Raw genomic sequence first — 230,686 nt, forward strand, 5'->3', positions numbered from 1 at the left:
ATTCTATCAATGCTCAGATAATAAAAAGGCTCCCCGGTTAGTATCGGGAAGCCTGAATATTATGGTTGCGGCGGTTTCTGATCCTTATTTGGCTCAGGTCTTGGCGGGCGCTCCCTGTGCTGCTGTTGTTGAGGTGGCTGCTGCTGTTGTTGCTGTTGTTGTTGAGGTGGCTTTTGTTGCTGTTGCTGGCGCTGTTGTTCTTGTTGTTGGCGCTGTTGCTGAGCCTGCTGCTGCCTTTGCTGTTCGGCTTGTTGCTGCTGCTGGCGTTGCTGATCTGCCTGTTGCTGACGGGCTTGCTGCTGTCTTTGCTGTTCAGCTTGTTGCTGTTGTTGGCGTTGTTGGTCTGCCTGTTGCTGACGGGCTTGCTGCTGCCTTTGCTGTTCAGCTTGCTGCTGCTGCTGGCGTTGTTGCTCCATCTGTTGCTGACGTTGCTGTTGAGCAGCTTGTTGTTGTTGGCGTTGCTGATCAGCCTGCTGTTGACGGGCCTGCTGCTGTCTTTGCTGTTCAGCTTGTTGCTGTTGCTGACGTTGCTGCTCCACCTGTTGCTGACGTTGTTGATCTGCCTGTTGTTGACGGGCTTGCTGCTGCCTTTGCTGCTCAGCTTGTTGCTGTTGCTGCCTTTGCTGCTCCACCTGTTGCTGTTGTTGATCAGCTTGTTGCTGATGCGGCTGGCGTTGCGGCTCACGTTGTTGCCTTTGTTGCTCCTGTTGTTGCTGGCGCTGCTGATCGTTTTGCTGCTGCGCAGGTGGCATCACCGCAGGCCGGTTTTGTGGCTGTTGCTGATGTTGTTGGCGTTGCTGTTCACGCTGTTGTCTTTGTTGGTCATTTTGTTGTTGCGCAGGCGGAGTTACCACAGGTTGGTTTTGTGGTTGTTGTTGCGTAGGCGCATTAGCCGGGTTATTGTTATGGTTGCCGCGGTTAGGACGGTTTCCGTTTTGCTGATCAGGATTTACAGACGGTGCCTGTTTGTTTGGCGGTACGCCTACCGGACTTGGATTGGTAATAGTAGGCGCGGGCATATTGGGGCTACCGGTATTACCCTGGTTAGGTCTGTTCATCCGCGGGTTATCACGGTTAACCCTAACAATGTTGCTTTGCTGCTGTTGCGGCTCCGGGTTACGTGCCACTTGCGCCAGTTTTGCTGCATTATCACGGTTAACGGTAGCGCCAACATTTCTGTCGCGGTGCGCAATACCGGCGTTAGGGTTGGCATTTTTATAAGCCATGGCATTGACTACAGTAGCCGGGCGAGGCCTGTCGGCACCATTGTTTGCCGGGCGTATAACGGTCGGCCTGAAAATGTTTACAGTGTTATTTCTGATCACCGGTTTACGATCATTACTGTTGTTAATATTATACACCCGTACCGGTTCGTGCGAGTAACGGCGGATCTCATCGGGCCTCGGGCCGCTTACATACCTTACATTATTGTTAACGTAGGTATTATTGATGATGGTGGTTTGTTGTATCACGTTAACAATACGCGGGCGCGGCACGTAATAACGGGTAATGTACGGGCTGCAAATGTAGGCCTGTGGTGCGCAAACCCAGTAATCATCAGGCACATTATAGCCGCTGCCAAATGATATGCTGATACTGATACGTGGCCCCAGCGGTGCCCAGGCATAATAACCACCACCATGGCGCCAGTTAACCCATGCAGGTCCCCATTCGTAACCAGGTACCCATTCCCAGCCATAATAATCATCATAGCGCCAGCGGCCGTAGTGGAAGGTTGCCCATCCCCATGGATAATCGCTCACCCAGGTATTGCCATAAGGCGTTAAAACCCAGTGGCCGCTTGTGGCGTATGGCCTAAAGCCCTGGTCGGCATCAGGTACCCAAACATCGCCGTATTCAGGGTCTTCAACCCAGGTTCCGTAGGGTTGTAATTCATCATAAAATGTTTGGTATGATACACTATAGCCAGGCTGTGCCTGTGTTTGGGAGGGCCGTATTATCAGGAGGGCAAATACCAAACCCAATAGGGCGGGTATTTTATTTATAATCCGTTTCATAGTATTTTAGGGTTATCTCTTTGGTAGTTCGACTAAACAGAATGGGTAACGTTTATTGTAAAAAAATGTTTAGCATGAAAGTTACATTAAAACTATATTAATATTTTGTTTGCTAAATAATGTGTAAAACAAAATATGCGCCAAAATTTGTTGGTTACGTATAAAATTCCATAAATTGTACCTTTACATCTAAATTAAAGTTATGAGTACAGTAAACATTCCACGTCTTGACCTTAACGATTGGGTTAAAGGTTCGGCTGAGCAGCGTAAAAAATTCTCGGATGATCTGGGCAAAGCATTTAACGAAACAGGCTTTGTTACCATTACTAATCACGGTTTAAGCAAACAACAGATAGACGAATTGTATAAACAGGTAAAAGCAGTTTTTGCCCTGCCCGAAGAGGTTAAATTACGCTACGAGATACCCGAACTGGCAGGGCAGCGTGGTTATACCAGCAAAGGAAAAGAAACCGCGAAAGGTTTTAAGGTGCCCGATTTGAAAGAGTTTTGGCAAATAGGACAAACCGTCGCCGATGGCGACCCTGTTAAGGATGAATATCCCGAAAATGTACAGGTAAAAGAGCTGCCCGATTTTTATCCTATCACATCGGGTATTTACAAAAGTTTGGAAGCCTCAGGCGCGCAGATACTGAAAGCCATTGCGGTTTATTTGGGTTTACCCGAAAACTATTTCGACGCTAAGATCCATAACGGTAACTCTATTTTACGTGGATTACACTATTTCCCTATCCTTGATCCGGATGCCTTACCACCCGACGCGGTAAGAGCAGGCGCACATGAGGATATCAACCTGATCACGTTACTGATCGGCGCCAGCGCCGATGGCCTTGAAGTATTGACCCGTGATGGTTCATGGTATGCGGTTAAGGCCGAAGGCGAAGATATTGTGGTAAACGTAGGCGATATGCTGCAGCGTTTAACCAATGGTAAACTGAAATCGACCACACACCGTGTGGTGAACCCGCCGCGCGAACTGATGGGATTTTCACGTTATTCAGTTCCGTTCTTTTTGCACCCGCGTTCTGAAATGGATCTGACCAGCTTACCATCAACCATTGATGCCGAACACCCTAAAGCATACAGCGACATTACCGCAGGCGAATACCTGGATGAGCGCTTACGCGAAATAGGACTGAAAAAATAATGTGCATATCAGCAGAGGCTGATTTATTTTGAATGTGCAGATGTGTAAATACTGACGCTATCCAACAGGATAGCTAATTATTCATCTGCACATTTTCATATCTGCACATTTGTACATTGTTAAAACAAATGCAGGGCTTTTTTATTTATGTTATATCAACCCAAACATCATTGTTATGAATGCCGACCAATACAATTACGCAACCGTTACCCAGGCTTTAGCCGATCTGAAAGCACGCGGCTATGTAGATGAATTTGATTATAAGGACGATTACCTGATTTGCGATAGCAAAGGCGTGCAGTTTAACCCGCTCGAATTAAAAATTACCGAAGTGTACCGTTTTGAAGGTGCAAGCGATCCCGAAGATAGTTCGGTAGTATACGCCATCGAAAGTGCATCTGGATTAAAAGGGCTGATCATCGATGCTTATGGCATGTATGCCGATGAAAAGAAAAGCGCCTTTATCAATAGCCTTAAAATGTCCTGATTGATACCATGGGACTCGACATTCACCTCGCGACAGAAGCTCCCGAAGATATATTAAATAGCCCCGACTATTACGACCTGTATTTTCATAAACACTCGCTTAGCCGAACCTTTTGCTGGTTTATGAGCCGGCGAGATGTAATAGAAAGCGGTGAACCGGAACTGGACCAGATCGGAAAGTTAACTAAGGTTGATGTTTTGCCGTTGTACGATATGAACGACTATCCGGAGCCTGAGGGAATGGAATTTTTTTTGAGTGTAGCCCGCAACGACGATGAAAGAAAAGCTGTGTTAGATCGGGCTGAAGCCAATAGGGTAAAACTCGAAGGAAACATTGATAAAATAGACGTTTTGATCAATACATTTATAAATAGATTAGGCGGTATTAACGATCTTCCGCGGCAGCTTGCGGCCACAGAACATGATACACTAAATAATGAGGTGTATTTTTCGGATTTTACCGAAGATAAGGGCGATGGATTTATCGGTAACAATTTCGGTCAGGATCTCAGAAACTTCCGAAATTATTTAGAATACGCCAAAAGCAAAGGTAAGACTACGGTTTACTTCCGTTACGGTTGATCAAAACAGTTTCTCGATCAACTGATCTGCACTGATGCCCTCGGCCTCAGCCTGGTAGCTGCGCACAATACGGTGGCGCAATATGGCTTTGGCAACTGCCTGCACATCCTCAATATCAGGCGAGTACTTTCCGGAAATTACCGCATGGCATTTAGCGCCCAATACCAAAAACTGCGATGCCCTTGGCCCTGCGCCCCAGCTTAACAGGCGGTTTACATCGGCTGTAGCCGTTTCGGTATTCGGGCGGGTTTTGGCGGCAAGCTTAACTGCATATTCCAATACATGGTCGGTAATCGGGATATTGCGCACCAGTTGCTGAAAGTAAACGATCTGTTTGGCGTTCAATACCTTTTTTACATCGTTTACCGATGCACCGGTAGTGTTTTTAACCACCTGTATCTCTTCGGCCAGGGTTGGGTAATGTAAGGTTACATTAAACATAAACCTGTCGAGTTGTGCTTCGGGCAGGGGATAGGTACCTTCCTGTTCGATAGGATTTTGCGTGGCTAAAACAAAAAACGGTTGCTCAAGGTGATGAGTTACCCCTGCTGCCGTAACCGATTTTTCCTGCATGGCTTCCAGTAAAGCTGCCTGGGTTTTTGGCGGTGTACGGTTGATCTCATCCGCTAAGATGATATTGGCAAATACCGGGCCGCGGATAAATTTAAAATGCCTGTCTTCGCCCAATATTTCCGATCCGATAATGTCCGAAGGCATCAGGTCGGGTGTAAACTGGATGCGGTTAAAACTCAGGTCGAGCACCTTTGATACGGTTTGCACCAGTAAGGTTTTTGCCAAACCCGGCACACCAACCAACAGGCAATGCCCGTTGCTAAAAACAGATATCAACACCGATTTTACAACATCGTCCTGACCAATAATTACTTTGCCTATTTCGGCGCGTATTTCCTGGTAGGCTGCTTTTAGGGCATCGGCCGCTTCAACGTCGTTTTGGTATTGCATAGGTTTTACGGTTGTTTTACTTTGCAGCCGGGGCGCTTGCGGTTACTGTCCATGTTTTTAACTGCGGGCAGGTTTGAAACCCAGGGTCGATACGTACATAAGTATCTTTACGCCTTTTTTCAAACCATTCGCTCACTACGCGGTTCACTTTATCCTGGTAGGCCAGTTCTTTCAGTCGCGGAAAATCCTGAGCCAGATTAGCTTTATGCGCATCGGTTTTTGAGCGCAGGTATAATATTTTATAGTCTTTTTTACCATCCTGTGCGGTAAAGAAAGCCGGTTTTGATATTTCGCCAACTTTTAAAGTATCAACTATCAAAGCCACTTGCGGGTCAAGTTTATCAGTGGGGATCAGTGTCGAACGGCTTTGAACATTTTCGGCATTCAGCATCATACCGCCATTATACTTGGTGTCTTTGTCATCGCTGTAAAAGCCTGCCGCTGCCGAAAAGTCGATGTTTTTATTATGGATCATCAAATTGTAAATACTGTCGGCTTTTGTTTTCGCGCGGCTAATGCTTGTTTGGGTTAGCTCCGGGCGGATCAATATGTGGCGCACGTGCACCTGCTCGCCGCGGCGCTCAATTACCTGTAAAAAGTGAAAGCCAAAATCGGTTTCAAAAACCGGCGATATTTCGCCCGCTTTCAACTTAAATGCCATAGCGGCAAATTCTTTTACATAACCCGAACGATCCGCAAAACCCAGGTCACCACCATCAGGAGCCGAACCCGGATCCTGCGAGTATAAACGTGCAAGGTTACCAAAATCCTCACCTTTTCTAACACGGGCCAGTAACTCTTCGGCTTTGGTACGGTAAGCTTGCTTCTCTTCGCTGGTTAGTTTGGGTATAAAAGATATCTCGCCTACTTCAACCTCTTTATTGTACGATGGTAAGCTGTCTTTTGGGATAGAGTTGTAAAACTTTTTAACGTCGTAAGGGGTAACGTTAACCTTTTCGGTTATTTTCTGACGCATCTTTTCGGCTATCATCTGCTCCTTTTGCTCGGGGCGCATTTCATCTTTGTACTGGATGATGGAACGACCTAAAAATTGTTCCAGACGATCCTGCCCGCCGGCACGTTGTATCATGCTGCGCATACGGCGGTCAACCTCGTTATCAACATCATCATCCGTAACGGTAACACTATCAATAACAGCCTGTTGTGCCAGTAGTTTTTGAGTAAGCAATTGTTGTAAAACGTAGCATTTAATGCCCGGGTTTGGCGGGTTGCCCTGCGCAAGATAAGTAGCGTATTGGCTTTCAATGTCCGATTGTAAAATAATGCCGCTGCCAACAACTGCAGCAATTTTATCTAAGGTTTTATATTGAGCTTTAACAAACGTTAGTGTAGTAAATAAAATAAAAAGGGTTAACCCAAACTTTCTCATGTATCTCTTTGCTTATAAATTATATATCACCAGTTTAAAAACTAATGAGGCCCCGAATTTCGGAAAATAAATTGAGTTTGATTGTAAAATTATCTTCTCAATGTAAACCATTTAGCCTGGCACTGCGAATATGCTGATTAAGGTATGAACAATTTGCCTATTTTTGGTTAAAATTTGTTAAATGATCATCGAGAACCCGGCTGCACTGCAGTTTATTTTGACCGAACAGATCTACCTCAGCAAGAACGATATCGGTAACCTTGTCGTACCGTTGCCTGTTGTGGCTGTAGCGGATGAACCTGTAGTTGTTGATGCGCGGCCTGCTATCGAAGCATCCGAAATTAAAGTTGAGCCTGTTGCAGCCGAAGCACCTGTAGCACAGTCGACCGCACCAGCTAATGAAACAGCTGTAGTTTCAGAACCCGAACCTGCAACACAAACACCTGTTTCAGGCTTTAATTATTGGGGTAAAAACGGGAAAGCGTTTTTAATAGTTTGCCATTACCCGGGCCTGGAAGGCATGGACGAAAAGCACCTGGCTGCGCTAACCAATACCCTGCAGCGTAAAGAATTGAGTTTAGATGACGTGGCGATCATTAACCTGGCGCAACATAGTGGTGCAACGGCGAAGCAGATCCATGCTTTCTTTAAGCCTTCGCGCTTGCTGATCCTGGGCAGTGAGGGTATTTTACCGGGTTGGGACACTTTGGTATTTAACCAGTTGTTGGAAAAAAATGATTTCAAAGCATTGTACACCGACAGCTTTACCGATATGCTGGCGGACCGTGAAAAAGCTAAAGCCTTTTGGGAACAAATGAAACAACTGTAATATGCCGCAGCAATTAGTTTTTGCTACCAATAATGCCCATAAAATTGAGGAGGTTGCCGCCAAAATTGGCCATCAGTTTGATATACTGAGTTTGGACGCTATTGGCTTTACCGATGATATTGCCGAAACGGGCACAACGTTCCATGCCAACGCTTCCATCAAAAGCCAAACTATCTACAACAAATTTAAGCTCAATTGCTTTGGCGATGACAGCGGATTGGAAATAACCGCTTTGAACGGCGAACCCGGGGTATACTCCGCACGCTACGCCGGTGAGCATGGCAACCATGATGCGAATATTGATAAAGTGCTTGAAAACCTCAAAGACAAAACCGACCGCCGTGCAAGGTTCATCACCGTAATATCGTTAATACTAAACGGCGAAGAGCATTTTTTTGAAGGAACGGTTGAAGGCACCATCCGCCACGAACGCTCCGGAGCAAAAGGCTTTGGTTACGACCCTATCTTTCAACCCGATGGCTACAACATCACCTTTGCCGAAATGACGATGGATGAAAAGAATAACATTAGTCATCGTGCAAGGGCGCTGGAGAAAATGGTAGAATTTTTGAAGGAGCTGTAAAAAAGAAATCGTCTGCTTCGTTACTGGTCTACAGCAGAAGATTTCTCCCGCTGGTCGAAATGACAACGTTCTTAATATTTTCTTAATAACTCATCTCATCTAAACTCACCTTACCCTTAAAGGTAATAAACACAAAAGTGGTATAAGCCACAACCAGCGGTACACCGATAGCTGCCACAGTAAGCATAATCCCCAATGTTTTTTGGGATGAACAAGCATTGTAAACCGTTAAATTATAAGCCGGCGACCGCGTGGATACCAGCATATTGGGATAAAGCTCAATAGCAACCAATACCATCAGCAAACTAATGGTAACCGCCGACGAGATAAACGCGTACAGGTATTTACGTTTAGTGATCTGCCGGGTGATGTTAGCCACAGCCAAAACCATCATCACCGGGATAATGAATAATTCCGGAAAGCGGCGGATAACGATAGCCATATTAGGCAGGTACAACAAGGTATAAAATGAGGTGAGCAAAATCATCATTACAAAAAAGATAGTAGTGTTTTTTACAATAATGGTGAGCTTGGTGTACAGGCGGTTCTCGGTTTTCATTACCAGGTAAATGGCGCCGTGCATCATTAACAGCGCAATGGTAGTAACCCCGGTAAGCATCGCATATGGATTAAAAAAATCCAGAAAGCTGCCGCGGAAAACATGATCGGGTCCCATGTTAATGCCCTGGGTTACGTTACCTAAAATCACGCCCAGTAAAAAAGCGATCAACGTACTCGAAGCGCAATAGCTAAAATCCCACATGCGCCGCCACCATTGCATAGGTTCTTTACTCCTGAATTCGATAGAGATAGCCCTGAAAATGATCCCCATCAAAAACAACATGAACGGGATATAAAAGGCAGATAACAGCGAGGCATACACTTCGGGGAAACCGGCAAACAAAGCGCCGCCGCCAATCACTATCCAAACCTCATTGCCATCCCAAACCGGACCTATGGCGTTTAACGCGATACGGCGACTTTCCTCTTTATTTAAAAACAAGTGCACCATGCCTGCGCCCAGGTCAAAACCATCTAAAATAATATAGCCCGTAAATACGGCGCCTATCAGTAAAAACCACCAGGTGGGATAATCGATGCCAAAAAGTGTTGCCATAGTTATATTTTAACTTTAGCGATGGGTTTCGAACCCATCGCTAATTGTATGTTATACTAAAGAATCTGCCATTTCAATATGCCGCGGACTATGATCCAGGTTCTCCTCATCAAACGGCCCGTGTTTTATCTTTTTGTTCAACAGGTAAATAAACAAGGTGAACAGCACCAGGTATACCCAGGTAAACAAGATCAATGAAAATACAATATGCCCTGCCGTTACTGCCTGCGATAATGCGTTAGAAGTGCGCAGTAAACCATACACCACCCAGGGCTGCCGGCCAACTTCGGCACTGTACCAGCCAACCTGGTTAGCTATCTGCGGAAGTAATACCGAAAAAGAAAAGATGACCATCAACCAATGCTTGTTGAACAGCTTACCGCGCCACCATAAAAAGCAGGCGTACAGGGTAAGCACAATTAAAAACATACCGATGGCGATCATTAAATGATAGGTCTGGAAAACAAAGTTTACCGCTTTGGGCCTGTCTTCGGGTTTAAAGTTGTTAAGGCCTGTAACTGGTGCTTTAAAATCGCCATGGGTTACAAAACTTAAGCCGCCGGGAATATAAAAGCCATGCGTTTCATTTTTCTTTTGGTCAACATAACCAAACAGGTACAGATCGCCGGGTTTTGAGCCATCGTAATGGCCCTCTAAAGCAGCTAACTTAGCAGGCTGGTATTTGGCCACCACATCTGCCGATTTATGTCCAACCCACAATTGCGCTACTGCGGATAAGGTTGCAACCACCAAAGCAATTTTAAATGCCGATTGCGCAAACTCCACATAACGTTTACGGCGCAGGTAATACGCACTGATACTCAATACCAAAAACGCGCCCGACAAAAACGAACCCAGCCAAACGTGTGTTAAACGTTCTACCGATGAAGGATTGAACACCATAGCCCAAAAGTCGGTGATCTGCGCGCGGGCATGCATACCCGTGCCTACAATATGATAACCCGCAGGTGTTTGTTGCCACGAGTTGGCCACCACTATCCATACCGCCGAAAACATACTGCCCAGTGTAACCATTACCGTAGCAAAAAAGTGTACCGATGGACGAACCTTGTTCCAGCCAAACAACAGCACACCTAAAAAACCCGATTCTAATGCGAAAGCGAAGATTCCTTCGGCTGCTAAAGCGCTCCCAAAAACATCGCCCACATACCTGGAGTATACCGCCCAGTTGGTGCCAAACTCAAACTCCATTACAATGCCGGTAGCTACACCTATGCCAAATATCAGCGCGAAGATGCGAATGAAGAACCGTGTCATTTGTTCGTATAACTTTTTACCGGTTTTTAGGTAAAGACCCTCCATCACACACATCACCAGGCCAAGCCCGATGCTTAACGGCGGGTAGATGTAGTGGAACGCGATGGTAAAGGCAAACTGTATGCGGGCTAAAATTTCAACATCCATAAACAATTCATTTTGAGTGGGTACCCGGCAAATATCGGCAATACATTAGCCCATATAATGTTAGCACAACATTTATTTGCAATTTAGAAAAAATATGAATTGTAACTGGTATGTTACTATTAAAATAAAAATGAGTATAGGATTAAGTCAATAAAAGATACCTTAGGGATATGAACTGGGTTATCAGATACAGTGATAAAATAAAATTTCATACTCATTTGCATGAGGTACTTGCCCCCTTAAGGGAAGAGATCAAAGATTATAATTGGATAATTACCGATGTTGAGACAGGACCATATCCGGAAGGCTTTCTGATCAACAGGGAAGACGAATGCTTTATTCTATCGCCAGCGCAATTTGATCAAGTGCTTAATGCAGACGTTCAATTTTATTGGGGAATGATATTGGGTGTGCCTAAAGTATTTGATATTGTTGTCGACAATGCTAATCTGCCTTTTGTCGAAGGAAGGTTGATCTGGAAAAATGGTAATATCCAATATCCGGAAGCCGAATTGGAAATTGTTTGTTTCGATAGTAGTTACACGATTGTGAAATTCGCAAATGAAGAATTGTCAAAAAAATTCCACGACCACTTTCCTGAAGCCGTGGAATTAGAAAAATTCTCTGCTAAATTCACTAAATAAAATCCTCACGCATCGGTGCAAAGGCATCAACCAAAGTACCGGCTTCCAGGCAAACCACACCGTGTATTACATTGGGGGCAACGTAAAAGCCATCGCCGTCTTTTATAATACGTTTTTCATCGCCTATGGTGGCTTCAAAAGCGCCGCCCCTTACATAGGTTACCTGCGTATGCGGATGGCTGTGCAGCGTACCAATGGCACCTTTTTCAAATTTGGCCTTTACCAGCATGATCTGGTCGTTATAACCATATACCTGGCGTTGTATGCCATTCTTCTGATCTTCCCATTCAATTTCATTTTCAATTTGAAATACGTTGCTCGCTGGCTTGCTCATTGTTTTTTTAGTTTAGAAGTATCGGGTTTTGATGTATTGATCTTTAAAGCCGGTTTAAGTAAAACCTTTGGTAAAGTGTCGGTCTTTGTTTTTAGCGAATCGGTTTTAGGCCGGGTTACAGTTGGCGGTTGAGGTGTACCGGCGGATGGTTTAACCGCTGGTTTTTTCGTGGGGGCACCCTTTTTATCAGTCGGTTTTTTACTGTCCTCTTTAACTACCGGTGGCGGGTTGATCACCGATTCTTTTGATACCGGCCTGTCCTTAGGCTTCCATAAAAAGCCCTTCAATATCTTATCATCCTCTTTTAGCTTACTTAAGGGCGTATCTTTGTGCACTACATCGCTGTACCAGGTTACTACATCGCCTTTAGGGACAAAGTTTACTTTAATACGGCTGCTTACACTTTTGTGCACCTGGTTAATTTTTACGCTGTCGCGATCATAATAAAGTGTCTGTGCGTTGCCATCTACGTATACTACGTCGATCTTGTTATCTTTAAAAAAGCCACGCATCTTTCGCCCGGCAACCTGGTTAAAGTGGGTTGAATCCTTTTTGTCGACATTGACAATGAACGCCGAAGAGAACATTTCAATATTATCCACCTTTTTATTTTTCATCTGCAGATTGACCGTATCTCCCGACATTTGAGAACCATTGGACCAGATCATGGGGTTTACATACATCCGCGCTATCGAATCGGCATAGGTAAAGAATATCGAATCGGCCACAGCCTGCAGGTCAGATTTAAAGATCCGGGCATGATGCGCAGCCACCAGTATCCGTACCCGCGCGGTATCACTCAGGTTAACTTTACGTGTCATGTACACCGAATCGAGCCCGGGATTTTTTGGCGCAAGTTTTAACTTTGCGGCCTTTATGGCTTTCGCTTTTTGCGATGTATCAACCGCTGCCACCTTTTTTGGGAAGTAGTTAGGGTGCAGATAATCCTTGTTGTTAAAGTAATGCGGCTCATCCAGTGTTAAAACCTTTGGTTGTTTGGTATACACAACCGATACTGTTGCCTTAACGGTACTATCTTTTAACCCGGCAAGCCGGCGGCTTTCCTGCAGGTATCGTAACTGCTGGTAAGTAATGATCTGTGTTTCTATCGTATCACCCGATAAGTAAATAGAATCGCGCTTAACCTTTGACGAATCCTTTTTCAACAGCGCGGGCGACCGCAGGTCAAGCGGTTTAAGTTCGGTGTTAGCGGCTTTTGTAATCAGGCCTTTTTTGCCGTTTTTATTAGGTTTGGCTACCGGTGGTTTAGCCTTAACAAGGGCAACCGAATCGATTTTTACGGGTGGTTTGATCTTAACAATACCTGTATCCTGTTTTACAGGCATGGTATTTAATACGCCCTTACCGGTATTTGCAGTGAGTGCTTTATTTTTGATCGCCGATGTATCCTTTTTTACCGAATCTTCGGTAACCAACACAACATACGGGTGTACGGACATTACCATGCGTTCATCATCTTTGGTATAAACACCCAGGCCACCCTTAATGATCACCCTTTGCTCCTTATCGGTAAATACCACATGTTTTGATGCACGGCCATAACCCTTTAACCTGTCATAAAATAAGCTGTCGCCGGTTAGGGTTTTGGTGCCTTTTTTATAAAGGTTCTTCTTACCAAAAAAAGCCTGTTCGGTTTGGGTGTTATAAGTGCCGTTTTCGGTATACAGGGTGTCTTTATCCTTGCCGTAAATATTGGTGGGGCCATAAAAATAGGCAATGCGTGAGCCCGAGTTATACCGCAGCGTATCAGTTTTAATAATGGCGTCGGTTGTAGTTAAAACTACATCGTACCTAAAATAAGCATCGCGCGAGTTGGCAAAGTAATACCCGTTTTTACTGATCAGCGTATTGTCTTTATTCACCAGCTTGCCGCCGCCGGTATAGGTGCCGTAGCGCGTACCGGTGTTATAAGTAAAAAAGTTGGTGGTTAGCGTTGCATCCTTATCAACCATTTTTACGTGGTCGGTCAGTATGGCCTGTTTGGTGTTGCCGTTGTAATTTAACTTATCCGAAAATACATGCAAAGTGTCGCCCTGGGTAATAACAACATGGCCAAAGGCATCCAATGCATTGTCTTGCTGGTAAAGATACGCGCTATCCGAACGGAACGTAGAATTGTCTTGCTGAAATACGCCCTGGTAAACTTTGGTAATGGTTTTACCATCCAAGGTTATGGTATGGGTCGTCGTCGACTTGATGAGCTGAACGATGGTGGGCTTTCCGTTCGACCTGTTTTGAGCCACGGCCACACATCCCATCAGCAAAAGTAAAAGACTAAAAACGTATTTATTCACAGGTGCAAAATTAGTTTTTTGGTTGGGGTAATTAAATTAAATAATTTTACCAAATGTTGCCTGTACAGCGTTTGCAAAATTTTATTGATCAGCACCACCTTTTTACCCCAAAAAGCAGGTTGCTGGTAGCTGTAAGCGGTGGCCGCGATTCGGTTTTGCTTACCCATTTATTAAAACAGGCCGGTTTTGATTTTGGTGTTGCACATTGTAATTTTCAATTGCGGGGCAGCGAGTCAGTAGCCGAACAGGATTTTACTGCTGCATTGGCCAAAAAGCTCGATATACCATTTTACACCATCAATTTTGATACCGCAATTTATGCCGCAGAGCGCAACATCTCCATCCAGATGGCTGCCCGCGAGCTGCGTTATCAGTGGTTTGAAGAGATCCGTCACAGTTTTAATTACGATTACATTGCTGTAGCGCACCATCAAAACGATTCGGTTGAAACTATATTGCTCAATTTAACCCGGGGTACGGGTATTGCAGGTATGCACGGTATCTTACCAAAAAACGGCTTAATTGTAAGGCCCATGTTGTTTTTAAGCCGCGATGAAGTGGATGACATTGTAGCTAAAGAAAATCTGACTTATATAGAAGACAGCTCAAATGCATCGGTGAAATATGCCCGTAACAAGCTGCGCCACCAGGTAATACCGGTGCTTAAAGAATTAAACCCCAAACTGGAGCAAACTTTTGAACGTAATATGCAGCGCTTTCGCGAGATGGAGGAGCTGCTAAAACTGCAAACCCAAAAGCTGCGTGCCGAACTATTTGTTGAATACGCCGGTGACATCCAGATATCAATAGAAGCGGTAAAAAACCTGCATCCGCGGCGGTTGTTGTTATACGAACTGTTAAGCGGTTACAGCTTTGCCGAATCGGTGATCGATAATATCATTGCCTCGCTGGATAAACATTCGGGGCGCACGTTCGAGTCGTCGGGATATTTATTGGTGCTTGACAGGGATAAACTGATCCTCACTAAACATAAGGCCGCAAATGCCGAAATTGTATTGATAGCGCAAAATATCCACGAGATTAGGTATAATGAATATAAGCTGACCTTGTTGCACGATGATTCGCCGCTTATCATTCGCGATAACCCGATGGCAACTTCAATTGATGCTGATTTACTGGTTTACCCCTTAACGTTGCGCAACTGGGCCGAAGGCGATTATTTTTACCCGTTGGGGATGGCAGGGCGTAAAAAATTAAGCGATTTTTTTGTGAACGAAAAAGTACCGCTGCACGTAAAAGATACTATACCTGTATTAGTTAATGGCAACGGTGATATCATATGGATCGGCGGTTACCGTACCGACGACAGATATAAAGTAAGCGCAGACACCAAAAAAGTTACTATCTTCGAACTGTACAAGCTGAATTTATGAGCGATAAACCCACTTTTATGGAAAAGCAGTACCTGGGCCGCGAATGGATCCCCATTAGCATTCGCCTGGTGATGGCTATTTTTTGCTTTGTGATCTACTTTTTTACCGGCGAACGTGAAAGCAACAGCGACCTTTTACTGGTTGTTGGCTTCGCGATACTGATCATTTCGGCAATTATGGGTTTTTTGCTGCACTTCCGTACCCGGGTGCAAAATAAAAGTGTAATGCTTGATGGCTTATGGACAACCCGCCTGGTTAAAATTGATCTGAACAGTATTGTAAAAGTTGAAAAAGGAACTTATAGCCGTTATTTTTTTAACAATCCCGTTTATAATCTGCATAAAAGAGGCACCATCCGTTTTTTTACATCCGGTAATGATGCCATCCATTTAACCGACCGGGATGGGCTTGAATATATTATCGGTTCGCAACGTGCAAACGAACTGGAAAGGGCGATACTTGAAGAGCAAAAAAAGTAATATTTGTTACTTTTCTATTGCCGAGAACACCTCAAGCAAAATATTCCATTTGTCCTGGCTATATTCCCAAATACGTACGTAGTTGTAATCGGCGGTAACGGTCCCCTTTTTTATCTGGGCTTTACCATAGCTATATCCCAGGTCTTTACTATCGGCACGGCCCACGTTTGTGGTTTCGGCAATAATCGAAATAGCTTCGTTGCTTATAAACTTCAAAACCTTGTCGCGGCCAACCATTGGTTCAAAACCAGGAAAGTAAAAGCGCCCCTCCGGACTTAAAAACTCTTTATAAGTAGCTATCGTTGATATATTGAGCGATTGATTAACAACTTTATCGGTATACAATATCAATTTTTTGCCGGCAAATGGGTCGGTGCTTGGCGGCGAAACCTTGCTCAGGTCGGGTTCTTTAAAATCAACCAGTTCAGGTTGCTCAGGCTCGGGGTGTTGTATGCCTAAGTCTATTAGCAGTTTCAGTTTAGTATCTGTTGAGCTCTTGTGCCAAACCGATACGTAATGTCCGTATACTTTATCAGTATCGCTTGCGCCGTTTTGGTAAATATAGGGCCCTGCGCTAAAGGCCAGATCGCCATTGGCTGATATGCGGGCAAATTTTGGCTCCCAGCTTAAGTTGCCCGGCTGCTTATCAATATTGGTATAAAAATCTTTGGCGTTTACCGGCTTTGGCCTGAATACAATACCATCATCATCTAAAAATGCTAAAAAACCTTCTTTTATCCCTTTTTTGGCAACGGCTTTATTAAACGCCTGTTCGGCATCAACCACGTTTTTAACTTCGGTTTTTTGAGCGAAAACTGTTCCGCAAAACAGGGCGATCAGGGCAGTTGTGGCAATAATTTTTTTCATAGATAATAATGACCGGGTTTGAAGGTAGTATAACGTAATTAGGTTAAAGCTGTTTTAATTATGCGTATTATAACGTTGCGAATTTATTTTTATGATTTGTTTACCAACTCATATTTTGGTCCAGGTAGTTCCTTCTTTGCTGTCTTTAAGCTGAAAACCAATTTCCTGTAATCCTATCCTTATTTTATCAGATGTGGCATAGTCCTGGCTTTTTTTAGCTTCGCCGCGCAAATTAATAATAAAATCGAGCACTTTTGGTAATTCGTCATTATCCGCCGCCTCGCTTTTCAGGCCAAGCACATTTACCAAAAACGTATCCATCAGTGTTTTTAAGGCTTCCAGGTTGTGTTCATCGATCCTGGTTTTACCATCGTGCACCGAGTTAATGATCCTTGAACACTCAAACAGTTCGGCAATTAAAACCGGGCTGTTAAAATCATCATTCATGGCGGCGTAGCAGTTATTTGATATCGACTGGATATCCACCTCGCTTTGTGCGGATGCCTTTAATCCCGGTAACAGGTCAAATGCGTTCATTAAACGTTTAAAGCCTTTTTCTGATGCTTCCATAGCGTCGTTCGAAAAATCGAGCGTGCTGCGGTAATGTGTTTGCAGCATAAAGAAGCGCACCGTCATGGGGCTATAGGGCTTATTCAATATATCATTGTTACCACTAAATAACTCTTCGGGCAAAAAGCTGTTACCTAACGATTTTGACATTTTTGTGCCATTAACCGTAAGCATATTGGTATGTAGCCAATAAGTAGCCGGGTTTTTACCGCAGGCGGCAACATTTTGAGCTATCTCGTTAGTGTGGTGCGTAGGCACCAGGTCGATCCCGCCGCCATGAATATCAAAGTGCTGACCCAGGTATTTGTTGCTCATAGCCGAGCACTCCAGATGCCATCCGGGGAAACCTACACCCCAGGGTGACGGCCATTTCATCAGGTGTTCGGGTTTAGCCTTTATCCAGAGGGCAAAATCGAGCTTGCCGTGTTTTTCATCCTGGCCGCCAAGGCTGCGGGTATTGTTCAGCAGATCTTCGAGGTTACGGCCATTAAGGGTACCGTAATCCTGGGTTTTGTTATATTTTTCTACATCAAAATAAACCGATCCGTCAACCTCGTACGCATAACCCTGTTGCATAATTACTTTCACCAGCTCTATCTGCTCAATAATATGCCCCGTTGCCGATGGTTCGATACTTGGCGGCAGTGTATTGAGTATCCGCATCACATCATGAAAACCGACAGTGTATTTCTGTACAATTTCCATCGGCTCCACCTGGGCCAGTTTTGCTTTCTTCGATATTTTATCTTCACCCTCGTCGGCATCGCCTTCCAGGTGGCCGGCATCGGTAATATTACGCACATAGCGCACCTTGTACCCCAGCAGGGTAAGGTAACGGAATATCAGATCGAATGAGATATAAGTACGACAGTTGCCTAAGTGGGCATCACTATAAACAGTGGGCCCGCAAACATACATGCCCACATGCGGGGCATTAAGGGCTTTAAATTCTTCTTTCTTTCGGCTAAGGGTGTTGTAAACAAACAACTTTTGTTTCATGCGGCAAACTTACGGATTTTGTTATTGGTTACTAAGTTATTGGTTATTGGGTTATTGAGTTTTTACGGTATAGTTACTAAGTTATTGGGTTGTTGCGACTTGGTTATTAGGTTACTGAGTTATTAAGTTATTGCTTTTTTTTGATGGAATAACCTAATAACTCAATAACATACTAACATAATAACTTCATCGCAATACAAGATCACTCCGCACGGCATAATGATCGGATAGCTTTTTTTCTATGATCTTATAATTCACCACATCAAACTGCATACTGGGCATAATATAATCGATCTGAAAATTCGGGAAATCGCCGTTATAGGTTTTACCCAAGCCAAATCCTTTTTCGGTGAATGCATTCTTGATGCCTTTGGCCATTTGGTTAACAGCGAATGACGAGGGCGTATCGTTAAAATCACCGGCAATAATATAAGGGTACTGGCACTGGCTTGCATGCTGTTTTACCAAAAAAACCTGCTCGGCGCGTTTTATAAAAGCTAATTTAAGCTTACCGCCGATGCGTTTTGACGAGTGCAGATCGGTTTTGCCTTTTTCGGTAACGCTATCCAGGTATTTATAATCGGCTTTTTCAAGGCTGATGGATTGCAGATGGACACAATAAACCCTGAAGATCTTATTGTTGTTTTTAACATCGATAAATATGCATTGGTTATCGCTTTGATTTTGCGACAGGCGGATAAATCCATGATCGATTATGGGATATTTTGAAAAAATGGATAGCCCGAAAAGGCCGGTATTGCTACGGCTGAAGGCTAAAAAGAAAAACTGATCGGTGCCCAGCGTTTTGCAGATGGTATCCCTGATATGTGGTGTTTTAAAACGGTCGGTACGGTCATTGTAAAACTCTTCAAAGCACAAAATATCGGGTTGCTCGGTATCAACTATATTTAAAATATCGTTAAAGGTTGGCACACGCGGGCCGAAGGTGAAACTAACAAAATCGTGCACGTTGTAGGTCATTACCCGTATATGTTCTGCCGATTTTTTTTGCGCATCATCTGTAGGTTTGTGAAAGCCGATATTAGCACAAATGGCTTTATAGCCTATCCCGATAGCAATAATGGAAACCAGCATGTATATTTTGCCCCTGAAAAACCAGTAGACTATAAAAAACAGGCTGAACAGCAATAAAAACGGATACGCGAGGCCAAAAAAAGCTACCGGCCAAAATGTTTGCGGACTGACAAAAGGGGCGACGTAACTAACAAGCAGTGAAAAGGCGAAACCATAATTGGTAAATAAAACCAGTTTATCAAAAAAGGAAAGCTTGGGTTTAGCTTTTATCATCACTGCTGGCTCTGAATAAGGTTTCTTTTTCCTGTTTGTTCAGGCTTTCATAACCTGTTTGCGAAATTTTGTCTAATATACGATCTATTTCGTCCTGCCTTGGTTTGGGATTTGTAAATTTCCCCGAATTTTTAACCGCTACTTTAAGTTTTGGCCTGGGCTGAAACATTTTTTCGAACAGGCTGCTCCAATCGTTACCGCGTTGTAACTGCTTGATAAATATAAAACCTAAAAGCGCTGCACCAAGTTGGGCAAAACCACCGGCTGCATGCGGGCCCCTTAATGCTAAAATATCAAATGCTACATAAATTGTTGCCAGCCATTTTAACTTTAATTCGAAGAAAATAATGAATACGCCATAGTTGGGCAATAATGTGGCCGCTGCAACTATTACCGCTGCAACACATGCAGGCGCACCTGTTATATACGAATCGAATTGCGCATTTGCAAATGCGGGAATAAGGTTAAACGCGGCGATATAAAATACTGCGCCAACTAATCCGCCCATCAAATAAATAGCGGTAAGTTTTTTACCACCCAGGTAATCTTCGATGATCTGGCCCATCCAATACAGCCAAAGCATATTAAATATGGTATTCAACAAGCCATCGTGTAAAAACAGATAGGTAAAGGGTGTCCAAAAATGTTTTAACAATACCGGTAAGTTGCTTGGCAGCTCAAGATAGGTAAACACCGTTTGTTGGAGTACATGCTGGTCTGTGGCGATGCTTTCGATAGCATAGAAAATGCCTAATGCTAAAAAAACGGCAACATTTATTACGATCAGTAGGGTAAGCCTGCTTTTTGACCGCAAAACCTTGTACCGTATTTCTTCCCACATAGTGCTCATAAAATAGCAATTATTATTTTAAACTGCAATTGGCTAATAAAATTGTCGGGGGCTGCGCAATCCCCATATTTTGATCAGGATAAACCCGATGAGTGCACCGCCGATATGCGCAAAGTGCGCCACATTATCACCTCCGAATTGTTCGTATCCCAAAAAAAGCTCAATTACAATATAACCGGTAACCAGGTACTTGGCTTTAATGGGGAATGGGATGGGGATGATAAACATTTCGACATTGGGGAACAACATTCCGAAAGCCAGCAGCAAACCAAAAATTGCGCCCGACGCGCCCAAAACAGGACCATAGTAGATTTGCTGTATTTTATCCAGGCTGGCCTGATCGGTAAAATTATGATGTAAAGCTGTAAAGGTGCCGGTTATGTTATGAACCTCGAAAGCCTGTACTGCGGTTTGCATTAAAAATGCACCAATGCCGCAAATAAAATAGTAGTTAAAAAAACGTTTGGAGCCCATAGTGTATTCGAGCGTTGGGCCGAATATGAATAAGGCAAACATATTACCCAGCAAATGCCATGGGCCGTTGGGATCATGCAGGAACATGTACGTAATTACCTGCCATGGCCTGAAGAACGGCGAATCAAAATAAAACGCCGAAAATATCTTGACCATATCGAAGTGACTGCCCAATAACCATTCGGCCAAATAGCATATAATATTTATAATGAGCAGGTTTTTTACAACCGGCGGTATATTAGCAAAGGGCGATTGCCTGTATTGACTCATGATGATTGATATACGTAATTTTTACTTGTCAAATTTTTCTAAAAGCTCATTGAGCGTAAACGTAATAATTATGGGTTTGCCGCTTAACGAAACATTGGGCATTTTGCAGGCAAAGAGCTGATCGATCAGTAAGTTCATCTCTTCGAGCGATAGTTTAGTGCCCGTTTTAATGGCCGCGTTGCGCGCAAGCGAACGTGCTAAATTATCTCTTTTATCCAACTTTAAAATAGCCTGATTGTTTTTAAAGCCCTCTAATAAATGTTCGAGTAAAGCATGCTCGCTGGCATTGTTTAGCTCGGCGGGGACACCTTCGACCACTACGGTGTTTTTGCCAAACTCGCGTATGTCAAAACCAAGCGCCCGTACATCGGGTAAGAGCATTCTTAACAGTTCGTAATCGGCGGCGTTTAAGGTAACGCTTTGGGGGAACAGGCTTTGCTGGCTTACGCCCGAATGTGTTTCCAGCTGCTGTAAAAAACGCTCGTACAGCACACGCTCGTGCGCTGCTTGCTGGTTTACCATTAAAAATCCCGACTTGATCTGCGACAGAATAAACCGGTTGTGGATCTGGAACAACTGCCGCTCACTCGATTTGCTGATCTGCTGTTCTTCAACTTCTATTGCCTGGCTTTCAACCTCCATCCGTTGCTGTAGCGTTTCTTCGCGTTTGCTTATCTCGTACAAGGTATCCCAGTTTTGCGAGATAGGTGCTTTTTGATAATCGCCGCTGTAGCGTGGTGCGCTTTCGCGCGATGGTGCAGGCTGGCTGCTGAAAGGGTTAAAATCAGGGTTGAACTTAATGCTCGGCGCCACGATCTCGTCCATCGGCTTCGAAGTGATCAAATGCTCAATGCTGTTCTCCTGGTCAAAATCAATAGTGGGTGTAATATTATATTTTCCCAAAGAGCGTTTTACCGCCGAGCGGATAATGGCATAAATAGCCTTCTCGTCCTGGTATTTGATCTCGGTTTTAGTAGGATGTACGTTGATGTCGATCTTGGATGGGTCGATCTCGATAAACAAAACATACAGCGGGTAACTGTCATCAGGCAGCAGCTCTTCAAAAGCCGTCATCACCGCGTGGTTCAGGTAAGCATCTTTGATGAAACGGTTGTTCACAAAAAAGAACTGCTCGCCCCGCGTGCGGCGCGCAAACTCTGGTTTGCCAACAAAGCCACGTAATTTGATAATGCTTGTATCCTCCTCAACGGGTACGAGGCGCTGATTATATTGGTTGCCCAACAGGTGGATAATGCGTTGCTTAAAGCTGGCGGCAGGCAAATGGTAAACCTCCTGCCCATCGTGGTGCATGGTAAAAAATATATGCGGGTTGGCCAAAGCCACGCGCTGAAATTCGTCGATAATATGGCGCATCTCAACCGCGTTACCCTTTAAAAAGTTACGGCGTGCCGGGGTATTGTAAAACAGGTTTTTAACACAAATTGAAGTGCCCGCATTGCATTGGCAAGGCTCCTGTTTGATAATTTCGGAGCCCTCTATATCTATTTGTGTGCCCAGCTCATCTTCCATGCGGCGGGTTTTTAGCTCCACCTGCGCAATAGCTGCAATAGAGGCCATGGCTTCGCCGCGAAAGCCCATGGTACGAATGGCAAACAGGTCTTCGGCTTTGCGTATTTTGGATGTGGCATGCCGCTCAAAACACATGCGTGCATCGGTCATGCTCATGCCGCAGCCATTGTCAATTACCTGTATCAGCGCCTTGCCTGCATCTTTCAGTATCAGCTGTATCTTATCCGCGCCAGCGTCAATAGCATTTTCAACCAGCTCTTTTACTGCCGATGCCGGTCTTTGTACCACTTCGCCGGCGGCTATCTGGTTGGCAACCGCATCAGGTAAAAGCTGTATTATATCAAACATCTAAAATATTTCCCTTCAATTTCGATTTCGATGCTAAATTAGAAAAATGATGCCATAACTTTACACTCGTTATGTGGTTACCTTGTCAGGATTACAAAACCACCGGGTATTTTTTGTGTTAATAGCCTATGAAGAAACTGTTACCTGCTTTGCTGCTCCCCTTGTTATTGGCAGCTTGTAAGCAAAAAGAGTATAATGCCGATCTGTTAGTAAAAAATGCACAGGTATATACGGTTGATGACAAATTTAGTACAGCCACAGCCTTTGTGGTAAAAGGAGGTAAAATTTTAGCTGTCGGTGCAACCGTCGATCTGGAAAAACAATACAACGCCCGCGAGGTGGTTGATGCCGGTAACCACGCCGTTTACCCCGGCTTTATTGATGCTCACGCACACTTTCTGCAATATGGTATCAGTTTGCAGCATGTAGACCTGGTAGGCACCAAAAGCTGGGCTGAAATTATCGACACAGTGCTTGCCTTCTCCAAACTTAACGCCGAGGGCTGGCTGATAGGCCGGGGCTGGGATCAGAACAAATGGAAGGTAAAACAATTTCCAACCAAAGGCAAACTCGATTCGCTTTTCCCGGCCCGGCCGGTGATCCTGACCCGTATTGACGGTCATGCCGCTATTGCCAACCAGGCTGCTTTAAATATTGCCGCCATTAAACCCGGTCAAACCATAGCAGGCGGCGAAATTGAAACCGTTAACGGTAAATTAACAGGTATCCTGGTAGATAATGCAGTAGGTTTAGTGTCGCACCACATACCACCGCCAACAGAGCAAGAGGGAACTAACGCCGTAATGAGCGCGCAGGCCAACTGCTTTGCTGTAGGTTTAACCACTGTTGACGATTGCGGCGAAAATTATGATGTGATTAGTCCTTTAAGGCAATTACAAAACAAGGGCGCACTTAAAATGCGCATCTATTTAATGCTTTCGGATAAGCCGGATAATTATACCTATTTGTTTAAACATGGCATCATCAAAACTCCGCGTTTAAATGTGCGTGCGTTTAAGGTTTATGCCGATGGTGCGCTGGGATCGCGCGGGGCATGCCTTTTGCAGGATTACAGCGACCAGAAAAAATGGAAAGGATTTTTATTAAGCAGCCAGGCGCACTTTGCCGATGTTGCCCAAAAGATATATGAGCACGGTTTCCAGATGTGTACCCATGCCATTGGCGACTCGGCTAACCGGGTAATGCTTCATATTTATGCAGGTATGCTGAAAGGCAAGAACGACAGGCGCTGGCGCATTGAACATTCGCAGATCATAGCCCCCGGCGATTTTAAATTATTTGGCGAAAACAGCATCGTACCATCGGTGCAGCCAACACATGCCACATCGGATATGAACTGGGCCGTTAAACGTTTGGGTACCGCCAGGTTAAAAGGAGGTTATGCCTACAAGCAATTGCTGGACGAAAACGGATGGATCCCGCTGGGTACCGATTTCCCGGTTGAAAACATCAACCCGATGTATACCTTTTATGCTGCAGTTGAGCGTAAAGATCTGCAAGGCTTACCCGTTAAAGGTTTCCAGGTGGAAAACGCACTGAGCCGTAAAGAGGCCTTAATGGGGATGACCATTTGGGCGGCTAAGGCAAACTTTGAAGAAAAAGAAAAAGGCAGCATTGAAGTTGGCAAATTTGCTGATTTTGTGATACTGGATAAAGATATAATGACAATTAACGGTGCCCAACTGCCTAAAGTTAAGGTACTGAAAACCTATGTAAACGGAGAAAAGGTATATGAACAAAAATAAGATCGATGGCATTGTATGCCTGTTAATGCTGATGCTTTCGATGATGAATATGGCCTGTGCGCAAAACCCGCATATGATCAACATGGCTATTTTGAACGAGGAAAAACTGATCGAGAAGAACACGGTGCTGCTCAACAACCAGCAGCAACTGGTTCCGCTGCAGAACCTCGATCAGATACAGGTGGCCAGTATTCATTTCAGCTATCCCCAGGCCGCCGTTTTTGATAGTATTGCAAACAAGTATACCAGGGTACAATCGTTTAACGGAAACGAGTACGTGGGGGCCAAAAACCTCGACGACCTGTCTGAAGACCTCAAGCTTTACAATACCCTGATCGTTGAAGTTACCGATGCCGAGCTGGCGAACAAACAGATGGTGGATTTCATCAATAACAATAAAAACCTAAAAAACGTAATTGTTATCCTGTTTAGCAACGGGCAAAACTATAACGGTGCCGATGCTATTACCGCACCTATTATATACGCCATCAGGCAAACGCCTGTATCGGCGGCATATACCGCGCAGGTTGTGTTTGGGGGTATCGCGGTAACGCAAAAATTGAGCAAAAACCTGTCGCCAAAATACATAGCAGGTTCCGGCTTTTTAACGGTAAAAACACGCTTGCAATATACCGTGCCCGAGAGTGCCGGCATTAACGCGGGTAACCTGATGGCTATTGATGACATTGCCCGCGAAACCATTAGCCAGCATGCAGCGCCGGGCTGCGTGGTATTGGTAGCTAAGGATGGCAAGGTGATATTTAACAAAGCATATGGTTATCATACCTATGATAAAACCATGCCCGATAAGCTGACCGATATTTTCGACCTGGCTTCTATGACCAAGGTATCGGCGACCACCATGGAGGCTATGCGTTTAACGGGTTTAGGCAAACTTAACCTCGATTCAACACTGGGCTATTACATTGCCAAAGCCCGTAACACCAATAAAAGCGATATTAAAGTACGCGAATTGTTAACGCACCAGGCCGGTTTGATACCCGATATCGCTACTTATGGTAAAATAAAACCAGCTACTGATTACAGTGCCGATTCATCAGCCGCTTTCCCGACAAGGTTAACCGATAACCTTTTTTTACGGAAAGATTATTACAAAAATGTAATGATACCCGATATGATGAACTCGCCGCTCAGAACCCGGGGCAAATACGTGTACAGCGACCTGAGTATGATACTAACGGCCGAGATAGAAGAGAATATCACCTCGGTGCCGCTTAACGTGTATGTACAGCAACATTTTTATAACCCGCTGGGTATGCAAACCGCAGGCTTTTTACCATTGTACCGGTTTAAAAAGGAGCAGATCATCCCCACAGAGAACGACGAAGAATACCGCCATGCCCTACTGATCGGTTATGTGCATGATCCAACTTCGTCGTTAATGGGCGGTGTTGCCGGCCATGCAGGTTTATTTGCCAGCGCTAATGATGTGGCTATTTTATACCAGATGGTGCTTAACGGCGGTACTTACGGCGGGGTGCAATACCTCAAACCCGAAGTGGTTGCCGATTTTACCAAAAAACAAACAGATATCAGTCGCCGCGGTTTAGGTTTTGATATGTGGGACCCTAACGTATCGTTACATTACCCGTCCGAACTGGCATCGCCGCAAACCTACGGGCACACTGGTTATACGGGCACCTGTATCTGGGTCGACCCGAAGAGTAACCTGGTATACATCTTTTTATCAAACCGTGTAAACCCTAAAGTAAGCGATAAACTATCGCAGTTAAAAATTCGCGGACGCATACAAGATGCTGTTTATAAGGCCATTAATGCCGGTTTGTAAATAAGTAGTGACACGTGTTATTTTACATGCAGTTCACAATAATTGAAAATATTGGATTTAACTTGCGGCGTTTTTAATTAACACGTATCCAGATGAAGATCGGAATTGTTTGTTATCCAACTTTTGGCGGTAGCGGTGTGGTTGCCACCGAATTAGGCAAGGCTTTAGCCGATATTGGCCACCAGGTACATTTTGTAACCTATAACCAACCTGCCCGGCTCGATTTTTTCTCCGAAAACCTGTTCTATCACGAGGTATCGGTATCAAAATATCCGCTGTTTGATTACCCGCCTTATGAGCTTGCCCTGGCCAGTAAGCTTGTTGATGTGGTGCGGTTTGAAGCGCTCGACATTTTGCATGTGCATTACGCCATTCCGCATGCCTCGGCGGCTTTTATGGCCAAACAAATACTGGCTACTTATGGTATTCATATCCCCGTTGTAACCACCCTGCACGGCACCGACATTACTTTGGTGGGTAAAGACAGGACCTATAAACCGGTGGTGACTTTCTCTATCAATCAGTCGGACGGTGTTACCGCCGTTTCGCAAAACCTAAAGGATGATACGCTGCGGTTTTTTGAGATTGAGAACGAGATTCGCGTGATCCCGAACTTTATCGACTTGAAACGCTTTAGCATGAAAGCTAAAGATCACTTTAAAAAAGCGATAGCGCCTGCAGGCGAAAAGATACTGATCCACACCTCCAACTTCCGCAAGGTTAAACGTACTGACGATGTGATCAGAATATTTGCCATCGTCAATAAAGTCATCCCGTCAAAACTACTAATGGTAGGCGACGGCCCCGAGCGTTCGGAATGCGAGCAACTGTGCCGCGACCTGGGCGTATGCGATAACGTGCGCTTTTTGGGCAAGCAGGAAGCTATTGAAGAGATCCTTTCGGTATCCGATCTGTTTATGATGCCATCACAAACAGAAAGCTTTGGTTTGGCAGCTTTGGAAGCCATGGCCTGCCGCGTACCGGTTATCAGCTCGAACGCCGGTGGTTTACCCGAACTGAATGTAGAGGGTGTTACCGGCTTTTTATGCGAACCGGGTGATGTAGAAGGCATGGCCGAAAAATCGATCTACATTTTGCAGGATGATGTCCGTTTGCAGCAGTTTAAAGAAGCCGCCCTTTCGCGCGCCAAAGAGTTTGATCTGAGCCTGATATTGCCTGTTTACGAAGATTATTATCGGGAGGTGATAGAGCGGAATAAAGCGATAGCGTGATTTCGGATTTTCGATTTCGGATTTTCGATTTCGGATTTTTTTGGGTGTGCTTTCTTCGCGCGTCATTGCGAGGGACGAAGCACTCCCCGACTTACAGAGCCGCTATATAAGTTATCGGCTTCGCTCTAACACATGGGTATTCTTCGGTGTTTTTCACAAACTTTCTGGCTTTTTTCCTATTCCAGTACTGTAGGGGCGTTTTTTAGCTTTTTATACCCATCAAACACATGGGTATCTCATAGGTATCACATCGGTATACCCATGTTTGATGTCAAAGAACTTTCGTTAAATGCAGTTGCATTAACCAACTTGCAAAGATACCCATAGGTTAATTAACATCAGTCTCACAGTTTTAAGACCTGATTGTTTTATTGCATATTTGCTTTGGCAGTTTGCAAGTAATCATTATCCATTTCCGGCAATATTTAAACAGCATTAGGATGAAACGCGTTTTACTCATCATAGCAATTTTACTGTGGGGTTGTACCCATCGCAGTAATATTCCTGGTGGGCCTTCAAAGGACACTATATTGGCAATGGAAGCCAAAGCGCAACAACTGGATAACAGCGATACATTAGGAGTATTGATTAAAAAGATCAGTTTTAAAGTAAAAGCGGAGCCAGGAGATACCCTGTTTAAAAACGGCATTATGCCATGGATAGATATTGAAAATCCCGAAAAGGAAACACCCCGGCTGATTGACGCCGATGAAATCATCCTTAATTACAGTGAATGTTTTTTGATCATTGATTATCCTTTAAAAAAGCCAGCGAAGTTTACGGTTAAACCGGGCAAAAATGGCATGTCGCGAAAAGATTTTGTTTGGCTGGTGAATAAAAAATACCAGGAGATCTATGCCGAAGAAGAGCAAACATCGGCTGTTAAAACCATCCCGGTAAAAGAGCGAAAACAATTGTTAAACCGGAACGAAACCAACGGTAAGTATGGCATTTGGGGGCATGATATTGCAGATTTAGCGCTGAACACGTTGTATATTTATAAAAGGCCCGACGGGCAGATCTTTTTAACCCTCGACCTGGATTCGTAATCAACTTAACTAAATTATGCGTATCCACATTTTCGGTGCATCGGGCTCGGGAGTAACTACTTTAGGCCGGCACCTGTCGCAACAATTGCAATACCCGTATTTTGATAACGATGAGTTTTTCTGGGAAAAGAGCGACCCGCCGTTCACTATCAGGCGCGACCCGGAGTTAAGAAACCAGATGCTGCGCAACGGTATCGCCGGGCTGGATAATTACGTCGTCGGCGGCTCGATGGTAAGTTGGGGCGACGAATGGCTGAGCGCTTTTGACCTTGCCGTATTTTTACTTGTGCCGCCCAATATCCGGCTTGACCGACTTAAAAAACGCGAATACGAGCGTTATGGCGATGTGATCTATAATGATCCCGAAAGATATCAGCAGTACCTCGATTTTTTAAACTGGGCCGCAAGTTACGATGACCCGGAATCACAACGGCGTTCGATAGGTGTGCACAACCAATGGATGAAAGGGTTAACATGTAAAGTTATCCGCATTGAAGGTGATACCTCTGTTGATGAAAGGACAATGCTGATCTTAAAGGCTGTTGATAACTGCCAAAAGTAAAAAATTACCGGTTTTTGCTAACATTGCGTGCATAAATGTGTTATGGAGTATATAACCAAAGTTTATAATGAAGAAATTGATCCAATACACCATCATCGCCATTTTAACCGGCGCGTTTTTTAGTTCATGTTCCACCACGCAAAAAGCAGTATCGTACACAGCGGGCCCGGCACGCAGTAAATTTGTAGGTACCTGGGTGTGCAATACAGTAACTTACCAGGATGTGGTTGCCGGTACCATACAACGGATATTTGAACAGACATCGCCACAGGGTTTTGTAAACAGCACCTGGATACTTACCAACAGCGGTAACGGTCAGTACAGCCTGGTAAACGGGATGTCGCAAAGTATATTCTGGTCGTACTATGATCCGGGTAAGGGCGAGACTCCGGCTTTCCAATTTAAAAAAGTATACCAGGGCGATAAGGCCAAAAATATTGATTCAGGCTATCGTTTGGTTATCGCGAGTATTGATAACGGCACCATGGTTTTAAAGGTACCTGTTGATTGGGCCGGTAAAACCGGCTATGTTGTACTGTCGTTTACAAAGACGAAATAAACATAGAGCCTGTCAATCAAATTAAATTGTCATTTCGAACGATAGTGAAAGATCCTCTGCTATAGACAGGTATTGAGCAGAAGATTTTTTCGCTCACACAGTCAAGGCTCTATCCCGCTCAAGAGATAGTTCTCTCTCGTTCCTCGTTCGAAATGACAATTTTAATTGTTTGACTTCCGGATTTAGGTCTTACAATATCTTAAATCCTAAACTAAAGTGCCACAGGTTTTGGCGTTGCCCGTATTTTTCGTTGATCTGGGTGAGGCCGCCTTCGTAGCGCGTATCGAAAGAAATATTGCCCAGGTCAATACCCGCACCCGCCTGGTAACCTAAAGTGCTGTTATTGTAATTACCCAGATCCTTATAAGCATTACTCAAATTATCCGAAAAGCTTTGGTCGGTATTTAAAATGTACGAATAAATGGGCCCGGCCATAATGCGTAAATTAAAACTTTTGGCTCCAAATGATTTACCAAGCAATACAGGTACATCAAGCGAAGTAAACCTTACCTTGGCCGATCCGCCGGTATTTGTCCCTTCTGTATCGAAGTTGAATTGCCCGCCCTTGCTGCCTATGTACATTTCGGGCTGTAAATACCAGCTTGTGCCTATCCTTGCAAAAGCGCCGAACTGGTAACCAGTTACGGTCGATTCGGCCACGTTATCGGTATTGATCTTTGAAACATTTAGTCCGCCTTTTAGCCCCAACGTAAACTGGGCCCTGGCGCCGATACTTAACAGTAATATCGCCGCTATACTTAACACATACTTTTTCATGGTTTTTTTAGTTTTAGTTAGCATATATGATCCAACAAAAGTTGAACCAAAATTAATAAAACGACAATGCGTTGATTTTTATATTTTTGTTCAAAAATAAACAAGCAATGGCCGAAATAACGATCAACAACAACGAGTGGGAGCGGGTAAAAATTAAAGTGAAAAGAAAATATAATCATTTAACCGATGAGCAGCTGCAATATACTGCGGGACAGGAAGATGAGCTGATAAACCGCTTAATGGCCCTGTTAAACCGCGACCGTAAATATGTTGTTTTTACTTTACGTAAAGCGTTGGTAAATATTAATACCAATATATTGTAAAAAAAATTAACGCACGCTTAAACCTCACAGTGTTTTTTTATACATTTATACCTTTAATACCGATTTTAGAATGAAAGGGCGTGTTGTGTTGAATAAAACTTATAAAAAACTGGGTATAACAGCCGGGGTGTGTGCATTTGCGGTTGTTTTGTGGAGCTTTAATGATGATCTGTTCCAGATATCGAAAAACCTTGATGTTTTTGCATCGGTATACAAAGAGATCAATATCAATTATGTTGACGAAATAAACCCCTCGAAACTGGTTAAAACCGGTGTTGATGCCATGCTGGAGGGCCTTGACCCTTACACCGAATTTGTACCCGAATCGGAAATTGAAGATTACAAGCTTAAATACGTAAGCACTCAATACGGCGGCATTGGCGCAAGCATCTTTACCCGCAACAAAAAGGTATTTATATCCGATGTTGCCGAAGGTTTCCCTGCACAACGGGGCGACGTACACGCCGGCGATCAGCTGGTAAAAATTAACGATATTAACCTGGATGGCAAAACCAGCGACCAGGTTAGCGCTCTGCTTAAAGGCAGTAAAGGTGCGCCCATCAAACTAACCATTAAACGCGAAGGCGTTGCCGAGCCTATTGATAAAAACCTGGTTCGCGATGAGATCAAACAGCCGAACGTATCGTACTTTGGCATGGTTGAAGGCAACATGGGCTATATTAAGCTCGATAAGTTTTTAGAGAACAGCGGCGACGAAGTAACCAACGCCCTGGTTACCCTTAAAAAAAGCAATCCAAGCGGTATTATTCTCGATCTGCGCTCAAACGGCGGCGGTATTTTGCAGGAAGCTGTAAAAATAGTGAACCTGTTTGTAGCTAAAGATGTTGAGGTGGTATCGCAAAAAGGCAAGGTAAAGGATAAGAATTACACCTACCATACCTACAGTACCCCGGTTGAGCCTAATTTGCCTTTGGTTGTTTTGGTAAACAGCCGTTCGGCCTCGGCTTCCGAAATTGTTGCCGGCTCGCTGCAGGATCTTGATCGTGCCGTGATCATCGGCCAGCGCAGTTATGGCAAAGGTTTGGTACAGCAAACGTTCAACCTGCCGTATAACAGTTTGGTAAAGATCACCATTGCTAAATATTATACTCCATCGGGTCGTTGTATCCAGGCTTTGGATTATACCCACCGCAATGCCGATGGCAGCGTTGATAAGGTTGCCGATTCGCTGATGCACGAATACAAAACCAAGGATGGCCGTTCCGTTTATGATGGCAGCGGTATTTACCCCGATCTGTTTATCCCGCAGGAGCGTTTTGCCAATGTTACCCAGGTACTGGTAGGCAAGCTGCTGATATTTGATTACGCTACGCAATACCGCAATACACATGCTAAAATTGGCGACCCTAAAAACTTTTCGTTAAGCGATGCCGATTATGCCGACTTTATCAAATTCCTTTCAACAAAAGATTATAAGTACAGCAACCGCTCAGAAAAAGTATTGGCCGATCTGAAAACAGAAGCCGACAGGGATAAAGAGTTTGACGACATTAAAACCGAATTTGAATCGTTAAAGGCTAAACTGGCTATCGCAAAAGCTAACGATATGCAGCAGCACAAGTCCGAGATCAAACAGGTGCTTGAAAACGAAATAGCCGCGCGCTATTATTATGAAAAAGGCCGTTACGAATGCAACTTTAAGTACGATAAAGAATTGGCCCGCGCCGCTAAGCTAATGAACGATAAGAACGAAGTTGCCACCATCTTAAAAGGCGAAGGCGTTTATAAGATCATCGGTAAACCTAAAGTAACCATGGCAGCGGTTAAAGGTGATACTAAGAACGAGAATTAAGAGACTTTTCTTAACCATGTCATTGCGAGGAAGAGCGCGCTGAAAGCAGCGATGACGTGGACAACCGAGCGTTAGCGAGCTCATTCATACCTATGAAAAACAAACACAAATGAATAATCTCATGCTATACAGAGCCGCTTTGCAAGTTCTACACCTTTCTCCGTGCGATTGCCGCGCTATCGCTCGCAATGACATTTAGGTTCCTTACCCCAATATCTCCTTAATATCCTCAGCCGAAAGCGATTTGATGAAACTCTCCTCAGTAGTGATCAGCGCGCGCGACAGGCTTAGTTTCCGTTGTTGTAATGCCAGGATCTTTTCCTCAACCGTATCCTTGGTGATGAACTTGTAAATAAACACATTTTTGGTTTGCCCGATGCGGTGCGTACGGTCAATAGCCTGCTGCTCAACAGCCGGGTTCCACCACGGGTCGAGGATGAATACGTAATCGGCCTCGGTTAAATTCAGGCCCACACCACCGGCCTTGATCGAGATCAGGAATACCCGGGTAGTTTCATCTTCCTGGAACTTTTTAACGATCTCGCCACGGTTCTGCGTACTGCCATCCAGGTAAACATACGGTATACTTTCCTGCTCCAGATGCTGGCGGTAAATGGTGAGCTGCTTTACGAATTGCGAAAATATGAGCACCTTATGGCCACCATCCAATACATTAGTCAGTGTATGGGTCACGTTCTCAAACTTGCCCGAATCACCCTCATAATTCTCATCGATCATCGAAGGGTGATTGGCTATCTGCCGCAGCTTGATCAGCCCCTGCAACACCTGCATTTGCGATTTGGCAAACGTGCCGTCCTCCAAACTTTTCAGTAACTCGTTCCGGTATTCCGATTTTACTTTTTCGTAAACATTGGCCTGCTCCTCGCTCATCTGGCAATAAAAAAGGTTTTCGGTTTTTGGCGGCAACTCGGTTGCTACCTGCTCTTTGGTGCGGCGTAGTACAAACGGTTTGATAATAGCCTGCAGTTTGCGCGCCTTATCCTCATCTTTTTTCTTTTCTATCGGCGTTACAAACTCATTCTGAAAAAACTGCTGGCTACCCAGCAGGCCCGGGTTAATGAACGACATCTGCGTCCACAGGTCATTCACCGAGTTTTCAACCGGCGTACCGCTCAGTATCAGCTTGTATGCCGATTTAAGCTGTTTAACCGATTTATACGATTTTGACGATGGGTTTTTGATGTTCTGGCTTTCATCCAATATCACATAATCAAAAAAGAACTCCTTCAGCACATCAATATCTATCCGGGTAATGCCGTAGGTAGTGATCACCACATCATAATTGCCAAACACCTCCGGCGATTTATTCCTGAACGTGCCCGTATGCACCATCAGCTTAAGCTGCGGAGTAAACTTTTTAGCCTCGTTAAGCCAGTTATAGATCAACGATGTAGGCATAATAATGAGCGAGGTATTGCTTTTACCTGCCGCTTCGGCATGCTCCTTGTTCTTTTGTATCAGCGCCAGTGTTTGGATGGTTTTACCCAAACCCATATCATCGGCCAAACAACCACCAAAATGATAGTCCTTTAAAAAGTGGAACCAGTTATAACCCGCCTGCTGATAATGCCGCAAGGTGCCGGTAAAATTAACCGGCATGGCTATCTCTTCCATTTCTTCAAACTCAACTAACTTTTGCAGTTTGCGGTTAATGGATATACCCGCCATTTCACCATCGGTCAGGTCGTTTATCAGGCCAACGTGGTGCTTGCGCAGCTTCAGATCCTTATCGGTTTCGGCAAAGGCCAGCAGGTTACCGTATTGCGAAAACCATTTTTCGGGTATCACGGCTATCTCGCCCGAGGGTAGCAAAAACTCTTTTTTGCGGTTCAAAATATGGTTACGCAACTCCATAAACGGAATTTGGTACGGGCCAAAATGCACCACGGCATAGATATCAAACCAGTCGTTATTCTCTTTTACCTGCAGGTCTATTTTACTGCTGCCAAACAGGTAGCGTTTTTGCCCGTCGGGTTGCTCCAGTTCAAAGCCTTCGGTCAGCAGTTCATCATGGTGCTGGTTGAGCCATTCAAATACCGAGAACGATTGGTCGGCATCTTCCTCAGTAACTTTTACTTCCAGGTTTTGGAATAATGACGAAACTGTTTTCAGTCCCCGGTCTTCCAGTTCCTGCAATTTGCCTTTCTCCCAGGCAGTGGAGCGCTTAACGCGATGAAAGCTGTATTCGTCGCCATTTTTCTCTATCCGTACAGATACCAGCCTGCCATCCCCGTAAGGGAAAACATAATCGGCATAACGAAAGTAAAGCTGTAATTGCGAAATACCGTTCTCTACATAAATAGGTTTCAGTATCGGCGTAGCCTCATGCTTTTCGTTGATGATCTTGAAGCCTTCGGCATATACGTGATGCTTCTCAATGAGCGGCGCTACAAACCGTTCAAAATACGATTGCTCGGACGAGCGCGGAATAGCAATATATCGCTTGTTTAAAAACGGCACCAGTTTTTTACCTTCTATCTCCTTATCAAAATAATACAGGGTATCATCCAATAACATCCAGGCGGGCTGGTTACAAATAACCTCGGCATTTTTAAACATAAACTCAATGCGCATGCCCTGGTACTTAATGGTTGGAAAGTACCGTATCTCTTCCTCATTGCGACGGAAGTGGAACAGCACCGAAGCCGCCTCGGTAGCTATCTGCAGTTTTTTACCTGCCGGATAGCCTTCTTTACTCATCTGGTAAATGTGACGGTTATTTAAAAGCCCCAGCGCCTCAACCATGCGTTTTTCCAGCTTGGGCCTGATGGTATCGAAAAACTGGTCGTTAAATATCTTGGCAAAAAACTCTATCGGCCTGATCTGTTTTTTGTAATACTTGCGGATAATGGCCGCCTGCTCCAGGTCTTCCATTATCTTGATCAGCCTGATATCGGTTTCATCCAAAAAGGCAGCAAACTCTTTAGCTGTGTTCGAAAATAAACGCTGGTAGGTTAACGAAAATTCACCGTTGGGATTTAGCTGAACAATATGCGGCTCAATAACATAGCCCAGGTATTCATGCTTGCAGATAGCATAAACAATTTGGCAGGGCTTGGTACTGTCGACACGTAGCATAGGTTTCTACAAAAATTTATAGAAGCTACATCAACAAAAAATTCAAACGTAGTTATTAATTAGGTCAATCAAAAGTTTTTGATGTGAAAAAATTGTTAACACAAAGCAATGTTAATAACCAACAGGTAATGATTTTCTCCCCTTAAATAAATACTGTTTACCTGATTTTATGATTTTCGCAATAAAAACTCAAAAGCAGGGGCAAAACATAGGTATTTATCGGTATTTCATCCCGTAAAAGCGGGTGTTGGTTGCCATTTTTACATTTTTTATAGGCTGGGTAAAGGCCTCAAAATTTATTTTCAAATAACGCTTGACTCTAACCTTACGTCATACCATAGTTTTGTGATCAAACAATAAAACTATGGATACCAGCTACGCAGTTAAGCAGTTGGCCAAACTGACCGGTGTAAGTGTGCGCACACTGCACCTGTACGATAAAATAGGCTTACTTACCCCATCACGGCGCACACAGGCACGGTACCGTCGTTATGGCGAAGCCGAACTATTGCGCTTGCAGCAAGTACTGTTTTACCGCGAGCTCGATTTTGCGCTTAAAGACATACGCCGGATACTGGACGATCCCGATTTTGATCTCATTACTGCACTTGATGGCCATCGTGCGGCACTGATCAAAAAGAAAGAGCGCCTGGATACCTTGCTGGTTACCATTGAAAAAACAGTTAGTAATTTAAAAAACGAAACCATGAGAAATTACGAAGAACTTTACGAAGGCATGCCCAAAGAGCAGGCCACAGCCTGGCGAAACGATGCCATTGAAAAATGGGGCGAGCTTGCCGTTACCCGGTCCGAAGAAACCTTGCTGACCATGCCGGAAGACGACCTTAAAAAACTCAAAGCCGATCAAAAGGATATCAGGCAACAGCTTAGGTTCAGATTTTTGGCCGGAGATTATATTGAGAACGATACCGTGCAGCAACAAATAGCCCGGCACTATGCTAATATTTGTGGCTTCTGGGGGCTATCGCCTAACGAAGGTTTTAACACGGTACGGTACAAAGGTCTGGCCGAATTATATATGACCGATGAGCGATACATGGCCCAAAATGGCAAACCCGACCCTGAATTTGCTGCTTTTATGCGTAAGGCGATGATTTATTACGCCGATACTGCATTGAAATAGGGGGGTAATTGTCGGTATTTTACAATTATTATTTTGTCTCGATTCCTGATTCTTGCCTCTTAATTCTTTTTACGAAGCTTCGCGCTTTCTGTTAAATATACCAAATTATCAGTATTTTTGCAAATATGTAATAGGTTAATTTACTATTAATTTTTATACCAAAAGCTACCATACGGCGTTTTACAGGCACATAATTTTTAAATGCCAATTAAATTTACTATCATTGACCTGATACTGAGTTTTTTATGATAATGCATCGCCCCCCAATTAATTTACTGCCAGTGGTAGCAGCAATGCTCTGCTATATGCTTGCTTTTACCTCATGCAAAAAGGGCGATCCTACCATAGCAGACCCAAGCCTGACCACAGGAACCGCAAAGCCAATAACCATCATTAAATTAACCGGTACCGTTATGCCCGGCGGTAGTAAAAAACTCACCATCTCTGTTTCAAATATCGGCGGCTTAAGTGTCGCGAAAGACTGTACAGTATCTACCATCGCTTCTGGTTTGGATATGGATGCTTCCGGCATTCTCCCGGCCTCCATGATCGGCAGTTCGGGTTTTATATTTACAGGCGACTCGGTTGTGTACAACGGTATTACCATCACCAATAAAACAGGCATGGTTACCCATGGCGATTTGCTTAACGGTACCAGGTTGTATGGCAATTTAGCTTATGCCACCCTAACCTTTGGCGATGGCTTTAGCCCGCAGATCACCACAAAACGTATTCCTTTCTTTTTATATTACAAGGCGGTAGAGCCATCGGGCAATACGGTTGCCGCGCATAATGCCGACCTGTTTGGCATAGGCCATGGGTACAGTACCGGCAATAAGTTAATTGCCAGTCCGCTTGCTTATTTACCGGTTAGCGGCGGGCAGATAAGTGGTTTTAAACTCAGTATGGTAAACTTTAACGCCAATAGTACACAGGGGGCGTGTTTGTTAACCGTTGGCCTGATCCCTTCAGATCTTGAACCTGCCAATGGTTTCAACCTGCACCCGCTTAGCGCGCTTATAAGCGGCGGTTATGCCAATTATATTACCGGTACCATAGTATGCAATGGCGCAAGCATTATCGGGCCAATGGCTTTTAGTACAGCCTATCTGCAAAACTCCATTATTCAGGACCCTAAGGCCATCGGTCCGGGCTATAACGCTTTGGCATCAAACTCGTCTGTGCATATCGTAACCAATAATGGTTTTAATTACATATACACGGTAAGCAACACGACCAATATAACCGGGTTTGAGGCTCCAACCAACAGCGGCGAAAACCGGAGTATTTTTGGTATCGACTTTTTTACCCAGAACGAATTTTTGGTTGATTATACCAACCACCAGATCGGGTTGAAGAATAATTAATCAGAGGTATTCTTACCGACCCACTCTTCATAACTTATCACACCCAGATCAGCCCTGCCATCGCCTTCTAATATGGCAATAAATTCCAGGCAATGTCCATCGGGGTCGTCAAAGTAAATGGCAATAGCCGGCATCCAGGCAAAAACCATCGGCCGTTCCGTACCATCATTAAAAAAGTTATAAGGTTTTAGGCCCCGCTGTTTTAGCCAGGGTACCGCGTTGTTTAAAACATCATCCACAGTACTGGTGAATGCAAAGTGACGAATGTCTATTTGGTCCTTAGGTTTTTCCCAAAGCCCCAACATCGCTTCTTTAGTTTTGCCGATCCAGAAAAAAGCAATCTTGCGTTCCGGTTCAATATGGGCCAACTCTAAACCGAGCGTGTCCCGGTAAAACACTATCGAGCGCTGCAGGTCCTCAACAAACAAATGGGTTTCGTATAAGCCGCTGATCATAGGTAATACTTATAGTTTTCTTCACCATGTCATTGCGAGGAAGAGCGCGCTGAAAGCAGCGATGACGTGGACAACCGAGCGTTAGCGAGCTCATTCATACCTATGAAAAACAAACACAAATGAATAATCTCTTGCTATACAGAGCCGCTTTGCAGGGCGAATATTGCCTCCGTGCGATTGCCACGCTACCGCTCGCAATGACATGCTAAGAGACATTTTCCATCGTACCTCATCCATCTTCCATCAAATATCAATCTCTCCCTCAAACACCCTCTCCGCAGGCCCTTCTAATAAAATATTGCTAAAAGTTTGACCGTCGTAGTCAAAGCGAATGTTAAGGTTGCCACCCAGCGCTTTGATAGGTGTAGTGATATGCCCGGTTTGTTTATTATGTACGGCCATGGCTAAGGCAACGGCAGTAACACCGGTACCGCAGGCGTAGGTTTCGTCCTCAACACCACGCTCATAGGTACGTACAAAGTAACCCTCGCCCTGCGGCTCAACAAAATTTACGTTAATGCCTTTGGCTTTATAGGTATCGTTGTAACGGATGGCGCGGCCATCGGCAAATACGTTTTTATCAGCAAGGCCGGTAGTGAGCGCTACATAATGCGGCGAACCGGTATTCAATACATAATCGTCACCATCCCTTTTTATTTCGTCAGCGTTGATCACTTCCAGGCTTACCCAGTTGCCTTCGTCATTAATTTTAGCATAATGCGGTCCGTCAACAGCCAAAAAATTGGTTTCGTTTTCAATAACACCTAAAAACCGGGCAAAGGCTACCATACAGCGCCCGCCGTTGCCGCACATACTGCTTGGCTGCCCGTCGCTGTTGTAATAAACCATCTCAAAATCGTAGCCCTCCTTATTCTGGATAAACATCATACCATCGCCGCCCACACCAAAACGGCGGTCGCAAACTTTGGCAATTAATGCCGGATTATGATGATCTACAACGTTTTCACGGTTGTCAACCAAAACAAAATCGTTGCCTGCACCCTGGTATTTATAAAACTGTATATTCATTATCTTTATACTAAAATAGTACGGGTTTTATTCCGTTATTAAATCATATCAATATTAACGTATTAAACGTTAAAAGGTGTAATTGAATGGTCAAATATAGCTTTAACATTTTTTAACAAAAAATGATATAACATACTATTGTTCTTATCGTCTATATGGTATTAAATTTGAAATTGTAAAAACTAAAGGAGTAAAAGAATAATATGAAAAAGATTGGTTTAACAATACTAACCGCGTTCCTTGGCGGAGCCATGGCAATAGGTGGCTACAAGGTAATTGAAAGTAACAGGGAAAGCAATATGTCTTTCGAAGATCGTCAGAAAGTTTATTTTGCAAGCAACCCTATGCCTTCTACCGTATCATCAACCGGTAATGTTGATTTTACCGAAGCTGCAGCAGCCGTAACACCGGCCGTTGTATACATCCGTACCACCTATTCAGCTACATCAGGTGGTGGCGATGACCAGATGGAGCAAATGTTTGGGCAGATGTTCGGCCAGCGCCAACGGTCACAAGCACCGCAACGTGCCTCGGGCTCAGGTGTCATCATCTCAACCGATGGCTATATTGTAACCAATAACCACGTGGTAAGCAAAGCCGATAAAATTGAAGTAACCACTAATGATAAACGTACCTTCCAGGCTAAAGTAATAGGTACCGATCCTAATACCGATCTGGCTTTAATTAAAATAAGCGCCACTAACCTGCCAATCGTAAAATTGGGTAACTCTGATGATACCCGCGTTGGCGAATGGGTGTTGGCTGTAGGTAATCCGTTTAACTTAACATCAACCGTAACTGCAGGTATCATTAGCGCCAAAGGCCGCAACATAGGTATTATTGGCAGCGAAGATAATGACGAGCAGCAACAAATGAGCCCGTTTGGCGGCCGTATGCGTCAGCAACAGCAAGATCAGGCTCCGCGCTTAAATAAAGGCATCGAGTCGTTTATCCAAACCGATGCAGCTATTAATCCGGGCAACAGCGGCGGTGCATTGGTAAACACCAAAGGCGAGCTCATCGGTATCAATGCAGCTATTGCATCGCAAACCGGCAGCTACGAAGGTTATGGCTTTGCCATCCCGGTTAACCTGGCTAAAAAAGTATTAAACGATATTCAAAAATTTGGCGCGGTAAAACGCGGTTATGTAGGTGTAAGCTTCCAGGAGCTTAACCCCGATGCCGCCGAAGCCTTACATGTAAACAATACCGTTGGTTTATACGTGAGCGACCTGGTTGCAGGTGGCGGTGCCGAACTGGCCGGTTTACATAAAGGCGATATCATTACCAAAGTTAACGGCCGTACTGTTACCGAATCATCCGACTTACAGGAAACCGTTGGCCGTTTACAGCCGGGCGATAAAGTTAACCTTACCGTTGTTCGCGATGGTTCGGAAAAAAACTTTGCCGTAACCCTAAAAAGCGAGCCAGGCGCAACCAATAAAGTAGCCACAAACCGCTCGGCCGAAGAGCTGTACAACAAATTAGGTGCAAGCTTCCAGCCCTTAAGCGATGCTAAAAAGAGCGAGTTTCACGTTAATTCGGGCGTAGTAGTAACCCAGGTTCGTCCGGGTAAGATGTTCGATCAGTTAGGCATGGAGCCAGGCTCAGTAATCACCAGCATCAATAAAATGCCGATCAATAGCTCGGCTGATATCGACAAAGCAGTAACCAATATCAAAAACGGCTTTTTAACCATTACCGGTATCAACCCCGATGGCAGCTCGTTTACCAACAGGTTCCAGCTGCAATAATTGCCAATCCATAAAAATTAATAAATTGAAAGCCTTCCGGGATATCCCGGAAGGCTTTTTTACAATTGTGTCATTGCGAGGAAGAGCGCGTTGAAAACGGCGATGACGTGGCAATCGCATGCTATACAGAGAAACTATACAGGTCCGCTTGTCTCTTTGCTAAAATCAGCGTAATCATTAAATCAAAATAATCAACGGTCTTTCCGTATTTTTGCACCGATGAATTGTGCTGCCCTCGAATTTCTTTTTTTAAATCAAAACCTGCTGTTACTTTGCCAAAAAGCCATTTACTGGGAACAGCAAAAAGCATTGATCTGTGCCGATGTGCATTTAGGTAAAGGCGGGCATTTCCGTAAAGCGGGCATAGCTATCCCGCTTAATCTGGCACAAGACGACCTGGCCGTCCTGTCCGACCTGATCCGCGAATATAAACCCGAAAAACTGATCTTTTTAGGCGACTTGTTTCACAGCGATATGAATACCGATTGGGATTGGTTTGCGCTGTGGCGCGAACAGTTCCCTAAACTGGAAGTTATTTTAATACGCGGTAACCACGATGTGATCCACGATAAGCATTACCAAAAACTGAACATTAGTTTGCACGATGAGTTGCTGTTGGAGCCGTTCCTGATGTTGCACCACCCGCTTAACGCCATAAACCTTGCCGAAGCCGCAGGTTATGTACTTTGCGGGCATATCCATCCGGGTGTTACCCTTCACGGGAAGGGGAGGCAAAGCGTTACGTTACCTTGTTTCTTTTTCAGCGATAAGCAGGCCATTTTACCTTCTTTCGGTAAGTTTACCGGCCGCATGAGCATGCAGCATCAGCCAACCGATCAGTTGTTTGCCGTTCTTCCCGATAAGGTGATAGCAGTATAAAGGCTATTTATGTTTTTCGAGATACTCGGATACGCTGAGTTTAAGCTCAACCAAATTTACGTCCATAGCTATCAGCTTCCAGTCGCCGCTTACCAGGTCATAAGTAGGTACCTTGCTAATTCCCCAGTTCAAAGCATTAGGCGAATCATTGCCTTTCAGGTCGGCCATTTGAGGCCAGGGTAATTTATCATCTTTAACGGCGGTGGTCCACCAATCGGCCTTACTGTCTAACGATACACTGATCACCTCAAAGCCTTTACTCTTAAATTCATTGTAAATATCGGCAATATCGCTATGGTTGGTACGGCTAAAACTATTACCCGATCGCCAGAAATCTATCAAAAATAGTTTTTTACCCGCCGTGATCTGCGCAAAGGTTTTACCATCAAACGTTTTACCAGCAATTGCGGGTGCGGTTTGGCCCGGTGCCAGTTTTACCAGGTGGCTCAGGCTTTCGCCGATCATTTTTCCCTCGGCGCTGTTTTTGGCCTGGGTGCTCATTAGCTCGTACAAGGCATAATATTTTGCCGGGTCGCTGCGGTAGTTTTGCTGCTCCATAAACCGGGCGGCAAACTCACTGTTCGGGTTGGTTTTTATAAATTTCTCCAGTGCGTTAAAATCAGCGGCGCGTGCTTTATCCTGTGCATCGGCCATTTTTTTGTTTAATACATTAAACTGATCCCGGTTAAGGCGGTCGCCTTTTTCGCGTAACTCGGTCATTGCTTTATCTACATCATCCTGCATTGATTTGCTAAACCGCGTAACCAGGTTATGATAGATGCTGATCTCCTGCTGGCGTTTCGAGTCACTGGTAATAACCGGGTACTGGCTCAGCCTTTCTGCATCAACAGCAATGGCATACTTTCCGGGTTCCAAAAATATTTCAAATACCGGGTGCCGGCCTTTCGATCCGTTTTTAACCACGTCTATCGTATAAAAGCCCTCAGCTTCCAGCGAGCTTTTTACCGTGCACTTACCATTGATCACGTTAGCGCCAAAAACAGTCTTTCCGGCATCGTCCTTTACTACAAACGTGCCATCGGTTAAACCCGGGGCGCTTACATCAAATTCAATGATATTTGGATTGCCGCAGGCTGTTAACAAGGCTATTACAAATAAAAACAGGTATTTTTTCACAGTGATAAAAGTTATTGAATTTTAAATATATCAGTTATTTAATTGATGCTGATGTAATGATATAAAAATGTTTCCGTAAAGTGTAAAGCGGTGTAAATCTTTATTTCCGGCATTAATAAATCAACCAACGGTAAATCAATTAAACATAATATTAATAAAGTATAATATATTAATTTTCAGTTGTTTAATCATTATATTTAATTATTTTTGCTAACCATTTATCAATGGATCACCAATGCCTACTTCGAAAAACTTCAGTCTAAATACACTGATACAACGCGACGACAGCCGTTTTATAAGCAATATCATTGATGGCGAGATGATATTGATGAATATCAAAACCGGCGACTATGTTGCATTGAGAGAAGTTGCCTATGCCATATGGGATACCCTCATCAAGCCGATCACAGTAGGCGCACTGATTGCCCTGATGCTACAGGAATACGAGGTAAGCGAGGTGGAAGGTACAGCCGATATTTGCAACTTTTTAAAAGAACTGCTCTCGCAAGGCATGATCAAAATCATTACCAATTAACATCTCCACACCGTAATCAGGTTGTATTGAACAACTAACATTCAAACCTTACAACATTCCAACTTTTAATTTTGTTAAATTAGAATGTTTCTAAATAGAATAATCAGTCATAATTGAGTCATTTGATCTAAATCTTTTGCTATTTAATAAATACTTTTGGCAAAAAATAAATCTGATCTGTAATGAGCGACTTTAAACAAACCTTTAACTCTTCATTGGGCAAAAAGCTGATCATGGCTTTAACAGGGTTGTTTCTGTGCACCTTTATCATTGTGCATGTGGGCGGTAATCTTTTACTGTTTAACAACGATAACGGCTATAGCTTTAACGCTTACGCCAACTTCCTGACACACTTTCCGCCTATCGAGGTTATTGCTTACCTGTTGTATGCCTCTATCGTGGTGCATGCGCTGTATGCATTGATATTAACCGTGCAAAACCGCAAGGCACGCCCTATAGCTTATGCCGCGTCTAACAATTCGCCGGCATCGTGGTCGTCAAAAAACATGGGCCTGTTAGGGTCGATCCTGTTTTTATTTATCGTGATCCACATGGGCGATTTTTGGTATAAATACAAATTTACCGATCAGGTAAAATTTAAAGAATACCGTACCAACCTCATAACCGGCGAAACTACTTCGGCAGATTACACTCCCGAATACAAAGATTTTGAGCACTCCCTGTCTAACGAGGGTAATATGGAAGTGATGCGGGTTAAAAACATGTACGCCACCGTATCCGAAAGCTTTAGCCACCTATGGTATGTTGCGCTGTACGTAATTGCCATGGGCGCCTTATCGTTCCACCTGCTGCACGGCTTTCAAAGCGCGTTCCGCACCATGGGCTGGATACATCGTAAATACACGCCTGTGGTCGAGTTTATCGGCACCTGGTTCTTTGCGGTCATCATTCCGCTAAGCTTTGCGGCCATGCCGATCTTTTATTTTATCTATCACAACAGAACAGTATAAACTTTTTATAAAATGATCTTAGACGCTAAAATTCCAGCAGGCCCATTAGCCGAAAAATGGAGCAAGCACAAGTTTAACCTAAAGCTGGTTAACCCTGCAAACAAGCGTAAATATAATGTTATTGTAGTAGGCACCGGTTTAGCCGGCGCATCTGCTGCGGCATCATTGGCCGAGCTTGGCTACAACGTTAAAGCTTTCTGTTTCCAGGATAGCCCGCGCCGTGCACACTCCATTGCTGCACAGGGTGGTATTAACGCTGCTAAAAATTACCGTAACGATGGCGATAGCGTTTATCGTTTATTTTACGATACCATTAAAGGTGGTGATTACCGTGCCCGCGAAGGCAACGTTTACCGCCTGGCCGAAGTATCGGTAAACATCATCGACCAATGCGTTGCGCAGGGCGTACCCTTTGCCCGCGAATACGGCGGTTTGTTAGATAACCGTTCATTTGGTGGTGCACAGGTATCGCGTACGTTTTACGCACGGGGCCAAACCGGACAACAATTGCTTTTAGGTGCATACTCGGCCCTAAACCGCCAGATCCACGAAGGCAAGGTTAAAATGTACACCCGTACCGAAATGCTTGATGTGGTTACTGTTGATGGCAAGGCGCAAGGTATCATTACCCGTAACCTCACCACCGGCGAGATCGAAACACATAGCGGCCATGCCGTATTGTTATGCACAGGTGGTTACGGCAACGTATTCTACCTATCAACAAACGCAATGGGCTGTAACGTTACCGCTGCATGGCGCGCACACAAACGCGGCGCTTTCTTCGGTAACCCTTGCTATACCCAAATTCACCCAACCTGTATCCCGGTATCCGGCGATCACCAGTCTAAGTTAACGCTGATGTCCGAATCGCTGCGTAATGATGGCCGTGTTTGGGCACCTAAAACTCCCGAGATCGCTCAGCGTTTGCGCAAAGGCGAGATCAAGATAAACGATCTGAAAGAAGAAGACAGGGATTACTTCCTGGAACGTAAATATCCGTCATTTGGTAACCTGGTACCGCGCGACGTAGCATCGCGTAACGCTAAAGAAGCCGTTGACGAAGGTAAAGGTGTAGGCGCATCGGGCGTAGCCGTATTTTTGGATTTTGCTGAGTCGATCGCCCGCTTAGGCGAAGATGCGGTACGTGCCAAATACGGTAACCTTTTTGACATGTACCTGCAAATTACCGACGAAAACCCGTATAAAGTGCCAATGCGTATCTATCCTGCGGTGCACTATACCATGGGCGGCCTTTGGGTTGATTATAACCTGATGACCACCGTACCGGGCTTGTATGCCCTGGGCGAATGTAACTTTAGCGATCACGGTGCAAACCGCCTGGGTGCTTCGGCGCTGATGCAGGGTTTGGCTGATGGTTACTTTGTTATCCCTTACACCTTAGGCGATTACCTGGCTACTATCGGCCCGAAACCGATTGACGAAAGTCACCCGGCCTTTGCACAAACCAAAAAAGATGTTGAGGACCGTATCGCTAAATTATTAGCGTTAAAAGGCACCAAAACTGTCGACGAATATCACCGCGACCTTGGCCACATTATGTGGGAATACTGCGGTATGGCCCGTACCGAAGAAGGTTTGAAAAAAGCCAAAGGTATGATCCAGGCTTTAAAGGTCGATTTCTGGCAAAACGCTATCGTGATCGGTAAGAACGAAGAGTTCAACATGTCGCTTGAAAAAGCTGGCCGTGTTGCCGACTTTATCGAACTGGGCGAACTGATGGTTGATGACGCATTGATGCGTAAAGAATCATGCGGTGGTCACTTCAGGGTTGAATCGCAAACCGAAGAAGGTGAAGCTTTACGCGATGACGATAACTTTGCCTTTGCCGCAGCCTGGGAGTACAAAGGCGAAAACGTACCCGAAGTTCTGAACAAAGAAGAGCTGGTATTTGAAAATGTTAAGTTAACCCAGAGAAGCTACAAATAGAGAGATATGAGATTTTAGATATGAGATGTGAGACAAAAATCACGAAAATTAATCTCAAATCTAATATCTCACATCTAAAATGTAAAAAAATGCATAATTTAAAGGAACTGAAAATCTGGAATAAAGCGATCGATTTAGCTGTAAATGTTTACAAAGCTACTTCGACCTTTCCATCAGATGAGCGCTTCGGATTGACCAGCCAATCAAGAAGAGCAGCGGTTTCAATTCCTTCGAATATTGCAGAAGGGGCCGGAAGAAATTCGAACAAAGAGTTTAATAACTTTTTAGGAATAGCTAACGGATCATCTTACGAATTACAAACTCAACTGATTATATCTAATAGACTCGAATTATTAGATAGTAAAACCACAGATGAGCTTGTTGAACAAATTACTGAATTGCAGAAAATGAATTATGCATTTCAGCAAAAATTAAAAAGTACAGTTTGATTTGAAAAATGAAAACATTTAAAATGTCTCAAATCTCAAATCTCATATCTCAAATCTAATTAAGAATGAGCGGAAATATGAACCTGACGCTGAAAGTATGGCGTCAACCAAATGCGCAGACACCGGGTAAAATGGTTACCTACAAGGCCGAAAATATATCGCCTGATATGTCATTCCTGGAAATGCTGGATGTGGTGAACGAAAGCCTGACCCACAAAGGTGAAGATCCTATCCATTTTGACCACGATTGCCGCGAAGGTATTTGCGGTATGTGCTCGTTGTACATTAACGGACAGCCGCACGGCCCCAAACGCGCTATTACCACCTGCCAGTTGCACATGCGTAGCTTTCATGATGGGCAAACCATTACCATTGAGCCATGGCGCGCTGCAGCTTTCCCGGTGGTAAAAGATCTGGCTGTTGATCGTTCGGCGTTCGATCGTATCCAGCAGGCCGGTGGTTATATTTCGGTAAATACCGGCGGTGTACCCGATGCTAACGAGATCGCGATCTCAAAAGTGATTGCTGATGAAGCCTTTAACTCTGCCACCTGTATCGGTTGCGGTGCCTGCGTGGCAGCATGTAAAAATGCTTCGGCTATGTTGTTCGTATCGGCTAAGATATCTCAGTTCGCTTTATTACCGCAAGGTCAGCCTGAGCGTTATAACCGTGCCCAGGCTATGGTTGCGCAAATGGATGCCGAAGGTTTTGGTAACTGCACCAACACCGGTGCCTGCGAAGCCGAATGCCCTAAAGAGATATCACTCACCAACATTGGCCGCATGAACAATGATTACCTGAGCGCCAAATTGTTCCGCGAGCAGCACGTACACGAAAGTTAAATAATATAACTCGACAATATTAAAAGGCTTTCCGGTTTCCGGGGAGCCTTTTGTTTTTTTAAAGCAGCTACATTAATCGCGTAGGGTGTCATGGTGAGCCTGTCGAACCACGGTGCGGTTGGCCATCCTGTAGCCAGATCATCCCAAAAATCCTTCGCAAGATCAATTTTCCTTTTCCCCGTGGTCTGTGTCCTCACAGGCGCTACTCCCTTATCACGGCACTGGTAGAGGATGTTATTACCAGAATCAACGTAGCAAAGATGCGTGAGGGATAGTAGCGGATACCGGCCTCGTGGCTAATGCCTGTGCAGTATGAGCGAATAGCCCGACCCATAGGGGCACGCCCAACAAATAATGATGTCAATAACGTTCCCATCATATTTTTCTGAATAAACTAATTTCCTAAATATTATCCCTCCCAACTTCGACGTCTCCACCGGCGTTTCCCTCGCATAAAACTCATGTAACTAATCGCTTAAATATTATTTAAAAGATTTTTTGTAATAAACGTCAATATGCTTTATATGCTTTATTTTGTTAATGTATTGATTATCAATGAGTAATTAAATTATAAAAACCAATAACCATACAGGATAGTACAGGTTGCCGCAGTATATATATTAAAATAAGTTTACATATAAACCTATAGAGAAAGCCAAAGCTCTTAAACTGAGGCACTAACCAATTAGTCTATCTTCATGAAAAAATTTAACTCGTTGAGGAGCCTGCTCCTCAAAAACGTGGCTGTGGCTATGCTTTTTATTGCGGCCGGCTGTAGTAAAATGGAAACGGTAAGCACCGCACCCGCTGCTGCCGATGGATCAAAAATTGTAACGGGCAGCGGCCAGCTGGCTACCATGGCCACTCACACTTATTATGTAGCTACTACCGGCAGCGATAGCAACGCCGGTACCATGGCAGCGCCGTTCGCTACGGTGCAAAAAGCGCAAACCGCGGCCGTTGCCGGCGATCTGATCTATATCCGCGGTGGTACTTATAATGTGCCCAGCTCGCAAATGGCCTTTACCGATGGCCTGTACGATTGCGTATTCTATCTCAACAAAAGCGGTACAGCGGGTGCACCTATTACTTACCGCGCATACCCCGGCGAAGTACCTGTATTTAACTTTTCGGCTATCAAACCATCAGGATTAAGGGTTACCGCCTTTTTTGTTACCGGCTCATACATTTATATTAAGGGTATCGAGATCGTAGGTGTGCAGGTAACCATTACCACGCATACCCAAAGTGAGTGTTTCCGCAACGAAGGCAGCAACAACATTTACGAGGCCTGTAAAATGCACGATGGTATGGCCAACGGCTTTTACCTTACGCGCGGCGGCAATAACCTGGTGCTAAATTGCGATGCCTATAATAACTGGGATAACGTATCAGAGGATAAGTTAGGCGGTAACGTGGATGGTTTTGGCTGCCACCCGTACAAACAGGGCGTAGGTTATACCGGCAACGTATTCCGCGGTTGCCGTGCCTGGTTTAACAGCGACGATGGCTTTGATTGCATCAACGCCTTCGAGGCCATTACGTACGAAAACTGCTGGGCCTTTAATAACGGTTATTCCCAATCATTCCAAAGTTTAGGCAACGGCAATGGCTTTAAGATAGGCGGCTTTGGCACCAGCACAACGCCAAGCGTACCGGCTACCATCCCGAGCCACACCGTGCGTTTTTGTTTAGCGGTTGGCAATAAGGCCAATGGTTTTTATGCCAATCACCACCTAACAGGCAACACCTGGTATAACAATACTGCCTACAAAAATGCCGATAACTATAACATGCTTAACCGCAAAGCCGACTACACTGCCGATGTGCCGGGATATAATCACATCATGAAAAATAACTTAGGTTACAGTGCAAACTCGGCCGAGTTGGTGAACATTAACCAACCGCTTTGCACGCTAAGCAATAATTACTGGCAATTAAGCGTCTCTATATCCGATGCCGATTTTGTGAGCATTACGCAATCGTTGCTAACACAGGGCCGGCATTCCGACTTTACCCTGCCGACTAACGATTTTCTGCGTCTGGTATCGGGCAGCGACCTGATCGATAAGGGTGTTAACCTGGGCTTTACCTATACCGGCGCAAGTCCAGATCTGGGCTGCTTTGAGTTCGGTATCAACAAAAGCCCGATAGTATCGAACCCGGTTATACCGTAACCTATCCAACAAAAAGCTACGTTGATATAGGTTGCGGCGTAGCTTTTTATATTTTAAATAAGTGTTAAAAAGGCAAACTATTTTAAAGTTTTTAGTGTTACAATTTTTAATGGAGCCTAATGTATACTTGTTGGTAACCGATCCAAACAATGCTTGCCGCGATGTGATCCGCTCGCGCGATACCGCATTACGCATTAAGGTTTATTGTTTGGATAAGGAACCATTTACGCCAGACCTGGACGAAATTCAGCTTTATGGAGATTATGATGGCTCGCGCCTGGCTTTCGAAACCGACAATATAACCGCCGAAGACGCGGTTGATATGGCATCAGCCATCCATTGGTACGCGCAATACCTGGGCTACCCCGAAATGGAAATACTGACTGAGGAGCCTGATATAAAAATCAGAAGAGGATAGATCTACAAAAACTCCACTCTCACATCATCACTTGCCGGGTGGCCGGTACAGGTCAGTATCCAGCCATGTTTCAGGTCGGTGTCCGTCAGCACATCGTTTACCGCCATTTCTACTTTACCACTTTTACAAATTGCCGTACAACTCGAGCAGATCCCGGCTTTACAACTGTAAGGGAGGGCAATATTGTTTTGCAGTGCGGCCTGTAATATGGTTTGGTTTTCGCCAACAGCTAAATCATATTCGGTATGCTTAAATTTTAATTTGATTATCCTTGGCGCAAAGTTTTTAATGTCGGCAGGCACCGTTATGGTTTCTAAAACAAAGTTTTCCTTGCGGATCTGCTCAGCATCAAAACCCATATACATCAGCGTAAGCCGCACCATGCGCATGTAAACAAACGGCCCGCAAATAAAAAACATTGTCTTTTCTTTTATTGATCTTAGGTGCTCATTAACCAGGCTGATCACCAACTCGTTGTTAAGGCGTTTGCGATCCAGGCCTGCATCGCTAAAAAGATAAATAACGGTTAACCTTTCGGGATGAGCTGTCGCTATTTGGTTTAGTTCGTTGTAAAATAAAGTACTTTCGGCATTCCTGCTGCTATAGATCACCGTGATGTGATTGTTTCCTGCTGTAGATAAAAGGTATTTTAAATGCGCGTAAACCGGTGCGATACCGCTGCCGGCCGCAAAGTAAAAAATGTCTTTTTCGTCGATATCACCGGCAAGGGTAAACTTTCCGGCAGGGGGCAAGGCGTTCCATATATCGCCAACTTTGGTTTTGGTTAATAAAAAACGCGATATCTCACCGTTCTCAATGCGTTTAACGGTGATAGCTAATAGCGTTTCATCTGGCGATGAACTTAATGAGTAGGATCGCCGTATCTCATCCTGGTGATGCGCAAATATAAGCGTGATGAATTGCCCGGCCTGGTAATCGATCTTTTGGCCGGTGGCATTGCTTAAATAAAAGGTGGCCGTATCCGGTGTTTCCCATTTAATGGCTTCAACTTTTAGCTGCAGCATAGCGTTTAAGAAACTTTTAAAACGATCTTGCCAAACTGTGTTGATTTTTCCATCTTACCTATCGCCTCTTTAGCTTCGCTCAGTGTAAACACCTCATCAACTACAGGTACTATTTTGTGTCGATCCACCAGTTGCAGCATGGCTTCAAACTCTTCCACAGTTCCCATCATCGAGCCCGATAGCTGTAATTGCTTATAGAAAAACTTACGGGCATTAAATTCCGGGAAATTACCAGCAGTACCGCCAAAGGTTACAATATGAGCACCGGGTTTGCACAGATCGGGTATTTTGGCAAAGCCTTCGCCTAACGCACTATCAATAACTACATCAAAGCCCCCGGCTAATTGATGCAATTGCTTATCCCAATCGGCATCATGATAATTTGCACCGGCTATCGCGCCTAAGCTTTTAGCCTGTTCTATCTTTTCGGCTGTACCCGATGTTACATAAACTTCGGCACCTGCCGCAACAGCCCATTGTACGGCAAAGCTGCCCGTGCCGCTACCCGCGCCAACTATCAATACGTTATCACCGGCTTTTAATCGCCCTTTGGTAAACAAGGCGCGATAAGCTGTTAATCCGGCCAGGGGTATTGCCGAAGCCTGTTCCCAGGTTAAGTGCGCCGGTTTCGGATAAAGATATTCCACTTTTACCTTAACATATTCAGCAAAGGTGCCGTCATCGGGTAGGCCTAAAATCTTAAAGTCTTTACCCTGGAAATCATTACTCGCACCATAATCATGACTGGGGTTGATGATCACTTCCTTATTCAACCATTGTTTATCTGCAACATCGCCAACTTCGGCAACGATGCCTGCGCCATCCGATCCTAAAATAGTAGGGTATTTGAGCCCCGCATATTTGCCAACAGTTATCCAGTAGTCGCGGCGGTTTAGTGCGGCCGCTTTTACCTGCACCAGGACTTCGCCTGCCTGCAAGGTTGGTTTGGCTACTTCTTTATATACGATGGGATTTTCGGCGCTTTCGAGAACTATGGCTTTCATTTTGATTTCGGATTTCGGGTTTTCGATTTCGGATTTGAGCATGAAGCTTTCTTTTTTGCTTCTTGCTATAGGCTTCACGCTTCCGGGGTAATGCGTTAGGGGTAGTAGCGGATACCGGCCTGTGGCTAATGCCTGTGTAGTATGAGCGGATAGCCCGGGCCGCAGGCAACGCCCATATCTATACTCGCTATTTGATCTTTAGTGAGCTATGTATTAAGATCTTAAGTGGATTTTGGTCACCACGGCCTAATAAACATTATCCGAGTAGTCAAGTAAGCAAAAAGCGATCCCTGCATTGCCTGGACCGCTTTTGTTATGAATATCAAATTATCCTATTGCTTTTTTATACAACTCAGCAACGTGGTTCCAGTTGATCACGTTAAAGAAAGCCGCGATATAATCAGGGCGTTTGTTTTGATATTTTAAGTAGTAAGCATGTTCCCAAACGTCCAGGCCTAATATTGGCGTGCCTTTTACTTCGGCAATATCCATCAGGGTATTGTCCTGGTTAGGGGTTGACGTGATGGCCAGTTTTTTATCGGCACCAACAATTAACCATGCCCAGCCCGAACCAAAACGGGTTGCACCGGCCTGGCTGAATTTGGTTTTAAAATCAGCAAACGAACCGAATGCACTGTTGATAGCTGCAGCCAGTTCGCCGGTAGGTTCGCCACCGCCGTTAGGCGACAGGATGGTCCAGAAAAAAGTGTGATTGTAATGGCCGCCGCCATTGTTGCGTACCGGTGCCGGAAATTTAGAAATATTGTGAATAATATCTTCGATGCTGCTGTTAGCCTCCGGTTTACCTTCCAACGCTGCGTTAAGGTTGGTTACGTAAGCCTGGTGATGTTTGCCATGGTGAATTTCCATAGTCAGTTTATCAATGTGCGGTTCAAGTGCGTCGGTAGCGTATGGTAACGCTGGTAATTCAAAGGCCATAGTGATTATTTTTAAAGGTTAAATTATTTATTAAGAATAGTTACACCACAAATATAAAGGCAGATGCCGGATATTTGTTCACGTTAATGTTAACTTTTAAGTCTTTTATTTCTAAAAAACTCACGCACAAGCTCTCCGCACTCATTTTCCATAATACCACCGGTTATCTGTGTTTTAGGATGCGTTATTTTTTGATTAATGTGGCCAAAACCCAATTTGGTATCATAAGCACCAAAAACAATACGCCCCACCTGAAACCAGTAACTTGCCCCGGCACACATTACGCAAGGCTCTAAGGTAACGTACAACACACACTCGGGCAGGTACTTGCCGCCCATGTAGTTGGCTGCTGCGGTAAGGGCCTGCATCTCGGCATGTGCCGATACGTCGTTAAGGCGTTCCGTCAAATTATGCCCGCGGCCAATGATCTGCCCTTTGCAAACCACCACGGCGCCAATGGGTATCTCATCTTCGGCCAAAGCCAGCTGAGCCTCTTTAAAGGCCTCTTTCATAAAAAAGATATCGGGTACAATTTCGGGCTCATCGCCAAAGGTGATAAATCTCATTTATATCAGTTTTTGTCCGTTAGGCACAGGTTTATCAATAGCCGATAATACAATATCACCATTCTCATCCGCAAAACCGGTAACCAAAAACTCCGACATAAACGGCCCGATCTGCTTTTTAGGGAAGTTCACCACGCCGATGATCTGTTTACCCACCAATTCTTCCTTGGTATAATGTTTGGTGATCTGCGCGCTGCTCCATTTAATGCCCAGCGGCCCAAAATCAACCTTTATCTTATACGCAGGTTTCCGCGCTTCCGGGAAATCGGCTACAGCCAGGATAGTACCCACCCGCAGTTCTACTTTTTCAAAATCGTTCCAGGATATTGTTTCCATAGGGCAAATATAGAGTTCATAGTTCATAGTTGATGGTTCATGGCCAACGCTTTTTGGGGTTACTATGAACTATGATCCATGAACTATGAACCAAAAACTCGCCACAATAACTACCTTTGCACCCATCATGATCGACGTTATACTAAAAAAAGGCAAAGAGAAAGCGGTTTTACAAAAGCATCCCTGGGTGTTTTCGGGTGCTATCGATAGGGTTAAAGGCAAGCCCGCCAACGGCGAAATTGTGAAGCTGCTCGACGCCAAAGGCGCTTTTATGGCCTATGGTTTTTATAACGATCAATCGCGCGTGGCCCTGCGCCTGCTCGAGTGGGATGAAAATGTAACCATCGACGATGCCTGGTGGCGAAACCGGGTAGCAGTTGCAGTGGCAGCGCGCCAGGCTATTTTAGAAGATGGCGTTACCGATACCTGTCGTTTGATCTTCAGCGAATCAGATTATTTACCGGGATTGATCGTAGATAAATATGCCGATCACCTTTCGTTACAGATACTCACTTCGGGTATCGAAAATATCAAGCCCATCATCATCAACGAGCTGCAAAAACTGCTCAACCCCGCCAGTATATTCGACCGCAGCGATGCGTCCTCGCGTGAGCACGAAGGTATGGCGCCGTCATTCGGTATCCTGGCCGGCAGCCAGCCGCCCGAACTGGTTGAGGTGGTTGAGAACGGCCTGCGCTACGGCATCAATATCGCCGAAGGGCAAAAATCAGGCTTCTATTGCGATCAGCGCGATAACCGCCGGGTGCTGGCGCATTATGCTAACGCCAAAAACGTGCTCGATTGCTTTTGCTATACCGGCGGCTTTACCCTCAACTGTTTCCAGAACGAGGCGGCATCGGTAACCAGCGTAGATAGCTCTGCATTGGCTATCGAAACCCTGAAAAGCAACCTGGCGCTCAACGAATTTGAAGACCTGCAGCATCGCGCCATACAATCCGACGTGAACAAACAGCTCCGCAAATTTAAAGAAGATGGCGAAACCTTCGATGTGATCATTCTCGACCCACCTAAATACGCACCCTCACGCTCGGCTTTAGATCGCGCCGCCCGCGCCTATAAAGACCTGAACCGCCTGGCCATGCTGCTGCTTACCCCCGGCGGACTGTTGGCTACCTATTCCTGTTCAGGCGCTATGGATATGACCACCTTTAAACAAATATTGGCCTGGGCCGCTCTGGATGCCGGTAAGGAAGTGCAATTCATCCACCAATTCTGTCAGCCCGGCGATCATCCAGTAAGGGCATCTTTCCCGGAAGGAGAATATCTTAAAGGGTTGCTGTGCAGGGTGATCTGACGATGTGCAAATTGAGACATCGGCATTCTTCGGTGTTTTTACTTACGCTTAAAGAAGACACCCCTATAGTTACAAAGAATTGGTTGTAGGCGTAAGCAATGCTGAAGGATATGACTTGGTCGGAAACAAAGGCAACTTTGTTATCAATGTGCTTGGATACTTAACACGGAGTTTGGCAATGTACTCGTTTAACATATGTAACCTTTTTTTATCAACACTATTTATAAAGGCTAACCAACCCTTGACTTCGTTTAATAAAGCGAGATTTTTTTGCTCTTTATTTAAGGTCAAATGATGTATTTTTGCTCTGACTATCTTTAGCTTTTTCATGCCAATCCCATAGTTATCTTCCGAAATTATTAACCCTGTAACCTTTTTTGCTCTTGCTGCACCTGCGACATGAGTTTTGTTGTAATTAATGTTAAACTTTTCGTCTTTAATAATTGACTTTACCACTGGATAAATCTGCACTAACTTGTATGGATTAAAGCCTGAAAATGTTAAATCATCAGCATATCGTGTATACGTTACCCCACGCTTTCCAACATATCCTTGAATGCGTAAATCTAATTTCCAAAGAATTAGATTGGCAAGTTTAGGAGAGCATGGTCCTCCCTGAGGCAAAGTACCATTGAAAGTACATAAATTGGTCAAAATAGTTGAAATTGTACTGTTATAACCAATAGATTTAAATACACTATAGACCATATGCCATTTGACGGATGGAAAAAAGTCCAATAAATCAATTGACATTATTACATTTGAAAGCTTATGCGGTTCAGCATTGTCACTAATCGAAGTCCCCTTTTCGAAACCTTTACACGAGGATGAAACTTGCAATTTATTTAATATAAAAAACAAAATCCAAGATTGTAATCCTTTCAATTTTTTACTTGGTTGAGATATTACTCGTAGCTTCCCATTTTTTTTGGGGATCTCATATGTTTTATAATGATAAGCTGCGTTTATCGACAATTGATATATCGTATACTTTGATATGTGAGTGATTGCAGAAAAATCATCGATTTTTTGAATAATGGGAAGCCCAAAAAAACTTAACCTTATATTATCTGAATTACTCATAATTAAAAAAATATAGGAAAGCCACTTTTACCTCTTAAATTTTGAGTGAAGTTTTCGACAAGAACCTACCGGATTCTTGGTGAAAAATTTGCGATTATAACGCTTTGTTTTATACTCGGATGTCGGAACAACATCCACTCACCGAAGTGTCTAAAAGTTTAGCTTTACCTATATTCGAAGTTTTTTATTTCTTAATCTTAAATTCAATATTTCTAATCTTAAATTATCTAATGCTAATGTTTCATCTTGGATTTTTATTCTGCTGCTGATTTTTTTTAAATCGAAATAGTGGTTGGTTCCTAATCTTGTTAATTTATATCCGAACTGAGTAAGTTCCACAAATTTCTTTTTGGTCATTATGGTCAAAGCCGTTGTAGTTACTTGAAATGCACTCTTGGAATCATTTATAACACTTTCAACAAAACTGACTAAATTATCTTTGCCAATAGGCTCTAATAAATATATTGAAGGTAATAAAAAATGATCCAGCTGCAATAAATTTATTTTACTAGTGCTTTTGGTGCTTATTTTTTTAATTTTTCTTATAGAAGCCTGAATATCCTTAATATGTTTTGTTACATTATTCGGGTCGATAAAAATAATACCCTCTTTGTTTGCTTTTTTGACTAATTTTAAGGGGCCTTGATTAATAAAGCTTTTATCTTTTTTATACTGTTCATCCACAAGACAAATCATCTTGCTACGTAACTTTTCATCATTAGCAAATGCACCTAATTCAGCATATGAGCCAGGACTTTCTGGAATTAACAAAATAACATCAATACTTTCCGCGAGTAAGTTTTCTAGAGATAGCAAATCTTTTCCTTTAGAATTGTATAATATTTCATCGAATATATCCTCGGGAAATACTAGGTCGTATTGATAAGAGTTCCACCAATCGGTTAAAGCTTCCGATATCTTAAATCTAATTTTATCTTTTCTATTTATGTCGGCACCGCAAAGAAAAATAGAAGTTTTAAAAGTACTCACAGGTTTATAAAACTCGTTTTGAATCTTAGAAGCCAGTCTTTGATATTCTACACCTGAGATTGCATGTTCACTAATCACCGTTAATAGATATTTTTTTATATAAATATAAAAAAATAATCCATCACATTCTAATAGAAGATTATCGAAATAGTTACCTGCATTTTTTATGTAGGAGACAGATTGAAAGCTACAATGTTTAAAAGCTAAAGTTTTTTACTTTCTTACTTCCTGCGTCCAGAACAGGGGGATATTTGTCGGTGTTTTTCACTCATTTATTCTTATCTCCCCCTTCAGGGGGCTGAGGGCTTGGCCCATCATACTGGTAATGAAACCAATCAAACAAAGCTGTGCCCGAATCATTCAGCATATTATACGAAAACAAACCCGGCCGTACACCTTTCCAATAATTCTTCTTGGTTAGTACGCATACATCGCCCAACTGCTCAAAATCTTTACCGTTAAGGCTGTATTGTAAAATGGTATGGTTAGCGTTAAGGTCGGCAGCTATCCGTAAATAAACCACGCCCTGTTTAACGGGTATAGTGACGGATAGCTTTCCATTATTATTGGCAAACAATTGTAAAGTGTTATCGCTTCGGCTTACGCCGATCTCATGAATATTCTGCCCAAGCAAACACAAGCCGGCCTTTTGCCCGTTACCCATTTCAGCCAGGTCGAGCTTTACCGTAATGGTACCTGTTTTACCCATCAGTTTTTGGGTGATGGTATTTTTAGCATGTTTGTTATCTGCCGCCTGCATGGCCTGCAACGCCAGGTGTCCATTAGTCAAACTCCATTTGCCATCAACCGGGTTATGGTTCCATTGCCATTGTAAACCCAGTTTCGGGCTGTTAAACTCATCCGAAGTTTGCGGCGCCGTTATGCGGTATATTTTAGCCACATTAGGTTTCTGATAAACGCTTACCGGTTCGCCTATGCCGTTACCATCCAGGTCTACGCCCATCAGCGGCCAGCCGTCAACCCATTTAACAGGTTCTAAATGGCAAACGCGACCAATCTCCCCATCATCCTGAAAATGGATAAACCATGATTCGCCCGAATCCAGCTCTACCCAGCCGCCCTGGTGCGGGCCGTTTATTTTGGTGCTCCCTTGCTCTAAAACCACCTTGCGCTCATAGGGCCCGTAAATACTTTTCGATCGCAGCGCGGTTTCGTAACCCCGGCCTACGCCGCCCTCGGGAATAATGATGTAATACCAGCCATCACGCTTATAAATTTTTGTCCCTTCGGCTGTTGGCCCGCGGTAAACCGTTACGCCGGTATCCAGCAGGTGCTTGCCGTCGCTGCTCATTTTATGGATAATGATCGGGCCCGCGCCGGTACGACTGTGCCCCAGGTAAGCCTGCCCGTCATTGTCCCAAAACGGACAAGGGTCTTCCCATTTGGGTACGCGTTGCACTTCAGTTAAGGGCGACCATTTACCTGCCGGGTCGGTAGCCGTACTCATATACAAACCCTCTTCGGGGGTACAAAAATAAACGTAGTATAATCCATTATGATACCGCAGCGCAGGCGCCCAGCTGCCTTTGGCGTATTTGCTCATGTTGTTATACCCGCTGTCAATATCCAGCCGGTTGTATATCTGGCTAATGATCGTCCAGTTCACCAGGTCTTTAGATTTGAGCACCGGCATCCCCATATAATGAAAATCGGAGCAAACCATATAAAAAGTATCGCCTACGCGGATCACGTCCGGGTCCGAGTAATCGGCATTCAGTATCGGGTTTTTGTAGGTGCCATTACCCTGATCGCCCCATAGCCCGGTTTGTTTTTGAGCGAGGGTTGTGTTAAATGTCACAATCAACAGCAGCAGGAATAAATGTTTAAATAGATTGGTATTCATATTTATAAAGATAGCATTTACTTCAGATGTACGTTTGCCTGCGTTAGCGATAGAAGCGGATACCGGCCCTGCGACGGGCTCAGGGCAGGCCGCGGCTAAGGCCATGTGTAGTATGAGCGGATAGCGCGACCCTTGGGGAACGCCCAAAAAATAAGTAAAAACCCAAGAAACCCCCTATTTACCTTGCTCCAACCTTACATTTAAACAATAAAGATATTGTAAGAAAATTTCGACATGGTTATTCAATCCTTCAAAGCTCAACCATTAAAACAGAGGGAAATTGTAAGAGATTTTTTTGTCTTGTTTCCTGATTCTTGACTCTTGATTCTATTCTTCCGGTTGCTTTTCAGGTATCATTTCTTCCCGCAAAATTTTCGGCGGGCCGTAAATAGCTTCCAGCGCGTCATTCACTTTTTCGTACAAAAACTTGTACCCGGCAATCTGTATGCGCGCTGCCGATACCTTGGTGCTGCCCAATACCACAATGCTCATTTCGCCTAATAACAGTTTTAATACCCACTCCGGTACGTTTGGCATCCACAGCGATTTATGCAGCTGCTGGGCTATAGCCTGAGTTAGCTGTTTGTTAGTTACTGCGTTTGGTGCAACCATATTATAAACGCCTTGCAATTCAAGGTTCTCTATCCCCATCAGGTACATGCCTAAAACATCCTGCATGTGTATCCAGGGTATCCACTGCAGGCCATCGCCAATAGGCGAACCCAAACCGAGCTTAATGGGCGTAGCCATTTGAGGCAGGGCGCCGCCATCTAAAGTTAGAACTACCCCGGTACGAAATTTCAATACCCGCAACCCCAGTTCCGATCCTTCGTCAACGGCTTTTTCCCAAAGCATGCAACATTCGCCTAAAAAATCCTGCGAGGGTATATTATCCTCGTACATCAGCTCTTCGCCGCGGTTGCCATAATAACCAATTGCCGATGCCGAAATAATGCTTTTTACCTGGTGCTCCGGGTTTGCACGCAGTAAACTATAAATAAGTGCTATTGATTTGGTGCGACTTTCTATTAAAGTCTTTTTACGCTCATCCGTCCAGCGTTTATCAACAACGCCTTCACCGGCAAGGTGTATAATGGTATCAACCCCAATTATGCAATCAGGGTGAATAACCCCCTGCTCAACGTTCCATAAATAAGTTTTAACCTGTGGGTTTTTGCCGGGCTTGCGGCTCAGGTGACTAACCGTAAAACCCTTTTGCAGCAATACATCGGTTAAGCGCCGCCCAACCAGGCCGGTACCGCCGGTAATTAAAATATGTTTATTCATGGATGAATAGGTAAGAGGCGAAAGGTAAGATGGAAAACGTCATAAACCAAATACAGTTTATAAACACATCTTCCATTTTACATCATACATCTTCCATGTGTTTTAACTGGCAATATAACTTTCCAACTGCTGTATCGTCCGTTTCTGATCTTCAATAATAAACTTTACCACATCGCCTATAGATACCATGCCCGTTACCCGGTTGTTATCAATAACAGGCAGGTGGCGTATTTTATGATTGCTCATCATTTCCATACAATGATCGATAGAATCGTTAAGGGCAATGGTGAATAAATTAATGGTCATAATTTCGCCAATGGGAGTGTCTTTTGATGATTTACCCATCAGTACCAGTTTACGGGCATAATCGCGCTCGGTAAAAATACCTTTCAGTACTTCATTTTCCATAATCAGTAACGAACTGATATTCTTTTCCATCATCATGTGCAAAGCATCATAAACAGAAGTTTCGGGAGTAACCGAGTAAACCTGGTGTCCCTTGTTTTCAAGTATGTTCCTGATCTTTTTCATTGGACTAAAATTTAGTAAACAATTAACAAATCTGTACAATGCCCATACACGGGGATGCAGAGCGGCTATGGATAAAGTATAGGTTTATATTGGTGTTTTAAAGATAATAAATGTTTTTCAATAGCACTAAATATCAGGTGATTATTTTTTTAATTAATGTAATTGCTTTTTAATTGTATTAACTTTTGGGTTTAGTGCCGCTTCGTTATTGAGCCTTACCGTTATGGCCGTTTGTTCAGTATCACCAATGCTCAGTGCAAAAGCTTCGGCGCAGGTTAAACATTGGCGGGGCACTGCTTTATCAATACGGTGGTCATTCATAACGATGTCTTGTTTCAAGCTGTTTACCAGGCTTTGCGCCGAATGATACCCAATGGAGGTTAGCAAATGCAGCCAGTACGATGATAATTTTGACGATCGGAACGGCAATACAATGATCCGCCGGTTTAGCTTACGCCCTTTAGCGTAGATGAGCAGCAGATCCTTAAAACTCAATATATCCGGCCCGCCAATATCAAAGGTTTGGTTAAAAGCTTTTTCATTTAACAGTACACCGTCCAGGTAGCTTGTTACATCATTGAGGGCAATGGGCTGGCAACGGGTTTTTACCCAACCGGGTACGGTAATAACAGGGAGTTTTTCAACCAGGTCGCGGATAATGCCAAACCACAAACTACCCGGGCCAATGATAACAGAAGTGCGCAGCACCGTTACCGCGGCATTCGCTTCCTGTAAAATTTCTTCAGCAGGCTTAAGTGATGCCAGATGATCAGGTTGGCTACTAATTCCTCCAATATTGCTTAAAAAGATCACTTGTTTGCAGTTGGTGCGGTTAAGTGCCTGCGCAAAGTGATGGGCGGATAAGGCTTGCATTCGCCTAAATTCAGGCGTATCGGCTATGTTGTGTGCCAGGTAATAGGCGGCATCAATATCACCTGGAAAAGCATCGATCGAGGTTTCTTTCAGTAGATCGCCCGTAATGATCTGCACCCGGTCGGCATGGCTGTTTTGCATAAAACGCCGTTTGTCGCGCACCAGGCAAATTACCTCATGTCCCTTATCAAGCAGTACCGGCAATAAACTTGCGCCAATGTAGCCATTGGCCCCTGTGATCAGCACTTTCATTAATGAGCAACAGGGAAACCGTAAAGGTGTTTTGATTAGTTATAACTACCCCCTATGATTTTCATAAATTGAATGATCAGGTCAAAAAACGGTAACAATTTCATTGTAAAAACCTCATTTTATGTTGCTAAAATGTCAAACATTGCAAAATAGGATACGTAAAAAATAAAAAATTTGCATTTTTACACTTTCAAAACCCGCTTGGGTTAGTGGTGCAGTTTAAATATGAGCGATAAAACGATACTCGTCTGGTTCCGAAACGATCTGCGTATACACGACAATGAAATTTTATTGGAGGCTTGCCGTAAAGCCGATAAAGTTTTGCCGGTATATTGTTTCGACCCGTTTTATTTCAAAACCACCTCATTCGGTACACAAAAAACAGGTAATTTTCAGGCAAGGTTTTTAATCGAATCGGTAACCAACCTGCGCGAAACCTTACGTGCCGCCGGGGGCGACCTCATTGTTCGCTTTGGCGACCCCGCCGAAATAATACCCCAGCTGGCTCAGCAATACCAGGTATCCGAAGTTTACCATCACCGCGAAGTAGCTTTCGAAGAAACCAATATATCGGCCCGGGTTGAGGCCGCCTTGTGGAAGATCCGCTTAAACTTAAAGCACTTTATCGGGCACACCCTTTATCATAAAGAAGATCTGCCTTTTCCCATCAAGGATATCCCTGATGTGTTTACCGTTTTCCGGAAAAAGATAGAACGCGACAGCGATATCCGCCCATCGTTCGAAACACCGGAGCAGATCAACGTGCCGGTTATTGATAATGCCGGCGAAATACCCACATTGGTACAATTGGGCTTAACCGAACCCATTGACGATTCGCGTGCTGTAATGCGTTTTAAAGGCGGCGAAACCGAAGGGTTAAAGCACATGCACCAGTATTTTTGGGAGAGCGACTTGCTTAAAACCTATAAGGCTACCCGTAACGGTTTGCTTGGCGCAGATTATTCATCAAAATTTTCGCCGTGGCTGGCCATGGGCTGCCTTTCAACCCGCGAGATCTACTGGGAAGTAAAACGTTACGAACAACAGCGCGGCGCCAACGACTCTACCTATTGGCTTATTTTTGAATTGCTTTGGCGCGATTACTTCCGCTTTATGTTTAAAAAACATGGCAACCAGTTTTTTAAAGCAGGCGGTTTTAAAGGCCTGGCGCCCGAAGTATCGGCCAACCAAACACAGCTGTTTGAAAAATGGAAAGCCGGCCAAACCGGCATACCATTTATTGATGCCAACATGCGCGAGCTAAATGCCACGGGCTTTATGAGTAACCGCGGACGCCAAAATGTGGCCAGTTTTTTGGTAAAAGACCTGAAAGTGAACTGGACCTGGGGCGCCGCTTATTTTGAAGAAAAACTGATCGATTACTCGCCCGCCAGTAACTGGGGCAACTGGGCCTATACGGCCGGAGTAGGTAACGATCCCCGCGAAAACCGCCAGCTTGATGTTTTAAAACAAGCCCTGGAGTACGATCCAAAAGGCGAATATGTAAAAACATGGCTGCCTCAATTGGCGCTTATCCCCGGCAAACAGGTGCACACTCCGTATAATTTAAGCGCTGCCGAAAAAGCGCTGTATCACATCGATCCGGAAACGTACCCCGATCCGGTTACCGTGGCTCCCTCAAAAATAATTAATGAGAAAGACGTAACTTTGTCTCACTAACATCGTCTTACTATTATAAACCTCTTGTGTCGTGAACTCTTTCGAAGAATATACGCTCATCATCGGCCTTTTAGCTGTCGCTATTGAGGGTTTCGGCAAGTTGCTTAAACGCTTCCGCGAGATGCGTCATCATTAAATCGCCTGTTAAGGCGTCCACGCCTGAACATAACAAAATGTTAGCGTCCATGATAACTATGATGTTAACACACATTAAGCATTTCCAAATTTAATTACTTTTGTTTTGATGGGCAGGAAGGTTAACCTGAATGATGTAATCAAATGCTGCGAAATTCGTTTCGGTCGGGGAGAATCTGTCCGTTGGACACATAGCGACTTTGTAGACCTTAATCAGGATATTCTGCGTGACACCAAAATAAACATCAGCATCAATACCTTGAAACGCATCTTTGGTAAACTTGCTGTAGATGAAAACTATATCCCGCAGCAAGCCACTTTTGAGGCGCTGCAAAAGTATGGCGGATATGCTGACCCAGAAACCAGACCGAAAACGATAGAAGAGCAAGCGATAAAAACAAGCAATACACAACGTACGCAACGGAACATAATGCTGTATATCATAACCTCGGTAGCAGTTGTTATACTTGGGTCGATCACCTGGAGGATTTTTAATACTCCTGCTTTGCTTTCTGCACGCATCACATTAAAAAAAATAGAAGGGGTTTTACCGTCGACAGCTATTTTTGATCTTCAGGTACCAGACATTCATGATAGCATATTTGTAGATTTTGGTGACAAATCGCCATTGATTTATATCAAAGCAAGCCAAAAACAGATAGCACATCAATACTTATATTCGGGTGTGTTCAAAGTAAGTATACGCACACCAAGATCAGTTATCGCTGTAACGACGACGAGTATAAATTCTGACAAATGGATAGCGTTGAGCTACAATGATCAGCTGCGTAATCACTATTATGAGATCCCGGCTGTAAAAGCTTCTGCCGATAGTCTTTTTAATCTGACGAACAGTCAATTGCATCGAATGGGGTTAGATACTACCCAGCGTATTTTTACACGTTTATATAACTATACGCCGGTAAACTATTTTGCAGATGATTTTACTTTCGAAACAACCTTTAAAAACCCGCCCCGCAAAAACGCCATCTCTTGTAATAGTACGCAGTTTCAGATATCGGGCATCAATAGCATGATCCGGTTTAAGTTGTCGAGTCCGGGGTGTAGTGCCCGGGTTATCAATTTTTTAAGTGAGCAAAGGTTCGATGGCGATAAAAGCGATCTCTCGCAGTTTGTTCTCACTCAAGAAAATTGGAGTACGGTTAAAATAACTAACCGGAAGAGGCATGTCACCTTATTTGTCAATGGTAAACTACTTTTCACCGGGAGCTATCAAAAGTCATTAGGCGAACTTAAAGGATTGTTTATTGAATTTGAAGGAAATGGCTTTGTGAAAAATTGCGATCTCAAAGCTCCCGATAGCCGAATTCTCTATCACTTTTAGGCGCACCGTCTAATTTCAATGCATTGATTATCAAAAAAATACCTTATCCAAATTTTGGATGAGCTTTGGGTAAGCTAATTAACCATATAAAAACAATCATCTTCCTACTTTCGGTATATCATTCTCTGATGATGAATGATCCATTAACCAATTGTATGAAAAAATATATTCTATCAACCACTATCGCCCTCTGTTACATAACATTGCTTTTTGCTCAGAATCCTGATGAGCATGTTCGGATAAACCAGCTCTTTAATTTCGGCTGGAAGTTTAAAGCGGGCGAGGTCGCCGATGCTCAGGAACTGGCTTTTGATGATAGTGGTTGGCGCAAGTTAAATTTGCCGCACGATTTTCAGTTTGAACAACCCTGGGATAAAACAGCAAGTAAAAACCGGGGATTTAAAACGACGGGGATAGGCTGGTATCGCAAAAGCTTTAAGGCAGATCCAGACTGGAAAGGAAGAGAGGTGTTGCTTGATTTTGAAGGTATTATGCTGTCGGGCGAAGTATGGGTAAATGGGAAAAAGATTGGCGGAACGGATTATGGCTATCTTGGTTTTGAAGCCGATATCGCAGATATCATTAAATACGATTCGGATAATGTGGTTGCTGTCCGTGCTTCTACGGGCGACGCGGCTAACTCGCGTTGGTACACTGGCGGTGGCCTTTTTCGTGATGTGCATTTGGTTGTAAAAAACAAGATATCTATTGCGCGCCACGGTATTTTTATCACCACGTCAAATATTTCCGATCACAACGCCGAAGTAAAGGTACAAGTTGAAGTAGCCGGCATTAAAAATCAGAAACATGAATTGGAGATCAATACAAAAATATTTTCCCCGCAAGGGAATCAAGTAGCCGAAACTAAAACGCTGGCTCCGCAGAACTCACACCTTGCCACAGTAGAAGTCCTGTTGCCAATGGTTAATATAGCTGACCCACGGCTTTGGTCCTGTGAGACGCCAAACCTGTACACGGCACAAGTTACATTGGTATTAAACGGTAAAGTCATTGATAACCTCGCACAAAAGTTTGGTATTCGTACCATCGAATTCTCCAAAGACTTCGGGTTGAAATTAAATGGCAAAAAGGTATTTATTAAAGGTGCGGCCGATCATCACGACCTTGGTGCAGTAGGTGCTGCTGCTTATGAAACTTCGATCGCGCGAATGATGGACAAACTTAAAAGTTTTGGTTTTAATGCGATCCGTACTTCGCACAACCCATATTCAGAAGCTTTTTTGCGGCTCGCCGACGGAAAAGGTATTTTGATTGTAGATGAATTGTACGATAAGTGGGGCAGCACAGTGGCTTGGGCAGGTAACGCGCCATGGCAGGATCTATGGTTCAATAATTTAAAGGAATGGATAAAACGCGACCGGAACCATCCTGCTGTTATCATGTGGAGTTTTGGGAACGAATTACAGTTTCAGGAAGAACGGTGGGGTTTCCCAACAGGCGATTGGGGAGTAACCACTTATCGCATTTTAGATGTAGTGGCAAAGCGGTACGATCCTACCCGTAAAACAACAGTTGCGATGTATCCGGCCCGTGCGGGAGGCATTATTAAAGCAGACCCGGAGTTTAGGATTAAAGACAAGATAATTCCGGCTGAATTAGCAACAGTAACTGACATTGCCAGTTTCAACTATTGCTGGGATGATTATCAGGAATATTTGAAACATGCACCCAATATGATTATTTTTCAAAGTGAAGCTGCAACTTCGGAGTTGGCTGCTCCTTACTTTGGAATGGATAGAGACAAAATGGTTGGGCTGGCATACTGGGGGGCCATCGAATACTGGGGAGAATCAGACGCCTGGCCGAAGAAAGGGTGGAATTATTCATTTTTCAATCAGTCACTGGAACCCAATCCGCAAGCTTACTTAATTAAAAGTATTTTCAAAGACGAACCCTTGGTTCATATCGGCGTAGTGGATAATGAAGGCGAGTCGCAGGTCTGGAATGATGTGCTGGTGGGAAAAAAGAATATTTCGGCACATTGGAACAGGCAGGAAGGTAAAACGTATAATATTTATACTTACACAAATGCCGACGAAGTAGAATTACTGGTTAATAGTAAATCTATCGGCGTGCAGCAAAATACTTCAGAAGTAAAAAGGCGCAATGTCATCTATTGGAAAGACGTTCCGTTCAGTCCCGGTAAAATTACAGCCGTCGCCCGAAAGGCTGGCAAAGTTGTAGCGCAGGACGAACTGGAAACAACCGGCGAAGCAGTTGCCTTGAAATTGGAGGCTGAAAATGCTAATTGGAAAGCCGACGGTATGGATCTTCAATATATAAAGGTGTATGCTATTGATAGTAATGGACGCAAAGTAGTAACTACGCCCGGCGAGGTTACTTTTGAGGTGACCGGTGCGGCGCAGTTAATCGCCGTGGATAACGGCGACCATTCAAGCGACGACCTATTTACTGGGAATAAAAAGAAATTTCACAATGGGTTTGTAATGGCCATCTTACGCTCAGAACAAACAGCCGGAACTGTTAAAGTTAAAGTTTTAGCAACTGGATTAAAAGGAACCGAGAAAACCTTAATTGTAAATAGATAAGGTAAGTTATGCCTGCAATCGATGGGAGTGAAAAAGATTATAAAATAAAGCAATATATACCAACCGGTACAATAATTATACTTTACTTTATCACAGCAAATTAAAATCTGTTAATTTCAGCTGCCTAAAACCTAAAAACGGCTCTTTTTAAAAAGTTATTTGTTATTAATTAGGTTTTGTATGGCTTTAATGTTTTAATTTTGCATTGTTTTACTGATTTATTTCACATGGATCGTCTAAATTATGTTAACAGCGCCAACGCTGCCTATATTGATACCCTTTACCAAGCTTATCAACAAGACCCCGAATCGATCGAGTTCGGCTGGCAAAAATTCTTCGAAGGCTTTGATTTTGGCAGAGGCTCAGAATCAGCCGAAGTAGGTGGCGCCACCGCCGCTCCCGAAAGCAACGAGCACTTCTTAAAAGAGATCAACGTACTCAACATGATCAACGGGTTTCGCTCGCGCGGGCACCTGTTCACCAAAACAAACCCGGTGCGCGAGCCTCAAAAGTACTTCCCCGGTAAGGAGCTCGAAACTTTTGGCTTAAGCGATGCCGATCTGGACACCGTGTTTAATGCAGGTGTTGAAGTTGGCCTGGGCGCCGCTAAATTGCGCGACATACACGACCTTTTGGAACAAACCTATTGCCAGTCGATAGGTGCCGAATATAAATATATCCGCAACCCCATAAAAACCAAGTGGTTTGAGGATAGGATGGAAAAAGAACGCAACACGCCGAATTTTTCGATCGATGAGAAAAAGCGCATCCTCAATAAATTAAACGAAGCTGTATTGTTCGAAAACTTTTTGGGCACCAAATTTTTGGGTCAAAAACGTTTCTCGCTCGAAGGTGCCGAAGCTTTAATTCCGGCCTTAGATTCCGTTATCGAAAAAGGCGCCGATCTGGGCCTGGAAGAGTTTGTGATCGGTATGGCTCACCGCGGCCGCTTGAACGTGCTGGCCAATATCATGAAAAAAAGCTACAAAGAAATTTTTAGCGAGTTTCAGGGTAAAACTTACGAGGATGACTCTGCTTTTAGTGGCGACGTTAAATACCACCTGGGCTACTCAAACGATATCACCACCAATAACGGTAAAAAAATACACTTAAGTCTTTGCCCTAACCCGTCGCACCTCGAAGCTGTCGACCCGGTTGTTGAAGGTTTGACCCGTGCCAAGATCGACTTTAAATACGATCACGATTTTAGCAAGATAGCGCCGATATTGATTCATGGTGATGCATCTGTGGCTGGCCAGGGTATTGTTTACGAAGTTTTACAGATGATGAAACTGGATGGCTACCGCACCGGCGGCACCATTCACCTGGTGATCAATAACCAGATCGGTTTTACCACCAACTATAAAGATGCCCGTTCGAGCACTTATTGTACCGATATAGCTAAAACGGTGCTTTCGCCTGTTTTCCACGTAAATGGCGATGACGCCGAGGCTTTAGCTTACGTGATCAATATGGCGATGGAATACCGCCAAACCTTCCACGAGGATGTGTTTATTGATATCCTATGCTACCGTCGCTATGGGCACAACGAGTCGGACGAGCCAAAGTTCACCCAGCCATTACTGTACAAGGCGATCGAATCGCACCCTAACCCGCTGTACATCTACAATCAAAAATTGTTGAACGAAGGTGCTATAAGTGCTACCCTGGCAGCCGAGATGGAAAAAGCTTTCCGCGGCAAACTGCAGGTAATGCTCGACGAATCGAAAGCTGAAGAAAAATTTACGCAAAGCAAGCCAATGTTTGCCGGTGCCTGGAAAGGCCTGCATATTGCTGCCGAAAAAGAGATAACTGCTCAGCCTGATACTGCTATCACCGAAAAAGAATTTTTGGAAATAGGCAATAAGATAACCGAGTTGCCAAAGAATAAAGAGTTCTTTAAAAAGATCGAAAAGCTGTTTGAGGAGCGCCGCAAAATGGTAACCGAAACCCGCACTTTTGATTGGGCCATGGGCGAGCTGATCGCTTACGGTTCGTTATTACGCGAAGGTTCACGTGTACGCTTAAGCGGCGAGGACGTAAAACGCGGTACTTTCTCACACCGTCATGCAGTATTAACCCTTGCCGATAGCGAAGTAGAATACACCCCGTTAAACACTTTAGATAAAGCCGCTAAGTTCGATATCTACAATTCGCACTTATCCGAGTATGGTGTTTTAGGTTTTGAGTATGGTTATGCTTTAGCCGATCCATCAACCTTAACCATCTGGGAAGCGCAATTTGGCGACTTTTTTAACGGTGCACAGATCATCGTGGACCAGTACGTAGCCAGCGCCGAAACCAAGTGGCAGCGTGGTAACGGTTTGGTAATGTTGTTGCCACACGGTTACGAAGGCCAGGGCCCTGAACATTCATCGGCACGTATTGAGCGTTTTATGGAGCTTTGCGCCGATAACAACATCCAGGTAGCTAATTGTACTACCCCGGCAAACTTCTTCCACATCCTGCGCCGCCAGCTGCACCGCGAGTACCGCAAGCCCCTGGTGATATTTACACCCAAAAGCTTGCTGCGTAGCCCGGCCTGCGTATCAACTATTGATGAGTTTACCAAAGGCAGGTTCCGCGAGTTGATTGACGATACTTACGTTACCGAAAAGAGCGTAAAACGCGTACTGTTCTGCTCAGGTAAAATATATTACGATCTGTTAGAGAAACAACAGGCCGATAAATGCAAGGATGTGGCTATCGTTCGTGTTGAGCAATTGTATCCAACCCCAATGCAGCAAATGCTGAAGCTTCAGGCTAAATATGCCAACGCTACCGAGTTTATATGGGTGCAGGAAGAGCCTGAAAACATGGGGGCATGGCCGTACATGTTGCGTAAGTTCCGCAAAACCGATTTGGGGCTTGATGTTATTTCGCGCAAAGAAGCCAGCAGTACCGCTACCGGTTATGCTAAGCAACATACCTCGCAGCAGCTATATATTGTAGGCAAAGCTTTTGAAGCCCCGGTTGCCGAAGCTGCAAAAAAAGCAGTTAAAAAGACGGTCGAAAAAATGGCCGAAACAAACGCAGATTAATTTGTTATACCATATCATATTATGAGTTTAGAAATAAAAGTTCCGCCGGTGGGCGAATCAATTACAGAGGTAACCTTGTCACGCTGGATAAAAAAAGACGGCGACACTGTTGCGATGGACGAGGTTATTGCCGAATTAGAATCAGATAAAGCTACCTTTGAGCTTACTGCCGAGCAAGCCGGAACTTTAAGAACTATTGCCAAAGAAGGCGACACCATCCCGGTTGGCGCACCTGTTTGTACTATTGAAGATGGCGGTGCTGCTCCTGCAAAAGCCGAAGCGCCTGCTGCCGAGCCGGCTAAACCAGCTGCTGTTGCCGATAAAGCGCCTGCCGCTGCTCCGGTAGCTGCCCCTGCAGGTAAAACTATCGAGGTTAAAGTTCCACCGGTAGGCGAGTCGATCACCGAGGTAACTTTATCACGCTGGCTGAAAAAAGACGGTGACGCAGTTGCCATGGATGAAGCCATTGCCGAACTTGAATCGGACAAAGCTACTTTTGAGCTTACCGCCGAACAAGCCGGTACCTTAAAAACCATTGCAAAAGAAGGTGACGTATTAGCCATTGGTGCTGTTGTTTGCAGCATCAGTGCTGGTGCAAGCGCTCTGGCTGCTGCTCCTGTAGCACAACCTGTTGCTGCCGCTGCTACTGCAACTTCTGCACCTGCTCAAACAGCATCAAACTACGCATCGGGTACACCATCGCCTGCTGCAGGTAAAATATTAGCCGAAAAAGGTGTTGATCCTGCCTCGGTAAGTGGTAGTGGCGTAAACGGCCGCATCACTAAAGAAGATGCGCTGAACGCACAAAAGTCCGCTCCTGCTGTTCAACCGGCAAAACCTGCTGCACCGGCACCGGGAGTATCAGACGGAGGCGGCTCAGGTTCACCTCGTGGCGAAAAGCGCGAAAAAATGTCGCCATTGCGTAAAACAGTGGCCAAGCGTTTGGTAGCTGTTAAAAATGAAACCGCGATGTTAACCACCTTTAACGAGGTGGATATGTCGCCAATTATGGAGATCCGGAGCAAATACAAAGATAAATTTAAAGAAAAACATGGCGTTGGCTTAGGCTTTATGTCATTCTTTACCAAAGCGGTTTGCGAAGCCCTGAAAGATTGGCCTGCAGTAAACGCCCGTATTGAAGGTGAAGAGATCGTCTATAGCAATTTTGCTGATATCTCTATCGCTGTATCTGCTCCAAAAGGCCTGGTAGTTCCGGTTATCCGCAATGCTGAGTCAATGAGCCTTGCTGAAATTGAAAAAGAGGTTGTGGTTTTGGCAGGTAAGGCCCGCGAAAACAAACTAAGCCTTGCCGAAATGACCGGCGGTACATTTACCATTACCAATGGCGGTGTTTTTGGTTCGATGATGTCGACCCCGATCATCAACTCGCCGCAATCGGCTATTTTAGGTATGCACAACATTGTTGAGCGCCCGGTAGCTGTAAACGGACAGGTAGTTATCCGCCCGATGATGTACCTGGCCCTGTCGTACGATCACCGCATCATCGATGGCCGCGAATCGGTAAGTTTCCTGGTGCGTGTAAAACAATTACTGGAAGATCCTGCGAGGTTGTTATTAGGCGTGTAGTTCTAAACATATTAAAAAAGAAAACCCGGTTTATCCGGGTTTTCTTTTTTAATAGAGAATTGTCATTTCGAGCGAGCGCAGCGACGAGAAATCTTTACCATCAGGCAAATCCCCTACGCTCAATTCACCGGAGCCGCAGGCTTACTCAGCATATTAATAAATAATTTATAAGCCCCCGGTACCCCGGCAGGCAACTGCCTGAAAAACGATAACGACGTATAAATAAACCGGCCTTTACCAAAATCGGTAATGATCAGCGAGCCGCTGTTTGATGCTTCACCGGCATCGTTCATTTTTAATGGGGCCTGGTAGCGGCTATCGGCACCAGTAGTAAAGTATAGTCCTCGCTCCTGCACCCAGCCATCAAAATCCGATGGTACAATTTTATTCGGATAGTTCAGCACCGGGTTATTCGGGTCCGTAACGGTTACTTTGGCATTTTCATCGGTAACGCGCTGGTTAACTACTTTAAAAGGATAAGGTCCAATATCATTCACCACAATACCCTGGTTGTTGTTGTATTGTATCAGCAGGTTGCCGCCATTTTTTACGTATTCCATCAGCTTGGGCTGTTCAACAACCAAACGGCTGTTTACATTATAAGCGCGTACCCCGGTAACAATAGCATCGTATTGGCTTAGGTCGCCGTTCATAATTTCCTTTTCGTCCAGTTCGTGCACTTCGTAACCTGCCTGGCGCAAGGCATCAGGTACCAAATCGCCTGCGCCATTAATATAACCTATTTTTTTACCGGCTAATTTTAAGTTGAGATTGAGCAATTGTGCCTGCGCGGGCGGGAACAAAGTGATCACCGGCACATGCTCATAATTGATCACCTTGATGCCGTAGTTATAAACCGTCTTGTTCATTCCGGAGGTTACCTCGGCATCAACCGTTCCGTTCTCGGTTTGGTTGCCGGTAGGGGTAATGGTGAAATGTTCGATCCATTCTTCGCCTTTGTTTTTGTTTTTAAAGTCGATGTTTTCCGGTTCTGATTTCCAGCCTTTAGGCAATTTTAAATGGATGCTGCCGAAAGGTTCCTTGCGGAAACTCTTTAATCTTACTACCAGGCTTTGTGGCACGCCGGTGCTAAACACATACACCGGACTGGCAATATTTGCCGTTACCGGAGGCGTAATAGCCACAGGCTGGTAAACCTCGCCACGCACCGGGTCCACATATTTATATACCAGCCTGCGCTCAAAACGGATAGGTTTGCCTTCGATTATAAACTCAAAACCCACAGTCGGCAGATCAGGATTTTCGGGGTTGCCCACTAATTGCTGGTTGGGGATATTATAACTGCCGATGCTGTGCGGTGTTTCCAGCCAGTAGGGCTGGGTTAATTTATCTGCAAACACTTTGCTATTTACCGTTTGCAACTGGTTGTTCTGTATCGCCGAAGGCATTGCATGGCTAACACCATTGGTGGTAATGGCGGCCAGTTTCACTTTGTCATTATAACGGTCGATGATCTGTGCCCTTACCGGGATGCTGTCGCCAATGGCATAGGTAGGCTCGGCGGCATAAGCTTCGAACCACAAACCTGAACAGGCAGCTATCAGGTTTTTCAGTTCATTAGTTTTTTGATCTCGCCAGTAAGTATCAGGTACTTTTTCAACGCGACTAAACAATTGTACCAAAGCAGGTACCGAACCTGCCGGGTTATTTTCATCAAACGCCTTGCCAATGGTGGTTACCGTTTGCTCAATAGCTTCGCCATCTTTTATGCGTTTCCAGGTAGTGTTTACATCGTCAAACAGATCCATACGCGGCGCGGTACCCAGTATGGTTTTAAAGTATTCGTATGATTGCCCTCGTTGCTTAGCCGAACCGAAGCCCTGGCTCTTATGGTTCGAGCGGCTATCGGCAGCAATCTCACCATAACCTTTGCCTAATAAAGCATTGTAAACGCCTACATCTATCTTGAACTGGTTCTCGGCCGTGGTGTTGGCCCCGCCAAAATTAAAGGTGTTCCATAACAGGCGTTTGGCCTGCCATGGCTGTACATATTGTAATTGTTGCGGGAAGCGTTTCGGGTCGGCGGCAGCAGTAAAAGCCTCCTGCGCCAATATGGCCGACGACGTATGGTGCCCATGCCCGCCTTCGCCCGTGGTAGGGAAACGGCAGATGATCACATCGGGTTTAAACTTGCGGATGGTCCAAACCACATCGCTTAATACTTTTTCCCTGTCCCATATTTTCAATGTTTCATCCGGTCCTTTCGAAAAACCAAAGTCGTTAGCCCGGCTGAAAAACTGTTCGGCTCCGTCAACCCGGCGGGCAGCTAATAATTCTTGTGTGCGTACAAGTCCCAACAATTCACTTTGATCGTTGCCGATCAGATTCTGGCCGCCATCGCCCCGCGTTAAAGCCAGGTAACCCGTACGGTAATGCTTTTCCTGCGCCAGGTAAGCCAATAACCGGGTATTCTCATCATCCGGATGCGCGGCTACGTAAAGCACGCTTCCCAACACGTTTAATTTTTTCAGTGCTTGTTTAATATCTGTTAGCGATGCCGGTGGAGTGGTTTGAGCAAACGCGCATCGTACTAAAAGCAATAAGATAATGGCCAGGTTACGAAATTTCATAAGGATGGTTTAAAACTGAAAGATAGGAAAAGCTACGGTAAGGTTTATGAAGGCAATGTAATTTTAATAATCACGACCGTCTCCTTTTCTTTTTTCCCGCGCTATGATCTGGTTTTGTATGTCGGTTAAAACTTTGTCCAAACCATCAATAGTGTTATTAAATGTAAAAACGTAGATCTTGTCATGTACAACAAGTGCCAATGCATTTTCAACAGATGTAGCACTTTTATGAAAGTGTATCGCAATGAGATCGCCCTTATTGATATACCTTTCGAGCATTTCGGCATATTTGTTATTAAAGTTTCCCATTCCGTTAGCCAATTTCCAAACCTTGTTATTTAATTTGACGGTAAAACAGCCATGAAATTTATCTGATCTTAAAACACAGATGTCAATTTTCAACGTATCAAGATGTAATAAGTAAACAGGATCAGAACTACCGTTATATCTTTTTATTTCCGCACTATCCACATCGTACGTTAATAAAGGTTTAAATCGAAAAACGTTCGTGTCACGCTCCAGCAAACTGCGTCTGCTCGATGTATCGCTATAAACTTGCCATTTTGTAGACGTAAAAAGCTCTGTTTTTAATAATTTGATCTGGTCATTTATAGTGGTAGTGATACGATAGACCGTAAGAGTTGCTTGCATTGGGTTTTTTGCCGTATCAGCTTTGCCTTGTTTGGCGGCCGTGGTTTTTTGAGCAACAGAAACCATAGCAAACCCCAATGTGAAAACTATGGTGAGGAATAGTGTGGTTGATCTTATTTTTATGGTTCTTTTCATTTGTAATTTATTAAACGGCTTATTTTTTTAATGTCCAATACCTATCCCCGAAAGTCAAACTACTAAAATCAACAGTTAAATTTAACCATGAGTTGCCTACAACCTGATCAGGATCAAATACATCAAAGGTGACGGTTCCCGATGAGGTTCTTTCCACTCCTAAGATCAGGTAATCATGATCGGGGATATGGATCAATAACGACCTGCCATCATTGGGCGAAAAGTAATTAATTATATCACACAACGTAAGCGGTGTTGTTTTTTTTATCGCAGTAACATGATAATGTTGAAATAGGGCAGGGATATCATCAGGGTCTGTTCCAATATCCGGTACAGCCGTACAATTCGTTCCGTTCGTTGATCGGTAATAATACTTCGCAATATCACATGGATCTAAGCCAGTTATAACTGCCAGTTCAATTGGTATACACCAGCCCGCATGTTTACCAATGTTGGGGTCCCCCGGATAAGGAATTGAGCCCGTTGAAGGTACTGCTTTATCATAATTGAAGATGATAGAGCGACAAGCAGAACACTTATCTATTTTTATCCAGCCGGAACTGCTATAGTAAAACCAATCTGCACCATCAGTGCACCAATACTTGCCCTCAGTAGAGCAAGACATACCACCACAATCACAATTCACACCATCACTATGCCTGGAGTTATCGCTGGCGTAATAAGTGATGTTATGTGACGAAACCTTGGTATGATTGATTATCCAGGAATTAAATTCAGAACAGCCCGGGCATGTGGGTGACGGATCACCGTGCAGTGAGCCTTTTTGTATACAAGGCAGGAGATTCAAAAAAACGATCGATATCAATATGATGTTTTTCATCTTCTTATTGGCTAAATACGATCGCCGACCTTAATTGACCATATGCAATATACACATTTTATGATATCGCACAAGTGTATATTTCCGTCGTATTGGCCTGGACATGATGTTGGTGATAACGACACATTGTTTGGAGATTGAGCTTCCCCCTCAAGCAGGCAAAACCGCGTGCGGGATAGAAGCGGATACCGGCCAGGTTGATAAGGCCTGTGCAGGAGCGTATGAGCCCGACCGAGAGGCACGCACTTTTATAGGCCTGAGTTCTAAGTCTTCAGTCCAGGTTAAAAAAACTCAGAACTTCAGACTCCGGACTCAAGACTACATATTTCGACATATCCTATTGAACTTTAGCACAATTATTAAAAACATAACAAAGCAACCAAATGTTTAACAATCTGGTAACACCCTAATGCTATCTTTAAATATTCTCCACATGTGTTTACAGAAAGATGACACAGATATTTTAAATTAATCAATCGTTTGATTAATTTTGTACCCGAATTAGAAAAATGGAAAAAGAGAAGACAGATAAAAAGGATCATATCCTTGATGTGGCAGAAAGAATTTTTTCTGAATTAGGATATGATGGCGCCTCTACCCGGACGATTTCTGGCGAAGCAGGCGTAAACATGGCTATGCTTAACTACTACTTCGGTTCGAAAGAAGGTTTATACCTGGCAGTTTTTGAGCGTAAAATATCGGCATTCAGAACCTTGCTGCAAAACATCGGTAACGACGACAGCATCTCGGCCTGGAATAAAATGGAGCGCTGTATCGATAATTATGTCGACCGTATTGTTAACAACAGTTGCTTTCAAAAACTGATCAACAGAGAGTTGTTTAACAAGCGATCGGAAATAACCGATAAAATGACCAGCATACTAATGACCAATGTTTACGAGATCAAAAAGATACTCCAGGACGGCATAAACAGCGGGCAGTTTGATGGCGATATGGATCAGGACCTTGTTGTGCTCACCATCTTCGGCACCAAAAACTATGTGGTTAATTCGCCGCACATCGCATCGCGCGTATTGGATATCGACGTGATAGATGATACCTATCTGGATACTAATTTAAAACCCAGGATGAAGGTATACATGAAAAAGCTTTTAAAATCTTACTTAGTAAAACAACAATGACACCAAACAATCAAACTATTACATTTTTAAAAACAGTGACGCAAGCTGCACAAAGGTACAGCATTGCCTTGTTGCTTTTGTGTTTGTTCGGCATACAGGCACAAGCTCAGGAGCGCACCATTACCATTAACGAAGCGATAAAGTTAGGCCTTGATAACAGCAAAACACTTAAAATGTCGCAGGCTAAAATAGATCAGGCTGTATCAAAATACAACCAGGCTAAAGATAATGCGCTGCCAACAGCTTCGGCAAGCTTAGCTTATAACCATGCCGAAATACCTGCCAATACGCTCGATCTGGGTGGCACAGCACTACACCTGCCAAGCAGGGCCGATGCCTACATAGGCCTGGCTGGTATACAGGAAACCGTATTTGCTGGTTACCGTCTTAAATATGCGCAACTATCAACCGACCTGCTTACCCAGGTTGCCCGGTTAGATGCCGAAAAAGATAAGGACCAGATTGCCTTTGATGTGATAAACGCCTATTATAACTTATATAAAGTGCTGCAAAGCCAAAAAGTTGTGGTGCAAAATATCACGTCTATCGATCAGCAATTAAAACAGTCGCAACGCTTTTTTGAGCAAGGGCTGGTTACTAAAAATGATGTACTGCGTTTTCAATTACAAAAATCAAATATCGAATTGAACGGTATCGATCTGGAAAGCAACCGTAAGATCATCAATTATAATCTGGATATTTTATTGGGTTTACCCGAAACTACCGAACTGAAAATTGCAGAGATCGCCGATGTTAAGTATAACCTTGGTCCGCTATCAAGTTATATTGATACTGCGTTGGCCAGCCGCCAGGAAATAAAGCAGCTTGACCTGCAAAACAAGGTTGCCGAAACCAACATCAAGTCGGTATCATCGCTGGTATTGCCAAATTTGGCTGTGGGTGCAAATGCGTATTATATAGGTGTGTCGGCAAACCCGGTTCCGCAAAGCGGAAGCTACATCACACCACTAACACTTGGTGCAACCGTATCATGGAACTTTGGAAATCTGTGGACCAATAAAAACAAGGTTGCCGAAGCTAAAATACAACAGCAGGAAACAGTGATCAATAAGAGTATCACTGTTGATAACCTGAAAAACGAAGTAAACCGTAATTACCAGGCTTATTTAACTGCGCAGGATAGGATCACCCTCTTGCAAACTGCGATACAACAGGCAGGCGAGAACAACAAGATCCTGGAATCTAAATATCAAAGCAACATTGCATCGGCTATTGATAGGGTTGACGCGCAAACCTTATTGTACCAATCGCAGATCAGGCTCGAGCTGGCTAAAGCCGAAGCAGGCCTGGCTTATTATACTTTATTAAAATCAACCGGAAAACTGAACAAATAAAATCAAACAATAATACAATGGCAAAGACATCAGAACACGAAACAGCAACCAAAAAACCAAGCAAGGTAATGCCTATTATTTTAGGTTTATTACTTGTAGCGGGCATAGTTTTTGGCGTAAAGGAATACATATACTACAGCAAGCACGAGGATACCGATGATGCCCAGATAGATGGCAACATCAGCCCGGTTGTTGCCCGCGTTGGCGGATACGTTGACAGCCTTTTATTTGAAGATAATCAACATGTAACAGCAGGCCAGTTATTGGTTAAGCTTGACGACCGCGATTACAAAGTTAAACTGGAGCAGGCTTATGCTTCGCAAAAAGGCGCCAGTGCTAATGTGGGCGTATCCGAATCGCAAATATCATCAACAACAGCTAATGTGGCTACAGCTTCGGCAAACGTGGCTACAGTAGGCGCAAACGTTGAGACCGCCAGGGTTAAATTATTACAGGCCCAACGCGATTACGAACGTTATGCCAACCTGGTGAAAGACGGAAGCGTAACACAACAACAATTTGAACAGGCGCAAGTTACCCGCGATGCTGCCAAAGCAAGTTTACAAGCTACACAAGAGCAATACAAAGGAGCACAATTTCAGTTAAAAGCGGCGCAAGACCAGGTTAACGGTACCCGCAGCCAGTTAAACGTAGCCAATACCGGCGTTAGCCAAAAGCAAGCCGATATCGATTTCGCGAAACTGCAATTAGGTTATACCAACATTACTGCCCCTGCTACCGGTACGGTTTCGAAAAAGAACATACAAAAAGGTCAGCTGGTGCAAGCCGGTCAAACCCTGTTCTCGGTAGTTGAAGATGGCAGCTTGTTTATCACAGCTAACTTTAAAGAAACCCAGATGGGTAACTTACGTCCGGGCGAAAAAGTAGACGTTGAAATTGACGCTCTGCCTGATCAGAAGATAGAAGGTGAAGTTTATAATTTTTCGCCCGCTACAGGTGCAAAATTCTCGCTGTTACCTCCGGATAACGCTACCGGTAACTACGTAAAAGTAGTACAGCGTATCCCTGTAAAGATCAAGATCAAAGCATCGCCGGAAGTAATGAGCAAATTACGTCCCGGAATGAGCGTAAAAGTATCTGTAATTTATAAAGACTAATTAATAATGGCTGAAACAGGTTTTAAGAAATGGATCATCACCATTACAGTTATCATAGCTGCCTTACTGGAGCTTATTGATACTACGATAGTGAACGTATCCCTCCCTCAGATTCAAGGGAACCTGGGGGCCACGCTGGAGGATGTTGCCTGGGTTGTTACCGGGTATGCTGTGGCCAACGTAATTGTATTGCCAATGTCGGGCTGGCTTGGTAGTGTGTTTGGGCGTAAAAATTACTTTTTAACATCCATAATCATTTTCACTATAGTCTCCTTTTTATGCGGTAATGCAAGCAGTTTAAATGAACTGGTTATATTTCGCATCATCCAGGGTTTTGCCGGCGGTGGCTTAATATCAACCGGGCAGGCCATTTTGATCGAGACCTGGCCGCGCGAAGAAGTGGGTACGGCTACCGCGTTATTTGGTTTAGGTGCCGTATTTGGCCCTACAGTTGGGCCAACTATAGGCGGTTTTATAACCGATCATTTTGCATGGCCATGGATATTTTATGTAAACATCCCGGTAGGGGCGATAGCGGCTTTTTTAACCGTAACTTTTGTAAAAGAGACGCCCAAGGACGCGAAAGGTAAACCCGTGGACTGGTGGGGTATTTTACTGCTGGCCATTACAGTGGGCAGCTTGCAAACGATATTGGAAAAAGGAACGAGCGAAGACTGGTTTGCAAAAACCTATATACTGGTGCTCACTATAACGGCTATATTGGGCTTTGTGCTCTTTTTATGGCGCGAATCGACTTTCGAATTCCCGGTGGTGAACTTCAAGATCATGCGGCACCGAAGTTTTGCCGTGGGCATGTTCACCTCATTCGTATTGGGCTTCGGTTTGTATGGTTCGGTATTCGTGTTTCCTATATTTTGTCAAAACCTGCTTGGGTTTTCGGCACAGCAAACAGGCGTTATCCTCTTCCCCGGTGGTTTATGTACCATTATCATGATGCCGTTCATCGGTAAGATGTTAAAGGGGGGCGTACCGGCACAGTTTATGGCCACCGGCGGTATGATATTGTTCTTTGTGTTTACCACGATGCTGAGTAACTCAACACTGGCCTCGGGCACAGGCGACTTTTTCTGGCCGCTGGTAATACGCGGTGTGGGTATGGCTTTGTTATTTGTGCCGTTAACCACGCTGGCCATCCAGGATTTGAAGGGCCCGGAATTAGGGCAGGGTACTGGTTTGAATAATATGATGCGCCAGTTAGGCGGGTCGTTCGGTATCGCGGCTTTAACCACGCTGATCCATATCCGCCAGGGTTACCACCGTAGTATATTGATAGAAAATATCAATCCTTATAACAATGCCTTCATTCAGCAAAAAAATGGGCTTATAGCCAACTTTATGGCTAAAGGCAGCAGTTTGATAGACGCCACCACAATGGCCATGAAAGCTATGGAAGGTAAAGTGATCCGCCAAACGCTGTTATTGACCTATAATGATGCGTATTGGATAGCGGGTTTGATCATGCTGTTTAGCATACCACTTATCTATTTACAGCCGTTTAAAAAGTCCGTAGCCTTACCGGCAGACGCTCACTAAAAATAAAAGCCGCTCATTGGTTACGTGAGCGGCTTTCCCCAAAAAAATTAACAATTAAAATCCTATTAAATCTCGCCACACCGAGTCGTTTTTGACTTTTGTCGAAAACTATTTTTCTGTGTTTTAAGAGTTTAATCTTATTCTATAAAATTAGCGTTTATTGCTTTAAAATTCAAAATTTAATTTTGAAAATATTTATTGCTTAAAAGTCGCCTTTTGATAGTATTAAGCAATAAATTTTACTGACGCTCAGCCTTTTCGCCTTTCAATGTTATAAAGATGACTGCCTTTTTTAACTTATCGTTATTGGCCTGGTCTTTGGAGTTGCCTGTTATCCGTATGTTTTCTATCTTATCGGGTTTAATTGTCATGGCTTGTTCGGGCGTTAGCTCTTTACCATTTACATAAAAGGTAGCATCGTTAGCATCACTGGTACGCTTATATAAAAGAATCTTTGCTGCAGTTGGTTTAGGTTGGCCTATACCATCAGTATCCATCGTAATAGTACTACTGCTAATTCGGCCGCCACCACCCATGGCATGTCCCATATTAACCCTGGTCAGCATGGTTACCACGCGGCGTAAGGTATCGGTTTTAAAGGTCATGTTATTATCGTTACCCAGCGTAAAGTTAACAGGTATGGTATATTGTACCTTTGCCAGGTTACCGTTCTGAATGCCGGGTATCCATCGCGGCGACATGGCTAAAACACGTAAGGCTTCTTCACCCAGGCCTGCTCCCGGGTCACGCAGCACCTTCATGTCATCCAGGCTGCCATCTTTTTGTACCACAAACTGAACGTATACCTTGCCTTGTACATTACTCTCTCTGGCCAATTTTGGGTACCTTAGGTTTGCCTGCAAAAATTTACCGAAAGCAGTTTCGCCACCCGGAAACTCGGGTTGTACTTCAACTGCCGAAAAAACGATATTCTCGTTGTCCTGCTTATCCGTTTTATCCGCAACTGTTTGCTCTTGTGGTGCCGGTGCTTCATTAATATCTATAACCGGGTTATCTTCCTGTTGTACTATTTTCGGTGCCGGCTGGGTATCTTGATCAGTGATCAATACTTGTTTAATGGTTTGCTTATCGGGCATGGTGTTCATTAAAAACAGCTGCTCCGTTTTTTTATTGATCAGGCGTACCATGCGGCTGTTTTTTACCGTTGCCGATGACAGGATGAGCATAGCCGCAAAAAGCGGTGCCGATAAACCGTATTTTAATAATTTTCTGCGTTTCGACTTATCCTTATTCAGCATAATAATGCGGCGCTTAAGCAGGCTTTTATTAAAGAAATTATTAGTTAGCTGGTGCGGGTTTGCCCCGAAGGTTTGGCTTAGCAACAGGTATGCATATTCGGTTTTCGAGGTGCCACGCTCAATGGCCTTTTTATCGGCAATAAACTCGTGTACATGTTTAATGGTTTTGCGGTAAAAATAAACAATAGGGTTAAACCAGTTGATGATCATTACCGCCTCAATAAACAATACATCGGCCGAGTGCCACTGGCTAACGTGTACCTGCTCGTGCTCAATAATAGTTTGCTGGCCGGGCAGGGTAGCGTCAATCTTAACCTTATTGAAAAACGAAAAAGCTGCCGATGCTTCCAAATTAATGATCAGTTTTTTAACCGATAATAATTGCATGAAAAATCGTCCCAGCAAAAAAATGGCGCCGCCTATATAAATTACTGCCAATATCTGCCCTATGGTAAAAGTAAGGCCTTCGGCAGGCTTGGGCTGGTAAACAAATTCGGGGTGATAAATGGTGGAGTATATGGTTTGTTGTACGCGCTGTGTTATAAACAGTTGTTTTATCCATTCGGATTGTACTACCGGGATAACAAACGATAACAATGCCCCGGCAACCAGGTACGCCCGGTTTAGCTGGAAAAATGTTTCGTTACGCAGCAATACGATATAAAACCCGTAAAATAACAGCAGGTACAAATTTACCAGTAATAAATAATGCCACCACGTCATAGTAATTACTTACTTGTTTTCAATTTTTCAATTAATTTCATGATCTCATCGGCCTCTTTCAAATCAATTTTTTCCTTTTTCACAAAGTACGAAAACATGTGTTGTACCGAATTGTCAAAATAGCCATTCAGCAATTTTTCGGTAGCAAAGTTTTGGTATTGTTCTTTGCTGATGATAGGGTAGTACTCATGGCTTTTGCCATAAGCTTTATGGTCAATAAAACCTTTAGTCTCCAATATCCTGATGATAGTGGATACGGTATTGTAGGCTGGTTTGGGCTCGGGCAATTCATCAATCACATCCTTCACAAACCCTTTTTTTAATTGCCAAAGTACTTGCATCAGTTGCTCTTCGGCGCGGGTTAATTCTTTTATCTGCATCATAAATATAAAGCTACGAACTAATTAATTAGTTTGCGAAATTTTTTATTGAAAGTGACTGATTTTAACACTTTTTAACTAATAGCTCTCTTTTTTAAAAAAAAGACTTGCACAACCAAATGGTTGTATTTATATTGGCAACCATTTGGTTGTATTATGATAGAAAGAAGGGATGTTTTTCAGGCTATAGCCGACCCAACAAGAAGAATGATTATACAGAAGCTGTTGCGTGGGCCGCTAAACCTTGCCGGAATTATAGAGGATTTTGGTGTAAGCAGGCAGGCAATAGCCAAGCATATTAAAGTACTTAATGAATGTGGTGTCATTTCTGTAACGCAAAAAGGGCGCGAACAAATTTGCGAAGCCCGGCCAGCTCAGTTGGATGAGGTTAGTAAATGGGTGACCGAGTCATATAAGCTGTGGAACCAGCGTTTTGAAAAATTGGATAAGTTTCTTGAGGATACTTCGTCGGATTAACATTCAACCCCTTTAAAAACAAACAAATCAATATAAAAGAATAACAAAATGGAAAGACGTATCAATAACCAGGAAGTTTTCATCGAACAAACCTTTAATGCAAGTGTTGAAAGAGTTTTTAACGCCTGGGCAGACCCTGAAAAATTAATGAAATGGTTTGCACCTGATGGCTGTACCATCGTTTTCAAAAAAATTGAAATTGAAACAGGCGGGCAATTCCACTCGTGTATTTCTAATCCTCAATTTGGAGATTGCTGGTGTATTGGCGAATACAAGGAAATTATTCCTAACAAAAAGATTGTGTTTACCATGATCAACGCAGATGAGGATGGTAACCCGATAAACCCCGCAGATATTGGAATGGACCCTGACTGGCCGGGCAGCACCCTTGTTACCGTTACTTTTGCAGAAGATAACGGGAAAACCAAATTGCAGCTACGGCAAACAGTTTCGCAGGAACTGGCTCAAAAAACAGGTGCGTACCCAAGCTGGTTGCAAATGTTAAACAAAATGCAAGCGTTACTTAATTAAGATCAAATGAAAAAGATAGCAGTATATACTGTTTTAATGTTTCTGGCATTGTCATCATTTAAAAGTGATGAGCAGCAAATTAAAGCAGCCGTAAATGATGCCTTGATTCGTCAGAAAGGCTATTCAGAAGTCAACGGGATTAAAATGTATTATGAAATTTATGGACAGGGTAAACCGCTTGTTTTGATTCACGGTGGCGGCTCTACTATTCAAACAACATTTGGAAGGGTTATCCCGATGCTTGCCAAAAAATATAAGGTTATCGCTATGGATCTGCAGGCGCATGGGCGTACCGGTGACAGGGACGCCCCGGAATCGTTTGCGCAGGATGCGGATGACGTTGTTGCGCTTCTGAAAAATCTCCATATCCCTAAAGCAAACTTTTTTGGTTTTAGTAACGGTGGAACAACCACGATCCAGATCGCTGTTCACCATCCCGAAATGATTGATAAAATTATTTTAGGTTCGGCGCTTTGCAAGCGTAATGGCGTGCCTGCACAGTTTTGGGATTTTATGAAACAGGCACAGTTAGCCAATATGCCTAAAGAGTTAAAAGACGAATATTTAAAAGTTTCAGGCAATCCAAAAGGATTACAGATAATGCATGATAAGGATGCAGCACGAATGGTGAATTTTAAAGATATTCCTGATGAACAGATCAGATCCATCAAAGCATCAACTTTAATTATCATTGGCGATAAAGACGTCATCACACCAGAGCATGCGATTGAAATGCATCAACAGATCGCCGGCTCAGAACTGGCTATAATTCCAGGTGTACATGGCGAGTATATCGGAGAAATAACAACATTGAAATCCGGATCTAAACAGGCAGATTTTGTTATCCCGATGATTGAAGGCTTTCTTGATAAAGCAGAAATAAAGCGATAAGAGATGGTTTTTCAGGCATAAAAAAGGCACTAAGTTTTACTTAGTGCCTTTAACGTTTTATAGAATTCTATTTTAAAAACCTTGTGGTGCACCCGCCTTAGGCAATTCCTTGCGTGGTATCAGGTCAGTACGCTCGGATGTGTTGTAAACAAATGATGCAACAATGGTTGCGGCTTGTTTCAGGTCCTCTTCGCTTATCTTATCGTAAGTATCCTGGTTGCTGTGGTGCGTGCGCGAGTTGTAATCCATACCATCCTGTATAAACTGGAAACCCGGAATGCCCACGGCATCGAACGGAACATGGTCTGTACTACCAGTGTTGCGAATGGTTACCGTGCTTGCGCCCAGATCCTTAAACGGTTCCAGCCACGATTGGAATATCGGCCCGGCTGCTGCATTGCCCTGTAAGTACACACCACGTATTTTACCCGTACCGTTATCTAAATTATAATAGGCCGAAACCAGGGCATGCTCAGGTTTAAGCAGCATATCTTTAGGGTCGGCAAAGTGATTGATCACGTAATTGCGCGAGCCGTATTCACCCTGTTCTTCGCCGCTCCATAAGGCTATCCTGATGGTGCGTTTTGGTTTAACGCCAATGGTTTTCAATATGCGCATGGCTTCTATCATTACCGCCGCTCCGGCTGCGTTATCGGTACCGCCGGTAGCACCGTGCCACGAGTCGAGATGACCGCCCAGCATCACCAGTTGCGCTTTCAGTTTAGGATCGGTACCCGGTATTTCGCCAACAACATCGTAACCGTCTAAATCTTTGGTAAAAAATTCGGTTTGAATGTCGGCTTCCATACTTACTTTAATATCGGCTTTAACCAGCCGTAAAATACGCTGATAATCTTCGCTGCTGGTTTCCAGTTCTGGGCAAACAGCTTTAGCGGTATCGCGATATGATGCGCCGTTGGTAGTAAACACGGTCCCATCGGTGCCGCGGGCCTGGCTCAACACCAGGGCAACGCCTTCATCAACCTCAAATTTTGCCATGGCCGTGCGCAGCGCAAGCAAACTTGCAATATTTCGGCGCGGAAAACCACCCGGCCCACCACCACGGCGAGGCCGTGTTTCGCCCGGTTTGGCATTGGCCATTTCGGTTAAAGTACTATCGGCATAGCGCGATGCATCAGGACGGGTGAAGTTAATTTCGGCAGGCGGACGTGCATCAACAATAATGATCTTACCTTTTAGCTTGCCTTTATACTTTTCAAAATCGGCGGTGGTATCAATTTTAACCAGCATTACATCGCCTTTTAGTAAGCCGTTGGTACCGGGCGTCCATGCTTTGGGGATAGCGATTATGGCATGATAGTAAGGAACTGTTATAGCCGCGTAGTTTTTTTGAACTTCCCAGCCTTTGCCAAACTTACCCCAGTCCTCACGTTTGGCATTAACCATGCCCCAGCTTTTCAGTTTTTCAACCACCCAGTCCTGGGCGCGTTTTAATCCCGGCGAACCGGATAACCTTGGGCCCGTTACATCGGTAATATGGAAAGCGATATCCATTACCTGCGAATGGTTTAAACCTTCTTCGCGTATTTTTTTAACCATTGCCGGGTCGGGCGTATCCTGGGCAAATAACGAACCGGCAATGCCGGCACTTAACAAAAAGCTAAAAAGTAGTTTTTTCTTCATGATGAATTGATAAAGTCAGTTATAGCAAAGCTATCCAATTGCTCACTAAAAAAATAAAACCATAACTAACAAATTTGTTACAAATTAATATATTGGTAAACTTGAAATTAGGAAAATTAAATACGTTAACTGAACCATAGCAATACTCACCAAAATGAAAAGATATTTACCCATTGCCTTACTGTTTTGTTTACCCTGTTTTTATGCCCACGCACAAACTACCATTAAACAGGATGTGGCTATTAAACAAATGGTTGATGAAGTATCATCGCAAAATGTTGAAGCCATTGTGCGCAAACTGGTGAGTTTTAAAACCCGCAATACACTAAGCGACACCACCAGCAAAACCGAAGGTATAGGCGCTGCCCGTAATTGGATAAAAAGCGAGATGGAAAAATATGCCGCAGCAAGCGGCGGCCGTATGAAGGTTGAATTTGATGCCTTTACCCAACCTGCCGGCGGACGAATTGATAAACCAACCGTACTTAAAAATGTGTTGGCGATATTGAAAGGCACCGACCCCAGCGATACCCGCATTTATGTAGTATCCGGTCATTACGATTCGCGGGTAACCGATGTAATGAATGCCAACGCTGTTGAACCTGGCGCTGTTGATGATGCCTCGGGCACGGCGGTATCGATGGAAATATGCCGTGTAATGGCTAAACGGTCTTTCCCTGCTACGATTATTTTTATGGCCGTTCCCGGCGAAGAACAAGGCCTAAACGGATCGGCACATATAGCCAAACGCGCCAAAGACGAAAAGTGGAATGTTGATGCCATGCTGAATAATGATATTGTAGGCAATACGCACGGACAGGATAATGACCTGAAAGATAATATACACGTACGTGTATTTAGCGAAGGCATACCATCGATAGATGTAGCACCCCGTGGCGATACCATAGCTGCCAGGCGTGCCGCATTGGCCATTAATGGCTTGGTTAGTAATGGCGGCGAAAACGACAGCCCGTCGCGCGAGTTGGCCCGTTATATTAAGGAAACCGCCGAGCGCTATGTTGACCAGCTCGACGTAAAGCTGGTTTATCGCCGCGATCGTTTTTTACGTGGCGGCGATCAAACCTCGTTCCAACTGAATGGCTTTACCGCAGTACGCTTTACCGAAATGAATGAAGATTTTACCCACCAGCATCAGGATCTGCGCACCGAAAACGGTATAGTATATGGCGACTTGCCCGAGTTTGCCGACTATAACTACATCCAGAAAGTGGCGCGTATGAATCTTTCGGTACTGGCTAATTTGGCCAGCGCACCGGCGTCGCCGCAAAATGTGGTGGTAACCACTACCGAGTTGACTAACAATACTACACTAAAATGGGCAGCGCCTGCATCGGGTAAAAAACCGGCAGGTTACTACATCCTGATGCGCGAAACCATTAGCCCGTATTGGGAAAAGAAGTTTTTTGTGACAGGAACCGAAGCTACGCTCGATTACTCGAAGGATAATTACTTTTTCGCGGTACAATCTGTTGATGCCGATGGCCACGAGAGTTTACCGATATATCCAAAACCGGCGCGTGGTGGAAGGTAATGATGCAGCCTGAACTGATACCTCAGGCCATCTTTTTTTGCCTGCAGTTTTTTATCCCGTTGTTGTTTGTAGTGAGCATGCTTAGGGCCGAACTGCCTTATCTTAACCTTAAGGCTTTGGTTGTGGCTACTAATATCACCATTTTGATAGCCGGGTTATTAACCTTCCTTATTCCGGTTGTTGGATTGATCATTGCGTATATTTCGGGTGTTGAGTATGAGCAATACGGGTATATCAATCATTATATAGGCCCAATGGGTATGTTTGCCTGGCTGGGCCTGCTTACCCAGGTGATAATCCCGCAAATGATGTGGAACAAGGCGATCAGGCGTTCGATAGTGAGTGGCTGTATTTGGCTGGTAACGTACTGGATATTTAAACTGGCTAATACGTTATTGCTAAAATATATCGTCGGATCTTCGTGGGTTACGTTTACTCCGGATAAGCACCTGGTTGATTATGCCGGTGAGGCGCTCATTTTTTTAATGGTGATAGTGCCGGTCTATTTCCTTGCAGATATCAAATACAAACGCGCCCGTTATCCTAACCGATAATTATAGCAACTGGTTTATCTGCGCGTATTGTAAAAGCATAATGGTTTTGGCATCGCGTATCTCGTTGGTGCTCATCATTTGTAAGGCTTGTGCAAATGGTAGCTCCAACACCTCGATATGCTCCTGCTCTTCGGCTAAACCACCGCCCTCGCTTACCTGCATATCCTTGTCGTATTCGGCAATAAAAAAGTGCAGTATCTCGGTAACAGAACCGGGCGACATGTAAGCCTCGAATATCTTTTTTACTTCGGAGATCTTATAACCGGTCTCTTCCTGAGTTTCTTTGCGGATGCAGTCTTCGGCATTGTCCTTATCCAGCAAACCGGCGCAGCACTCAATTAAATAACCGTCGGCATTGCCGTTAATATAAGTCGGCATTCTGAACTGCCGGGTCAGTATTACCGTTTGCCGGGATTTGTTATACAACAGGATAACGGCGCCGTTACCACGATCATAAGCTTCGCGGCTTTGGGTCAGTACCGTGCCATCAGCCTGGGTACTTTGGTAGGTAACTTTTTTTAGCGTGTACCAGTTATCCGATAGGATAGCGGTATCCAGAATAGTGATCAAATTGTTCAAGATTTTAGGAGTTGATATTGGTTAGAATTGCAGATCAAACAGAAAGAAAAATGGGATCCATCTTCCATTTTACCTTTCACATCGTCCATCTTATTTAACGCTCTTTTTCTGTACAATAAAAAAGCCTAAAATAAATATCGCCGCAGCAACTATAAGGCTCACCCAAACCTCTTTGGTAAACATATCTACAGTTAATTGTGGTACGCCTTTGTTGTTACGGATAATACTGGTATTGCTGTTTAACCCCTTCATGGCTAAGGCGGGATGTGCATAGGGTACAAAATAAGCGTATTGCCAACCCACACCAACCGATATTAAACTGGCAATGGTGCATACAAAACCAATACCCATAGGCTTTAAAAAATCGCTCCACACCAAACTTAGTAAAAACTGGATTGACAGAATGCCCAATGATACCAGGAATAGTTTGCAATACACTTGCAGTAAATAACCCTCAATATGAAAATCGTAAAATTTAAGTTCGGGTTTCAATACACCTAACAGGTTGCCGCTGCCTAATAAAAGCAGGTAAAATAACAGCAGGCATAAAAACACCAAAAACATGGCATAAAAATATTTAGCTGCATAAACCGACCATTTTGAAATAGGTAATGAAAACAGCGTTTTCCAGGTATCGGCCTTGTGCTCCATGGCGTTTACCGAATACGAGGCGAAGATGATATACATAGGCAGCAGCAGGTTACCCATCACCATCGAGATTGGCGTTACGTAAAACATCCACAATGCCATACCCGGAAATTTAGACATACCACCCGGATGAGTTAAAAAGCCAATAAACATTAACCCTACAATTAACAAAGGCAATATTACTGCGCACCAAAAACCCATAGTTTTGCGGCTCTTATAAAACTCCGAGCGGAGTGATAATATAAATCCTTTCATGGGGTTAGGTGTTTTGGGTGATATCTAAAAATAAATTCTCGAGGTCTTTTTGCACTTTGCCGATGCTGTATACCATGTAATTGTTTTGGTTAAGCAATGCATTTAGTTTACCGGTATCCTCTTTACTGATATACGGTAAAAAGATGGTATTATCACGTACTTCGCCAACCGCATAACCGTTACGGGTTAACAGGTTGGCGGCATCAACACCGTTGTCCAGTTCAATTTGTACCAAAGGCTTGCTCAGGCCGCTCAGTTCTTCAATAGTGCCCTGAAAAACCAGGTCGCCGTGATTGATGATACCTACATGGGTGGCCATCCGCTCAATTTCGGCCAATAAATGGCTCGATACAAAAACGGTTTTACCCTGTTCTTTAACCAGGCGCATTAATAACTGGCGTATTTCAATAATGCCGTTTGGGTCGAGGCCGTTGGTAGGCTCGTCCAGTATGATCAGTTTGGGGTCAGATAATAAGGCTAAGGCTATGCCGAGGCGCTGTTTCATGCCTAACGAGTATTGCGATGCTTTTTTATTTGATGCGGCTTTTAAGCGTACCAATTCCAGCATTTCGTCAACCCTCTCGGTGGGTACCTGCAAAAGCAGGGCACGGTTACACAGGTTTTCTTTGCCGGTAAGGTGGCCGTAAATAGCCGGTTGCTCAATTAATGAGCCTATTTGCGATAGTATTTCGATCCGATTGGTTTGCAGATCTTTGTCGAAGATCTGTATGCTGCCATTATGGGCATGCAACAGATTGAGCAGTAGTTTAATGGTGGTGGTTTTGCCGGCGCCGTTTGGGCCTAAAAAACCATAAATGCTTCCCTGGGGAACTTCGAGCGAAACAGCTTTTACAACCTGTTGATCGCCGAAGTGAAAAGATAACCTATCCGTACGGATTACCATACTTTTTCTTTGCTAACGGAACATACCGCCTTAATCAAAGATACGCTTTTTATGAACAGCGAAGTGCTTTGTTTATACGATGAACCGTCGATAGCAGCAAAGTTGGTTTTAGCTTTAAATTGATAACTCACGCCCATGATCATAGCAAACAGTACCGGTATAACTAACAGTACAAATGGGTTTGAGTTGGTGATGAACTTTTTCATGGTTTGATTTGATTGTGATGTTTGATTTGATGATACAAATGAACTGCTAATAATCTGGCTGCTAAAAACATTTAGACCAACACACAGTAATTATAGACCAACAGGCTGCCGCGGCTGCTAATCGGTTGGTCGGGTTTAGCAAGGGGTTCATCGTTAAAAACAGGTGGTACATCTAAACACAAATGGTATTATTGTTAATTATATTATTTTAGATGCTGTAAAGCTATTGATAAACTTAACTTGTTGAATGATAGTATTGTTGAAATTGAACTGCAACTATTGAAATGAAAAAAGGCTGGCAAATATTTTGGCACACACTTTTCTGGACGTGCATGATCGCTTTTTTCATGTTCATTACCCACGGTAATACCAAAATACCTACCGAGGGCCTGTTGGTGATATTTGTGCTTTTCGGGCTCATCAATATCAGCCTGTTTTACCTCAACTACCTGGTACTTATTCCTAAGTATCTAAATCACAAAAAGTACCTCAGGTACAACCTGATGGTTTTGCTGGTGATCCTGGTTTTTGGTTTTGTTAAATACGGCTTTGCCCACGTGTTTCGGGGCTATGTTTTAGTACGTGAGAAAGAGACCATCGGCTTCTGGTCGTACTACCTAAGCTCGTTTTTTACCAGTTTGATCTTTGTGTTCTTAAGCACAGTGCTCAAATTTACTATGGACTGGTTTTTGAACGAACGTATCCAACGCGACCTTGAAAATCAGCGTTTAAGCGCCGAGCTGGCTTTCCTTAAATCGCAGATCAATCCGCACTTTTTGTTTAACTCGTTAAACAGTATTTACTCGCTGGCCTACCAAAAAAGCGAAACCACGCCCGAAGCTATTTTAAAGCTATCCGAAATTATGCGTTACATGCTTTACGAGTGTAACGATAACAAGGTTGACCTGGGTAAAGAGCTGCAGTACCTGCAAAACTATATCGACCTACAAAAAATACGTTTCGGCAGTAATGCCTTTGTCGATTTTGAAATAAGCGGCACTGTTGATCATCAGCAAATTGTTCCGCTGCTACTGATCTCATTTATTGAAAACGCTTTTAAACACGGCGTGGCTAATGATGCGGCCAAACCGATCAGCATCCAGATCTACGTACGCCCCGATTGGCTGGTGTTTAAAATTGAGAATAAAAAGCACCAGTTTAATAAAGACGCCGCAGGCGGCATAGGCCTCATTAATGTTAAACGCAGGCTCGATCTGCTTTATCCCGGCAAATACCAGTTGGACATAGTTGACGGGCCCGACAGCTATGTTTGCGAATTATCCTTAAATTTATAGCCATGATTAAGTGTTTGGTAGTTGACGATGAGCCACTGGCCCTGCATATACTGGAAGATTACATTAGCAAAATACCTTTTTTGGAGCTGGTTAAGGCTACCACCAATCCTATCGAGGCATTGCAGCTGGTGCAGGATGGCAGCGTTGACCTGGTATTTCTGGACGTGCAAATGCCCGAACTAACCGGTATACAATTTTTAAAAATAGCCAACGGCAAGGTAAAAGTGATACTTACTACCGCCTATTCGCAATACGCTTTGGAGGGTTACGAACTTGATGTGCTTGATTACCTGTTAAAGCCTATCGCTTTCGACAGGTTTTATAAGTCGGTACAAAAGGCGCAATTGATCATCCATCCATCGGCAGTACCGGCACCGGCTATTAAAGAGGAGACTGCACCACAGCAAGACCTGCTTACCGACTTCATCTTTGTAAAAACCGAGCATAAAATTCAAAAGGTGTATCTTAACGATATTCTTTTTATAGAAGGGTTAAAAGATTATATCTCCATATTTACCACCACCGAGCGGATCATCACCCTCCAGATCATGAAAAAAATGGAGGAGGCGCTGCCCGAAAAACACTTTATACGGGTGCATAAATCATATATCGTAGCGATCAATAAAATTGATAGTATTGAGCGCAGCCGCATCTGGATCAAAGACAAGATCATCCCTGTTGGCGATACCTACCGCGAAGAGTTTTTTAAGATCATCGACGCAAAGAATATTTGAGTTTTCCACATTTTTTTATCGCGGTTTAACGATGGGTCAAAGCTTAAAAGAATGATTATTGCTTTGTTTATCAGTCTTTTGCTATTTCGTTTAGGTAAATTATGACTTGTGTTTTTGCTATTGTTAACAAATAATTACAAAAAGCAGGTGTTTTTGTAACTCCGAATTAAAAACTTGCGTATAACCGGAAAAGTAATATTTGCCTAATCTTAATAGAACATTTATGCTGCACCAGGTTATTTACACAAGCTATTTAAAGAACAATTTTAACGAATGTGATTTTTTTAGTCAGCTGATGTTATCGCGACAAAGCAATACAGAGAATAACATTACAGGTATGTTGTTTTATGCCAGCGGTAAATATCTTCAATTGATAGAGGGCCCCAAAAACAGTGTCACCCAGCTGATGGGTAATATTCACCAGGATGAGCGTCATTACGATATCGAAATATTGACCGATACACCCATCAATTACCGAAACTTTGCCAATCGCCCTATGGAATACAGGCTGTTTGCTGATAACGAGCTGGAGCAAATGATAGGATTTGATGATATCAAACATAACACCCTGGCCGCACCACGCATTATTAAGATGCTTAAGTTATTTGGCAACGCAGCCCCGGGTACAACGGTTATTGCTATGGAGCAACAATCGGAGTTTAGGATAACAGCGTGATTTTTTAGATTTAAGTAGCAGTGGCAACATCAGTTGGTATGTTAAACCTTTCAAGCCAAGCAAATCTGCATTAGGGATTGAAGCGGATACCGGCCATGTGGCTAAAGCCTGCGCAGTATGAGCGTAAAGCCCGACCCGGAGGGGAATGCCCATATATCAATACAAATTCATAAATCCAACCTTCTAATAATTCAAAAGGTATAGAATGCGCATCCCACCTATGAGGAGGCGTTTGTTGAATATACATACCACAGAATGACCCCTTCCCGCCTCTTCACCACCATACGCACTCTGCCCCAAGGAAGGAGGTCTGGTTGAAGAAATCTTCCAAGCACCTATTTTGAATATCTTAACCATTTATTATACAAATACTTATAACTATAAACAAAATCTATAGCCCATCGATTATTAAAATTAAACCTATAGGCCCAATTAGCTATATTTGTATCAATAAAAAATTAAATCAATTACAAATATGTTAACCATAGGACAAAAATTCCCTTCGTTTAGTAAAACTGCTGTTGTAAGCATTGAAAAAGGTAAAGAGTTTGAAACTTTAACATCAGATTACCTGGTAAACGATGATAACGTATGGACCGTAATGTTTTGGTGGCCAAAGGATTTTACTTTTGTTTGCCCTACCGAAATTGCTGAGTTCAACAAAAGCTTTGGCGAGTTTCGCGACCGTGACGCCCGTTTGATCGGTGCATCAACCGACAGCGAATTTGTACATGCTGCATGGAGAAGAGATCACGCTGATCTGCGCGACCTGAAATTCCCGATGCTGGCCGATACTTCAAAATCATTAGCCGAAGACCTGGGTATTTTAGAACCTAACGAAAAGATTGCTTACCGCGCTACTTTTATTGTCGATCCTCAAGGTATCATCCGTTGGGTTAGCGTTAACGACCTGAGCGTTGGTCGTAACGTAAAAGAAGTTTTGCGCGTACTGGATGGCTTACAAACCGACGAACTTTGCCCTTGCAACTGGGAAAAAGGTCAGGAAACCCTTACTGTGTAATTAGTTATGGAGTTACCGGGTTATTAAGTTATTAGGTTAATGAGTTATTAAGAGCTTAAATAACTAATAATTTATAGCCACAATTAAGATATGGTTGATCGTGGATGTTATTACAACCGCGATCAACTTTTTATTTACAGGTAACTCAATAACCTAATAACAAATAACTCAATAACCAAACAATGAACGAATCAACAGAAATTATATCAGAGATATTGCAGGGCCTTGATATTGATACCGGTTATCGTACCGATAGCCTGGCTTTATTGGAAAAAGGCGAATCGCGCTACCTGCGCGATCTGAAGCTGAACTTTACCAGCACCTTAACATCCGAACATTTAAGCACCAAAGAGTGCGGTTTATTAGGCTTAACCACAGCCATCAATAACAATAACAAACCCTTAACCGAATACTTTACCAAATATGCTGCCGGGCAAGGCGCTACCGATGCCGATATTGCCGAGGCTGCTGCCTGCGCATCGTTACTGGCATCGAACAATGTATTTTACCGTTTCCGTCACTTTACACAGAAAGAAAAGTATACCCAGGTACCGGCACGCATCCGCATGCAGATCATGATGAAACCTGTTACCGGTAAAGAGTTTTTTGAACTGATGAGCCTGGCCGTATCGGCCGTTAACGGTTGCGAAATGTGCGTTAACGCGCACGAAAACTCGCTGATACAAATGGGCACGACCGAAGAACGCATTTTTGATGCGGTGCGTATCTCTTCGCTGGTAACTGCGATGGGCAAAGTTGTTTTTTAAATTAAGAAGTCCGAAAGACCGAAAAGACAGGAAGTCCGAAAGATCGTTTTGAAAAGGTTCTTTCTTCCGGACTTCGGACTTGCCGACTTTCGGACTTTACGCTACCTGGCTGATATACTTCACCAAACTCTTTTTAGCTACCGGCAATAAGGTTTGCTCAAGCGGAAAGGTAATATCGCTTTCCAGATGGTATACCGCCGGGTTGGGCAGGTGTTTGTAACGATAGATGAGATCACTTTTTACCCATTCGGGAGTGTTTACTAAATTACGCTCGTAAACATCAACAAAACGGGTATTGATGCCGCGGTATTTATCGTCTTTGCCTTCAAACAGTGTAATCTGGTATTCGTATACCCAATGGCCGTTTTGTTCGCCGTTGCGCAACGAAAAATAGCCGTGATAAGGTATCAGCGGCACAACGCCAACCGTTTCAATATTGAGGTGTTTTTCTACAAAATCATAAATTTCTTTACCGGTTTTGATGGCCGGGTCCATCTGGTTCATGGCGTAGGCAATGATCTGTTCTATTTCTTTAAGCGAGTTATCATCCTCTATTATCTTTTTGTAGGTGAGCTTAACCGCAGCAATTTCAATTTGGGTTAACCTTTGCGGGAAAGCTTGCTGCAGCGAAGTTTTGTTCTCTTTAAAGCTGAGCAGGTTATTGTAATGAAATATCAGGTCGGTTAAATTAGGGTACAACCTGCTTTTGTCAAAGTGGCGGTTTATCTCCTGCAGGTAATCGAGTAAAATGTATTTTTTGTGTTCAAAATCAATTGTGCCTTCAATAAACCAGTTGATACCTAATGATTTCATATATTGATTTCCTTTCGGGAGATTAAATTACAAAAAAAAAGATTGACTTTTGCAATATGCCTAAAGGGACGCTTTATTTGATACCTGTACCCCTTGCCGACAATGCCGCGGCAAAATCGTTCACCCCTTACCTTGCTGAAACGATAAACCACATTGGCGAGTATATTGTAGAGAACGAAAAAACTGCCCGCCGGTTTTTAAAGGAAGCCGGGCTGACCATCCCTCAAAATCAACTGATCATTCACGATTATGGCAAGCATTCACGCGAAAGCGGATTGGCCCAGTTTTTTACCGGTTTAGAAAGCGGCAAAGCTGTAGGTTTAATGAGCGAAGCCGGTTGCCCCGGCATAGCCGACCCAGGTGCCGATATTGTTGCCGAGGCGCACAAACGGGGTATCAAAGTTATCCCGCTGGTTGGGCCGAGCTCCATTTTGTTGGCGCTGATGGCCTCGGGTTTTAACGGGCAAAGCTTTACTTTTCACGGTTACTTGCCGATAGATAAGCAGCAACGTGCGAAACGGATAAAAGAGCTTGAAGGTTACGCCGAAAGGTTTAACCAAACACAGTTGTTTATTGAAACGCCGTTTCGCAACAACCAGATGCTCGAAGAAATACTACGAACAGGTAACGCCAAAACCCGGCTTTGTATAGCCTGTAATATTACCGGTGAGGACGAAATGATAAAAACCCAAAGCATTGCCGACTGGAAAAAGCAAATACCCGATCTGCATAAAAAGCCAACTATTTTCCTTTTATTCCATTCGTGATAAATGAAACCCACCGTACAACATACCGAAGTATTGATCATTGGCGCCGGCCCGTCGGGACTGATGATGGCAGCTCAGTTACTACGTAATGGCGTACAGGCGATCATTGTGGATAGTAAACAGGGCCCAACGCCTTATTCAAAAGCACTTGCGGTACAGGCCCGCTCGCTCGAAATATTCAGGCAATTGGGGTTGCTGGATAAAGTATTGCCCAATGGTAAGCAGGCACACGGGGTATGTCTTAATCAGGGTGGAAAAAGGGTAGCCGAGCTTTCGCTGGATGATATGGGCGAGCAGCAAACCATGTTCCCGTACCTGTTTATGTACGAGCAAAGCAAAACCGAGCGTGTGCTGCTTGATTACCTCACTCAAAACTGCTGCCCGGTATACTGGGAAACATCTTTAGAAACATTCGATCAGCAGGCCGATAATATCGGGGTGCTGTTAACCAACAATGGCGAACAAGTTAAACTAACTTGCGACTGGCTCATCGGTGCCGATGGCTCCCGAAGTGTTGTAAGAAAACAATTAAATATTCCATTCAACGGGGATACTTATCAGCAGCAATTTTACCTGGCCGATGCTGTGATCGATCAGGCTGTTGATAACAAGATCCATTTGTATTTGGCAAAGCATGGTTTTGCCGCCTTTTTTGTAATGCCCGAAGAAAGGCGTTACCGGATAGTGGGTGTTTTACCATCAGCACTGGCCGATAAGCAGGATTTAACGATAGACGATGTTAAGCCATATTTGAATAGTGTAACCAATGAAGAGATAAATATTAGTGAATGTTATTGGTTTACAACCTACAAACTGCACCACCGCATGGCCGAAAAGTTTAAGAGCGGACGGTGTTTTTTGATCGGTGATGCGGCGCACATTCATTCGCCGGTTGGCGGCCAGGGTATGAATACCGGTCTGCAGGATGCCTATAACCTAAGCTGGAAATTAGCGGCCGTAATCAATAAGCAAACAGGCAGTGGTATTTTGGATACTTATGCCGACGAGCGCATGCCTGTAGCAAAAGAACTGTTAAAAACTACCGACCGTGCATTTAAGTTTATTTTGTCGGATAGTTTTTGGATGACCCTGTTCAAAAAGTGGGTTTTACCACGCATACTAAAAAAGATATGGAGTAACGAAAAGTTGCGGCAACTGTTCTTTATCAGAGTATCGCAAACAGGTATCAGCTATCGCGAAAGCAAGCTCAACTTAAACCTGAGTCAGACCACAAAAATAAAGGCCGGCGACAGGCTGCCTTACCTGAAAGTGTTCGACGAAAAGAAACAGCAGGAAACAGACCTGCACGAATGGTGCACCAAACCTGGCTTTACACTGATTTCATTAGGTCATATTCCCGAAGCCGAACTGTTTGCACTTGCGCGATGGATAATGCAAAACTACGCCCAAACGCTCAACTTTTTTTACCTGCCGCCAAGCAATAAGAACAGGCACGTATTTGATGCTTTTGAGATAAAGGCCGATCAGCGTAAAACGCTTATTGTTCGCCCCGATATGCACATTGGGCTAATAAGTGATGTGGTTGATATGGCGACGATTGATAATTATATGCGGAGTGTGGTGGGCATGGCGAAATAGTCTTGAGTCCGGAGTTCAGAGTCAAATTACTCCAGACTTTTTCATCAGGTCAAGATAACTAAATAACCAATAACCCAATGACAACTACCCGTGTATCGTCTCACTTTTACCATAGTTCTTCACCACTTCGGCTTCATAAGCTAAAAAGTCTTTCCAGCGCGCGCCCACATCAATATCGCCGCCGTATTTTTTAGCCAGGCGTAAAAACATGGTATAATGCCCGGCTTCGCTTATCATCAGCTCGTGGTAGAAGGCAGCCAGTTCCTCGTCTTTTATATTTTCGGATAGCACCTTAAAGCGCTCGCAGCTGCGAGCTTCTATCATCGCCGAAAACAACAGGCGCTCTACCAGCTGCGTTTGGCGGCTGCCACCCTTGGTTAAAAATTTATAGAGTTCGCCAACATAGTCATCCTTGCGTTCTTTACCCAACTGGTAGCCGCGTTTGATGATGATATCGTGCACACGTTTAAAGTGGTCCATTTCTTCCTGTACCAGCATGGCCATCTCCTGCACAATTTCGGGGTAGTTTGGGTTTTGAATGATCAGGGTAATGGCATTGCTTGCAGCTTTTTGTTCGCAATAGGCATGGTCGGTCAGTATCTCCTCGATATTACTTTCTACCACGTTTTTTACCCAAAGCGGGTCGGTAGGTAATTGCAGTTTTAAAATGGTCTTTTCGCTCACGGGGCAAATTTAACGTTTTGTTGGTTGGTGTGCCAATATCCAGTCTTTAATGTCGTTGCCAGATTGCTCACCCATGATGATGAATTCGCGTTTTTTACCATTGCTGGTCATAACGTAAACTTTACCATCATGAGGGTATGCACCCATGCCCCATTTTTTCTTTTTATCATAAGTTGCCGCCTGAATATCAAGATAATCAATGCGGAAATTGTCTTTGTGATTTTTCGTGATATCTATACCGTTGATATCCTCATTTTGATATTGATCGAGGTATTTGTCTTTAACATACGAAAAAGGGTTTTTTAGGTCACCCCGAATAGCCATGCTTTTCGATATTTCCCGTGTAAGTAAATCGCGCCCACCTTCAACACTAACTGCTCCGTTACCTTTTAAGCCAACAAGGCCGGTATCCGTTAGCAGTACTAAAAACGTGCGGTTGAGTATCAACGCATAGTATTCCATAGCAACAAAATAGTTGCCTGGTTTTAGTTCAAAGTCTTTAAATTTCATTTATTCAGTATTAAATTAAGTTTCTCCTTCTCGCTTCCTCAAAAACCATTCGGCGCTAAGCAAGCCTAAAATCAACACAAACAACCACTTTTCGTCAATCAGGTCGCGGTAGGTTTTGTCGTCGTACACCAGCGTTTTGATGTTCTCATTTTTGCGGATCAGGTCAGCCAGTTTATCTATCTGGTCAGGCATTAGCATCGCCCCACCGGTTTGATGTGCCAGCGTGTAAAGCAGGTGATGATCGGCGGCGCTTTGGCGGGTTTCGGCGTTGAGGGGTTTGATGATGAATTGCCCGGTAGCAGTAAACGTTTTATCGCCCAGCTTAGCCTTCGCTGTATAGGTGTACTCGTCGGTAGGCAATGCACCTGCGTTTAGCTGGTAGCTCTGCCCGTTACGGGTAAAAACAAAGCTATAAGTTTTACCGGCTTTGCTTTTCAGGTCGATGTTCACATCGGGGGTATTCACCAGCTCCAAAGCCTCGTTATACAATTCGGCATTCAATAAAATATCCTCACCATCATCAAACACATTTTTAGCCGGGTAAACCCTGAAACGTGTTTTGTTGTTTTTAGCAGTAAGGTATTGTACCGATTGCGCCAGCAACTCGTCAAACGCATGGTAATTGTCCTGCGCCTCAAATTCGGCCAGGCGCCATTTCCATAAGCCTTCGCCGGTTAGCACAGCTTCGCGCCGGCCGTCTTCTTCGCCAAAAGCCAGTAACGGATAGGTTGTTTCGATGGTGCCTATTTTTTGTTTCAGCAAAACCGATTGTGCCGCGGCTGCGCTGTAAGTACCAAATGGTGCCGATAGCGGCGGCAGCGAAGCAAGCGAACGCCGTGTAGAATCCGATAACGTAAACAACGAAAAATCAGCGCCTACGGTAGCAAAAGCTTCCTGAACATCCTGTCGCCCTGCGTTGATACGTACAATCTTCTGCGCAGCGTTCAGCTGAAAAATATCCGACTGTGCACCCACCATATACCAAACCGGGATCTTTTGCTGCTTCAGCTTGCTCAGCAGGGTTGAGGGTAAAGCTGAAGTAGTGTTGGTTGGCAACTGGTACAAAATAGCAACACTATACGTGTTCAACGTGGCCTCGTCAAGCTTACTGAGCAAGGTGGTTTTTACTTCGTAGTTACGGTTGTTTTCCAGCGATTGCTTGATAGCCGTTACATCCGGGTGCGGGCCATTGTAAACCACCAGTATCTTTTGTTTGGCATCCAGCACCTCTACATAAATGGTTTCGGTGTTGTTGGCTGCCGATATTTCGTTAGTTGCAGGCTGTATACTAAAGGTAAATTGATGGATGCCCTTCTTATCCGCGTGAAGCTTAGCCGTTATGGTTTTTCTGAACGCATTTGCCGTTACCGGGATGCTCTGGCTAAATACCGGGCTGCCATCTTCGGCAATGTTCAGTTTCAGGTTCTCGCCTTTGCTTTGGTAGGCTTCAGCTAAAACCTCCACCTCAAAATCGTTACCTAAAAAAGCCGTTTTGTTATAGTTTACATTAGCGATCAGTAAATCGCGCTTGGGCACGGTATCGCCCAAAGCAACGGTATAAATACTGGCTTTTAAGTTGCCGGAGTTATATTGCGGACTGCTGCCCTTGTTATACAAACCATCGGTAGCCAAAACCAATGCGCCAATATTCTGGTTCAAAAAACGGTCAGATAAGTCGTTAAATACTACCGAAATATCCGTCTGTTTACCATCAAATCTGGTTGAAAGGCTATCCCTAACCTGGTCGGCAAAGTTAAACTCGCGCACATCATAACCGTCGCCCAAAGCCTTTTTCAAATTGCCAAGCCGGTTTACAAACTGTTCCGGCTCAAAACCCGCAGGTTTGAACAGTTTGATGGATGCCGAATTGTCCTGCGCAACCAATATCAAAGGTTTTTGCGGATGTGTAGTTACCGATTTGATGAGCGGCGATAGCAGCAGCAAGGCTATCAGGGTAACTACAACAACACGGAAAGCGCCAAGCAGGTAGCGCCATGTAGCCGCCAGGTTAGTTGGCTGCCGGTATAACATCCAGGCATAAAGCCCGCCTAAAGCCAGGCAAGCCAATACCCACCATCCGGAAAACGCACCCCATGTTATCGCAAACAAAAACAGCATATGTAAATCAAATATGCTGTTTTTAAAACCTATTACAAAGTGCCCGGTTTTTATGTTAAAGAAATTACAATAGTATAGAGCGGCAATCACTCAATAACCAGTAACTCAATAACTATACTTACAACATTCCCCCGTCAACCGGAATAACCTGCCCGGTAATGTAAGATGCCATATCCGATGCCAGGAAAACGCAGGCATTGGCCACATCTTCCGGACTGCCGCCCCGTTTTAACGGGATACCCGCTTCCCAGCCTTCTACAACCTTAGGGTCAAGTACGTCGGTCATTTCGGTTTTGATAAAGCCTGGTGCCACCACGTTGGTGCGGATATTACGCGAGCCTAACTCTTTAGCTATCGATTTGCTAAAACCGATGATGCCCGCTTTTGATGCCGCATAGTTGGCTTGCCCCGCATTACCCTGCACACCCACTACCGAACTCATGTTGATAAATACGCCCTGGCGGTTTTTTAGCATAATTTTCGATGCTACCTTAGTGGTATTGAAAATTGATTTCAGGTTTACCTCGATCACCTCGTCAAAGTCGGCCTCGGTCATGCGCAGCAATAAATTATCTTTGGTAATGCCCGCGTTGTTTACTACAATATGTAAAGTGCCAAAGTCGGCAACAATATCATTGATCAGTTTTTCGGCTTCGTCAAATTTAGAAGCATCGCTGCGGTAACCTTTTACTTTGGTGCCAAAGCTTTGCAGTTCCTGCTCCAATGCCAAACCCTTTTCAACCGATGATAAATAAGTAAATGCCACATTAGCGCCATGCTCCGCAAATTTTTCGGCAATTTTACGACCTATACCCTTTGATGCGCCGGTGATCAGCGCGGTTTTTCCTTCAAGTAGTTTCATGTTATTGGATAATACTGTTTTGAGGCAACGAAGTTAGCATATTTTTTTATTCGCTTCATAGGGGGCTTATACGGCCTAATACTTCTGCAATTGTCGATGTCCTCAGCGGCAATAACTGTTTTCGCAACGAAAAATCTGGAGACATCGGTATTCTTCGGTATTTTTAACGCTTTTTTAACTGTTGTTTTCCTAAAATAGCTTCTCCGCTTTATCAGGGCCATTTTCCTGATACCGTCCAGCTAAACAACACATAGGTACTCATCGGTATTACATAGGTACACCGATGTCTGTTACCCAGCTCTGGCTTCGGTCTGTAACTGTCGGAAAAGACATAGGTAAATATGGGTATTTTAAAAATGTTTTGTCTTTCTTCATGTCGCTTCACTACTGGCTCCGCTCCCATAAATATACAAAAATAGTAGCGTTTAAACAAGCGGTTTATTAAGATAGATCGGAGCAAATGTCACGATCCTGACATCGGACATTAAGTCAAAACTTTTTGTTAAGTGTCACAAAATCAAGTTATTTTTTCAACTAAAAAATCCATAAGGCGTCATTTTTTTATATTTATTTCAATAAAAGCATTAAAAAAATGTAAAATATTTGATACATTAATAATAAAACTCATGTTTTACAACTTTTATCTCATTATAAAATTATAATTAACTTAAAAAAATGATGTTTTTTTATTTTTTGTTAAAAAAATCACACAATAGTTGTTTTATTTTTAATGATTTTAATAAAAACATCAGAATTTTAACACGATTTTAATAAAATAACAAGTTTTAGATCATTTATTTCTAAATTGAGTCGATTTATTTATTAACTGACCTTAATTTATTAACGAATGAAAAAACTACTACTCACTAGTGTGGTGGTTTTGCTATTTCTGGCATCCCATGCCCAGGCGCAAAACCGAACAATTACCGGAACCGTTACCGGAAAAGATGACGGAACTCCAATACCCGGAGCAAGTGTGGTTGTCAAGGGCACCCATACCGGTACACAAACAAACAGCGCTGGCAAATTCAGTATCAGCGTCCCGGCGGGCGAACAGTCGCTGGTGGTTTCATTTATCGGCTATCTCACAAAAACTGTCCCGGTAACGGGCGGTGTTGTTAACGTTGGGCTGGAGGCCTCCTCAAAGTCGCTTACCGAGGTAGTGGTTGTAGGTTATGGTACACAACGCAAGCAGGACCTGGTTGGTAACATTGCATCAGTAAGTGGTAAAGACTTAGTTGAGCAACCTGTTCAAAGCTTCCAGCAGGCTTTGGCCGGCCGTGCGCCTGGCGCGCAGGTCACCATTCCAAATGGTGTATCAAACACTACCCCTGTTTTCCGTATACGCGGTACAAACTCCATCTCTCTAAGTTCGCAGCCATTATTTGTTATTGACGGGGTTACCGTATTGACCAACGACTTTGGTAACGAATCGGGCGGCAGTGCTTTATCTAATATCGACCCTAACGATATAGAAAGCATAGACATTGCCAAAGACGGCGCCGCAACTGCCATTTACGGTAGCCAGGGCGCTAACGGTGTAGTGTTTGTCACCACCAAAAAAGGGAAAAAAGGTACTGCATCAATTAATGTAAATGCTTATACCGGTATTAATAGTGTGAATCGCTTGCCAACCATGTTAAATGCCGCCCAATATATTGCACTTAAAAACGAAGCAATGGTAAATGCGGGTGTTTATAGCTCGGCAGCAGTGCCTGCAAATGGTTTTGGGCATGCTGGTTATACTTATGATGCTGCCGGTAACCCGGTTGATACGAAGTGGGCCGATCTGATCTACCATAAAGGTAAGATCTACAACATTAGCACCAGCATTAGCGGCGGTTCCGACAAAACTACCTATTACGCTTCGGCCAACTGGAGCAACCAGGAAGGTGCCATTGTGCGCGATGGGTACAAAAGCAAAGGCTTGAATTTTAACGTTGACCATAACGCGAATAAGTACATTACCCTGGGTATGAAAGTTTCATACGTTGATCAGTTAAGCCTTGCGGCCACTACATCAGGTTCACTTCCCACCGAGCAGTATGCTACCGCTGGTTTAGGCCGCGAGGCACTGCTGCTGCCACCGGATATTGCTCCATATAATGCTGATGGTACTTATAACACTACCGGCGCAGGTATGGGCATACAGGGCAACGCTGGCAGTGCCTATGGTACTATTGCTTATACCAACCCTGTATCGGCCTTGAACCTTGATCGCGCCAATGCCGAGATCAGTCATACATCCGGTAACATTTACTTACAGGTTAAACCATTGCCATGGATCACCGCGAAAACTTTATACGGCCTGGATATCGTTTTCAACACTGCCGATAGTTTCACTAACCCTATTACAAACTACACATCGCCAACTGCAAATACGGCTTCAGCGTCGGCTTTCGAAGGAACCAACAAAAGGTATGTTTGGGATAATACGCTCCAATTTGATCATACTTTCTTCGGGAAGCACAATTTTTCGTTATTATTAGGTAACGAACAGAGCGGTACAAGCGTCAACAGCTTCCAGTTGAACCGATCGGTGTTGAACGATCCGGCCTTTAACATCATTCAGGTAGGTTATTCAACCGTCACTTATGGTGGCGGTTCTAACACCCAAAACTATTTGGTTTCGTTCTTCGGACGTTTGAACTATAACTATGACGAAAAATACTTTTTAACGGCCACCCTGCGCCGCGATGGTTACTCGGCCTTTGGTGCCGATAGCAAGTATGGCTATTTCCCTGGCTTTGGTGCCAGCTGGGTTTTGGATAAAGAGAAGTTTTGGGATAGTATGCACTTCGATAAAATTTTTAGCAGCTTTAAATTAAGAGGTAGTTATGCAACCGTTGGTAACAAAGCCGGCATAGGTGATTTTGCATCGTACACATTGTATAGTGCCTCGGGTTTATATAACGGGGTTGGTACCGTATTGCCAAGTTCAAATGGTAACGATAAGCTGGCATGGGAAACCAGTAAGAAAACCGATATCGGTTTCACCCTTGGTTTATTTAAAGACAGGTTGACCTTAGAGGCAGCGGGCTACTATAACAACATCAATGGTTTGTTATATTTAGTTCCGGCCGCGCCATCAGCCGGTTTAGTAAGTACCTCGCTGATCAACATAGGTTCGATGTGGAACAAAGGTTTGGAATTTGACCTGAATGCCAATATTATGCAAACCCGAACATTCAAATGGACCGCAAATTTCAACATCAGCTTTAACCAAAATAAAGTTACCGGCCTGGCCACTGGTATTAACCAGTTCACCAGTGGTCCCAGCACAAGCGAGATCACCAACATCACCCAGGTGGGTTATCCGATCGGTAACTTGTGGATGATCAGATCCGCTGGTGTCGACCCGGCTAACGGCCGTCGTATATGGATAAATGGTAGGGGACAGCAGGTTGAGTACGCGCCTATCGGAACTACGGCGACCCCAACGCAAAAATGGTACAACATGGATGGTACTCCATACCTTAATGATGCAGGCCAGCCTAACACCATTAACCAGGCTGCCGATGCTGTTAACTACGCCAACACCGCACCAAAAGAGTATGGTGGTTTTAGCAATACATTTAACTACAAAGGGTTTGATCTGAATGTGTTATGTACTTATCAGTTAGGTTTTTATGTTTATTACGGCACCCAGGCAACATTAACCGATCAGCGTTTCTGGAATAACTCGACCATTATACTTGACCACTGGACCACACCCGGACAGGTTGCAAAATATCCGCAGATTTATTATGGTGATAACGTATCTAACGGTACCGGACTTCCATCTGACTTTAACGTATACAGAGGCGATTTCCTGAAAGTAAAAACAGTTAACCTGGGTTATACTATCCCAAAAAACATCACCAGTAAAGTAAATATTTCAAACCTGCGTTTGTTTGTATCGGCGCAAAACCTGTTTGTAATTACAAATTACCCGGGGCCCGACCCAGAGGTTAGTAATGGTGGTACTGGCACTGCAACCCAGGGTATAGATCGTAATACAGCGGCTAACTCAAGGCAGTTCACAGCTGGTATATCGGTTAAATTTTAATTATTAAAGAGATCAAAGATGAAAAAGAAAATTATATTATCGATGTGCGTGGGGTTGCTTACATGCTACTCGTGCCAAAAATCATTGTTAAGCCCCCCGCTTACTACCGCTATTTCTAATGTTGACTATCAGCAGATGAACACAGTGGCGCGTATACAGGCCGGCGTATTAGGTTTGTATGCAACTGTGCGTAGCGGGGCATCATTTGGTGGCCGCTATATTGAGGACGACGAAGCCAAAGGGGAGAACTGGATAAATGCAACATCAAACGGTATTACTGGTGCTAATACCTGGAAAGAAGCTAACACAAACGGCGACACCGAAGTGCTGGGCCTTTGGGCGCAGTGTTACCTTTCTATTAATGACTGTAACCTGTTTATTGATGGTATGGTTGCCTCAGGTAACGCTGTATTAGGTAATGCTACACTGTCTGCCAATTACATTGCCGAAGCACGCTTTCTGCGCGCAATAAATTACTTTGCGTTGTTAAACATGTACTGTCAGCCTTATGCGGTTAGTAACGGCGGAAGTGCTGGTTTGCCGCTGCGTTTAACAGGCAACTCAAAGGCAGGCGATTACAGCCTGGCCCCGGTTACAGTAGCAAAGGTTTACGACCAAATAATTGCCGATCTTACCTTTGCCGAAGCTAACCTGCCTATAGCGTATTATACTACCGGTACAACGCTCGATCCAACATCGAACACTACCCGTGCTTCGCGCAATTCGGCTATAGCGCTTTCAACACGTGTTTATTTAGCAAAGGGCGATTATGCCACCGTAATTACACAAGCTAATAAAATTGTAAGTGCCACAGCGCCATTTACCGCAGCAACCGGTGTGCCTTATGCGCTTCAACCCACTATTGCCAACGTTTTTAAAACGCCATACACCACTACCGAGTCAATATTCTCAGTGCCGTTCACCAGTGCCGAAACACCCGGTACACAAAATCAACTGGCTACGTACTTTGTGCTAACGACCGGCGAATTTTATATCAACCCAACCAGTCAGCTTTTTACCGATCCTAACTGGAAAACAACTGACGCCCGCAGGGGATTGACCAAAGTGAGTGGCACTAAAACGTATTCTAATAAATACCCTACCGGCTCGCCTTATACAGATTGGGCACCGGTTATGCGTTATTCAGAAGTGTTGCTTAACCTGGCCGAAGCACGTGCGAACATAAATGGTCCCACCGACCTTCAGGCTATAGCCTTGTTAAATGCAGTTAGGCAACGGTCCGACGCTACTACTACGTTCACTACAGCTACGATGTCCAATATTCTTGAAGAAAGGAACATAGAGTTTTTAGGCGAAGGCAAACGCTGGCTGGATCTGTGGCGCCTGCACCTCGAGATTCCTGCTAAAGGTGCAACTATACCAATTTTAGCTCCCACAGCGGGCGCGTATATTTGGCCAATGTCCGGAAACGAGCAGGTTTATAACAGCCTGATCGGCAGGTAAGTTTTTTAAGTTACACATACTACCTGTTTGTTTATATCAGTTTTAGTTAAGCCGTTCCAAATTACTTTGGAGCGGCTTTTTTTATTTGCTGATATTTCTCAAAACCCGCATTAGGGATAGAAGCGGATACCGGCCCTGTGGCTAATGCCTGTGCAGTATAAGCGTATAGCCCGGCCCGAGGGGAATGCCCCGAACAATAAGATTAAACAACATTTTTTCTATCTGCAAAATTATTCAAACTCCACCATCAACTCACCATCCATCTAACATCATTCCTCCCCCGATCCCCATCCTCGTAACCGCCTTATATCCATCCAAATCTTTTCCAATTTTAACACATATTTACTTTTATATCACCTGTAAAAATCACTACTTTTGCCGCACACTCAAATTTCCCGATGACCAATTCCGTTCAAATTAAAAATGCCCTCATTTCCGTTTATTACAAAGACAACCTCGAGCCTATAATTTTGCAGTTAAAGCGCCTGGGTGTAACCATCTATTCAACCGGTGGCACCGAAACCTTTATCCGCAATTTAGGTGTTGATGTAGTACCTGTTGAAGATCTGACCTCGTACCCATCCATCCTGGGTGGCCGCGTAAAAACCCTGCACCCTAAAGTTTTTGGCGGGATACTGGGTCGTCGCGGTTTAGCCAGCGACGAGCAACAGTTGCAGCAATATGAAATTCCGGAGATCGACCTGGTCATTGTTGATCTGTACCCGTTTGAAGAAACCGTAAAATCGGGCGCCGGCGATGAGGATGTGATCGAAAAGATCGATATCGGCGGCATCTCTCTAATCCGCGCCGCAGCTAAAAACCACAAGGATGTGGTGATCGTAGCTTCGAAAGAGGACTACACCGAACTCAATACTATTTTAGAAACACAAAACGGCGCAACCACTATCGATCAGCGCCGCAAATTTGCCAAACAGGCATTCAATATATCATCACATTACGATAGCGCCATCTTTAATTATTTTAACCAGGATGAACCTATCCCGGTATTTAAACAAAGCATACAGCGCAGCCAGGTTTTACGTTACGGCGAAAATCCGCACCAGCAAGGTGTGTTTTACGGTAACCTTGATGCCATGTTCACCAAGCTTAACGGTAAAGAACTATCGTACAATAACCTGGTGGATGTGGATGCCGCAGTATTATTGATCGACGAATTTACCGAACCAACCATAGCCATTTTAAAACATACCAATGCCTGTGGTATTGCATCGCGCTCGTTTATCAAAGAGGCCTGGCTGGATGCGCTGGCCTGCGATCCGGTATCGGCTTTTGGCGGTGTCATCATCGCTAACGACGAGATCAACGAAGAAACTGCCATCGAGATCAATAAACTGTTTTTTGAGGTGCTCATAGCTCCTGCTTATACCGATGAAGCTTTAACCCATCTGACAGCAAAAAAGAACCGCATTATATTAGTGCGTAACCCTGTTGAGCTGCCGGTTAAGCAATTTAAAACCCTGCTGAACGGTGTAATTGAGCAGGATAAGGACGCTGTGATAGAAGGACCGGAACAAATGAAGACAATTACCGTAAAAGCCCCAACAGAGCACGAACTTCGCGATCTGTACTTTGCCAATAAAGTTGTTAAACATACCAAATCAAATACCATCGTTTTCGCTAAGGATAATACCCTTATCGCAAGCGGTGTTGGGCAAACATCACGGGTTGATGCATTGCAGCAGGCAATTGTAAAGGCAAAACATTTTGGTTTTGACCTTAACGGCGCCGTAATGGCATCCGATGCATTTTTTCCGTTCCCGGATTGTGCCGAAATTGCTGCCGATGCCGGAATAAACGCTATATTGCAGCCGGGCGGTTCAATTAAGGATCAGGATTCGGTTGATATGTGTAACAAAAAAGGCATCGCCATGGTAATGACCGGGGTTCGACACTTTAAACATTAAGTTTTTTTAATAAAACTTAATGTTGAGCGATAAAAAATACTGTAAACGAGAATTTTTTTACAAACTTTGTAAATTATATATATTTATAGCCAATGGGTCTGTTTAATTTTTTTACGCAAGAAATTGCCATCGACTTAGGTACTGCAAATACCCTCATCATACATAACGACAAAGTTGTCGTAGACGAACCATCCATCGTAGCTTTCGACCGTACTACCAATAAGGTTATTGCCATTGGTAAGCAGGCCATGCAAATGGAAGGTAAAACACATGATAATATTCGCACGGTGCGCCCACTTAAAGACGGTGTAATTGCCGACTTTAACGCCGCCGAACACATGATACGCGGGATGATCAAAATGATCAATCCAGGTAAAGGCTGGTTCTTCCCTTCGTTGCGGATGGTGATCTGTATCCCATCGGGTATTACCGAGGTGGAGAAACGTGCCGTAAACGACTCGGCCGAGATCGCCGGAGCCAAAGAGGTTTACCTCATCCACGAACCTATGGCCGCTGCCGTAGGTATCGGTATTGATGTGGAAGAACCAATGGGCAACATGATCATCGATATCGGTGGTGGTACAACCGAAATTGCGGTTATTGCCTTGTCGGGAATTGTTTGCGACCAGTCGATCCGCGTAGCCGGTGATAATTTTGACAGTGATATCGTTCAGTACATCCGCCGCCAGCATAACATTATGATTGGCGACCGTACTGCTGAGAAAATAAAGATCGAAGTTGGTGCTGCATTGCCTGAGCTGGCCGATCCACCACCTGATTTTGCCGTGCAGGGCCGCGATTTGATGACCGGTGTGCCTAAACAGATCACCGTATCATACACCGAGATAGCACATTGCCTGGATAAATCCATCTCGAAAATTGAAGAAGCGATATTAAAGGCGCTGGAGATCACTCCGCCCGAGCTTTCGGCCGATATTTACCAAACCGGTATCTATTTAACCGGCGGCGGTGCGTTATTACGTGGATTGGATAAACGTGTGGCAGCCAAAACCAAACTGCCGGTGCACGTAGCCGAAGACCCGCTGCGCGCCGTAGTACGGGGTACAGGTATCGCGCTAAAAAATATTGGAAACTTTAAATTCCTAATGCAGTAATTTAGTAGTATTGCGTATAGCGATATGCGTATTGAGATATAAAGGCTCAATCCAGACAAGTGTCTCAATACGCAATACGCATATCTCAATACCAAAAACAAACCTAACAGGCATGCGTAACCTATTGATATTTATCAGCAAGTACAACGCGTTTTTCCTGTTTGTTATTTTTGAGGTTTCGTCGTTGCTGATTTTGATCAATTATAACTCTTTCCAAAAGGCAACTTACATCAGTTCATCTAACCAGATCACCGGGTTGGCTTATCAAAAGGTTGGCCAGGTAACCGATTATTTATCGCTGGCCACGGTTAACGATAGCCTTGCCCGCGAAAACGCCCGCCTGCACAGCCAGTTAAAATCGGCGTTTTATATCGATACCCTCACCAAAAAATCCATTACCGATAGCGTTTACAAGCAACAATACACTTACATTGTAGCTAAGGTGATCAATAACTCAGTTAACCAGCGTAACAATTACATCACCATTAACCGGGGCAGTAAAGATGGCATTACCAAAGATATGGGCGTCATCTGCGGCTCGGGTGTGGTAGGCTTTGTAGTTAACACAACCGAGCATTTAGCTAACATCCAGTCGGTATTGCACAAAAAAACCAAGGTGAGCGCCATGCTGGCCGATAACCGCGCCCTGGGCAGCTTTTTATGGGGCGATAACCTTGATCCACACCAGGGGCTGTTGGTCGACGTATCAAATAACGTTAAACCACATATAGGCGAGCCTGTGGTTACCTCAACCTTGTCGTCGTTATATCCGTCGGGTATCCCGATAGGAAAAATAAGCAACCTGCACGCTAAGGAAGGCGGACTGTTTTTAAATATGGAAGTTAGCCTGGCTGTTGATTACAGCAGGCTGGAATATGTTTACGTGGTAGTTAACCGTTTAGCTATCGAACAAAAGCAAGTGGAGGCCGCACGGGTAAAAGATGAGTAGAACCATATTGATCAACCTGGTGCGCTTTATAGTGCTTGTTTTTTTACAGGTGTTCCTGTTTAAAAACATCACACTGTACAATTTATCCATACCATACCCCTATATCCTGTTTATTTTACTGCTGCCGTTTGAAATACCTAACCTGGCTTTGTTCCCGCTGGCATTTCTTACCGGCCTCACTATTGATGCTTTTTATGATACTCCCGGCCTGCATGCCGCGGCCTGTACCTTACTGGCCTTTGTGCGCGTATCGTTTATCAACATTACGGTACAAAAGGATGGCTTTGACAACGAACCCGAACCAACGCTCAGTATTATGGGCTTCCGTTGGTTTTTTACCTATATCCTCGTATTAACCCTTATCCATCATTTCTTTTTATTCAACCTCGAAGTATTCCGAATATCCGAACTGCAATATACCTTTGTTCGTTTTCTGTTAAGTTCGTTATTTACCGTATTTTTAATGCTGTTATCCGGGTTGTTGTTTTATAGGAAGAAGGAACGTTAATGAATAGTTTTTTTGAGCGAAGGTACTTTATTCAAACTTTATTTATTGTAATGGCACTGGGCCTGTTAGGCCGGTTATACTACATGCAGATCATTGATCCGCAGTACACCTTATCGGCAAACAACAACGCCCGTCGTACCATCGTACTTTTCCCCGGCCGCGGACCGATACTTGATCGTAACCACAAACTGCTGGTAGGCAACGAGCCCGTTTATGATGTGATGGTTACCCCGCGCGAAGTTAAACCTTTTGATACTGTCGAATTTTGCAAATTGCTGGGCATTGATAGGGACGGATTTGATAAACGATGGAAAAAAGCCGTTACTTACTCCCGCAATTTAAGCTCAGCTTTCGAAAAACAATTACCTGTTCGTTTATATGCCGCATTCTCCGAACATTTAACCGAATTTCCCGGTTTCACCACCGTACAGCGCTCGGTGCGCACTTATCCCGATTCGGTTGCTGCGCAGTTTTTAGGGTATATCGATGAGGTTAACGATGTGGACATTCAAAACTCCCACGGGTATTATCACCGTGGCGATTATATTGGCCGTACCGGTGTGGAAAAATCGTACGAGCAAATACTGCGCGGGCAACGGGGCGTACAACATTCATACGTCGACTCCCGGGGCGTTGTAAAGGGCAGCTATCTTAACGGAGCGCTTGATACCCCCAAAGTAGCCGGCGAACGCCTGATCTCATCGCTCGATATCCGTATCCAGAAACTCGGCGAAAAGCTGATGCAAAATAAGGTAGGCAGTATTGTAGCCATAGAGCCGTCAACCGGCGAAATATTGTGCTTTGTAAGCAGTCCTGGTTACGACCCTAACCTGATGGTGGGCCGCGAACATGGTAACAACATTGCCGATCTGATCAAAAACCCCTATAAGCCATTTGTAGTAAGGCCCATACAGGCGCAATATCCACCGGGCTCATCGTTTAAGCCTTTATCGGCCTTAATTGCTTTGCAGGAAGGTATTATTACACCTCAAACCACTTATTTTTGCGCGGGCGGCTACCAGGCGGGTAATCACTGGGTGGGCTGTACGCACCACCACGGTGTTACCGATCTGAGCCTGGGCATCCAGGGCTCGTGTAACGTGTATTTTTGCAGTGTGTTTGATAAGCTAATGAATGAGAACGGGGCAGTAAACACCCGTAACAATTACATCGACTGGAAAACCAGGGTAAATAAATTTGGCTTCGGGGCAAGGCTCAATGTCGATCTGCCGCACGAGGCCAGGGGCTATATCCCCGATACTACCCGTTACGATAAAGTTTTTAAAAGCAAAAAATGGCGCTCAAGCACTTTTATATCCGATGCCATAGGCCAGGGCGAAATACTGGCCACGCCTTTGCAAATGGCCAATGTTGATTGTATCATCGCCAACCATGGCTATTATTACGAGCCGCACCTCATCAAAAAGATCGGCGATAAAGAGATCATCAAACCGCAGTTTACAGTAAAGCACGATGTTGGCATCAATCAGCAATATTTTGAACCGGTTATTAACGGTATGCAGGCCGTAGTTGAAGATGGAACCGGTGCAGGATCAAAAATACCAGGCATTATTATGTGTGGTAAAACGGGTACCGCGCAAAACCCTCATGGCAAAAACCACTCGGTGTTTGTTGCCTTCGCGCCACGGGTTAACCCTAAAATAGCCATCGCCGTAGTGGTCGAAAACTCGGGCCAGGGTGCCGATTGGGCCGCGCCTATTGCCAGCTTTATTGTAGAAAAATACCTGCGCGACAGCATCACCAGCAGGCCATCGGGCAAAACCCCCGAATGGATAATGGCGCAAAACCTGTTGCCCGAAATTAAAGGTAAGCCGCCCGTTAAAGCCGATACCACAAAACATAACAAAGCCGACAGTACAAAAAGAACTGCCCGCCTGAAAAAGGCTACAGATAAAAAGAAGGTAAAAAACCTGGGCGGACAAATATTAGCTATTCAAACCAATAAAGATGAGGACCAGTAACCAACGCAGCTTCTTTTTTAATGTGGATTGGATAACGGTATTCATTTACCTGGCGTTGTGTACCATTGGCTGGTTCAATATTCACTCTGCGGTTTACGATGAAAAGCATCCGGCCATCATTGGCATGTCTACCAATTATGGCAAACAGTTTATCTGGATCATTGCGGCTTTATCGCTGGCTACCATGATACTGTTGCTCGATAGTCGCTTTTTTAGTGCGCTGGCTCCGGTGTTTTATGGCGTTACGGTGTTTTTGCTCGTTTTGGTATTGGTAGTGGGGCGTAATGTTGGCGGTAACCAGGCCTGGATCTCCATAGGCAGTTTCCGGCTCCAGCCTTCCGAATTTGCCAAATATGCCACCTGTTTACTGCTCGCGCGATATTTAAGCGGGGTAAACATCCGCATAACCGACATTAAGTCATTCTTCATAGCTGCGGCTATCATATTTTTCCCGATGCTGCTTATTAAAATGCAGCCCGATGACGGTTCCACCCTGGTATTTTGCTCATTGATCTTTGTGCTTTACCGCGAAGGCTTGTCATCATACTTTTTAATAGTGGGCGCATTGTTTATAGGCATGTTTATTTTGTCGTTACTGTTTAAGCCGATCTTTGTTATTGCCGGCTTGCTTATTGTGGCAGGTGTTATTATTGCCATTGTACGCCGTAACCGTAAACGGGCGCTCATAACCCTTGCCGGACTCGCCCTATGTGTGGGCTTTGTTTTTGCGGTGCCGTTTGTATATGCGCACGTAATAAAGGAGCACCAGCGCGTACGTATCGACGAATGGCTGCAATTATCAACCGATCTAAAAAAAGCGGGCTATAACGTTCACCAAAGTAAAATAGCCATAGGTTCGGGTAAGTTATGGGGTAAAGGTTATTTTAAAGGTACACAAACACGTTTCTCGTTCGTGCCCGAGCAAAGCACCGATTTTATTTTTTGCACCATAGGCGAGGAATGGGGCTTTGCAGGCTCGGTAGTGGTTGTAGGGTTGTTTATGTTTCTCATCCTGCGCATCATCCTCATTGCCGAACGACAGCGATCCCCCTTTTCGCGCATATACGGCTATGGCGTAGCCTGTATCATCTTTTTTCACTTTTTCATCAATATCGGCTTAACTATTGGCGTTGTACCGGTAATAGGTATACCGCTGCCGTTTGTAAGCTACGGCGGTTCATCGTTATGGAGCTTTACCTTTTTGCTGTTTACCCTGCTTAAGCTCGATAGTAACCGCATGGGACTTGCGGGAGGATAAGTTTAAACATTGATCTGACCATGATGATTGAAGCACTAAAGTCCCTGTATACCCGTGATCTTACCCGGCTGGTTAACGAGATAGAGCAGTATCAAAATGAAGAAAGTATTTGGCGCACAGCACCCGGCATAGCAAATTCGGGCGGTAATTTATGTTTACACCTGATCGGTAACCTCAATACCTATATTGGTGGCGAATTAGGTAAAACCGGATATATCCGTAATCGTGACCTGGAGTTTTCGTCGAAAAATGTGCCAAAAGCCAACCTGGTCATTCAAATCAAACAAACCATGCAAATTGTTGATGCGGCTTTAGATCAGCTATCCGAAAATGATATGGATGCCATATACCCGCAAATAGTATTTGAAAAAGAGATGACCACAGGCTATTTCCTTATCCATCTCTCGTCACATTTAACCTATCACCTTGGGCAAATCAACTATCACCGCCGGTTACTGGATAAATAAACCAAAATGCCAGATTCTTTAACTAAACCTTCTTCTCAACAACGCATAAAACTTATCGGCTGTAGCCTGCTTTTCGTTCCAGCTGTTTTTGGTTACGTAATTGGTGCGTAAAAACCGGTCGGCCTCTTCAAAACCGTCCATACGGTTCAATATCTCAATGGCTTCGCTATAGCTTAGGCTATAACCGTTAAACAGGTCTTTAACGTAAAGCATCTTATCATTCAGGTTAATGGCCGGGCGCAGGTCCTTAATTGGCGGCAACTGGTCCGAAACACGATTTGTACTTGCTTTTTGTGCCGATAATATTTCGTTTAAGGTTAATGGTGGTTTGCTAAAATCTTCAACCTGGCGTGCGGGTACTTCCTGTTCTGGTTTTACATAAGCTGGTATGTCGGGTTCTGGTTGTTCATAGACCGGTATCTCAGGCTCTGGTGTTGTATCGGTGGGTATTTCCGGTTCGGGTTCTGCATAAGCTGGTACTTCCGGTTCCGGTGTATAAGCAGGCGCCTCGGGCTCTTCAAAACTGTCTGCAGGTTTTGTTTCGGCTGATGTAAAATCGCGTATGCCAAAACGTTCCGCAATCTCGCGTAAAGCAGCATCATGGTCTTTTACAGTGGTTTCGTCATCAGCAATACCCTGTTCATCGTCATCCAGGTAGTCTACATCATCCAGCATTAACTCGTGTTTTACAACCGGTTCTTCAGGCTCTTCAGCCGGTGCTTCCTGCGTAAGCGGAACAAGTTCTTCAACAATGGGCTGTGTAAGGGATGGATGCTCAAATTCAATTTCGTGCGTCGGCGCTATAGGTTCATCGGCAGGTTCAAATTCAGTGTATTCGGCAGTATTTTCTTTTTTATCGGGAGCTATGCGTACCGGTTGGATCACCGGTTCAAAAAACTTTTCGGTAATGGTTGATTTTTTTACCGTTTGCTTTACACTGCGGGCCTTGGCTTCCTGCTGGTTTATTTTTCTTAATATTTCAATATGGTCGGTTAAAAAATGACCGTTAGCAACAAACAGCTCCAGCTCCAGGTCGTTAACCGGATCCTGACTTTCCTCAATAAACTGGTATTGGTCCTGAAGTTCGTTTAATATTACCCCAATTTTTTTTACAATTTCTTGCTGCTTCATAAATCGTAGGCGGTATATAATGTTGGTAAAATATTGACTCAAAAATACCATTTAATTCTGATATTTGGTGCCAAATAAAGGGTAAGATGCTATTTAGCGAGGATGTTTTTAAAAGAAAAAGCGAATTTGGCGGCAGTATTGAGTTAATTTGTGGTTCCATGTTTTCGGGTAAAACCGAAGAGTTGATACGCCGCCTTCGCCGCGCGCAGATAGCACGATTAAATGTTGAGATATTTAAACCTAAAATTGATGTGCGTTATGATGAGACCGCAGTTGTTTCGCACGATCTAAATTCCATCCATTCAACTCCCGTCGAAAACGCTTCGTCCATCCTTCTGTTAGGCAGCAACACCCAGGTTGTTGGTATTGATGAGGCCCAGTTTTTTGATGATGAATTGCCCGAAGTTTGCAATAAACTGGCCAATAAAGGCATCCGTGTAATAGTAGCCGGTTTGGATATGGATTTTTCGGGCAGGCCTTTCGGGCCGATGCCTGCCATTATGGCCATTGCCGAATCGGTAACCAAAGTGCACGCTGTTTGCGTGGTATGCGGCAACCCTGCATTATACTCGTACCGCCTGGTAGCCAGCGAAGCCAAAGTACTGTTAGGTGAGAAGGAAAGCTACGAACCCCGTTGCCGGATATGCTATAATATGGACGGTGCGGTTAATCAGTAGCAGGTTTTAGTAGCAGTGGCACTTTTTTGCTAACTATATTTGTAACTGCTACTGCAACTGCCACTTCACCCTTCCTTCTCCTCCCGCTTAACCAGTAACACTTCATCGTTATCCAATAACAAATAGCCGTACTCATAACAAAAATTATAAGTGCTGCCTGTTTTGGTTTGGTATATGCTGGTGATGTAATCAAAATCAAAGCCCTTGCTCAGCATTTTTTTGCGTGTAGTTTTGGTTTTGCCCGATGGGTTGAGCTCTTCCATAATGCGGCGGTTACGTTTGAGCGTATTATTGATGTTGCGCACCAGGTTATAGCTATCGCTGTTAAGCTGATTGTTGTAGTTGTTACGGCATTGGTCGTCGCAAAACTTTTTATCCGACCGGCCGTGCAGCACGGTGCCGCAATCCAGGCAAAATCTTTCTTCGGGCATAATAGATTAGTTTACATAAAGTTATAGATTATTTATCCATTTGCAAACGCTTACAAACGAAAAGTAATATTTATAACCGCTTATTATCCGGCTAATTTTTGGTAGCTGCTGCAATTTTGTGCTGTTCAATTAATCAACAAAGTATCAATAAATTAAAAAACAGAGTCAATGAGCACATTAAAAAACAGCGTACGCCTGGTAGGTAACCTGGGTACCGATCCCGAAGTAAGAAACTTTGATAACAACCGCAAACTGGTGCGCCTGGCACTGGCCACTAACGAGAATTATAAAAACGATAAAGGTGAAAAGGTAACCGAAACCCAATGGCACAATATTGTGATATGGGGAGCGCAGGCCAAATTTGCCGAAGAGATGCTGAAAAAAGGCGACGAGGTAGCCATCGACGGCAAATTATCAAACAGGCATTATATAGATAAAGACGGCAATAAAAAATACGTAACCGAAATTGTAGCTAACGAGTTTTTAAAGATGAACGCGAAAAGGCAAAATTAATAAGTAGTCATTCTGAGCCTGTCGGTTTTTTATTTAAGCCGACGGGCTCCCCATGACATGGTATCTTAAATCTGCAACTAAAATTATTTATATTTGTTATGTACTTAGAAGCAAAAGAAACAGCCCGGTTATACAAATTACTGTCCGACCAGTTAGGCAGTGATACTACCGAGGCGATGTTTAAATATATCGATAACAAAACAGAACGATCTGTGGAAGCAACTATCAAAACATTAGCTACAAAAGATGACATTGCCAATGTCCGCAAAGAGATCGGCGAGGTTAAGGCTGATGCTATTAAGTGGATGTTTATCTTTTGGGTAGGACAAATTGGTGCTACTTTAGCTATTGTTCTGTTGTTTGTTAAAAAATAATCATCAGGATATTATAGCAGCGAATGGTTACATCTGCTATTCAGGTATTTGCACATCGATCAAGGTGTGCTCAAAGCCACTGGAATGATTTTGCCGTTAAAAAATTTATGTCCCGTTAAGGCGAAATCAGCAATATACTTACCCATTTCAAAAGCCATTACCGGCGATTCATAACCCGGGAAAGCTTTCTCCAGCATTTCGGTTTGTGCAGAGCCTAAGGCAAGGCAATTTACTTTAATTTGCTGTTCGGTCAATTCAGCAGCAAGACACTCGGTTAAGGTATGCAATGCCGCCTTACTGGCCGAGTATGCCGATAGTCCCGTAAATTTAGCACTGCCCTGGTAACCCCCCATACTGCCAATATTCAAAATATGCGAGTTAGCAGCCATCATCGGAAGCAATGCCTGGATAATGCGTACATGGCCCAAAAAGTTGCTTTGTATCATTTCCACAAAGTCGCCTTCCAGCAATTCTGTAAATGGTTTATTAACCAATACACCTGCATTATTGATCAGGATATCGATCCGTCCGTCAAAATTTGTATTAATAAATTGTATCAAACCCGGGTAGTCATCGTGTACAATATCAAACGCTATGGGATACAAGGTACAATCGGGGTTGAGGCCTAATGCTATTTCGTGCAGGCGGGCCAGTTTATCTTCCGACCGCGCTAAAGCAATTACCTTATGCTTGCCCGATAATATCAATTCTAAAACCGCCTCAAAACCCACGCCGCTGCTTGCGCCTGTTATTATAATGTTCATAAGCCCCCTAACCCCCTAAGGGGTGAATTTGTTTTATATAAGCGTCATTGCGAGGTGCGAAGCAATCTTTATATTATACAGAGCGGCTCTGCAAGTTGGAAATTGCTTTGTACCTCGTAATGACGTGTTTAATTTCTCGTGATTTCCTGATAGCGATGGGTTGCAAACCTATCGCTTCGCCGTCGTTACTAAAATAGCAATTCTTACCGAACTATCAATTTTTGCTCAACCGGGTGCTTGATCAGGTAAAACCCATCTGTGATAAGTTTTTTCAATTCGGGCTCGCCGATCATTTTGTTTTCCAGGAAAATATGGATCTGTTGCGCGATATCCGGCATGATCTCTTCATGATCCAAAACTTCCAGTATCTCTAACGCGCAAAGCCAATCGCCGGGATGATGCAGTTGCAACTGCCGCCAAACATGGGTCAAAATGTCGCGGTCTTCGTTGCTTGTCCTTACGTCACGAACCTGCTGATATAAATGATGCAAGGCTTGTGTTTTGGAATCATAAACCGGGTGGTGCGTATTGGTTTTGGCTTGATAAGCAATTGCTTCGAAAGCGTCCTTATCGGCAGCACCGCAAAACACCGAAGTGATGCTTTCACCTATGGCCATATCGTAAAGCCCCCATTCGGGCTGGAATTGGATACTTCCGTCCGCATCTTTTACCGTGCAATCTTCAAAAGTAATCAGTTGTATTTTGTTGTTGTTTGATAGTATGGTTTTTACTTTCCCGGTAACGCAAACGCCGCTTTCAAATTCCAACGTAGTAGTATTACCAATAACAATATTCATATTATTTAACTCGGCCTCGTTAAAATCTTCCAAAGCTTTGGCATAGCCGGCTAACCGGCCAACGGGCGAGCTAAAACCATCTTTGTGGTAATTTTTACCGTGACCGGCAAGCTGTTTGTTATTGTACGATAAGGCGGTCGGCCCGATGGTTTTAATAAAATACGGCGTAGTTTTTTTAACCTTTTTATCCGTAAATACACCGGTAACCTGCAGGCCCGAACTGTAAACCGCGGTACAGGTATTTTTACTTTCGATAGCTTTTTGCAAACCGTAATCGCCGCCAATGCGGAAAGCCATTTTATCGGCAAACTGCTCCAGTACATCTATCAGGTTTTGAAAGGTCGGTGTAACAAACAGCTGTGGCTGAGGCTTGGTAATATCATAAGTATAATTTACCGTTTCGGGCGTGTACCAAAGTTTGGGTACATCGGCGTTCATACAGGTTGAGCTTTCGCCGATGGACGATAATAAGCCTGCACCATAGATCTTTGGATTTTCCAAGGTACCTATCAAACCGTACTCCACCGTCCACCAGTGTAAGCGGCTCAGTAAAGCCATCTCCGATGGTTCGCCCATGTTTTCCTGGCAATAATCCACCTGTTTTTCGGCTGCTTCAATTTCTTTCAGATCGGCATCCGGCATTTCTTTTAGTATGGATAAGGCCCTGATGGCTTCGTACAGTTCAAAATCCTGCGCCGAAAACATCGCTTTGGCACCTATCGAGCCAAAATAGCTCAGGTATTCGTGGTAATCCTTATCGGCGATGATGGGCGCATGCCCTGCCGACTCGTGGATGATATCCGGCGCAGGCGTATATTCAATATGCTTAAGCTGGCGTATATCGGCAGCAATAACCAGCACCCGGTAAGCCTGGTATTCCATAAAGGCTGCCGGTGGTATAAAACCGTCAACAGTAACTGCGCCCCAGCCAATTTTGGCCAGTGCGTTATTCATTTCCTGCAGGTTGGGTATTTTTTCGATGGTTAGCCCGGCCCTTTCCAAACCGGGGATGTAGGGGTAGTAGGCAACGTCTTTTAAATAACTGTAATTTTGCCGCATTACGTATCGCCAAACGGCATGATCAACCGGGGTGTAATGCTCATAATGCTGATCTACAATAAATTGTTTAAGATGCGTAGGCAAAGCCGCAACCTGCGGGTTATTAAAATCATTAAAATCGGTCATGTTAGCTGTAGGTAATAACTAACACGAAATTAAGGAATATAATATTGCTATTAAATTATATGCTGATATTTAATTTGGCTTTTGTTTAAAATTTCAGTTTGGTGATTATGCGTTGCTATCGATAGGTTCTTCGCTTTTTGGTAGGCCTTCTTCTAAACGTTTTGGGCGGATAACGTAATAGATCCCCAAAAGGGCAACGATTAACGAGATGATATAAAATGTGCCCGGTAAAAATACCGCCAGCGATTTTTCCATCGGGAACCATTTGGTGAGATAGGTAAACACCGTTTCGCGGATACCGGCGCCGCCAACGCTGATGGGGATAATGGTAGCTAAAGCCGATATGAGGAAGGATAGCAGATACGGCGAAAACTTACCGGTAAAATCCTGGCCGATCAGTACAAACACAATAGCGATAACCTGGAAGCCTTGTACAAAAATAGCTTTTAGGTGAGCCTCGAAAAAGTAATGGGTATACTCGCGGAAAAACTTGTAGGCAACAAAATAGTAGATGGCCGAAGCAACTGCAAATATGCCCAGAGGTATGCCGATGTGGATATCGATCTGCGGGATCAGAAATATCAAGCCAACGGTGATGAGGCCGATTGCCCAAAGGCCGCTTAACCTGTCGAACATAATAGCCCAGAATACTTTTTTTGCAGGCAGTTTATAGTTTTTATGCAGCAGGTATATCTTGTAGCCGTCGCCGCCGATACCCCCCGGCAGGATAAAGTTGTAGAACAAACCCAGTAGATATAATCTGAAGTTGAATTTAGAGTTAAGCTTAAGTCCGATCGATTTAAAAAAGCTTAGCAAGCGCCATGACGAAACTACCATCGATGCAAAAAAACTGATCAAAGCGGCCAGCATCCACCAATAATTGGCATGCAGCAACCTGTATTTCACATCAGTAAAGGGTACTTTACGAAATACAAAGTACAGTAAAACTACGGTTACAGCTATCTTGAGGATGGTTTTCGTGGCCGTCCAGAGTTTATCCTTTAAGGTTTTTGGCTCGTGGTACTCTACAGTTTCTTCAATTTCTGTCATGCGCGGCAAAGATAATAAATTAGCAATTAGTTGATGGACGTTGGCACTTAGATGATTAAACTGTTACATAGTTTATTTGTTGCAGATGCAGAAATAATAATATGACGGGCTAATTAAAAATCAATTTGAGCAAAACATATTCAGGTAAAATCAAAAGCGTATTTTTGCGGCAAATATTAAAAGCGGTATGTCGAAAGTAAACGTTGCATTGGTGCAGATGACCTGCACCGCAAATAAAGCCGAAAATCTGGCCAAGGCCATTACCAGGGTTAAAGAGGCTGCAAAAAAGGGCGCACAGGTTGTATGCTTACAGGAGTTATTCACCTCGCTGTATTTTTGCGATGTTGAGGATCATGATAATTTCCAGTTAGCCGAAGCTATCCCCGGCCCGTCGACAGATGAACTGAGCAAAGTAGCCGGCGAATTGGGTGTGGTGATCATCGCGTCGCTTTTTGAAAAACGTGCGCAGGGTTTATACCACAACACCACCGCGGTTATTGATGCCGATGGCCAGTACTTAGGTAAGTACCGCAAAATGCACATACCAGATGATCCGGGTTTTTATGAGAAATTTTACTTTACCCCCGGCGACCTTGGCTATAAAGTTTTCAAAACCAAATTTGCCACCATCGGCGTATTGATCTGCTGGGATCAATGGTACCCCGAAGCAGCACGAATTACCGCATTAATGGGCGCCGAAATACTGTTTTATCCAACCGCCATCGGTTGGGCCACCACGCAGGATGAAGCCACTAACGTGGAACAATACAATGCATGGCAAACCATCCAACGCTCGCACGCGGTGGCCAACGGCGTACACGTAGTAAGCGTTAACCGTGTAGGCGAGGAAGCCGGCGTGAAATTTTGGGGCGGCTCGTTTGTTGCCAACCCTTTCGGTACGGTAATGGACCAGGCATCGCACAATGATGAGGAAGTAATTTTGCAGGAGATCGATTTGCAGAAGACCGATTACTATCGTACGCATTGGCCGTTTTTACGTGATCGTCGTATAGATTCATACCAACCCATTACTAAAAGGCTGATTGATGAAGACTAATTTTACCGACAGTCCGGTTACCGCCGGCTTCGCCTTTCCGGCTGAATGGGCAAATCACACAGCAACATGGTTAAGTTGGCCGCACAAAGATGAGTCGTGGCCGGGTAAAATAGAAACTGTTTACAAACCATACTGCGAGTTTATCAAAATACTGACAGAAGGTGAACTGGTACGTATCAACGTTAAAGATGCCAAAATGGAAGCCTTCGCGAAAAGCGAACTAACCAAAGTAGGTGCTGATTTAACCAAAGTTGAGTTTTTCCACTTTGCAACCAACGATGCCTGGTGCCGTGATCATGGTCCGGCGTTTTTGATCAATGCCGAAACCAAACAAAAAGCCATTGTTGACTGGGGATATAATGCCTGGGGCGACAAATATCCTCCGTATGATCTGGACGATGTGATCCCGACTAAAATTGGCGAATACTTTAATCTGCCGGTGTACCACCCCGGTATAGTGATGGAAGGCGGCTCGGTTGACTTTAACGGCGCGGGTACATTATTAACCAGCACTGCCTGTTTGCTTAATGAGAACCGCAATCCACATTTAAACCAACAGCAGATTGAGGAATACCTGAAGAACTATTATGGCGTACAGCAGATTTTATGGCTGGGCGATGGTATAGTGGGCGATGATACCGATGGCCATATTGACGATATTACCCGCTTTGTAAATGCCAATACTGTAGTTACCGTGGTTGAAGAGAATGAAGAAGATGAGAATTACCACATTTTACAGGAAAACCTCGAGTTGCTTAAAAGCTTTAAATTACTCAGCGGTGAGCAGTTAAACATCATTGAACTGCCAATGCCTTCGCCGGTGGAGTACGATGGACAACGATTACCCGCATCATATGCTAATTTTTATATTGGTAATGCCGCGGTTGTAGTACCCACCTATCGTGATAAAAATGATGAGAAAGCATTGGAGATTTTGCGTGCATGTTTCCCGGACAGGAAAGTTGTTGGCATTGATTCTACAGACATTATCTGGGGGTTGGGCAGCTTTCATTGCCTCAGTCAGCAGGAACCGGCGGTTTAATTAAACTTATTACTGGCGGTTTTGTTATAAACTCATAAATTCGGCAAACATTCATCAACTCAATATGGCTACTGCATTATATCCGTTAAAATTCAAATCAATTTTTAAAGACAAAATCTGGGGCGGCCAAAAGATCCGCACTTATCTTGGTAAAGATTTTGGCTCGCTGCCAAACTGCGGCGAAACCTGGGAAATTTCGGGCGTTAAAACGGATGTTTCGGTGGTTGATGGTGGTGCTTTGAATGGCGAGTCGCTGGCCGACCTGCTGGAACAATACCAGGCAGAATTAGTTGGTAAAAAGGTGTATGATCATTTCGGTAATATCTTTCCGCTACTGGTTAAGTTTATTGATGCTAACGACTGGCTGTCGGTACAGGTGCACCCTAACGACGAACTGGCCAAAAAGCGTCATAACTCATTCGGTAAAACCGAGATGTGGTATATTATCGAATCCGACCCGGGTTCAACCCTGATATCGGGTTTTAACCAGCAGATTGATGAAAAAACATACGTTGAAAAGCTGAACAGCGGCCACCTGATGGATATCCTGAATAAGGAAACCGCTAACGCTGATGATGTTTTCTTTTTACCGGCGGGCCGTGTGCATACCATCGGTAAAGGCTTGTTACTGGCCGAAATTCAGCAAACATCTGATATTACCTATCGCATTTACGATTTTGACCGTGTTGATGATAAAGGCAATAAACGCGAACTGCATACCCAGGAAGCTTTAGCCGCTTTAGATTATAAAGTGTATCCTGATTATAAAACTATATACACCCCGGCTAAGAACGAGGACGTGCATTTGGTAACCTGCCCGTACTTTACCACTAATGTAATGGATTTTACGCATGGCACTACTAAGGATTACTCAAACCTCGATTCGTTTGTGATACATGTGTGCGTGGCAGGTGCTTATACCCTTGTTTGTAACGGCGAAAGCTACGAAGTTAAAATGGGCGAGTGTATTTTGCTGCCTAAGGTTATCAACCAGGTTGAGTTAAAAACTACCGAAGGGTTTAAAATACTGGAAAGCTACATAGAGTAGTAAGTGGTGGGTTGTGAGCAGTTAGCGTAGGGTTTCCGCTCACAACTCACCAACAACCATTCGCCAAATCACGCAGCTAGGTTAAACAGTTCGATCAATTTGTTGGGGCTAACGGGTTTTACAACATAATCTGTAATATCAGAAATATTTTTGGCCCGGTTAATATCATCGTCGTTTATTGACGAGCTTACCATATAAACGGTGATTTTTTTCCCCAGGTGGGGTTTTATTTTCACGAAGTTATCCATAAAATCCCATCCATCCATTACGGGCATATTGATATCGAGAAAGATAATATCAGGCAAAGCGGCCTGGTTGCCAGGGTCGGCTAAAAAATCAATTGCCTCCTTACCGTTCGGAAATTCAATTAAATTGTGGCTTAGTTGCTTTATACTGATCAATTTTTTAATACCGTACACATATATCTTATCATCATCAATCACACAAACAGTCTTAATATTCTCTAATAAAGTCATACCGGCTAGTTAAGTTATACTAACTTAATTGTAAATTTTGTGCCAACATTTACAGTACTTTCTACGATGATAGTTCCGCCTAACGATTCTACCTGGTTGCGGGTAATAAAAAGGCCTATACCTTTGGCATTAATGTTTTGATGAAAGGTTTTATACATGCCAAAAACCTTATCGCCATGCTTATCCAGGTCAATGCCCGAGCCGTTATCTTCAAAAGTTATATACGGGTGCCCGTCTTCCATATAGCTGTTGCAAACAATTTGCGGTTTGCGGCCGGGCTGGCGGTATTTTAGCGAGTTGGTTAACAGGTTTAAAAATATACTTTCGAGGTAAGCAGGTACATAATTTACAACCGGGCACCTCGAAAAATCGCAGCAAATAATTGCCCGGGTATCGCTAATGTTGGTATCCAGGGCGTTTTGGGTGTTTTTAAAAACAAGGGCAAGGTCAACTGGTTTGAGGTCCTTGCTTATTTCGGTTTGTATTTTTACGATCTCGTTTAAATGATCGATAGTAGTTGCCAGGCTTTCGCTGATAGAGCGGATGTTGTTGAATATCTCAGTTCTGTCGGCAACAGAAATATCTTCATCAAAAATATTGACCATGAACTGCAGGTTGCCCGAATGCGAACGCAGGTTGTGCGATACGATATGGGCGAAATTTTGCAGGCGTTTGTTTTGATCACTTAATATATCGAGCGAAGTTTGCAGGTTGAGCTCTTTGGTTTTAATTTCGTTGATATCCTGAAAAATACCTCTTACAGCACTACACCGGCCTTCGTCATTAATAACGGGGATGCCTTTTACCCGTAGCCAGGTATATTCACCCCCGGCGGGGTGGAATTTTAGTTCCAAGTCAAATGGCTTGCAAAGCTCAATCGCATCGTTTACTGCGTTAATGATCGGCGTATATTGGTCGGCTTCAAAAAATTTAAGCGCTTTATCCATATGGATGGAAGAGGCCGAAGGAATATCATCCAGATCGGATATCTCCTGCGACCAGCTTACCTCTTTAGTATCGGTATTGAGTTCCCAGCCACCAATATTGGCTATTTTATTGGTTTCCGACAGGATGAACTGATTTCTTTTAAGCTCAAGCTCGTAGCGTTTTTTCTGATCGATGTCGGTAACTGCCCCTATCATTTTTGATAGTTTTCCGTTTTCATCCGGCCAGGCCTTGCCCGAGCTTTCAAACCAGCAGTATCCATTATGTTTGGTGAGTATCCTAAATTCTACCTTATATACCGATGCGTCGATCAGGTGATTTTTAAAGGCATCGTATACCAGTTCGCGTTCGTCGGGATGAACCAGATGGTTGATAAAGAAACTGTAGCTTAGTTCGAGCTCGCCATAGTCATAACCCAATAACTGGCAAAATTTAGGCGACCACCAGGCATCATTGGTGATGATATTGCGTTCCCACAAACCGGTGTTTGTGCTTTCCAAAAGATTAAGCAACTGCTCATTAGCTAAATAATGATCAGCGAATGAATCCTTGCCCGTGTTTTTGTCAGCTAAACTTGTATTTATCTTTTCCGGCATCCCCGTCGGTCGCTAATTGGTTTGTTTAAAATAAGTTTATATGTTATCCATTAAAATAAAGGTAAATTACCTTTGTTTCATATTAAGAACGTCGAAAATTATCGGCTAAACTTAATCGCAGGTATCCACACACAAATATTCGTCCCGGCTTTCTCACAGCCGGATAAAATCAAATCGGTATTTTTAGTTCATATTAGTTACACATACACGCATTGAGCTGCGCTTTTTATGTTTAGCCCAACTATTTATACAATTGGCGGATAAAAATATAAAAAAGTGACAATATATTATAGTATTTTGATGATTATCAATAGTTTATTTGAAAATCATTTTAGTAATCGATTACGCTATAATATCTATACAGTCGGAGATTAATACGTAGAATATCTGTTTTGGGTTATGTTTTTGCACAAAGCCGGGTTATGCCCGGCCTTGTAGTATGATCTATGTCGTATGTACATCACAGGTTGCCCCGCAAGTCCTGCTCGTGCTCAATGGCTTCAAACAACGCTTTAAAATTACCCGCGCCAAATGATTTTGCACCCTTGCGCTGTATGATCTCAAAAAACACCGTTGGGCGGTCTTCCACCGGTTTGGTAAATATTTGCAGCAAATACCCCTCATCGTCGCGGTCAACTAAAATGCCCAGCTGTTTAAGCGGTTCCAGGTCTTCGTCAATTTTACCTACACGGTCGGTCAGCTCATCATAATAGGTTGTAGGTACTGTTAAAAACTCAATACCCCGGCTTTGCAGGTCGGTTACTGTTTTTACAATATCGTGCGTGGCCAGTGCCAGGTGTTGCACACCTTCGCCTTCATAAAAGTCCAGGTATTCTTCAATCTGGCTTTTCTTTTTGCCTTCGGCCGGTTCGTTTATCGGGAACTTGACGTAACCATTACCATTGCTCATTACCTTACTCATCAGCGCCGAGTATTCGGTCGAGATCATTTTATCATCAAAGGTTAAGATGTTTTTAAAGCCCAGGGTCTCTTCATAAAAATTAACCCATTGGTTCATCTTGTGCCAGCCAACGTTGCCTACACAATGGTCAACATACAACAAGCCAGTTGTTTCGGGGTTATAGTTGGATTCCCAGGTTTTGTAGCCCGGTAAAAAAGGGCCGTTGTAGTTTTTACGCTCGATGAACAGATGAACTGTTTCGCCGTAAAGGCAAATGCCACTGGTGCGTACTTCGCCATGCTCGTCGGTTAAAGTTTGTGGTTGCTGATAAGGCACAGCGCCGCGGCTTACAGTTTGTTCAAAAGCGTCATAAGCGTCATCAACCCAAAGGGCAAGCACCTTTACACCATCACCATGCTTTTTGATGTGCTCGGCAATGGGATGATCAGAGTGCATGGGGGAAGTTAATACCAGCCGGATCTTACCTTGCTGTAGTACGTACGATGCACGGTCGCGCACGCCGGTTTCGGGGCCAGCATAGGCCAGGCTCTGGAAGCCGAAAGCTGTTTTATAAAAATGCGCCGCCTGCTTGGCGTTGCCTACATAAAACTCTACGTAATCGGTACCGTTAAGCGGTAAAAAATCGGCCGTAGCTTGTTTATTTTCTAAAATTTGTGGTTGCATGGTTTGTTGTTAGTTTTATTTTAACTATTCAATATCAGTCTCTGGTTTTGGTTGGCCGTGATCGGGCTGCCAGCTTTTATAATAACTTCCGTCTTCAATTTTTATCGCTTCTTCGGTTATCATTAGCGGGTGGAAGGGGTCGATCATCACGGCCAGTTCTTCGGTTTTTTCTTTGCCGATGGATTTTTCAACTGTGCCCGGGTGGGGCCCATGCGGTATGCCGCCGGGGTGCAAAGTGATTTGCCCCTTCACCACACTTTTGCGGCTCATAAAATCGCCATCCACATAGTACAATACCTCGTCGCTGTCCACATTGCTGTGATTGTATGGTGCGGGTATCGACTCAGGGTGATAATCATACTTACGCGGCACAAATGAACAGATCACGAAATTATTGCCCTCAAAAGTTTGATGCACCGGCGGCGGTTGATGCACCCGGCCGGTTATGGGTTCAAAATCGTGAATGCTGAAAGCCCAGGGGTAATGGAAGCCATCCCAGCCCACAAAATCAAAAGGGTGGGTGCCATAGATATATGGATAGATCAATCCCTGCTTTTTGATCAGTATCTTAAAGTCGCCTTTTTCGTCGTGCACCTGCAGGTTTTCGGGCTTGCGGATGTCGCGCTCGCAATAGGGTGAGTGTTCCATCAACTGCCCGTAACTGTTACGGTACCGCTTTGGCGGACGGATGGGGCTAAAGCTTTCTACAATGAACAATCGATTATCCTCGCCGTCAAATTCCAATTGGTAAATGGTTCCGCGCGGGATCACCAGGTAATCGCCATATGCAAACCTGATCTCGCCAAAGCCGGTTTTTAAAGTGCCTGTGCCTACGTGGATAAAGATCACCTCGTCGGCTTGTGCATTTTTAAAAAAGTAATCGGTCATTGATTTGCGTGGCGCCGCCAGCGAGATGTGCAGATCGTTGTTTACCAAAACAGCTTTGCGACTCTGCAGGTAATCGTCTTCGGGTTTAACATTAAAGCCGATGAGGCTGGTATGTTTAAGATGTTTGGCACGGGCTATTTTAGGTTCAACCGAATGAGGCTCGCCCAGCTCTTTTACCAAAGTTGGCGGGTAGCAATGGTACACCAGCGAGTACAGGCTCGAAAAGCCTTCGGTCGAAACCAGCTCTTCAGCATACAATTCCCCGTCGGGTTTTCGAAAAACCGTGTGCCGCTTATGCGGGATAGTGCCTAAAGTGTGGTATATGGGCATGGTACTTTTGTTTAAAAAGTTAAAAAGTTGTAAGATTTATAGGTTGGAATGTTTCTGTTATTGAAACAATAAGAAAGCGAAATGTTTGAATGCTGTATCGCTGAAAACATTTCAACCTTACAACAGTTCACATTAAAAACAGCCTAAACGGAATATTGGGCAAGTACGATCTTCGCCAGCATGGCATCGCGGAACGAAACGGCTACATTGTGCCATATTTCCTCGTGAAGGTATCGGTACTTATCTGGTTTCATTGCTAATTGGTATAACAAATTTAAACCTTATTAGTTTAGTATGCAAGCATAATTTTATAACGCATTTTGCTGTGATGCTAATATTTTATTTGTTTAGATTTGGATAACCTTTTAAACCAAAATAATAACCTTTATGAAATTAGTCTCTTATAAAACGGAAGAAGAGGAACACCTTGGTGTTTTTATAAACGGGCACATTTACAACCTGCACTCGTGCGATAAACTGATACCCGATAACATGCGCGATTTCCTTTTTGAGGGTGAAGAGCTGATGGAGCATGCCAAGCGCGTTCACCGCGATATCCGTTCGGGTAAGATGGTGGCCCGCCAGGAAGTTTTCTTTGAACTGATAGCTCCGGTACCACATCCTACCTCATGCCGCGATGGTTATGCCTTTAGGCAGCACGTTGCAGCCGCGCGCCGCAACCGTAAAGTGCCCATGATAGATGAATTTGACCAATACCCGGTTTTTTACTTTACCAACCATAACTCCATACAGGGCCCCGGCGATATCCGGTGCATGCCCGACCATTTCAATAAGCTCGATTTTGAACTCGAGGTGGCGGTAGTGCTCAACAAAAAAGGCCGCAACATTATGGCCGGCGAAGCTGATGAATACATTGCCGGTTTTATGGTGATGAACGATATGAGCGCACGTACTCTGCAAATGGAAGAAATGCTGCTCAACCTTGGCCCGGCAAAAGGCAAAGATTTTTCTACCGTGATTGGCCCCTGGCTGGTTACACCCGACGAGCTGACACAATACAAGGTTGAACCTAAAGACGGGCATATCGGCAACGCTTATAACCTCAAAATGAAATGCTGGGTTAACGGCCAGCAGGTATCGCAAGGCTCAATGGCCGATATGGACTGGACCTTTGCCGAGATCATTGAGCGTGCATCATACGGCTGCGATGTACTGCCCGGCGATGTCATCGGTTCGGGCACGGTGGGTACCGGATGCTTTTTGGAGCTCAACGGTACCGGTTTACTCAACGATCCAAACTATCAAGCCCAATGGCTGCAGCCCGGCGATATTGTGGAGATGGAAGTAACCGGCCTGGGCATGTTAAGTAATACCATTATCAAAGAACAAACGGACTGGTCGATATTGGAGCAGAAAAAGGTGGGGATACTCGAAAGTTAAATTATAAGGTTGTCATCCTGAGCTTGTCGAAGGGCGACAACCTTTTCACGGAAGCCCATCGCACCTTGGTTCGACTACTGAGCTTGACGAAGTATCACATGACGGCCCATCCACACACTAATAAAATATCCTTTTGAAAACTATTTTTACGTCTGAGCTTTCCCCCGCCGAAACACAAGCCTACCTTAACGCGGCTATTGCGCCGCGCCCGATATGTTTTGCCTCCACCGTCGATCAGGAAGGCAACGTAAACCTAAGCCCATTTAGCTACTTCAATATCTTTAGCGTTAACCCGCCAATGTGCATATTTTCGCCATCGCGGCGGGTTGTAAATAATACCACCAAACATTCGTTGCAAAATGTTGAAGAAGTACCCGAGGTGGTGATCAATATCGTCAATTACGATATGGTGCAGCAAACTTCACTGGCCAGTGTTGAATACCCCAAAGGTGTTTGCGAGTTTATCAAAGCAGGCTTTACCGAACTGCCATCGCAACTCATCCGCCCACCCCGCGTGGCCGAAGCGCCGGTTCAACTGGAATGCATTGTCAGGCAAATTATTCACTTAGGTGATCAGGGCGGCGCCGGTAACCTGGTTTTGTGCGAGGTGAAGCTCATCCATATCAATGATGATATTTTAGATGAGAGCGGCAAAATTGACCAGGAGAAAATAGACCACGTGGCACGCCTGGGCGGCGACTGGTATTGCCGCGTTACTGCCGATAACCTGTTCAGGGTAGAAAAACCGGTACGCACCATCGGTATCGGGGTCGATTCCCTGCCCGCTGCCGTTCGCAATTCAACTGTACTAACCGGTAACAACCTGGGCCAGTTAGGCAATGTAGAGGCCCTGCCATCCGACGAAGAAGTGGAAGCCTTTAGCCAGACCGATGAAATGAAAGAACTGCTCGACGCAACCATGGGCGACAGCCACACCCGCACTTTGCATCAGCATTTAAAAGCCAAACATTTGTTAGATGATGGCAAGGTTATGGAAGCATGGAAGGTGTTGCTGATGTAGTTTTAGATTTGACAACTTCTTTAAAAGTTGTCAAATCTCTCGCACTCGCTCGCGTCCCTCGATTGAGAAATACTCTGGTGGTATCCATACACACATACACACACTTTGCCAAATCCATAATCAAAATTTACAAAATATGGGTATTTGTCGGTGTTTTTTGATGGTTTTTCGGTGCTGCTCAATTATCGAATTTGCAATAAAATATCCTCCTTCATTGCGAGGTTGGGCCTGTGCCGAACTTGTTTTGGTAAAGCAATCTCTTGCTATATAGCCGCTTTATAAGTACGGCTATCATTTTAGAATTTTTCAGGCAGATAAGGCGTTGGGTCGTTTTTAAACCCTTTCCAATAAATCCACAATAACGTTAGATATACCAAATTGTCATCAAAGTAACAAGGCTAAATCACTGTAATTAATAAGGTCTTACCTTAACCACCTCTTTAAGACCAGATGGCGCAAACTTCAAACAGCTAGGGTTACCCACTTCCAGCTTTTCGCCGGTATAAGTTAATTTGCCGCTTTCTTTATCTATCCTGAAAACATAAACATCGTCGCTATTCTGATTCGCTACAAGCAAAAAATTACCGCTGGGGTCTAAAGTAAAATTACGTGGTGTTTTGCCCAGGCTTGATGTGTGCTGAACAAAAGTTAAAGCCCCGGTATTTTTATCAATGGCAAAAACCTCTATCTCGTTAGCGTCGCCGCGATTAGTACTGTATAAAAATTTGCCGTCTGCTGATATATGGATATCTGCAGCGCCAACAGCACCCTTAAAGCCATCGGGTACCAGGCTTGCCGAAGTAATTTCGGTGAGCTTGCCTTTGTGATAATTGTACCCTGTGATCTTTGCACCCATCTCCTGTATCATGTACAGGTATTTATCGTTGGGGTGAAAAACCAAATGTCGCGGACCAGCACCCGGCGTTGCCGATACAAATGCAGGGTCGGCCGGGGTTAAGGGCTTGGCAGCCGCCCGGTCATACTCGTAAATATTGAGCCTATCTGTCCCCAGGTCGGTATACATTAAAAATTTCTCATTAGGTGATAGGATAGCCGTGTGCACATGCGGCTCGTTTTGTCGGGCCTTGTCAACACTGTGGCCTTCATCTTGTATGGTTTGTGCAGGTGCCGCCAGCGATCCATCCTCATTTATGGGCAGTGCGGTTAAACTGCCGCCTGCGTAATTGGCCACAAAGGCATATTTGCGTTTTTTATCCAGTAAAATATAGCAGGGCCCTGCACCAATTGATGGTTGTTTGTTAATGAGCTTTAACGCGCCGCTTGCCGCAGCAAAACTAAACGCGCTTACACTGCCTTTACGGTCGGTGCCTACTTCGTTAACCGAATAAACAAATTTATTGTCTTTAGCTATCGCGATGTACGATGGATTATCGATCCCGGTAACTTTATTGAGGTAGGTGATCTTGCCGGTTCCGGTATCAAAATGGTAAACGTAAATACCCTCGCTTTTGCCGGTGGTGTAGGTGCCAATTAACAGGTTGTAAACCTTGCCGCTGGTTTGCGCGTGTAAAAAAGCAGGCAAAACAAGCAGGGCTATCAGGATAAATTTCTTCATGGGTTACAGATGGGTTATCTAATTGCGGCGCAAGTTAGTAAATCTGCAAGAAGAATAAAGTACTGAAAAATACCTGCGTTAGCGATTGCAGCGGATACCGGCCACGTGGCTAAGGCCTTGTGTAGTATGAGCGTAAAGCGCGGCCGTAGGCAACGCCCAAGTCATCAAGTTATAAAGCTTCGTGCCTTCGCGGGAACTAAAATGCATTAAACAAAACAGAGCCTTTAAAAATTAAAGGCTCTGTGTACTCGGTGGTTAAGATAACCAATATACTTTTCAAAATCTCAGCTCTCACATCTGATATCTCAAATCTTACTTATATCAAATGCTTCAGCTGGATAATTTCCTGTTCTTCTAAAAACCTCCAGCGGCCACGTGGTAAGTCTTTTTTGGTTAAACCGGCATAAACCGAACGGTCAAGTTTAACAACGTTATAGCCCAGGCTCTCAAATATACGGCGCACAATGCGGTTTTTGCCGCTGTGTATCTGTATACCGATCTCGCGTTTGCTGCCGCCCTGTACATAGCTGATGCTGTCGGGTTTTATCAAACCGTCTTCCAATTCCAAACCGTAAGCAATTTTATTCATATCGCCCTGGGTAAGGCTTTTATCCAACTCAACCTGGTAAAGTTTGGTAACGTTGCTGCGTGGGTGCGATAGCTTATCTGCAAGGTCGCCGTCGTTGGTCATTAATATTAAGCCCGTTGTGTTACGGTCAAGGCGGCCAACCGGGTAAATGCGCTCTTTGCTGGCTTTTTCAACCAGGTGCATTACAGTGCGGCGTTCCTGTGGGTCTTCGGTGGTGGTGATATAATCTTTTGGTTTATTTAATAACACATAAACCATTTTTTCGCGTTTCAGGGTTTGGCCGTTGTAGCGTACCTCGTCGCGCATCGGGTCAACCTTAAAGCCCAGTTCCGAGATCACTTCTCCGTTTACCGATACCACACCCGCAACAATTAGTTCATCGGCCTTGCGGCGAGAGCAGATGCCTGCGTTAGAGATATAACGGTTTAAACGTATCTTACCTTTGTCGGGGTCTTGTGTTGATGGTTTTTTACGGCCGCGGATGGTACGGTCGGTTTTTGGTTGTTCAGGGTCGAAATAGGTTTCTCTTACCGAACGTGGTTTATCGGTAGGGCGACCTTTAGAGGCATCGCCATCTTTACGTAAACGGAAAGGGCGATCATCGGTTGAAGCCGATTTGCCTTTGTATCCTGTACCTTCCTTTTTAAAGCCGCCTTCGCGCGGTGCTTTATCGCTAAAGTCTTTGGTGCCATAGGGTTTGCGTTTAAAATCGCCGCCCTCTTTTTTAAAGCCGCCTTCGCGTGGTGTATCGTTAAAATCTTTAGTGCCGTAAGGTTTACGTTTAAAGTCGCTTCCACCTTCTTTTTTAGAACGGCCTTCTCCGGCTACACCGCCATCACGTGTAACGCCGGTATAATCTTTGGTACCGTATGGTTTTTTGTAACCGCCTTCGCGGGATGCAGGTTTGTCGCTAAAATCTTTGCTGCCGTATGGCTTGCTTTTAAAATCGCCGGATGGTTTGCCTTTATAGCCTTCGCCGGGTTTTTTAAACGACTTCCTTTCGCCGGTCGATTCACCGTCAAATCTCTTTTTCGGGCGGTCGCCGTCCTGGTCTGATTTTTTAAAGCCTGTGCCTGGTGTTTTTGATCGCGAAGATGATGTTGATCTTCTTGTGCCTTCGCCTCCGGCTGACGGAGTTCTGCGGGATGAGTTGGCGGATCTGTCGTCGCGACTATTTCCTGATTTTTTGAATGCCATATTTGTCGGGTTAACGCTGTCTCAGCGGGGCTACAAAAGTACTACATTTTAACAATACCTGCAAGTCGTAATTGTTGATGTTTTTTAACCGAAAATTAAAAAAATTAACCCAAAAAAACCTGAAAATCGACCGCTTTTTTCGAAAAATAAGGTCAAAATGTGTTAAAATCACTCCTTAAAAAATCGCCGTTTAGGGTATCAAAAACGCTGTTTTTTGAGCTATAACAAAGGTTTTTAAAAATTGTTTTTTACATAAGTGTTTGATTGTGTGCCTTATATAGGTTATCTTTGCAGCGAATTTTTAACTAAATAGTTTGTAAATGATAGAAAAGAAAATGATTAAAAAACGCTTACTTACGTGCTCCGTAATATTGGTGTTAATGATCATCTTCCAGCTGTCTTTCGGCACTATACACCACCGTAAAAAGTCGCCAAATTATCAACGGAACTATAGCTTTATTTTATACAAAAGCATTGAGCCGGCTGGATACAATTTCGCCAATGAAGCCCTGCCTTTGGGCGATAAAAGAGTAAAGGGAAAAATGATTTACTCTCTAAAAAGGCACAGTTTTGCTAACGTTCAATCTGATCTGTTACACCGTAAGGCCGAAGTATGGTTCCCTATTATAGAGCCGATACTGAAAGCACACGGTATTCCCGACGATTTTAAGTATGTACCGCTGGTTGAGGCCGGTTTTGGCGAGGGTAAATCGTCAAGGGGCGCTTACGGCCCATGGCAGTTTATGGCCGGCACCGCACGCGATTATGGTTTAAAGGTTAACGGCAAACACGATGAGCGCCGCGACATCCGTAAATCAACCATTGCGGCCTGCAAGTATTTAAAAGAACTGCACGGCGAATTTAAAAGCTGGGCCATGGTGGCCGCAGCTTATAACACCGGTTCGCCCAACCTGGCGCACCTGGTTCGCGATCAAAAACAAAAAAACTACTTTAAGATCCGTATGAACCGCGAAACCGGCGCATACGTTTATAGCCTCATCGCTATGAAAGAGATCATTAATAACCCGGCGGCCTATGGTTATCGTTACCAGCGCCCGGTTTTGGCAATGCTGGCTCAGCGAGATACTGACAAGCCATCATTCGATTGATCAACATCAATTAAGGAGCACGTTACTGGCCCTGTTTTCGAAATGAAGGCAGGGCTTTTGTTTATCAAAATTTTACACAAAGGCACAAGACTGCTATGTTTTGATCGATTAACCCGGCACCATGCACATATTTGCCGGAAAATTATGAAAGTACGCTCGATAATTTAGCCGTGCCAATACCTTCAGAAATGCCGCTATGATAAAATTTGTATTTCCCGCCGCCTGTCGGTACTGTTTTAGAGTAATAAGCTTCGTTTGAGCCCTGGTTCTTAGCATGGATGTCATTACTGCTGATGAGGAAAATTTCCGGACTTAGCCAGCTTTTTTTGGTATCATCCTTCTCCATAATATTTTGGTTTGATAGGTAAGTGATAAAAATTTAAAGTTTACTCGGCTCGTTAAAAGAGGATTAATTATCAGCCTTTTACGTAACAATGTCCGGATAGGTTAGCTTCAGTATCGTAAATTTTTTATTTGAAGGTAAAATATTGATATTCAGACTATAAAGTTGCTTTATTGCACGAAAAGGTTGCGTTAGGGATTGAAACGGATACCGGCTTTGTGGCCAATGCCCGTGCAGTATGAGTGGAAAGCCCGGCCGCAGGCAACGCCCAAAAGAATAATGATTGAAGGATTGATCGATCTTTGATCTTCTTTCTAATCACATCCATGTACTTTACTAAACAATCAAATCCGTCCCTCTGTCATCCTAATATCCAATTCTTTACAATATTTTCATTTTACTAAATTCTGTAGTATTTCAGTCGTTTTTTCCGTATCTTCGCAGGCTTCAAAACGCGGCAAAATTGTAAAACTGTTTTTTGCTTTTGGGGTTATAAATACTTGTTTCTGCAAAATATGAGTGATAAAACTGTCGACCTTGGCGAGCAAAGTGAAGTTGAAGTGTTTGGTGCCCGGGTTCATAATTTAAAAAATATCGATGTTTCTTTTCCGCGCAACAAGCTGGTTGTTATTACCGGTTTAAGTGGCAGCGGTAAATCTTCGTTGGCTTTTGATACCATTTATGCCGAAGGCCAGCGCCGTTATATGGAAACATTTTCGGCTTACTCGCGCCAGTTTATGGGCGGTATGGAGCGGCCGGATGTAGATAAGGTATCGGGTCTTAGCCCCGTTATTGCCATTGAGCAAAAAACCACCAGTAAAAACCCTCGATCGACAGTAGGCACCATTACCGAGATATACGATTTTATGCGTTTGCTTTATGCCCGTGCGGGTGATGCATACTCGTATGTATCGGGCGAAAAAATGGAGCGCATGAGTGAAGAGCAGATACTGCGCACTATTTTAGAAAAGTTTGACGAACAGCCGGTAAACATTTTAGCGCCGGCAGTAAAAGGCCGTAAAGGGCATTATCGCGAGCTGTTTGAGCAGATCCGTAAACAAGGCTACGTTAAGGTTTGGGTTGATGGCGAGATGATGAACGTAGAACCTAAAATGCAGGTCGATCGTTACAAAATTCACGATATTGATATTGTTGTAGACAGGCTGGTTGTCCGCGAAAGCGATACCAAACGCCTGCAAACCTCTATACAAACCGCGGTAAAACTGGCCAAAGGCATTATCCGTATTGCCGATCAGGATGGCAAGCTGTACTATTTCAGTAAATATTTAATGGATCCCGTTTCCGGGATCTCGTACGATGAGCCACAGCCTAATACATTCTCGTTCAACTCGCCTTATGGCGCCTGCGAGCGTTGCGATGGCCTGGGTTATATTTTTGAGGTTGATGAAGCATCGGTGATACCTAATCCAAAGTTGAGCATCATGAACGGCGGTTTGGCGCCTTTGGGCGAATACCGTGAAACCTGGATATTCCAGGTGCTGAAGGCTTTGGGTAAAAAGTACGACTTCGCGTTAAGCACACCTATAGAAAAAATACCGCGCGAAACGCTGGAAATTATATTGAACGGTTCGCACGAACTGATCACTGTGCCGGTTGAATACAATAAATGGAACGTCACCAATTACCAGATCAGCTTTGACGGGATCATTAAGATGCTGGAAGAGCAGCAGGAAAAAAGGGGGGAGGATGCTTTAGGTGATATGGATGCGTTCCGTGTACTAAAAAATTGCCCCGTTTGCGATGGTGCCCGGTTAAAAAAAGAATCGCTGCACTTTAAGGTGGATGAGAAGAATATCTTTGAGCTGGCCTGTATGGATATTGTGAGCCTGAGTGCCTGGTTTGAAGGTTTGGAAGATCGTTTAAGCGACCGGCAGAATATAATAGCTAAAGAAATACTGAAAGAGATCCGTGCACGTATTGGCTTTTTGCTGGATGTGGGTTTGAGTTACCTCACGTTAGATCGTACCGCTAAAACCCTTTCGGGCGGCGAAGCGCAGCGCATCCGTTTGGCAACACAGATCGGCTCGCAACTGATGAACGTGATGTATATTCTGGATGAGCCAAGCATCGGCCTCCACCAGCGTGATAACGACCGCCTGATCAATGCCCTGAAAAATCTGCGCGACCTGGGCAACACCGTTTTGGTTGTTGAGCACGATAAGGATATGATACTGGAAGCTGACCACGTGATCGATATGGGCCCGGCAGCCGGTGTACATGGCGGCACCGTAGTTGCCCAGGGTACGCCCGCGCAGCTGATGAAAGAACATACCCTCACCACATCATATTTGAATGGCGAACGGGCCATTGCCGTGCCCGAAAAGCGCCGCGCAGGTAACGGTAAAGTATTAACACTTAAAAAAGCAACCGGGCATAACCTGAAAAAAGTAAGTGTTGATTTTCCGTTAGGGAAACTCATCGGTGTAACCGGGGTATCGGGCAGTGGTAAATCAAGTTTAATCACCGAAACGCTTTACCCTATACTAAACCATCACTTTTTCCGCGCTAAAAAACACCCGCTGCCTTTCGAAAAGATAGAGGGTCTGGAGCACATCGATAAAGTGATCGAGATAGATCAGACACCTATTGGCCGTACGCCGCGCTCAAACCCGGCTACGTATACCGGTGTGTTTTCGGATATCCGCAACCTGTATGTGGGCTTGCCCGAATCGAAGATCCGCGGCTATAAACCCGGCCGTTTCTCGTTCAACGTAAAAGGCGGCCGTTGCGAAACCTGCCAGGGCGCTGGCATGAAAGTGATCGAGATGAACTTTTTACCTGATGTACAGGTACCCTGCGAAGAGTGCAATGGCCGCCGCTACAACCGCGAAACGCTGGAAGTTCGTTATCGTGGCAAATCCATCAGCGATGTGCTGGATATGAGTATTGAGGATGCCTGCCCGTTTTTTGAGCATATTCCATCTATCTATCGTAAAATACAAACCCTGCAGGATGTAGGCTTAGGTTATATCACCCTGGGGCAATCGTCTACAACCTTGTCGGGAGGTGAAGCGCAGCGTGTTAAACTGGCTACCGAACTGTCTAAAAAAGATACCGGCAACACTTTTTATATTTTAGATGAACCGACTACCGGCCTGCATTTCGAAGATATCAATGTGCTTTTGGGGGTTATCCAACTCCTGGTTGATAAAGGCAACACGGTGCTGGTTATTGAGCATAACCTGGACGTGATCAAGGTTGTTGACCATGTGATAGACCTTGGCCCCGAAGGTGGCTCGGGCGGTGGTAAGATATTATTTGAAGGCACGCCCGAAGGTTTATGCAAAGTTAAAGACAGCTTCACCGGCAAGTTTTTGAAAAAGGAGATGGAGTTGACGGCGAAGTTGAAGTAAGCACAGAAATTTGTTTGATAGATAATAGTTTGCTAAATTTGGTATAATGGCGGTTAAGGAATCAATCAATAGTTCACTCAATGAACAACAGGTAATGATGTTACGGTTGTTGAAGAATCCTATGCCTGCAGACGACTTTGATCAAATGCGCCGTCTGGCCGTCAAACTATTATCTAAACAACTTGACGAAACAATTGAAGAGTGGGAAACCAAAAATGGAATCGACGAGGCAAGTTATGAGGTGATGAGTAAAAACCACTTTCGGACTTCGAAATAGGTTTAATGAAAGTTGTATTAGATTCAAACGTCTTACTTATCGCGCTTGGTAAAAAAAGCCGGTACCGGCCAATTTGGGATACATTTATTTCTGGCGGATTTCAATTAATTATTTCTGAAGACGTTGTTCACGAATATGAAGAAATACTACATCAGCGGTCGGCTATTGGAGTCGCAGAACTGATTATGGAAATTTTCATCGAGTCGCCAGATGTGATACATCAGAATATCTACTACCAATGGAATGCAATAACTAAAGATCCGGATGATAATAAATTCTTCGATATCGCTGTAGCTGGTAATGCAGATTATCTGGTTACTAATGACGTGCACTTTAATTTAGTAAAACAATTGCCTTTTCCCTCGATCACCATTATTTCAGCCGATGATTTTTTACAACTGTTGAATAACTCATGACCATCCTATTAGACATAGACGGCGTTATGGTTACAACGCCGGCATGGAAAAAGGCCGAATTGCTTGAAGATGGCTTTTTGAAGTTTAGTAACGCGGCAGTGCAAAACCTGATCAAAATAATTTCGTTAACAAATCCGCATATTGTTTTAACAACAACCCACCGCATCAGCTACACTATTGACGAATGGCATAAAATATTCCGTTTTCGTGGAATTGAAGTTAAGTCGATCACGAAAGTTAATAATGTAGACTCTGTTAGTGGGATGAGAGAACGGGCATATGAGATTGAAGAATGGATATTAAACAACCCCGATAGTAAAAACTACGTGATCGTTGATGATGATTCATCATTACATCGATTGGCGGCCGACATAAAAGCCAGGTGTATCATTACTAATTCATCGAGAGGATTAGATAAAGAGGCAATGACTTTAGTATTGAATGTTCTGAGTGGCAATTAAATTAAAACCAAAACTATATTTAACTTTATATAGTTATGCAACCACTCCTTACCTCCCAACAGATCAAACAAACCGATGCCTACGCGATCAAGCATGAGCCGATAGCCTCGATTGATTTGATGGAGCGCGCGGCTAAGGCCTTTGTTGAATGCTTTGTCCGTCATTATCCCGATAAGGAGAAACAAATTGCTGTTTACTGCGGTACAGGCAATAATGGCGGCGATGGTTTGGCGGTTGCCCGATTGCTGCACCAGGCGCATTATAAAAATCTTAACGTTAAAATAGCACGCTTTTCGGATAAGGCGACGGATGATTTTAATGCCAATTTGCAGCGGTTAAAAGCTGTTGAAGTAACGAAAATTAGTACTGATGACAAACTACCCGATGAAACTGCTGCAATCCTGATCGACGGATTGTTAGGTACCGGCTTAAATAAACCGCTTACCGGCGCTTATAAAAAACTGGTAAGTTATTTAAATGATTCGGATAGGGAAGTGGTGGCTATCGATATCCCGACAGGTTTTATTGGCGATGGCGAACTGCCTGAAAATGCCACCGTATTAAAAGCTAACCTGGTGATCACTTTTCAGCAGCCTAAGATCAACTTTTTACTGCCCGAATCGGCACCATATCTTGACGATTTCAAAGTGGTGGATATCGGGATAAAATCCGAATACATCGAAAGACAGAACAGTCCTTACCATTTACCCGGGCGTGCAGACATCAGCGCAAAGCTCAGGCCCCGTAAAAAATTTACGCATAAAGGTACTTACGGCCATGCGCTGATCATTGCCGGTCAGCCCGAAACCATGGGTGCTGCATTATTATGTTCATCGGCATGTGCACATACCGGGGCGGGGTTAACTACGGCCTGCATACCCGAGAGCGGATTGACCGCACTCAATGCATCACACCCCGAAGTAATGGCCATTGTACGCAAAGACCATCATTTGCCTAAAATAGATTGGGCCCAATTTAGCGCCATTGCTGTTGGCCCGGGCCTGGGGAAACATGCCGATGCCTTAACTTTAATGCAGGCCGCATTTACCGAATTTAATAAACCGATGGTTATTGATGCCGATGCGCTGAATTTAGTGGCTCAGAACTATTTATTCAAAAAAATACCGGCTAACAGCATATTAACGCCCCACATGAAAGAGTTTGACCGCCTGTTTGGCGAACATCGTAGTTGGTGGGCGCGTATTGAAACGCTTATTGCGAAAGCCCAGGAGTTTAAAATTTATATTGTGTTGAAGAACCAATTCACCATTACCGGTACGCCGGATGGGAAAGTTTATTTTAACCCGACAGGGAACCCGGCTATGGCAAGCGGCGGCATGGGCGATGTTTTAACGGGTGTGATCGTATCGTTACTGGCGCAAGGTTATTTGCCAGAAGATGCCTGTTTGATAGGGGCTTACATACACGGTATGGCTGGTGATGACCTGGCATTGCCGGATAAACTAACTACTGTACTGGCAGGTAGTTTAGCCACACACATCCCTGCAGTGCTTGCAAAACTTAAGGCATAAAAAAAACGGTTGAAGTATCAACAACCGTTTTTTTCTATTAACTGACCTTATAAAGAACGAAATACTCTAAATTGTAATCGGCAGCAAACTTAAGCCACCGGCTTTAAAAAGCTATTAACATATCATTAACTGATGATATTGCTTTTTAGTATAAGACGCAACAACCATACGGATAGTTACAGTTTTTGGAAGATTTTTTTATAAATTATTTCTATAGGATAAATAGAACTTAAACAGGGCGTTTTTCAGTATATCAAACGATGTTAAAAAGTTATGGACATTTTCAATTTTCGGCAATAAAGCCCATAAAAAAAGCCATCGAATGATGGCTTTAATATTTTAATCAATATCGTTGCATCGATCAGATAGAAGCCATCACCACCATTTCGCTCATGGTTGGGCTTGGCACCCCGCCGCGTTTTTCTAACGTTACCGCGAAGGCTGCCGCATTGGCTACCGGGTTCATTTCTACCATGCCGGTACTATCGGGTTTGGCATCAAAAACACCCAGATCTACAGGTTTGCCGTTAACAATGGCCCATAACTGGTATTGATGCGCATCGTCGTTAGTGGCAAGCTTCATGGCCTGCATATCAATCATTACTTTTTTCTGAGCCGGGTTCCAGGCAACTGTTAACTGCGATGCCGGAGCTTTTGGCGTGCCCTGTAACTTGATGAGCTTATAAGCCGGGTCGTGAAATATATTGATCTCGCCCTGCATAAGGTTAACCCTGTTCACAAAGTTTTGGTTGCGCGATTGCAGCGATGCTATTTGCCCGTACGAATCGTTTAAACGCTGGTTTAACGAATAAATAGCTGCAATGCTTGCAATAAGAGCTGCCAAACACGCTGCAAAAGCATATTTATAAAAACTATTGGCTTTGGCCGACGGTAAGGCGATCACTTTATCGCGTGATGGCTCTGCTTCATCAACTTCGTCATCAATATCATTTTCTAAAAACTCTCTCGTCGGAAATTTGCTGTCATCAGCAAAGGTAGTTACCAGGCTGTTTAAAATCCTGTTGCGTAATTGTGCCGATGGTTCAACCTCGTTTTCTAATGCATACGCCTCCAGGCCCCGTTCAATTGCAGCTATCTCAGCTTTGATCTCCGGATGTTTAGCGGCCATCTCCTCCACCTGTTTCCTTTCGTCCCGGCTTATATCGCCCAGAACGTAAAGCTCCAGTATCCCTGTCTCCATATATGCCTTTACGTCTTCCACTTTCAATTAAAATATTTCCTCAATTGCATTATTGCCATCCTTAAGCGCGTTTTTACGGTGCCTAGTGGAACATCCAACTCCTCGGCCACCTCCACATGGGTGTAGCCCTTAAAATAAACAAGGTCCAGGATGATCTTTTGCTCGGGTTTCAGTTTTTCTAATAAATCTTTAACTCCAAGCAGTTCAGGTTTATAAACCGTATTCCTTTGCTCGTCGATGAAAGTTACGTTATTTTCTAACTCGTGGTTTTTATTTTGATTCTTAAAGTCTTTTGAGCGCACCTTATCAATAGCTAGATTGCGCGCGATATTGACCATCCAGGTAAACAGCCGGCCTTTTTCGGCACTGTAGCCCGAAAACGAATTCCATATTTTGATAAAGGTTTCCTGCAATACGTCTTCGGCTACGGATGCATCGGTAATGATGCGGGATATCACGCCGAACAGCGACGATGAATACATATCATACAAAGCGTCGGCGGCAATTTTTTCGCGGCGACGCAATGCCAGCACCAATTCTTCTTCGGTCAGCGATATTTTTCTTTTCGGGCTCAATACCGTGAATGTAACAATGATTTATCAAAAATCAAATAAATGTTTTTCAGCGTGGTATGACGACCGAACCAACGGCCCGCTCTCCACATATCTGAAACCCATTTCTTCACCAATCTGCTTGTATTTAGCAAATTGATCGGGAGTTACCCAGTCAATTACCGGGTGATGAGCTTTGGTAGGTTGTAAATACTGACCTAAAGTAAGGATGTGTACACCAGCGGCAAGCAGATCTTCCATAGCCTGTATCACGTCTTCTTCGTTTTCGCCTAAACCCAGCATAATGCCCGATTTGGTGCGCAAGCCGCTGGCCGATATCCGGCTCAGGCATTCCAGGCTACGATCATACTTCGCCTGTATCCGCACTTCTTTGGTTAAACGGCGTACAGTTTCGAGGTTGTGCGATACTACTTCGGGGCGAACCGCGATAACACGGTCAAGATTATCCCATATCCCTCTGAAATCGGGCAGTAAGGTTTCTAAAGTTGTTTCGGGGCTTTCGCGGCGAATGGCGTTGATGGTTTCGGCCCAGATGATCGATCCGCCGTCTTTCAGGTCATCACGGTCAACCGAGGTAATTACGCAATGTTTAACCTGCATCAGCTTAACCGAGCTGGCAACGCGGTTAGGTTCGTCAAGGTCAACAGCCAGCGGGCGTCCCGTGGCAACGGCACAAAACGAGCACGAGCGGGTACAAATGTTACCTAATATCATAAAGGTAGCAGTACCGGCTCCCCAGCACTCGCCCATATTAGGGCAGTTACCGCTTTCGCAGATAGTGTGCAGCTTGTGGGTATCAACCAGGCTGCGTACATGGGCATACTCTTTACCTACAGGTAATTTAACCCGTAACCAATCGGGTTTGCGTTGTACCTGGTTCGCGCTAACTACCGGTAGTTCAATCATGCTACAAAAATAGATAATTATAGTTATTAAGTTAATAGGTTATTGAGTTATTGGTTGGGGAGTTGTTAAATTTGTGACGAATACTTAACAAAACAAATAGTCTGATAACTTAATAACCAACCATGGCAACTGTAGAAACAACATACGTAGGCGGCTTCCGTACCGAAAACATCCACGTACAAAGCGGCACTCAAATTTTAACCGATGCGCCAACTGATAACCAGGGCAAAGGCGAAGCTTTTTCGCCAACCGATTTGCTCGCAACATCTTTAGGTACCTGTATGTTAACTACTATGGCTATCCGCACGGCTAAAAACAATATTGATATGGATGGTGCAAAATGTGCCATCACCAAAATAATGGCTGCCAATCCGCGCCGCGTGGCAGAAATTGCAGTGAAATTTACTTTCCCGAAGGCTTATACCGACGAGCAAAAAGCGTTGCTGGAAGACGCGGCCCTAACCTGCCCGGTTTACTTTAGCCTGCATCCCGAACTCGTGAAAACTGTTGATTTTGGATGGTAGATATTAGTCCGCAAGTCCGATAAGTTGGTAAGTCCGTAAGAAATTAAAAGGTTAGAAAGTAATCTTTCGGACCTTCGATCTTGCCGACTTTCAGACTACAGTACTGTGAGCGCTTCCTCAACCGATATGCCGCTGTGCGACCGATCGAGGATGCATTCGCCGTCTTTAATTAGCAATAGTTGTGGTGATTCGTGGTGTACATGGAAATCCTGAGCTATCTGGTTGGATAGTTCGCGGTATTTAATGAGGTCTAAAAAGTACAATGAAATATCTTCGGGCAGATCGGTCCAGTCCAGCTCGAACTTTCTTTTAGCCATCATACTAATAGAACAGCGGGTGCTGTGTTTAAAAATTACGCTGTAACCCGGGTTTTGTTGTATGTTGTTTATTTGTTCAGCCGTTTCTAACGCTATCCACCTCATAAAAATATCCTGTTGTTAATATTACTGCAAAGAAAACAAAAACCGTGCAAGTTTAGTCGGTTGGGCTTAAAAATTGACAAATGGCTGTTTATCTGTGGTTTGATCCGTAGGCGGCGCACAATTTATCAGAGCAGGAAGACAAGCTGCCAACAGCGGCAAGGGCAGCAACTAAAACTAAAATGTAAACTAATTTTTTCATACTATCCAATCGTGCTTAATTCAATAACGGTATTAAACGTAATTAAGTATTTAAGGTTGCAGTTAAATGTGCCATTTTTATGGCGGTTATTGCTGCTTCATCGCCTTTGTTACCATGTTTGCCACCGGCACGGTCAATAGCCTGTTGCTGATTATCGGTGGTTAATACGCCAAATATAACAGGTTTTGAATATTTTATAGCCACATTGCTTACGCCATTAGCCACAGCATTGCAAATAAAATCAAAATGCCGGGTTTCGCCTTGTATTACGCAACCTAAGCAAATAACAGCATCTAATTTTAATTGTTTTAATAAAAGGTCGGCGCCCGATGTGAGCTCAAAGCTGCCGGGTACGGTATAGTTAAAAATGTTTTCGGGCAGGGCACCGTTGTTTACCAGGCTTTGGTAAGCACCATCATATAAAGCTTTGGTGATCTCGGCGTTCCATTCGGCTACCACAATACCAAACTTATAGGCTGCCGCGGATGGTATTTCGGTGTTCGAAAAATCGGAAAGGTTTTTAAGTTGGGTAGCCATTTTATAATGATTGATTTATTGAAGGATTGATTTATTGAACAGAAAGGCAAAACCAATCATTCAATAAATCAATCAATCAGTCATTGAAATTACTGACGTGCCTGATCCCTTGCGATATACTCGTCGATAGTTTGCGCTTCGGCACTTGTTGGGTAATCGGTTTTTATTTTTTGGAAAGTTTCTACTGCTGATTTGTAGTTCTTTTCGGCATCGTAAACCAAAGCTAATTTTTTAAGATACAACGGGCTTAAAAAGTTATTGCTGGCTTTGTCAACAGCTTTTTTGAAATAGGTTTCGGCTTTGTCGTAATCTTTCAGTTCAACATAAGCATCGGCAGTGCCGCCTAAAGCTTCGCTAGCCACTACGGCGTCGTCGCCCCTAAAGCTGGTCAGGTTATCAATTGCTTTATGAAAATCGCCTTTGTTTAAATAGGCAGTACCCAGGTAAAAATAAGCCAGGTTGGCGGCTTTGGTATTACTGTAATCGTTAATGATCTTTTCAAATCCCGGGTAACCGGCATCGCCCTTAATAGCTTTGTCCCAATCTTTTTTGGCCCAAAAATCCTGTGCTACGTGCATTTGCTCGGTAGCCTCCAGTTCGCGTGGAGCAAGGTAAAATTTTTGGTAGGCAAAATATAAAAGTACCAGGGCAACAATGGCTCCTGCTATAAAAATGAGGCTTTTTTGATTGTCTAAAACAAATTTACCTGTTGAGCCTGCTGGGTTTTCGGTTTTAATAATTGGCGTATTCGCTTGGGTATTTGACATTTCTGTTCTAAAATTAAGAGTGCAAAAATACGCTTTTTGACATTTTAAGCAATAGCTTTTTTTGTTTAAATAATTCGGCAACATTTAGCGGCTTAAAACAAGCTTAAATACTACCTTTGAAAATTAGCTCAGGCATGTATCTACAGCAACTTTCGTTACTTAATTTTAAAAATTATACCGAGGCCGAATTATTTTTTAAGCCGGGTGTAAATGCCTTTGCAGGTAACAACGGTGCAGGTAAAACCAACCTGCTGGATGCTATACATTACCTGGCGCTGTGCAAAAGTTATTTTAACCCGATAGACAGCCAGCAAATAAAACAGGGTGCCGATTTTTTTATGATCAACGGTACGTTTGAGAAGGATAGGCAGCGCGAAGTGGTGGCCTGCGGATTGAAGCGTAACCAAAAAAAACAGTTTAAACGGAATAAAAAAGAGTACCAGCGCCTGGCCGACCATATCGGGCTGTTTCCGCTGGTGATGATCTCGCCGTATGATATCAGTATTATTATTGAAGGGAGCGAGGAGCGGCGCAAGTTTATCGATAACGTGATATCGCAAACAGATAACCATTACCTGGACGAACTGATAGCTTACAACAAAACCATGATCAACCGCAACGCCTTGTTAAAGCTGATTGCCGATACCGGCCGCTACGATGCGCAGATGCTGGAGGTTTACGATGAACAGTTGGTGGCATCGGGTAACCGCATATTTGAAAAGCGTAAAGCGTTTATGGAGGCCTTTACCGATATTTTTAACCAGCATTACCGCTTTATAAGCGATGACGCCGAGCAGGTTGAACTGGTATACGAGTCGCAATTGCTGACGGATGACTATGCCGCGCTGCTTAAAAGATCAACCGAGCGCGACCGTGTTTTGGAACGCACCACCACGGGCATTCATAAAGACGATCTGCAGTTTACCATTCACGGTATGGCTATGAAAAAGTTTGGATCGCAGGGGCAACAAAAGTCGTTTTTGATAGCGCTTAAACTGGCGCAGTATACCTTTTTGTACAGGCAAAAGGGTTATAAGCCTTTGCTGCTGCTTGATGATATTTTTGATAAACTGGATGAGAGCCGAACGCATAAGCTGATGCAAATGGTATCCGACAATGATTTTGGACAGGTTTTTATTACCGATACCAGCGCCGAACGGATGCAGGGTATTTTTAGTAACCTGGCTATTGATATTAACCTGTTTAACGTAGAGAAAGGAACTGTAAATGCGTAAAGCCAACGATAAGCCGATTAAAGAAGCGATTGAGCAGATGCTGAATGTGTACAAGCTTAAACGCAAGTTTGAAGAAACATCAGTAGTGGCACACTGGGGCGACCTGATGGGGAAATCGGTAGCTAACCGTACCAAAGAGATCTATATTTACGAAAAGAAACTTTTTTTGAGGATAGAATCGTCGGTAGTGAAAAACGAGATCATGATCATGAAATCGCAGATCATCCAAAAAATAAACGAAAAGGCAGCAACTGTTTTGATCGAGGAAATTATTTTCCTCTAAGCATACGCGTTTTGCTTGGAAAATCGTTCAGGAAAGACGAAAACAGGATGATGAACAAACCCGGTAACAAAAAAGCGAACTGGATTTCGGAGTGAAAACGAAAAAGATAAACACAAAGCAGTAACAGCAACACGGTTGTAATAGCGTAAACAACTGCTTTTAATACTTTTTTCATCTTAACAGGGGCTAATCAATTTAAAACTTTCTCACTTACGCTCTTAACGTAAATTCAGTTTTTTGTACTGCAATTTTTATGCCTAAAAGGGTTTTTAATTAAAGTACATTCAAATTTAACATACTTTAATTAAAAACCAATAGTTTGAAGAGTTAATGCGGTTTAAAATTTCTCAAATGCCGAGAAAAAGAAGCTGCCTTCTATTTGGGCGTTCTCATCAGAGTCTGATCCGTGAACGGCGTTAGCGTCTATCGACTTTGCGAAAAGTGCACGGATGGTACCCGGCTCAGCCTTTGAAGGATCTGTTGCCCCGATCAGGGTACGAAAATCCGCAACAGCGTTATCTTTTTCTAAAATAGCAGCAACAATAGGGCCCGACGACATGAAAGCAACCAGATCGTTATAAAACGGACGACCTGCGTGTACAGCATAAAATTCGCCTGCTTTTTGAGCGCTTAAAGCAGTGTATTTAAGAGCAACTATTTTAAAGCCGCTTTTAGTGATCTTATCTAAAATAGCACCGATGTGGCCATTGGCAACAGCATCGGGTTTAATCATCGTGAATGTTTTGTTCGATTCCATAATCAATATTAAAATTGCCGCAAAAGTAAGCTTTTAATGCGGTATCATAAAGTGCTAATAATAAAATACATGGTTTTGTATTTGATTTATTTATTTAGCTTTGCAACTCTTTTTAAAATATGTTAGAAACAGCCTCGCTGAAAGAATTATTAGCCACACCTAAACAAATTGTCATTACCACCCATCACAAACCCGATGGCGATGCTATGGGCTCTTCGTTAGGTTTGTATAACTATTTGATACAAAAAGGCCATCACGCCAGGGTAATAACCCCGAGCGATTATCCGGAAATATTTAACTGGATGCCCGGCAACGGAGAGGTCATTGTATACCCGGAACAACCCGAGCTTTCGAACCAGTTAATTGCTGCTGCAGATATTATTTTTTGTACCGATTTTAACGCGCTTGGCCGTATTAACGAGATGGGCGACTTTGTAGGAAGATCGGCTGCTGTGAAGGTGATGATAGACCATCACCTGGAGCCGCAGGATTTTGACGATTACCGCGTATGGGATATTAACGCCTGCGCATCGGCACAGCTGGTATACAAGTTTATTGTTGATGAAATGCAGGAGCCGCAACTGATCAGTAAGGATGTGGCCACCTGTTTGTATACCGGTATCATGACGGACTCCGGTTCGTTCCGTTTTCCTACAACAACGGCTAATGTGCACCGTATTACGGCCAGCCTGATAGATGCCGGTGCCGAAAACTGGCGCATACACCAGTTGGTTTATGATAACTCATCCGAAAGCCGTTTGCGTTTTTTAGGTTATTGCCTAACCCATAAGCTGGAAACGTTGTATGAATATCATACCGCGCTCATTAGCGTTACGCATGACGAGCTTGAAAAATATAATATAGTAACCGGCGATACCGAGGGCATAGTTAATTTTGCGTTATCAATTACAGGCATTAAATTAGCGGCCTTTATAGTTGAACGCGCTGATAAAGTGAAACTTTCGTTACGTTCGCGGGGCGATTTTCCGGCAAACGAAGTATGTAAAAAATATTTTGAAGGCGGCGGGCACCGTAACGCGGCCGGCGGCAGTTCGACCGATAAATTAGAAGATGTAGTACAGAAATTTAAATCAATATTACCTGAATACAAAAAACTATTAATACAATAAAGAAAAAATGAAAAAACAGTTGATGATTTTAGCAGTAGCCGCAATAGGTTTGGCAGGCTGTAAAGGTGGGTTTAAGCAGGGCGATGGCGGCATGTTGTATAACATAGCCGATCATAAAAGCAGCGCCACCATTAAAGAAGGCGATTTTGTTTGCCTTAACGGTGTGATTAAAACTGAAGGCGACTCTGTTTTATCAAGCACTTACGAAAGCGGCCACCCGGCTTTTTTACTGGCAAAGAAACCCGACTTTAAAGGCGACCTGATATCAGCTTTATACCTGGTAGGTAGCGGCGATAGCATTGTGGTTAAAATTAATGCGGATACCGTTGCTAAAAGAACCGGTCAGCCTAAACCTCCGGGCTTTAAAGGCAAATATTTTATTTACAGCATCAGGATAGAGAAAGTAATTGCCAAAGAAAAAGGCATGGCCGACTCTACTTTCCAAAGAGTAGTAAGCACTTATATCAAATCAATAGGTGACGCTGCAAAAGCTGCTGAGCCAGGTAAGATCAAAAAATATATCGAAAGCAATAAATTAACAGCTACTACAACAGCTTCGGGTTTAAACTATGTAATTACCACTCCGGGCGATAACGTTAAACCTGCTGTAGGCGATACTGTAGTTGCAAACTATGTAGGTAAGTTTTTAAACGGAAAAGTATTTGATACCAGCCTGCAAGATGTAGCCAGCAAAAATAAAATGCCGCCAAGCCACCCATACCAGCCAATGCGTGTTGCTGTAGGTGCACATGCCATTATCCCTGGCCTTGATGAAGGTATGATGTTGTTAAGCAAAGGTGCAAAAGCAACTTTCGTTATCCCATCATCATTAGGTTATGGCGAGCAGGGTGGTGGCCCTATCCCTCCTTCGTCACCATTGGTGTTTGATATTGAGGTGATCAGCATCGTTCATGCAAATCCAAATGCGCCTAAACCTGCTGCACCAATGATGCCGGGTCAGCCGCAAGCTAAAAAATAAGATACCATTAAATATTGATATGCCTCCCCATACCGGGGAGGCATTTTATTTATTACAGAAATATGAATTTACGATTTGCCGTTTTGTTGCTGATGAGCGTCGCGTTTTTTAGCATGGCTAAGGCCCAAAACACACCCGATTTTAAAAAGAGTGATAAAGGGGTATTGTATAAGATCATTAAATCGGGCGATACCACTAAGATCAGGTTGACCGATGTGATCACCTTTAGTTTTACCCAAAAAACCGATAAGGATTCGGTTTTAACCAGCAGCTACGCCAATGGCGGGCCGATCAAGATCCAGATCCAGCCATCGCAAAACATTGGCGACCTGATGGATATTTTTCCGTTGTTTAACCAAAAAGACAGCGCAGTGGTAAAAGTACCTGCCGACTCGTTGTTTAAAGGTCGCGACGAAGGCCGCCCGCCGTTTTTGGGCAAAGGCAGCTACCTGGTGTTTAACATTAAAATTGAGCGTGTACAATCGCTTGCCGATGCCATTGCCGAGCGCAATGCCCAAATGCAGGCGTTAAAGGATGCCGAAGCAAGCGCGATAACCAAATATATTGCCGATCAAAAACTAAATGTAACTACAACCGCATCGGGTTTAAAATATGTGATAACTGCGCCATCAATAAAAGCCAAACCTGTTAACGGCGATACGGTATTTGTAAATTATATAGGGCACACTTTGCAGGGCAAGGTATTTGATACCAGCATTGAAACTGCTGCTAAAATGGCCGGTACTTATCAGCAAGGCCGCCCTTACGAACCCATAAAAGTTGTTTTAGGCGCGCAGCAGGTAATACCCGGCTGGGACGAAGGTTTGCTGTTACTTAACGAAGGCTCGAAAGCTACCTTTGTTATCCCGTCGTCGATAGGATATGGCGAACGCGGCTACCCAGGCAGCGACGATATTAAACCGTTTACACCATTAGTGTTTGAGTTGGAACTGGTTAAGGTAAAGCATCCGCACAAAGCGGTACCTGCTAAAAAACCGGTAAAGAAAACCGGTACTGCAGCCAAAAAAGCCCCGGCCAGGAAAAAATAAAGACATATAGATTAGAATAAAGGGATGCCTTCTGTACCAACAGGAGGCATTTTTTATTAATTTTGCCGCATGGTGCTTACCGACACGCATACCCATTTATATTACGAAGCTAATACTGATAAACGTGCTGCCTTAATGCAGCGCAGCTTTGATGCCGGCGTTAGCCGTTTGTTTTTACCTAATGTTGACCTGGCATCGGTAACTTCGGTATTTGAGTTGGTTAACGCCTATCCGCAAAATTGTTTTGCCATGCTTGGCCTGCACCCCTGCCATGTAAAGGCCGAATGGGAAACCGAGCTGGACCAGATATTGAATGCTAAAGTTGATTACCCTATTTATGCAATAGGCGAAATTGGTATCGACCTTTACTGGGATAAAACCACGCTCCCCGAACAGCAAAAAGCGTTTAAAAAGCAGATAGCGCATGCAAAAATGTTAGATCTGCCTATTGTTATCCATTGCCGTGATGCTTTTGACGAGGTTTATGCCATTTTGCAGGAAGAAAATGATGAAAAGCTGCGCGGTATCTTCCACTGTTTTACCGGAACGCTGGAACAGGCTCAAAAAGTAATTGAATTGGGATTTTATTTGGGTATTGGCGGCGTGGTAACGTATAAAAATTCGGGCTTAGATAAAATTATACAACAAATTGACCTTAAAAATATCGTTTTAGAAACAGATTCTCCTTATCTTACACCCGTTCCCTATCGCGGTAAACCTAACGAGAGCTCGTATCTGAGTTTTGTTGCTCAAAAAATTGCCGATCTTCATGAGGTTGATATGGAATATTTATCGGCTGTTACTACAGCTAACTCAAAACTGATATTTGGCGTTTAATAAGTATTTGATTAATAAACTAAGAATAAACATCCATGACTAAGATATTGATCATCTATACCGGCGGAACAATTGGTATGATGACTGATCCGAAAACAAAAACGCTCAGGCCCATCAATTTTGAGCAGATCATGGATAATGTGCCTGAACTGGAGCGGCTGAACTGCCAGATAGAAGTACGATCGTTTGATGAGATCATCGATTCATCGAACATGAACCCCGAAATATGGAGCCAGCTTGCGGGTATTATTGAGCAATACTATGATGATGTTGACGGGTTTGTGGTACTGCACGGCTCGGATACCATGTCGTTCACGGCATCGGCCATGAGTTTTATGCTCGAAAACCTGGCTAAGCCCGTTATATTTACCGGTTCGCAACTGCCGATCAGCGCTATCCGCACGGATGCGAAAGAAAACCTGATGACGGCCATCGAGATCACCTCGTCTATGAAAGAGGGGCGTGCGTTGGTGCCCGAAGTTGGTATTTACTTTGATTATAAGCTTTTTAGGGGCAACCGGTCGTTTAAATATAACTCGTCAAAATTCGAGGCATTCCGTTCGCCAAACTACCCGGTGTTGGTAGAGTCGGGCGTGCATTTGCGCTTTAGCGAAAACTACATTTTAAAACCAAACCCCGACGCGCCTTTTAAAGTGCATAAAAACCTGGTTAACGATATCGCGGTATTGAAACTTTACCCGGGCATTAGTCCGAAAGTGGTTGATGCCATACTCAATGCTGATGCACGGGGTATTGTTATGGAAACCTTTGGCGCGGGCAATACCACTACCGATGCCTGGTTTATTGACTGCCTCAAAAAGGCCATTGATAACGGTAAGGTTATTTTAGATATATCGCAATGTAAGGTAGGTACCGTTGAGCTTGGCCGCTACGAAACCAGTAAGCAGCTGAAAGATATGGGTATTGCCAATGGTTATGATATGACCTACGAAGCCGCCATTACCAAAATGATGTACGTGTTAGGACAGGAGCAGGACCCGCAAAAAATAGTCCGCCTGCTGGAAACCGACCTGCGCGGTGAGCTGACCTGGTATTAGATTAATTTCGGATTTTCGATTTCGGATTTTTTAGGATTGATTTTTGATTGTAAAATTCCCTTTTTTTTGTTATATTTAAGTCGATCCCCTTTACGGGATAGTTCTTTAAATACCTGCAAAAATTTCTTACAATATCCCCCCTGTGTTTACCTTGCACGTCATTGTAATGACGCGCGGATAGAAACGACGAAGCTGAAAATACCGACAAATACCCCCCTGCTTACGGTTCAATAGGTTGCGGTGCGCCGGGGTTATTGTCTTTCTCTTCGTCTTTTTTAAACTCAAGCTTGCCGAACCTATAGCTGAAGCTGATACCGAATGAGCGGTAAGGCACTCGCCGTAAACTATATTGGCTGTTACCGGGCTGCACCAGGGTTGACGATTGATTAATGTAATCGTTAAACGGTACATTGGTAGTAAAGCCTATGCTTGCCTTTTTGTTCATAAACTGTTTCCGGGCTGCAAAGCTGTACGATACAAACGATGAATTTTTGCCCTGCAGGCCCACGTTTGGCGAGTTGTAATTGGCAAAGGCTTCGGCGCTGAAATCGTTACTGAACTGGTAGGCCATGTTGAGATTTAAGCGATACTCGTAACCTGCCACAAAGCTTGGAGTATTGGGTAAATTATCCATAATGCGCCGGGTTGCGAACAGAAAATTGGGGCGGATGGTTAAATCCCTGGTAACAGGCAGCGATGCCGAAAAGTTAACACCCACCCGAACTTCCGAGCCTACATTGGCGCGGGTGGTTACATAAACGTTGTTGTAGGTGCTGTCGCCCTCGCGGTAAGTTTTGTAAGGTATAGTGTATTGTTTTACATCAAACCCGTTGTGGCGGTAAAACGTAGTGATGTTGATGTTGCCGCCCTGAGCAAACGACCGGTTATAGCCCAGTTCAAAGTTGTTGCCTATTTCGGGGTGCAGGTTGGGGTTGCCAAAGCTTACGTTGTAAGGGTCGGCGCTGTTTACAAAGGGGTTCATATCACCAAAATCGGGTCGCTCAATCCTTTTGCTATAGCCTATTTTAACGGTTTGGTTTTTGGTTATTTTGTGTGATAATATAATTGATGGTGATAGAAAATTATAATCGGGGATAACACCACCTTGGCCGCCTACCGTTGTGGTGGTATACTCATCGCGTAAGCCGGCCTTGATATCGAAAAAATTAAAAGCTTTGAACGATGTGGATACATAATACGAGTATACATTACGGCCATAAGTAAAGTGGTTTGACTGTAAGGCATCGTAAATAAAATCGTTTTTAGCGGCGTTGTAAGTGTTAACGTTTGATGTGCTATTGATATCCTCGAAATACAGTTTACCGCCGGTTTCAATGGTAAAATCATCGGTTACCGGGTGCGCATAGTCAATAGCTATTTCAGTTTCATGGTCCTTGCCGGGATTGTTACCCATCGATCCGGTTGATGGTATTGCAGAGTTAACATAATCGGACTTTTGGTAAAAATTACCGTTGTTTTTATTGAAGCTGCCGGTGTATTGAATGTCGAGTTCCTGGCCGTCTTTTGCGAAGGTCTTTTTGTAGCCGAAGTTCAGGTCGATGGCGTCTTCGCCAAACTGGCTGCTGGCATTCCGTACCGAATGTAAGTCGGCAAACGGACTAAAGCCTGTTTTAAAGCTTTGATCCTGCTGGTTAGTTGTGCCATCGGTACTGTTGCTAAAATGGTGATAATTTATACCGGCGGTTAGGTTATCATGTTTGCTCAGGTTCCAATCAATGCCCAGGCCCGAATGGAAACCGCCACGCTCAATATAGCCAACGGCGTCCTGTAATTGTCGGCGGATAGTATCGTTATAGGTGCTTATCCTGTCTTTAGTGCTAAAAGCCTGCGAGCGCAGGGTTTTGTTGCCGCTAAAATAGGCGTTAACGCCAAAGTTGGTTTTACGGGCATTAAGGTTGATGGTCGCATTTTGCAAACGGGTACCAATAGAGGCGTTAATGCTGCCATTATAGCCTTGTACCTTATTGTCCTTTAAAATAATGTTGATGATACCGCCGGTGCCGCTGGCATCATATTTAGCGCCGGGGCTGGTTACCACTTCAATGCTTTTGATCTGGCTGGCCGGGATAGATTGCAGGGCATCGGCCAGGCTTGCGCCGAATATGCTTGACGGCTTACCGTTTATGAGGAATTTGATGCTGGGGTTACCTAACAACTCTACGTTACCATCAATATCCACAGTAACCATAGGCACTTTTTTCAGGATATCGGTGGCAACACCACCTTGCGCTGTTAAGTCGTTACCCACGTTGTAAACCAGTTTATCTATCTTGTTTTCAACGGTACTGGCCTGTGCTGTAATGTTAACATCTTTTAAAAGCTTTTGCGATGAGGTAAGCGCAATGTTATTGAGCGCAAACGAAGGGTGTGCCGCGCTAATGATGATATGATCGGCTGTAAAGCGCTGATAGCCTAAAAAATCTACGGCGATATGGTATTCGCCAAAGGGCAGGCCATTAATGGTAAAGTTGCCTTTAGGATCGGTGGTAGTGCCGTTTACAGGCGAGGTACTGCCTTGTTTGTAAATGCCGATAGTGGCGTAGTCAACAGGCTGTTTGGTAACGGCATCGGTTACCTTGCCGGTGATCTTGCCCTTGCCCGTAGTATTTTGCGCGTTAACACGGATGGTAAAGGTGGTAAATATGATGAACAGCGTGATCAGGTATCTCATTTTAAAATAATGTTTGAGCCAAATTTCAGTAATGAATCTGGAGCAAAGTTGGAGTTAAACAAAAACGGCGGGCAGTATCAGTAGTTTTATTGCCGGTGCCTGTTAAAAAAAGTGAGTAAATATCTGTCAGCATGTTTTTAAAACGCATTTTTACTTTAAATTTTGCCGGTATAAAAGGATCCGGTCATTGTATTGTTCAATTTAAAATTCCAGCTTTACGGTATTATACAACAGCATGAAGAATTACATTATAGCAAACGAGTGGAGCATTATTGAGGAAGGTTTCGACCCGCATTTGAACAAGGTATCCGAAAGCATATTCAGCCTGGGTAACGGCCACATGGGGCAGCGCGCTAATTTTGAGGAAACCTATACCGGCGACAGTTTGCCCGGCAATTATGTGGCCGGGGTTTACTATCCGGATAAAACCCGTGTAGGCTGGTGGAAAAACGGTTACCCCGAGTACTTTGCCAAAGTGTTGAATGCGGCAAACTGGATCGGGATGGATGTGGTGATCGATGGTGAGCAGCTTGACCTGGCGAAATGCAAGGTTACAGATTTCCGCCGGGTACTCAACATGCGCGACGGTTACCTGGAACGCACCTTTACCGCTGAACTAAAAAGCGGCAAACAGGTTAGAATTGCGGCCAAACGTTTTTGCAGTATTGTTGACGAAGAAGCCGGAGCCATCAGTTACAGCATAACCCCGCTCAATTTTGATGGCGATATTACCGTTACCGCGTTTATTGATGGTGATGTAAGTAACCAGGATTCGAACTATGATGAGAAGTTTTGGGATGAGGTTGTTAAACAGGCAGATGGCAACGAAAGCTATTTAACACTCCGCACCAAAAAAACAGGTTTTGAAGTGTGTACAGGCAGTAAAGTTGATATTATTAGCGATGGGCTTGAAACCGGTAACTACAAAGTAAAACCGGTAGTAAAAGATAAATATGTTGGGTCGGTTTTTACCATCGGCGTAAAGCAAAACCAAACTACCACCATTTATAAATACGCTGCCAATGTATCCTCACAAAACTACAAGCCCGAAGAACTTTTAACCGCCTGCAAAACGGTGATCGACAAAGTGTCGGCCAAAGGTTTTGATACGATGCTGGCCGAGCAAGCCGCGGCCTGGCATGCCAAGTGGGAGCAGAGTGATATTGTGATAGAGGGGGACGTAAAGGCGCAGCAGGGTATCCGATTTAATATCTTCCAGCTTTCGCAGACCTATACCGGGAAGGATGCCCGCTTAAATATCGGCCCCAAAGGTTTTACCGGCGAAAAGTACGGAGGCTCAACTTATTGGGATACCGAAGCCTATTGCGTGCCATTTTATTTGGGCACGGCGGCACCCGAGGTTACCAAAAACCTGCTGATCTATCGCCATAAGCAATTAGGCAAAGCTATCGAAAATGCGGCTAAATTAGGCTTCAACAAAGGCGCGGCACTATACCCTATGGTGACCATGAATGGCGAAGAATGCCATAACGAGTGGGAGATCACTTTTGAAGAGATCCATCGTAACGGTGCCATTGCTTACGCGATATTTAATTACATCCGGTATACCGGCGATAAAAATTATCTGAACGAATACGGATTGGAGGTGCTGATAGGCATAGCCCGTTTTTGGAAACAGCGGGTTAACTGGAGTGCTCACAAAAAACAATATGTAATGCTGGGTGTAACCGGCCCTAACGAGTACGAAAACAACATCAACAACAACTGGTATACCAGCACCCTGGCTACCTGGTGTATGCAATACGCTATGGAGGCTATCGGCCACGTTAAGCAAACCGATAGCTCAAAATACGATGCAATTGCCCATCAGTTAAGTTTTGACGAAGCCGAAGAAACCAGGCAATGGCAGCACATTATTGCTAACATGTATTATGGCGAGGATAAAGAGCTGGGCATATTTTTGCAACAGGATGGATTTTTAGATAAAGAGATCATCCATGTAAAAGATCTGCCCGCTGTCGACCGTCCGTTGAACCAAAAATGGAGCTGGGACAGGATACTGCGCTCGTGCTTTATCAAGCAGGCCGATGTTTTGCAGGGCCTATATTTCTTTAGCGATAAGTATGATGAAGATACTCTGCGCCGCAATTATGATTTTTATGAACCGCTAACGGTGCATGAGAGTTCACTATCGCCATGTATACACGCCATATTAGCCTCAAGGCTGGGTTTGGAGCAAGATGCCTATAACTTTTACCTGCGCACCTCAAGGCTCGATCTGGACGATTATAATAACGATACTGAAGACGGCTGCCATATCACCTCAATGGCCGGTACCTGGATGAGCGTGGTTGAAGGTTTTGCCGGTATGTATGTGAAGGATGATACATTGAGTTTCAGCCCGTTCTTACCAACCCAATGGAAATCATACGCCTTTACTATTCGCTTCCGCGAAAGCGTTGTTAAAATTGTGGTAAGTGGCAACGGGGTGGTGTTCAGTAACCTTTCGGCAGCACCGGTTACCATCAGTGCGTTTGGGCAGGTTTATACCATTGCAGCATCGGGTAGTGAAACGGTAAATTATCCCGATAGTAAATAGCATCAAAAACAAAAGCCTCCCGGTATTTACCGGGAGGCTTTTGCTGACCAATATTATTTCGCTTACAAAAATTTGGCTTTAACATCCTTACCAAAACGGTAGCTTAAGGTAAGCTCTTGCGTGGTATTGTTAATGCCGCCTAATGCGTATTTACCTACACTAAACTGGTAGCTATAACCAAACATAATGTTGTTGCTAATATTTACCGAAACTATACCGGCCAATGCATCCTGGCTGTGATAGTTTACACCCAGGCCCAATACATTTTTGATATACAGGGTTGTTGATACATCCAGCATCACGGGTAAATTATTGCCGGCATAAGCTAATAAAACCGCAGGCTTAACTTTAAAATCTTCGTTTAAAGTTTGGATATAGGCACCTGTAAGGTAATAGGTGTTCATAACATAGTTGTTCTCCTGCGCGGTTTTACCAATGGTGCTCAAGGTTAAACGAGGTAACGAAACACCCACGTAATAGTTGCTGCCTGAAAGCATGGCGCTCAGGCCAACGTTGGTTTGGGTTTCGTCAATATCGCTGTTCATAAACCTTGGATCTGATGGATCTAAAGCCGAAGTATGCACGGTATGGGTACGAAAACCCGCGTTGATGCCGGCTGATAAAAAGCTGTTGCCAGATAGCTGGATCTTCTTGGCAAAAAAACCGTTGATCTCGGTCATGTTTTCGGCGCCGTATTTGTCATTCAAAACAAGCAAACCCGCGCTGCTGGCAATGCTTGATATAGGCACAGCACCGTTAAACAAAAAGGTGCTTGGAGCGCCATCAATACCAATAAACTGTTTGCGGCCAACTAAATTAAGGCTACCGGCATCATCAAGCGTTGAGTAAGCCGTATTAACCGGGGTCATATTATTCATGTACTGGGTAAAGGTAAACGGCTGCTGCGCGTATGCCTTGTTGTATAGGGTTTGTGCCAGTACAAGCAATATAGCTATGGATAGATATTTTTTCATGTTCGAGTTTTTTAGTGGTGATTATTAACCCATGTGGATGTGTGGTGTGATCCACATGGGTATCATTTTAGTTTCTATCAGGTTTCTTTAATTGATTAATATTTCAAAACAAAATAACCGGTTATATGATTTTGTTCACCACCTGCGTTCCAGTCGATGAGGTAGAAATAAGTACCTGCCGGAAGCTGATGTCCGCTGCTGTCCTTACCGGTAAATATTACATTTTTGTTATCGTATCCTGTAGCCGAGTAAACTTTACCGCCGTTACGGTCAATGATCTTAATATGGTTATCCGGATAGTTCTGTAATCCTTCAACGTATAAGAACTCGTTGATACCGTCACCATTTGGCGATACCGCCTGGTCAACTTTTACCACATTGCCCGATGGATCAACCACCTGTACATATTGGGTAACAGCTGGTGCAGCCGCATAATTAGCGTTACCTGGTTGCGTGAAGGTAATGGTAGCACTACCCACATGTAATGGCACCAGTGTTGTGCCAACCACTTTAACTATCGTCGGGTCAGACGAGGTCATGGTAACCGCCAGGCCTGATGATGCTGTTGCGTTTGGCGAGTAAGCGGCTGCGCCTTTAGTTTGGAAAGGAATGGTAGCTACTGTAATGGTTTGTGCGCCCGGTCCAACAGTAATTACCTTAGCTATGCTTGCCGAACCGGTATAGTTGCCTGATGTTGGCGATATACTTGCCGTGATAGTAGCTGTACCTATGCCAACGATATGTACTTTGCCGTTAACAATAGTGGCCACTGCAGGGTTACTGCTGGTATAAGTAACAGGATCGCCGGTGCTGCGTGCCAGCGGGTCAAAGTCGGCATCGCCAAAGTTCCTGGCGCCTGTAAAGTTATCCCATGTTAATGTTTGTACAGCCGGTACAATGGTTAAAGTACCCTTGCCGTAAGTAAACGTATACAAGGTTGATACAGCGCCGCTTGCAGTTAACTGGTAAGTGCCTACCGGGATGTTTCCAAAAAATCCGTTTGGCGAACGTCCGTTTATGCTCACAATTGGCTGACTGCTAAACTTGGTACTGTCATCTAACGGTACGTTGCCGCTTGCGCTCTTAAATCCATCGTAAATTAATGGGAACGATATGATCGGTGCGCCATAAGCATAAGTTACATTTTTAGGTGTAATTGACATTGGTGCCTGTACTACGGTTAATGTAAATGCGGCATTGGCTGCAGCTGCGTTGGTATTATCAGCCGGCGATGACGCTGTAATAGCGCTCGAGCCTGTACCCACAATGTGTATCAATTGGCCCGTACCAACTGTTACCCCGTTAGTTACCGCAGTAGCTACAGTTGTAGTTGCGCTGGCGTATAAAACAGGACTTGCTGCACCAAGTGATGATATAGCCGGGCTAAAATCAGCATCCCCATAGTATTTATTCAATGGTGTTTGGGCAATTACTATCGGTGTTACTGTTAAAGTTTGAGCTAATACCTGTGCAGGTACACCTCCGCTGCCAGCTTGTGTAGCTGTTATTATTGCCGTATTACCTAAAGATGCAGTAGGTGGGATATTAAAGTGTAGTTTGTTATTTACAATGCTTACCAGGCCCGGATTATTGCTTGTGTAAGTAATTGGTACGTTGGTAATGGTACTTGTAGCACCCGGATCAAGATCAGTTAAACTGAATGCCTGGGTGCGGGTTGCAGCAAAGGTAAGTGTTGCAGCAGGAGTAACTGTTAACACCTGTGTTGCGGCGGCTGGTATGGTAGAATTGCCTATTGCAGCCTGTGTTGCAGTGATGGTTGTTATACCTGCCGATACCAGGTGGATATTGCCATTAACAATAGTTGCCACTGCCGGGTTACTGCTGGTATAAGTAATTGGTACCGAACTAAGGGTACTGGTTGCTGCAGGAGCCACATCAATTGTGCTGTACGGTACGCTGCGTGTTGTTGCAAACGTAATTAGTGGCGCAATAACTTCTAAGTTTTGGCTTACATCGGCCACTACCACATTACCAAGCGAAGCGGTAATGGTAGTGATACCTAAACCAACAAAGTGAATATTGCCATTAACAATAGTTGCTACTGCCGGATTGCTGCTGGTATAGGTAATTGGTACGGCAGTATTATTTGCAGTTACCAGTTGGTAGTTGCTGGTTGCGGCAGGTGCCAGATCGTTAGTGTTAAACCTAACCTGTGATAGGTTAGCTATAACAGGCGTTGTTGGGAAAATTTGCTGACCCAACGGCGGGAAGGTAATTGTAGCCGGGGTTATGGTTAATACCTGCGACACATCCGCTGGCGATACCCCTGGTACACCGTTAGGGCCACCGCCTGCTGATGCAGTGATAACCGTAGTGTTAGGGCTTGCATAAGTAACCACACCGTTAACAATAACCGGTGGGGTTGGGTGTATTAAGCCGTTAACAATAGTGGCTACAGCGGGGTTGCTGCTGGTAAAAGTAAGCGTGGCACTATTACTTGCAGTAGCTGTAGGTGTATAATCGCCTGTGTTGCTAAATGGTTTACTACCCAGCGGCTGGAAAGTAATTGTTGGTGTTGATACGCCGACAATTGGTGGTACTAATACCAGTGCCGAAGTAACCGGCAGCGGTGCATAGTTAGCCGAAGTAGGCTGGCTTGCCGTTATAACACAAGAACCTGCGGCAACCAGGTGCAGCGTATTACCGCCAACTATACTGGCTACGGTTGGGTCGCTTGAAGTGTAAACAATACCAGGGCCGGTTAATGTACTTGTTGCACCCAGGGTAACATCGCCAGAGTTGGTGGCTTTAGTGCCCAGGGCAGCAAAGGTTATGGTTGCAGGTGTTACTGTTAAAACCTGGATAGAGCTTAGCGGAACGGGAGATCCCTGGTAAGATCCTTGTGATGCAGTAATATAGCAGGTACCGATACCGGTATAGTGCAGGAAGTTGCCGTTAACTATAGTTGCTACCGATGGGTCGCTTGTGGTATAGATTACCGGTGCAGCCGCATTCACCGATCCGGTTGTAGTTAAGGCCAGGTCGGTCGAAGTGAACGCTTTGGTGCCTAAGGCGCCAAGTACCAGGGTAGGTGCTGTTACAACAAATGGTTGTGTAACATCAGCCGGAGCAATATATCCCGCAGCAATGGCATCTGTATTTTGCGATGCGGTAATAGTTGTTGTACCCATGCCCACAATATGGATAGCATTGTTTACAATGGTTGCCACATTAGGGTCGCTGCTGGTGTAAGTGATAGGTACGGTTGTTAATGTACTTGTTGCCCCAAGGCCAATGTCATTGATCTGGTAAGGCTTGCTGGCCAATGCTCCAAAAGTAATAACCGGGTTTGTTACGGTAAGCGTTTGCGATACATCGGCAGGTAAAGTAGCTGTGCCTGTAGCGCCGCCGCCTTGTGAAGCCTTGATGGTAGTAGTACCCGGAGCTATAAAGTGAATGTTTCCGTTTACAATAGTTGCTACAGCGGTATTGCTGCTGGTATAGGTAATCGGAGTTGTAGAAATGGTGCTTGTTGCGCCAGGTGCCAGATCTATGTCAGTTAAAGCTTTGCTTCCTGGCGATGCAAAAGTAATTAACGGAGCAGTTACTGTTAAACTTGATGTGGCGTCAACAGGTAGCACACCATTGCTCACTGTTCCGCCACCTTGCGATGCTGTTATGGTAGCTGTACCTGTACCTACAAAGTGAATATTGCCATTAACAATAGTTGCAACGGCAGTATTACTGCTGGTATAAGTTATCGGTTTAAGGGTATAAGTACTTGTTGCACCCGGTGCCAGATCAGTACTGTTTAACGGTTTTGATCCTAATGCTGCAAAAGTAATTGCCGGTGTGCCGGTAATGGTTAAGGTTTGCTGCACATCGGCAGGTAAAAAACCCGTTGCGGGCGCCGGAGAGTTGCCTGCCGGTGTGTTTTGTTGCGTAGCTGTAATTTTAGCTGTACCCTGATTAATAATATGGATCTGACCATTAACAATGGTTGCTACGGCAGGATTGTCACTCGTATATGTAACAGGTATGCCTGTAACCGTGCTGGTAGCACCCGGGGTGATATCGTTGTTATTATAAGTTATTGTACCCAATGCCGGGAATGTAATAACCGGAGCAACTACAGTTAATAATTGCGAAGCCGGTGTTGCACCGCTTTGTGCCTGACCTGCTGTAATAGTTGTAGTGTTATTTGGCGCAGCAGGTACAGGGCTTGTTAAATGTATCATGCTTATGTTGCCGTTTACAACTGCATTAAAGCCCGATCCGCTGCCACCACCAATATTTGATGTAGCTACAGTAACAACAACACCAACTACAGGCAATGCGGTAAGCGAATTTGTTTTAAATGATACTACCGACCCGCCCGAAACTACTACCGTTGCCGTTACACCACTTGCTACTCCATTATATAATAATGGTACAGCGTTATAGGTGCCGTTAACATAGCCGCTGCCACCGGTAATTGGTGTGTTAAATGTTGGATAGTTAGCAATGGTAGCTACTGCCGGGTTACTGCTGGTATAGGTGAAAGGAATACCTGCAACCGGGCTGCTGGCACCCGGGCTAAAATCAACATCGGTATATTGTTTTGTACCATATACCGGTAAAGTAATAGCTGCCTGGGTTACGGTAAACGATTGAACCTGGTCGGCAGGTAATGTAGTGGTTGCAGGAGCTACTGTACCCGCTGCGCTGTTTTGCTGCGATGCTTTAATAGTTGCAGTACCCGGGCCAACAATATGGATATTGCCATTAACAATAGTTGCAACTGCAGTATTGCTGCTGGTATAAGTAATCGGTGCGTTTATCGTACTGGATGCTGCTGGTGTTACGTCACTTCCGTTTGTTAAAAATACACCGGTTAATGGTGGGAACGTAATTAACGGAGCTGTAATTGTTAAAGTTTGGGTAACGTCAGGAGGTAGGGTAGTAGTACCTGTAGCGCCACCACCTTGCGAAGCCTTGATAACTGTGGTGCCGGTAGCAACAAAATGTATAAATCCGTTAACAATAGTAGCTGCAGCGGTATTGCTGCTGGTATAAACAATAGGTGTTGTTGCAAGTGAACTTGTCGCACCGGGATTTAAGTCGGCTGCTGTTAAAGTTTGTGTTCCGAAAGGTGCCATCACTATCGCGTTTTGGCCAACGGTTAACACCTGCGAAGCATCAGGCGGAAGAGTAGCAGTGCCTGTAGCACCACCGCCTTGCGAAGCTGTAATGGTCGTAGTTCCTGTGCCTAACAAATTAATCACGCCGCCTGCACTCGTAACCGGTATGGTAAAGCCCGATCCTGTTCCGCCAATCAATGTTTTATCGCAGGTTAACTGATCATTGGGCTGGTAACCTGTACCACCTGATATGATAGTTACTCCGGTAACCGATCCGCCCACAACTAGGATCTGTGCGGTTGCACCGGTACCTGTTCCGCTGGCGCCGTTGGCATAAATTAAAGGTACCGGCGAGTAAGTACCAATAAGGTAACCGCTGCCTCCGGATGGGTTGCCAAGCGCTGTAATACTGTTGGTCAATATTTTGGCAACACTTGTATTGCTGCTGGTATAGGTTATTGGTTTGTTTGTAATAGTTGATATAGCTGCCGGATTGATATCACCAGAGCCATATAATACTTTTCCTAAAGCAGGCAAAGTCAGCGTTGGTGGTGTTACAGTTAAGCTTTGTGTAACATCTGCCGGAAGGCTGCTGGTACCTGTTGCGCCACCACCCTGGGTTGCGGTAATATTTACGGTACCTGAACCGGTAAAGTGTATAGCACTGCCAACGCTCGCAACAGTAAAGCTAAATGGTGTATTTGTTGAAGTACCGCCAAGGCTGGTTACCGGGCATGATAAAACGTCGCCCGCGGTATAGCCCGAACCTTGTGATGTGATTACAAGGCTGGTAACACCATTTGTTGTTGATACAACTACACCACCCACAACTATTTGCGATAGGGTTGATACTGTGAGAGTGGCAGTAGCACCGGTTCCTGATCCTCCGGTTAAGGCAACGTTAGGGTAAATACCGTTAACATAACCCGCTCCTCTTACAAAGTTACTTATTCCGTTGATCGAATTATTGATAATGGTAGCTACGGCAGGGTTACTGCTTACATACGTAATTGGTATGTTGGTAATAGTACTGGTTGCACCCGGGTTAACATCGGTGCTTGAAAAGGTCCGTGTTCCGCTAAGTGCGAAAGATATGGTTGGTGCAGTTACAATTAATTGTTGTGATACGCTTGGCGGTAAGCTGATGTTACCGGTAACCGCTCCGGCAGGGCCGTTTTGCGATGCGGTAATAGTTGTGGTGCCTGTACCTACAAAGTGGATATAATTGTTAACAATAGTGGCTACAGCCGGATTGCTGCTGGTATAAGTTATCGGGAAGCCGGTGCTTACCGCGCTAACCACAACCTGGAAACCACTGCCTGTACCACCTATGTTTGCTGCCGGGGTATTTAAAATGTCGCCAACTAAATAGTTAATACCTGTTGAAACCGGTATTACCGATGTAACTACACCGCCAATAACGGTGATGGTTGCAGTTGCACCCGTACCCGAGCCGCCGTTTAACGGAACCGCATAATAAACGCCGTTGGTATAACCCGAACCTGCTGACGGGTTATTGAACGTAGAGATGCTGCTAGTGGTAAAGTTTGAACCTGTTGCACCGGGATTAAGGTCGTTGCTGGTAAATTGCTTTGTACCTAACGCCGGGAAATTAATAGTTGGTTGTGTTACCGTTAGCGTTTGTGATGCATCCGGAGGTAATAAGGTTGTACCATTTGCACCGCCACCCTGGCTGGCAGTAATAACTGTGGTATTATTAGGCGCGGCAGGTACGGCATTATTGAAGTGTATATTGCTGGTATAACCGGTAATGGTATAGGTAAAGCCCGACCCAGCATTGCCTATTGACGACGAAGCGCAGGTTAAAACATCGCCTACAGCATAAACGGGTCCGTTGGCTGTTATAGTTACACCGGTTACCGCACCACTTGCTACAGTAATAGTAGCCGTTGCACCGCTGCCGCTACCGCCCAGCATAGGCACTTTGTAATAAGTACCGGCTACGTACGACGAACCACCGGTAGTGATGGTACCTGTAGCGATGTTATTAATGGTTGCAACCGCAGGGTTACTGCTGGTGTAAACAATAATTTTATTAGTTATACTGCTTATTGCGCCAACCGGTATATCCTGAGCCGAATAAGGCTTGGTGCCCAGGGTAGGGAAGCTCAAAGTAGGTTGAACAAGCACCAGGGTTTGGCTAACATCTGGTGGCAGCGTGGCATTACCTAAAACACCCCCACCCTGACTTGCCGTAATAACAGTAGTATTGTTTGGAGCCGGTAGTGCTGCTATATAACGCAAGTTATAGGTTAACGAAAGTACAGTAATGTTAAAACCCGAACCAGAGCCGCCGCCTATACTTGATGCCGCGCACGATAAAACATCGCCCACGTTATACCCCGAACCATTGGTTGTAGGTGTAACTGTAGTTACTATATTGTTAGCTACTACAATTGTAGCTAATTCGCCAGTACCGCTTCCGCCTGTTAAAGGCACATTAATGTAAGTGCCGTTAACATAACCGGTACCGCCCGTAGGGATACCAAAAGTTAAACCGTTAGTTATAATGGCTACTGCCGGGTTACTGCTCGTAAAACTTATTTGCGGCGCGTTAGTAGCCGTGCTTGATGCGGTAAGCGCAACATCGCCATTGGCGTAAACTTTGCTACCCAGTGCAGCAAATGTAATTGCCGGCGAGGTTGGACCTACCGGGGCAGTTACGGTTAATACCGAGGTTTGATCAAGCGGAACCGGGTATCCGGCTGCAGCCGCTGCTGTTGCCTGGGTTGCTGTAATGGTTGATGTGCCTATCCCTACAAAATGAATATTACCGTTTACTATAGTAGCAACCGCAGGGTTACTGCTGGTTAAGGTAATAGGTACATTAACTAACGTTGATGTTACCGTTGGGGTAAAATCGGCGGGAGTGAATGCTTTGGAGCCGACCGCTGTAAAACTAATTAATGGCGCTGTAACAGTTAAATTGTTAGCGGCGCCTACGTTTGGCGGCAGGTTAGGGTCTGTACCACCACCCTGTGAGGCTGTAATGGTTGAAGTACCCAGACCCACATAGTGGATATTGCCATTTACAATAGTGGCAACTGCCGGGCTTGAGCTTGTAAAAGTGATTGGGATATTAGCTATACTGTTGCTCGATGCTGTTAAAGGCAGATCGATATTGCTGAATGCTTTTGAACCCGGCGCTGTGAACGAAATTGCCGGAGTTGTGGTTGTAGTTGTAGCGGCTGTGATCACCAAAGTGGTATTCGTGCTTGTTACGGTGGCTGTGCCACCGGTACTTACCGGGTAAGTTATGGTAGCAGTTATTGAGTTGGTAGATGGAGAGGCATTGAGTAAGCGCACTTTGTTATTAACAATAGAAAATGCACTTGCACCTGTACTTGCAGCCGCACTGCTGTTGCTGTAAGTTATAGTAGCGTAGTAAGGGTTGGTACCCGATAAAGTAGCTCCCGGGTCAAAGTCAGCCGAGCCTACAGCTTTACTGCCAAGCGATGCTGAAAATGTAGGAGCCGGCGGAGCAGTGATAGTATATACTGCCGCTAATGGGGTAGCATCCGGAAAGTTACCGTTACCCGCCTGGCTTGCAGTAATGGTAGTAGTACCAGTAGCTACCAGGTGTATACGGTTATTAATAATGGTAGCAACAGCAGGGTTACTGCTGGTGTAAGTTATAGGATAATTTGGAAAGCTGGCCGCTGCATACGTACTTACTGCCGGCGGCGTAATATCTGCCGATTGCAACGCAACGCTTGCTGCCGGAAACGCGCTGATAACAGCTTTTGCGCCTGCATTAACTGTAAGCGTTTGGGTTTTAACCGGTGCTGCGCTGTAATTAACGCCATCGCCTGGTTGCGATGCCGTAATAACTGCAGTACCCACACCAACCAGGTGTATTTTATTGTTTACAATAGTAGCAACGCTGGTATTGCTGCTACTAAAACTAACAGCCAAACCCGATGATGCAGTTGCCGTTAATGTAATATCGGCAGCACCAAATGTTTGAGGAGTTGTAAAAGCTGTAAACGTAATAGTTTGAGCAGCCGGTGGCGCAAAAACTACCTTGTGGGGCGTTTTACTAATGTTAGCCTTTACCGATTGATTTTGCGATAAACCTATTACAATCAGGAAAATGAATAAGTAAATTTTTTTCATATGGGTTCATTTAGTTTTAATTGGCAATAAAGCGCTTGGTTGATGCTTTTTATAAAATTGTTATACAGTTAGTTTGCACGTTTAAAATACTCGCAGGTATCGGTAATAAATTCTTGTTGTGAAGAATAAATTAAGGTTACTCAATGCTGGTAATAGTAATGTATCTGTTGTTACAGAGGTTAATAATTGTAGGTACGAACGTAATGCATTATATTTAATATGCCATCCTGTAGTGTCATGCTTACAGTTAATTTTATAATGCGGGCAGCATGCATAAAAAGCACACTGATAGTGAGTTTTTTATCTATCACTTAATAATAATGGCAGGTTTTTGTAAATTTTAATATTTCAGCCTGTTAAAAATTGCTTTTCTGCTATTTTTTCCGTTTGGCTAAAAAATGTCTGTTTAACGCTTATCCACCATTAAAAATGGCTAGTTACTACCGGCTTTTGCCTTTTCAGTTTAATTATTAAACAACACCCAATAATTTTTAAGATGTTTACAAGCTTATGAGCGACGTTAAACAGGCATTGTATAACCTTTGTATGGCTTATGTTGATAACCGCATAGCCAACTCCATGCAGGCTATACAGTCGGCACAACAATCTGCCGGCGAAGACACCAAAAGCAGCGCGGGTGATAAATACGAAACCGGGCGCGAAATGATGCAGCAGGAAACCAATCGTAATATGGCCCAGTTAACCGAGTCTAATAAATTAAAAGTGGCGTTAACCCAGGTACCCGTCAACGTGCCCCCCGCCTCTGCCGTGCAAGTGGGTAGTTTGGTAATTACCGATAACGGTAAATTTTACATCGCGATAAGCGCAGGTGCATTAATATATAGTGGTGAAACCTACTTTGCTGTATCTATAGCATCGCCTATAGGTATGCAGCTTAAAGGAAAAAAGCCCGGCGAGCGCTTTTCTTTAAATAATAACACGTATGTTATCCAATCTGTGCTGTAAATTTCAAATTTTGCCCCAGTAAATTATACCGATTGGTTTATTTTTATTATAAACTCCGAAATTTAAATGGCTAAACATTTGGATATATTTAAGAAAATTTAATAAAAATGTTGTTTTGATAAAAATATACTAAAAATTAAAATTATTTGTTGATAGTATTGTAATTAAAGATACTGTGTGTACATTTGTAATGTAATTAATGCAAGGCGCTGACAGGCAGCAAATTTTAAAGGTTCGAGTCCTTCCTTCGCAGCTCTTCTCATAATTTAGGTTTATAATTGGTTAGTAAAAGCCTCCTGCCCATCAGGAGGCTTTACTGTTTTATAACATTTTTAAACCGTAAGTATATTTTCTTGATGTGATTTATATGGTATCGACTCGTGTTAAATTATTGTTAATTAAATATACCAATTGGTATTAAAGTAAAAAAAAGATTTTTGAGTAAAAACGGCCATATGATCGCTTTTACCTTGCCGGTTTTGATAAGATATACATCAAACCATGTTATTTTAAGAATGGTGTAGATATTGCGTGAATACGCAAGGTGTTTTTACGGTATTAAAATAAGGTGAATAAGCGTTTAAGCCAATGTGTTAATTTATTGAGTTTTGGGATTATGAATAAGTATTATTTGTATTTTTAGTTTACTTAACCCTTTAACCCCTTATTACAATGCACATCGGCGATAATGGTTCGGGCTTTAACACCGATGAGCAGTTTGCCAATGCCGGTATGGGGCTGCATAATATCCGCAAATGCGCCGAAATTGTAGGCGGCCGGCTAGCGATCGAATCAGCGCCAGGCGAAGGCACAGGTATCACCATTTTTATTCCTTACCCATGACAGAAACAGAACAGATCAAAATTGCCATAGTTGACGATCACGCCCTTTTTAGAAGCGGCGTTGCAGCTTTAATGGGCGAGTTTACCGAGCTGAAAATTGTATTTGAAGCATCCAACGGGCAGCAAATGCAACAACTATTGCCAAAAGCCGAACTGCCGCAGGTGATATTAATGGATATTAATATGCCTGTGATGGACGGCTACGAAACGACGATCTGGCTTAAAGAGCATTATCCTAAGATACTGGTGTTGGCGCTAAGCATGTATGAGGATGATAAGGCGGTTATTAAAATGATCAAAAGCGGTGCGAGCGGTTATGTGCTCAAACAATCAAAACCCCGCGAACTACTGGAAGCTATCCAGTCGATAGTGAAAAAAGGTGTTTTTATTAACGAAATTGTGTCGGGTAAACTCATCCGGTCTATGTCATCAAATATTGACGATCTGAAACTCACCACCCGTGAACTTGAGTTTTTAAAACTGTGCTGCTCTGAGATGAGTTATAAAGAGATTGCCGACCTAATGTTTGTAAGTCCGCGCACGGTTGATAATTACCGCGAGTCGCTTTTTCAAAAGCTCAATCTTAAAACACGATCAGGCCTGGTGCTTTACGCGATAAAGAACGAGATATTTAAGTTATGAACGATATCCGGTTCATGTTAATTTGATTTACTATCACGGCAATAGCCAATACTTTTATGCACACTAAAAACCCTTATTTAGTGTGTATAATTATGAAAAGAACAACCTATTTGCTGTTGACTTTGCTGTTGGCCGCGCAAACCCAAACCTTTGCTCAAACTGCCCAAACAGATACAGGTAAAACATTGCTCAAAAGCGAAAATTATATTTCGCGTTTTGGTGATCTGGCCAATACGCTTTACCGTATCAAAACAGAAAAAAGCGCTAATGTGGTTTTCTTTGGCGGATCAATAACTCATAATCCCGGCTGGCGCGATAAGGTGAGCCAATATCTCCAGCAAAGCTTTCCGGCTACCAAATTTAACTTTTTAAATGCAGGCATCCCGTCGCTGGGCAGTTTGCCGCACGCTTTCAGGATAACGCAGGATGTGCTGGCAAAAGGCCGCGTTGACCTGATGTTTTTGGAGACTGCAGTTAACGACCGCGGTAACGGCACTAACGAACAAACCCAGCGCCGGGCCTTGGAAGGCATCATCAGGCATGTGCTTAAAACCAACCCCGATGCCAATATCGTGATGATGGCTTTTGTTGATCCGGACAAGATAAAAGATTATAATTCGGGTAAGATACCGCCCGAAGTGCAGGTGCACCAGGATATGGCAAAAATGTACCATCTGCCCCTCATTAACCTGGCTAAAGAAGTTACCGACCGTATTAATGCCGGCGAATTTACCTGGGAGAAGGATTTTAAAAACCTGCACCCATCGCCGTTCGGGCAGGAAATTTATTTCCGTACCATGAAACAGTTGCTGTTGGTTGAGTTGACCAAACCCGCACCGGCAAAACTAACGCCATCATACCTACCCAAACAAGCTGATGCCTTTGCCTATACCAACGGCAATTACCTGCATGTTGACGCTGCTACTGCTTTAAAGGATTTTACGTTAAACCCAGCATGGAAGCCTGCCGATAGTGTACATACCCGGCCTGGCTTTGCTAATGTGCCCATGCTGGTTGGCGAAAAACCGGGAGCTTCGTTCCAGCTATCTTTTACCGGGCCGGTAATTGGTTTCGCTGTTGTGTCAGGCCCTGATGCAGGCATCGTAAGATACACTATTGATGGGAAAGCTTATCCGGAGCTCGATCTGTATACGCAGTGGAGCAAAAGTTTACACCTGCCCTGGTATTTGCTGTTGGGCGATGGTTTGGCGCCTGGTAAACACTTGCTTAAACTGGAAATAAGCGCCAATAAAAACGAAAGATCAAAAGGAACCGCTTGCCGGATTGTTTACTTCCTGACTAATTAATGATATGAAGCGTGTCCGCATTTTTGCTGCTGCCGCTGTGATGCTTTGCGCGATATCGGCGAAAGCCCAGACAGGCTATATACTGGATATGGTGCACAACAACCCGGGTGAGCCGCTAACCCAAACCGCTTATAACGATCCTGCTTTTTTAAAGCAACAAGGGTATAACGGGCAGGTTATCAATGATTTTACATTTGCCCACGCTGCCATTACATTTGATAGCCTTAACCCCGATATTTTCCCTAAAGGATCAAAAGAACGTGCCTGGGTAATGCAGGCTGCCGAAAAAGTAAGGGTCAATATTAAACGTGCGCATACCGCCGGCGAGAAGTGTTATTACTTTACCGATATTATTGTGCTGCCCAAGCGTTTGGTGGAGCTTTACCACGATGAAATATGCGATGAAAAAGGCAAGATATCTTTCGAAAGGCCAAAAACTATCGAGATACACCGCATCCTGTTTAACGAACTGTTTGATGCTTTTCCCGACCTGGATGGATTGATTATCCGCACAGGCGAGACTTACCTGAATAATGTACCGTACCATACCGGCAACAACCCAATAACCAATGGGGCCGAAAGTCACGTTAAGTTAATTAACCTGTTGCGCCAGGAAGTTTGTGTAAAGCGCAACAAAATGGTTTTTTATCGCACCTGGCTTTCTGCGGGTATGGATACCAAACCCGATGTCTACCTCTCGGTTACCGATCGTATCGAGCCGCACCCCAACCTGGTGTTTTCGGTTAAGCATACCAAGGGCGATTACCAGCGCACCATGGATTTTAACCCCACTTTAGGCATAGGCAAACACCTGCAAATTGTAGAAGTACAATGCCAGCGTGAGTACGAAGGTAAAGGAGCCTATCCTAACTATGTGATGAGTGGCGTGATCAATGGGTTTGAAGAGTTTAATACCAATACACCGCAAACTGGCCATAAAGGTTTAAAGGATATGGTGAATACGCCACAGTACAAGGGGATATGGTCGTGGTCGCGGGGTGGGGGCTGGGTAGGGCCATACATTAGCAACGAATTTTGGTGTAAGCTCAACGCCTTTGTCATCAGCCATTGGGCGGCAGATACCCGGCAAACCGAGGAACAGGTTTTTGATCGCTTTATGGATGAACAGGGCATTAAAGGCAAAAGCAGGGACGCTTTCCGCGAATTGTGTTTGCTATCGGCGAAAGCTGTGTTACGCGGACATGATTCGGCGATACTGCCATTTAAAAGCGGCTGGACATTTTGGATGCGGGACGAGTTTTTAAGCGGTACCGATGGCCGTTTGGCGGATGTTTTTAAAGCTTTTTACGATAACGGTACTTTACAGAAAGCTGTTGATGAAAAGTATGAAGCGGCCGCCATGTGGCAAAAAATTACCGACCTAAGCAAACAGATCAATTTATCCAACAAAGCCGACCAGGATTATATCCGGGTATCGGGTCAATATGGTTTATTACTGCACCAGATCATTGCTGAGGGGTGGGACATTATGGCTTTGGGATATGTGGGTGATCACACCGGCAAATACGACAAGGAAAGGATCGCGGCATCAATCAAAAAATATGATCAGTATTGGAATGCTTATCGCGACCTGAAAAAGAATAACCCGCAATGCGCTACGTTATATACGCCTTATCAATGGGCAAATAATCCTCCAACTTATCATAAAGAGCAAGGCATGGGTGCATCGGTGGATCAATATAGGAGGATAGCCGGGGAATAAAAAAGCCCGGCACTAATTTGTGCCGGGCTTGTAATGGTATAAGGTTTGGTTTGATTAAACAGTTCCGATATGCGCGGCAGCCGATTTATTTTTGCTTTGAAAGGCTACCAGCAAAAACAATAAGGTTACACCTACTACAAAATAACCATCCAGCACCAAGGCCGAGTTACGCATGGTATTGCTGCGGCTTTCTACATAGCCGAAAGTAAACAGGCCAACTACGATCGATAGCTTTTCGGTCACATCGTAAAAACTAAAGTATGATGCCGTATCGGGAATATTCTGCGGGATGAATTTTGAGTAAGTTGAACGCGATAACGACTGTACGCCACCCATTACCACACCTACAAATGCCGCGGCGATGTAAAACTCTACGGCGGTGGTAACAAAGTAAACCGAAGCGCAGATCAAACACCAAAAAAGTACAATGCCCGTAAGCGTTTTAACATTGCCGAATTTTTCGGAAAGTTTGGCTGTGAAGGCCGCGCCGATAATAGCAACCACCTGTATGGTCAGTATGACGGTGATCAGGTTATCTTCAGGTATCTTAAGCTCTTTTGCGCCAAAGTTGGCTGCCACCAGCATAATGGTTTGCACACCTACCGAATAGAAAAAGAAAGCGGGTAAAAAGCGCTTAAGCAAAGGCAGCTCTTTTACCTTTTTCCAAACCTTGGCCAGCTCTTTAAAGCCGCCGGTTAATACATTGTAATTGTGCGAACCTGCGTTAGGCGTGCCTTTAGGTAAGATATAGAATGCGATGAACGAAAAGCCTATCCACCAAACCCCTACGATCAGGAAAGAGATACGAGCCGCATAATCTTCAGTAATATGGAAGAAATCGTGGCCCATTACCGGGATCAAACAAAGCAATTGTACTACTATACTGCCTGCAAAGCCATAAATAAAGCCTTTGGCACTTACAGCGTCAACCTGGTCCTCTGTAGCTATTTGTGGCAGGTACGAATTGTAGAATACAAAGCCGCCGCAATAACCTACCGATGCCAGTCCGAAACAGATCATACCCCACTCAAAGTTGTACAGGTGAAAGGGTTGCTTATCTCCGTTTGCATAAAAGAAATATAATCCCGCACACGACAAACTACCGAGCCACGTAAACATTTGCAGGTATAGCTTTTTATGCCCCTTGTAGTCGGCTATCGAGGTTAATATCGGCAGTAATACTACAATTATCAGGTACGAAAGCCCTAAAACATAGGTTGATAGTACTGTGTTAACGTACTCATGTCCAAAAAACGTAACCTTATCTTTATTTGGATTGTTAGATGAAGTGATACCTACAAAATAGGCCGGAAAGATAGTCGAAGTGATCACCATGTTGTAGGCCTGGTTTGCCCAATCGAACATAGCCCAGGCCCAGATGGTTTTTTTGTCGTTTTTAACGGCTTCCATTATTTGATGCCGTAATGGTCGTTCATCAGTTTCACAAACAAGCCGCCCGGCAGTACCGATTTAAGCGTTACCGCGATAGTTTGGCCAATAGCACCTACCAGGTAATTATGTTTTGGGTTTGATGTATTGACAATTTTGCAGATCTGTGCGGCCAGTTTTGATGGATCGGCACCAATACTTTCGTCTTTTTCCATTGCAGCAACGGCAGCTTCAAATTCGCCTTTCAATTTGTCGTTCTTTAACGGGAAAGGTGCTTTCTCGCGGTTGCCGGTAAAGTCGGTTTTAAAATCGCCGGGGTTTACCACGGCAACCTTAACGCCGGTGTTTCGCAGCTCCATCCGCAAGCTTTCCGAATAACCTTCGATAGCGAATTTTGATGCTGAATATAACCCCTGGTAAGGTAAACCGAACAAACCGGCCAGCGAGCCGATATTGATCACCATTCCCGAGCCTTTTTCGATCATATGTGGCAGCACTGTGCTGCTAACGCGTACCACGCCAAAAAAGTTAACCTCGAATTGTTTTTTGGCCAGGTCGACAGGCATGGCATATAGCGGGCCGGTAATGCCATTGCCAGCATTATTGATCAGCACATCAATACGGCCTTCGGCAGTGATGATCTTGTTTACCGCGGCTTGTACCGATGCGTCGTCGGTAACATCGAGCTTAATGGTATGAAACGATGCATCTTTAACTTTATCGATACTGCGCGCCGCGCCGTAAACGCTGTGACCTTGTGCCGCCAGGGCAGTTGCAGTAGCTAAGCCTAAACCAGACGAAGCGCCTGTTACCAAAATAACTTTTTTCATATGTACTGTAGTGTATTGTGGGGTTTGATTATAGATAGAAGATTTAAAAACTCTGCAAGATAAACAAACCCACGAAAATACATCGGTACAACATAACAATAGCATGATTTTTACAGATAAGAGTAATTGCCAGTTGTGCGAAAGTGTTTTAGCTGGGGGGCATTGGCAATAATAGAAGGTTAAGCACTAAAGATCTGATACACAAAGCCGCTTGGTGTAAACTGAACAGCTGATCTGGAGTTAAGGGAAGTGGGATGGTGAAAGTTGTACCCGCGCGGGGTTTACTTTGTACACTACCTTTACTGCTAAGGTTTTCTACCTGCATTTTTACCATCAACCAGCCAATACTGCGCTCGTCCACCCGATCATTAATATGGCGGTACAGGTTAAGTATCACGCAACAGCATCAGAACCTATTGGGTATAGCTGCTGCCCGCTTTTCAATATCCCTTCCATACGGCTAACTAATTGCCCTGCACTGTTAACGTTATACTCCAGGTCACTTAGTTGTGCCTTCACCCTATCCTCGTTTTCATTAGTGAATGATTGGGTAAGCTTGCTCTCGTACTTTTCAATAAACGCAAGCGTATATTCTAAAAACAGTGCTTTACCGTCAACTGCATTGGTTTGTGCGCCGTTGGCTGCAGGTATGATCTTTTCGCGCGGCGGCATTACAATGTTAATAATGGACTGCGTCATTTTACTATAAGATACCACAATTTTGTAAAAAGTGCTGTTCATTTGGTTGTCTATCGCACCGATGCCAAAGCAGTTATGATATTTTTCGTATTGCTTAAACAATGAGCAAGCGGTGGTAATGCACGATTTGTACTTTGTGTAAACATTGTTGCTTTCCATAATAGTAAATGTATGTTTACCACCTATCAAAAGGGTTGCCAGTTTACTTAAAAGCAATTAATTAATTGAAAAATATTATTTTTTTTCTGTTATTTTAATATCAAAATACATTCTAATTAAAATATGCAACCTGAATATACCTTCGGACACAATTGTTTACAAGGGCAGGCAAAATTCACCAATGTCAATTATGCTTTTTTTTGACGAATAAATTATAAAATTTGCTACACTGCAAAAAGGAGTGTATGCCAACCAGTACAACCGTAAAATAATTTCAATTTTTATAAGTAACATTTACCCGTATTGTACCAATAAGACCAAAGTGTACTTGATACACCTAAAGGCTTATCAATCAACTAATTTCGTATTGCATTTATTGTGTTTAAAGCGTATTGTTTATTTGTGTAAGTGTCTAATATTCAATTTTTTGTGCGTAGCTGTGTTGCTATTTAACAATTAAATTTAATAGTTTTGAATTAAACCGGTTATCCCGAAACCTAATAACCGGTATCAACACACTTAAATATGTCTAAATTTTACCCTGGTGTTTTTACACTATTGTGCCTGGCGCTATTTGTACCTGTTGTAAAAGCGCAAAGTCCTGCATTTTCGGCCACTAACAAAACTATTAAGGTTTACACTACAGCCAAAGGAACCGATTATCGACTTTCGCAAACCGAAACCTTAAAATTCGCCGACAAGGCACAACCTTTGGAAACCGAGATCTGCGTGTTTGTGGATCCGGCCAAAACTTTTCAAACTATGCTGGGTATTGGCAGTGCGTTAACCGATGCCTCGGCCGAAACCTTTTACAAATTGCCTAAAGCTGCACAAAAGGAATTTTTAACCGCTTTTTACGATCAGGAAAAGGGGATAGGCTACAGCCTGGCGCGCACAAATATTCAAAGCTGCGATTTTTCGAGCGACTCGTATAGTTACATTGCCGATAAAGATGCTGCCCTGAAAACCTTTAACATTAGCCACGACCTGAAATACCGGGTGCCTTTTATCAAAGAGGCCATTGCTGCTGCCGGCGGTAAACTTACTTTATTTGCCTCGCCGTGGAGCCCGCCAGGCTGGATGAAGGATAATAACGATGTTTTGCATGGCGGTAAATTAAAGCCCGAATACATGCAAAGCTGGGCCAACTTTTTTGTGAAATTTATTAATGCCTACCAAAAGCAAGGTATCCCGGTTTGGGGCGTAACCGTGCAAAACGAACCAATGGCTAAGCAAAAATGGGAATCGTGCATATTTACTGCCGAAGAGGAGCGCGATTTTATTAAAAAATATTTAGGGCCAACATTAACCAAATCAAATGTGGCGGGCACAAAATTAATTGCCTGGGATCATAACCGCGACCTGGTTTACCAGCAGGCCAGCACTATGCTGGAAGATAAGGAAGCCGCCAAATACATTTGGGGTATTGGTTACCACTGGTACGAAACCTGGACAGGCAGCGCCATGCAGTTTGATAACGTTCGCCGCGTGGCGGATGCCTTCCCTGATAAGCATTTGCTGTTTACCGAAGGGTGTATCGAGAAGTTTGACATGGCGCGCGTTAACGATTGGGCCCTGGGCGAAAAGTACGGTCAGTCCATTATTCACGATTTTAACAATGGTACCGTTGGATGGACAGACTGGAATATTTTGCTTGATGAACAGGGCGGGCCAAACCACGTGGGTAACTATTGTTTTGCGCCGGTACATGCCGATACCCAAACCGGTAAACTGATCTATACCAATATCTACTATTACCTGGGGCAGTTTTCAAAATTTGTGCGCCCGGGCGATAAGCGGATAGTAACCTCATCCAATCGCGATAAGCTGTTAACTACCGCGTTTAAAAATGCCGCAGGTAAACTAACCGTAGTGGTAATGAATACCAGCGATGATAAACTAACCTATAACCTGATCATTAAAAATAAGGGCGCTGTGGTAAACAGCCTGCCGCATTCTATCAGTACTTTAATTATACAGTGATGTTTGGTATTAAAAGGATAGCTGATATGCAAAGGATACTTATTGTGGTGTTGATCTTCACCGGTTATTGCGGTTATGCTCAAAAAGTTGATGTATGGCTTAGCAATGCAGATCGTTCGGCGTTGTTTGCGCAGCAAAAGGATGGCCTGGTATTTAAAAAAGGCAAAAGCGACTTGTCAACCATCGCCATTAAAATGGATAGCACCTTTCAAACCATTGATGGGTTTGGCTTTGCATTAACAGGCGGCAGCGCCATGCATTTAATGCGCATGGATGCCGGAGCGAGATCGGCGCTGTTAAAGGAGTTGTTTAGTACTAAGGCAAACGGCATTGGTGTAAGTTATTTGCGGGTAAGCATCGGCGCGTCTGATCTGAACGATCATGTGTTTTCATACGATGACCTGCCTGCCGGAGAAACAGATCCGGAGATGAAGAAATTTGACCTTGGTCCGGATAAAAACGATGTGATACCGGTTTTGAAAGAAATACTGGATATTGATTCTAAGATCAAGATACTGGGGTCGCCATGGTCGGCGCCGGTGTGGATGAAAACCAATGGCGATACCCGGGGCGGCAGTTTAAAACCCGAGGCTTACAAAGCCTATGCCGATTACCTGGTAAAATACCTTAAAAGCATGAAGGCCAACGGTATCACTATTGATGCCATTACGGTGCAAAACGAACCTTTGCACCCGGGTAATAACCCCAGCATGGTGCTGCAGCCCGAAGAAGAGCTGGCCTTTGTAAAAAATAACCTGGGCCCGGCGTTTGAGGCGGCACGTATCAAAACCAAGATCATTATTTATGATCATAATGCCGACAGGCCCGATTATCCCATTACGATACTGAATGATCCCGGGGCCGCAAAATATATCGTTGGTTCGGCATTTCACCTGTACCGGGGCGAAATTGATGCGCTGACCAAAGTACACGATGCACATCCCGACAAGGGATTATATTTTACCGAGCAAATGGTGATAGATGGGCGCGATTCTTCGCGGTTAAAAGTGGCGTCGCCGGTTGAGCGTTTGTTTATTGGCGCTACCCGCAACTGGTGCAAAAACGTTTTGGAGTGGAATTTGGCTGCCGATCCGCAAAACCAGCCGCATACCGACCGGGGCGGCTGCCCCATGTGCCAGGGCGCGGTAACTATCGATAAAAATAAGGTGACCCGCAACGTGGCTTATTATGCCATGGCACATGCCTCAAAATTTGTAAGGCCGGGTTCGGTGCGTGTTGCATCTAACGTTTTAGTGGGCTTACCTAACGTGGCGTTTAAAACACCCGATGGCAAAAAGGTAATGATTGTAGCCAATACAGGTTCGGCAACACAAACTTTTAACATCGGCTACGGAGTACAACATGCTACCGCCACCCTGAATGCCGGGGCAGTAGGTACTTATATATGGCAGTAAAATAAAGACTAACAATGTCAGTAATAAAACTAAACCGGTTTAAAATAGTAATGGCAGCGGCGTTTTGCTGTGTGGCGATACAAGCTAACAGCCAGGGTTTTTTAAAGGCGCGCGGTAAATTGATCGTGGATGAACAGGGGCAAAAAGTTATCCTGCGAGGCATGGGCCTGGGCGGCTGGATGCTGCAGGAAGGCTATATGTTCAGGTTATCCAATGTGGGGCAGCAATATAAGATCAGGGCCGGTATCCAGAGTTTGATCGGCGCTGAGAAAACTGCACGGTTTTACGATAAATGGCTGGCTACCGAAACCCGTAAGGTTGATATTGATTCGATGGCTTCGTGGGGTTTTAACTCCATCCGTTTGCCGATGCATTTTGGACTTTACACTTTGCCTGTCGACCAGGAACCTGTCGCCGGGCAAAATACCTGGCTCGAAAAAGGTTTTGCACTAACGGATAGCCTGTTGAAATGGTGTGCCGCCAATAAAATGTATCTGATACTTGACTTGCATGCCTGTCCGGGTGGCGAAGGTAATGATCTGCCGATATCCGACCGTGATCCTTCAAAACCATCTTTATGGCAAAGCGAAGCCAATCAGCAAAAAATGATCGCCTTATGGCGAAAACTGGCCGAGCGTTACGCCAACCAGCCCTATATAGGTGGATACGATATCATCAACGAGCCTAACTGGGGCTTTGACGACCCGAAAGACATCAGGGGCACTGCCGAAAAAACCAATGCTCCGCTTAAAAAGTTAATGATGGATGTAACCAAAGCCATCCGCGAAGTGGATAAAAAACATATCATCATTATTGAGGGTAATGGCTTCGGTAACAACTATAACGGCCTTTTGCCACAGTGGGATAACAATATGGTGCTGAGCTTCCATAAATATGGCAATTTTAATACCGATGGTTCGATAAAGCACTTTCTTGATCTGAGTGATCAGTACAATATCCCGCTATGGATGGGCGAATCGGGCGAGAACTCCAACACCTGGTTTACCGAAGCTATCGGTTTGGTTGAAAGCCATAACATTGGCTGGAGCTGGTGGCAGTTGAAAAAGATGGGCATCAATAACCCGCTCGAGATCAAGCAACCGGCCAATTACCAGCAGTTTTTAGATTATATGGGGGGCAAAGGGCCAAAGCCAACCGAAGCAGAAGCTAATGTGATCTTAAACCAGTTGCTTGAGAATATTAAACTCGAAAACAATGTATACCACAAGGATGTAACGGATGCCATGTTCAGGCAGGTGCAATCGGCGAAAGCCAAACCATTTAAAGCTAATGTCATTACAGCCAATACAACGATCAATGCAATTGACTATGATTTAGGCAGGCAGCGCGTGGCTTATTATGATAAAGACACCAGCAGCTACCAGTATACACCGGGCGTAAAAACACAGGGCAACCGCGGGCACGCTTACCGTAACGATGGTGTTGATATTGAAAAGGATGCCGATGGTTACCACGTTTTCAATATTGAAGATGGTGAGTGGCTGCAATATACCGTGAATGTGAAAAAGAAGGGTACTTATACCCTGAAGTTCGCCATCGCATCAAACACAGCAAGCGGCTGGCTTTCGCTTTCGCGGGATGGTGTACGGTTTGGTGAAAGCATAAGTGTACCTAACTCCGGAAGCGAGCAAACCTGGCAGACCGTGGAATTAAAAGATGTAAGCCTGAATGCTGGTATAAACGTATTGAAATTAACTGCTGATACGGGAGGGTTTAACTTAAAAAGTATTCAATTTTTGCAGGGTAAATGAGAAAAACAGTACTATTTTTCACTTTACTGATTCTTTTTTGCGTAGCGGGCATGGCTGCACCTAAGTTTAAGGTGCTGGCCCTGTACGAAAACGGTGGGCATCACCTGGCCTATTCAAAAGTGGCTATGGTATGGTTAAACAAGCTGGCCGCCGATAATAATTTTATTATCGATTATACCACCAAAACCGACAGTATAGACGATGATTATCTTAGTAAATACCAATTAGTCATCCAGCTTGACTACGCGCCTTATGCCTGGAAAGAGAAAGCCGTTGCCGCTTTTCAAAAATACATAACCGAAGGCCGGGGCGGCTGGATAGGCTTTCACCACGCTACTTTGTTGGGTGAGTTCGATGGTTACCCGATGTGGCAATGGTTTTGGGGCTTTATGGGTGGTATCAGGTTTAAAAATTATATCCCCGGTTTTGCGGATGGTAAAGTGAATGTGGAAGATAAGCAACACCCTGTAATGAAAGGCGTGCCGGCATCATTCACCATCAAAAAAGAAGAATGGTATAGTTATGATAAAAGTCCGAGGCCCAATGTGCACGTGATAGCCAGCGTGGATGAGTCGACCTATGCACCAAACTCTGAGGTAAAGATGGGCGATCATCCGGTGATATGGAGCAACCCGCATTTTGCGGCCCGTAATGTGTACATTTTTATGGGGCATTCGCCCGATCTGTTTAACGATGAAGTTTATAAACTGATATTTAAGAACGCCATATTCTGGGCCGCATCAAAATGAAAGTAAGTAAAACCGGTTTGGCAGTTATGTTGGCAATACTCAGTTTGAGTTGCTTTGCCGAACCGGTTATTTATATTAACCAGGTTGGCTTTGATTCGCATAGCCCTAAAATAGCGGTTGTTAGTTTAGAGCCGGGTGAGCATGCCTCGCAATTCAATGTCGTCAACACCCAAACCAATAAAGTTGAGTTTACCGGTAAGCTTGGTGCAGCGCAAAAAATTGAGGAATGGGCACCGGGCAAGGTGTTTTACCGGGCTGATTTTTCATATTTCAGTTTAACTGGCCGATACAAATTACAAATAGAGATATCCGGTAAAAAGTATTTATCCGCCGAATTTAAAATAGACGATCAGGCTTTGGCTAAATTGACGATCCCGGCCATCCTGCATTATTACCGTAATCAGCGCGCAAATACCCCGGCAGAGTTAGCGGCTGACCGTAAGCTGCTGTTGTACGGCAGCGATAAAACCGTCGATCTGCATGGTGGGTGGTGCGATGCCTCGGGCGATGTAAGTAAATATTTTTCGCACCTGGCTTATGCCAATTACATGTCGCCACAGCAAACGCCACTGGTTACCTGGTCGCTCATCAACACCGCCGAAAAGCTGCCCAAACTGCTCAATAAGCTTGGCGTTATGGATTCGATACGCGAGGAAGCTTTTTGGGGAGCCGACTATATGATGCGCTGCCTGAGCCGAGACGATTATTTTTACATGATCGTGTTCAGCTATTTTAATAAAGATCCCAATGCCCGCCGCGTAGTGGGTTTACATGCCAACAGCGTAACTACTAACGAGTATCAATGCGCTTTTCGCGAGGGCGGGGGCATGGCAATTGCAGCACTGGCACGGATAAGCCAATGGAAAACACATGGCGAATACACCCAGGCGCAATACCTTGATGCTGCTAAAAGGGCATTTGCACATTTGCTCATCAACAATACCCGGTACGATGACGACGGTAGGGAAAACATCATTGATGATTACTGCGCCCTGATGGCCGCGGCCGAATTATGGGTAGTCACTAATGATCAGCAATATGCCACTGAAGCACGTAAACGCGCGAGAAAGCTTGAACAACGCATTACACCATCGGGATACTTTTTAGCGAACGACGGGGGCAGGCCGTACTGGCACGCCAGCGACGCCGGATTGCCGGTTATAGCGCTTGCAAGGTATGCTGAAACGGAAAACGATTCAACACAGCGACAAATGGCTTTAAACGTTATTAAACAGGCGCTGGATTATAACCTCACCATCACCAATAAGGTTGCCAACCCGTTTGGTTATGCCAGGCAAACGTTTAATTATAAGGGCCAGGTTAAGGATGGATTTTTTATCCCGCACGATAACGAAACCGGCTGGTGGTGGCAGGGCGAAGATGCCCGGCTGGGTTCGCTGGCAACGGCGGCTGTTATTGGCGGGCAGTTGGTATATGCAGATCATATTGAGCAAAGACAGCTGTCGGCATTTGCATCGCAGCAGTTATCGTGGATACTGGGCTGTAACCCCTATGATATGTGTTTGATGTATGGCTTTGGCCGCAACAATGTGCCGTATATGAGCTCCAGTTTTGGGCATGGCTCACAACGGGGCGGCATATCAAACGGTATTACAGGTAAGGATGGTAACGCTGACGGAAGCGGTATTGATTTTAAAACCAGTGCCGAGGGAAATGAGTGGCGCTGGACAGAGCAATGGATACCGCATGCGGCCTGGTTTTTACAGGCTGTTACAGCTTTGGCCGGAGAAGATTAGAACTGGTTGTGCCTCATTATCAGGTGGATTGATTATGAAAATTTGACTGAATGATTAGCAAAAATCACTTTAATTGTGTATATTTAGTACAATTGCAAGCTAAACGATAAACCATTGCAACCGGTTTGTACGATAGAACCAATAACTGACCAATTATAGCCCGCTGAAACCGGGCGTTTTTCTGAAAATGCATATGATGAATTTTTTAAACAGAAATCATGAAAAAGTAATGCTTGGTAAAAGCCTCTTTACATTGTTTTTGTTCATGATGTTCGCCAGCCAGTTGAAGGCTCAAAACGTAGTTAAGATTGACGATGCGGTGCCCCAGCACATCTTTTCGTATGGCGAGATCGAATACCTGGAAGACCCTGACCGGACATTGACCTTTAACGATATCCGTAAGCCGGAAATAAGCGCCCGGTTTCAAAAAAGCCAAACCTACACGCCTAAATATTATAACGACAGATCTGTTTACTGGTATAAGATCCGCATTAAGCAAAACCGCGAATCGCGTAAGCACTGGATACTTGAGTTTTTCGACCAGACCATTAACGATATCAACCTGTACGCCCCTTTGGGTAATAAACAATACCAGATCTATCAGTTTGGCAACAAGTACAACTTTGTAAAGAGGGAATACAGACATAAAAATTTCACGGTAGACCTGGTTAATAACTCCGACTCGGTGCAAACCTACTACGTCAAGCTATCATCAACCCAAGCTGCTAATGTGATCATTGTATTGCGCGATATCCATCGGTTTATTGAGTACGCACTTGATGAGTATCTCATTTTTGGTCTGTTTTATGGCATGGTTATCATTTTCAGCCTGTATAACCTGCTCATGTATTTTGCCATTCGCAAAAGCCAGTACCTGTATTACGTATTGTATAACCTGGGTGTAGGTTTTTACGAAATGTGCAGCGATGGTATCGCTTTTCAATACGTATGGCCCAACCAACCCAATTGGAACGAATATGCTGTAGGGGTATCGTTATTTTTAAGTACGGTTTTTGGGTTATTGTTTACCATTAACTTTTTGTACCTGCGTACCAAAGCACCAAACCTGTATAAAATTGTGATAGGGCTTATTATAGCCGGTTGCGGCTTTTTTGTAGTGTGCCTGTTTAACCGGCAACTGTTTAGCTATAAAATATTAGAAGCCGTACCACTGTTGTTTGCTTATTACTGCGGTTTTTATGTATTAAAGCGCGGCTTTGGCCCCGCCAGATTTTATGTTGTTGGCTATACCTTTTTACTGACAGGCTTTACCATTAAAATACTGTTATTTTTAAACGTACCCTGGCTGCCTTATGGGCCCGTTACCCACTACAGTTTAAGCTTTTGCTTTGTGATCGAGATGATACTGGTATCCTTTGCGATAGGTGATAGTATACGGCATTTGCGCAAAAAGAAGGATCATGTGCATAAGCGGATGATCAGGCAGTTGCAGATCAACGAAGAGCTGAAAGATACGCTGAATAAAGAATTAAGCTCGCTGGTAGCGCAACGTACCGAAGAACTGGTTGAAAAGGCCGGAGTGATAGAAAAACAAAACCAGGAACTCTCATCAATGAACCTGTTACTGAAAGAGCAGGCCGAAAATATATCGCGGATGAACGTTTTATTGGAGATGGATAACCAGGAACTCCATGTTAACATCGAAAAGGTGACCAGGGCGCGTGTGATGTCGCAAGATGTTGACTTTAGCGAGTTCAGCAAGATCTATCCCGATAGGGAAGCCTGTTTCAAGTTCCTGTCCGAATTAAAGTGGGAAAAAGGTTACGCCTGCAAAAAATGCGGTAATACCAATTACCTTGCGGGATTTTTACCTTATAGCCGCAGGTGCACCAAATGCCGGTATGATGAGTCGGTTATTGCCAATACGCTTTTCCAAAACTCTAAAATACCCATTAATAAAAGCTTTTATATGCTGTTCCTTATTTACTCATCAAAGGGGAACATATCATCGCATAAACTGTCGGAAATGCTGTCTATACGGCAAAGCACCTGCTGGTCGTACGGTGGTAAGATAAAAAAGGTGATGGAAGAGCGTAAAAGGGAACTTAAAAACGCCGGCGAACAAGGCTGGAGCAAACTGGTGCTGGAGCATCACGAAAAGCAGGATCAGTAAACGGATTACGGACTCTAAGTTTATTTATTAAGTAATAAACCTGAGACCGTACATTTCGGGAGGGCGTGTTACCGGATTTTGTATCGCCACCAAGTACCATACGGACCCATTAATTGTATGATGTACATTTTTATTTTTTGCCAATATTAATTGCTGCTCCGGGCGATATTTTATCCGGCAAACTCAGCGTTTAACCTTACAGCATTTCACAACAAACCTCAATAAACTACAGGTTAAAACAAGGCGCTGTTTAACCATCCGGAAATACGGGTTCGCACCACTACCGGCCCGTTATCATTTTCGCAATCAACTATCCTTTGCTGTCCTGATTTTTCAAAAAAAAATCAAAAAAGTTACAAAAAAATGCATTGTGTTTTTACCGTATCGTAATTTTTTTTGCGTGCCCGTACTTTGATACGTTTTATAGATTTTTTATGCAAATACGCTGTGTAAACGCAATAAATTTAAAGCGTATCAAAAAAAATGATACGTTTTAAAAATGCTCAAAACCCACGTTTTTTTACTTGCATTTGCCATAAAATGTACTTTACATTTACAAATCGGTTAACGCAAAACCGGGTAAAAATCCGGGTAATTGCGAAGCCGACTGCGCCAATTTGGCTATATAAACCAACTGTATTTTTAATATCCGAGTGTTCTTAACCAATTAACTAATTAACCATTTTTTAAACCAAATTTCATGAAAAAAAAGATTCCCCTGGCGCGCCTGCTGCGTCTGTATGCAGCGCCGTAACCAACAAACACTAATGGATATTATAATTATTGATAAATATTAACCAAATCATATTTATCAAATAACCAGTGTCCATTTAACCAGTTAAATACCTAACGTCCTAATTAAAATTTACTAATATGGAAAGAAATTGTACTCAAAATTCTACATCCGGCAAAACATCAATATCGGCAGCAATGCGGCTGCTATTGATGATCCCCGTTTTGCTGTTGATATTTTCGGCATCCGTGTATGCCCAGGGCTCCATTAAAGTTACCGGCACTATTACCGATGGTAAAAACGAAACTGTAATTGGTGCCACAGTTAAATTAAAAGGTACCGCGGTTGGTACCGTTACCGATGTTAACGGTAAGTATACCATCAGCGTGCCTAATGCGCAAGCGGTATTAGTGATCAGTTACATTGGCCTCCTGCCTAAAGAAGAAGTAGTTGGCAGCCGCACCGTGATCAATGTTAAACTGGAAGATAACTCTACCAACCTGAGCGAGGTTATTGTAACCGGTTATGGTCAAACCGTTACTAAAAGCGACCTGGCAGGTTCAATAGGAAGTGTAAGTGCCAAGCAGATACAAGAGCGCCAGCCGCTTAGCTTAGCCGACGCGCTGGAAGGCCAGATAGCCGGTGCGCAGGTAGTTACCGATGGCGGCGACCCGCTTTCGCAAGGTAGCGTACAGGTGCGCGGCGCTTCAACCTTAAGTGGTGGCAACGGTCCGCTGTATGTGATTGATGGTGTGCTGAATGATGATGCCAGCTTCCTCAACCCACAGGATATTCAAACTATCGAAGTTTTAAAAGATGCCGCATCAGCCGCGATCTATGGTGTACGGGGTGCAAATGGCGTTATTATTATCAGCACAAAAGCCGGTAAGGATGGTAAAGTAAAGGTAACTGCTAACTATTTCCATTTATTTGGCAAGCTGGCTCACAAATTGCAAACCACGTCGCCAAGGGATATTACCTACTACCGCCGTATTGAAGGTGGGGGTGCGGGCGCCGGTGCTGCGGTTAACCCCGATTCGGTATCAGTTTTTGACAACCAGGATAATGAGTACCAGGACCTGCTTTACCGTACAGGTAATAAGGATAATATCAACCTCACTGTTAGCGGTGGTTCAAAATCAGTATTGTATTACCTGGGCTTTAACTATTATAACGATCGTTCGATCATTATCAACAGTTATGCGCAAAACTTTACAACAATTTTTAATACCGATTTCCAGGCTTCGGATAAATTTAAGATCACCAATCACATCTCTCTCGGCTATGTTACCGGTAACAGGGTTGACGTTGGCAACACGGCCAGTACCGTATTTCAACGTAATCCGTGGGTGTCGTTATATCGACCGGATGGTTCAATGGCCGGTTATGTCGAATCAAAACGTAACCCGGTGGCCTTTGCGCTGTATGCAGAAAACAACCCAACCAATTACATCATCCAGGATAATATCACAGGCAGCTATCAGTTAACAAAGGATCTTAAATTCACCACATCATTTAACGCCCGTATGGATGTTAATGGTACCGAAACCTTCATCCCATTGTCTATAACTTCAGGAGCGTTAGGGCCAAATAGTGGTTCGAGCAGTACTGAGAACAAACTGGCTTATGAGATCCAGGCTTATTTAAACTACAACAAAAAGTTTGGTAAAGATCATAGCATCACCGCCGTATTGGGTTATAGCCGTGATCACCATAAGACTAACGGTTTTAACATAGGTTTGCAAAACTATCTGAGCGAAGACGTAAGGGTATCAACAGCTGCCGATCTTTTGGCAACCAGCAACAGCACCAACACCTATGTTTCATCACTTTACGCAACCGAATCTGTTTTTGCCCGTGCACAGTACAGCTATAAAGATAAATACATTGTAAACGGTACTTTCCGCCGCGACGGTTCTTCAAGGTTCGGTCCTGTTAACCAGTTTGGTAACTTTGGCGCAGCGGGCGCGGCATGGCGTTTTTCGGCCGAGCCTTTTATGGCCTGGTCAAAAAAATGGCTTGATGATGCCAAATTGCGTTACAGCATTGGTACACTGGGTAATGATAACCTGCGTAACGACTTTTTGTACCTGAGCTTATTAAACTTCGGTGCCGGTACAGTGCCTAACAACAGCGGTTCGTACTTTGGTAACAACGGTGCTTATGTAAGTGCCAGCCTTGGTAACCCAACCCTGCACTGGGAGCAAACAGAAACACAAAACTTTGGTCTGGATCTAACCATGTTTAACGGTAGGTTAACCGTTACGCCTGAGTATTACATCAAAAAAACAAATGGTTTGCTTTCGGCACAGATATTACCCGAAGAAACCGGCCTTAAATCAGGAGCGATCAATTTAGGAAATATTAAGAATCACGGTTTTGAGTTAACAGTAAGCGGTACCCCGTTAGCGAAAAAAGATTTTTCGTGGAACATCAATGGAAACATTACCTTCCAGGATGCTGCGGTAATTACCTCGCTTGCCTCAACAGCTACTGCCATCCAGGGATCATACCTGGTTACCCAGGGCGGCCATATCGGCGATTTTTACCTGCTTAAAAATTTGGGCGTTTATCGTTATGATGTATCAAACGCTTATGATGCAGCCGGTAACAGGTTAACCCCGGTTGGTGTTAATGCCACCGGTACCACTGCAACAGGTTACCTGGAGCCAGATGGTTCTTCGTACAGCGGCACTATCAGGCAAATGACACGTAATGGCAAAGTGCTTAACGGTGGCGCTACCATTTGGCAGGATACAAACAACGACGGTGTTATTGATGAAAACGACCGCCAGGTTTTGGGTAACGGTATACCCAAAGTATTTTGGGGTATCACCAACTTCTTTAGCTACAAAGGCTTTACATTGAACGTTACGTTCAACGCGTCTTTCGGTAACAAGATCTATAATTCTATCGCTAATGGTTTGAACCTTGAGTCGTCAAACTACACGCCGCCAACGGTGGCTGCCATTTATGGCTCATGGATTCACCCTGGTGATGATGCCATCTATCCAAACCTTAACGGTGGTGTTAAAGATACTTATGGTTCTATCGCTAACGGCGAAAATAGCTTGTATCTCGAAAACGGTTCATTTATCAGGCTTACCAGCGCTAAGCTAACCTATAATCTGCCAAAAAGCTTATTGAGCAAGGCTAAAATACAAACCTTTAATGTTTACGTGTATGGTAATAACCTGGCTACCTGGACAAACTACAGCTGGTACGATCCGGAGTTTACCACGAGCAATTTCTTACAACCAGGCTTTGATAACGGTAAATATCCACGTCGCCGTGAGTTGGGTATAGGTGTAAACATCGGGTTTTAACAACAAAGATTTTAAGATTATGAAAACAAATAAAATATTAATTTTTGCATCGCTTTTTGGCCTGGCCGCAGTTGTGGGCAGCTGTAAAAAGAATATATCGCTCGAACCGCCAAGCGGGGTTGAGGTTGACAATTACTTTAAAAACGGTAAAGATATCACAGCAAGTTTGGCGGGTATTTACTCGGCTTTCCAGGAAGAAATGGAAGGTACAGGCTCGGGCTCTGACGAAGGTACCGGTGGCAGATATCACTTTTGGGGCGATGCACGTACCGAAACCTTTAGAGGCTCAACTTACGCTACTTACAGTGTTAACGAGATGGCAAACAACACCATTGAGTTTGGTAACCAGGCAACCGACTGGGCCGGCTTGTACCGGGTTATTACCCGTTGTAACCTGGGTTTGGCTCATTACCAGGATGTTTTACAAACCGATATTAACCTTACCCAAACAACAGTAAACAACTCTTTGGCCCAGGCCTATGCCATGCGTGCCGAAAGCTATTTTTACATAGTAAGGTTATGGGGTGATGCACCGGTTTGGACCGAGCCTTACACCGATATTCTTGCCTCGGGCAGCAAGCCACGCACCAAGGCTTTAACCATTATCGATTCGTTGATCCTGCCTGATCTGCAAAAGGCCTATAACCTGATTCAGAAAGGTCAAACGCCTACCGTTTGGTACATGAACGAGGCCGCCATTTGTGCCATTACTGCCGATGTATACATGTGGCGCGCAACCATTCCTACAGGTGGCGGCGGCGGCGCAACCGATTGGAACAATGCGTTAACCTGGTACAACAACCTGCTTAAAGCTAAAACGCCAACAGGTAGCGGTTACAATGGTACTACTACTGCTACAGTGCCTATCGGAGCGCTTGAAACCGGTGCCAACTGGAAGAACAACTTCCTCACGCCGGCTAACTCCGTCGAGCCGATATGGAGCATCTATTGGGATTATACGGTTAACGGTTGCGCATGTATCCCTGTTTTTGTGGGTACAAGCAATAACAGTGTACAGTTAGACCCATTTTTCCAGGCTGATTTTAAACGGTTTTATAAAACAGATGTGCGTGTATCAAAAAGTATAGATACTGTAAATACCCTTAACCACATCAACATGTTGTATAAATATTACAACTTAACACCAACCACTGCTGGTATTACGCCCGCGGCTGCCAATGCCAACTATAATGTTTACGTACCAATGTACAGGTTAGCCGATGTTTACCTTTCAATGGCCGAGGCTTACGCCGAACTGGGCAACCTGCCAAGCGCACTTACTTATTTAAACTATGTTTATCAGCGTGCAAGGTACCAGGCAACTACCCCCAATACCACAGCTATACCTCCCACAGCATATACCACTTCGGCTTCTATGATCGATGCTATCCTGAACGAATCGAAATACGAATTGTTGGGAGAAGGGAAACGTTGGTTCGTATTGGTACGTACCGGCCGTGTACACCAGATCATGGATCCTATTTTAAACTTCCGCAACGGCACAGTTACAACGGTAGGTAGTACCACAACTGTTGTGCTTGATACCAAAGGCTTTGTTGATGCGCCAAACCGTTATTACTGGCCGGTTAGTCAAAGCGCGCTCAACGCTAATAAGTTATTAAAACAAAACCCGGGATATTAATTAAATAGCCATGAAAAGAATCAAAATAATTTCAATAATAGTAATTGCATTTCTGGGTATCGGCACAATGATATCCAGCTGCTCACTGGCGGGTTTAAGTCTGCAAAAAGACTATAACCGCGCAACCGATGATACCCTTGACGCGCACGTTTACAAAACAGCCTGGGCTTATTTAAAGGGCCGCGCTTATCAAAACGCATCGCCAAGCGATACCATTTTTCGCCGTATGTACGATGGGATCATCTATTCGGGTATCGATACCAACGAATACACTAAGCCGAACCGTACCTATATTTTCCTGCAAAATACGGTAATAACCGGTCAGCTCTGGGCTAAATACAAAAATGGCACGGCTGTAGGCACCAAATGGCAAAGCTATTCAAAAGCCGATGTGAAGAACTACCTGTCGTACCTTATTTTGTTAGGTTCGTACACCCATCGTAATTTGCCGGTAACTAAAGATACCGAGATACAAACACTGGCGCCTGCAGGGGTGTATACAACCAACCCTACAACGTTTTTGGCGCCTGTGGCAAGCGGATCAGTTTATAATCCTAACCCAAATTCAACAATGAAGGTACACGTATCTAATGCCAACACGGTTACTTCGCAACTGGATTACCCAATTGTGTTGAATACAAGTGTGAATGTTAACGTGAGCGATTTGCTGGCCACCAATGGAGTGATCGATGTATTAAGCGGCAGTACCGCTGCAGTACCGTTTTTCTTCCCGGCACCGTAACAACATACTTAACATGCTGCTATAATATTATAGCAGCATGTTTTTTTACCCTAAAATAAAGATGAGCAGCATGTAAATTAAACTTAACAGTTAGCTGTTAAAGTACAATCATAACTCATCTTTTAAAAATATTTTTACTTAACTGTAATCCAAATAAATTTTAAATGGGGGATAGTATTCCCTGTTCAATTACAGTCGGCACTTTACAATGCTCAGGCAAAGCGAGGTGCGGATAAATAATACTTCACATGTTAAAAAAAAGGTTATTGGCCCTGTTTTGTTTCGTATACTTTGGCTACCCGGCTTTTGCACAAAATAAAAATAGCGCAGCCGAAATAGAAAATAAGATAGATGCCCTGATGTCGAAAATGACATTAGAGGAAAAAGTGGGCCAGTTAAACCAATATACAGGCGATCGCCTGGCAACAGGTCCGTTGTCTCCTAACAGCACTAAAACCGAAGATATTAAAGCCGGGCGTGTAGGCTCAATGCTTAATGTACGCGGTGTTAAAGATACCCGCGATGTACAGGCACTGGCGCTACAATCGCGCTTAAAGATCCCCTTATTATTTGGTTTGGATGTGATCCACGGTTACCGGACTACCTTCCCTATTCCTTTGGCCGAAGCTGCCAGCTGGGATTTGGATGCGATCCGCCTTTCGGCCCGTACCGCGGCTACCGAGGCAGCAGCATCGGGCATACACTGGACCTTTGCCCCCATGGTTGATATTTCGCGCGATGCGCGCTGGGGCCGTGTGATGGAAGGCGCAGGCGAGGATACGTATTTGGGTTCGTGCATTGCTACCGCAAGGGTAAAAGGCTTTCAGGGTGATGGGTTGGGTAATGTTGATGCGATAATGGCTTGCGTTAAACACTTTGCTGCTTATGGCGCAGGTGTTGCCGGCCGCGAATACAATGCTGTTGATATGAGCGACCGCCAGCTTTGGGAAGTTTACCTGCCTCCGTTTAAAGCCGCGCTTGATGCCGGTGCCGCTACCTTTATGAACTCGTTTAACGAACTGAACGGCATCCCGGCAACGGGCAATGCTTACCTGCAGCGCGATATTTTAAAAGGTAAATGGAATTTCCAGGGTTTTGTGGTAAGCGATTGGGGCTCTATAGGCGAAATGGTGGCTCACGGGTTTGCCAAAAATAAATCGGAAGCTGCCAGATTAGCTATAACCGCTGGCAGCGATATGGATATGGAAAGCCATAGCTATATTGATAACCTGGTTACGCTGGTAAATGATGGTAAAGTATCCATCGACCTGGTGAACGATGCCGTTAGGCGCGTGCTCCGCAAAAAATTTGAGCTGGGTTTGTTTGACGATCCTTACCGTTTTAGCGACCCTGCCCGCGAGGCCAAAGTACTGGCCGATCCGGCAAACAAAAAAGCAGCCCGCGAGGTTGCCGAAAAAAGCATCGTTTTGCTAAAAAACGAGAAGCAGCTGTTGCCGCTTTCAAAAAACATTGGCTCGATAGCCGTAATTGGTCCGCTGGCTAAATCAAACATCGATATGATGGGATTTTGGTCGGTAAAATGGGATAACGATCATTTGGTTTCGTTGTACGAGGGCCTCGAGAATAAACTATCCAAACAAACAAAACTCATTTACGCCAAAGGCTGCAACATCAACGATGAGCAGGAAACCGGTTTTGCCGAAGCTGTAAATGCTGCCAAAAACGCGGATGTGGTGGTAATGGCCGTTGGCGAAACTTATGACATGAGCGGCGAAGCCAAAAGCCGGTCGAACATACATTTGCCCGGTGGGCAGGAAAAACTGATCAAAGCTATTAAGGCTACCGGTAAACCGGTAATTGTATTGGTGATGGCGGGTCGCCCGTTGATCTTTAACTGGACGGCTAACAACGCCAACGCTATATTATATACCTGGTGGCTGGGTAGCGAGGCGGGTAACGCCATGGCCAACGTGCTTTTTGGCGATTACAACCCATCTGGTAAATTACCCATGTCGTTCCCCCGTGCCGAAGGTCAGCTGCCGCTTTATTATAACCAGAAAAACACGGGTCGCCCGCTGCTCAACGCCAGGGATGTATTGTATAAATCGGCTTACATTGACCTGCCGAATACACCGAAATTTGCATTTGGCTACGGGTTAAGCTATACCACCTTTGCGCTAACTGATCTTAAATTCAGTAAAGAAAAGATCAATCCCGGCGAAACATTAACGGTTACCTGTAATATTAAAAACACAGGCAAATATGCCGGTGCCGAGGTTGTGCAGTTGTACTTACGCGATATGGTTGCCAGTATAACCCGCCCGATAAAAGAGTTGAAAGGCTTTCAGAAAGTTTATTTAAAGCCGGGCGAAAGCAGGCAGTTAACTTTTACTATCGATAAAGAAAAAATGTCGTTTTACGACCAGGCTATGAAATGGACCACCGAGCCGGGGCAATTTAAGGTAATGATAGGCGATTCGTCCGATCATATTATACTGGAAAATAATTTTGAGCTAACCGATTCTACTTCTGCGCACTTATGAAAAAGATAGTATTACTGATAGCGTTTACCGGTTTGTTTGCTTTCGCGAAAGCACAATACGTCGGCCTTTCAAATACCGAGGTCGATCTGCTGAAGCAAACCATCAAAACTGATGCGGCTGCAAAAAAAATATACGGCTCTTTCCAGGATGCTGCCGATGCGGCCATGGGTGAAGCGCCTAATCCGATCGTTAAAATATTATCCGAAGGCCATCTGGAAGGCGATCCCGATAAGGTAGCCAGTTTAAAAGCCGTGCGCGATGCTGATAAAATTTATGCACTGGCATTGGTGTACCGTGTGGGTGGCGATAAAAAATACTTAGGCAAAGCGCAGGAATATTTGCTGGCCTGGGCAAAAACCAATCAATCAACCGGCGATCCGATAGATGAAACCAAGCTGGAAGCTTTGTTTACAGGTTACGATATGCTGCGCGACCAGGTTGAACCCGATGCCCGCAAAAGCATTGATAAATGGCTGGACAGCATTGCCGATGGTGAACTGAACAGCGACCACGCGAAGCCGGGCAAAGGCACGGCCATTAACAACTGGAACTCACACCGCATCAAGATCATTACCCTGATAGCCTATACCATCCACACCAAAAAATATGATAAGGATATCCCGAAAGAACTAATGGCTCAATTGGGTGTCGATCTGTTTCCGGATGGTACCAGTCATGATTATATAGAGCGCGATGCCTTTCACTACCATATTTATACACTTGAGCCTTTGTTAAGCGCGATCACTACGATCTATCGCGCCACCGGGAAAAATTATTTTAACGAAGAATCATACACCAAATCTTCCATTAAACGATCGGTAGATTTTATGATACCTTATGTTACCGGCCAGTTAACCCACGCCGAATTTGCCAATAGCAAATCTAAGTTCGACAGGGCACGTGCGCAAAACGGCGAGAAGGGTTACCAGGTAAAAAACTTTAACCCTAAAACAGCCGTCTACGTGTTATCGCAGGCATGCTATTTTGATAAAAGTTATTTACCTGTTGTAAAACAACTGTCGGATGGAAATACCAACGATAACTGGCAATTACTATTGAATAAAATAAAACAGCCCACAGGGCCTAAATAATTAAGCACGCACAGGCGCTAAGTTGCAAAGAAACACTTAGCGCCTTCGCGGTTTTACGAGATGCTTACCATTAACAACTATAATAAATAATAACCATGCGCACCCGGAATTACCTTTTAGCCACCGCAACCTGCTTAGCTACCATCTTATCAGCCTCGGCTCAAAAAGTTGACGTAAAAAAACAATTTGAAAACGCGGCCAATCAAACAACTTATATGCTGAGCCAGATACCAACAGCCGATACCGCCGGCAACAAGGTTTCGCCGCGTACGTTTGAGAACGGTAAGTTTAAACTGGTAAAATCGAGCGATTGGACAAGCGGTTTCTTCCCCGGCGAGTTATGGTTTTTATACGACTACACCCACGATCAAAAATGGAAAAACGAAGCCGAGAAATACACCGCTAAAATTGAAAAAGAACAGTATAACAAAGGCACGCACGACCTGGGTTTTATGATCAATTGCAGCGTAGGCAATGCTTACCGTGCAACTAACAACGAAGCCTATAAAAAGGTATTGATACAAGCTGCCAAATCGCTAAGTACCCGTTTTAATCCAAAAACAGGCGTTATCCGCTCGTGGGACCATAATGCCGACCAATGGAAAAACCCAGTGATCATTGATAACATGATGAATTTGGAATTGTTATTTAAAGCCACCCGTTTAACCGGCGATTCATCGTTTTATAAGATCGCGATATCGCATGCCGATCATACGATGAAGAACCACTTCCGTGCCGACTATAGCTCGTACCATGTGGTTGATTACGACCCTGAAACCGGTGCCGTGCTCAAAAAGCAAACCCACCAGGGTTACGCCGACGAGTCGGCATGGGCACGTGGGCAGGCCTGGGGTCTATATGGCTATACCATGTGCTATCGCGAAACGCACAATAAAAAATACCTGGAGCAGGCGCAGCATATCGCTAAATTTATCTTCAGCAATCCAACCATGCCTAAAGACCTGGTGCCTTACTGGGATTACAGTGATCCGCAGATCCCAAATGTATCGCGCGATGCATCGGCTGCAGCCATTACTGCTTCGGCATTATACGAGCTGGCAGGTTACAGCAAAGGCAATGATTACAAACAAAAAGCCGATAAGATATTAAGCAGCCTCAGCAGTAACGCCTACTTATCGCCTGTAGGGCAAAACGCAGGCTTTATTTTGCTGCACAGCACCGGGCACCGCCCGGCCAAAAGCGAAATTGATGTACCGATCAATTACGCCGACTACTATTACTTAGAGGCTTTACTGCGCAGCACCAAACGTTAAAACCTGATAAACCAAACAGACTATGAAAAGCATTTTTTTGACCGGTTTGATAATAGCCACCACTGTAAGTACGGCATTTTGTAAGGATTATGTTGTGCACAACCAGCAACAATTTGACGCCGCCACCGCACAGGTAAAACCCGGCGACGCCATTGTTATTGCCGAAGGCACGTACAGCAACCTGTCGCTGAATGTTGCAGTATCGGGTACCGAAAAGCAGCCCATTACCATTAAGGCGGAAGCCAAAGATAAGGTAACCTTTACCCAGGATGTTTACACCCATATTTTCAACATTACGGGCAACAATATTGTGCTGGACGGCTTTACTTTTAAAGGCTGTAACCTGTTTAAAAAAGATGGTACAAATGCTGTGCTGATAGAGTTTTTTAATACCAAAAACTGCCGTCTTACCAATTGTTTTTTTACTCAAAATACCGCGAAAACGCAGTTTATGCCTATTGTGGTGATATCGGGTTATGGTGAACATAACCAGGTAGACCATTGCAGTTTTATTAGCGATGTAGATAACATGGAGGTGCAGGTAAAGGTTACCAAACAAGATTGTCCTAAATATACCCTGATCGAGAAAAACACTTTTAAAGATAAACCCAAAGTTACCTGGCCCATTTATAACGGCGGCGAGTGCGTGCAGATAGGGCAGGACCCGATCTTATTAGGTAATATGATACCTAACGCCACCGTGCAAAATAATACCTTTATCCATTGTGATGGTGAGCCAGAGGTGATCAGCAACAAAAGCACGGGTAACAAATACCTTAATAATTATTTTGAAGATTGCCAGGGCGAGCTGGTGATGCGCGGCGGGCATGATTGCCTGGTTGATGGTAATACCTTTAAAGGAGGCATCGGCGGTATCCGTGTAAACGGTACCGGACACACTATTACCAATAACAGCATCAGCGGTATCCAAACCGCTATCCGGTTAATGTACGGAATGGCTAAAGGTAAAGATGTGACAGGTTTTTACATCGCGGCAAGCGGCTGCACGGTTAAAAACAATAAAATAACCAATGCAGAGGTAGGTATTTTAGTTGGCGATAGTAAAAACAAGGACTGGGCCGGTAAGTTTGATGTAAACCGCTATCCATCGCGCACCATGCAGGATGTTGCCCCTTTTGATAACCAGTTTAGTGGTAATACCTTTACCAATACTGCGAAGACGATTGTTTACAATTAAATAAAAAGGCCGGGGTTTATGCCCCGGCCTTTTTATTTAATCTATTTCCCCGCATGCCTGGCATTCAACTGCGCCATGTACAACGATTGCGGCTGTAAGCCATCTTTATCACGACCTTCCCATTCGCCGGCCCAGCGGTCCTTAAAATGTCCGGCATCTTCGGTGCCGTGGAAGCCGATACAATAATTGGTGCCGCTAACCCATGGTTTTTGTACAGCCGCTTTTTTGGCCGTACAATTCCACAGTATTTGTGTAACGCCGCTCCAACCGTGTCCGCTGCCCATATAGCCGCGGTCCTGCACATTAATTTCGCCATCGGTTACTATGTTATCATATAACGTACCCGACGACCAGCGATGGTGCGGACCAATATCGGCATGCTCGTTTTTGGCGGTGCTGTTGTAAAATACGTTTGGACCACAAACACGTGCACCGGTAACATAATCGTGGCGGCCGTCTTCGGCATGGCAGTTCATAAACAGGTTGAGCTGGCCGGTGTTGTTAAATGAGTAGCGGCGGCCACCGGTGATCTGCGACTTGGCATCAACGCATTTGCTTTCGGTTACGGTAATGTTGCGGGTACCGCCCTCCAAACTAACGCAGGCATAACCATAATATCGTGCCGTTACGTTACGTACCCAGCCATTGGCCACATCTTTAAAACCAACAGCTATCCAGCCGTGGTTCTCATCCGTATCGTTTGCGTATTCCGATTCGAAATAAATACGTTCCACACCAACCTCTTGTATGCGGGTATCAAAAGTGTATTTATACAAGGCGCCGCCACCGTATTTGGTTTCCAGTTGCATCACCACCGGGTTATCAATAAATACCTTGTTGCCTTCAATTTTAGTGATCACGCGTTCGTAGTGCATGTCGTATTCGCCTGGTTGCCATTGTTTGGTACCCTGACGCTCTACTATCTGGTCCATCTTCAGATCGTGTATCCAGTTTTGGGGGCTGGGACGGAACAGGATAACTTTATCGCCAACCTTAAAACCGGCTGCCGATTCGACGTTGAACGATTTGGTACCTACGGGTACAAAGCTGTCGGTAATTTTTACCCGTGAGCCGTTCACTTCCCGAATCGAACCCGTGCCTTCTACATTAAGAAAAGTGCGCTGGCCGGTGCCTGCTGCTATAACCCGCGTGCCATTTTTATCGTCGCCTTCACCACGTAAAATAACACCATCGGCTTTAACAAAAAGCTGCCCGGCAACTTTATAAGTGCCTTTTTTTAGCAGCAAAGTACCACGGAAGCCATTGGCATCGGGTGTACGTTTAGATACTTCGTCGATAGCATTCTGTATCAACTGGCCCGCGTCGCCATCTTTTGGCGCATCGATGGTTTTTACAACCGGTACATCGGGTATGGCTATATCGTTCTGGTGATAACCCACCAGGCTAAAATCGGGCAGGGTAGCACCATCCTTGTCGGGGTGGTAGGTGAGGGAACCATCACCGTTAAGGGTAACAAATTTTGATTGCCAGCCATCTTTTTCGGCAGTATGGAAGGCGGTAATGGTTAAGGCTGCAATGCCTAATACGGCAAGGCGTTTAATAGCAGATAATGTCATGGTATACTAAGGGGTTCAAATTAGATGTTTAAAGATAGACCTTAGACTGTAGCGTTACAATTTGGTTAGGCACGGGCATGTATGCCGGTACCCGGTTTTCAATAGCATTACCTAATGTGCTTTATTGCGATAAATGCCTTTAACGATCAGATAAAGCAGTTTTTGATGATCTTAAAGTGAGGCTCAGGATAACTTTGGTGTAAATAACGCTTAATGTTTAGCATAAATGGGATAGTAGTTTTTTTAGCTGCAAATCATTTATCTTTATGTCAACAATCAGCAAAAGAGCCATGCCAACAGTAGATGAAATTATGGACGACCTGCGAGCCAACGGGAGCGACAGTGTTAAAAAGATATGGTTGAAACACGGTATACTGGAGCCGTTTTTTGGTGTGAAGATAGAGCACCTGAAAAAGATACAGAAAACAGTAAAAAAGAACTACGAACTGGCGAAAGGTTTGTATGCTACGGGTAACGCCGATGCCATGTACCTTGCGGGATTGATCACCGATGATGACCGGATGACCAAAGCCGACCTACAGGGGTGGGTTAATGTAGCATTATCAAATAATATTAATGAGTATACGGTACCCTGGGTAGCATCGCAGGGTAAATATGGTTACGAGTTAGCTTTGGAATGGATAGACGCTGCCGAACCACACATTATGGCGGCAGGCTGGTCGACGTTGAGTTGCCATGTTGCCCTTACGGCAGATGAGAAATTGGATATCCCGCACATTAAAAGCCTGCTGGAGCGGATAGAAAGAACTATCCACACGGCACCTAACCGGGTAAGGCAAAAAATGAATGGGTTTGTGATAGCTGTTGGTAGTTACGTAGTGTCGTTAAGCGATGAAGCTATAGCAATAGCAAAAAGAATAGGGGTGGTAACGGTTGATATGAACGGCACCGCGTGTAAAGTGCCCGACGCGATTGAGTATATTATGAAGGTGAAAAACAAAAACGGTATAGGCAAAAAGAAAAAAGAAGTAAAGTGTTAACCGCTATAAACCTCTTTAAAAAAAGAAAAAGCCAGCTGCCTCGCGCAACTGACTTTCTTAATCTATTAACTTAACTGTTCCAATTAATTTCCGAAATGAAAAAACTTGGTAATTCAAAAATAGAATTCAAAGCACATTGCTGATAGGCGAAAGTCACCAATAGTGCCGATGTTGAAGCATTTGCAGATATGTTGTTGTTTTACAGCGCATTAAGCCGGTGTTTAATTTAACAATATATCATAAAAAAAGCTGCACCTTTAAAAGGGTGCAGCTTTTTTTTATTAAGCGTTATCTTAATTAATAGCCCGGGTTTTGAACCAGGTTCGGATTTTTATCAGTGTCGTATTTAGGAATAGCTAAAACAACATAGTTAGATCCGTATGCCTGGGCGGTAGCTGCACCATGTGCAGGTATACCACGGCCGGTACGTAAAAAGTCAAATTCTGCCTGGCCCTCAAAGGCAAGCTCAATTCTTCTTTCGGTTAAAATTGCAGCGATCTGATCGGCCTTGGTAACAGGAGCAATGGCCGAAGCCTGTGATCTTGCCCTAACCTCGTTAACCAGAGATGTAGCAACCGGATCAGCAACGGCGGTAGCATTCAGGTTAGCTAAAGCTTCTGCTTTGATCAGCAAAATTTCGGCATACCTTAACACCGGAACCCAATCGTTAGTGTTTAAGTATTTGTTGCTGTAATAAGCCGTACCTGAAGGAAGAACCAGGTTTTTATAACGAAGATCTTTGGTTATATCCATTAACCCGATAAAATCAGAGCTTAACTGGATATCGCCGCGTTTGGTAGGATTGTAGTGCTGGCCCAGTGCATTATTGGTGTTGGGGTTATCGGCACCATTCATCGCCACCGAAAATATGCTTTCGCGGGTGGTAAAGGTACGGAAAGCAGTTAACGGGTCGTTATTTAATACATAGTTATCAGGTGCGGCAGTGTTGATGATCTTATCGGCATAAGTGTTAGCTTTGGCATAATCACCTTTATAAAGGTATAAACGTGCCAATAAACCCCTGGCGGCACCTTTGGTTGCCCTTGCCACGTTAGAGAAAGCCGGGTCGCCGTAGTTAAGCGGTAATTTAGCTTCTGCATCTAACAGATCAGCTTCCATTTGGTTGTACACTGCTGCTACGGTAGCTCTTGGTACAGCGTTCGATGGATCAAAGGGCGAGCTTGAGCTGGTTAATACCAACGGTACCCCAGGGTGTGTTGCACCGGCAGTAAAGTTATAAGGCTGAGCCCACATGTTAACTAAATAAAAGTAACATAACGAGCGTATAAATTTGGCCTCGCCGGTGTACTGATCTATTTTAGCTGCAGGAACGCCGCTGGCACCTGCTACGTTGGCTAAAAACAAGTTGGCTTCACCAATGGTACGGTAAGCGCCCGCCCAGGCCTGGCCAGTATAAGTCTCGCTTGCTGTTTCGTTTACAAATGTTGGCAGCGGGGCAAAATAGGATGGCGGGTTCATATCAATACCGCGGCAATCCACATAAATTAATACGCGGCCACCAAAAAAGTTTAAATTTTGCAATTGATCATACATACCAACTGATGCTTTTTCAGCCCTGTCGGCACTTGCAAAAGCCGAGCTCGGAGACAAACTATTTACCGGATCCTGGAAAAGCTGTTTACGGCATGAGCTCGTAATGAAGGCGAACGCGGCCGTTAATGCCAGTGTGCCAATTTTATATTTATTCAATTTCATTTTTCTTGTATTTAATGTTATTAAAATGAAGCGTTTACAGCCAGCGTAAATGTGCGCGGTTGCGGAACAGCACGGTTATCATAACCTGTAGCTATGTTGGTGTTGTTCCGGTTGCTGTTAACTTCAGGATCTATGCCGCTGTATTTGGTGATAGTAAACACGTTATATAGCTGGGCCGATAACCTGATATTTGAAAACCCGATTTGCTTGATCAGATCAGGGTTAAACCTGTAACCTAAGGCCAAAGTTCTTAAACGGGCATAGTTGCCGCTTTCTAAAAACCGTGTAGATGCCTGGTTAGCTGTTTGGTCGATACTGTTTAAGCGTGGGATATCTGTGACCTGACCGGGAGTTGTCCACCTGTTCAATATCCTTGCATCGTTATTTTGAAACTGGTTGGTTAACAAGCCTGATAAGGTGCTGTTATAAATGTAGTTACCACCAGAGTAAACAAATGAGAAATTAAGATCAAATTGTTTATAAGTAAGGGTATTATCAAAACCACCATACCATGTAGGTGTACCGGTTTTACCTTCCTGATAGTACTGATCTGCCGCAGTTAGGTTAGTTGTTGCCGTGCCATCCAATAATTGATAACCCTGGGTAACCTGGTTAAACTCTTTAATGGTACCGTTAGCGGTATACCACATTGGATATCCGTTTTTAGGATCAACACCGGCCCAATTGTACATTTTATAAGTACCCAAAGGGCGGCCAACGCTGGCAACAGTATTAGCCGAGGTTATATCGGTGTTACCTGTAACAGCTACCAGATCGGTAACTTTATTGGTTACGTGTGTGTAGTTGAAAGACGAGGTCCAGGTAAAGTCCTTATTTTTGATGTTAACTGTGTTGATGGTTGCTTCGAAACCACGGTTATACATCGACCCAATGTTTGTAGTGATAGATGAGTTGGGTACACCTACTGTATATAACACTGGTGCCGCAAGTATTAAACCGCCAACATTATTATTAAAGTAATCAAAATCGATGTTAATACGGCTGTTTAAAACGCTCATGTTAAAGCCGATATCTGTTTTGGTTTGCGTTTCCCAACGTAAATCGGCATTGCCTAACTGGCTGCTCGAAAATCCGTTTAAGTTGGCATATAAACCACCTGCGTATAAGGTACGAGCAGCATAAGCACCAACCCCGGCCTGATTACCGGTTTTACCAACGCTACCTCTTATTTTTAGGTAGTTAATGTATTTGTTGTTTTTCAGGAAGCTTTCTTCAGATACGATCCAGCCTAACGAAAGGCTTGGGAATTTACCCCACCTGTAGTTTGTACCAAAGCCAGAGTAAGCATCTTCACGAAACGAAGCTTCAACCGAGTACCTGTCGTTAAAGGTATAACCTAAACGTGCGAAATATGATTCGATGCCCCACTTAGTAAGATTACCATCAGAAGAAAGATCGATAAGGGCAGAGCCCGGAGGCGCGCCAGAATAAGCATTTGTAATGATATTGGTAAAGAACGGATCGGCAAAGTTTTCGGCCGAAGCGTAGGTGAACCTGCTGTCATTGTACTGGTATTCGCCACCACCGGTAAATGTTACCCTATGCAGGCCGAATGTACGATCGAATGATAAATAGTTTTGCCAGTTCCACTGGGTTTTGGTGATGTATTGATCTTGCACCAGGCCATTATATGATGAACCTAAACCCGAAACAGCAGGGTTGCCGTACTGGTCTTCAAAATCTTTTTGCAGATCAACACCAAAGCGTGTAGTTAAAGTTAAACCCCTGATCGGTTTAATATCCAGGTAAGCATTGCCTAAAATTTCTTCAGGAGTCAGCTGGTTTCTGTTTAACACGGCAGCAGCCAACGGGTTGCTTATTTTGTTACCAATAAGGTATTGTGTTGCAGCACCGGTTGCCGTAGTTTTTACATATAACTTGTTATTACCTAAACCTAAAAAGCCAACGCCACCTTCCTGAGCTGTAGCTGCACTGGTAAGGTTGTAACCACCTTGTCCGGCGGTTCCGTTTGGATTGTAAGCCGCAACAGTTGGAAACGCGTTATAACCCGAAATTGCTAAACCGGCAAGGTAGGCATCGGTTAACACACCGTCGTTTTGTGCATGCGAGTATGATAAATTAACGCCGCCATGAACATATTTGTTAGGGCTGGCCTCAACATTTAACCTTACCTGTGCGGTGCGCAGCCTGTTACCAAACAGGATACCATTTTGATCGGCATAACGAACTGAACCGAAAAAGCTGGTTTTTTCGGTACCGCCCGAAGCAGAGATTGAGTTATCGCTTTGGAAACCGGTTTTATAGATCAGTTTCATCCAGTCGGTACGGTCTGGCTGCCCATCACCATCAACATCGCTGTTAACAGCAACAGGGCCGTTAAATGGCCAGCGGTTTTGTACTTTTTCGTTGTTGATGGTATTAAAATCATCGCCGTTTAATAAGTTAGGCCTTTTTGACGGAGTTGCCCAGCTGCTTCTTGAATCGAAAGAGATCTTTGATGTACCGGCTTTACCTTTTTTGGTAGTGATGATAACCACACCATTTGCGCCGCGCGAACCATAGATGGCAGTTGCACCGGCATCCTTTAAAACATCGATAGATTCGATATCGCTTGGATTGATCAATGCGAGCGGATCAAAACGGGTACCGTTACCGCCATTAAATGTGCTCAGGTTATCGCCGGCGGTCATAGGTACACCATCAATAACATATAAAGGGTAGTTAGCTGACGAGATAGAGTTGGTGCCGCGGATACGGATGCTCACACCATCGGCAAGCGTACCGCCCGAGCTTGATACCTGCACACCTGCAATTTTGCCGCTCAATGCTTTTTCAAAGTTTTCAACAGGCTGTTCAGATACTTTAGTACCGGCAATGTGGCCTATTGAGCCGGTAAGCTCGCGTACTGTTTTGGTACCGTAACCTACCACAACAACTTCGCCCAGCGTTTTAGAATCTGTAGATAAAGTGATATTAAATGTGGTTTTTGTACCAATGGTTACAGTTTGGCTTGAATAGCCCAGGTAGCTAAAAGTTAACGATTTGGCCGTTTCGGGCGCATTAATTTTAAATTGGCCTTGTGCATCGGTTTGTGTGCCGATGGAAGTACCCTGTACTTTAACAGATACACCTGGTAAGGTTTGGCCGTCATCGGCTCCTGTTACTTTACCGGTAAGTGTTCTGCTTTGCGCAGACGCGCCTTTTGTGGCTATTGCAAAAAGCAATAGTAGCATAAGTAATTTTTGTTTCATGTTATTTTTATTGAGGTTAAAATCAGCCTTGAAGAAGGCTTTACATTATCTGTATATCAATTGAGTGTTGATTGCAGAATTTACGGCGGAGACTTAATAATAAGTACATACTTGTTCATGACGTCAGTTATATGTGAGATTACAAAACCGTAATATTAACAAATCACGCCTCGGTGCAATATGCGGAAATCACCTACTTGGTGATTTAGGCATATTTATGACATTAAATAGATGAGTTATCAGTGTGCCGGAGAGTTTAAATGGCAGGTAACAGCGGCATATCACGCAATTTTGTTACCTGCCATTGTATATTTAATTAGGCAACGGCTTGCCTGTATTTTTGAGGGGTAACGGCATATTTGTTTTTAAAAAGCCTGATGAATGAACTTGGGCATTCAAACCCTACCATGCATACAATTTCGTTGATACTGTAGGGAGTAGTTTTAAGTATGAAGCGGGCACGCTGTAAGCGCAGTTGTATTAAAAACTGATGCGGAGATATGTTAAATGCCTGTTTAAATGTACGCAAAAGGTGATTGACGGATAAACATGCATGGTGGCCCAGTTCTTCGAGCGCGATGTTTTTATTATAATTACTGTACATGAAATCTTTGGCCAGATTGAGTCTTTTTAATATCTCAACACGGGTGCTCTTGTTGGTAAAATTTAATTTATCGGCTTTGTCATATACTTCCTGAGTGCATACTTTATGATAGTTAATAAGGCAATGGTGTAAATATTCGTTTATCAGCAGTTCATCCTGTAAGCCATTGTCAAGGTGATGTTTTAAATGCTGTATGTTAAACCGCATATCGCCTGCAAAAGGATAAATGGTTTCGTTAAAATCAATATTAAAATCGCCGGCAGGGTGGTGGGGCGAGTCTAATAATTTAGTTGCAGAAGAACTGTAAGCATTGCGAAAATCGTGTAAAAAGCCCTCGTCAAATGTAATTGAAAACGACTCGACCGGCATATCCGAATCAATTTTGCTGGTATAAAGGGTGCCTTTGTTCAGCATTAAAAATGAGTCGGGATAAATACACAGTTCGCGCCGGTTAACCTGGTATAATTCATTACCGCTCAGCGCAAATTTTAAACTAAAATCGTTACTGCACTGCGTTTGAAGACGATGTGCACGGGTTTCGCTCAAAATTTTATTATTGTTTTTTAAGGTTCTTTGGTAATCCATCGCATCAAATTTTACAGTTCATCATAATTTCTTTCTTCCAGCAAAATGTACTCGTTGCCATAGTTATCGTTAAACTCGGCACATAAACCTGTATCGAGGTATTGAGGCTGGTTTTTAAAATCAATACCCTGGGTTTTTAAATGATGATAATCTTTAAGGCAGTCTTCGGTATTTAAAATAACCCGGGTTTTAAAGCCGGTTTTACTTTTATCGGCAACCAGGTTAAAATATTGATCGGTATCGCTGATGCGGATAGGTACCTCATCGCCCTGCTGATCAGATGTATCATTGCCGGCCGGAGTAAAACCGAGTTTTTTAGTAAAAAAATCTACGGCTTCGCCCATGTCTTTCACAAAAATCGTTACGTGTTTTATTTTCATAGATGTACAGAAACAACCATTTAACAGGTTAAAACTTGTTATTAAATAATAAATTAGTTTTGGTCAGTTATTGGGCGGATCTGTGACAGATGGTTACAATAGCTACGGCTTTTTGTACGCTTCAAAGGTAAACTAAATGTATAGGTAGCGGTATCACCCGCTTAGGGGGATTTTTGCATATAATGGATAATGGCTATTTGAGATAGGCGATTATCACTATTTTTTAATAACTGCGAAAGTTTTTACAGATCGTGGCGCTTTTAAACCGCTGCTTATATCAGCCTGTTATCGCGCGCGGTTTTAATAGCGTCGGCACGCGAATTAACATCAAGTTTAATGTAGATATTTTTAATGTGGCTGCGTACGGTTTCGAGATCTATAAATAAATCGTTAGCTATTTGTGTGCGGCTCTTACCGTTACAGATCAATTCTAATATCTGGGTTTCGCGTTTTGAAAGGGGGGAGTTTTGATTGCGCTGAAACGAGTTGATCACCACACGGGCAATATTAACGCTCATGGGGCCGCCGCCCTGTTTTACTTCTTTAATAGATTCGATGATCTTGGTTGCGGGTGTATTTTTTGTTAAATAACCCGATGCACCGTTTGATAAGGCGTCAAATATCAGTTTTTCGGATTCGTATACCGTTAATATTAATATATGCACCAATGGCAGCATCTTTTTGAGCCTGGGGATGGCTTCTATACCGTTGGTACCCGGTAATTCAATATCCAGCAGAATAACTTCGGGAGCATCTGCTACAATTTTTTTTACTGCGTCGTCAAATGAGGGATAGGTACTGATAACTTCATAGCCCTCGCTCTGGTCGATCAAAAATGCATATCCTTCACGAATGACCTGGTCATCTTCAATAATTACTATCCTGATACTGTCGCTGTTATCCATGGTGTTGTGACGTCAATTTTTTTTTAATTTAAGTGTTAAAATAACCGTAGTGCCTGTATTAAGATGCGATCGTATCGTAATCTGGCCATCAATACGTGCGGCCCTGTTTTTTATATTGTTTATACCATGTCCTACGGCTGTGGTATCGGCATCAAAACCCTTTCCGTTATCAGTGAGCAAAATGCGCATCTCATTATTTTTAATTTCGCTAACTGTTAAATGTACCCGGCTTGCACCCGAATGCTTCATTATATTATTTAAAAGTTCTTTGTATATCAGCGTCATGTTACGGCAATACTCCAAAGGCAATTTGATACGGTTAAAAGAGGTGTCAATCTCATCAATTTCAAAAGTTATAGGGGTATCATGAAAAAACTCGATACCAAATAGCTTAATGTGCGTTAATATTTCGTATAAATTATCGCTTTTAGGATCTAACGCCCATAAAATATCTTTAGTACCATTATAAAGCGCTTCGGCATTTTGTTTTATCTGGTCAACCAGCTTTTTCTCTTCGGTTTCGCTTTTATTAAGTTTGGCAGCCAGTATATCAGATAAGACGGTGATACGTGTTAATTTGTTGCCAAGGTCATCATGAAAATCTTCGGCGGTTTGCTTCCTTATCTTTTGTTTTTCTTCACGTTTGATGTTGTCGACGATACGTACGGCCCGTAGCTTGCGCCTATGCATGTAGGTTTGCATCAATATGCCCAGCAAAACAAATGACAGCAACGATAACAGCGTAAATATCCAGGTTTGGTAAAATGGAGGTACAATTTCGAATGCAAACTGCGCTGTATTGCCTGATTGCAGGCCGGTTGAGGTAAGGGCCTTTACCTGAAAGGTATATTTACCGGGCGGCAGCGAAGGGTAATCAACAACGGTGTTTTTTATAGGTGCACAAAAATTATCATCATGGCCCGTTAGTTTGTACTGATACGATACATCGCGCGGGTTTTTTAAATAAACGCCCAAAAACGATATGGCCAGGTGATTTTGATTATAAGGAATGCGGGCTCCCTGCGTATCGGCCATGGACCTGATATGATCGCGCGTGAACAGGTTTACGGATTGGATGATAATATGCGGGCTTGAACTGTGCATTGGTGGTTTGGCCGCATTGTAGATGATCAGTCCTTTGGTGGTGCCCATCCAGATCTTATCATCAAAATAGAGTACCGAATTTTCGTTAGCCTCGGCAATAATTTCTTTTGAATTGCCGCTGCCTACAATTGAAAAATCAAATCCGTTTGGTAAGGGTACAATACGGTTTATGCCCCGGCCCGTACCGGCCCAGATAATACCGCTTTTATCGGCAACTAAATTATAGATGGCATTTGAGTTGAAGCCGTTTTTTACGTTGTAATTTTTGATGCTCCCGGTTGTGGTATCCCAAACAAATAAACCCCAATCGCCGGTGCCGAACATCACTTTGTTATGATATTTGATCATACACAGTATATTCGACGATTCTAATACACCAATTTTAAAACCGGGTACCAGTTTTTTATTTAAAAGAAGTTTGACCCCATTTTGCGTACCTACTAATACGGAGTCTTTGCCGAGTGCCAGTAATGAGGTTGTAAAACCATTAAAATCATCAACGTGCCTGAGGGCATTATTACTGTAATAAAAACAGCCATAAGGCGATGCCATCCATATCGTGCCTTCGTTATCCTGTGTTAACGCATTGGCAATACGTTCGTCGCTTGCGGGCACCATGGTATAACTATAGCCATTGTACTTCCACAAACCACCTAATGAGCTCCCTATCCAAATGTTATTGCTCCTGTCGGTATAGATACATTGTACTTTTTTAACATTAAAATTTTTAGTGGGCAGATCAATATTTTTAAACTGTTTACCATCAAATTGCATCACGCCGCTGCCATCGGTAGCCAGCCATATCCGGTTTTGCTTATCGAGGGTTAAACCCATAATGGTTTGCGCGCTGCTTATGCCTTGCGACTGATCAAAAACGATATAAGTATTACCCTCGTATTTATAAATACCGCCGCCCCAGCTTGCAAACCATAAATTGCCATCGTTATCACAATAAATATTGGGTATGGCAGCATCGGTAAGGCCGTTTTGGGAGGTAAAATGGATGAGCTGTTTGTTTTTTACGCGATAAACACCGCTTGACGATCCGATCCAGAGATCGCCACGGGCATCCTGTTCAACACAAAGCAGGGCGGTTTTAGTTTGATTAAGTTCGGCGTCGGGGTACGGATTTATGCCAGCGCCGGTGTATACATACAGTTTGTTGTTGGCTATAAAATAAGCCTTGGCATGGTTTAGCTTGTCAAACAGTATCCACCGGATAACCAGGTTTTTGTATTCGCCCTCGAGCGGGATGATATTTGCCCAGGTATTGCCATTTAAAAAATAAAGCCCTTTTTGAAAAACACTGGCACACAAAACACCCGAGCGGTTTACGGTGATATAGGTTAAACTAAAATCGGCAGCGCCGGTAATTGTTACCTTTTGTAACGTGTTGCCGGTTACCTTAAACAGTTTACCCTCCATCATCAGCCAAATGGTGCCGGCACCATCTTCTACAATATTGGTTACCCAACTATGCTTAATACCTGCAGGAATGGGGTAATTGGTTAACTTTTTTTTGCAATAGCAGGCAAGGCCCATGTGTGTGCCAAACCATACCCGGTTTTCGCGATCGCATAAAACGGTGTATACAAAGTTGTTTAACAGGCCGTTTTCTTTAGAAAATGCTGTAAAATCTTTACCGTCAAACCGGCAGGCCCCACCAAGTGTACCCATCCATAAACGGTGCGATGGATCCTGACTTAGGGTATTTACCTGCGATTGTATCAGGCCGTCTTCAATATCATAATGTGTAAACGTGTATTTTTGAGCAAGGGCCTTAAAAGTGGAGCAACAAAAAAGGCATACTGCTACCAATAACAGTTTAATTATACCATGTACAGTTAAGTTACTTTTAAGTTGTGCGAACATATATTAACAACAGGCCTTAATATTACAGCAGTAGACGGCCATAAATTAAAGCCTATTTTATAATAAAAATATCACCCTAAAAGGGTGATATTAATTAAATTGATTAGTTAAGTATAAGATGCTTTTTAAAGCATAAAGTTACTCAACATTGTAAAATAAAATGCTAATTAGCTGTAGCCACGGCCGGAACTGTGCCCGAAGCCTGATCATTGTTTTTAAACAGCCTGCACACCTGGGTTATTTTCCACTCGTTATTTTCGTTCTTTTCCATGGTGATGAAATTTTGTTGTTTAAAATTGGCGTACTGGAAATCGACCCTTGCTAATATGATCGCGTCGCTTTTGGCAATAATTTCATATTCGCTGGTGCAATCCTGTTTGGTGGCGTCGGCTTTCATGCGTTCAACCAAATCGGATTTATACTGAACGATCACCTTTTCGGCACGGGGCATTTTAATGCGCACATCGTCGCTAAGCACTTTATCGAGCTTTTTAAAGTTTGAATTAACATAGCTATCGATATAATCGTCGATAACGCTTTCGTAAGTTGGAGCCTTATAAGTTTTTGAGAAACTGTTGTTGGTTGTGACCAATAATCCGATGATCATGCAAGCCACTAAAATTTGATTTTTCATTGTGCGGTTTTTTTTAACAAAAATGGGGGGTGGTTAACCTTAGTAAGTATGTAAATAACACCCAACGGATGTGCAGATAACACCTATCTGTTAACGACTGTAAAATGCTGAAATGTTAAAAAAGAGAGGTTTTGAAAAAAAGTGGTAACTATTTGAAATTTGCTGCGTCTTATGAGTATCAAAACCTGCCATTATGAAAACATTAGTCTTGCTCATCATGATAACCGGAGGCGCATACATCTTATCTGTGCCACCAGACAAGCCGGCTAAAAAGCACCATGTTTGCAATCAAACCTGCAGCAAAAAGAAATGCGACGAAGCACAGTAAATGGCGCTAAAAAATAAAGTCACACCCTCGCGGTACGACTTTATCAATTTTCTATTTACCCTTAATGAGAGCATGAAGATGCTCATATAAGCGCGGCGTAAAGGTACAGCAATGCCCAATAACGAAATAGGCCAATAACACCTTAAAGATGTGCGGATATCACCAACCGGATTGCGGGAACTTAAATTGCAGGCGGTATTAAAATCAAAAAGCTATGCCCTCGCGGCATAGCTTTTTGTGATTTCTATTAACTCACTTATAAAACAATTAAACGGTTACCCGGAAGTGTTTATGTAAAGGTATGCAGGTATAAACAGATAATGCCGGGTGATATCACTGTATTTTAATGTGGAAATCACGGTAAATAAGGCAATAACAGAAACCCCTGTCAATTTTTGGATAGCAGGGGTTTTAGAGCGGGAAATTTTCTAAATTTAGCTCATGAAAAAAATTATCCTGGTGTTATCGTTACTGCTTAATGTATTTTTTGTAGCCAAGCATTTTTACTATAAAAAACCATCCCACGAAGTGAAAAATGATTCGCTTGTTACCTATACCTTTAACAAAGTAAAATTAATAAGTACGCAAAAAGAAATGTTCAACATGATGCCTTTTAGCGATGATGATGTACTTTTTATAGGCGACAGCGAAACCGCGGGCTTTCCTTTAAATGAAATGTTCGGAACTACGAAAATTAAAAACAGGGGGATAGGCGGTAATACATCGTATGATCTGCTTAAGGTTGTAAAATCATTAAATCATATTCCGAAAACGGTTTTTGCTATGATAGGCGTTAATGATGTGACCAACGGCATACCGGCTGATACAACAGTTAGCAATATCAACAAGGTTGTGAACGAATTAAAAGGGAGAACCATTTATTTTCAATCGATCATGCCGGTGGTTGATCAAGGTAATACCACTAAAATAATGGCTTACAATGCCAAAATAAAACAGTATTGCCTTGCGCATAAAATTACCTATATCGATCTGTTTCCGCACCTATTGGGGCCCGGACTAACTTACGACGGGGTGCATTTAAACGGCAAAGGCTATACTATTTGGAAAGATCAGATCACACCGTATGTAAAGCCATTGCTTTAAGCCGGTCAGGTTTTTTGCTTTTTCTTTTTTGCTGCCGGGAAAAGTACATTGTTTAATATCAACCGGTAGCCCGGCGAATTGGGATGCAGGGTAAGGTCGGTTGGGGGTTCGTTAAAACCGTGCTGATAATCTTCAGGATCATGGCCGCCATAAAATGTCCATTGCCCTTTGCCGTACTCGCCATGAATATAACGTGCCTCGTTGGCGCGCTTTAACTCGCCTAAAATAGTAACATAAGGTTTAAGCTTACTTTCGTTAAAGGCGGTGGCTAAACCTTTAAAGCCCTTGATCACCCGTTCATGATCCTGCGTAAGCATACTGGCTACCACATCCCATTTGGCCGAAAAATCAAACAAGGTAAAAAAGTCTTCGTCTTGCGGGATGTGGCGGGTAGGGCCATCGTCAATATCACTAAACTGGCGCCCAAAGCCCCCGTTTACCGTGAAATTTTGAAAGGCGAGCGTTTGACTAAAGTCGAGCTTGGCCTGCGCGTTAGGGTCGGTATCATCGCCATCGTATACAGCTTCGCAAATATCGGTATTGGCGGCGGCCAGGGCTATGTCAAAACTATCGGCACCCGAACACATGGCCAGTAAAAAGCCGCCGTTGGTGCAAAAATCTTTAATACGCTCCGCAACGGCCAGTTTCATTTTTGATACTTTTTTAAAGCCCATGCGGCGGGCCGTGGCTTCCTGCGTAGCCTTGTCTTCCATAAACCGCGACTGGGCCCGGCCGCGAAAAGACTGTTTACTGTATTGCCCGGTAAAATCTTCGTGGTGCAGGTGCAGCCAATCGTATTTAGTGAGCTCACCCTTCAGGATCTCTTCATCATAAATAATATCGAAAGGTATTTCGGCATATTTTAAAACCAATATCACGGCATCGTCGGAAGGTAAAACGCCAATTTTGGGTGAGTATACGGCCATGCGGGGCGCTTTTTCCAACTTTACCACTTCCATGTTTACCGATGGGTCGCTTATCTGGGTCACAATTTCATTGGCTTTGGCGTCGGCAATTACTTCGGCGCTGATGCCGCGGACCTTGCATTCGTCTTCGGTCTTTTTTTCGTATTTGCACATAAAACTGCCGCCGCGATAGTTAAGCAGCCAATCAACTTCGCCTCCGTTTTTGAGCACCCAAAAAGCCAGTCCGTACGATTTTAAATGATCCTTTTGCGCCTCGTCCATGGGGATCAATATCGAAGCTGCCCTTACTGATACAGTGATCAGCAATAAGCCAAAAGCAAACAGATATTTTGGGCAACGCTTCATCTACTCAAATATAACAAACAATATATGAAGGTATTGTGCGTGCCAATGTAAATAGTGTGATAGATTGGGGGGATTGTATTGTTGGGGATAATACCACAGGTGTTCTGAAGATTAGGTTTGCCATCAAAACTCCCTTCTTGAGAAGGGGTGCGTAAGGTAGTGTGGTGGCGGGGATGTGTTATTTTGCGTTAAAAAGGACACACCCCTCCCCCCCTCTCAAGAGGGGAATCGCACCAAGCCTCTACCTTTTTTTATTTTCCGAACACCTGTCGTGATAACACCAACAATGGGCGGGGGCAACTATTAATAACAATGCCGCCCTGTTACAGGCGGCATTGATTATTCATCTCGCAGCTTACAATGTTACACCCGGGGTGCTTAATTACAATCGTAAAAGGTCATCCCGTCCCAGCCGGTAGTAAGGCCGGTAGAATCGGTTACCCAAAGCTGTAAATACATACCCGGCTGGGTAGCTAAATGGATGGTAGCTGTATAACCCACTTCGGTATAGGTATTTGGTGTGTTCCATGAACCATAGCCCCATACATAAGTGTACGGTGGGGTGCCGCCGACTACATGGGCATCAAAAGTGTTGTACATGGCATTTGAATCGGCACAATCATTACCAGAGATCCAAAGCTCGTCAAAATCATCGGGCCTGGCCTGGTTTGATGCAAACCTGAAAACACCGGCATGTTTGGCGACCGCCATTTTATGGTTTGCCGGATGCGTGATTTGCTTGCTCACAGCAACATATTTTGCCGGCGAGTTAAATGATGTATTTTTTATTACAAATAATGCGACTACTAACAGCAGTGCTGCAGCGAATACTGATCTTTTCATTTTTTAAAGAATTGGTTAGATGTTTTAAAATTGGACAATAAAAATTTGTTGCAGGCGGGCGCCCGGCACAGAATGGTTTTGTAATCATTGGTTTTATTAGCTTGAGACTTATAATATTGCTAATATAACAGATATCATATTAAATAACCAAGCTTTTGTTATGAACAAGTTGGGGAGGATAGAAGGGTGGACGAAAAGAGTATATTGTTGGTGATAACACAAACAATGGCTGGGTAATAATGGGTGCCACTTTAACGTGGCATTTTTTATGCAATGCTGTGTGGATATCAATGGGGTAATTAGCGGTTGTATTTTTTAACCGGCAAACTAAAAATAAACCACAATAAATAAATAACAAGCCATGCACCAAAAGTGTATAATGCAAGGTTAAAATACGATAGCTGTGCCGAATAGTCGCTATGAATTTGGATGATAAGATCGATAGAGCGGGAATCGGTGTTTTTTTCTAATGCGAGGCTGGCGGTTTTGTTGCCTAAATCGGATCCGTATTTAAACGCTATCCCTAAAAATATCCATCCCAATAAAAAAAGGAAATAAGAGAGTTTAATTTTTTTACCGATGGGCCTTATATAAGTACTGCCCAATAAGGTTACTATACTGCCGCCGGTTAGGTACAGGCACCAATTAATAACTTTAGCGGATTGATCGACAACCTCTTTTACACCGGTAAGATCCATATTGAAATATATTACGCAATATAATATATTTCAATATGATTTTAAAATCAAAAAGCCGCCCGGGATACCCGTGGCGGCTTTTGATAAGGGATTGGCTTTTTACTTAACCGGTGCCGGCAGTGCCTGCGGCATGTTAAGCGTTAAGCCATTTTTAATATCTACTGCTTTCGAGTCGATCTTAACCGTGGCACTGGTCAGGCCATCGCGGGTGGCGGTAACGGTTATGGTGCCTGGTTTTAATGTGGAACGCACCATTACACGGTTAATACCACATTCGGTATCCAAATGCAGGTTATTGGTGCTGTTTAGTTTAGCGGCGTTGATACCACCGCGCCATACCAGCGGACCGGTAACGGCAAAGTCAACACGCGCCTCGTCGGTTGGGCAGCGGCGGCCCTGGGCATCAACCACTTCAAAATCAATAAAGGCCACATCGCTGCCGTCGGCTTGTAAACCCTGCGGACCGGTATGTACGGTTAGCTTAATGGCTTTTGCCGCACCAGCGGTTTGAATCTCTTGCTGGGCCACTACCTTGCCGCCTTTTTTGGCAACGGCTTTTAAGGTGCCGGGGTTAAAGGCTACATCCGCGAAAGCGTAAACAAAACCGGTTTGGCCCAGGTTTTTTGGCTCGGCTGTACCGGTAGCGCTGTAGTTATCAATAAACTCGATGGTTTTGGTTTGTACGCCCAGTGATTTACCGTTGAGGAAAAGCTCGACCTGATCGGCGTGTGATGCGGCTACATAAATAGTTTTTTTAGTGCCGGCGGGGTAGGTCCAATGGCCGATGATGTGCAGATCGGGCTGCTCATTTTGCATTACGCGCGAAACGTAGAACAGTGGTTTTGGTAAACGTACGCCATCAACCTTACCACTTACACGCAACACGTAGCTGCCTTGCTGCCGACCGTCGGCATCCGAATCTGAAAAATAGATAGACGAATAGCCCGACCATTTAGAGTGGGCCGCATCCTTATTATCAATGCGGTTGCTGATGTAAGCGTTATACCGTGCGGTACCGGCCAGTGCGAATGTTTCGCTGTTCCAGTGCCAGGAATCACCGCCCGGGCCGTTTGTTATTTTGGGTTTAAAGCCCATGTGCGGTGGGGTGTAATCGTCCCAGATGTTGCGGCCCGATTCGTCGCGGAAATCTTCGGTTTCGATCAGCGGGGCCTTATCGCGGCGGGCAATGCTGTAGCCACGGAAAATATCGTCGCCGCTGATCTTATCGGTTTGCGGCGCCTGGCCTATCATCACACCATAAAACTCAGACATGGGTGTTAAAGCTTTGTTGGCTTCGGTTTGGTCGTTATCACGGCTGCCCATTACGCGGCCGCCGTTAGGGTCGAGCTCCTTACGCAGGGCAACCATCTGGTTCATCTGCTCGGGGGTTACAATGGTATTGCCGGCTTCCCAGAATAAAATACTCGGGTTATTGCGGTATTGGATGATGGTGGCGCGCATTACTTCGGCGCGCTGATCCCACTGGCGGCCGGTAACCATGCGTTCCTTATCGCCGGCAGGGCAAACGTTAACAATGCCGAAGCGGTCGCAACCGTCAACATCGGCAGGCTCGGGCGCAACGTGCATCCAGCGTACATAGTTGGCATTGGTTTCGCGGATCATGGCGAGGGTATAATCGTGCATCCAGTTAGGATAGGCACCACCCAGCCCGGCCCAATCATCAGCCGAGCGCTGCGAGTAACCGGTTAGCCAAACAAACTTCCCGTTAAGATAAACACCGCCTGTACCTACGCCACCTTTAAACTCGGCCTTGCGGAAGCCTGTGCGGGTATCCAGTACATCGGCCACTTTGCCGTTAACGGTTAAAATGCTGTATACATGGTATAGGTACGGGTCCTTGGGTTCCCAAAAACGGGCGTCGGTTAGCTGGCCCTCGGCAGTTAAAATTTCGTGCTGGCCGGCTACCAGGTCGGTAGTGTTACCATCAAGTTTGGCTTTGATATTACCCTGGTTATCAACCACTACGGCAGATAAGGTGATGGATGCATAATCGCCGGGGGCCTCGTTGGCTACTTCGGCCTCAATTTTAATGGTAGCGGTTTTTTTAGTAAGGTCGATATTTTGCGGGTAAATATATACGCCGGTAGTTTTTAAGTTGTTAAACAGCGGCAGGGTTTGGTAAATTTTACCGGTTACGATGAGGGATGAGTTGCGGTTAAGGCCGCCAAAGTTGGGATTAAAGTCCTTTGAGTTCCACTGGAAATTTACACCTGTGGCTTCTTCTTTATAACTTGTGCTGTTATCAACCTTTACAGCGATCACGTTATCCTGGCCGCCAAATTTGGCGAATTTGGTAATATCCAAACCTACGGCGGTGATGCCGTTTTCATACAGGCCGGCAAGCTGCCCGTTTACATAAAAGTGAGCAGCCTGGCGCAAACCGTCGAATTGTAAAAATACTTTTTGGCCATCAGCTGTAGCGGGAAGCTTAAAATGTTTGCGGTACCAGCCAATGCCGAACATTTTTTCGCTTTGATCCCCGCCACCGTGACTGATGTATGAGCGGTAACTGTCGACCTCGTTCCAGGTATGGGGCAAGCTTACGCTGGTCCATTTCGAATCGTCGAAACCGGGTTTATCGGCGCCGGTGGTATCGGCGCTAAAGGTAAACTTCCAGTCGGGATTAAAGTTATAGGTTGCACGCGGCGATGCCGGAGGCGCATAGCCTGCAGGTTTGGTACTTTGGGCCTGCGTGTGTAATGCCAGCAGCACGCATACGATTATTGAGAGGAACAGGTGTTTCTTCATAACAAGTATTTATCCGGTATTGATAGGGTATGATAATTAGTTGGGGCAATTTGTGCAAGTTTGGCGGTTTTTACAACCTGTACTGTCCTGCTTAAGACGTAAGTCGCATAATTGTGACAGTTGTTTACTGATTGAAGGATTGATCTATTGATTGACTGATTGTTTGGTTTCGCTGTTACAACGCCCGATTTGAGATGCACGGACTAATAAGATCCGGATTGCAAATCCGGACCAACAGTAGAGAAAAGAAGTTAAAGGTTTTGTATTGGAAATACCCCAAAAATACGTATATTGTATAAAGCGCAAGGCTAAATAATTACGAATTTGATAATGAAGTATTGTAGATCAGGTGAAAATACCGACAAATACCCACCTGTTTATGACGTTTACGTCAGGGTGCATTACGAAAATGATAATTCAAAAATGATTGCAGAGTTTGATACCCCCGGGGGCAATAGATAATCAAAGGATACCGACAAATACCCACCCTATGTTCGATGAATGGAGGATTGATTTATTGAATGACTGATTGCGAATCCGCAGGAAGGATATCTATGTTAAATAAACTGAATAACAGGCTAATATAGACGATTTTTAGCAGTGCTGATTTTGGTTTATTTGTATATCTACCAACGATAAACCAATGATGAAAAAACTATTTATTGCCCTGCTTATAGTGGGGTGCTTTGCATCATGCAAAAAAAAGCAAGCCACGCCTGATAATGGCGGACCAACTACTAATCCACCTGTTGTTGCCGGTACTATACTTTGGGATGGTGATGCCCCTAAAGGAAATTCGGTATGGAAGGTGGCCACAAATATTGAGGGTACCGGTACCATTACCACGGTTAACGATGCTACCTACGGGCCGACATGGAAGTTTGATAAGCCGCTGGGCAGCCACCGCACCGAATCGCACGCGGCAAATGGCTTTCAGGCCAAAGAGGGCGACGAGTTTTACATAGGCTGGCGCTGTAAGATAACCACGCCGCCTAATGTTGCCACCAATGCCGTTTTTCAATGGAAGGCCTATGGTGATAACCAGCAGCAGGATTACCCGATACTGCTTAGTACAACATCGGGCGGCAACATACACCTGATGTATTATGCACCGGGCGGGGCCGGCACCGAACTGTGGAAAACCAAGCTCGATATCAATGCATGGAACCGTTTTGTGCTGCGGCTTAAAATATCAAGCAATGCTGCCAATGGCTATATTGAGTTTTGGTACAATGGCGAAAAACAAACGCTGGCAGGCGGATCACAGCGTTTTGCCGGCCGTACGCTTGATGCGGATTATTGCGACCCGAAATGGGGTGTTTATGGTGGGGATGCACAGCATATGATCAATTACATCAATCAGCCGCGGATTGCTACCACTTATGAAAAGGCTGAGCACGAAAAGTTAAACGAGCCTGTACCCGACCCGGCACCGCCACCGGCAACAGTACCGGTTGACCCGCCAAGCCTGACGATCAACAGGCCGATAACGGCCAGCAGCCAGCTTAGCGGGGCCAGCGCAGCCAACGCTGTTGACGACGACCTGGATAGCTATTGGCAGCCATTGGCAAGTGACCGTGCCGATTTTAACCTTTGGCTGGCGGCCGACCTAGGTACGCCGCAACCCTTTAACGCCATGCGAGTGTTTTGGAGCCGTGCCGATTTTACAGCCAAATACCAGTTGCTTTATTCGAACGACAATGTAAACTGGAGCGTGGCTTTTGAAAAGAGCGCGAATATTACAACGATAGAAAAAAGCAGTTTCCCGGAAGTAACGGCGAGATATGTTAAGTTAAACATCACCCTGAGCGAAAGCGGTACGAACCTGACAACGGCGGAATGGCGGATATTTAAGGAATGATGGAGGGAGTTAAGAATCAAGAATCAAGAATCAAGAGTCAAGAAAAGGGGCGGGAATGGAGGCTAAGCATCATCATGGTGCCATCGTATCTGGGCCGGGTTGTTTATTTGCAAATGTGCACATCTGCATATCAATAACCGCCCGGCCGCTTGCCCGCCCTACTGGCTGGAACAGGCAGGCGTTTTGCGGTTACGGACGGCTTTGATAATAATTGATGATAGGAAGGCTTAACATATTTTTGAGATTTATCTGAAATAGCATTTTTCGCTGCCTGGAGTTACGTCGCCTTTATGCAGGTAAATACCCAGTGATATTTCGTGTGTGCCATAGTTGTAGTTACCCAGCGTTGTGGTTGAATAATCAAAAGCATAGCCTATACGCAGTTTCTCGGTAACAAAAAATTCGACCATAGCTATTGCCGCGTTTGTTTTTTGCAGACCGCTTGGCAGGTTGGGTTTATTGTATAGCGGGATCGCTGTGCGATAAGTGCCGCCAACCCATAAACGTTCGCTTAAAAGCATAAACATGTTGAGATCGAGGCTGGTTGGCCCTGCGCGATCGTCTTTGATCAGAAAAGATGGATTGAGCTTGGTATCATCATTCAGATCAAAAATGGTACCTGCGGTTAAATAGTAGTGCGGTTTGGGTACGGGTACCAGTAATGATTTATCCTGCTGCATATTTTGCGCTACCAGGTTATCGGCCGAAAAGCCTGCGTAAAAAGTGTTGGTGCTAAACATCACTCCCGCACGTGCATCGGGAAAAAGCGCGCTGACGCCGGAAGTAGGTATATAATTATCGCCCTCTTGCACGGCATTAAGTTTGGTGCCATCGATCGCGGCCTGTACAAAGCCGAGGCTCATACCAAAAGATAAGCGGGTACCATCGTCCTGACCGATAGGTAAATGATAAGCCAGGTTGAAATTGGTAGCCAAACTGCTTTGTGCGCCAATTTTATCGGCCGCTATAAGCATACCCAGACCAACTTTAGTATCGGCTACAGAGGCATCCCCTGCAATGGAAAAACTTTGCGGAGCGCCGGGGAAACCCGTCCACTGCGAGCGGGCGAACGAATGTACGTAGAAATCCTGTTTATAACCCGAATAAGCCGGGCTGATGTAAATACCGTTAAAAATATATTGGCTGTACTGGGCATCCTGCTGGGCCAGGGCGCCAAAGCCAGTTACTACTAAACCTATTATAAAAAACAATCTCCTCATAGTATGCGCACTAATTGTTATTCATTTTATTTTGTTGCCACTGCCGACCGTAAAAGGGTTACGTACCCTTTATAGATATCGGATTTGCTGTTGCTGTTGACCTTTAAAATATAGAAGTATGTACCCTCGTTAAGGCCAGGTGCGGTCCACTCGCTCCGGTAATCTTTCTTTTTATAGACCACGTTACCCCAGCGGTTAAAAATGGTGATCTCGTTATCCGGATAGAAGTTTAGGTTAGGTATGATAAAGGTATCGTTCTTACCATCGTTATTTGGTGTAAACACGTTAGGAATATATAAACCGTCGATCTCTTTTTTATCAGCTGATTCGTTATTAGCGAGGTTTACATCGGTTTCGGCAGATGATACCGATGCCGAATTGACGATAGAGCCGTGCGTATTGGCCTTAACCTGCAGGGTTAATACCGCTTTGGCATTTGCGGCTACATTGCCAATTTGCCAGGTTATGGTACGGCTGCCGGTATCGTAAGCAGCAATACCTGTAGTAGTACTGGCTATGCTTACATAATCAAGCTCTGCGGGCAGCGCATCTTTTAACTGTACCTGGGTTGCAGGCATGTTGCTTTTGTTTTCGACGGTAAGTGTGTACTGGTACATTTCACCAACGCGAACGCTACGGCTTTCGGAAATCTTAAGCACCGACATATCAACAACCTTATCAACTACATTGAGTATACCCGGCCTGTAGGTGATCTGGTAATTACCTGCGGTAAAACCCGTTGGCATGATATTATACCGGCCCACATCAACCGAACCTATGGCGCTACCGGTAAAGGCAAGGCTGCCTTGCAGCACCGAGGTGTTTTCGCCGTTAACAAAACCCGAATATACTACGCCGTTACCCTTGGTGTAAGGTTTTCCGTCTTTATACTTGGTATCATTATTAGCGGTGATAACGAGCGGTACTTTGGTAATTGTAAGCGTTGCATCACGATAGTTGATCGTGTATTTATTTGATTGCGCACCTGAAACAGTAATTGGGTAGTTGCC

Annotated in this window: 187 protein-coding genes (1 of these 187 running past the window's edge); 103 read left to right on the forward strand and 84 right to left on the reverse strand. The window is 44.1% G+C overall.

Features of this window, described 5'->3' with window-relative positions:
* Positions 1–59 precede the first annotated feature (59 nt).
* Complete coding sequence (locus ACFGVR_RS08995) at positions 60–2,018, reverse strand: DUF6600 domain-containing protein (RefSeq protein WP_448702476.1); 1,959 nt, start codon at positions 2,016–2,018, stop codon at positions 60–62.
* Between the two features lie 202 nt (positions 2,019–2,220).
* On the opposite strand from ACFGVR_RS08995, the gene ACFGVR_RS09000 reads away from it, so the two are divergent.
* From ACFGVR_RS09000 to ACFGVR_RS09010, 3 genes are all read left to right on the forward strand, one after another.
* Complete coding sequence (locus tag ACFGVR_RS09000; protein ID WP_448702477.1) at positions 2,221–3,183, forward strand: isopenicillin N synthase family dioxygenase; 963 nt, start codon at positions 2,221–2,223, stop codon at positions 3,181–3,183.
* A gap of 175 nt (positions 3,184–3,358) precedes the next feature.
* Positions 3,359–3,670, forward strand: coding sequence for a phosphoribosylpyrophosphate synthetase (locus ACFGVR_RS09005; protein ID WP_448702478.1), 312 nt, complete (start codon positions 3,359–3,361; stop codon positions 3,668–3,670).
* 8 nt (positions 3,671–3,678) lie between these two features.
* A complete protein-coding gene (locus ACFGVR_RS09010) occupies positions 3,679–4,251 on the forward strand; it encodes a hypothetical protein (RefSeq protein ID WP_448702479.1) in 573 nt (190 codons plus the stop codon).
* Here the strand turns inward: ACFGVR_RS09010 and ACFGVR_RS09015 are convergent, their stop codons facing one another.
* Together ACFGVR_RS09015 and ACFGVR_RS09020 are read right to left on the reverse strand one after the other, a co-directional pair.
* Positions 4,252–5,214 carry an AAA family ATPase gene (locus ACFGVR_RS09015; protein ID WP_448702480.1) on the reverse strand — a complete coding sequence of 321 codons (963 nt, stop codon included), beginning with the start codon at positions 5,212–5,214 and terminating at the stop codon, positions 4,252–4,254.
* A 16-nt stretch (positions 5,215–5,230) separates the two neighbouring features.
* Positions 5,231–6,604 carry a peptidylprolyl isomerase gene (locus ACFGVR_RS09020; protein ID WP_448702481.1) on the reverse strand — a complete coding sequence of 458 codons (1,374 nt, stop codon included), beginning with the start codon at positions 6,602–6,604 and terminating at the stop codon, positions 5,231–5,233.
* 181 nt (positions 6,605–6,785) lie between these two features.
* On the opposite strand from ACFGVR_RS09020, the gene ACFGVR_RS09025 reads away from it, so the two are divergent.
* Positions 6,786–7,433 carry a hypothetical protein gene (locus ACFGVR_RS09025; protein ID WP_448702482.1) on the forward strand — a complete coding sequence of 216 codons (648 nt, stop codon included), beginning with the start codon at positions 6,786–6,788 and terminating at the stop codon, positions 7,431–7,433.
* A gap of 1 nt (position 7,434) precedes the next feature.
* Positions 7,435–8,016, forward strand: a complete 582-nt coding sequence (gene rdgB, locus ACFGVR_RS09030) for an RdgB/HAM1 family non-canonical purine NTP pyrophosphatase (protein WP_448702483.1) — start codon at positions 7,435–7,437, stop codon at positions 8,014–8,016.
* Between the two features lie 82 nt (positions 8,017–8,098).
* Here rdgB and cydB read toward each other — a convergent pair whose 3' ends face one another.
* Entirely contained in the window at positions 8,099–9,133 is a 1,035-nt protein-coding gene (cydB, locus tag ACFGVR_RS09035) for a cytochrome d ubiquinol oxidase subunit II (protein ID WP_448702484.1), read from the reverse strand.
* Positions 9,134–9,184: 51 nt separating this feature from the next.
* Positions 9,185–10,558, reverse strand: coding sequence for a cytochrome ubiquinol oxidase subunit I (locus tag ACFGVR_RS09040; protein WP_448702485.1), 1,374 nt, complete (start codon positions 10,556–10,558; stop codon positions 9,185–9,187).
* Between the two features lie 170 nt (positions 10,559–10,728).
* Between ACFGVR_RS09040 and ACFGVR_RS09045 the strand changes: the two genes are divergently transcribed.
* On the forward strand, positions 10,729–11,202 hold the full coding sequence (locus tag ACFGVR_RS09045; protein ID WP_448702486.1) for a hypothetical protein: 474 nt from the start codon (positions 10,729–10,731) through the stop codon (positions 11,200–11,202).
* On the opposite strand, the gene ACFGVR_RS09050 is transcribed toward ACFGVR_RS09045, so the two are convergent.
* A complete protein-coding gene (locus tag ACFGVR_RS09050; RefSeq protein WP_448702487.1) occupies positions 11,195–11,536 on the reverse strand; it encodes a cupin domain-containing protein in 342 nt (113 codons plus the stop codon). The two genes, ACFGVR_RS09045 and ACFGVR_RS09050, sit on opposite strands and share 8 nt — an antisense overlap.
* Complete coding sequence (locus ACFGVR_RS09055; RefSeq protein WP_448702488.1) at positions 11,533–13,851, reverse strand: OstA-like protein; 2,319 nt, start codon at positions 13,849–13,851, stop codon at positions 11,533–11,535. Before ACFGVR_RS09055 ends, ACFGVR_RS09050 begins: the two co-directional genes overlap by 4 nt.
* Positions 13,852–13,904: 53 nt before the next feature.
* Between ACFGVR_RS09055 and tilS the strand changes: the two genes are divergently transcribed.
* Positions 13,905–15,245 carry a tRNA lysidine(34) synthetase TilS gene (gene tilS, locus ACFGVR_RS09060; RefSeq protein ID WP_448702489.1) on the forward strand — a complete coding sequence of 447 codons (1,341 nt, stop codon included), beginning with the start codon at positions 13,905–13,907 and terminating at the stop codon, positions 15,243–15,245.
* Positions 15,242–15,724, forward strand: a complete 483-nt coding sequence (locus ACFGVR_RS09065; protein WP_448702490.1) for a hypothetical protein — start codon at positions 15,242–15,244, stop codon at positions 15,722–15,724. The genes tilS and ACFGVR_RS09065 overlap by 4 nt, the downstream gene beginning before the upstream one ends.
* A 6-nt stretch (positions 15,725–15,730) precedes the next feature.
* On the opposite strand, the gene ACFGVR_RS09070 is transcribed toward ACFGVR_RS09065, so the two are convergent.
* The 6 genes from ACFGVR_RS09070 to mutL all read right to left on the reverse strand — a co-directional run bounded on the left by ACFGVR_RS09070 (position 15,731) and on the right by mutL (position 22,940).
* Positions 15,731–16,591 carry a DUF4440 domain-containing protein gene (locus tag ACFGVR_RS09070; protein ID WP_448702491.1) on the reverse strand — a complete coding sequence of 287 codons (861 nt, stop codon included), beginning with the start codon at positions 16,589–16,591 and terminating at the stop codon, positions 15,731–15,733.
* Between the two features lie 108 nt (positions 16,592–16,699).
* On the reverse strand, positions 16,700–18,160 hold the full coding sequence (gene cysS / locus ACFGVR_RS09075; protein WP_448702492.1) for a cysteine--tRNA ligase: 1,461 nt from the start codon (positions 18,158–18,160) through the stop codon (positions 16,700–16,702).
* A 186-nt stretch (positions 18,161–18,346) separates the two neighbouring features.
* Positions 18,347–19,468 (reverse strand): endonuclease/exonuclease/phosphatase family protein, encoded by a 1,122-nt coding sequence (locus ACFGVR_RS09080; RefSeq protein WP_448702493.1) that lies wholly within the window; start codon positions 19,466–19,468, stop codon positions 18,347–18,349.
* On the reverse strand, positions 19,455–20,318 hold the full coding sequence (locus ACFGVR_RS09085) for a rhomboid family intramembrane serine protease (protein ID WP_448702494.1): 864 nt from the start codon (positions 20,316–20,318) through the stop codon (positions 19,455–19,457). Before ACFGVR_RS09085 ends, ACFGVR_RS09080 begins: the two co-directional genes overlap by 14 nt.
* 33 nt (positions 20,319–20,351) lie before the next feature.
* Positions 20,352–21,062: a rhomboid family intramembrane serine protease gene (locus tag ACFGVR_RS09090; RefSeq protein ID WP_448702495.1), complete on the reverse strand. Its 711-nt coding sequence runs from the start codon at positions 21,060–21,062 to the stop codon at positions 20,352–20,354.
* A gap of 21 nt (positions 21,063–21,083) precedes the next feature.
* Complete coding sequence (gene mutL / locus ACFGVR_RS09095; RefSeq protein WP_448702496.1) at positions 21,084–22,940, reverse strand: DNA mismatch repair endonuclease MutL; 1,857 nt, start codon at positions 22,938–22,940, stop codon at positions 21,084–21,086.
* 128 nt (positions 22,941–23,068) lie between these two features.
* Between mutL and ACFGVR_RS09100 the strand changes: the two genes are divergently transcribed.
* From ACFGVR_RS09100 to ACFGVR_RS09125, 6 genes are all read left to right on the forward strand, one after another.
* On the forward strand, positions 23,069–24,706 hold the full coding sequence (locus tag ACFGVR_RS09100; protein ID WP_448702497.1) for an amidohydrolase: 1,638 nt from the start codon (positions 23,069–23,071) through the stop codon (positions 24,704–24,706).
* Positions 24,693–26,516 (forward strand): serine hydrolase domain-containing protein, encoded by a 1,824-nt coding sequence (locus ACFGVR_RS09105; protein WP_448702498.1) that lies wholly within the window; start codon positions 24,693–24,695, stop codon positions 26,514–26,516. The genes ACFGVR_RS09100 and ACFGVR_RS09105 overlap by 14 nt, the downstream gene beginning before the upstream one ends.
* Before the next feature lie 92 nt (positions 26,517–26,608).
* Positions 26,609–27,748 carry an N-acetyl-alpha-D-glucosaminyl L-malate synthase BshA gene (gene bshA / locus ACFGVR_RS09110; RefSeq protein WP_448702499.1) on the forward strand — a complete coding sequence of 380 codons (1,140 nt, stop codon included), beginning with the start codon at positions 26,609–26,611 and terminating at the stop codon, positions 27,746–27,748.
* Positions 27,749–28,188: 440 nt separating this feature from the next.
* A complete protein-coding gene (locus ACFGVR_RS09115) occupies positions 28,189–28,797 on the forward strand; it encodes a hypothetical protein (protein WP_448702500.1) in 609 nt (202 codons plus the stop codon).
* Between the two features lie 16 nt (positions 28,798–28,813).
* Entirely contained in the window at positions 28,814–29,359 is a 546-nt protein-coding gene (locus tag ACFGVR_RS09120) for an AAA family ATPase (RefSeq protein WP_448702501.1), read from the forward strand.
* A gap of 67 nt (positions 29,360–29,426) precedes the next feature.
* Positions 29,427–29,918, forward strand: coding sequence for a hypothetical protein (locus ACFGVR_RS09125; protein WP_448702502.1), 492 nt, complete (start codon positions 29,427–29,429; stop codon positions 29,916–29,918).
* Between the two features lie 189 nt (positions 29,919–30,107).
* On the opposite strand, the gene ACFGVR_RS09130 is transcribed toward ACFGVR_RS09125, so the two are convergent.
* Positions 30,108–30,695 (reverse strand): porin family protein, encoded by a 588-nt coding sequence (locus ACFGVR_RS09130; RefSeq protein ID WP_448702503.1) that lies wholly within the window; start codon positions 30,693–30,695, stop codon positions 30,108–30,110.
* A 107-nt stretch (positions 30,696–30,802) separates the two neighbouring features.
* Between ACFGVR_RS09130 and ACFGVR_RS09135 the strand changes: the two genes are divergently transcribed.
* Positions 30,803–31,018, forward strand: a complete 216-nt coding sequence (locus ACFGVR_RS09135; protein WP_448702504.1) for a hypothetical protein — start codon at positions 30,803–30,805, stop codon at positions 31,016–31,018.
* Between the two features lie 70 nt (positions 31,019–31,088).
* Positions 31,089–32,831 (forward strand): S41 family peptidase, encoded by a 1,743-nt coding sequence (locus ACFGVR_RS09140; protein WP_448702505.1) that lies wholly within the window; start codon positions 31,089–31,091, stop codon positions 32,829–32,831.
* A gap of 204 nt (positions 32,832–33,035) precedes the next feature.
* On the opposite strand, the gene ACFGVR_RS09145 is transcribed toward ACFGVR_RS09140, so the two are convergent.
* Complete coding sequence (locus ACFGVR_RS09145; protein ID WP_448702506.1) at positions 33,036–35,930, reverse strand: DEAD/DEAH box helicase; 2,895 nt, start codon at positions 35,928–35,930, stop codon at positions 33,036–33,038.
* A gap of 364 nt (positions 35,931–36,294) precedes the next feature.
* On the opposite strand from ACFGVR_RS09145, the gene ACFGVR_RS09150 reads away from it, so the two are divergent.
* Together ACFGVR_RS09150 and ACFGVR_RS09155 are read left to right on the forward strand one after the other, a co-directional pair.
* Positions 36,295–37,074 (forward strand): MerR family transcriptional regulator, encoded by a 780-nt coding sequence (locus ACFGVR_RS09150; protein WP_448702507.1) that lies wholly within the window; start codon positions 36,295–36,297, stop codon positions 37,072–37,074.
* 305 nt (positions 37,075–37,379) lie between these two features.
* A complete protein-coding gene (locus ACFGVR_RS09155) occupies positions 37,380–38,441 on the forward strand; it encodes a hypothetical protein (RefSeq protein WP_448702508.1) in 1,062 nt (353 codons plus the stop codon).
* On the opposite strand, the gene ACFGVR_RS09160 is transcribed toward ACFGVR_RS09155, so the two are convergent.
* Positions 38,438–38,896: a VOC family protein gene (locus ACFGVR_RS09160; RefSeq protein ID WP_448702509.1), complete on the reverse strand. Its 459-nt coding sequence runs from the start codon at positions 38,894–38,896 to the stop codon at positions 38,438–38,440. The genes ACFGVR_RS09155 and ACFGVR_RS09160 overlap by 4 nt on opposite strands.
* A gap of 243 nt (positions 38,897–39,139) precedes the next feature.
* On the reverse strand, positions 39,140–39,925 hold the full coding sequence (gene dapF / locus ACFGVR_RS09165) for a diaminopimelate epimerase (protein ID WP_448702510.1): 786 nt from the start codon (positions 39,923–39,925) through the stop codon (positions 39,140–39,142).
* Positions 39,926–40,128: 203 nt separating this feature from the next.
* Between dapF and ACFGVR_RS09170 the strand changes: the two genes are divergently transcribed.
* Together ACFGVR_RS09170 and pdeM are read left to right on the forward strand one after the other, a co-directional pair.
* Positions 40,129–41,679 carry a trypsin-like peptidase domain-containing protein gene (locus tag ACFGVR_RS09170; RefSeq protein WP_448702511.1) on the forward strand — a complete coding sequence of 517 codons (1,551 nt, stop codon included), beginning with the start codon at positions 40,129–40,131 and terminating at the stop codon, positions 41,677–41,679.
* Positions 41,680–41,898: 219 nt separating this feature from the next.
* Positions 41,899–42,558, forward strand: a complete 660-nt coding sequence (pdeM, locus tag ACFGVR_RS09175; RefSeq protein WP_448702512.1) for a ligase-associated DNA damage response endonuclease PdeM — start codon at positions 41,899–41,901, stop codon at positions 42,556–42,558.
* Between the two features lie 3 nt (positions 42,559–42,561).
* On the opposite strand, the gene ACFGVR_RS09180 is transcribed toward pdeM, so the two are convergent.
* Positions 42,562–43,695, reverse strand: coding sequence for a TlpA family protein disulfide reductase (locus ACFGVR_RS09180; RefSeq protein ID WP_448702513.1), 1,134 nt, complete (start codon positions 43,693–43,695; stop codon positions 42,562–42,564).
* 235 nt (positions 43,696–43,930) lie between these two features.
* Between ACFGVR_RS09180 and ACFGVR_RS09185 the strand changes: the two genes are divergently transcribed.
* The 7 genes from ACFGVR_RS09185 to ACFGVR_RS09215 all read left to right on the forward strand — a co-directional run bounded on the left by ACFGVR_RS09185 (position 43,931) and on the right by ACFGVR_RS09215 (position 51,034).
* Positions 43,931–44,230, forward strand: a complete 300-nt coding sequence (locus ACFGVR_RS09185; RefSeq protein ID WP_448702514.1) for a PqqD family peptide modification chaperone — start codon at positions 43,931–43,933, stop codon at positions 44,228–44,230.
* Between the two features lie 182 nt (positions 44,231–44,412).
* Complete coding sequence (locus ACFGVR_RS09190) at positions 44,413–45,201, forward strand: succinate dehydrogenase cytochrome b subunit (protein ID WP_448702515.1); 789 nt, start codon at positions 44,413–44,415, stop codon at positions 45,199–45,201.
* Positions 45,202–45,213: 12 nt separating this feature from the next.
* On the forward strand, positions 45,214–47,148 hold the full coding sequence (locus ACFGVR_RS09195) for a fumarate reductase/succinate dehydrogenase flavoprotein subunit (protein WP_448702516.1): 1,935 nt from the start codon (positions 45,214–45,216) through the stop codon (positions 47,146–47,148).
* Between the two features lie 89 nt (positions 47,149–47,237).
* The gene (locus tag ACFGVR_RS09200; protein WP_448702517.1) at positions 47,238–47,597 is read left to right on the forward strand and encodes a four helix bundle protein; all 360 of its coding nucleotides are present in this window, start codon (positions 47,238–47,240) and stop codon (positions 47,595–47,597) included.
* Between the two features lie 65 nt (positions 47,598–47,662).
* Complete coding sequence (locus ACFGVR_RS09205) at positions 47,663–48,439, forward strand: succinate dehydrogenase/fumarate reductase iron-sulfur subunit (protein WP_448702518.1); 777 nt, start codon at positions 47,663–47,665, stop codon at positions 48,437–48,439.
* 698 nt (positions 48,440–49,137) lie between these two features.
* Positions 49,138–50,616: a right-handed parallel beta-helix repeat-containing protein gene (locus ACFGVR_RS09210; RefSeq protein ID WP_448702519.1), complete on the forward strand. Its 1,479-nt coding sequence runs from the start codon at positions 49,138–49,140 to the stop codon at positions 50,614–50,616.
* A gap of 94 nt (positions 50,617–50,710) precedes the next feature.
* The gene (locus ACFGVR_RS09215) at positions 50,711–51,034 is read left to right on the forward strand and encodes a hypothetical protein (protein WP_448702520.1); all 324 of its coding nucleotides are present in this window, start codon (positions 50,711–50,713) and stop codon (positions 51,032–51,034) included.
* 2 nt (positions 51,035–51,036) lie between these two features.
* Here the strand turns inward: ACFGVR_RS09215 and ACFGVR_RS09220 are convergent, their stop codons facing one another.
* From ACFGVR_RS09220 to ACFGVR_RS09240, 5 genes are all read right to left on the reverse strand, one after another.
* Entirely contained in the window at positions 51,037–52,059 is a 1,023-nt protein-coding gene (locus ACFGVR_RS09220) for a 2Fe-2S iron-sulfur cluster-binding protein (RefSeq protein WP_448702521.1), read from the reverse strand.
* Between the two features lie 5 nt (positions 52,060–52,064).
* Positions 52,065–53,063 carry a quinone oxidoreductase family protein gene (locus ACFGVR_RS09225; RefSeq protein ID WP_448702522.1) on the reverse strand — a complete coding sequence of 333 codons (999 nt, stop codon included), beginning with the start codon at positions 53,061–53,063 and terminating at the stop codon, positions 52,065–52,067.
* 327 nt (positions 53,064–53,390) lie between these two features.
* Complete coding sequence (locus tag ACFGVR_RS09230) at positions 53,391–54,002, reverse strand: superoxide dismutase (RefSeq protein WP_448702523.1); 612 nt, start codon at positions 54,000–54,002, stop codon at positions 53,391–53,393.
* Between the two features lie 89 nt (positions 54,003–54,091).
* Entirely contained in the window at positions 54,092–54,568 is a 477-nt protein-coding gene (locus ACFGVR_RS09235; protein ID WP_448702524.1) for a nucleoside deaminase, read from the reverse strand.
* On the reverse strand, positions 54,569–54,904 hold the full coding sequence (locus ACFGVR_RS09240) for a tRNA-binding protein (protein ID WP_448702525.1): 336 nt from the start codon (positions 54,902–54,904) through the stop codon (positions 54,569–54,571).
* 127 nt (positions 54,905–55,031) lie between these two features.
* On the opposite strand from ACFGVR_RS09240, the gene ACFGVR_RS09245 reads away from it, so the two are divergent.
* Entirely contained in the window at positions 55,032–56,219 is a 1,188-nt protein-coding gene (locus tag ACFGVR_RS09245; RefSeq protein WP_448703035.1) for a class I SAM-dependent rRNA methyltransferase, read from the forward strand.
* 69 nt (positions 56,220–56,288) lie between these two features.
* On the opposite strand, the gene ACFGVR_RS09250 is transcribed toward ACFGVR_RS09245, so the two are convergent.
* The 6 genes from ACFGVR_RS09250 to ACFGVR_RS09275 all read right to left on the reverse strand — a co-directional run bounded on the left by ACFGVR_RS09250 (position 56,289) and on the right by ACFGVR_RS09275 (position 63,099).
* Positions 56,289–57,302: a retron St85 family RNA-directed DNA polymerase gene (locus ACFGVR_RS09250; RefSeq protein ID WP_448702526.1), complete on the reverse strand. Its 1,014-nt coding sequence runs from the start codon at positions 57,300–57,302 to the stop codon at positions 56,289–56,291.
* Positions 57,303–57,470: 168 nt separating this feature from the next.
* Positions 57,471–58,370 (reverse strand): retron St85 family effector protein, encoded by a 900-nt coding sequence (locus tag ACFGVR_RS09255; RefSeq protein WP_448702527.1) that lies wholly within the window; start codon positions 58,368–58,370, stop codon positions 57,471–57,473.
* A 190-nt stretch (positions 58,371–58,560) separates the two neighbouring features.
* Complete coding sequence (locus ACFGVR_RS09260) at positions 58,561–60,261, reverse strand: glycoside hydrolase family 43 protein (protein WP_448702528.1); 1,701 nt, start codon at positions 60,259–60,261, stop codon at positions 58,561–58,563.
* Between the two features lie 222 nt (positions 60,262–60,483).
* Positions 60,484–61,443, reverse strand: coding sequence for a TIGR01777 family oxidoreductase (locus ACFGVR_RS09265; RefSeq protein ID WP_448702529.1), 960 nt, complete (start codon positions 61,441–61,443; stop codon positions 60,484–60,486).
* A gap of 102 nt (positions 61,444–61,545) precedes the next feature.
* A complete protein-coding gene (locus ACFGVR_RS09270; RefSeq protein ID WP_448702530.1) occupies positions 61,546–61,974 on the reverse strand; it encodes a CBS domain-containing protein in 429 nt (142 codons plus the stop codon).
* Positions 61,975–62,127: 153 nt separating this feature from the next.
* Positions 62,128–63,099, reverse strand: coding sequence for an NAD(P)H-binding protein (locus ACFGVR_RS09275; protein ID WP_448702531.1), 972 nt, complete (start codon positions 63,097–63,099; stop codon positions 62,128–62,130).
* A 225-nt stretch (positions 63,100–63,324) separates the two neighbouring features.
* Here ACFGVR_RS09275 and ACFGVR_RS09280 point away from each other — a divergent pair, with 225 nt between their 5' ends.
* From ACFGVR_RS09280 to odhB, 5 genes are all read left to right on the forward strand, one after another.
* Positions 63,325–64,779 (forward strand): DASH family cryptochrome, encoded by a 1,455-nt coding sequence (locus tag ACFGVR_RS09280; protein ID WP_448702532.1) that lies wholly within the window; start codon positions 63,325–63,327, stop codon positions 64,777–64,779.
* Between the two features lie 244 nt (positions 64,780–65,023).
* Positions 65,024–66,259 (forward strand): hypothetical protein, encoded by a 1,236-nt coding sequence (locus ACFGVR_RS09285; protein WP_448702533.1) that lies wholly within the window; start codon positions 65,024–65,026, stop codon positions 66,257–66,259.
* Positions 66,260–66,414: 155 nt separating this feature from the next.
* On the forward strand, positions 66,415–68,829 hold the full coding sequence (locus tag ACFGVR_RS09290) for a glycoside hydrolase family 2 TIM barrel-domain containing protein (RefSeq protein WP_448702534.1): 2,415 nt from the start codon (positions 66,415–66,417) through the stop codon (positions 68,827–68,829).
* Between the two features lie 227 nt (positions 68,830–69,056).
* Positions 69,057–71,870 (forward strand): 2-oxoglutarate dehydrogenase E1 component, encoded by a 2,814-nt coding sequence (locus ACFGVR_RS09295; RefSeq protein WP_448702535.1) that lies wholly within the window; start codon positions 69,057–69,059, stop codon positions 71,868–71,870.
* Between the two features lie 21 nt (positions 71,871–71,891).
* Positions 71,892–73,457, forward strand: coding sequence for a 2-oxoglutarate dehydrogenase complex dihydrolipoyllysine-residue succinyltransferase (odhB, locus tag ACFGVR_RS09300; RefSeq protein WP_448702536.1), 1,566 nt, complete (start codon positions 71,892–71,894; stop codon positions 73,455–73,457).
* A gap of 119 nt (positions 73,458–73,576) precedes the next feature.
* Here odhB and ACFGVR_RS09305 read toward each other — a convergent pair whose 3' ends face one another.
* The 3 genes from ACFGVR_RS09305 to ACFGVR_RS09315 all read right to left on the reverse strand — a co-directional run bounded on the left by ACFGVR_RS09305 (position 73,577) and on the right by ACFGVR_RS09315 (position 77,675).
* A complete protein-coding gene (locus ACFGVR_RS09305) occupies positions 73,577–76,048 on the reverse strand; it encodes a PIG-L family deacetylase (protein ID WP_448702537.1) in 2,472 nt (823 codons plus the stop codon).
* A gap of 63 nt (positions 76,049–76,111) precedes the next feature.
* Positions 76,112–76,834 carry a hypothetical protein gene (locus ACFGVR_RS09310; RefSeq protein WP_448702538.1) on the reverse strand — a complete coding sequence of 241 codons (723 nt, stop codon included), beginning with the start codon at positions 76,832–76,834 and terminating at the stop codon, positions 76,112–76,114.
* Between the two features lie 19 nt (positions 76,835–76,853).
* Positions 76,854–77,675, reverse strand: a complete 822-nt coding sequence (locus tag ACFGVR_RS09315) for a hypothetical protein (RefSeq protein ID WP_448702539.1) — start codon at positions 77,673–77,675, stop codon at positions 76,854–76,856.
* Positions 77,676–78,184: 509 nt separating this feature from the next.
* On the opposite strand from ACFGVR_RS09315, the gene ACFGVR_RS09320 reads away from it, so the two are divergent.
* Genes ACFGVR_RS09320 through ACFGVR_RS09335 form a run of 4 tightly spaced genes read left to right on the forward strand, consistent with a single transcriptional unit; the run spans position 78,185 to position 82,844 of the window.
* A complete protein-coding gene (locus ACFGVR_RS09320; RefSeq protein WP_448702540.1) occupies positions 78,185–78,817 on the forward strand; it encodes a TetR/AcrR family transcriptional regulator in 633 nt (210 codons plus the stop codon).
* A complete protein-coding gene (locus ACFGVR_RS09325; RefSeq protein WP_448702541.1) occupies positions 78,814–80,172 on the forward strand; it encodes a TolC family protein in 1,359 nt (452 codons plus the stop codon). The genes ACFGVR_RS09320 and ACFGVR_RS09325 overlap by 4 nt, the downstream gene beginning before the upstream one ends.
* 17 nt (positions 80,173–80,189) lie before the next feature.
* A complete protein-coding gene (locus ACFGVR_RS09330; RefSeq protein WP_448702542.1) occupies positions 80,190–81,290 on the forward strand; it encodes an HlyD family secretion protein in 1,101 nt (366 codons plus the stop codon).
* Between the two features lie 6 nt (positions 81,291–81,296).
* Positions 81,297–82,844, forward strand: coding sequence for a DHA2 family efflux MFS transporter permease subunit (locus ACFGVR_RS09335; protein WP_448702543.1), 1,548 nt, complete (start codon positions 81,297–81,299; stop codon positions 82,842–82,844).
* A 239-nt stretch (positions 82,845–83,083) separates the two neighbouring features.
* Here ACFGVR_RS09335 and ACFGVR_RS09340 read toward each other — a convergent pair whose 3' ends face one another.
* Together ACFGVR_RS09340 and ACFGVR_RS09345 are read right to left on the reverse strand one after the other, a co-directional pair.
* Entirely contained in the window at positions 83,084–84,826 is a 1,743-nt protein-coding gene (locus tag ACFGVR_RS09340) for a TonB family protein (RefSeq protein WP_448702544.1), read from the reverse strand.
* Positions 84,827–84,831: 5 nt separating this feature from the next.
* Positions 84,832–85,206, reverse strand: a complete 375-nt coding sequence (locus ACFGVR_RS09345) for a BlaI/MecI/CopY family transcriptional regulator (RefSeq protein WP_448703036.1) — start codon at positions 85,204–85,206, stop codon at positions 84,832–84,834.
* A gap of 156 nt (positions 85,207–85,362) precedes the next feature.
* On the opposite strand from ACFGVR_RS09345, the gene ACFGVR_RS09350 reads away from it, so the two are divergent.
* From ACFGVR_RS09350 to ACFGVR_RS09360, 3 genes are read left to right on the forward strand one after another with little or no spacing between them, the layout of a single operon-like run.
* On the forward strand, positions 85,363–85,683 hold the full coding sequence (locus ACFGVR_RS09350) for an ArsR/SmtB family transcription factor (protein WP_448702545.1): 321 nt from the start codon (positions 85,363–85,365) through the stop codon (positions 85,681–85,683).
* Positions 85,684–85,731: 48 nt separating this feature from the next.
* On the forward strand, positions 85,732–86,214 hold the full coding sequence (locus ACFGVR_RS09355) for an SRPBCC family protein (RefSeq protein WP_448702546.1): 483 nt from the start codon (positions 85,732–85,734) through the stop codon (positions 86,212–86,214).
* A 6-nt stretch (positions 86,215–86,220) separates the two neighbouring features.
* Positions 86,221–87,105 (forward strand): alpha/beta fold hydrolase, encoded by an 885-nt coding sequence (locus tag ACFGVR_RS09360; RefSeq protein ID WP_448702547.1) that lies wholly within the window; start codon positions 86,221–86,223, stop codon positions 87,103–87,105.
* 72 nt (positions 87,106–87,177) lie between these two features.
* On the opposite strand, the gene ACFGVR_RS09365 is transcribed toward ACFGVR_RS09360, so the two are convergent.
* A complete protein-coding gene (locus ACFGVR_RS09365; RefSeq protein ID WP_448702548.1) occupies positions 87,178–88,749 on the reverse strand; it encodes a M28 family metallopeptidase in 1,572 nt (523 codons plus the stop codon).
* A 154-nt stretch (positions 88,750–88,903) separates the two neighbouring features.
* On the opposite strand from ACFGVR_RS09365, the gene ACFGVR_RS09370 reads away from it, so the two are divergent.
* Positions 88,904–90,301 carry a M20/M25/M40 family metallo-hydrolase gene (locus tag ACFGVR_RS09370; protein ID WP_448702549.1) on the forward strand — a complete coding sequence of 466 codons (1,398 nt, stop codon included), beginning with the start codon at positions 88,904–88,906 and terminating at the stop codon, positions 90,299–90,301.
* A complete protein-coding gene (locus ACFGVR_RS09375) occupies positions 90,301–90,855 on the forward strand; it encodes a hypothetical protein (RefSeq protein WP_448702550.1) in 555 nt (184 codons plus the stop codon). Before ACFGVR_RS09370 ends, ACFGVR_RS09375 begins: the two co-directional genes overlap by 1 nt.
* On the opposite strand, the gene nudK is transcribed toward ACFGVR_RS09375, so the two are convergent.
* The 4 genes from nudK to ACFGVR_RS09395 form a co-directional block, all read right to left on the reverse strand.
* Positions 90,856–91,434, reverse strand: a complete 579-nt coding sequence (gene nudK, locus ACFGVR_RS09380; RefSeq protein WP_448702551.1) for a GDP-mannose pyrophosphatase NudK — start codon at positions 91,432–91,434, stop codon at positions 90,856–90,858. It abuts the gene before it with no gap.
* Positions 91,435–91,524: 90 nt separating this feature from the next.
* The gene (locus ACFGVR_RS09385) at positions 91,525–92,337 is read right to left on the reverse strand and encodes an ABC transporter permease (protein ID WP_448702552.1); all 813 of its coding nucleotides are present in this window, start codon (positions 92,335–92,337) and stop codon (positions 91,525–91,527) included.
* A gap of 4 nt (positions 92,338–92,341) precedes the next feature.
* Positions 92,342–93,241: an ABC transporter ATP-binding protein gene (locus ACFGVR_RS09390; RefSeq protein WP_448702553.1), complete on the reverse strand. Its 900-nt coding sequence runs from the start codon at positions 93,239–93,241 to the stop codon at positions 92,342–92,344.
* Positions 93,235–93,447 carry a hypothetical protein gene (locus ACFGVR_RS09395; RefSeq protein ID WP_448702554.1) on the reverse strand — a complete coding sequence of 71 codons (213 nt, stop codon included), beginning with the start codon at positions 93,445–93,447 and terminating at the stop codon, positions 93,235–93,237. The genes ACFGVR_RS09390 and ACFGVR_RS09395 overlap by 7 nt, the downstream gene beginning before the upstream one ends.
* A gap of 332 nt (positions 93,448–93,779) precedes the next feature.
* Here ACFGVR_RS09395 and ACFGVR_RS09400 point away from each other — a divergent pair, with 332 nt between their 5' ends.
* From ACFGVR_RS09400 to ACFGVR_RS09420, 5 genes are all read left to right on the forward strand, one after another.
* Positions 93,780–94,742 carry a sensor histidine kinase gene (locus tag ACFGVR_RS09400; RefSeq protein WP_448702555.1) on the forward strand — a complete coding sequence of 321 codons (963 nt, stop codon included), beginning with the start codon at positions 93,780–93,782 and terminating at the stop codon, positions 94,740–94,742.
* Between the two features lie 2 nt (positions 94,743–94,744).
* Entirely contained in the window at positions 94,745–95,476 is a 732-nt protein-coding gene (locus tag ACFGVR_RS09405; protein WP_448702556.1) for a LytR/AlgR family response regulator transcription factor, read from the forward strand.
* Between the two features lie 223 nt (positions 95,477–95,699).
* Positions 95,700–96,152, forward strand: coding sequence for a BLUF domain-containing protein (locus ACFGVR_RS09410; protein WP_448702557.1), 453 nt, complete (start codon positions 95,700–95,702; stop codon positions 96,150–96,152).
* Between the two features lie 475 nt (positions 96,153–96,627).
* Positions 96,628–97,173, forward strand: coding sequence for a peroxiredoxin (locus ACFGVR_RS09415; protein WP_448702558.1), 546 nt, complete (start codon positions 96,628–96,630; stop codon positions 97,171–97,173).
* A gap of 182 nt (positions 97,174–97,355) precedes the next feature.
* On the forward strand, positions 97,356–97,940 hold the full coding sequence (locus tag ACFGVR_RS09420) for a carboxymuconolactone decarboxylase family protein (protein ID WP_448702559.1): 585 nt from the start codon (positions 97,356–97,358) through the stop codon (positions 97,938–97,940).
* Positions 97,941–98,036: 96 nt separating this feature from the next.
* Here ACFGVR_RS09420 and ACFGVR_RS09425 read toward each other — a convergent pair whose 3' ends face one another.
* The gene (locus tag ACFGVR_RS09425; RefSeq protein WP_448702560.1) at positions 98,037–98,753 is read right to left on the reverse strand and encodes a hypothetical protein; all 717 of its coding nucleotides are present in this window, start codon (positions 98,751–98,753) and stop codon (positions 98,037–98,039) included.
* A 56-nt stretch (positions 98,754–98,809) separates the two neighbouring features.
* On the opposite strand from ACFGVR_RS09425, the gene ACFGVR_RS09430 reads away from it, so the two are divergent.
* Together ACFGVR_RS09430 and ACFGVR_RS09435 are read left to right on the forward strand one after the other, a co-directional pair.
* Positions 98,810–99,520: an SAM-dependent methyltransferase gene (locus ACFGVR_RS09430; protein ID WP_448702561.1), complete on the forward strand. Its 711-nt coding sequence runs from the start codon at positions 98,810–98,812 to the stop codon at positions 99,518–99,520.
* A gap of 3 nt (positions 99,521–99,523) precedes the next feature.
* Positions 99,524–101,119 (forward strand): FAD-dependent monooxygenase, encoded by a 1,596-nt coding sequence (locus ACFGVR_RS09435; protein WP_448702562.1) that lies wholly within the window; start codon positions 99,524–99,526, stop codon positions 101,117–101,119.
* 84 nt (positions 101,120–101,203) lie between these two features.
* On the opposite strand, the gene miaE is transcribed toward ACFGVR_RS09435, so the two are convergent.
* The 4 genes from miaE to fabG form a co-directional block, all read right to left on the reverse strand.
* Positions 101,204–101,803, reverse strand: coding sequence for a tRNA isopentenyl-2-thiomethyl-A-37 hydroxylase MiaE (miaE, locus tag ACFGVR_RS09440; protein ID WP_448702563.1), 600 nt, complete (start codon positions 101,801–101,803; stop codon positions 101,204–101,206).
* Between the two features lie 9 nt (positions 101,804–101,812).
* Positions 101,813–102,313: a hypothetical protein gene (locus tag ACFGVR_RS09445; RefSeq protein ID WP_448702564.1), complete on the reverse strand. Its 501-nt coding sequence runs from the start codon at positions 102,311–102,313 to the stop codon at positions 101,813–101,815.
* 15 nt (positions 102,314–102,328) lie between these two features.
* Positions 102,329–104,431, reverse strand: a complete 2,103-nt coding sequence (locus ACFGVR_RS09450; protein WP_448702565.1) for a hypothetical protein — start codon at positions 104,429–104,431, stop codon at positions 102,329–102,331.
* A gap of 118 nt (positions 104,432–104,549) precedes the next feature.
* The gene (gene fabG, locus ACFGVR_RS09455; RefSeq protein ID WP_448702566.1) at positions 104,550–105,293 is read right to left on the reverse strand and encodes a 3-oxoacyl-[acyl-carrier-protein] reductase; all 744 of its coding nucleotides are present in this window, start codon (positions 105,291–105,293) and stop codon (positions 104,550–104,552) included.
* Between the two features lie 847 nt (positions 105,294–106,140).
* On the opposite strand from fabG, the gene ACFGVR_RS09460 reads away from it, so the two are divergent.
* From ACFGVR_RS09460 to ACFGVR_RS09500, 9 genes are all read left to right on the forward strand, one after another.
* Positions 106,141–109,341: a SusC/RagA family TonB-linked outer membrane protein gene (locus tag ACFGVR_RS09460; protein WP_448702567.1), complete on the forward strand. Its 3,201-nt coding sequence runs from the start codon at positions 106,141–106,143 to the stop codon at positions 109,339–109,341.
* A gap of 18 nt (positions 109,342–109,359) precedes the next feature.
* Positions 109,360–110,805, forward strand: coding sequence for a RagB/SusD family nutrient uptake outer membrane protein (locus tag ACFGVR_RS09465; RefSeq protein WP_448702568.1), 1,446 nt, complete (start codon positions 109,360–109,362; stop codon positions 110,803–110,805).
* A gap of 398 nt (positions 110,806–111,203) precedes the next feature.
* Complete coding sequence (gene purH / locus ACFGVR_RS09470; protein WP_448702569.1) at positions 111,204–112,730, forward strand: bifunctional phosphoribosylaminoimidazolecarboxamide formyltransferase/IMP cyclohydrolase; 1,527 nt, start codon at positions 111,204–111,206, stop codon at positions 112,728–112,730.
* A 92-nt stretch (positions 112,731–112,822) separates the two neighbouring features.
* On the forward strand, positions 112,823–113,845 hold the full coding sequence (locus ACFGVR_RS09475; protein WP_448702570.1) for a rod shape-determining protein: 1,023 nt from the start codon (positions 112,823–112,825) through the stop codon (positions 113,843–113,845).
* A gap of 112 nt (positions 113,846–113,957) precedes the next feature.
* Positions 113,958–114,794 carry a rod shape-determining protein MreC gene (gene mreC, locus ACFGVR_RS09480; protein ID WP_448702571.1) on the forward strand — a complete coding sequence of 279 codons (837 nt, stop codon included), beginning with the start codon at positions 113,958–113,960 and terminating at the stop codon, positions 114,792–114,794.
* Complete coding sequence (locus tag ACFGVR_RS09485; RefSeq protein WP_448702572.1) at positions 114,787–115,302, forward strand: rod shape-determining protein MreD; 516 nt, start codon at positions 114,787–114,789, stop codon at positions 115,300–115,302. The genes mreC and ACFGVR_RS09485 overlap by 8 nt, the downstream gene beginning before the upstream one ends.
* The gene (gene mrdA, locus ACFGVR_RS09490) at positions 115,302–117,284 is read left to right on the forward strand and encodes a penicillin-binding protein 2 (protein ID WP_448702573.1); all 1,983 of its coding nucleotides are present in this window, start codon (positions 115,302–115,304) and stop codon (positions 117,282–117,284) included. Before ACFGVR_RS09485 ends, mrdA begins: the two co-directional genes overlap by 1 nt.
* Entirely contained in the window at positions 117,271–118,542 is a 1,272-nt protein-coding gene (gene rodA / locus ACFGVR_RS09495) for a rod shape-determining protein RodA (protein ID WP_448702574.1), read from the forward strand. Before mrdA ends, rodA begins: the two co-directional genes overlap by 14 nt.
* 20 nt (positions 118,543–118,562) lie before the next feature.
* The gene (locus ACFGVR_RS09500) at positions 118,563–119,009 is read left to right on the forward strand and encodes a DinB family protein (protein ID WP_448702575.1); all 447 of its coding nucleotides are present in this window, start codon (positions 118,563–118,565) and stop codon (positions 119,007–119,009) included.
* A gap of 18 nt (positions 119,010–119,027) precedes the next feature.
* On the opposite strand, the gene ACFGVR_RS09505 is transcribed toward ACFGVR_RS09500, so the two are convergent.
* Positions 119,028–120,140 carry a hypothetical protein gene (locus ACFGVR_RS09505; protein WP_448702576.1) on the reverse strand — a complete coding sequence of 371 codons (1,113 nt, stop codon included), beginning with the start codon at positions 120,138–120,140 and terminating at the stop codon, positions 119,028–119,030.
* Between the two features lie 86 nt (positions 120,141–120,226).
* Between ACFGVR_RS09505 and ACFGVR_RS09510 the strand changes: the two genes are divergently transcribed.
* The gene (locus ACFGVR_RS09510) at positions 120,227–120,817 is read left to right on the forward strand and encodes a thymidine kinase (protein ID WP_448702577.1); all 591 of its coding nucleotides are present in this window, start codon (positions 120,227–120,229) and stop codon (positions 120,815–120,817) included.
* A gap of 65 nt (positions 120,818–120,882) precedes the next feature.
* Here the strand turns inward: ACFGVR_RS09510 and ACFGVR_RS09515 are convergent, their stop codons facing one another.
* Positions 120,883–121,248, reverse strand: a complete 366-nt coding sequence (locus tag ACFGVR_RS09515) for a hypothetical protein (protein WP_448702578.1) — start codon at positions 121,246–121,248, stop codon at positions 120,883–120,885.
* Positions 121,249–121,416: 168 nt separating this feature from the next.
* Between ACFGVR_RS09515 and ACFGVR_RS09520 the strand changes: the two genes are divergently transcribed.
* Positions 121,417–121,761, forward strand: a complete 345-nt coding sequence (locus ACFGVR_RS09520) for a single-stranded DNA-binding protein (RefSeq protein ID WP_448702579.1) — start codon at positions 121,417–121,419, stop codon at positions 121,759–121,761.
* Between the two features lie 98 nt (positions 121,762–121,859).
* Positions 121,860–122,135: a hypothetical protein gene (locus ACFGVR_RS09525; protein ID WP_448702580.1), complete on the forward strand. Its 276-nt coding sequence runs from the start codon at positions 121,860–121,862 to the stop codon at positions 122,133–122,135.
* Between the two features lie 59 nt (positions 122,136–122,194).
* Here ACFGVR_RS09525 and ACFGVR_RS09530 read toward each other — a convergent pair whose 3' ends face one another.
* From ACFGVR_RS09530 to ACFGVR_RS09540, 3 genes are all read right to left on the reverse strand, one after another.
* Complete coding sequence (locus ACFGVR_RS09530) at positions 122,195–122,899, reverse strand: SDR family NAD(P)-dependent oxidoreductase (protein WP_448702581.1); 705 nt, start codon at positions 122,897–122,899, stop codon at positions 122,195–122,197.
* 203 nt (positions 122,900–123,102) lie between these two features.
* Positions 123,103–124,881, reverse strand: a complete 1,779-nt coding sequence (locus ACFGVR_RS09535; RefSeq protein ID WP_448702582.1) for an aromatic amino acid hydroxylase — start codon at positions 124,879–124,881, stop codon at positions 123,103–123,105.
* Positions 124,882–124,986: 105 nt separating this feature from the next.
* Entirely contained in the window at positions 124,987–125,931 is a 945-nt protein-coding gene (locus ACFGVR_RS09540; RefSeq protein ID WP_448702583.1) for a lysylphosphatidylglycerol synthase transmembrane domain-containing protein, read from the reverse strand.
* A gap of 187 nt (positions 125,932–126,118) precedes the next feature.
* Between ACFGVR_RS09540 and ACFGVR_RS09545 the strand changes: the two genes are divergently transcribed.
* From ACFGVR_RS09545 to ACFGVR_RS09555, 3 genes are all read left to right on the forward strand, one after another.
* Positions 126,119–126,988 carry a carbon-nitrogen hydrolase gene (locus ACFGVR_RS09545; protein WP_448702584.1) on the forward strand — a complete coding sequence of 290 codons (870 nt, stop codon included), beginning with the start codon at positions 126,119–126,121 and terminating at the stop codon, positions 126,986–126,988.
* Positions 126,978–128,030, forward strand: a complete 1,053-nt coding sequence (locus tag ACFGVR_RS09550) for an agmatine deiminase family protein (RefSeq protein ID WP_448702585.1) — start codon at positions 126,978–126,980, stop codon at positions 128,028–128,030. Before ACFGVR_RS09545 ends, ACFGVR_RS09550 begins: the two co-directional genes overlap by 11 nt.
* 64 nt (positions 128,031–128,094) lie before the next feature.
* The gene (locus tag ACFGVR_RS09555) at positions 128,095–129,078 is read left to right on the forward strand and encodes a type I phosphomannose isomerase catalytic subunit (RefSeq protein WP_448702586.1); all 984 of its coding nucleotides are present in this window, start codon (positions 128,095–128,097) and stop codon (positions 129,076–129,078) included.
* Between the two features lie 68 nt (positions 129,079–129,146).
* On the opposite strand, the gene ACFGVR_RS09560 is transcribed toward ACFGVR_RS09555, so the two are convergent.
* From ACFGVR_RS09560 to ACFGVR_RS09575, 4 genes are all read right to left on the reverse strand, one after another.
* Positions 129,147–129,554, reverse strand: a complete 408-nt coding sequence (locus ACFGVR_RS09560; RefSeq protein WP_448702587.1) for a response regulator — start codon at positions 129,552–129,554, stop codon at positions 129,147–129,149.
* A 14-nt stretch (positions 129,555–129,568) separates the two neighbouring features.
* Positions 129,569–131,095 (reverse strand): sensor histidine kinase, encoded by a 1,527-nt coding sequence (locus ACFGVR_RS09565; RefSeq protein WP_448702588.1) that lies wholly within the window; start codon positions 131,093–131,095, stop codon positions 129,569–129,571.
* A gap of 460 nt (positions 131,096–131,555) precedes the next feature.
* The gene (gene hppD, locus ACFGVR_RS09570; RefSeq protein ID WP_448702589.1) at positions 131,556–132,680 is read right to left on the reverse strand and encodes a 4-hydroxyphenylpyruvate dioxygenase; all 1,125 of its coding nucleotides are present in this window, start codon (positions 132,678–132,680) and stop codon (positions 131,556–131,558) included.
* Positions 132,681–132,704: 24 nt separating this feature from the next.
* Positions 132,705–133,898 carry a homogentisate 1,2-dioxygenase gene (locus ACFGVR_RS09575; RefSeq protein ID WP_448702590.1) on the reverse strand — a complete coding sequence of 398 codons (1,194 nt, stop codon included), beginning with the start codon at positions 133,896–133,898 and terminating at the stop codon, positions 132,705–132,707.
* A 387-nt stretch (positions 133,899–134,285) separates the two neighbouring features.
* Here ACFGVR_RS09575 and ACFGVR_RS09580 point away from each other — a divergent pair, with 387 nt between their 5' ends.
* Both ACFGVR_RS09580 and ACFGVR_RS09585 read left to right on the forward strand, forming a co-directional pair.
* Positions 134,286–135,299 (forward strand): fumarylacetoacetate hydrolase family protein, encoded by a 1,014-nt coding sequence (locus ACFGVR_RS09580; protein ID WP_448702591.1) that lies wholly within the window; start codon positions 134,286–134,288, stop codon positions 135,297–135,299.
* 133 nt (positions 135,300–135,432) lie between these two features.
* Entirely contained in the window at positions 135,433–136,320 is an 888-nt protein-coding gene (locus ACFGVR_RS09585; RefSeq protein ID WP_448702592.1) for a flavin reductase family protein, read from the forward strand.
* Positions 136,321–136,732: 412 nt separating this feature from the next.
* Here ACFGVR_RS09585 and ACFGVR_RS09590 read toward each other — a convergent pair whose 3' ends face one another.
* Entirely contained in the window at positions 136,733–137,896 is a 1,164-nt protein-coding gene (locus tag ACFGVR_RS09590; protein WP_448702593.1) for a lactonase family protein, read from the reverse strand.
* Positions 137,897–138,212: 316 nt separating this feature from the next.
* The gene (locus ACFGVR_RS09595) at positions 138,213–139,682 is read right to left on the reverse strand and encodes a pseudouridine synthase (RefSeq protein WP_448702594.1); all 1,470 of its coding nucleotides are present in this window, start codon (positions 139,680–139,682) and stop codon (positions 138,213–138,215) included.
* Positions 139,683–140,002: 320 nt separating this feature from the next.
* On the opposite strand from ACFGVR_RS09595, the gene ACFGVR_RS09600 reads away from it, so the two are divergent.
* On the forward strand, positions 140,003–140,791 hold the full coding sequence (locus ACFGVR_RS09600) for a lytic transglycosylase domain-containing protein (RefSeq protein WP_448702595.1): 789 nt from the start codon (positions 140,003–140,005) through the stop codon (positions 140,789–140,791).
* 142 nt (positions 140,792–140,933) lie between these two features.
* On the opposite strand, the gene ACFGVR_RS09605 is transcribed toward ACFGVR_RS09600, so the two are convergent.
* Entirely contained in the window at positions 140,934–141,137 is a 204-nt protein-coding gene (locus ACFGVR_RS09605) for a hypothetical protein (protein ID WP_448702596.1), read from the reverse strand.
* Positions 141,138–141,649: 512 nt separating this feature from the next.
* Here ACFGVR_RS09605 and uvrA point away from each other — a divergent pair.
* From uvrA to ACFGVR_RS09630, 5 genes are read left to right on the forward strand one after another with little or no spacing between them, the layout of a single operon-like run.
* A complete protein-coding gene (gene uvrA / locus ACFGVR_RS09610; protein WP_448702597.1) occupies positions 141,650–144,508 on the forward strand; it encodes an excinuclease ABC subunit UvrA in 2,859 nt (952 codons plus the stop codon).
* A gap of 46 nt (positions 144,509–144,554) precedes the next feature.
* Entirely contained in the window at positions 144,555–144,785 is a 231-nt protein-coding gene (locus ACFGVR_RS09615; protein ID WP_448702598.1) for a hypothetical protein, read from the forward strand.
* Positions 144,786–144,790: 5 nt separating this feature from the next.
* Positions 144,791–145,201 (forward strand): putative toxin-antitoxin system toxin component, PIN family, encoded by a 411-nt coding sequence (locus ACFGVR_RS09620; RefSeq protein WP_448702599.1) that lies wholly within the window; start codon positions 144,791–144,793, stop codon positions 145,199–145,201.
* A complete protein-coding gene (locus tag ACFGVR_RS09625) occupies positions 145,198–145,662 on the forward strand; it encodes an HAD domain-containing protein (RefSeq protein ID WP_448702600.1) in 465 nt (154 codons plus the stop codon). Before ACFGVR_RS09620 ends, ACFGVR_RS09625 begins: the two co-directional genes overlap by 4 nt.
* Positions 145,663–145,697: 35 nt before the next feature.
* Positions 145,698–147,194, forward strand: a complete 1,497-nt coding sequence (locus tag ACFGVR_RS09630) for an NAD(P)H-hydrate dehydratase (protein ID WP_448702601.1) — start codon at positions 145,698–145,700, stop codon at positions 147,192–147,194.
* Positions 147,195–147,555: 361 nt separating this feature from the next.
* Here the strand turns inward: ACFGVR_RS09630 and ACFGVR_RS09635 are convergent, their stop codons facing one another.
* Genes ACFGVR_RS09635 through lipA form a run of 3 tightly spaced genes read right to left on the reverse strand, consistent with a single transcriptional unit; the run spans position 147,556 to position 149,873 of the window.
* Entirely contained in the window at positions 147,556–148,416 is an 861-nt protein-coding gene (locus ACFGVR_RS09635; RefSeq protein ID WP_448703037.1) for an anti-sigma factor, read from the reverse strand.
* 2 nt (positions 148,417–148,418) lie between these two features.
* Positions 148,419–148,970 (reverse strand): RNA polymerase sigma factor, encoded by a 552-nt coding sequence (locus ACFGVR_RS09640; RefSeq protein WP_448702602.1) that lies wholly within the window; start codon positions 148,968–148,970, stop codon positions 148,419–148,421.
* 24 nt (positions 148,971–148,994) lie between these two features.
* On the reverse strand, positions 148,995–149,873 hold the full coding sequence (lipA, locus tag ACFGVR_RS09645) for a lipoyl synthase (protein ID WP_448702603.1): 879 nt from the start codon (positions 149,871–149,873) through the stop codon (positions 148,995–148,997).
* A gap of 122 nt (positions 149,874–149,995) precedes the next feature.
* Here lipA and ACFGVR_RS09650 point away from each other — a divergent pair, with 122 nt between their 5' ends.
* On the forward strand, positions 149,996–150,397 hold the full coding sequence (locus ACFGVR_RS09650) for an OsmC family protein (protein WP_448702604.1): 402 nt from the start codon (positions 149,996–149,998) through the stop codon (positions 150,395–150,397).
* 95 nt (positions 150,398–150,492) lie between these two features.
* Here ACFGVR_RS09650 and ytxJ read toward each other — a convergent pair whose 3' ends face one another.
* The 3 genes from ytxJ to ACFGVR_RS09665 all read right to left on the reverse strand — a co-directional run bounded on the left by ytxJ (position 150,493) and on the right by ACFGVR_RS09665 (position 152,322).
* Entirely contained in the window at positions 150,493–150,819 is a 327-nt protein-coding gene (gene ytxJ / locus ACFGVR_RS09655) for a bacillithiol system redox-active protein YtxJ (RefSeq protein WP_448702605.1), read from the reverse strand.
* Positions 150,820–151,060: 241 nt separating this feature from the next.
* Positions 151,061–151,555, reverse strand: coding sequence for a 6,7-dimethyl-8-ribityllumazine synthase (gene ribH, locus ACFGVR_RS09660; RefSeq protein WP_448702606.1), 495 nt, complete (start codon positions 151,553–151,555; stop codon positions 151,061–151,063).
* A gap of 89 nt (positions 151,556–151,644) precedes the next feature.
* A complete protein-coding gene (locus tag ACFGVR_RS09665) occupies positions 151,645–152,322 on the reverse strand; it encodes a tetratricopeptide repeat protein (RefSeq protein WP_448702607.1) in 678 nt (225 codons plus the stop codon).
* Positions 152,323–152,456: 134 nt separating this feature from the next.
* Between ACFGVR_RS09665 and recF the strand changes: the two genes are divergently transcribed.
* Together recF and ACFGVR_RS09675 are read left to right on the forward strand one after the other, a co-directional pair.
* Complete coding sequence (gene recF / locus ACFGVR_RS09670; RefSeq protein ID WP_448702608.1) at positions 152,457–153,557, forward strand: DNA replication/repair protein RecF; 1,101 nt, start codon at positions 152,457–152,459, stop codon at positions 153,555–153,557.
* On the forward strand, positions 153,550–153,840 hold the full coding sequence (locus ACFGVR_RS09675; RefSeq protein ID WP_448702609.1) for a DUF721 domain-containing protein: 291 nt from the start codon (positions 153,550–153,552) through the stop codon (positions 153,838–153,840). The genes recF and ACFGVR_RS09675 overlap by 8 nt, the downstream gene beginning before the upstream one ends.
* Here the strand turns inward: ACFGVR_RS09675 and ACFGVR_RS09680 are convergent.
* Both ACFGVR_RS09680 and ACFGVR_RS09685 read right to left on the reverse strand, forming a co-directional pair.
* The gene (locus tag ACFGVR_RS09680) at positions 153,827–154,015 is read right to left on the reverse strand and encodes a hypothetical protein (RefSeq protein ID WP_448702610.1); all 189 of its coding nucleotides are present in this window, start codon (positions 154,013–154,015) and stop codon (positions 153,827–153,829) included. The genes ACFGVR_RS09675 and ACFGVR_RS09680 overlap by 14 nt on opposite strands.
* A gap of 162 nt (positions 154,016–154,177) precedes the next feature.
* Positions 154,178–154,597, reverse strand: coding sequence for a nucleoside-diphosphate kinase (locus ACFGVR_RS09685; protein WP_448702611.1), 420 nt, complete (start codon positions 154,595–154,597; stop codon positions 154,178–154,180).
* Between the two features lie 119 nt (positions 154,598–154,716).
* On the opposite strand from ACFGVR_RS09685, the gene ACFGVR_RS09690 reads away from it, so the two are divergent.
* The 5 genes from ACFGVR_RS09690 (at position 154,717) to ACFGVR_RS09710 (ending at position 159,650) form a co-directional block, all read left to right on the forward strand.
* Entirely contained in the window at positions 154,717–155,727 is a 1,011-nt protein-coding gene (locus tag ACFGVR_RS09690) for a DHH family phosphoesterase (RefSeq protein WP_448702612.1), read from the forward strand.
* Positions 155,728–155,734: 7 nt separating this feature from the next.
* Entirely contained in the window at positions 155,735–156,706 is a 972-nt protein-coding gene (locus tag ACFGVR_RS09695) for an FKBP-type peptidyl-prolyl cis-trans isomerase (RefSeq protein ID WP_448702613.1), read from the forward strand.
* Between the two features lie 62 nt (positions 156,707–156,768).
* Positions 156,769–157,755, forward strand: a complete 987-nt coding sequence (locus ACFGVR_RS09700) for an FKBP-type peptidyl-prolyl cis-trans isomerase (protein ID WP_448702614.1) — start codon at positions 156,769–156,771, stop codon at positions 157,753–157,755.
* A 69-nt stretch (positions 157,756–157,824) separates the two neighbouring features.
* Positions 157,825–158,592 (forward strand): TatD family hydrolase, encoded by a 768-nt coding sequence (locus ACFGVR_RS09705; protein ID WP_448702615.1) that lies wholly within the window; start codon positions 157,825–157,827, stop codon positions 158,590–158,592.
* A gap of 35 nt (positions 158,593–158,627) precedes the next feature.
* A complete protein-coding gene (locus ACFGVR_RS09710; RefSeq protein WP_448702616.1) occupies positions 158,628–159,650 on the forward strand; it encodes an asparaginase in 1,023 nt (340 codons plus the stop codon).
* Positions 159,651–159,870: 220 nt separating this feature from the next.
* Here the strand turns inward: ACFGVR_RS09710 and ACFGVR_RS09715 are convergent, their stop codons facing one another.
* Positions 159,871–162,342 carry a TonB-dependent receptor domain-containing protein gene (locus tag ACFGVR_RS09715; RefSeq protein ID WP_448702617.1) on the reverse strand — a complete coding sequence of 824 codons (2,472 nt, stop codon included), beginning with the start codon at positions 162,340–162,342 and terminating at the stop codon, positions 159,871–159,873.
* Between the two features lie 235 nt (positions 162,343–162,577).
* Between ACFGVR_RS09715 and ACFGVR_RS09720 the strand changes: the two genes are divergently transcribed.
* Positions 162,578–164,902 carry a glycoside hydrolase family 65 protein gene (locus ACFGVR_RS09720; RefSeq protein ID WP_448702618.1) on the forward strand — a complete coding sequence of 775 codons (2,325 nt, stop codon included), beginning with the start codon at positions 162,578–162,580 and terminating at the stop codon, positions 164,900–164,902.
* A 62-nt stretch (positions 164,903–164,964) separates the two neighbouring features.
* Here ACFGVR_RS09720 and ACFGVR_RS09725 read toward each other — a convergent pair whose 3' ends face one another.
* On the reverse strand, positions 164,965–165,876 hold the full coding sequence (locus ACFGVR_RS09725) for a PorP/SprF family type IX secretion system membrane protein (RefSeq protein WP_448702619.1): 912 nt from the start codon (positions 165,874–165,876) through the stop codon (positions 164,965–164,967).
* 95 nt (positions 165,877–165,971) lie between these two features.
* On the reverse strand, positions 165,972–175,094 hold the full coding sequence (locus ACFGVR_RS09730; protein WP_448702620.1) for a T9SS type B sorting domain-containing protein: 9,123 nt from the start codon (positions 175,092–175,094) through the stop codon (positions 165,972–165,974).
* A 510-nt stretch (positions 175,095–175,604) separates the two neighbouring features.
* Between ACFGVR_RS09730 and ACFGVR_RS09735 the strand changes: the two genes are divergently transcribed.
* The 5 genes from ACFGVR_RS09735 to ACFGVR_RS09755 all read left to right on the forward strand — a co-directional run bounded on the left by ACFGVR_RS09735 (position 175,605) and on the right by ACFGVR_RS09755 (position 180,574).
* Positions 175,605–176,060: a 3-oxoacyl-ACP synthase gene (locus tag ACFGVR_RS09735; protein ID WP_448702621.1), complete on the forward strand. Its 456-nt coding sequence runs from the start codon at positions 175,605–175,607 to the stop codon at positions 176,058–176,060.
* A 672-nt stretch (positions 176,061–176,732) separates the two neighbouring features.
* Positions 176,733–176,903 carry an ATP-binding protein gene (locus tag ACFGVR_RS09740; RefSeq protein WP_448702622.1) on the forward strand — a complete coding sequence of 57 codons (171 nt, stop codon included), beginning with the start codon at positions 176,733–176,735 and terminating at the stop codon, positions 176,901–176,903.
* A complete protein-coding gene (locus ACFGVR_RS09745; RefSeq protein ID WP_448702623.1) occupies positions 176,900–177,544 on the forward strand; it encodes a response regulator in 645 nt (214 codons plus the stop codon). Before ACFGVR_RS09740 ends, ACFGVR_RS09745 begins: the two co-directional genes overlap by 4 nt.
* Positions 177,545–177,636: 92 nt before the next feature.
* A complete protein-coding gene (locus tag ACFGVR_RS09750) occupies positions 177,637–178,851 on the forward strand; it encodes an SGNH/GDSL hydrolase family protein (protein WP_448702624.1) in 1,215 nt (404 codons plus the stop codon).
* Positions 178,852–178,855: 4 nt separating this feature from the next.
* Positions 178,856–180,574, forward strand: coding sequence for a hypothetical protein (locus ACFGVR_RS09755; RefSeq protein ID WP_448702625.1), 1,719 nt, complete (start codon positions 178,856–178,858; stop codon positions 180,572–180,574).
* Between the two features lie 54 nt (positions 180,575–180,628).
* On the opposite strand, the gene ACFGVR_RS09760 is transcribed toward ACFGVR_RS09755, so the two are convergent.
* The 3 genes from ACFGVR_RS09760 to ACFGVR_RS09770 all read right to left on the reverse strand — a co-directional run bounded on the left by ACFGVR_RS09760 (position 180,629) and on the right by ACFGVR_RS09770 (position 183,651).
* Positions 180,629–181,984 carry an MFS transporter gene (locus tag ACFGVR_RS09760; protein WP_448702626.1) on the reverse strand — a complete coding sequence of 452 codons (1,356 nt, stop codon included), beginning with the start codon at positions 181,982–181,984 and terminating at the stop codon, positions 180,629–180,631.
* A complete protein-coding gene (locus ACFGVR_RS09765; protein WP_448702627.1) occupies positions 181,984–182,793 on the reverse strand; it encodes an SDR family oxidoreductase in 810 nt (269 codons plus the stop codon). Before ACFGVR_RS09765 ends, ACFGVR_RS09760 begins: the two co-directional genes overlap by 1 nt.
* A 393-nt stretch (positions 182,794–183,186) precedes the next feature.
* Positions 183,187–183,651: a hypothetical protein gene (locus ACFGVR_RS09770; protein ID WP_448702628.1), complete on the reverse strand. Its 465-nt coding sequence runs from the start codon at positions 183,649–183,651 to the stop codon at positions 183,187–183,189.
* A 525-nt stretch (positions 183,652–184,176) separates the two neighbouring features.
* Between ACFGVR_RS09770 and ACFGVR_RS09775 the strand changes: the two genes are divergently transcribed.
* The 13 genes from ACFGVR_RS09775 (at position 184,177) to ACFGVR_RS09835 (ending at position 205,971) form a co-directional block, all read left to right on the forward strand.
* Entirely contained in the window at positions 184,177–185,634 is a 1,458-nt protein-coding gene (locus ACFGVR_RS09775) for a glycoside hydrolase family 30 protein (protein ID WP_448702629.1), read from the forward strand.
* Between the two features lie 26 nt (positions 185,635–185,660).
* On the forward strand, positions 185,661–187,049 hold the full coding sequence (locus ACFGVR_RS09780) for a glycoside hydrolase family 30 protein (protein WP_448702630.1): 1,389 nt from the start codon (positions 185,661–185,663) through the stop codon (positions 187,047–187,049).
* A gap of 14 nt (positions 187,050–187,063) precedes the next feature.
* A complete protein-coding gene (locus ACFGVR_RS09785; RefSeq protein WP_448702631.1) occupies positions 187,064–188,821 on the forward strand; it encodes a cellulase family glycosylhydrolase in 1,758 nt (585 codons plus the stop codon).
* Positions 188,818–189,570, forward strand: coding sequence for a ThuA domain-containing protein (locus ACFGVR_RS09790; RefSeq protein ID WP_448702632.1), 753 nt, complete (start codon positions 188,818–188,820; stop codon positions 189,568–189,570). The genes ACFGVR_RS09785 and ACFGVR_RS09790 overlap by 4 nt, the downstream gene beginning before the upstream one ends.
* Positions 189,571–189,596: 26 nt before the next feature.
* Complete coding sequence (locus ACFGVR_RS09795) at positions 189,597–191,327, forward strand: glycoside hydrolase family 9 protein (RefSeq protein ID WP_448702633.1); 1,731 nt, start codon at positions 189,597–189,599, stop codon at positions 191,325–191,327.
* Positions 191,328–191,520: 193 nt separating this feature from the next.
* On the forward strand, positions 191,521–193,461 hold the full coding sequence (locus ACFGVR_RS09800; RefSeq protein WP_448702634.1) for a 7TM diverse intracellular signaling domain-containing protein: 1,941 nt from the start codon (positions 191,521–191,523) through the stop codon (positions 193,459–193,461).
* A gap of 873 nt (positions 193,462–194,334) precedes the next feature.
* Complete coding sequence (locus ACFGVR_RS09805; protein WP_448702635.1) at positions 194,335–197,520, forward strand: SusC/RagA family TonB-linked outer membrane protein; 3,186 nt, start codon at positions 194,335–194,337, stop codon at positions 197,518–197,520.
* Between the two features lie 19 nt (positions 197,521–197,539).
* A complete protein-coding gene (locus ACFGVR_RS09810; protein WP_448702636.1) occupies positions 197,540–199,162 on the forward strand; it encodes a RagB/SusD family nutrient uptake outer membrane protein in 1,623 nt (540 codons plus the stop codon).
* A 10-nt stretch (positions 199,163–199,172) separates the two neighbouring features.
* Positions 199,173–199,904 carry a hypothetical protein gene (locus ACFGVR_RS09815; RefSeq protein WP_448702637.1) on the forward strand — a complete coding sequence of 244 codons (732 nt, stop codon included), beginning with the start codon at positions 199,173–199,175 and terminating at the stop codon, positions 199,902–199,904.
* Positions 199,905–200,152: 248 nt separating this feature from the next.
* A complete protein-coding gene (gene bglX / locus ACFGVR_RS09820) occupies positions 200,153–202,408 on the forward strand; it encodes a beta-glucosidase BglX (protein ID WP_448702638.1) in 2,256 nt (751 codons plus the stop codon).
* Positions 202,405–203,499, forward strand: coding sequence for an alginate lyase family protein (locus ACFGVR_RS09825; RefSeq protein WP_448702639.1), 1,095 nt, complete (start codon positions 202,405–202,407; stop codon positions 203,497–203,499). The genes bglX and ACFGVR_RS09825 overlap by 4 nt, the downstream gene beginning before the upstream one ends.
* A 95-nt stretch (positions 203,500–203,594) precedes the next feature.
* Positions 203,595–204,773, forward strand: a complete 1,179-nt coding sequence (locus tag ACFGVR_RS09830) for a glycoside hydrolase family 88 protein (RefSeq protein ID WP_448702640.1) — start codon at positions 203,595–203,597, stop codon at positions 204,771–204,773.
* Between the two features lie 22 nt (positions 204,774–204,795).
* Positions 204,796–205,971 carry a chondroitinase-B domain-containing protein gene (locus ACFGVR_RS09835; protein ID WP_448702641.1) on the forward strand — a complete coding sequence of 392 codons (1,176 nt, stop codon included), beginning with the start codon at positions 204,796–204,798 and terminating at the stop codon, positions 205,969–205,971.
* A 41-nt stretch (positions 205,972–206,012) separates the two neighbouring features.
* Here the strand turns inward: ACFGVR_RS09835 and ACFGVR_RS09840 are convergent, their stop codons facing one another.
* Positions 206,013–207,548, reverse strand: coding sequence for a hypothetical protein (locus ACFGVR_RS09840; protein WP_448702642.1), 1,536 nt, complete (start codon positions 207,546–207,548; stop codon positions 206,013–206,015).
* Positions 207,549–207,814: 266 nt separating this feature from the next.
* Here ACFGVR_RS09840 and ACFGVR_RS09845 point away from each other — a divergent pair, with 266 nt between their 5' ends.
* Positions 207,815–208,549, forward strand: coding sequence for a DNA alkylation repair protein (locus ACFGVR_RS09845; RefSeq protein ID WP_448702643.1), 735 nt, complete (start codon positions 207,815–207,817; stop codon positions 208,547–208,549).
* 297 nt (positions 208,550–208,846) lie between these two features.
* Here ACFGVR_RS09845 and ACFGVR_RS09850 read toward each other — a convergent pair whose 3' ends face one another.
* The 7 genes from ACFGVR_RS09850 to ACFGVR_RS09880 form a co-directional block, all read right to left on the reverse strand.
* A complete protein-coding gene (locus ACFGVR_RS09850; RefSeq protein ID WP_448702644.1) occupies positions 208,847–210,265 on the reverse strand; it encodes a RagB/SusD family nutrient uptake outer membrane protein in 1,419 nt (472 codons plus the stop codon).
* A 20-nt stretch (positions 210,266–210,285) separates the two neighbouring features.
* Positions 210,286–213,498, reverse strand: coding sequence for a SusC/RagA family TonB-linked outer membrane protein (locus ACFGVR_RS09855; RefSeq protein ID WP_448702645.1), 3,213 nt, complete (start codon positions 213,496–213,498; stop codon positions 210,286–210,288).
* A 316-nt stretch (positions 213,499–213,814) separates the two neighbouring features.
* Positions 213,815–214,687 carry a helix-turn-helix transcriptional regulator gene (locus tag ACFGVR_RS09860; RefSeq protein WP_448702646.1) on the reverse strand — a complete coding sequence of 291 codons (873 nt, stop codon included), beginning with the start codon at positions 214,685–214,687 and terminating at the stop codon, positions 213,815–213,817.
* Positions 214,688–214,698: 11 nt separating this feature from the next.
* A complete protein-coding gene (locus ACFGVR_RS09865; protein WP_448702647.1) occupies positions 214,699–215,067 on the reverse strand; it encodes a VOC family protein in 369 nt (122 codons plus the stop codon).
* 272 nt (positions 215,068–215,339) lie between these two features.
* Positions 215,340–215,972: a response regulator gene (locus ACFGVR_RS09870; protein ID WP_448702648.1), complete on the reverse strand. Its 633-nt coding sequence runs from the start codon at positions 215,970–215,972 to the stop codon at positions 215,340–215,342.
* A gap of 12 nt (positions 215,973–215,984) precedes the next feature.
* A complete protein-coding gene (locus ACFGVR_RS09875; RefSeq protein WP_448702649.1) occupies positions 215,985–218,948 on the reverse strand; it encodes a ligand-binding sensor domain-containing protein in 2,964 nt (987 codons plus the stop codon).
* Positions 218,949–219,111: 163 nt separating this feature from the next.
* The gene (locus ACFGVR_RS09880; protein WP_448702650.1) at positions 219,112–219,582 is read right to left on the reverse strand and encodes a nuclear transport factor 2 family protein; all 471 of its coding nucleotides are present in this window, start codon (positions 219,580–219,582) and stop codon (positions 219,112–219,114) included.
* A 193-nt stretch (positions 219,583–219,775) separates the two neighbouring features.
* Here ACFGVR_RS09880 and ACFGVR_RS09885 point away from each other — a divergent pair, with 193 nt between their 5' ends.
* Together ACFGVR_RS09885 and ACFGVR_RS09890 are read left to right on the forward strand one after the other, a co-directional pair.
* Positions 219,776–219,910 carry a hypothetical protein gene (locus ACFGVR_RS09885; RefSeq protein WP_448702651.1) on the forward strand — a complete coding sequence of 45 codons (135 nt, stop codon included), beginning with the start codon at positions 219,776–219,778 and terminating at the stop codon, positions 219,908–219,910.
* Between the two features lie 441 nt (positions 219,911–220,351).
* Positions 220,352–221,014: a GDSL-type esterase/lipase family protein gene (locus ACFGVR_RS09890; protein ID WP_448702652.1), complete on the forward strand. Its 663-nt coding sequence runs from the start codon at positions 220,352–220,354 to the stop codon at positions 221,012–221,014.
* Positions 221,015–221,019: 5 nt separating this feature from the next.
* On the opposite strand, the gene ACFGVR_RS09895 is transcribed toward ACFGVR_RS09890, so the two are convergent.
* The 4 genes from ACFGVR_RS09895 to ACFGVR_RS09910 all read right to left on the reverse strand — a co-directional run bounded on the left by ACFGVR_RS09895 (position 221,020) and on the right by ACFGVR_RS09910 (position 226,595).
* Complete coding sequence (locus ACFGVR_RS09895) at positions 221,020–222,285, reverse strand: asparagine synthetase B (RefSeq protein WP_448702653.1); 1,266 nt, start codon at positions 222,283–222,285, stop codon at positions 221,020–221,022.
* A 378-nt stretch (positions 222,286–222,663) separates the two neighbouring features.
* Positions 222,664–223,128, reverse strand: a complete 465-nt coding sequence (locus tag ACFGVR_RS09900) for a hypothetical protein (RefSeq protein WP_448702654.1) — start codon at positions 223,126–223,128, stop codon at positions 222,664–222,666.
* 299 nt (positions 223,129–223,427) lie between these two features.
* A complete protein-coding gene (locus ACFGVR_RS09905; protein WP_448702655.1) occupies positions 223,428–223,826 on the reverse strand; it encodes a hypothetical protein in 399 nt (132 codons plus the stop codon).
* 99 nt (positions 223,827–223,925) lie between these two features.
* Entirely contained in the window at positions 223,926–226,595 is a 2,670-nt protein-coding gene (locus ACFGVR_RS09910; RefSeq protein ID WP_448702656.1) for a glycoside hydrolase family 2 protein, read from the reverse strand.
* A gap of 643 nt (positions 226,596–227,238) precedes the next feature.
* Here ACFGVR_RS09910 and ACFGVR_RS09915 point away from each other — a divergent pair.
* Positions 227,239–228,456 (forward strand): discoidin domain-containing protein, encoded by a 1,218-nt coding sequence (locus ACFGVR_RS09915; protein ID WP_448702657.1) that lies wholly within the window; start codon positions 227,239–227,241, stop codon positions 228,454–228,456.
* Positions 228,457–228,701: 245 nt separating this feature from the next.
* Here the strand turns inward: ACFGVR_RS09915 and ACFGVR_RS09920 are convergent, their stop codons facing one another.
* Complete coding sequence (locus ACFGVR_RS09920; RefSeq protein ID WP_448702658.1) at positions 228,702–229,676, reverse strand: PorP/SprF family type IX secretion system membrane protein; 975 nt, start codon at positions 229,674–229,676, stop codon at positions 228,702–228,704.
* A gap of 26 nt (positions 229,677–229,702) precedes the next feature.
* Positions 229,703–230,686: the 3' portion of an MBG domain-containing protein gene (locus tag ACFGVR_RS09925; protein ID WP_448702659.1), read on the reverse strand. The gene runs 462 nt beyond the window's last position; only the last 984 of its 1,446 coding nucleotides appear in the window; its start codon lies off the right edge, out of view; the stop codon is at positions 229,703–229,705.

This window comes from Mucilaginibacter aureus, from assembly GCF_053514885.1.

Bases quoted from the DNA above. Each gene is read 5' to 3' on its own strand.
- ACFGVR_RS08995 (WP_448702476.1), bottom strand. From the start codon at position 2,018: ATGAAACGGATTATAAATAAAATACCCGCCCTATTGGGTTTGGTATTT.
- ACFGVR_RS09000 (WP_448702477.1), top strand. From the start codon at position 2,221: ATGAGTACAGTAAACATTCCACGTCTTGACCTTAACGATTGGGTTAAA.
- ACFGVR_RS09005 (WP_448702478.1), top strand. From the start codon at position 3,359: ATGAATGCCGACCAATACAATTACGCAACCGTTACCCAGGCTTTAGCC.
- ACFGVR_RS09010 (WP_448702479.1), top strand. From the start codon at position 3,679: ATGGGACTCGACATTCACCTCGCGACAGAAGCTCCCGAAGATATATTA.
- ACFGVR_RS09015 (WP_448702480.1), bottom strand. From the start codon at position 5,214: ATGCAATACCAAAACGACGTTGAAGCGGCCGATGCCCTAAAAGCAGCC.
- ACFGVR_RS09020 (WP_448702481.1), bottom strand. From the start codon at position 6,604: ATGAGAAAGTTTGGGTTAACCCTTTTTATTTTATTTACTACACTAACG.
- ACFGVR_RS09025 (WP_448702482.1), top strand. From the start codon at position 6,786: ATGATCATCGAGAACCCGGCTGCACTGCAGTTTATTTTGACCGAACAG.
- rdgB (WP_448702483.1), top strand. From the start codon at position 7,435: ATGCCGCAGCAATTAGTTTTTGCTACCAATAATGCCCATAAAATTGAG.
- cydB (WP_448702484.1), bottom strand. From the start codon at position 9,133: ATGGCAACACTTTTTGGCATCGATTATCCCACCTGGTGGTTTTTACTG.
- ACFGVR_RS09040 (WP_448702485.1), bottom strand. From the start codon at position 10,558: ATGGATGTTGAAATTTTAGCCCGCATACAGTTTGCCTTTACCATCGCG.
- ACFGVR_RS09045 (WP_448702486.1), top strand. From the start codon at position 10,729: ATGAACTGGGTTATCAGATACAGTGATAAAATAAAATTTCATACTCAT.
- ACFGVR_RS09050 (WP_448702487.1), bottom strand. From the start codon at position 11,536: ATGAGCAAGCCAGCGAGCAACGTATTTCAAATTGAAAATGAAATTGAA.
- tilS (WP_448702489.1), top strand. From the start codon at position 13,905: ATGTTGCCTGTACAGCGTTTGCAAAATTTTATTGATCAGCACCACCTT.
- ACFGVR_RS09065 (WP_448702490.1), top strand. From the start codon at position 15,242: ATGAGCGATAAACCCACTTTTATGGAAAAGCAGTACCTGGGCCGCGAA.
- ACFGVR_RS09070 (WP_448702491.1), bottom strand. From the start codon at position 16,591: ATGAAAAAAATTATTGCCACAACTGCCCTGATCGCCCTGTTTTGCGGA.
- cysS (WP_448702492.1), bottom strand. From the start codon at position 18,160: ATGAAACAAAAGTTGTTTGTTTACAACACCCTTAGCCGAAAGAAAGAA.
- ACFGVR_RS09080 (WP_448702493.1), bottom strand. From the start codon at position 19,468: ATGATAAAAGCTAAACCCAAGCTTTCCTTTTTTGATAAACTGGTTTTA.
- ACFGVR_RS09085 (WP_448702494.1), bottom strand. From the start codon at position 20,318: ATGAGCACTATGTGGGAAGAAATACGGTACAAGGTTTTGCGGTCAAAA.
- ACFGVR_RS09090 (WP_448702495.1), bottom strand. From the start codon at position 21,062: ATGAGTCAATACAGGCAATCGCCCTTTGCTAATATACCGCCGGTTGTA.
- mutL (WP_448702496.1), bottom strand. From the start codon at position 22,940: ATGTTTGATATAATACAGCTTTTACCTGATGCGGTTGCCAACCAGATA.
- ACFGVR_RS09100 (WP_448702497.1), top strand. From the start codon at position 23,069: ATGAAGAAACTGTTACCTGCTTTGCTGCTCCCCTTGTTATTGGCAGCT.
- ACFGVR_RS09105 (WP_448702498.1), top strand. From the start codon at position 24,693: ATGAACAAAAATAAGATCGATGGCATTGTATGCCTGTTAATGCTGATG.
- bshA (WP_448702499.1), top strand. From the start codon at position 26,609: ATGAAGATCGGAATTGTTTGTTATCCAACTTTTGGCGGTAGCGGTGTG.
- ACFGVR_RS09115 (WP_448702500.1), top strand. From the start codon at position 28,189: ATGAAACGCGTTTTACTCATCATAGCAATTTTACTGTGGGGTTGTACC.
- ACFGVR_RS09120 (WP_448702501.1), top strand. From the start codon at position 28,814: ATGCGTATCCACATTTTCGGTGCATCGGGCTCGGGAGTAACTACTTTA.
- ACFGVR_RS09125 (WP_448702502.1), top strand. From the start codon at position 29,427: ATGAAGAAATTGATCCAATACACCATCATCGCCATTTTAACCGGCGCG.
- ACFGVR_RS09130 (WP_448702503.1), bottom strand. From the start codon at position 30,695: ATGAAAAAGTATGTGTTAAGTATAGCGGCGATATTACTGTTAAGTATC.
- ACFGVR_RS09135 (WP_448702504.1), top strand. From the start codon at position 30,803: ATGGCCGAAATAACGATCAACAACAACGAGTGGGAGCGGGTAAAAATT.
- ACFGVR_RS09140 (WP_448702505.1), top strand. From the start codon at position 31,089: ATGAAAGGGCGTGTTGTGTTGAATAAAACTTATAAAAAACTGGGTATA.
- ACFGVR_RS09145 (WP_448702506.1), bottom strand. From the start codon at position 35,930: ATGCTACGTGTCGACAGTACCAAGCCCTGCCAAATTGTTTATGCTATC.
- ACFGVR_RS09150 (WP_448702507.1), top strand. From the start codon at position 36,295: ATGGATACCAGCTACGCAGTTAAGCAGTTGGCCAAACTGACCGGTGTA.
- ACFGVR_RS09155 (WP_448702508.1), top strand. From the start codon at position 37,380: ATGCTTGCTTTTACCTCATGCAAAAAGGGCGATCCTACCATAGCAGAC.
- ACFGVR_RS09160 (WP_448702509.1), bottom strand. From the start codon at position 38,896: ATGATCAGCGGCTTATACGAAACCCATTTGTTTGTTGAGGACCTGCAG.
- dapF (WP_448702510.1), bottom strand. From the start codon at position 39,925: ATGAATATACAGTTTTATAAATACCAGGGTGCAGGCAACGATTTTGTT.
- ACFGVR_RS09170 (WP_448702511.1), top strand. From the start codon at position 40,129: ATGAAAAAGATTGGTTTAACAATACTAACCGCGTTCCTTGGCGGAGCC.
- pdeM (WP_448702512.1), top strand. From the start codon at position 41,899: ATGAATTGTGCTGCCCTCGAATTTCTTTTTTTAAATCAAAACCTGCTG.
- ACFGVR_RS09185 (WP_448702514.1), top strand. From the start codon at position 43,931: ATGCCTACTTCGAAAAACTTCAGTCTAAATACACTGATACAACGCGAC.
- ACFGVR_RS09190 (WP_448702515.1), top strand. From the start codon at position 44,413: ATGAGCGACTTTAAACAAACCTTTAACTCTTCATTGGGCAAAAAGCTG.
- ACFGVR_RS09195 (WP_448702516.1), top strand. From the start codon at position 45,214: ATGATCTTAGACGCTAAAATTCCAGCAGGCCCATTAGCCGAAAAATGG.
- ACFGVR_RS09200 (WP_448702517.1), top strand. From the start codon at position 47,238: ATGCATAATTTAAAGGAACTGAAAATCTGGAATAAAGCGATCGATTTA.
- ACFGVR_RS09205 (WP_448702518.1), top strand. From the start codon at position 47,663: ATGAGCGGAAATATGAACCTGACGCTGAAAGTATGGCGTCAACCAAAT.
- ACFGVR_RS09210 (WP_448702519.1), top strand. From the start codon at position 49,138: ATGAAAAAATTTAACTCGTTGAGGAGCCTGCTCCTCAAAAACGTGGCT.
- ACFGVR_RS09220 (WP_448702521.1), bottom strand. From the start codon at position 52,059: ATGCTGCAGCTAAAAGTTGAAGCCATTAAATGGGAAACACCGGATACG.
- ACFGVR_RS09225 (WP_448702522.1), bottom strand. From the start codon at position 53,063: ATGAAAGCCATAGTTCTCGAAAGCGCCGAAAATCCCATCGTATATAAA.
- ACFGVR_RS09230 (WP_448702523.1), bottom strand. From the start codon at position 54,002: ATGGCCTTTGAATTACCAGCGTTACCATACGCTACCGACGCACTTGAA.
- ACFGVR_RS09235 (WP_448702524.1), bottom strand. From the start codon at position 54,568: ATGAGATTTATCACCTTTGGCGATGAGCCCGAAATTGTACCCGATATC.
- ACFGVR_RS09240 (WP_448702525.1), bottom strand. From the start codon at position 54,904: ATGGAAACAATATCCTGGAACGATTTTGAAAAAGTAGAACTGCGGGTG.
- ACFGVR_RS09245 (WP_448703035.1), top strand. From the start codon at position 55,032: ATGATCGACGTTATACTAAAAAAAGGCAAAGAGAAAGCGGTTTTACAA.
- ACFGVR_RS09250 (WP_448702526.1), bottom strand. From the start codon at position 57,302: ATGAGTAATTCAGATAATATAAGGTTAAGTTTTTTTGGGCTTCCCATT.
- ACFGVR_RS09260 (WP_448702528.1), bottom strand. From the start codon at position 60,261: ATGGCCTTAGCCGCGGCCTGCCCTGAGCCCGTCGCAGGGCCGGTATCC.
- ACFGVR_RS09265 (WP_448702529.1), bottom strand. From the start codon at position 61,443: ATGAATAAACATATTTTAATTACCGGCGGTACCGGCCTGGTTGGGCGG.
- ACFGVR_RS09270 (WP_448702530.1), bottom strand. From the start codon at position 61,974: ATGAAAAAGATCAGGAACATACTTGAAAACAAGGGACACCAGGTTTAC.
- ACFGVR_RS09275 (WP_448702531.1), bottom strand. From the start codon at position 63,099: ATGAAAGTGCTGATCACAGGGGCCAATGGCTACATTGGCGCAAGTTTA.
- ACFGVR_RS09280 (WP_448702532.1), top strand. From the start codon at position 63,325: ATGAGCGATAAAACGATACTCGTCTGGTTCCGAAACGATCTGCGTATA.
- ACFGVR_RS09285 (WP_448702533.1), top strand. From the start codon at position 65,024: ATGGGCAGGAAGGTTAACCTGAATGATGTAATCAAATGCTGCGAAATT.
- ACFGVR_RS09290 (WP_448702534.1), top strand. From the start codon at position 66,415: ATGAAAAAATATATTCTATCAACCACTATCGCCCTCTGTTACATAACA.
- ACFGVR_RS09295 (WP_448702535.1), top strand. From the start codon at position 69,057: ATGGATCGTCTAAATTATGTTAACAGCGCCAACGCTGCCTATATTGAT.
- odhB (WP_448702536.1), top strand. From the start codon at position 71,892: ATGAGTTTAGAAATAAAAGTTCCGCCGGTGGGCGAATCAATTACAGAG.
- ACFGVR_RS09305 (WP_448702537.1), bottom strand. From the start codon at position 76,048: ATGAAATTTCGTAACCTGGCCATTATCTTATTGCTTTTAGTACGATGC.
- ACFGVR_RS09310 (WP_448702538.1), bottom strand. From the start codon at position 76,834: ATGAAAAGAACCATAAAAATAAGATCAACCACACTATTCCTCACCATA.
- ACFGVR_RS09315 (WP_448702539.1), bottom strand. From the start codon at position 77,675: ATGAAAAACATCATATTGATATCGATCGTTTTTTTGAATCTCCTGCCT.
- ACFGVR_RS09320 (WP_448702540.1), top strand. From the start codon at position 78,185: ATGGAAAAAGAGAAGACAGATAAAAAGGATCATATCCTTGATGTGGCA.
- ACFGVR_RS09325 (WP_448702541.1), top strand. From the start codon at position 78,814: ATGACACCAAACAATCAAACTATTACATTTTTAAAAACAGTGACGCAA.
- ACFGVR_RS09330 (WP_448702542.1), top strand. From the start codon at position 80,190: ATGGCAAAGACATCAGAACACGAAACAGCAACCAAAAAACCAAGCAAG.
- ACFGVR_RS09335 (WP_448702543.1), top strand. From the start codon at position 81,297: ATGGCTGAAACAGGTTTTAAGAAATGGATCATCACCATTACAGTTATC.
- ACFGVR_RS09340 (WP_448702544.1), bottom strand. From the start codon at position 84,826: ATGACGTGGTGGCATTATTTATTACTGGTAAATTTGTACCTGCTGTTA.
- ACFGVR_RS09345 (WP_448703036.1), bottom strand. From the start codon at position 85,206: ATGCAGATAAAAGAATTAACCCGCGCCGAAGAGCAACTGATGCAAGTA.
- ACFGVR_RS09350 (WP_448702545.1), top strand. From the start codon at position 85,363: ATGATAGAAAGAAGGGATGTTTTTCAGGCTATAGCCGACCCAACAAGA.
- ACFGVR_RS09355 (WP_448702546.1), top strand. From the start codon at position 85,732: ATGGAAAGACGTATCAATAACCAGGAAGTTTTCATCGAACAAACCTTT.
- ACFGVR_RS09360 (WP_448702547.1), top strand. From the start codon at position 86,221: ATGAAAAAGATAGCAGTATATACTGTTTTAATGTTTCTGGCATTGTCA.
- ACFGVR_RS09365 (WP_448702548.1), bottom strand. From the start codon at position 88,749: ATGAAGAAAAAACTACTTTTTAGCTTTTTGTTAAGTGCCGGCATTGCC.
- ACFGVR_RS09370 (WP_448702549.1), top strand. From the start codon at position 88,904: ATGAAAAGATATTTACCCATTGCCTTACTGTTTTGTTTACCCTGTTTT.
- ACFGVR_RS09375 (WP_448702550.1), top strand. From the start codon at position 90,301: ATGATGCAGCCTGAACTGATACCTCAGGCCATCTTTTTTTGCCTGCAG.
- ACFGVR_RS09385 (WP_448702552.1), bottom strand. From the start codon at position 92,337: ATGAAAGGATTTATATTATCACTCCGCTCGGAGTTTTATAAGAGCCGC.
- ACFGVR_RS09390 (WP_448702553.1), bottom strand. From the start codon at position 93,241: ATGGTAATCCGTACGGATAGGTTATCTTTTCACTTCGGCGATCAACAG.
- ACFGVR_RS09395 (WP_448702554.1), bottom strand. From the start codon at position 93,447: ATGAAAAAGTTCATCACCAACTCAAACCCATTTGTACTGTTAGTTATA.
- ACFGVR_RS09400 (WP_448702555.1), top strand. From the start codon at position 93,780: ATGATCGCTTTTTTCATGTTCATTACCCACGGTAATACCAAAATACCT.
- ACFGVR_RS09405 (WP_448702556.1), top strand. From the start codon at position 94,745: ATGATTAAGTGTTTGGTAGTTGACGATGAGCCACTGGCCCTGCATATA.
- ACFGVR_RS09410 (WP_448702557.1), top strand. From the start codon at position 95,700: ATGCTGCACCAGGTTATTTACACAAGCTATTTAAAGAACAATTTTAAC.
- ACFGVR_RS09415 (WP_448702558.1), top strand. From the start codon at position 96,628: ATGTTAACCATAGGACAAAAATTCCCTTCGTTTAGTAAAACTGCTGTT.
- ACFGVR_RS09420 (WP_448702559.1), top strand. From the start codon at position 97,356: ATGAACGAATCAACAGAAATTATATCAGAGATATTGCAGGGCCTTGAT.
- ACFGVR_RS09425 (WP_448702560.1), bottom strand. From the start codon at position 98,753: ATGAAATCATTAGGTATCAACTGGTTTATTGAAGGCACAATTGATTTT.
- ACFGVR_RS09430 (WP_448702561.1), top strand. From the start codon at position 98,810: ATGCCTAAAGGGACGCTTTATTTGATACCTGTACCCCTTGCCGACAAT.
- ACFGVR_RS09435 (WP_448702562.1), top strand. From the start codon at position 99,524: ATGAAACCCACCGTACAACATACCGAAGTATTGATCATTGGCGCCGGC.
- ACFGVR_RS09445 (WP_448702564.1), bottom strand. From the start codon at position 102,313: ATGAAATTTAAAGACTTTGAACTAAAACCAGGCAACTATTTTGTTGCT.
- ACFGVR_RS09450 (WP_448702565.1), bottom strand. From the start codon at position 104,431: ATGCTGTTTTTGTTTGCGATAACATGGGGTGCGTTTTCCGGATGGTGG.
- fabG (WP_448702566.1), bottom strand. From the start codon at position 105,293: ATGAAACTACTTGAAGGAAAAACCGCGCTGATCACCGGCGCATCAAAG.
- ACFGVR_RS09460 (WP_448702567.1), top strand. From the start codon at position 106,141: ATGAAAAAACTACTACTCACTAGTGTGGTGGTTTTGCTATTTCTGGCA.
- ACFGVR_RS09465 (WP_448702568.1), top strand. From the start codon at position 109,360: ATGAAAAAGAAAATTATATTATCGATGTGCGTGGGGTTGCTTACATGC.
- purH (WP_448702569.1), top strand. From the start codon at position 111,204: ATGACCAATTCCGTTCAAATTAAAAATGCCCTCATTTCCGTTTATTAC.
- ACFGVR_RS09475 (WP_448702570.1), top strand. From the start codon at position 112,823: ATGGGTCTGTTTAATTTTTTTACGCAAGAAATTGCCATCGACTTAGGT.
- mreC (WP_448702571.1), top strand. From the start codon at position 113,958: ATGCGTAACCTATTGATATTTATCAGCAAGTACAACGCGTTTTTCCTG.
- ACFGVR_RS09485 (WP_448702572.1), top strand. From the start codon at position 114,787: ATGAGTAGAACCATATTGATCAACCTGGTGCGCTTTATAGTGCTTGTT.
- mrdA (WP_448702573.1), top strand. From the start codon at position 115,302: ATGAATAGTTTTTTTGAGCGAAGGTACTTTATTCAAACTTTATTTATT.
- rodA (WP_448702574.1), top strand. From the start codon at position 117,271: ATGAGGACCAGTAACCAACGCAGCTTCTTTTTTAATGTGGATTGGATA.
- ACFGVR_RS09500 (WP_448702575.1), top strand. From the start codon at position 118,563: ATGATGATTGAAGCACTAAAGTCCCTGTATACCCGTGATCTTACCCGG.
- ACFGVR_RS09505 (WP_448702576.1), bottom strand. From the start codon at position 120,140: ATGAAGCAGCAAGAAATTGTAAAAAAAATTGGGGTAATATTAAACGAA.
- ACFGVR_RS09510 (WP_448702577.1), top strand. From the start codon at position 120,227: ATGCTATTTAGCGAGGATGTTTTTAAAAGAAAAAGCGAATTTGGCGGC.
- ACFGVR_RS09515 (WP_448702578.1), bottom strand. From the start codon at position 121,248: ATGCCCGAAGAAAGATTTTGCCTGGATTGCGGCACCGTGCTGCACGGC.
- ACFGVR_RS09520 (WP_448702579.1), top strand. From the start codon at position 121,417: ATGAGCACATTAAAAAACAGCGTACGCCTGGTAGGTAACCTGGGTACC.
- ACFGVR_RS09525 (WP_448702580.1), top strand. From the start codon at position 121,860: ATGTACTTAGAAGCAAAAGAAACAGCCCGGTTATACAAATTACTGTCC.
- ACFGVR_RS09530 (WP_448702581.1), bottom strand. From the start codon at position 122,899: ATGAACATTATAATAACAGGCGCAAGCAGCGGCGTGGGTTTTGAGGCG.
- ACFGVR_RS09535 (WP_448702582.1), bottom strand. From the start codon at position 124,881: ATGACCGATTTTAATGATTTTAATAACCCGCAGGTTGCGGCTTTGCCT.
- ACFGVR_RS09540 (WP_448702583.1), bottom strand. From the start codon at position 125,931: ATGACAGAAATTGAAGAAACTGTAGAGTACCACGAGCCAAAAACCTTA.
- ACFGVR_RS09545 (WP_448702584.1), top strand. From the start codon at position 126,119: ATGTCGAAAGTAAACGTTGCATTGGTGCAGATGACCTGCACCGCAAAT.
- ACFGVR_RS09550 (WP_448702585.1), top strand. From the start codon at position 126,978: ATGAAGACTAATTTTACCGACAGTCCGGTTACCGCCGGCTTCGCCTTT.
- ACFGVR_RS09555 (WP_448702586.1), top strand. From the start codon at position 128,095: ATGGCTACTGCATTATATCCGTTAAAATTCAAATCAATTTTTAAAGAC.
- ACFGVR_RS09560 (WP_448702587.1), bottom strand. From the start codon at position 129,554: ATGACTTTATTAGAGAATATTAAGACTGTTTGTGTGATTGATGATGAT.
- ACFGVR_RS09565 (WP_448702588.1), bottom strand. From the start codon at position 131,095: ATGCCGGAAAAGATAAATACAAGTTTAGCTGACAAAAACACGGGCAAG.
- hppD (WP_448702589.1), bottom strand. From the start codon at position 132,680: ATGCAACCACAAATTTTAGAAAATAAACAAGCTACGGCCGATTTTTTA.
- ACFGVR_RS09575 (WP_448702590.1), bottom strand. From the start codon at position 133,898: ATGCCCATATACCACACTTTAGGCACTATCCCGCATAAGCGGCACACG.
- ACFGVR_RS09580 (WP_448702591.1), top strand. From the start codon at position 134,286: ATGAAATTAGTCTCTTATAAAACGGAAGAAGAGGAACACCTTGGTGTT.
- ACFGVR_RS09590 (WP_448702593.1), bottom strand. From the start codon at position 137,896: ATGAAGAAATTTATCCTGATAGCCCTGCTTGTTTTGCCTGCTTTTTTA.
- ACFGVR_RS09595 (WP_448702594.1), bottom strand. From the start codon at position 139,682: ATGGCATTCAAAAAATCAGGAAATAGTCGCGACGACAGATCCGCCAAC.
- ACFGVR_RS09600 (WP_448702595.1), top strand. From the start codon at position 140,003: ATGATAGAAAAGAAAATGATTAAAAAACGCTTACTTACGTGCTCCGTA.
- ACFGVR_RS09605 (WP_448702596.1), bottom strand. From the start codon at position 141,137: ATGGAGAAGGATGATACCAAAAAAAGCTGGCTAAGTCCGGAAATTTTC.
- uvrA (WP_448702597.1), top strand. From the start codon at position 141,650: ATGAGTGATAAAACTGTCGACCTTGGCGAGCAAAGTGAAGTTGAAGTG.
- ACFGVR_RS09615 (WP_448702598.1), top strand. From the start codon at position 144,555: ATGGCGGTTAAGGAATCAATCAATAGTTCACTCAATGAACAACAGGTA.
- ACFGVR_RS09620 (WP_448702599.1), top strand. From the start codon at position 144,791: ATGAAAGTTGTATTAGATTCAAACGTCTTACTTATCGCGCTTGGTAAA.
- ACFGVR_RS09625 (WP_448702600.1), top strand. From the start codon at position 145,198: ATGACCATCCTATTAGACATAGACGGCGTTATGGTTACAACGCCGGCA.
- ACFGVR_RS09630 (WP_448702601.1), top strand. From the start codon at position 145,698: ATGCAACCACTCCTTACCTCCCAACAGATCAAACAAACCGATGCCTAC.
- lipA (WP_448702603.1), bottom strand. From the start codon at position 149,873: ATGATTGAACTACCGGTAGTTAGCGCGAACCAGGTACAACGCAAACCC.
- ACFGVR_RS09650 (WP_448702604.1), top strand. From the start codon at position 149,996: ATGGCAACTGTAGAAACAACATACGTAGGCGGCTTCCGTACCGAAAAC.
- ytxJ (WP_448702605.1), bottom strand. From the start codon at position 150,819: ATGAGGTGGATAGCGTTAGAAACGGCTGAACAAATAAACAACATACAA.
- ribH (WP_448702606.1), bottom strand. From the start codon at position 151,555: ATGGCTACCCAACTTAAAAACCTTTCCGATTTTTCGAACACCGAAATA.
- ACFGVR_RS09665 (WP_448702607.1), bottom strand. From the start codon at position 152,322: ATGTCAAATACCCAAGCGAATACGCCAATTATTAAAACCGAAAACCCA.
- recF (WP_448702608.1), top strand. From the start codon at position 152,457: ATGTATCTACAGCAACTTTCGTTACTTAATTTTAAAAATTATACCGAG.
- ACFGVR_RS09675 (WP_448702609.1), top strand. From the start codon at position 153,550: ATGCGTAAAGCCAACGATAAGCCGATTAAAGAAGCGATTGAGCAGATG.
- ACFGVR_RS09680 (WP_448702610.1), bottom strand. From the start codon at position 154,015: ATGAAAAAAGTATTAAAAGCAGTTGTTTACGCTATTACAACCGTGTTG.
- ACFGVR_RS09685 (WP_448702611.1), bottom strand. From the start codon at position 154,597: ATGGAATCGAACAAAACATTCACGATGATTAAACCCGATGCTGTTGCC.
- ACFGVR_RS09690 (WP_448702612.1), top strand. From the start codon at position 154,717: ATGTTAGAAACAGCCTCGCTGAAAGAATTATTAGCCACACCTAAACAA.
- ACFGVR_RS09695 (WP_448702613.1), top strand. From the start codon at position 155,735: ATGAAAAAACAGTTGATGATTTTAGCAGTAGCCGCAATAGGTTTGGCA.
- ACFGVR_RS09700 (WP_448702614.1), top strand. From the start codon at position 156,769: ATGAATTTACGATTTGCCGTTTTGTTGCTGATGAGCGTCGCGTTTTTT.
- ACFGVR_RS09705 (WP_448702615.1), top strand. From the start codon at position 157,825: ATGGTGCTTACCGACACGCATACCCATTTATATTACGAAGCTAATACT.
- ACFGVR_RS09710 (WP_448702616.1), top strand. From the start codon at position 158,628: ATGACTAAGATATTGATCATCTATACCGGCGGAACAATTGGTATGATG.
- ACFGVR_RS09715 (WP_448702617.1), bottom strand. From the start codon at position 162,342: ATGAGATACCTGATCACGCTGTTCATCATATTTACCACCTTTACCATC.
- ACFGVR_RS09720 (WP_448702618.1), top strand. From the start codon at position 162,578: ATGAAGAATTACATTATAGCAAACGAGTGGAGCATTATTGAGGAAGGT.
- ACFGVR_RS09725 (WP_448702619.1), bottom strand. From the start codon at position 165,876: ATGAAAAAATATCTATCCATAGCTATATTGCTTGTACTGGCACAAACC.
- ACFGVR_RS09730 (WP_448702620.1), bottom strand. From the start codon at position 175,094: ATGAAAAAAATTTACTTATTCATTTTCCTGATTGTAATAGGTTTATCG.
- ACFGVR_RS09735 (WP_448702621.1), top strand. From the start codon at position 175,605: ATGAGCGACGTTAAACAGGCATTGTATAACCTTTGTATGGCTTATGTT.
- ACFGVR_RS09740 (WP_448702622.1), top strand. From the start codon at position 176,733: ATGCACATCGGCGATAATGGTTCGGGCTTTAACACCGATGAGCAGTTT.
- ACFGVR_RS09745 (WP_448702623.1), top strand. From the start codon at position 176,900: ATGACAGAAACAGAACAGATCAAAATTGCCATAGTTGACGATCACGCC.
- ACFGVR_RS09750 (WP_448702624.1), top strand. From the start codon at position 177,637: ATGAAAAGAACAACCTATTTGCTGTTGACTTTGCTGTTGGCCGCGCAA.
- ACFGVR_RS09755 (WP_448702625.1), top strand. From the start codon at position 178,856: ATGAAGCGTGTCCGCATTTTTGCTGCTGCCGCTGTGATGCTTTGCGCG.
- ACFGVR_RS09760 (WP_448702626.1), bottom strand. From the start codon at position 181,984: ATGGAAGCCGTTAAAAACGACAAAAAAACCATCTGGGCCTGGGCTATG.
- ACFGVR_RS09765 (WP_448702627.1), bottom strand. From the start codon at position 182,793: ATGAAAAAAGTTATTTTGGTAACAGGCGCTTCGTCTGGTTTAGGCTTA.
- ACFGVR_RS09770 (WP_448702628.1), bottom strand. From the start codon at position 183,651: ATGGAAAGCAACAATGTTTACACAAAGTACAAATCGTGCATTACCACC.
- ACFGVR_RS09775 (WP_448702629.1), top strand. From the start codon at position 184,177: ATGTCTAAATTTTACCCTGGTGTTTTTACACTATTGTGCCTGGCGCTA.
- ACFGVR_RS09780 (WP_448702630.1), top strand. From the start codon at position 185,661: ATGCAAAGGATACTTATTGTGGTGTTGATCTTCACCGGTTATTGCGGT.
- ACFGVR_RS09785 (WP_448702631.1), top strand. From the start codon at position 187,064: ATGTCAGTAATAAAACTAAACCGGTTTAAAATAGTAATGGCAGCGGCG.
- ACFGVR_RS09790 (WP_448702632.1), top strand. From the start codon at position 188,818: ATGAGAAAAACAGTACTATTTTTCACTTTACTGATTCTTTTTTGCGTA.
- ACFGVR_RS09795 (WP_448702633.1), top strand. From the start codon at position 189,597: ATGTTGGCAATACTCAGTTTGAGTTGCTTTGCCGAACCGGTTATTTAT.
- ACFGVR_RS09800 (WP_448702634.1), top strand. From the start codon at position 191,521: ATGATGAATTTTTTAAACAGAAATCATGAAAAAGTAATGCTTGGTAAA.
- ACFGVR_RS09805 (WP_448702635.1), top strand. From the start codon at position 194,335: ATGGAAAGAAATTGTACTCAAAATTCTACATCCGGCAAAACATCAATA.
- ACFGVR_RS09810 (WP_448702636.1), top strand. From the start codon at position 197,540: ATGAAAACAAATAAAATATTAATTTTTGCATCGCTTTTTGGCCTGGCC.
- ACFGVR_RS09815 (WP_448702637.1), top strand. From the start codon at position 199,173: ATGAAAAGAATCAAAATAATTTCAATAATAGTAATTGCATTTCTGGGT.
- bglX (WP_448702638.1), top strand. From the start codon at position 200,153: ATGTTAAAAAAAAGGTTATTGGCCCTGTTTTGTTTCGTATACTTTGGC.
- ACFGVR_RS09825 (WP_448702639.1), top strand. From the start codon at position 202,405: ATGAAAAAGATAGTATTACTGATAGCGTTTACCGGTTTGTTTGCTTTC.
- ACFGVR_RS09830 (WP_448702640.1), top strand. From the start codon at position 203,595: ATGCGCACCCGGAATTACCTTTTAGCCACCGCAACCTGCTTAGCTACC.
- ACFGVR_RS09835 (WP_448702641.1), top strand. From the start codon at position 204,796: ATGAAAAGCATTTTTTTGACCGGTTTGATAATAGCCACCACTGTAAGT.
- ACFGVR_RS09840 (WP_448702642.1), bottom strand. From the start codon at position 207,548: ATGACATTATCTGCTATTAAACGCCTTGCCGTATTAGGCATTGCAGCC.
- ACFGVR_RS09845 (WP_448702643.1), top strand. From the start codon at position 207,815: ATGTCAACAATCAGCAAAAGAGCCATGCCAACAGTAGATGAAATTATG.
- ACFGVR_RS09850 (WP_448702644.1), bottom strand. From the start codon at position 210,265: ATGAAATTGAATAAATATAAAATTGGCACACTGGCATTAACGGCCGCG.
- ACFGVR_RS09855 (WP_448702645.1), bottom strand. From the start codon at position 213,498: ATGAAACAAAAATTACTTATGCTACTATTGCTTTTTGCAATAGCCACA.
- ACFGVR_RS09860 (WP_448702646.1), bottom strand. From the start codon at position 214,687: ATGGATTACCAAAGAACCTTAAAAAACAATAATAAAATTTTGAGCGAA.
- ACFGVR_RS09865 (WP_448702647.1), bottom strand. From the start codon at position 215,067: ATGAAAATAAAACACGTAACGATTTTTGTGAAAGACATGGGCGAAGCC.
- ACFGVR_RS09870 (WP_448702648.1), bottom strand. From the start codon at position 215,972: ATGGATAACAGCGACAGTATCAGGATAGTAATTATTGAAGATGACCAG.
- ACFGVR_RS09875 (WP_448702649.1), bottom strand. From the start codon at position 218,948: ATGTTCGCACAACTTAAAAGTAACTTAACTGTACATGGTATAATTAAA.
- ACFGVR_RS09880 (WP_448702650.1), bottom strand. From the start codon at position 219,582: ATGAAAAATCAAATTTTAGTGGCTTGCATGATCATCGGATTATTGGTC.
- ACFGVR_RS09885 (WP_448702651.1), top strand. From the start codon at position 219,776: ATGAAAACATTAGTCTTGCTCATCATGATAACCGGAGGCGCATACATC.
- ACFGVR_RS09890 (WP_448702652.1), top strand. From the start codon at position 220,352: ATGAAAAAAATTATCCTGGTGTTATCGTTACTGCTTAATGTATTTTTT.
- ACFGVR_RS09895 (WP_448702653.1), bottom strand. From the start codon at position 222,285: ATGAAGCGTTGCCCAAAATATCTGTTTGCTTTTGGCTTATTGCTGATC.
- ACFGVR_RS09900 (WP_448702654.1), bottom strand. From the start codon at position 223,128: ATGAAAAGATCAGTATTCGCTGCAGCACTGCTGTTAGTAGTCGCATTA.
- ACFGVR_RS09905 (WP_448702655.1), bottom strand. From the start codon at position 223,826: ATGGATCTTACCGGTGTAAAAGAGGTTGTCGATCAATCCGCTAAAGTT.
- ACFGVR_RS09910 (WP_448702656.1), bottom strand. From the start codon at position 226,595: ATGAAGAAACACCTGTTCCTCTCAATAATCGTATGCGTGCTGCTGGCA.
- ACFGVR_RS09915 (WP_448702657.1), top strand. From the start codon at position 227,239: ATGATGAAAAAACTATTTATTGCCCTGCTTATAGTGGGGTGCTTTGCA.
- ACFGVR_RS09920 (WP_448702658.1), bottom strand. From the start codon at position 229,676: ATGAGGAGATTGTTTTTTATAATAGGTTTAGTAGTAACTGGCTTTGGC.